Below are 228586 nucleotides of genomic sequence, written 5' to 3' on the forward strand. Positions count from 1 at the left end.
TACGCAGTGCCTTCGGGTACGACGTGTTCACCACCCGCGCGATTAGCTCAGCGGGAGAGCGCTTCCCTGACACGGAAGAGGTCACTGGTTCAATCCCAGTATCGCGCACCACCGAAGAGCCCCCGGCCGCATCTCGCGACCGGGGGCTTCTTCATGCACGGAGGCTCGTCGTGCACCGGGAGACCCGGCGCACGCCCCGTCAGGAGGAGAAGAGCATCCGGCCGAAACCGCGCTGGCGGTAGTGGCCGCCGCCGTGGTGGCCGCCGTGGTGCGGGGCGCCCCAGGCGGGGGCGGCGGGCTGCGCGGCCGGGTAGGCCTGCGGGGCCGGCGGGGCGGGCGGAGCCTGCTGGACCCACTGGGACTCCAGGCGGGTCAGGGACTCCAGCTCGCCGTAGTCCAGGAATATCCCGCGGCAGCCGCTGCACTGCTCGATCTGGACGCCGTTGCGGTTGTACGTGTGCATGGCCGCATGGCACTTGGGACACTGCATGGTCGGCTCAACTCCCTGACTTCGCCGTTCGAATGGTGGCTTCACCTTACGTGGACGCCGTAGCGGCCGAGTCGGTTCGATGCCCGGCGATACGGGCGCAGGTGTCGATCATCACGTCCTCGACCTCGTCGAGCGGCCGGCCCTCGGCGGTCGACTTGGCGACGGCGAGCGCCGCCGTCTGGACCGTCAGGGCACGGGCGGGCACGTCGAGTTGGATCCACGGATCCGCGCCCACGGCCGGGCCGCCCGCCTGCTGATAGGCGCCGAGGAAACGGGACCAGATCTCCGGGGGCAGGATGCCGGCCGCGAACCAGGCCGCGGGGCGGGCCAGATCCCACGCGGGGTCGCCGAGACCGGCGTCGTCCATGTCGATGAGCCGCCAGGGGGCGGGGGGCGGGGTCGGCCCGCCGGGGGACTCCGCGGGCCCCGTGGCGCGGACCAGTTGGCCCAGGTGGAAGTCGCCGTGGCAGAGGAGCCGGGGGCCGTCCGGCGCGACGCGGTCGGGGATCGACCGCCAGGCGGCCAGGACGGTCGCGGCGGCCGGGTGGCCCGGTGCCGTCCGGCGCATCCGGTCCACGGCGAGGGCCGCCTTGACGGGGGCCCTCATCTCCGGGAGCCGGCCGGCCGGCCCCGCGGGCGGCGGGGTGCGGTGGAGCAGGGCGAGCAGCATCGCGGCCTCCTCCCACGGGGCGGCGTCGGGGTCCGCCGGGTCGACGGGCGAGCCGTACGGCCACATGCTGACCGGCCGGCCGTCGAGGTCGCCGGGCGTGGAGATCGGGAGCGGCGGGAGGAAGACCTCCCGGACGTCCGGGTGGGCGGCGAGCGCGATCCGCGCCCGGTGCGCCTCGGCGTCGGTGCCGGGGGCGTGCGCCTTCGCGACCAGTCGCCCGTGCCGTACGACCGTCCCGTCGTCCCGGTCCGCCAGCACCCCGACGAGACCGCCCGCGCAGCGACAGGGCGTGCCGGGACGGTGGGCTGCGGCGTGCGCGTACGCGGCGAGGCCGTCGAGGAGGGGCCGGTCGGGGAGGTCCACGGGGGCGAGCGTACGGGGCCCACGGGGAGGGAATGCGCGAGGGCCGGTCAGCTCCCCAGCTGACCGGCCCCACGCTGCCGTCCGCCGCACCCCCGTCCCCACGGGGTTGATGGCCGGATGTCCCGACCCGGGCCGCTCTCCCGGGTCCGGGGCGCTGTCAGCGCCCCAGCATCACGCCCACGGACGACGCCTGTGTGACCACTGCGTCCCAGCCGCCGAAGACGACCACGAGCAGGGCCGCGAGAGGGAGGACCATGGCGGTGGCCACCAGCGGGTGACGCCGGCTCGAAGGCTGGGTGCTCGTCCGCGATGCCGTGAAAGCCATGGTTCCTCTCCTGTCGTGTCTGGCGCGGCGGGTGCTTGACCTCGGGGGACGAGTGCTGCACCCGCCGCTTGACATCAACATTAGGGAGCCGGGGGCGCCCGGACGTCATGCCCGCGTACCGACTTGCGGGCCTCCCGGAGGATGACGCCCGGTCGTACGGCGTACTCCCCTGGGTGGAGACGGGGGTGCGGAACCCGGGGTCTTCCCTGAGGGGTTCCGCGCGGGCCGGTGGAGGGGCGGCCGGGGCGTGACTTCGCTCACTTCCCGGGGCGTCGCGCGAACCCCCTGGTCGGAGGGTGTCGGGAGAGCCTCCCGGGACACTCGGAGCCCGCCGTCCGCAGATCGTCAACTGGGTTGGTGAGGTGGGAGGTTGGGGCGACCACCGGATGTGCGCATTCTCCCCGCGTACCCCTCAGCACTGACAATCGATCCAGGTGCGAGGGCGCGGCCTATGAGCGCGTGCGGGCGCCACTACGTAAGCTGTGCCACGTCGAACGGACGAGGGGACGGACATGGCGATGATGCGGCTCCGGCGCGAGGATCCGCGGATCGTCGGGTCGTTCCGGCTCCACCGCAGGCTGGGGGCCGGCGGGATGGGCGTCGTGTACCTGGGTTCCGACCGGCGCGGCCAGCGGGTGGCGCTCAAGGTGATCCGGCCCGATCTCGCCGAGGACCAGGAGTTCCGGTCCCGGTTCGCCCGTGAGGTCTCGGCCGCCCGGCGGATCCGCGGCGGCTGTACGGCCCGCCTCGTCGCCGCCGACCTGGAGGCCGAGCGCCCCTGGTTCGCCACCCAGTACGTGCCCGGCCCTTCGCTGCACGACCGGGTCGCCGAGGAGGGCTCGCTGCGCGCCGCCGACGTGGCCTCCATCGGGGCCGCGCTCTCGGAGGGGCTCGTCGCCGTCCACGAGGCCGGGGTCGTGCACCGGGACCTCAAGCCCTCGAACATCCTGCTCTCCCCCAAGGGCCCCCGGATCATCGACTTCGGCATCGCCTGGGCCACCGGGGCCAGCACCCTGACCCATGTCGGTACGGCCGTCGGCTCCCCCGGCTTCCTCGCCCCCGAGCAGGTGCGCGGCGCGGCCGTCACCCCCGCCACCGACGTGTTCTCGCTCGGTGCCACGCTGGCGTACGCGGCGATGGCCGACTCGCCCTTCGGGCACGGCAGTTCCGAGGTCATGCTCTACCGGGTCGTGCACGAGGAGCCGCAGCTGCACGGCGTGCCGGACGCGCTGGCACCGCTCATCCGGGCCTGCCTCGCGAAGGACCCCGAGGACCGTCCCAGCACCCTTCAGCTGTCGATGCGGCTCAAGGAGATCGCGGCGCGCGAGGCGCAGGGGCTGCCGGTCTCACGGCCGCCCGTGCAGCGGGAACGCGTCGAGGAGCGCAACACCATGCGGCCGACCGAGCGCTACACCGAGCGGGACGTGCCCGGTCGTGGGCCGGAGCGCGGCGCGGAGCGGGGTACGGAGCGCGGCGGCGAGCGGGGTACGGAGCGCGGTGCGGATCGTGGCACCGAGCGTGGTGCGGAGCGGGAACGCGGCGGGCGTGGGCCCGGGCCGTCGTCCCGGCCCTCCGCCGGGCCCCGGACCGGTGGCCGACCCGCGACCCGGCCGGGTGCGCGGTCGACGTCCACGGGCCGCAGGCCCGCGAACCCGCGGCTGCTGCGGCAGCGGCTCTTCGTCTTCGTGGTGGTGACGCTGGTGGTGGCCCTGGGCATCGCCGCCGCCCAGGCCCTTCAGGGGTAGACCCTGGGTGCGGGGGTCTGGGGCCCGGGGGTCTGGGGGCTGGGGCTGGGGTTGCGGCTGGGGCTGGATTTCGAGTCGGGGCCGTCTTTCAGGACTCCGGGCTGAGCCGGGGCCGCCGTTCAGGACTCCGGGCTGAGCCGGGGCCGCCCTTCAGGACTCCGGGCTGAGCCGGGGCCGCCCTTCAGGACTCCGGGCTGAGCCGGGGCCGCCCTTCAGGACTCCGGTCGGCCCGTCGCCACCGCGTAGAAGGCCACCGCCGCCGCCGCGCCCACGTTCAGCGAGTCGACCCCGTGGGCCATCGGGATTCGGACCCACTCGTCGGCTGCCCGCAGCGCCTGCGTGGACAGGCCGTCGCCCTCCGCGCCCAGCATCAGGGCCACCCGCTCCATGCGGTGCGGGGCGGCCTCGTCGATCGACATCGCCTTCTCGGCGGGCGTCAGCGCCAGGAGCTTGAAGCCCGCCTCCCGTACCGCCTCCAGGCCCCGCGGCCACGTGTCGAGCCGGGCGTACGGCACGGAGAACACCGCACCCATCGACACCTTCACCGAGCGCCGGTACAGCGGATCCGCGCAGTCCGGCGACAGCAGCACCGCGTCCATGCCGAGCGCCGCGGCGCTGCGGAAGATCGCGCCGATGTTGGTGTGGTCGTTCACCGACTCCATCACCACCACCCGGCGGGCGCCGACGAGCAGCTCGGCGGCGTCCGGCAGCGGCTTGCGCTGCATCGAGGCGAGGGCGCCCCGGTGCACGTGGTAGCCGGTGACGCGCTCCGCGAGGTCCGGCTGGATCGCGTACACCGGCGCGGGGACCTCGTCGATGACGTCCCGCATCACATCGACCCACTTGGCGGAGAGCAGCATCGACCGCATCTCGTACCCCGCCTGCCGGGCCCGGCGGATGACCTTCTCGCCCTCCGCGATGAACAGGCCCTCGGCCGGTTCCCTTCTGCGGCGGAGTTCGACATCGGTCAGACCGGTGTAGTCGCGCAGGCGCGGGTCGTCGGGGTCGTCGATCGTGATGAGTTCGGCCACGAGGTGATACTGCCTTGTCCGGGGTGTGGTGCCAATGTGTGTGCGGCTGTGCGTCGCCCGCTCCCGGGCGGTGCTACTTGACCAGGCGGTCCGGGCCTTCCGTCACGACCTCGCCGATCACGATGACCGCCGGCGGGCGGACCTCCTGCGTCCGCACCGTCTCCGCCACCGTCGCCAGCGTCGCGTCCACCCGGCGCTGCGAGGCCGTCGTGCCCTCCTGGACCAGGGCGAGCGGCGTCTCCGGGTCCTTGCCGTGGGCGATGAGCGCCTCGGCGATCTTCCCGATCTTGTCCACGCCCATCAGGATCACCAGCGTCCCCGTGAGCTTCGCGAGCGACGCCCAGTCGACCAGCGAACGCGGGTCCTCCGGGGCCACGTGCCCGCTCACCACCGTGAACTCGTGCGCCACACCCCGGTGCGTCACCGGGATGCCCGCGGCGCCCGGGACCGAGATCGAGCTGGAGATGCCCGGCACCACCGTGCAGGCGATGCCCTCGGCGGCGAGCGCCTGCGCCTCCTCCATGCCCCGGCCGAAGACGAACGGGTCGCCGCCCTTCAGCCGTACGACGGACCTGCCCGCCTTCGCGTGCTCGATCAGCGCGTTGTTGATGGCCTCCTGGGCCATGAACCGGCCGTACGGGATCTTCGCCGCGTCGATCACCTCGACGTGCGGGGGCAGTTCGTCCAGCAGGTCGCGCGGGCCCAGGCGGTCGGCGATGACCACGTCCGCCTCGGCGAGCAGCCGGCGGCCGCGCACCGTGATCAGGTCCGGGTCGCCGGGGCCGCCGCCGACCAGCGCCACGAAGGGGGAACGCGCGCGGTGCTGCGGGGCCGCGATCGAACCGTCCCGCAGGCCCTCGACGATCGCGTCGCGCACGGCCGCCGAGCGGCGCGGGTCGTGCCCGGTGAGCACCGCGACGGTCACGCCCTCGCTGCGGCCCGTCGCCGGGGTCCAGGCCGTGGCCGCCTCGGCGTCGTCGGAGCGCACGCACCAGGTCCTGGTGCGCTCGGCCTCCGCGGAGGCGGCGGCGTTCGAGGCCGGGTCGGTCGTGGCGACCAGGGCGTACCAGGCGTCGGCGAGGTCGCCGTCCTCGTACCGCCGCTTGGTCCAGGTGATCTCGCCGGCCTCGGCCATCGCCTCGACCGAGGGGGTCGCGGAGGGGGAGATCAGCGTGATGTCGGCGCCCGCGGCGATCAGGGCCGGGAGCCGGCGCTGGGCGACCTGGCCGCCGCCGAGAACGACTACGCGGCGGCCGGCCAGGCGCAGGCCCACGGGGTAGGCGGGGTGCGTCGTCGGCTGGGCGGTGTGATCGGCGTGCTCGGCCATGGGTGAGCGGCTCCTCGGAGGGCGGGTGCTGGCCGCTGCTGCGATGAAGCGGCTGGTGGGGCGGCGGCGGGGCGCCTGGTGACCACGATATCGGTGTGGTGGGGCCGTCACGGTGTGACGGATCTCCCGGGGGGGCTCGGCCGGGTGTGCCCGTTGAGCCGTGACGGCTGCCGGTTGTGCCTTCGCCCGGTGGTCCCCTGCGCGTCCCCCACTTCCGTGTGCGGGTGGGGGACGCGCCTCTGGGCTACTTCTCGGTGACGCCCGCCGAGTCGAACGTGGCCACCTCGTGCATCGCGCGGGCCGCGCTCTGCACCAGCGGGAGGGCGAGCAGTGCGCCCGTGCCCTCGCCGAGACGGAGGTCCAGGTCGACCAGGGGGCGCAGGCCCAGCTTGTTGAGCGCGGCCACGTGGCCCGGCTCGGCGCTGCGGTGTCCGGCGATGCAGGCCGCGAGCGACTCCGGCGCGATCGCGCGGGCCACCAGGGCCGCTGCGCCGGTGGAGACGCCGTCGAGGATCACCGGGGTACGCAGGGAGGCCGCGCCCAGGATCAGGCCGACCAGGGCCGCGTGCTCCAGGCCGCCGACCGCCGAGAGGACACCGATCGGGTCCGCCGGGTCCGGCTTGTGCAGGTCCAGGGCGCGACGGACGACGTCCACCTTGCGGGCGTGCGTCTCGTCGTTGATGCCCGTGCCGCGGCCCGTGACCTCGGTCGGGTCGACGCCCGTGTAGACCGAGATCAGGGCGGCGGACGCGGTGGTGTTCGCGATGCCCATCTCGCCCGTGAGCAGGGCCTTGTTGCCGGCCGCGACCAGGTCCCTCGCGGTTTCGATGCCCACCTCGATCGCCGCCAGTACCTCGTCGCGGGTCATCGCGAGACCCGTGGTGAAGTCGGCGGTACCGGGGCGGACCTTGCGGGGCAGGAGACCGGGGGTGGCCGGGAGTTCGGACGCCACGCCCACGTCGATGACGCAGACCTCCGCGCCCACCTGGTTGGCGAAGGCGTTGCAGACCGCTCCCCCGCCGAGGAAGTTGGCCACCATCTGGCCGGTGACCTCCTGCGGCCAGGGCGTCACGCCCTGGGCGTGGACGCCGTGGTCGCCCGCGAAGATCGCGACGGCCGCCGGCTCCGGGATCGGCGGCGGGCACACCCGCGAGAGTCCCGAGAGCTGCGCCGCGATGATCTCCAGCATGCCGAGCGCGCCGGCCGGCTTGGTCATCCGCTTCTGGCGCTCCCACGCCTCGCCGAGCGCCTTCGCGTCCAGCGGGCGGATGTTGGCGATGGTCTCCTGGAGGAGGTCGTGCGGCTCCTCGCCGGGCAGCGCGCGGCGGCCGTACGTCTCCTCGTGGACGACCCAGGCCAGCGGGCGGCGCTTGGACCAGCCCGCCTGCATCAGCTCGGGCTCCTCGGGGAACTCGTCGACGTAGCCCACGCAGAGGTACGCGACCACTTCGAGGTGCTCGGGGAGACCCAGGGCGCGGACCATCTCGCGCTCGTCGAAGAAGCTGACCCAGCCCACGCCGAGGCCCTCGGCGCGGGCCGCGAGCCAGAGGTTCTCGACGGCGAGCGCCGAGGAGTACGGGGCCATCTGCGGCTGCGTGTAGCGGCCGAGGGTGTGGCGGCCGCCGCGGGTCGGGTCGGCCGTCACGACGATGTTGACCGGGGTGTCGAGGATGGCCTCGATCTTCAGTTCCTTGAACTGCTTCGCCCGGGCCTTCGGCAGCGACTTGGCGTAGGCCTCGCGCTGCCGCTGGGCCAGCTCGTGCATCGTCTGCCGGGTCTCGGCGGAGCGGATGACGACGAAGTCCCAGGGCTGCGAGTGGCCGACGCTGGGCGCCGTGTGAGCGGCCTCCAGGACGCGGAGCAGCACCTCGTGCGGGATCGGGTCGGAGCGGAAGCCCTTGCGGATGTCGCGGCGCTCGCGCATCACGCGGAGGACCGCCTCGCGCTCGGCGTCGTCGTAGCCGGGGGCCGGGGCCGACTCGGATTCCTCCGTGTCCTCGGCGACGGGGGCCGTCTCCGGCTGCGCCTCGGGGGCGGCCTCTTCGGCCACCTCGGGCGCTTCGGGGGCTTCGGGGGCTGCCTCTTCGACGACCTCGGGGGCTTCGGGGGCTGCCTCTTCGGCCTCCGCGGGCGCCTCGGGGGCGACTGCTTCGGCCTCGGGGGCGACTGCTTCGGCCTCGACCGGTGCCGGCTCCTCGGCCTGCGGGGCCTCGGCGGCGGGCGCCGCCTCGGTCTCGCTCTCCGGGGTCGGCTCGGGCAGGGCCTCGGGGGCCTCTTCCGGTACGAAGGGGATCTCCTCGGCGACCGCCTCGACGGGGGCCTCCTCGGGGAGCTGCTCCTGCGCGGGCTGCTCCTCGATCGCGGCCACCGGCTCGGCCGGGGCCTCGGCGACGGCTTCCGCGACGGGCTCCGGCTGCTCCTCGGGCTGCGGCTCGGCCTCCGGGACCTGCTCGGCCTCGGGTACGGCCACGGGCTCCTCAGCCGGCGCGGGCTCGGGGGCCTCGGCGGTCGGCTCGCCCTCGCGCGGGGCGGGGACGACGGCCTGGACCTCGGGCGTCTCCGCCGGGGCCTCCGGTGCGGTCTCCTCGACGGCCACCGGGGCCTCGGGCTCCGAAGGCTCTTCCGGCCCGGGGGTCGGCTCCGGCGCCGGGCTCGGGGCCAGGTGGGGGGTGGTCGGGACGTTGCCCTCGACCTGGACGAACTGCCCGCTCTGCGGGACGACCGTTTCTGCGGGGAGCTCCGGGGCCTGCGGGGCCTCGGGCTCCTGCGGCTGCGCGGCCCACGGCTCGGCGCCCTGCGGCGCGAGCTGCTGGTCCTGCGCGATCTCGAAGTACTCGGGGCCGCCGGTCGGCGGGCCCGGGTTCCGTACGGGCATCGGCGCGGGGCCGGTGGCCACGAGCGGCTCGGGCGCGGGGACCGGCGCGGGCTGCGGGGCCGGCGCGGGCGCGGCGGCGGGGCCGCGGTCGGCCAGCGAGAGCACGACGCCGCCGGCCTCGGGCACGGGCGGGCCCATGTGCAGCGGGCGGCGGGCCGGCTGCGGGGCCGGGGCCGGCGGGGGCACCCGGACTCCGCTCAGGTCGACGGAGCCCGAGTCGCGGCCTGCGGCCTCGTGCGCGCCGGTGTCGAGGATGCCCGGCTCGTAGCCGTGCCGGGTGGGCGCCTGCTCCTGCGGGGCCACGGGGACGCCGTGCGCGGGGGTCCCGGTGAGCTGGTCCAGCGGGATGCCGTGGGCCGGCGTGCCCATCGCCGGGCCAACCGGGACTCCGTGCGCGGGAGTGCCGGCGAACTGGTCCAGGGGAACGCCGTGGGCCGGCGTGCCGACGAGCGGGACGCCGTGCGCCGGGGTGCCCAGCGGGACTCCCTGCGGCGGGGTCTGGTGCTGCGGGGCCGTGAGGACGTCGGCGAGGGCGACGGCGTCCAGCGGGGCCGTGAGCGGGTCCGGCAGCGGGTCGGTGAGCGGGTCACCGATCACGGCCGGCGCCTCGGGGGCCACCTGGTGCACGGCCGGCACGCCCTGGTTCGGGAGCACGGGTGCCGTCAGCGGCGGCACGGCGACCGGGGGCGCGGGCGGGACGCCCGGCGGGTGCTCGCTCCAGGCGCCCTGGGCGCCCGGCATCAGCAGAAGGTCGTCGTCCTCGGTGGTGTGCTCGGAGGGGTCCAGGAAGGTGTACGCGCCCGGTGCGGGGATGCCCGGCTGCTCGACCATGCCTGCGTTCTCCGGCAGCCCCTCGCCCGGGACCTGGCCGGTGTCCGTCATGCGTACCCCTCGCCCATCGCTTGTGCTCCTTCAGACCTGCGCCCGTCGACAAGAACGAGCGCGCGCGCCGCGCGGCACGAAGGACACGCGGACACCCACACATTGTCGCGGCCCCGGGCCCTCGTGGCAGGGAGATTTGCCACGGTGCGCTGTGGACTGCGCCACGTCGCGCGGTCCCCCCTTGTCGCGTACCACGTCAGCGGCGCAATGTGGCCACCAATTCAGGACATTGACGAACGAAGCGCCGAACATCCGGATGCGGTACAACAATCGGCCAGCCTACCTGCCCCGGCGGGCGGCACGGTCACGGGTGGGGGGTGCCGGGGCTGGGCCTGGGGGGTGCCGGGACTAGGCGTGGGGGGTGTCGGTCCTGCGGCCGGAGAGCAGGAAGACGACCGAACGCTCGCGTTCCGACCAGTCGTGCGGATCGAGTCCGACGGTCTGGAGGAGCAGGCTCTCGACGGTGTAGCCGCCGTCGGCGAGGGCGGCGCCGATCGCCTCGGCCTCGTCCCGGGTGGAGGCGTGGGCGACGATGCGTTCCGGCCGTCGGTCGGTGCAGGCGGTGACGACGGCGACCCCGCCGGCCGCGACGCGGACGACATCGGGTTCGGGCAGGCTCTCCAGGACGTGCGGGGCCCGGCCGCGCACGGCCTGCAGCGGTACGCCGTGACGGCGGGCGGCCTGTTCGGTGCGGGCGCAGGCCGTCGGGTCGAGATCCACGGCGATGACGGCGGCGCCGAAGCGGGCGGCCTCGACGGAGAAGGCGCCGCCCGCGCAGCCGATGTCCCAGACGAGGTCGCCGGTGCGGGGCCCGAGGCGGGCGAGCTGGGCGGCGCGCAGCGACGGGTCCTCGCCCGCGCGGGTCCGGGCGCCGCGCCCGGCGGGGTCGTACTCCTCCGTGGGCAGGCCCCAGCCGCGGACCGGGGGCGCCGCCGGGTCCTGGCCCATCAGCCAGGGGGCGGCGGGGGCCCCGCCCGCGGTGCCGCCGATGACGAGGACGACGTTCGGGTCGCGCCAGCTGTGGTCGGCGGCCGTGTCGGAGGTGAGGACGGAGACCTGTTCGCGGTCGGTGCCGAGCTCCTCGCAGACGACGAAGGTGCGGTGGACGCCGTCGAGGAGCAGGGCGAGTTCGGCGGGCCCCGCGCCGGGCGAGGTGAGGACGGCGACCTTGGGGTGGGCGCGGCAGACGTTGACGGCGCGGCGCAGGGTGCGCTGGTGGGCGACGACGATCCGGGCGTCCTCCCAGGGCATCCCCGCGCGGGCGAACGCGGCGGCGACGGAGGACACGGCGGGGACGACCTCGACCTCCAGGCCGTGTTCGGGGGCGCGCAGGGTGCGGACGACACCGAAGAAGCCGGGGTCGCCGTCGGCGAGGACGACGGCGGTGCCGCGGTGGCCGGCGATGCGGCGGGCGGCGAGGTCGACACTGCCGAGGCGGATGCGTTCGGCGCCGGGCGGGACCTCGGGCAGCGCCAGATGGTGGGCGGCGCCCGCCACCAGGGTGGCGGCGGAGAGCGCGGACCGGGCCGCCGCGGTGAGGGGCGAGCCGTCCCAGCCGATCACCGTGACGCGGTCGGCCATTCGTCGTCTCCTGGTGTCGTCGCAGGTCGGGGGCGTGCCGAGCGTACCCCGGGTGGGGCCGCGGGGCTCAGCTCCAGTCGGTGTACGAGGAGTATCCGGCCTCGGCCATCTGGTCGGCGACGCCGTCGAGGTCCTCGGGGAGGAGGCCCCAGACGATGAAGTCGGTGCGCAGTTCGGTCCAGCTGCCGTCCTCGGTGCGGGTGCGGGCTATGCAGGCGTTGCGGAGGACGCCCTCGCTGATGCAGCCGATCTTCTGGGCGACCTGCTGGGAGGCGGTGTTGTCGGCGGCGGTGCGCAGTTCGAGGCGCTCGAACTTCTGGTCGCCGAAGAGCCACTGGGCGGTGGCGAGGGCGGCTTCGGAGGCGTATCCCTCACCGCGGGCCCAGGGGGCGACGATGTAGGAGATCTCGGTGGAGCGGACCTTCCAGTCGGTCTTGGCCAGCTGGATGAGGCCGACCAGGCGCTGGGTGAGGAACTCGGTGACGGCGAGGTCGATGCCCCGGCCCGCGGCGCGTTCGGCCGGCGCGTACTCGGTGATCCAGCGGCGGGCGGCGGCCTCGGTGAAGGGCTGGGGCACGGCGGTCCAGGCGCCGACGAGTTCGTCGTTCATCATCTCGGCGAGGGCGGGGGCGTCCCCCTCCTCGAGCGCGCGCAGCACCAACCGGTCCGTGTTGATGGAGATGTCCGGAAAGGTGGTAGTCATGCGCAGCTCCATGCCGTGGACCGTCCGAATCGACCGTGAACGCACAGCATGCAGCATGTGGGCGCCGGTGCGCATGGCCGGGTCGGTGTCGGGTGGGGGGTGTGGCGAAGGCCCCGCGCACCGGACGGGGTGCGGGGGCCTTCTGCTCAAGGACTGTACGGGGGAACGGGTCTGACGGTCCCTCGGACGCCGGAGCCTACTTGGCGGCGCCGAAGGCCGGGATGACCGAGCCCTTGTAGGTGTCCTCGATGTACTTCTTCACCTCGGGCGAGTTGAGGAGCTTGGCGAGCTTCTGCACGCGGGCGTCCTTCTCGTTGCCCTCCTTGACGGCGAGGAAGTTGGCGTACGGGTTGCCGTCCGCCTTCTCCAGGGCGATGGCGTCCTTGGCCGGCGAGAGCTTGGCCTCGATGGCGTAGTTGCCGTTGATGACGGCGGCGTCCACGTCGCTCAGGGCGCGGGGCACGGTGGCGGCCTCCAGCTCCTTGAACTCCAGGCCCTTCTTGTCGGTGATGTCGGAGAGCTTGGCGTTGGTGCCGACACCCGGCTTGATGGTGATCAGGCCGTTCTCGGCGAGCAGCTGGAGCGCGCGGCCGCCGTTGGTGGTGTCGTTCGGGACGGCGATGGTCTGGCCCGCCTTGATGTCCTTCACCGACTTGATGTTCTTGGAGTAGAGGCCCAGCGGCTCCAGGTGGACGTTGACCACCGGGACGATGTGGGTGTCGTTCTTCTTGTTGAAGTCGTCGAGGTACGGCTTGTGCTGGAAGAAGTTGGCGTCGACCTGGCCGGTCTCGGTGGCGGTGTTCGGCAGGACGTAGTCCGTGAACTCCCGCACCTCCAGCTTCAGGCCGGCCTTCTCGGCCAGGTTGTCCTTGACGTAGTTGAGGATGTCGGCGTGCGGCGTCGGGGACGCGGCGACGACGAGTGCCTTGGAGTCGCCGGCGTCGGCGCTGCCGCAGGCGCTGAGGCCGAGGGCGAGGGCGGCGGTGGCGGCGATACCGGCGGTGAGCTTGATGTTCTTACGCACGAAGAGTGCCTCTTTCCGGTGGTGCGGTGGTCGCCTGGACAACAAGTCCGGGCTGTTCTTCGAAGGACGAAGTCTGGGGTGGCCGGGGAGCCGTTACGCGGTACGGCCCCGGCGGGCGAGGAGTCGTACGACTCCGTCGCCGATGAGCTGGACGACGGTCACGATCAGAACCAGGATCACGATGGTGACCAGCATGAACGTGGTGTCGAAGCGCTGGTATCCGTAGGTGACGGCCTTGGAGCCGAGGCCCTCGCCGCCGACCGCGCCGGCCATCGCCGAGTAGCCGATGAGGACGATGACCGTGGTGGTGACGCCCGCGATCAGCGAGGGCAGGGCCTGCGGGAGCAGCACCTTGCGGACGATGGTGGGGATGCCGCCGCCCATGGCCTGGACGGCCTCGACGAGCCCGTGGTCGACCTCGCGGATGGAGGTCTCGACGAGGCGCGCGAAGAAGGGGATGGCGCCGATGGCGAGCGGCACGATCATCGCGGTGGGGCCGATGAAGGTGCCGACGACGAGGGTGGTGAAGGGGATCAGGGCGATCAGCAGGATGATGAACGGCAGCGAACGTCCGATGTTCACGATCGCACCGACGACCTTGTTGACCGGCAGGTTCTGCAGCAGGCCGCCCTTGTCCGTGAGGACGAGGAGGATGCCGAGCGGCAGGCCGCCGAGCACGGTGACGACGGTGGCCCACAGGACCATGTAGAGGGTGTCGAGGGTGCCCTGCTCCAGCAGTGGCTGCATCTCGGACCAGGTCACTTGGCACCTTCCTTCACGAGCAGGGTCGCCGCGTCCTGGACAACCGTTTCTTCGGTGAGCGTCTCCTCGACGACCTCGACCTGGAGGCCCTGCTCGCGCAGGAAGCCGACCGGGACGACGTTGTCCTCGTACCGTCCGGGCAGTTCGATCCGCATCCGGCCGATCTGCCTGCCGCCGACGGTGTCCATCGCCGCCCCGAGGATCGAGATGTCGATGTTGTACGTACGGGAGAGCTGCGAGATCACCGGCTGGGTCGCGGCGTCGCCATGGAAGGTGACGTCGACGACCGTGCGGTCGGGGCCGGTGTGGGCGCCGCTGACCGGGAAGAGCTCGGCCGCCAGCTGGGATCCGGGGGTGGCGAGCAGTTCGCTCACGGTGCCGGACTCGACGATCCGTCCCTTCTGCATCAGCGCGGCCGAGTCGCAGATCGTCTTGACGACGTCCATCTCGTGCGTGATGAGCAGGACGGTGAGGCCGAGCTGCTGGTTGAGGTCGCGCAGCAGCTGGAGGATGGAGCGGGTGGTCTCCGGGTCGAGGGCGCTGGTGGCCTCGTCGGAGAGGAGGACCTTGGGCTCGCCGGCCAGGGCGCGGGCGATGCCGACGCGCTGCTTCTGACCGCCGGAGAGCTGGCCCGGGTAGGACTTGGCCTTGTCGGCGAGGCCGACCAGGTCGAGGAGTTCGAGGGCACGGCGGGAGCGCTCGGCTCCGGAGACGCCGAGGATCTCCAGGGGAAGCTCGATGTTGTCCTTCACCGTGCGGGAGGACAGCAGGTTGAAGTGCTGGAAGACCATGCCGATGCTGCTGCGCGCCCGGCGCAGGTCCTTGCCGGCGCGGCGGCCCTTGCCGGCGAGGGCGGTGAGGTCCACGCCGTCGACGGTCACGGTGCCGGAGGTGGGGCGCTCCAGGAGGTTGACGCAGCGGATGAGCGAGGACTTGCCGGCGCCGCTCTGGCCGATCACGCCGAACACCTCGCCCTCGCGGACGTGGAGGTCGACACCGTCCAGAGCGGTGACCTGTCGGCCGCGCGACTCGTAGACCTTGGTCAGGCCCGAAGTGGTGATCACAGGGGATTTCCGTCACTGTCGAGTGCACGACGCGGGGTCCGTCGTGCACGGGGCATTCGTCTTCGGACAGTCAGGCGCACGGAGGCCGGTCCGGCGGGTGGCCGGGAGTCTCGGCGGTGCGCGGGGCGGGCACGGTCCATCGCCGGAAGGCGGGAGGAACGGCACGGCCGTCGGTCTCGCTTCGGGGCGTGAGACTCAGGCGGGGGCCCTCAGAAGGCGCACATTCGACACATACAACGAGCACCGGGCGTGGGGATCGCCTCGGTCGCAAGGATGCGGCTGCTCGTCGTGGTCATGTCTGTAAGTAAAGCATGCGCAGGTGCGAACGAAAGGGGGCTGTCCGAATAGCGGACGTCATTGAGACGCCATGCGGACACTCCGGAGGCCTTCGTTCCGCCCGCTTTCCCCGTGTGGCCTGCGGGGACGGACACCTCGCGCCGGGGCCCGCGAGGTGTGCGCCGGGGACGTCACCGGCGCCGGCTGTGGCCAAGGCCACGGTCCGCGCGCGTGCCCGCGGCGACGGCCCGGGGGGCGAGCGCATCGGGCCATTCGCACCGTAATACCCTCGGGCGCATGCTTGACGCCCTGACGGTCGCGGTCTCCGTGGCCGCGCTCGCCCTCGCCGCCTGGTGCGGCTTCGCCGCCTTCCGCGACCAGTCGACCAAGGACTGGCACTTCATCGGCATGGCCGTGGTGACCTTCCTCGTCCTGGTCCAGCTGATCGTCGGGATCGTGCAGCTGACGCGCGGCGAGAAGGCAGAGGAGGGCGCGACGATCTTCGTCGCCTATCTGCTCGGGGCGCTGTGCGCGGTGCCCATCGCCGGCTTCATGTCGCTCGCGGAGCGCAGCCGGTGGGGTTCGGCCACGGTGGCCGCCGGCGCGGTCGTCCTGGCCGTGCTCGAAGTGCGTCTCTACGACATCTGGACGGTGGGCTGACCATGACCGAGACGCAGGAGAAGGCCGCGCAGGACACGAAGGCCCGTCTCGTCACAGGCCCCGGCATCCTGCTGGTCTGGCTCTACGGCGTGATGTCGGTCGGCGCGGTCTCGCGCTCGATCTACCAGATCGCCACCGAGTTCGACCGGGCGCCGCTCGCGTACACCCTGTCGGCGGTGGCCGCCGTCGTCTACGCCTTCATCACCTACACGCTGGTGCGGGGCGGGGAGAAGGCCCGCAGGGCGGCGCTGGTGTGCTGCGCCGCCGAGCTCACGGGCGTACTGATCGTGGGGACCTGGACGCTGGTCGAGCCGTCCGCCTTCCCGGACGCGACGGTCTGGTCGGACTACGGCTACGGCTATCTCTTCATTCCGGTGCTGCTGCCGCTGAGCGGCATCTGGTGGCTGCGCCGGTCGCGTACCGCGACGGCCGCCTGAGTCAGGCCGCGGTCTTCTCCAGGGTCACCAGGGTGAGCCGGGGGCCGAGCTCGCGGGTGGCGACCTGCGCGTACCCCTTGCTGCGGTAGAGGCGCAGATTGCCCTCGCTGCGGTGGCCGGTGAAGAGCTGGAAGCGCTTGGGCGACGGAGCCGGCTGCACGGCCGTCTCCGCCGTCTCGGCGAAGTGGCGCTCGATGCCGTCGAGAAGGCGGCCGCCGAGGCCGTGCCGCTGCATCCGCGGGTGCACGATCAGCTTGGCGATCCGTACCGTGCCGTCCTCGTCGAGCCGGGCCCGTACGGAGGCGACGACCTCGTCGCCGAGCCGGGCCACCAGCCCGTACCCCTCGTCCAGTTCGGCACGCAGGGCGTCGAGCGACTGGGTGAGGGGTTCGATGGACCAGTCGCCGTAGAGCTCCGCCTCGCTCTGGTAGCAGAGGTACTGCAGCTTCAGGATGTGCTCCGCGTCCGCCGCGTCCGCCGCTGAGATGGTCACACTCAGGCCCATGTGTGCACGCCTCCCGCTCATCTGTCGATCATCGGTTTACCGCACCCTTCCCCGTCGGCCGGGGGCGGGAACCTCTGCAGCCAGCATTCTGCGCAGGCATCCCAGGCAACGGGAACGCGTCGGCCCCAGACTGCCCTGTGAGATACCCAACTCTCCTGCGATTTCCCGGTAGGTGGGGTCCTCGGGATCGAGCATCGCGGTCAGCACCCGGGGGCAGCGGCCCGGTGTCCTGGTGACGGCGGCGCGCAGGGTGCGGCGGCCCTCGGCGGCCATCAGCGAGTACTCGGGGGAGCCGTGGGGCTCGGAGGTTCCCGGGTCGTGGCCGGGTTCGTCGCGGTAGGGGCGTTCGCGGTCGCTCGTCCTGCGGGCCCGGCGGGCCTCCGCGCGGACGGCGCGGCGCAGCCACTCGGCGGGACGCTCGGGGGCGCTTCCCGTGTCGCGGAGCTGCTCCAGGAGGCGGAGCCAGACGGCCTGTTCCAGGTCGCTCGGCTCGACACCGGCGGCCGGCGCCTCGGCGTCCGACTCGGCGGCGAGCAGCGGGGCGAGGGCGGCGAGGAGCCCTGGGGTGGTGTCCGGCGCGGACTCGGGCGCGGTGTCCCGGCCGGACTCGCGGGTGGTGTCCGGCGCGGACTCGGGCGCGGTGCCCTGGGCGGACTCGCGGGTGGTGTCCGGCGCGGACTCGGGCGCGGTGCCCTGGGCGGACTCGCGGGTGGTGTCCGGCGCGGACTCGGGCGCGGTGCCCTGGGCGGACTCGCGGGTGGTGTCCGGCGCGGACTCGGGCGCGGTGCCCTGGGCGGACTCGGGGGTGGTCACGGGGGTCGTCATGCACCGCACCATGCCGGGGCACGCGGGCGTGGTTGCGGTTCGGGCGCCAAACCACCCGGGAGGAGGTCGTGCGGACCCGATCGGCGGACCCGCACGGTCCTCACGTACGCGGTGATCAGTCGCGGGCGGTGAAGTCCGCCGCGCCCAGCAGGGCGGTGTCCGGATTGTCGGAGAAGATGCCGTCGATCCCCGTCTCCAGGTAGCGCTTCAGGGCCCCGAAGGAGTCCCCGTACGCCGTCGGGTCCGTGCCCCGGCGGAAGTCCGCGGGCAGGAAGGAGTTCTCGTTGCGGTGGGTGTACGGGTGGAGGATCAGGCCCGCGGCATGCGCGTCGCGGACCAGGGTGGTCGGGTCGCCGAGGCGGCCGCTCGCGTCCTTCGGGATCACCAGGTCGAGCGTGGGGCCGATGCCCTTGGCGTACGAGGCGATCCAGCGCAGGCCCTTGGGCGTGACCAGGTCGGCGACCGTCCGCGGGTCCCCGGCCTGGACGAAGTCCCAGGGGCGGCCGGCCGCTCCGGAGAGCAGGACCACGCCGGGCGAGTCGACCAGCTTCGCGAGCCGCTGGATGCTGGTCGGCTCGAAGGACTGCAGGAAGACCGGGGAGTCGGCGCGGTGGCGGCCGTACCGGCGGAGCAGCTTGGCGAGGCGCTCCTCCAGGCCGAGGCCGAGGGAGCGGAAGTAGGTGGGGTGCTTGGTCTCGACGTGGAGCCAGATCTCACGCCCCCGGCGGCGGCCCTCCTCCTCGGCCCAGCGCAGCACCTCCTCGAAGGTGGGGACCGTCCAGCGGCCGTCATAGAGGGTGTTCTCCTGGCGGACGGCTGGAATGCGCTCCTTGGCGCGGAGGGTCTTGAGCTCGGCGAGCGTGAAGTCCTCGGTGAACCAGCCGGTGAGGGAGACGCCGTCGACGCTCTTGGTGGTCTTCCGGGACGCGAACTCGGGGTGGTCGGCGACGTCGGTGGTGCCGGTGATGTCGTTCTCGTGACGGCAGACCAGGTGCCCGTCCTTGGTGGGGACGAGGTCCTGCTCGATGACGTGGGCGCCGAGGTCCAGGGCGTGCCGGTAGGAGCCGAGGGTGTGCTCGGGGCGGTAGCCGCTGGCGCCCCGGTGGGCGATGACGGTGGGGACGGGGAGGGAGCGGTAGCCGCGGCCGTGACCGTGGCTCCGGCCCTCCGCGGCGGACCGGACCTCGGCGGTCCCCGACGCCGCCGCCTGTGCCACGCCGCTGCCGGCGGCGAGGGCCGTGGAGGCGCCGAGGACGGTGGCGCCCGCCGCTCCGAGAACCGTGCGCCGGGCCGGGATCCGGCGTTCGCCCTGGGTCATGTGGTGTCCTCCTGTGTCATGTCCCGTACCTGTCGACGGGTGCCCCCGACGCTAGGCATCGGGGCCCTACGGGTGGCAGACCTACGCCGAACATGGCGGAAACACACGTCAACACTGCGTATCCACTCGGTGAACCCGATGTGCGCACGGACGTGACCCGCGAGTATCGTCGCCAGCTGCACCGTCAGCTCGACTGACCCGCATCCCACCGGAGGAACCGTTGTCCCGTCTCGCGATCATCAAGGCAGTGCTCGGGCCGGTCATGCGCCTGATGTTCCGCCCCCGCGTGGAGGGCGCCGAGAACATCCCGGGGACCGGTCCCGTCATCCTCGCGGGCAACCACCTGACCTTCATCGACTCGATGATCATGCCGATCTGCCTGGACCGTCCGGTCTACTTCATCGGCAAGGACGAGTACGTGACGGGCAAGGGCGTCAAGGGCCGGGCGATGGCCTGGTTCTTCACCAGCGTCGGCATGATCCCGGTGGACCGGGACGGCGGCCGCGGTGGCGTGGCGGCCCTGATGACCGGCCGCCGGGTCCTCGAGGAGGGCAAGATCTTCTCGATCTACCCGGAGGGCACCCGCTCCCCCGACGGCCGGCTGTACCGGGGCCGTACGGGCATCGCGCGGCTCACCCTGATGACGGGCGCGCCGGTGATCCCGTTCGCGATGATCGGTACCGACAAGATCCAGCCGGGCGGCGCGGGCTTCCCGCGTCCGGGCCGGGTGACGGTCCGCTTCGGCGAGGCGATGGAGTTCTCCCGGTACGACGGGATGGACCGCGACCGCTATGTGCTGCGGGCGGTGACGGACTCGGTGATGGCCGAGGTCATGCGGCTGTCGGGGCAGGAGTACGTGGACATGTACGCCACGAAGGCGAAGGCCGCGTAGTCCCCACGGACATGTGACGGTGCCCCGTACGGCCGGCCGGCCGTACGGGGCACCGTCACATGCGCCGGGCGTCAGTGCTCGACGCCGTCCTCCAGCTTCTGGCCCTTGAGCAGGAACCAGGCCGCGACCGCCGTCGCGAGGAGGACCGCCGCGCCGACGCCGGCCGCGATCCGCAGACCGTCGACGAAGGCCTCCTGGGCGGCCGACACCAGGGCCGTCGCCGTGTCAGGGGCGAGGGTGCCGGAGGCCTCGACCGCGCCGCCGAGCGATTCGTGGGCGGCGGACGCGACGTCGGAGGGGACGTCGGCCGGAGTGGCGAAGCCCCGGTAGACGCCGGTCACGATCGAGCCGAGGACGGCGATGCCGAGCGCGGCGCCCAGTTCGTACGCGGTCTCGGAGACCGCGGAGGCGGAGCCGGCCTGGTCCTTCGGGACGCTGGACAGGATCACGTCGGCGGTGACGGTGAAGGCGAATCCGGCGCCCACACCGACCACGAGCAGGGCGGCACCGAGCAGCGGGTAGCCGGTGTGCTGGTCGAGCGTCGTCAGGACCGCGAGCGAGAGGCCGACCGCCGCGAGACCGCCGGCCACCACGGACCGTACGGAGAAACGACGGGCCACCAGACCCGCGATCAGACCGGCCGTGACCGCGCCGACCGCCGCCGGGAGTTCGGCGAGTCCGGCCTCCAGCGGCTGCCGGCCCTGGACCAGCTGGAAGAACTGGGACAGGAAGAACACCAGGCCGGAGAGGCCGAGGATGGTCAGCAGGTCGGCGAGCACGGCGCCCGAGAAGCCGCGGTGGCGGAACAGCCGCATGTCCAGGAGCGGCGCGGGCAGGGTCAGCTGCCTGCGGACGAACCAGGTCAGGGCACCCGCACCGACCAGGGCGGCGACGCCGGCGTCCAGGGAGAGGCCGTGCGAGGCCAGTTCCTTGACGGCGTAGACGATGCCGATCAGGCCGACGAGGGAGAGCGCGACGCTGGGCAGGTCCCAGGGGCCCGGGGCGGGGTTCTTGGACTCCGGGATCAGCTTGATGCCGACGACGACGAGGACCGCCATGACGGGCAGGTTGATCAGGAAGACCGAGCCCCACCAGAAGTGCTCCAGGAGGAAGCCTCCGACGACCGGTCCGACGGCGGCGCCGGCCGAGGCCATGGCACCCCAGATGCCGATGGCGAGGCTGCGCTCGCGCGGGTCGTGGAAGAGGTTCCGGATGAGCGCCAGGGTGGACGGCATCAGGGTCGCGCCGGCGACGCCGAGCAGGGCGCGCGCCACGATCATCATCTCGGGGCTGGTGGCATAGGCGTTCAGCACGGAGACGGCGCCGAAGGCGGTGGCACCGATCAGGAGCAGCTTCTTGCGGCCGATGCGGTCGCCGAGGCTGCCCATGGAGACCAGGAGTCCGGCGATGACGAAGGAGTAGACGTCGCCGATCCACAGGAGCTGGGTGCCGGAGGGCTTCAGGTCCTCGGAGAGGAAGGGGGTGGCGAGTCCCAGCACCGTGGCGTCGACCGCCACGAGGAGGACGGCCAGGACGAGAACGGAGAGGGCGAGCCACCGGCCGGGGCGGCGCACGCCCTCGGTATGGCCCGTGGTCTTGAGGGTGCTGACGGTCACTTCTCCACGCTCCTGCGCGCTCCGCCGAGCAGCAGCTCGGCGATCATGTACTGAAAGTCCTTGGCGGCGACCCGGCCGTCCTGCACGGCCCAGGCGCCGGAACCGACGAGCCCGTAGAAGGCCTCGGTGAGCCAGGCGGGGGTCAGATCGATCCGGAAGGCGCCGCTCTCCTGTCCGCTCCGGAAGAGCGCGGAGACGCGGGCGTCGATGCGGGCCCAGCCGACGTGCTGCTGGTCGCCCTCGAAGAGCTGGTTCTCGGTGACGAGGAACGACAGCAGGGGTGCGACGTGCTCCACCTCGGCGATGAGCCTGCGCAGCGCCTCGTCCTCGGGCCCGTCGTCGAGCCCGGCCCGGTCGAGGGCCGCTTCCATCTCCTGCAGCCCGAGCTCTTCGAGCGCCCGCACCAGGGCGTCCCGGCCGGCGAAGTGCCGGTGCAGCGTGGCGCGGCCGATCCCGGCGGACCGGGCGACCTCGTCCATCGTGGCGGTCGCCTTGCGGGTGAGCAGGGCGGCGGCTGCGTGGAGCACCTGGGTGCGATCGACTGACATGAGACGACCATACACCGAATGGGACATCAATGTCTCATTCGATAATTCAACGCCTCACCGGGGCGGGGACGGAATGCTGTGATCATGACGAAGCCGCTGCTGCTCATCGATGTCGACGGACCGCTGAATCCGTACGCGGCGCAGCGCGAGCGACGCCCGGAGGGGTACACGACCCACAGGATGCGGCCGGGCGGCTGGTTCGAGACGAAGCCCCTGCGGGTGTGGCTGAATCCCGCGCACGGGGGTGAGCTGCTCGCGCTGGCGGAGGTGTACGAGCTGGTCTGGGCGACGACCTGGAAGGGCGAGGCGAACGACTGGATAGGGCCCCACCTGGGGCTGCCCGAGCTGCCGTTCGTCGACTGGCCCCAGATGCACGGAAAGGCCCCTCGCGGGACCTTCTGGAAGACGCAGTACATCCTGGAGTACGCGGAAGGGCGGCCGTTCGCCTGGGTCGACGACGACATCACCGCGTACGACCACGAGTACGTGGCGCAGAAGCACCTCGCCGCCGCCCTGTTGCTGCACGTCGACCCCCGGCTCGGACTGCTCCGGCCGGACTTCGACGCGCTCGCGGACTGGGCGGCGGCGCTGTGACGCTCTGAGGGCCGTGGGGCCGGGGCTACTTCTTGGCCTCGGCGCCGTGGGGCCCGGGGCTACTTCTTGGCCTCGGCCCAGGCGTGCTGGATCACCAGGTCGGCCTTGACCTCGACGAGCTGGACGGCGACCGCCGAGGGGGCGGTGCCGCCGCGGCCGTTGCGGGAGGCGAGGGCGCCGGGGACGTTGAGGACCGTGCGGACCTCGGGGGTGAGGTGCTCGGAGATCTTGGCGAACTGCTCGTCCGTCAGCCCGTCCAGCTCCTTGCCCTCGGACTCGGCGACCTTCACGCACTCGCCGGCCACCTCGTGCGCCACCCGGAACGGCACACCCTGCTTGACCAGCCACTCCGCGATGTCCGTCGCGAGCGAGAAGCCCGCCGGGGCCAGCTCCTCCATGCGCTCCCGGTTGACGGTGAGCGTGGCCATCATGCCGGTGAAGGCGGGCAGCAGGACCTCGAGCTGGTCGCAGGAGTCGAAGACCGGCTCCTTGTCCTCCTGGAGGTCACGGTTGTAGGCGAGCGGGAGCGCCTTGAGCGTGGCGAGGAGGCCGGTGAGGTTGCCGATGAGGCGGCCGGACTTGCCCCGGGCGAGCTCGGCGATGTCCGGGTTCTTCTTCTGCGGCATGATCGACGAGCCGGTGGAGAAGGCGTCGTGGAGGGTCACGAAGGAGAACTCCTTCGTGTTCCAGATGATGATCTCCTCCGCGATCCGCGACACGTTGATGCCGATCATCGCGGTGATGAAGGCGAACTCGGCGACGAAGTCGCGGGAGGCGGTGCCGTCGATCGAGTTGCCGACCGAACCGCGCTCGAAGCCCAGGTCCTTGGCGACCGCCTCCGGGTCGAGCCCGAGGGAGGAGCCGGCGAGGGCGCCGGAGCCGTACGGGGAGACGGCCGTCCGGATGTCCCACTGCCGCAGCCGCTCGGCGTCCCGGGAGAGGGACTGGGCGTGGGCCAGGACGTGGTGGGCGAAGAGCACCGGCTGGGCGTGCTGGAGGTGCGTACGGCCGGGCATGGCGACGGCCGGGTGCGCCTCGGCGAGGCCGACGAGGGCGTCCTGGAGGTCGGCGACGAGCCCGCCGATGATCCGGGCGTGGTCGCGCAGGTACATCCGGAAGAGGGTGGCGACCTGGTCGTTGCGGGACCGGCCGGCGCGCAGCTTGCCGCCGAGGTCCGGGCCGACGCGCTCCAGGAGACCGCGCTCCAGGGCGGTGTGGACGTCCTCGTCGGCGATGGTGCCGACGAGGGTGCCGTCGGCGACGTCCGCCTCCAGCTGGTCGAGACCGGCGAGCATGCGGGTCAGCTCGTCCTCGGTGAGCAGCCCGGCCTTGTGCAGCACGCGCGCGTGGGCGCGGGAACCGGCGATGTCGTACGGCGCGAGGCGCCAGTCGAAGTGGACCGACGCGGACAACTTCGCCAGGGCCTCGGCGGGCCCGTCGGCGAACCGTCCGCCCCAGAGCCGGACGTCACCGTTGTTGCTGCTCACAGCTGCTGCTCCTCGGGAGAATGGGTACTGCCGCCACCGCCTCGTCCGCGATGGGGACGGGCGGCGACCTGTTCAACGGGGGCGGGTCACGCCAGGGTCGGCGGCGGCCGACGGCATCCTGTCGTAGGCATAACTATGCAATGCACCGTATGGTTTGTCAACGCGCTGCTCGGGGCCCGAAATCCAGGGGCGGCGCCCGCCGGCCCGGATCTACGCTCCGGCCATGCAGAGCAGCGCGTTCGACGAGATCCGGCTCCGGATCACCCAGGTACTCGACGGAAGCGACGAGGGCGACGCCGACGCGTGGACCGCGCTCGACGAGGACATCCGGGGTGCGCTCCGGTACGGCGGCCTTCCGCCCGCCCACACCTGGTTCCCCGGCGACGGCCTGCACCGCCGGCCCGGCATCCAGGAGCTGGCCGTCGCGCTGTGCGGCCCCGACGGCCGGATCCGGGAGGCCGCCCTCGCGTACGCGACCGACGCCCCCGCCCTCCTGCCCCTGGTCGCGATCCGGTGCGCCGACTGGGCCGAGCCGGTGCGGGAACGGGCGCGGGCCGTGCTGGAGGCGAAGCCGACAGGCCTGCCGGGTCTGCCCGGCCCTTCGCCCGAGACGCTCCGGACCGTCGCCTCCGTGATCCTCCGGGTCGCCGGCCGGCGGTACGGAGGCGCCGCGGCCGAGATGCTCGGCCGGCTGCTGCGGGAGGGCCCGGAGGCCGGTGTCACCGCCCTGCTCGCGAGCCGGGACCGGAGGGTCCGGCGGCTCGCCCACCGGAACGCCGTCGACCGCGGCCTCCTCTCCCCCGCCCGGCTCGCGGCCACCGCCACCACCGACTCCGACGTGGTCGTCCGGGACATGTGCGCGAACGCCGTGCTCGCCGCCGTCGGGACGGGCGACGGAGCGGCCGACGGAACGCCCCTCACCCGCTTGCTGGCCGCCCGGCAGGGCCGGATCCGGGCGGCAGGGGTCACGGGGCTGCGCAAGGCGGATCGGGCCGAGGAGGCCGAACCGTTCCTGTACGACCGCTCCGCGCTTGTGCGCGCCTGCGCCCGCTGGGTGCTCCGGCAGGCCGGCACCGAACCGCTGCCGCTCTACCGGGCGGCATGCGCGGCCGGGGACGGGATGCCCCACCGCGCGCCACTGGGTCTCGCCGAGTGCGGCGACCGGACCACGGACGCGCCGGTGCTCTGGTCGCTCACCGGCGACGAGCGGCCCCCGGTACGGGCCGCCGCCGTGGCGGGGCTGCGTGTGCTGGACGCCGTCAGACCCGGCCGCATCGCGCCCCTGCTCGGCGACAGCTCCCCATGCGTCGTCCGCGAGACCAGGAAAGCCCTGCAGCCGTGGGCCGACCACTTCTTCCCGGTCGGCGACGTTCCTCGCCGCGCCGCTGTCACCCCTTCCCCACAGCTCGGGGAAGGCGCGGCGACGCCCCTGCCGGAGGCCGGCGGGGCACCGCACCGGGACACGGCCGCCACCCCGGCCCCCGGGCCACGCGCGTGGATACGCCGGACACTCGGCTTCAGGCGCGTGCTCAACCGCCCTCGGTAGCCCGCGGCTTGAGACGGAACCGCCCGGGACGGGGCGGACGGAGCAGTATGGACGGCATGGGAAAAACATATGAGCGTATTGACGGACGTCTCCGTGCCTTCATCGAGGACCAGCCCGTCTTCTTCACCGCCACCGCTCCCCTCTCCGGCGACGGGCACGTCAACCTCAGCCCCAAGGGACGCCGGGGCACCCTCGTCGTGCTCGACGAACTGACCCTCGCCTACGTCGACTTCGGGGGCAGCAGCGCCGAGACCGTCGCTCATCTGCGGGAGCCGGGGAACGGACGGATCACCCTCATGTGGACCGCGTTCTCGGGGCCGCCGACCGTCGTGCGGGTGCACGGCACCGGCGAGGCCGTGCTGCGGGACGATCCGCGCTGGGGCGAGCTGTTCGCGCGGTTCCCGGCCGAGGCCGTCGAGGGCCAGGGCAGCGCGCGGGCGATCGTCCTCGTCCACGCGCGGCGGGTCAGCGACGCCTGCGGGTACGCCGTGCCGCTGATGGAGTACCAGGAGGACCGGGGCCTGCACGCCGAGTACTTCAACCGGAAGACGGACGACGAGTTCAACGCGTACTGCGAGCGCAAGGACCACATCGCGACCAGCCTCGACGGGCTGCCCGCGCTGCCGCTCCCCCTGCCGCCGCTGCCGCGGACCGCCGATTAGCCGCGTCCCGCGCGCGGAGTGCGTGGCTCGGCCCGGGACACCCCTAGCCTCGCGCCCATGCGCACCACACTCCCCCGCACCCTGCTCGTCCTCGGCGCCGCCCTGATGTCCCTCGGCGCCGCGCCCAGCCCCGTACCGCTGCCCGCTCGTATGGCGGACACCGGCGGCGGCTCCCAGCTGATCACCGCGGAGGCCGCCGGGACCGGATCCACCGCGGGCACCCTGACCTGGTGGGACCGGCGCGGCGGCCGGTGGGTGAAGGCCGGTTCGGCGCCCGCCCGGTTCGGGGCGAAGGGGCTCGCCGAGGGCGGGCGGCGGCGGCAGGGCACGAACACCACGCCCACCGGGCTCTACCGGCTGCCGTACGCCTTCGGGATCGAGCCCGCGCCCGCGGGGACCTCGTACCGCTACGCGCGCGTGACCCGGCGGTCCTGGTGGTGCCAGGACAACGACTCCCGCTCGTACAACCGCTGGGTCGAGGGGCTGCCCCGGGACTGCCGGGCGGCCCGGGCCGAGCACATGGTCACGTACCGCCGCCAGTACGCGTACGGGCTCGTCATCGGCTTCAACTACGACCGGCCGGTACGCGGGCGCGGTGCCGGAATCTTCCTGCACGTCAACGGGCGCGGGGCGACCGCGGGTTGTGTCTCCGTCCCGGCGGACGCGATGCGGGCGGTGCTCGCCTGGGCCGATCCGGCGCGCCGGCCGCACATCGCCGTCGGCACCCGGGGCGGCGGGCCGACGGCGATCACGCGCTACTGAGACGCGTCTACTTCTGCGCCAGCTTCAGCAGGTGGTCCGCGAGCGCCTGGCCGCCTGCCGGATCGCGGCTGATGAGCAGCAGCGTGTCGTCGCCCGCGATCGTGCCGAGGATCGCGTGGAGTTCGGCCTGGTCGATGGCCGACGCGAGGAACTGGGCGGCGCCCGGCGGGGTCCGCAGGACCACCAGGTTGGCGGACGCCTCGGCGGAGATCAGCAGTTCGCCGGAGAGGCGCCGCATGCGCTCCTCCTTGGCGGACTCGCCGAGCGGGGCCTGCGGGGTGCGGAAACCGCCCTCGCTGGGCACCGCGTAGATCAGCTCGCCGCCGGTGTTGCGGATCTTCACCGCGCCCAGCTCGTCGAGGTCGCGGGAGAGCGTCGCCTGGGTGACGCTCAGCCCGTCGTCCGCGAGGAGCTTGGCGAGCTGGCTCTGCGAGCGCACCGGCTGCCGGTTGAGGATGTCGACGATCCTGCGGTGGCGAGCGGTGCGGGTCTGCGGAACCGACGGCCCTCCGTGCTCGTTCTCCTGCGCGTCGGTCATCGTCGTCTCATTCTCCGGTTCGTCCTTGCCCGTTCGCCACGTCGAGGACTCCGGGCAGGGCCTGGAGGAAGGCGTCCGCCTCGGCGTCGGTGAGGACCAGCGGAGGCATGATCCGTACGACATCGGGGGCGGGCGCGTTCACCAGGAGGCCGGCGTCCTGAGCCGCCTGCTGCACCTGAGGTGCGAGGGACTCCGTGAGCACGATACCCAGCAGGAGGCCCGCACCACGGACGTGGGAGACCAGCGGGTGGTTCAGACCTTCGATTCCCTGCCTCAGCCGCTCCCCGACCGCCTTCACGTGATCGAGGGCCGCGTCGGCTCCGAGGGTGTCGAGAACGGCGATTCCGGCGGCGCAGGCCACCGGGTTCCCGCCGAAGGTGGTGCCGTGGTGACCGGGCCCGAAGAGGTCCGCTGCGGGGCCGAAGGCGACGGTCGCACCGAGCGGGAGGCCGCCGCCGAGGCCCTTGGCGAGGGTCACGACATCGGGCTCGACGCCCTCGTGGGCCTGGTACTCGAACCAGTGGCCGCAGCGGCCGATGCCGGTCTGCACCTCGTCGAGGACGAGGAGGGTGCCGGTGGCGCGGGTGATCTCCCGGGCCGCCTTGAGGTAGCCGGCGGGCGGGACGACGACGCCGTTCTCGCCCTGGATGGGCTCGATGATCACGAGGGCGGTGTCCTCGGTGACGGCGGCGCGGAGCGCCTCGACGTCCCCGTACGGCACATGTGTCACGTCGCCGGGCAGCGGCAGGAACGGCGTCTGCTTCGCGGGCTGGCCGGTGAGCGCGAGAGAGCCCATGGTCCGGCCGTGGAAGCCGCCCTGGGTGGCGACCATGTGGGACCGGCCGGTGAGCCGGCCGATCTTGAAGGCGCCTTCGACGGCCTCGGCGCCGGAGTTGCAGAAGAAGACCTTGCCGGGCCGGCCGAAGAGCGCGAGGAGCTTCTCGGCGAGGGCGACGGGCGGCTCGGCGACGAAGAGGTTGGAGACGTGGCCGAGGGTCCGGATCTGCCGGCTGACGGCCTCGACGAACGCCGGGTGGCCGTGGCCGAGGGCGTTCACCGCGATGCCGCCGACGAAGTCCAGGTACTCGTTGCCGTCGGCGTCCCAGACCTTGGTGCCCTCACCGCGGACGAGGGGCAGCCGGGGAGTGCCGTAGTTGTTCATCAGCGAGCCCTGCCACCGCTGGGTCAGCTGCTCGTTGCCGGGCTCCGTGGTGCCGCTCATCAGTCCCCCTGTCCGTCCGGCACGACCATCGTGCCGATGCCCTCGTCGGTGAAGATCTCCAGCAGGATCGAGTGCTGGACCCGGCCGTCGATCACGCGGGCCGTGGTGACCCCGTTCCGTACGGCGTGCAGGCAGCCCTCCATCTTGGGGACCATGCCGCTGGAGAGCTCGGGCAGCAGCTTCTCCAGCTGGCTCGCGGTGAGCCGGCTGATGACCTCGTCGCTGTGCGGCCAGTCCTCGTAGAGACCCTCGACGTCGGTCAGGACCATCAACGTCTCGGCGCCCAGCGCCGCAGCGAGTGCCGCAGCCGCCGTATCAGCATTGACGTTGTAGACATGTCCGTCGTCCTGGGAGCGGGCGATGGAGGAGATGACCGGGATCCGGCCGTCCTCCAGGAGCGCCTGGATGGCGCCGGTGTCGATGGCGGTGATCTCACCGACCCGGCCGATGTCGATCTGCTCGCCGTCCACGACCGGCCGGTGCCGGGTGGCGGTGATGGTGTGGGCGTCCTCGCCGGTGAGACCGACGGCGAGCGGGCCGTGCTGGTTGAGCAGCCCGACGAGCTCGCGCTGGACCTGGCCGGCGAGGACCATCCGTACGACGTCCATGGCGTCCTCGGTGGTGACCCGCAGGCCCGCCTTGAACTCGCTGACGATGCCGTGGCGGTCGAGGGCGGCGCTGATCTGGGGGCCGCCCCCGTGCACGACGACCGGCTTGAGGCCGGCCTGGCGCAGGAAGACGACGTCCTGGGCGAAGGCGGCCTTCAGGTCCTCGTCGATCATAGCGTTGCCGCCGAACTTGATGACGACCGTCTTGCCGTTGTGCCGCGTGAGCCAGGGCAGGGCCTCGATGAGGATCTGGGCCTTGGGGAGCGCGGTGTGCTTCCGGGTCGTGCTCTCGGGGTTCTGGGGGTCGCTCATGACGAGTACGCGCTGTTCTCGTGGACGTAGTCGGCGGTGAGGTCGTTCGCCCAGATGACGGCGGACTCGGTGCCTGCGGCGAGGTCGGCGGTGATGGTGACCTCCCGGTAGCGCATGTCGACCAGGTCGCGGTCCTCGCCGACGGAGCCGTTCTTGCAGACCCAGACGCCGTTGATGGCGACGTTGAGCTCGTCGGGCTCGAAGGCCGCCGCCGTCGTGCCGATGGCGGAGAGTACCCGGCCCCAGTTGGGGTCCTCGCCGTGGATGGCGCACTTGAGGAGGTTGTTACGGGCGATGGACCGGCCCACCTCGACGGCGTCGTCCTCGGTCGCGGCGTTGATCACCTCGATGCGGATGTCCTTGCTGGCGCCCTCGGCGTCGCCGATGAGCTGGCGGGCGAGGTCGTCGCAGACCTCCCGTACGGCCCCGGTGAACGCGTCCTGCTCCGGCGTGACGCCGGAGGAGCCGGAGGCGAGGAGGAGGACGGTGTCGTTGGTGGACATGCAGCCGTCGGAGTCGACCCGGTCGAACGTGACGCGGGTGGCGCCCCGCAGGGCACTGTCCAGGCCCGCGCCGTCGACGTCGGCGTCGGTGGTGAGGACGACGAGCATGGTGGCGAGGCCGGGGGCGAGCATGCCGGCGCCCTTGGCCATGCCGCCGACCGTCCAGCTGCCGTCGGGGCCGTCCTTCGTCACCACGGAGGTCTTGTGGACGGTGTCGGTGGTCTTGATGGCGATGGCGGCCTTCTCGCCGCCGTGCTCGGACAGCTCGGCCGCGGCCTTCTCGACGCCGGGGAGCAGCTTGTCCATGGGGAGCAGGAGGCCGATGAGGCCGGTGGAGGCGACGGCGACCTCGCCCGCGCCGACGTCCGTGCCCTTGGCGCTGAGGACCTCGGCGACCTTCTCGGCGGTGGCGTGGGTGTCCTGGAAGCCCTGGGGACCGGTGCAGGCGTTGGCGCCGCCCGAGTTGAGGACGACGGCGGTCAGCTCGCCGTCGGCGAGGACCTGCTGGGACCAGACGACGGGAGCGGCCTTGACGCGGTTGGAGGTGAAGACTCCCGCGGCGGCGCGGCGGGGCCCGGTGTTGACCACGAGGGCCAGGTCCGGGTTGCCGTTCTGCTTGATCCCGGCGGCGATGCCCGCCGCCGTGAATCCCTTCGCTGCGGTGACGCTCACTGTGCTTCTCCGTTCGCTTCTCCGCACGCGCAGCGCAGAGGTGCGGGCTTCGTTGTCGTCTGCGGACCGGTGGCTGCGCGTGCGTCGCTCACGGAGCGACTCCCATCGTGGAAAGTCCGGTGCTCTCGGGGAACCCGAGGGCGATGTTCATGCTCTGCACCGCGCCGCCGGCGGTGCCCTTGGTGAGATTGTCGATGGCGCTGATCGCGATGATCCGGTTCGCCGCGGCGTCGTACGCGACCTGCACCTGAACGGCGTTGGAACCGTAGACGGACGCCGTCGCCGGCCACTGCCCCTCGGGGAGCAGATGGACGAACGGCTCGTCCGCGAAGGCCTTCTCGTACGCGGCCCGCACGGTCTCGGCGGTGACGCCCGGCTTCGCGGTGGCGGTGCAGGTGGCGAGGATGCCGCGGGGCATCGGCGCGAGGGTCGGCGTGAAGGAGACGGTGACCCGCTCCCCCGCCGGTCCGCTGAGGTTCTGGATCATCTCGGGGGTGTGCCGGTGGCCGCCGCCGACGCCGTACGGCGACATGCTGCCCATGACCTCGCTGCCGAGCAGGTGAGGCTTGGCCGCCTTGCCGGCGCCGGAGGTGCCGGAGGCCGCGACGATCACTGCCTCGGGCTCGGCGAGCCCGTTCTCGTACGCGGGGAAGAGCGCGAGCGAGACGGCGGTCGGGTAGCAACCGGGCACGGCGACCCGCTTGGACCCCTCGAGGGCGGCGCGGGCACCCGGGAGTTCGGGGAGGCCGTACGGCCAGGTGCCGGCGTGCGGGGAGCCGTAGTACGTCTCCCAGTCGGCGGGGTCCTTGAGCCGGAAGTCGGCGCCCATGTCGACGACGAGGACGTCCGGGCCGAGCTGCTCGGCGACGGCCGCGGACTGGCCGTGCGGCAGGGCGAGGAACACGACGTCGTGACCGGCGAGCTCGTCGGCTGTGGTGGGCACGAGGACGCGGTCGGCGAGCGGCAGCAGATGGGGCTGAAGCGCCCCGAGCCGCTGACCGGCGTTGGAGTGACCGGTCAGGGCGCCGATCTCCACGTGGGGGTGGGCGAGAAGGAGACGCAGGAGCTCTCCGCCCGCGTATCCGCTCGCACCCGCCACTGCTACTCGTACCGTCATCGAAACCCTCCTCATGGATGGCATGACTATACGTACCCCAGCAGTTTTATGCAACGACACTCCGAGCCGCCGGATATTCCTTGACGAGAATATTCTCGGCAGAGAATACTCGTCCCCATGGACGACGCAGACCCGCTCCTCACCGCACTGGCCGACCCGGCCCGCTGGCGCCTCGTGCGCCTGCTGGCCGAGCGACCCCGCCCCGTCGGCGTCCTCGCCCAGCTCGCCGAGGCGCGGCAGCCGCAGACGACCAAGCACCTGCAGACGCTCGAGCGGGCCGGTGTCGTCACCTCCCAGCGCTCCGGACAGCGCCGGGTCTACGCCCTCCGGCCCGGCCCGCTGCGGGACCTGGCGGCCGTGCTCGGGCGGCTCGCCGACACGGCGGACCGGGCGGGCGGATCGCACGAGACGTACGACCGTTACGGACTCAGCCTCGCGAGCGAGCGGCTCGCGGCGGAGGGGCCGGGATGGGCCGACGAGCGCTCGTTCCGGTTCCACCGGTCACTGGCCGGGGGCCCCGACGCGGTCTGGCGCCACCTGACCGAGACCGCCCTGCTCGCCCACTGGTGGGCGCCCGACGACCTGCGCGTCTCGGACCTCGCCTTCGATGCCCGGCCGGGCGGGCGGATCCTCCTGGAGTACCGCGACGCCGAGGACGCCGGCGACAGCGGAGGCCCAGGGGGCTCTGGGGGCTCCGACCCGGTCGCCGGGCGCGGGGACGGCGTCGTCGACGTCGCCCGCCCCGGCGAGCGGCTCGCGTACCGGCTCTCGCCCCGGCTCCCCGACGGAGGCGCCGCCTTCACGGCCCACGTCGACTTCGGCCTCCGGCCCACCGACACCGGCACGGACCTCGACGTCCGCTATGTGATCGCCGACAGCACGGTGGAATCCGCCGACTTCATCGCGGGCATCGAGATCGGCTTCGGCCAGTGCCTCGACAAGCTCGCCACCGCCGTCGGCACAGCTCACGGCCCGAGTCACGACGCGCCTCACGGCACGACTCACCACACACCTCACGACGCGCCTCACCACACGCCTCACACCTCAGCCCGCACCGAAGGAAAGCAGGTACAGCCATGACCCACTCCACCGGACGCAAGGTGACCGCCAACATCGCCCTCACCCTCGACGGGCGCTACAACGGCCCCGGCGGGCCGGGGGACATCTCCGCGATCCTCCCGTACGCCACCACCGAGGTCGCCCGCGACCACCTCACCCACATCTGGGAGAACGCGACGACCGCACTGCTCGGCCGCGTCAACGCCGAGGGCTTCCTGGGGTACTGGCCGGCGGTGGCGGCCGACGAGAACGCCGACCCGCGCGACCGCGGCTACGCGAAGTGGCTCGTCGACACGGATAAGGTGGTCCTGTCGACCACCCTCACCGCATCCCCGTGGGAACGCGCCCGCGTGGTGAACGCCCCGGCCGCCGAGGTCGTCGCCGAACTCAAGAGCCACGGCGAGGGCGACATCCTGGTCAACACCAGCCCGAGCATCACCAAGGCGCTCCTCGCCGCGGACCTGGTGGACCGGCTGTACCTGCTGATCTGCCCGGAGATCGCCGGGGACGGGGAGCGGCTGTTCGAGGACGGCCTGCCCGGTTCGCGGTGGCGGCTCACCCGCCGGGAGACCGGCGAGCTCGGCGAGATGGCCCTGGTCTACGACCGGGTGCGCTGAGCGCCACGACCGCGCATGCTGATCGTGTGCAGGGTGTCGGAGGGGGCGATTCCACACTCCCTCACCGACACCCCTTTGCATGACCATGCGAGATGATGCATACTCTTCCTATGTCCAAGGTCCTCACCTCCCTGCCCGCCGGCGAGCGCGTCGGCATCGCCTTCTCCGGCGGCCTCGACACCTCCGTCGCGGTCGCATGGATGCGCGACAAGGGCGCCATCCCCTGCACCTACACCGCCGACATCGGCCAGTACGACGAGCCCGACATCGCCTCGGTGCCCGGCCGTGCCAAGACCTACGGTGCCGAGATCGCGCGCCTGGTCGACTGCCGCGCCGCGCTGGTCGAGGAGGGTCTTGCCGCACTCACCTGCGGGGCGTTCCACATCCGCTCCGGCGGCCGTGCGTACTTCAACACCACGCCGCTCGGGCGTGCCGTCACCGGCACCCTCCTCGTGCGGGCGATGCTCGAGGACAACGTCCAGATCTGGGGCGACGGCTCGACCTTCAAGGGCAACGACATCGAGCGGTTCTACCGCTACGGCCTGCTCGCCAACCCGCACCTGCGGATCTACAAGCCCTGGCTGGACGCGGACTTCGTGACGGAGCTCGGCGGCCGCAAGGAGATGTCGGAGTGGCTGGTAGCCCACGAGCTGCCGTACCGCGACAGCACGGAGAAGGCGTACTCCACCGACGCCAACATCTGGGGCGCCACCCACGAGGCCAAGACGCTGGAGCACCTCGACACCGGCGTGGAGACCGTCGAGCCGATCATGGGCGTCCGCTTCTGGGACCCGTCGGTCGAGATCGACACCGAGGACGTCACGATCGGCTTCGCGCAGGGCCGGCCGGTGTCCATCAACGGCAAGGAGTTCGCCTCCGCCGTCGACCTCGTCATGGAGGCCAACGCCATCGGCGGCCGCCACGGCATGGGCATGTCCGACCAGATCGAGAACCGGATCATCGAGGCCAAGAGCCGCGGCATCTACGAGGCGCCCGGCATGGCCCTGCTGCACGCCGCGTACGAGCGGCTGGTCAACGCCATCCACAACGAGGACACCCTCGCCCAGTACCACAACGAGGGACGGCGTCTCGGCCGGCTGATGTACGAGGGCCGGTGGCTGGACCCGCAGGCGCTGATGGTCCGCGAGTCGCTCCAGCGCTGGGTCGGCGCGGCCGTCACCGGCGAGGTGACGCTGCGGCTGCGGCGCGGCGAGGACTACTCGATCCTCGACACGACGGGCCCGGCGTTCAGCTACCACCCGGACAAGCTGTCCATGGAGCGCACCGAGGACTCGGCCTTCGGGCCGGTGGACCGGATCGGCCAGCTCACCATGCGGAACCTCGACATCGCCGACTCGCGCGCCAAGCTGGAGCAGTACGCGGGCCTCGGCCTGCTCGGCACCGGCAGCCCCGCGATCGGTGCCGCCCAGGCGGCCGCGGCCGGTCTGATCGGCACCCTGACGGAGCTCCCCGAGGGCGGCGCGGAGGCCATCGCGTCCCGCGGCGAGGCCACCGACGAGGACGAGATGCTGGACCGCGCCGCGATGGAGTTCGGCACCGACTGACCCATCCCGCCCGACTGCCCCACCCCCGTCGAGCGCCACGCGCTCGACACCCCCGGAAGGCCGGCTCGACGTCCCCCGCGTCGAGCCGGCCTTTCCGTCTCTCCCCCTCCCCCAGGGAGTCCGTGGCGGCGCGGACGCGGATCGACGGCGCGCGCCGTCGATAACCCGGCGGAGGGGCTGTGGGAGCGCCTCGACGCCCATGCCGCGTCGGTGCCCGGGCGCAAGTACGAGCGGCTGCGCGGCGGTGGCGGCCGGTGCTGTCACATCGTGGCGTGGCCTCCCGTCAACGCGGTGACGGAACCGATGAGGAGTGAGGCGCCATGCACGACGACACCTTTCCGGCCGCCCTGGCCGGACGTTTCGACGCCCACGAGGAGCAACTGCGGCACGTGGCCCTGCGGATGACGGGTTCGGAGGCCGAGGCCGAGGAGGCGCTCGCGGCGGTGCGGGCGGGGCTGGGGCGGGACGACGGGGCGTCGGTCCGGGCCTGGCTCACGGCGCTGGTCACGCGGGAGTGCGTGCGGGGGCTCCAGAGGCGGCGGGCGGGCGAGGGGCCCGGGCGCAGGAGCGCGGCCGGGGCCGGGGGCGGGAGCGAGGTCCGGGGCGCGGCCGGAGCCGGTGTCGGGGGCGAGTCCAGGGGCGGGGGCGAGTCCGTGTGGCTCGCGCTGTTCCTCGTGCTGGAGTCCCTGGGGGCCGAGGAGCGGCTCGCCTATGTGCTGCACGACGCGTTCGGGCTGCCGTCGTACGAGACGGCCCGCATCACCGGCGACTCCCCCGAGGAGGTGGCACGGCTGGCCCGGCGGGCCCGGGAGCGGGTCCGGGGCCACGGGACGGCCCGGGCCGAGGGGGGCGTCGGGCGGCAGCGGGCGGTGGTGGACCTCTTCCTGGCCGCCGCACGCGCGCGTGACGCGCGTACGCTCGCGGCCGTCCTCGACCCGGACGTGGTCGCCCACTCCGAGCGCGGCCCGGTGCACGGCGCGCCCGCCGTCGCCGAGGGCGCGGCCGCGTTCGCCCGGTTCGCGGACGTGGCCCGGCCCGCGCTGGTCGACGGGGCCGTCGGTGCGGTCGCCTTCGTCGACGGGCGGCCCGTCTCCGCCGTGGCGTTCACCCTCCGCCGGGACCGGATCGTCAGCGTGTCCGTCACCACGGGGGAGGACCGGGTACGCGCCCTGGACCTGGTCTTCTCCGATGGGTGACGCGGTGCCGGACCGGCGACGGGGTGGACCTCGCCGTGGACCGGGGCAGCAGGCTCGTCGTCCTCGGCCTCAACGGGGCCGGAAAGACGACCCTGTTGCGGATCCTCGCCGGTCGGGAGACCCCCGACACGGGGCGGGTGGTGCGTGGACACGGGCTGCGGCTCGGCTACTTCGCCCAGGAGCACGACACGCTCGATCCGGGCCGTACCGTCCGGGAGAACCTCGCCGACTCGGCACCGTGGCTGACGGACGGTGAGGTACGGGCGGTCCTGGGCGCGTTCCTGTTCCGGGGCGACGACGCCGACAAGCCGGCCGGGGTGCTCTCCGGCGGCGAGAAGACCCGTCTCGCACTGGCCGTGCTCGTCCACTCGGGCGCGAACGTCCTGCTCCTCGACGAGCCCACCAACAACCTGGACCCCGCCTCCCGCACCGAGGTCCTGGCCGCCGTGGGCGCGTACCCGGGCGCGATCGTGATGGTCACGCACGACGAGGAGGCACTCGACGCCCTGCGCCCCGAACGGGTCCTGCTGCTGCCGGACGCGGACGAGGACCTGTGGAGCGAGGAGTACCGGGGGCTCGTGAGCCTGGCCTGACGGGCGGACCGGCGGTCGGTCTGACGGCCTGGCAGGCGGACGGCCTGGCGGGCGGACCGGCGGACGGACGGGCGGTCCTGGAGGAGGTTCGTTCGATGAGGCGTCGCCTAGTCTGACGACATGATCATCGATGCGCGGACCCACGTACGGGTCGCCCGCCCCTCGCGGGATCTGGCCGCCGCCGAGCGGTTCTACGTCGACGGGCTCGGTCTTGAGGTGCAGTGGCGGACCACCGAGCGGGTGTCCGGCAAGCACGACCTGCTCATGGTCGGCCCCAAGGGCGGCGGTTGGCACTTCGAGCTGACCCGTGATCCCGAGCACCCCGTGGAGCCGGCCCCGACCGTCGAGGACCTGTTCGTGGTCTATCTCGGGGCGCCCGTCGAGGAGGCGCAGGTGGAGCGGCTGCTCGCCGCCGGCGGCACGCGGGTGGCCGCGCACAACCCGTACTGGGACGAGCACGGCGTGACCGTCGAGGACCCCGACGGCTATCAGCTCGTCCTGTGCTCGCGCACCTGGGGCGCATGACGACGGGGCGCGGCCGGAGGGCCGCGCCCCGTCGAGGGGCTTCCGCCGGTGACGGGGGTCTTGCGGCCCCTGTCCCCGCGGTCGCCTCCTAGGCCTGCCGCACCGCGCGCAGGACCACGAACTTGGCGTCGCTCGCGACCAGTTCACTGTTGCCGAAGATGCGGCGGAGGGTGACGTGGTAGCCGAGGTGACGGTTGCCGATGACCCACAGTTCGCCGCCCGGCCGCAGCGCGCGCCGCGCGTCGGTGAACATCCGGCGGGCCGTGCGGTCGGTGGTGGCCTGGTGGGTGTGGAACGGCGGGTTGTTGAGGACGAGGTCCACCGAGCCGTCGGGCACGTCGGCGAGCCCGTCGCCGACGAGGAACTCGGCCTTGCGCCCGTCGCCCACGTGCGTACGGAAGTTCTCCTCGGCCGAGGCGACCGCCTGGTACGACTCGTCGGTGAAGATCAGTTCCGCGTCGGGTTCGTGCAGCGCGATGGCGAGGCCGACCACGCCGTTGCCGCAGCCGAGGTCGGCGACGCGGACCCGGCCGATGTCACCGGGCAGGTTCGCGAGGAGGAAGCGGGTACCGATGTCGAGGCGGTCGGCGCAGAAGACCCCGGCGTGGTTGGAGACCGTCAGACCGGGCAACCCGGGCGCGGGGGTGTCGGCCGGGAGGTCGTAGCGGTGCGGCCAGGGGTTCGGGCGCGGGGTGACGGCCGGGTCGGGCGTGGTGTGGATCAGCCGCGCCTTCTTCACCGCGAGCGAGGTACGGGTGGGCCCGAGGATCCGCTCGAAGAGCCGCAGGGTGGAGGTGTGGATCTCCTTGACCATGCCGGTGCCGACGACCACGGTGCCCTCGTGCACGGCGGGTGCGAGCCGGTGCAGCTGGTCCTCCAGGAGCGCGAGGCTCTTGGGGACGCGGACGAGGAGGACGTCGATCCGCTCGGGCGGCGGGTCCTGGGTGGTGAGCAGCCGGACGGCGTCCGGGGCGGCACCGGCGCGCGCGAGGTTGGCCCGCGTGGCCTGCCGTCCGAGGTACGAGTCGGAGATCTGGACGAGCTCCCCGGGGCCGGCGGCCTGGAGTGCGGTGACGAGGGCTCCCCAGCGGTCGCCGAGGACGGCGACGGTGCCGGACAGGTCGGTGCCGTCCTCGGCCAGTTGGCCCAAGAGGTACTCGTCGGACGCGTCCCAGGCGCGCAGCTGATCGCGCGGGTCCTCGGGATGGCGGGTCAGCGTGAAGGCGCCCCATGACGTGGTCAAACGGTTCATCGTGCTCTCAGGCTAACCGGTCGCGGGCGGTCTCTCCCCCCGCCACGTGCGCATCGGCGGCTTCGAGGTCCCGCCCCGTGCGCATCGGCGGCTTCGAGGCACCCCCGTGCCGGGCGGTGCCGGTCGGCGCGGGCCCACGTCCGTCGGCGCGGGCCGGGACCGTTCAGCGCAGGGCCGCGTCGAGCTGGAGGTGCCAGAGGCCGGGGCGGCCGGTGAGGGCGACGGTGGAGAGGGGGCGGACGTCGACGTTCCAGTACGTGGCGGGCGGCGCCTTCAGGGCGTACACGAGGGCGGCCCGGACGACGGAGGGTTCGGCGACGGCGACGATCTCGCCGTCCTCGGCCGGGCGGGTGTCGAGCCAGTTCCCTATCCGGGTGATGAAGGCGAGGAGGGGTTCGCCGCCGTGCGGGGCGGTGCGGGCGTCGGTGAGCCAGGCGTCGACGGCGGCCGGTTCGTGGGCCGCGACCTCGGCGAGGGTCAGGCCGCGCCAGCGGCCCATGTCGCAGTCGCGGAGCGCGGGCTGGGCGAGCGGGGCGTAGCCGAGGGCGGTGCCGGTGGCGCGGCTGCGCGGGGTCGGGGAGCAGTAGCGCAGTTCGGCCGCGCCGAGCGGGGTGAGCGCGGGCGCGGCCTGCTGCACCTCGTACCAGCCGGCCTCGTCCAGTGGCCGGTCGTCGTCGAAGCGTTCGGCGAGCAGGGGGGAGCTGCGTGCCGCCGTGACGAGCGTCACCCGAAGACCCATGGGCGCGATCGTGAGGCCGAAGGCTCCGCAGGTCAAGGGGTCATTCCCCGGGGCCGGAGGGGCTCCGGTTCACTGCTGCCCGAGAGCCATCCACTTGTCCGGATTCTGCAGTGGCGTGAAACCGACCTTCTCGTACACACCGTGCGCGTCGGCCGTGGCGAGCATGATGCGGCGCAGTCCGTACGGCGCGAGGTGGTCGCGGACGGCGGTGACGAGCGCCGTGCCGAGGCCGGTGCCCCGGGCCGGGCGGTCGACGTAGACGTCGCAGAGCCAGGCGAAGGTGGCGTAGTCGGTGACGACGCGCGCGTAGGCGGCCATCTCGCCGGTCTCCCGGTCGTAGGCACCGAGGTTGAGCGAGCCCTCGATGGCCCGGTCCTGCTTCTCCCGAGGTCGGCCGTGGGCCCAGTAGGAGTCCGTGGACAGCCAGTGGTGCACCCGGGCGGCGTCGATCCGCGCGGGGTCGGCTGAGATCTCGTACGCCCCGTGCATGACGGGGGTGTCCGTGGTGGCGCTGTCGCTCATGCCCGAAGCGTTCCAGTGACACCGGGGCTTGTCAGGCGAATTTGCCCGGGACCGGGGCGGGCCGGGGCCGCGCGGGCCACCGCCCACTCCCCCGTGCGGGCCGCCGCCGGTGTTCAGGCGGTGATCTCGTCGACCGCCGTCCGCAGGCGGCGCACACCCTCCGCGATCTCCGTGGGGCCCGCGACACCCGCGAAACTCAGCCGGATGTGCCCCGCGGGGGGTTCGGCGCAGAAGTACGGGCGGCCCGGGGCCGCTGCGACACCGGCCCGCAGGGCGGCGGCGACCAGGGCCGCCTCCGGGACGCTGTCGGGGAGCCGGAGCCAGAGGTGGTGGCCGCCGTACGGAATGTGCGGCAGGGCGAACGTGGGCAGCTGGTGGGCGAGGGCGCCGCTCAGCAGGTCCCGCCGGCCCTTGAGCTCCTGGGCGACGGCCCGCAGATGGCGGTGCCAGGCCGGCGAGCCGACGAGTTCGAGCGCGGCCTCCTGGAGCGGCCGGGGGACGAAGAAGCTGTCGACGACCTGGATGGCACGGAGGCGTTCCAGGACGGGGCCGCGGGCGGCGAGGGCGCCGACCCGCAGGCTCGGCGAGGTGGCCTTGGTGAGGGAGCAGACGTGGACGACGACACCGTCGGGGTCCTCTGCGGCGAGCGGCGCGGGGAGCGGCGGCGCGTCCTCGTGGACGAGCCGGCGGGCGAAGTCGTCCTCGACGACGAAGGCTCCGGCGGCGCGGGCAATACGGAGCACCTCGCGGCGCCGCTCGGGGCCGAGCACCGCCCCGGTGGGGTTCTGGAAGAGCGGCTGGCAGACGAAGACACGGGCACCGGTGGCGCGGAAGGCGGCTTCGAGGAGCTCGGGGCGGACCCCGTCGGCGTCGGCGGGCACGGGGACGGGGCGCAGTCCGGCCGCGCGGGCGACGGCGAGCATGCCCGGGTAGGTCGGCGACTCGACGAGGACGGGGGTGCCGGGCGGGGCGAGGGCGCGCAGGGCGGTGGTGATGGCGGACTGGCCGCCGGCGGTGATGAGGAGGTCGGCGGCGGTGATGCTGCCGCCGATCTCGCGGGCGAACCACTCGCGCAGCTCGGGCAGTCCGTCGGTGGGCGGCCTGCCCCAGGCGCCGGGGCGGCGTCCGGCGCGGGCGAGGGCGGCGGCGAGGGCCCGCTCCGGCTGGAGGGAGGGGTGGAGGTAGCCGCCGTTGAACTCGACCACGCCGGGCGGCGGGGCGGCCAGGGTGACGAGGACGCCGGAGGCGTCGACGGCCCGGGGGACCAGCTCGGTGGCGGCGTCGGCGCTGAGGGCGACCTCCTGCCACGAGGTGTCGCCGGTGTCGGGGGTGGCGGTACGGGGCTCGGCACGGAAGGCGCCGGCGCCGGGGCGGGTGACGACGAGCCCCTCCGCGGCGAGCTGCGCGAGGGCCCGGGTGACGGTCACCGGGGAGACCCGATAGCGCTCTACGAGGGCGCGACTCGACGGCAGCTTTCCACCAGGAGAGTAGCGATCCAGCTCCGCCCTCAAGGAATGCGCCAGTTCCGCGACACTGCTACGCTCACTCATGAGAGCACAGGATAGCGCTACTGCCACGAGGACGATAGCGGTCACCACGACGGACCGCACCGGCGGCACCGTCCGCATCGGCAGCGCGGGAACCACCGGCACAGTCCGCACCAGCGAGGCGGGAAGCAGCGGCGGCGCCTCGACGGCTCCCGCCCGCGGCGCCGCCACCGACACGAGCGGGAGCCGCACCGACCCGCTCCCCCGGGGCACCCTGCTCGCCGCCCTCGGCGTGCTCTCCTTCTCGCTCACGTTCCCGTCGACGGTCTGGGGCCTGGAGAGCTTCGGCCCCTGGTCGCTCGTGGCCGTGCGCTCCACGCTGGCCGCCCTCATCGCGGGTACGTTCCTCCTCGTCGGCCGGGTGCCGCTGCCGGAGCGGCGCCACTGGGCCGGCCTCGCCGTCGTCGCCGGCGGAGTCGTCATCGGCTTCCCGCTCCTGACGACCCTGGCCCTGCAGACCTCCACCACCTCGCACGCCGCCGTCGTCGTCGGCCTGCTGCCGCTCACCACGGCGGCCTTCGCCGCGCTGCGGACCGGGCGCCGGCCGTCCCGTACCTTCTGGTTCGCGGCCGTGTCGGGCGCGGTCGTCGTGCTCGCCTTCACGGTCCAGCAGAGCGGCGGGGCCGTGTCGCAGGGCGACCTGTACCTGTTCGGCGCGCTCCTCGTCTGCGCGGCCGGCTACACCGAGGGCGGCCGGCTCGCGCGGCTGATGCCGGGCTGGCACGTCATCGGCTGGGCCCTGATCCTCTGCCTGCCGCTGATGGCGACCGGCTCGGCCGTGGCGCTGTCCGTGGAGCCGGTCCACCTGAACGCCCACGGCGTCATCGGACTGATCTGGGTCGCGGCGGGTTCCACCTTCTTCGGCCTGTACGTCTGGTACCGGGGCATGGCCTCGATCGGCATCCCCAAGGCGAGCCAGCTCCAGCTCGCGCAGCCGCTCCTCACCCTGATCTGGTCGGTCGTGCTGCTCGGCGAGACCCTGCCGCTCGCCGCCCCGCTCGCGGCGGTGGCGGTGCTCGTCTGCATCGCGGTGACCCAGCGGGCGAAGAGCTGACGCCGGGCGGGCCGGGGGCCGGGGCCGGGGCTGCGCAGACCGGCGGGACGGCGGAACGCAGGCCGACGGTCCGGCGGCCGATGCGGCGGATCGGGGCCGGCGCGGCGGATCGGCGGCCGGCGCGGCGGATCGGGTCGATTCGGGCCACAATGGCAGATACAGGCCCCGAACAGCACAAGCCCGGTCGCGAGGAGGTCACCCCGATGCAGGCGAACGTGGGCGACAAACTGTTGATGCACGGCCGGACCGTCGGTCACCACGACCGTACGGCCGAGGTCCTTCAGGTACTGGGGGAGAACGGCACGCCCCCGTACCGCGTCAAGTTCGACGACGACGGTCACGAGGCCCTGATGTCTCCGGGCCCCGACACCGTCGTACGTCATCGCCCCGAGGCGGGCGCGAGCTGATCCCCTCGCCGCGTCAGCCCCGCCCCGGTGCCCGGACCCTGGTCGGGTAGTGATCCGCCACCACGGTGGCCATCGCCCCGATCGGGTCCTTCGCGACGTCCAGGGCGGCGAAGAAGCAGTGGCCGCCGACCGACGGACGGGCGGCGGCCAGTTCCAGGTGCCGTGACAGTTCCCCCGGGTCCTGCCAGGCGGCGGGCTGGGCGGGGTCCCCCGCCTTGTAGAGCGCCTCGCCGATGTAGAGGCCGACGCCGGTGCCCCGCACCACCGCGTCCCACCAGGGCAGCAGCGTGGCGTAGTCGGCGGCGGGCAGACCGATGTGCCAGTACAGCTGAGGCACGACGTAGTCGATCCAGCCCTCCCGGATCCACTTCCGGGTGTCGGCGTACAGGTCGTCGTAGGTGCCGACGCCGGCCCGGGTGTCCGAGCCCTCCGGATCCTCGGCGATGTTCCGCCACACCCCGAAGGGGCTGACGCCGAAGGCCACGTGCGGCTTGACGGCCTTGATCCGGACCGACATCTCCGAGACCAGCAGATCGGTGTTGTTCCGCCGCCAGGACGCCTTGTCGGGGAAGTCCGCGCCGTACCGCGCGTACGTCTCGTCGTCGGCGAAGGCCTCCCCGGCCACCGGGTACGGATAGAAGTAGTCGTCCCAGTGCACGGCGTCGACCTCGTAGCGCCCCAGCGCGTCCAGCATCGCGTCCTGGGTGAACCGCCGGACCTCGGGCAGCCCGGGGTCGTAGTAGAGCTTCCCGCCGTACGGCAGCACCCACCCGGGGTGGAGCCTGGCCGGATGGTCGGCGACGAGCCGGGTCGGGTCGGTGTGGTTGGCCACCCGGTACGGGTTGAACCAGGCGTGCAGTTCGAGCCCCCGCGCATGGGCCTCCTCGACGGCCGTGCCCAGCGGGTCCCAGCCGGGGTCGCGGCCCTGCGTCCCGGTGAGGAACTCCGTCCACGGTTCGTACGGCGAGGGCCAGAGCGCGTCGGCGGTGGGCCGGACCTGGAGGACCACCGCGTTGAGCCGGCGCTCGACGGCGGTGTCCAGGTGGGCGAGGAGCTCGGCACGCTGCGCCTCGGCGGTCAGACCGGTACGGGAGGGCCAGTCGCGGTTGAGGACCGTGGCGATCCACACACCGCGGAAGTCGGACCGGGTGGTCGGGTTCGCAGGCCCCTCCGGTGCGGCGCCGGCAGCCGTCCCGACAGCCGCTCGCGCGCCCGTTCCCGCTTCCCTTCCCGCTTCCGCGCCCGCTTCCGCGCCCGGCACCGCTCCCCCGCCCGTCATGGCCAGCGCCGCCCCGGCAGCCGCCCCCGCCACGAAGCCTCTTCTGCCGATAGGCCGCACTTGTACCCCTCCGGTGTCGGATACGTCACACCCACCCGGACAGCATGCCCGCCCCGGACGATCGATCATCGGTTAATGAGCGGTAACGTCGTGGGGTCGAGGCGGACGCACCGGAATCACACGGGCCCCGCCGTCAGAGAAGAGCGAAAGGCACGAGGTGACGGACTCCATGGCCGACATTGAGCGCGTCGGAGTGGTGGGCTGCGGCCAGATGGGCGCGGGCATCGCAGAGGTGTGTGCCCGGAGCGGCCTTGAGGTGAAGGTCGCCGAGACCACCGGCGAGGCGCTGGAGATCGGCCGCGCACGGCTCTACAACTCGCTGGCGAAGGCCGCCGAACGCGGCAAGATCAGCGAGGAGGAGCGGGACTCGACGCTCGCCCGCCTCAGCTTCACCACCGACCTGGGCGAGTTCGCCGACCGCGACCTCGTCATCGAGGCGGTCGTGGAGAACGAGCAGGTCAAGACCGAGATCTTCCAGGTCCTCGACCAGGTGATGACCCGGCCGGACGCCATCCTGGCCTCGAACACCTCCTCGATCCCGCTGGTGAAGCTGGCCGTGGCGACCTCCCGCCCCGACCAGGTCATCGGCATCCACTTCTTCAACCCGGCCCCGGTGCAGAAGCTCGTCGAGCTGATTCCGGCCCTCACCACCTCCGAGGGCACGATCAGCCGGGCCCAGGCCTTCGCGGAGAAGACCCTCGGCAAGCACGCGATCCGCGCGCAGGACCGCTCCGGCTTCGTGGTCAACGCGCTGCTCGTGCCGTACCTGCTCTCCGCGATCCGGATGTTCGAGTCGGGCATCGCGAGCCGCGACGACATCGACAACGGCATGGAGTTCGGCTGCGCCCACCCGATGGGTCCGCTGAAGCTCTCGGACCTCATCGGCCTCGACACGATCGCGTCGATCGCCGACTCGATGTACGCCGAGTTCAAGGAGCCGCTGTACGCCGCTCCCCCGCTGCTCCAGCGCATGGTGGACGCGGGCCGGCTCGGCCGGAAGACGGGCTCGGGCTTCTACCCGTACGCCTGATCCCCCCCAGGACACCGGACGGCCCGTACACACGCACAGGTACGGGCCGTCCGGCCTTTCGCCCGTTCTCGGCCCAGAGCGGCATCGGCTCAGGCGCGTCGGCTCAGGCGCGTCGGCCCAGCCGCCTCGGTCCAGCCGCCTCAGCCCAGCCGCAGATGGTGGAGCATCAGCAGCCCCGCGGCCATGTTCGCGGCCGGGATCTCGCCCCGGGCGATCATGTCGGGGACCTGTTTCAGCGGCACCCAGGCCCGCCGCGAGGACTCGAAGGCGTCCTCGGGCGGTCCGGTGTAGGTGGCCGTCTCCGCCCAGTAGAGGTGGTGGCGGGCATCGGTGAGGCCGTTGGACGGCTCGACGGTGAGGAGATGGCGCAGCGGCCCCGGCCGCCAGCCGGTCTCCTCCTCCATCTCGCGGGCGGCGGCGGCTTCGATTCCCTCGCCGTCCTCGACGACTCCGGCGGCCAGTTCCCAGCCCCAGCTGTCGGTGATGAAGCGATGGCGCCAGAGCATCAGGACTTCGTCGGCCTCGTTGACGGCCGTCGCGACGGCGACCGGGCGGAGCCGGATCAGATAGTGGTCGAGGTGGCGGCCGTCCGGGAGTTCGACGTCCGCGAGGTTCACCTGGAACCAGCGATTCTCATAGACAGAGCGTTCGCTCAGTTTCGTCCACTGCACGTTCTTGCCACCTTCCGACTGGTCGGTGCTTGTTTGGTGGCAATATCGCAGCAGTTCGCGGCTCACAGGGGAACGCGCAGCGCCCCGTCAATGAGCGCCGCAGCCTCCCGGGCATCACTTCCGCCACTGGCCAGGAGGTGCTCCCGCACCTGCCGCAGCCGGTCGCGCAGCCGCCGCGACTCCATCCCCCGCGCCCGCTCGGTCATCTCCACGGCCGTCCGCGCCGCCCCGTCGGCCTCCCCCCGGCGCAGCTCGATCTGACACAGCATGGCGAGCCGGTGCACCCGGCCCCGGTCGTGCGAGGGCACCCCGACGGCCATCGACGCGTGCTCATGGGCCGCGGTGAGATCACCCAGACTGAGCAGGGCCTCGGCGACCTGGACGTTGACGAGTCCCGGCTGGACGTAGCCCGTCTCGGCCGGCTCGTCCCCCGGGCTGATCCGCTCGGCCGCGGCCTCGGCCCGCCGGATGCAGGCCAGCGCGGCCGCCCCGTCGCCCAGATGCGCGTACGCCTTCGCCTGCATCGCCGTCAGATCGGCGGCGAGCGCCGGGGTGATCTGCCGCCCGGCCGTCCGCAGCGCCGCCTCCGCGAACGCCACCGCCTGTCGGTACTCCCCCATGAACAGCGACTGGTTGACGAGGAGCGCGATCACATAGGCACCGAGCCCCCGGTCCCCGCTCGCCTTCGCGAGCCGCAGGGCCTGGTGGAAGTAGCGCTGGGCGAGACCGTGCGCGTCGGCGTCGTACGCGCAGATGCCGGCCACCGCCACGAGTCCGCCGGTGGCGCGGTGCAGCCGCCGGCCGAGGGCGTCGCTGTACGAGCCCCGCAGCAGCGGCGCCGTCTCGGCGGTGAGGAAGCCGACGATCCGGGCGCGGGTCGCGATGCCCCCGGCCTTGCGGTACATCTGCTCGTAGTGGGACCGCGCGGCGCTCAGCACGGTGATGTCGGCGGCGGACACCGTCGTCCGGCCGATCCGGGAGACGTCCACGTCCTCCGGCGGGTTCTCCCACTCCCATACGGGCATCACGGCCGGCGTGCCGGTCACGGCGGGTGCGGCGACTATGTGCGGCCGCTGCTGCTCGTCGGACCGCCACAGGGCGGCCGCGCGCTCCACGAACCCGGAGAGCGGTGAACCGACCGCGAGGACGGGCCCGTCGGGCACCCCGAAGCCGATGTCGTCCAGGGTCACCTGCCGGTGCAGCCGGGCGGCGAGCACCTCGCAGATCAGGTCCGGCACCTGGCCGCGCGGCCGCTGGCCCTTCAACCAGCGTGCCACGGCGGTGTGTTCGTAGCGCAGGGTGAGGCCTCGGGCCCGGCCGGCCCGGTTCACATGGGCGGCGAGGCCGGCGTTCGAGACGCCCGCTTCGTCGAGCAGGGCGTCGAGCAAGGTGTTGGGCTGCATGACCGCTCCGGTCCGCTCCGGCCGCTCGGCTCGATCGCGGTGAACTCAGCGTAGCGGTGGCCGAATTCGTACGGACCGAACCACTGCAGAGAACGCCTTCGCGTCACCACTCACCCACACCCACAGCCACGGCCCACAGCCCACAGCCCACAGCCACAGCCACAGCCACAGCCACAGCCACGACCACGGGAGGATTTCGCACGGGGTGTGAATGAAGTACTCGTTCTTCCGGTCCGCGTACTCTGCCGGGCTCGTCCCCGTACCGCTTGACTGTGCTTCTCGCCGCAAGGCGATGACCGGGCCGCCGGCTCCCCCCTCAAACAGTGCGGCCGCCCGGTCCGTGTCGCCCGCCCCGCTGATCTGCCCGACACTCCGTGGCGGGGCGGGCGACACCGGTCCCGGCCCCCTCCGCTCAACAGTGGGAGGAGGGGGCGGGCCGGGGGCGGCGCAGCCCGGGTTCGGCGGGCTGCGCCGGCACCCGGACACGGTCGTTGCGTACGACGAGCAGGGCGACGTCGTCGGCGAGCCGCCCGCCCGTGTGGTGCAGCAGGGCGGTGTGGACCTCGCGGACGAGCGCCTCGGGCGCCGCGCCGCCCATCCCGGCCAGCACGGTGTCGAGCGCGAAGAACCGGCCCCGGTGGTCGCGGGCCTCCTCGGCGCCGTCGGTGTACAGCACGAGCGTCTCGCCGGGCGTCAACCGGGCCGCGGTGTACGGCGCGAGGACGGCGGGCAGCGGCAGGACCCCGAGCGGGGGCAGCGGGTCGCCGACGGGAAGCAGCTCCACGGTGCGGCCGAGGCGGTACGGGCCGGGGTGGCCGCAGTTGAGCACGGAGAGCCGTCCGTCGGACCGGACCTCCAGGAGCAGCAGGGTCACGAACTCCTCCGCCGCCGGATGTTCGGGCGCCGTCCCGGTCCGCGCCGGGTGCTCGTCCCGGGCCCGCTCCCGCAGATGCCGCTCCAGAGCCCGCTCAAGCCGCCGCAGCACCCCGCCGAGCTCGGCCTCGTCGTGCGCGGCCTCACGGAAACTCCCGAGCACGGCGACCACGGCGCCGAGCGCCGCGAGACCATGACCCCGTACGTCCCCGATGACGATCCGCACCCCGTACGGGGTGGCCACCGCCTCGTACAGATCCCCGCCGACGGACGCGCCCCGGGAGGCGGACAACTGCCCTGCGGCAAGGGCGAGTCCGTCGAGCCGGGCGGGCGGCGGGCGCAGCAGCACCTGCTGGGTGGCGACGGCGACGGCCCGCACGAGCGCCAACTCCCGCGCGAGCCCGCGCCGCAGCCCGAGCACCAGCCCGATGCCGACGGTGAGAAAGACGACACTGGTGGCGATCCTCATCGGCAGCCCGGGCTGCCGGGCCAGCGGACAGCCGAACTTCCATGCCACGGCCACCGCACCCCACACGGTGGGAAGAGCGAGCGGGGCCAGCCGGCGGAGCCGGGAGCCATCGGAGACCAACGACCTCGTACGGATCATGCACGGCCCTTCCCGAGCCCCGACAGCGCCCGAAGGCCCTGCGGCCCACAGGTCCGCCCCTGCGGCCGCGTCGATTCTGCCGACCGCACGCCCCACCGGGGAACACCCCCCGACGATCTCACCCGAAGGAGTGAGCACCCCCGGCGCGCCGCCCTCCGCCAGGTCTTCGCCACCCGCACGCGCGGACGAATGCCGACCGCACGTACGACACTTCGGGTTCCGGAGACGGCGGAGGGCCGCCCCGGGAAATCCCGGGGCGGCCCTCCTCGCGGTCCGGTGCTACGGCGCTCAGGCGCCGCGCAGGACCGCGCCCGTGCGTTCGGACGCCAGGGCGACCGCCGCGTCGCGGGCCGCGGTGGCCTCATCGACCGTGAGGGTGCGGTCCGGGGCGCGGAACTTCAGGGCGTACGCCAGGGACTTGGTGCCCTCGCCGAGCTGGTCGCCGGTGTAGACGTCGAACAGCCGGATGGACTCGAGGAGTTCACCCGCGCCCTCGGTGAGGGCGGCCTCGACGTCGGCGGCCGGGACGTCGCCCGCGACGACCAGGGCGACGTCCTGGGTGGCGACCGGGAAGGAGGAGATCCGAGGAGCCTTCACCGGGCCCTCGTTCGCCTTCTCCAGGCGGTCCAGGTCGATCTCCATCGCGCAGGTGCGGGCCGGCAGGCCGAAGGCCTTGACCACGCGCGGGTGGAGCTCGCCGGCGTGGCCGACGAGGACCTTCTCGCCGTCCACCTCGACGTGGAACGCGGCGCAGCGGCCCGGGTGCCACGGGGCGTGCTGGTCGGCGCTGATGATCAGCTCGACCCCCGCCTCGGCGGCCACGGTCCGGCCGGCCTCGACCGCGTCCGCCCAGTCGGACGGACGGCCCTTGCCCCACCAGCCGGCCTGCTCGCGCGCACCGGCGAGGACGACGGCGGCGCGGCGCGGCTGCGCGGGCAGCACGGCGTTGACCGAGGCGATCTCCTCGTCGGTGGGACGGCGGTCGACGGGCAGCCGGACGGCGACGCCCGGCTGTCCCTCCGGCCGGAAGACCAGACCGGTCTCGAAGAGCGCCAGGTCGTGGCTGCCGCGGCTGTCGTTCCGGCGCAGCGCGCCGAGCAGGCCCGGCAGCAGCGTCGTACGGAGCGCGGGCTCCTCGTCCGAGAGCGGGTTGACCAGCTTCACGAGCCGACGGCGGGCGTCGTCCGCGTCGAGGCCGAGGTTGTCGAGGGCCTGCTCCCCGATGAACGGGTAGTTCAGCGCCTCGACGTAACCGGCGCCGGCCAGGGCGCGGCCCACGCGGCGGTGGACGCGCTGGCGCTCGGTGAGCCCGCGGCCGGCCGGCGGCTTCGGCAGCGTGGAGGGCAGGTTCTCGTAGCCCTCCAGACGGATGACCTCTTCGGCGAGGTCGTTCGGCTCGTTGAGGTCGGGGCGCCACGACGGCACGGTGACGATGAGCTCGTCCTGGCCGTAGACGTCGCAGCCGACCTCCTGGAGGCGGCGGACGACGGTCTCGCGGCCGTAGCCGACGCCCGCGACCTTGTCCGGGTGGTGCGCCGGCATGGTGATCGTGCGCGGCGCGGACGGGGCGCTGATCTCGGTGACCCCGGCCTCGGCCGTGCCGCCCGCGAGCAGCACGAGCAGGTCGACGCAGCGCTGGGCCGCGGCGGCCGCGGCCTGCGGGTCGACACCGCGCTCGAAGCGCTTGGACGCCTCGGAGGCCAGCTTGTGGCGGCGCGCGGTGCGGGCGATCGAGATCGCGTCGAAGTGCGCGGCCTCGATGACGATCTCGGAGGTGCCGGTGACGACCCCGGTCTCCGGGTCCGTCTCCGGGTCGGCGATCTCCGTGTTGGCTCCGCCCATGACACCGGCGATGCCGATCGGGCCGCGGTCGTCGGTGATGACCAGGTCAGCCGCGTCCAGCACGCGGACGGTGCCGTCGAGCGTGGTGATCTTCTCGCCGGCCTCGGCGCGACGCACTCCGACGGGACCGTCGAGCCGGCTCCGGTCGTAGGCGTGGATCGGCTGGCCGAGCTCGAGCATCACGTAGTTCGTGACGTCGACCGCGAGCGAGATCGGGCGCATGCCGGCCTTCTGGAGGCGGCGGCGCAGCCAGATCGGGGACCGGGCCTCGGGCTGCAGACCGACGACGGTGCGCGCGGTGAAGCGGTCGCAGCCGATCGGGTCGGTGACCCGGACCGGGTAGCCGTACGAGTTGGGCGCGGGCACGTCGAGCAGCGCCGGGTCGCGCAGCGGCAGGCCGTACGCGATGGCGGTCTCGCGGGCGACGCCGCGCATCGAGAGGCAGTAGCCGCGGTCCGGGGTGACGGCGATGTCGAGGACCTCGTCGTACAGCTCCAGGAGCTTCGTGGCGTCGATGCCGATCTCCAGCTCCGGCGGCAGCACGATGATGCCGTGGGTGCCGTCGTCGCCCATGCCGAGCTCGTCGCCGGAGCAGATCATGCCCCGGGAGACCCGGCCGTACGTCTTGCGCTCGGCGATCCGGAAGTCACCGGGGAGCACGGCGCCGGGCAGGGCCACGACGACCTTGTCGCCGGCGGCGAAGTTCCGGGCGCCGCAGATGATCTCCTGGGGCTCGCCGGTGCCGTTGGCCTGGCCGACGTCGACGGTGCAGAAGCGGATGGGCTTCTTGAACTCCGTCAGCTCCTCGATGGTGAGGACCTTGCCGACCACCAGCGGGCCGGTCAGGCCGGCGCCGAGCTGCTCGACGGACTCGACCTCGAGGCCTGCCGAAATGAGCTTGGCCTGGACGTCGCGGCCGGTCTCCGTCGCCGGCAGGTCGACGTACTCCCGCAGCCAAGAAAGCGGGACCCGCATCAGATCTCCATCCCGAACGGCCGGGTGAACCGGACGTCACCCTCGACCATGTTTCGCATGTCGTCGACGTTGTGGCGGAACATCAGCATCCGCTCGATGCCGAACCCGAAGGCGAATCCGCTGTACTTCTCGGGGTCCACACCGCAGGCGACGAGCACCTTCGGGTTGACCATGCCGCAGCCGCCCAGCTCGATCCAGCCCTCGCTGCCGCAGGTGCGGCAGGGGCGGTCCGGGTTGCCGACGGACTCGCCGCGGCAGACGTAGCAGAGCATGTCCATCTCGGCGGACGGCTCGGTGAACGGGAAGAAGTTCGGGCGCAGCCGGGTCTTCATGTCCGGGCCGAAGAGCGCCTGGACCATGTGGTCCAGGGTGCCCTTGAGGTCGGCCATGGTCAGGCCCTCGTCGACGGCGAGCAGCTCGATCTGGTGGAAGACCGGGGTGTGCGTGGCGTCGAGCTCGTCGGTGCGGTAGACGCGGCCGGGGCACACGACGTAGACCGGGGGCTCCCGGTCGATGAGCGTGCGGGCCTGGACCGGCGAGGTGTGCGTGCGCAGCACGACACCGGACTCGTCGCCCGTGGTGCCTTCCGGCCCCTCGACGAAGAAGGTGTCCTGCATCTGGCGCGCCGGGTGGTCCGGTACGAAGTTGAGGGCGTCGAAGTTGAACCACTCCGCCTCGACCTCGGGACCCTCGGCGACCTCGTACCCCATGGAGACGAACACGTCGGAGACGCGCTCCATGAGCGTGGTCAGCGGGTGGCGGGCGCCGGCCGGGACGCGGTCGTACGGCAGGGTGACGTCGACGGCCTCCTCGACGAGGACGCGCGCGTCACGCTCGGCCTCCAGCTCCGTCTGGCGGGCGGCGAGCGCCTTGGAGACGACGCCGCGGGCCTGGCCCACGATCTTTCCGGCGGCGGCCTTGGCCTGCGGGGGCAGGGCACCGATCTCCCGGTTGGCGAGCGCCAGCGGCGAGGTGCCACCGGTGTGCGCCGTCTTCGCGTGCGCGAGCGCGTCGAGGTCGCCCGCGGCGGCGAAGGCGGCGAGCGCCTCGTCCCGCATGCGCTCGATCTCTTCCGGTTTCAGTGCCTCGACCTCAACCGGGTCGTACGACTTATTGGGTGCGGACATCTCTTCCCGTGCTTCCGTTGGCTTGGCTGGGCGGCCCCGCTCGACGTCAAGGGCGCAAACGTGCCAAAGGACGAGTCTAACGGGGTGGGGGGATGCGAATGAGCCCGTGGGCGGCCCGGGCGGCTTTCGATCTCGTCCGATCCTGTCCGATCCGGTCGGACTTCGTGCTGGATCTCGTCAGGCGAGATGGGCCGGGGTGCCGACGGGCAGCATAAATCGGAACTCGGCCCCGCCTCGGGGGCCCCTGCCGACGGTGATGGTTCCGCCGTGGGCCTCGACGACGCCCTTGACGATATAGAGGCCGAGCCCGGTGCCGCCGCGCTTGCTGCCCCGCCAGAAGCGGGTGAAGACGCGGCTCATCGACTCCTCGGGGATGCCGGGGCCCTCGTCGCTCACGGTGACCTCCGTCCCCTCTTCTCCATCGGCGCACGTCCTGGCGGGTGCCACCTCGATGGTGACGGTTCCGTCGCCGTGGCGCACCGCATTTTCGAGGAGGTTCCCGAGGATCTGGTCGATCTTGTCGGGGTCGGCCCAGAGCGCGGGCAGTCCGGGCATGATCCGGACGAAGAACCGGTCCGGGGACTGGCCGCCGGTGATGTGCACCTGGACGTGCCGGCCGATGGCGGCGGCGATGTCGACGGGCTGACGCCGCACTTCGAGCCGGCCGGAGTCGATCCGGGAGATGTCGAGGAGTTCGGCGATGAGCCGCTTGATGCGGCCCGCGTCGGCGTCGACGGTCTCCAGCATCAGCCGCTTCTGCTCGTCGTTGAACCGCTCCCACTTGGTGAGGAGGGTGGCGGTGAAGCCCTTGACGGAGGTGAGCGGGGAGCGCAGTTCGTGGGCGACCGTGGCGATGAGCTCGGCGTGGCTGCGCTCGGTGCGACGGCGCGCCTCGGTGCCGCGCAGACAGATCACGACCCGGCGGACCGGTCCGGTGGGGTGCTCGCGGACGTACCGGGCGGAGACGAGGACCTCACGGCCGCCGGGCAGCAGCAGATTGCGCTCGGGCTGGCCGCGGCGGGTGGCGAGGCCGCCGTACGGGTCGGTCAGGGCCCACCAGCGGCGCCCCTTGAGGTCTTCGAGCGGCAGCGCCTGGTCGAGGGGGAGGCCGAGGGCCTTGTCGCCGGGGACGGCGGTGATGCGGCTGGCGGCGGCGTTGAAGGTGACGACCCGGCCGGTCTCGTCGGCGACGACGAGTCCGTCGGGCAGGTCGTCGGGAAGCACGCCGGCGAACCCGTCGGTGTCGGCCGTGGCGGCATCGGCCGTCTCGGCGGCGGCGGGGCTCGAACCCTGCCGGGCAGCGGGCTCGGCGGGGCCGGCCCGCTCCCCGGTGTCCGGTGCGGCCGCCTGGCCCGGTGACTCCTGGGCGTGCGGCGCGGCGCTCCGTGCCTGTGCGGGACTGTCCGTGCCGACCGTCATCCCCGTTCCCCACCCCTCCGTGTAGCGCAGTGGGCCCCCGAGTGCGTCACTCTACTGGGCGGGGAGGGCGGAATGGACCCCTCAGGCGGAGGTTCGGGGCCGCTGTGCGCGGGCGGAGGCGTACAGGCAGACCGCGGCGGCCGTCGCGAGGTTGAGGCTCTCGGCCTTGCCGTGGATCGGGACGCGGACGACGGCGTCGGCGAGGGCCCGGGTCTCCTCGGGCAGCCCCCAGGCCTCGTTGCCGAAGATCCAGGCGGTGGGCCCGCCCATGGTGCCGGCGTCCAGCTCGGCGTCGAGGTCGTCCTGACCCGCCCCGTCGGCGGCGAGGATCCGTACGCCCGCGCTCTTCAGCCCGGCGACGGCCTGCTCGACGGGGACACCGACGGCGACCGGCAGGTGGAAGAGCGAACCGACGGAGGCCCGGACGGACTTCGGGTTGTAGAGGTCGACGGAGGCGTCGGTGAGGACGACCGCGTCGGCGCCGGCCGCGTCGGCGCAGCGCAGCACCGTGCCGGCGTTCCCGGGATCGCGTACGTGGGCGAGGACGGCGACCAGCTTGGGGCGGGCCGCGACGATCTCCTCGAACGGCGAGTCGAGGAACCGGCAGACACCGACGAGCCCCTGCGGGGTGACGGTCTGGGAGACCTCGGCGAGGACGGCGTCGGAGGCGTGGTGGACGCGGGCCCCGGCGGCGAGGGCGGCCTCGATGATGGCGCTGTAGCGCTCGGCGGCCTCGACGGTGGTGAAGAGCTCGACGAGCGTGGGCTCTCCGGTGGAACCGCGGTGCTCGACGGCCTCACGGACGGCCTGCGGGCCCTCGGCGATGAAGAGGCGGTCCTTGCCCCGGAAGTTGCGCTTGGCGAGCCGCCGGGCGGCGACGACGCGCGGGGAACGCGGGGAGATCAGCTCGGGGGTGACCATGAGGTGCGGCGGTTCTCTCTTCGGTGCCGGGTGGCTTCGGGGTCCGGGCTTCAGGGTCCGGGGCTTCGGTGACCGGGGCTTCGGTGACCGGTCGCGTGACCTTCGGTGACCGGTCGCGTGACGTTCGGTGTCCGGTCGCGGAGCCGGTCTCGGGCCGGGGTCGGTGACGCTTCGGGCCTGACTCGGTGGCGCTTCGGGCCGGGGCGGCCCACCTCCACCGAACACCCTTCAGGGGGCAGACGCACCCGGACCCGCAGACGCGTGCGCGCCTGCGGGTCCGGGCAGAAGTACTGCGGCCTGGAAGATCAGGCGGCGGCCTTCGGGGCGTTGACGTCGGCCGGCAGAGCCTTCTGCGCGACCTCGACCAGCGCGGCGAACGCGTTGGAGTCGTTGACGGCCAGCTCGGCGAGGATCTTGCGGTCCACCTCGATGTTGGCGGCGTTCAGACCCTGGATGAGGCGGTTGTACGTCATGCCGTTCTGGCGGGCAGCGGCGTTGATGCGCTGGATCCACAGCCGACGGAAGTCGCCCTTGCGCTTCTTGCGGTCGTTGTAGTTGTAGACCAGGGAGTGGGTGACCTGCTCCTTGGCCTTGCGGTACAGGCGCGAGCGCTGACCGCGGTAGCCGGAGGCCGCCTCGAGGATCGCCCGGCGCTTCTTGTGGGCGTTGACTGCCCGCTTGACGCGTGCCACTTGTTAACTCCTTGTAGCGGGGTCGTGGTGGTCCTCACACGACCCGAAAAACGGATGGTTCCCGGTCTTGGCCGGAAGCTCTCGTCGCCGAGAGCGGGAGATCAAACTCAGATGCCCAGCATCTTCTTGATCTTGGCGGCGTCACCCGGGGCCATCTCGGCGTTGCCGGTGAGGCGACGCGTCAGCTTGGACGACTTGTGCTCGAGCAGGTGGCGCTTGCCGGCGCGCTCGCGCAGGATCTTGCCGGTGCCGGTGACCTTGAAGCGCTTCTTGGCACCGGAGTGCGTCTTGTTCTTCGGCATCGCGCCGTATCTCCTCGTCAGTGGCGCTCCCCACCGGTGCGGGCACCGGTGATCCGGGAGCGTCAAATCTTCGTTTGGTGGTTCCGGGCGGGGCCCAGGGCTGCCTGGTTGGCAGCCCGTCGGGTCACGCCTCGGGGTTCTCGGCCGGGGCTTCCGCCTCGGCCTCGACGACCGGAGCCTCAGCGGCCTCGGCCTCGACCGGAGCCTCCGCCTCGGTCTCGGCGACCGGAGCCTCGGACGTCTCCTCGGAGGTGACGCCCTGACGCTCGGCCTTGCGTGCGGCCTGGGCCTCACGCGCCTCGGCCATGGCCTCGGTCTTCTTCTTGTGCGGGCCGAGAACCATGATCATGTTCCGGCCGTCCTGCTTCGGGTTGGACTCGATGAAGCCAAGCTCCTCGACGTCCGACGCCAGCCGCTGCAGCAGCCGGAAACCAAGCTCGGGACGGGACTGCTCACGACCACGGAACATGATCGTGATCTTGACCTTGTCACCCTGCTTGAGGAACCGGACGACGTGACCCTTCTTGGTGTCATAGTCGTGCGGGTCGATCTTCGGCCGGAGCTTCATCTCCTTGATGACCGTGTGCGCCTGGTTCTTGCGCGCCTCACGGGCCTTCATGGCCGACTCGTACTTGAACTTCCCGTAGTCCATGAGCTTGCACACGGGCGGACGGGCGGTCGCCGCTACCTCGACCAGGTCGAGGTCGTACTCCTGTGCGAGCTCCAGGGCCTTGGCAAGCGGAACAATCCCGACCTGCTCGCCGCTGGGTCCGACAAGTCGCACCTCGGGAACGCGAATCCTGTCGTTGATGCGGGGCTCGGCGCTGATGGATCCTCCTCGGTAGCACCACGCGACCGCCTGGCGGACGGACGCGCATGTCTGTTTCTGGTGAGACCAACCGAGCCGGTACATGAAAAATGCCCCGGACGGGACACAGGCGGGGCTCCACAGAAATACCGGAGCACCGCCGCGGTCAACCGCGGGGCGCACATCGGGCGGCTCCATCGTCCGTACGGAACGATGGGCGCCACCTGACCGGTGACCCGCCACCCGTGAGGGCGGTCAGGTGGGAGTACGGAGCCTCCACTTGTGGGCCGGGCACACAGGTGTCCGGCCGGTCGTTACACAAGGTTAGCAGGACCCGGCGGTCTCCGCTAACCGAGGACCGGCATATCGTATGAGGCATGAGCGAGACGCCCCAGAACGAGTCCCCGGACTCCCCCGACACCGCCGATTCCCCCGACTTCGACGCCATGACCCGCGACATCGCGGAGGTCCCCGCGGTCGAGGTGATCGTGACCGTCGCCGTCAACCTGATGAGCGCCGCCGCGGTGAAGCTCGGACTCACCGAGGAGGGCGACAAGTACAAGGACCTCGACGAGGCCCGCAAGCTGGTGCACGCGCTCGCGGGCCTGCTCGACGCCGGCGCGACGGAGGTGTCGTCCTTCCACGCGGCTCCCCTGCGGGACGGCCTGAAGTCCCTCCAGCTCGCCTTCCGCGAGGCGTCCCTGATCCCGGACGAGCCGGGCCAGGGGCCGGGCGAGAAGTACACGGGGCCGGTGTACGGCTAGGACCTGGTCGGGGGCGGGGGTACGCCCTCGTCGCTTACCGCTTTACGTAGAAGGGCTCGCCCGGAGGCGTGGCCGAGGCCGGCAGGAGTGCCAGGTCGAGGCCCCGCACCAGGCGGGCCCTCAGTGTTTCGTCGGCGGCCAGGGCGCGGGCCACGCGCTGGGCGGCCTCCGCCGGGGAGCCCCCCTCGGCGAGGACCAGGGCGAGGGTGCCGTCGGCGGCGCCGGGGCCCAGGTGGGCACGGAGCACCGCGGGCTCGGCGGCGACGGCGACCCGTACCGCTTCCCGAACGGCGGGGTCGTCGAGGGGGTCGGCGCTGGTGCGGCCCTCGGCGAGGGCGAGCAGGGCCGGGCCGGTCAGCTGGTACGGCACCGGGCCCGCGAGGTCGAGGACGACCGTGTCGGCCTTCTCGTGCGCGGCCGCCTGGAGCGCCTGGTGGAGCGGGACGGCCACGGGCCGGGCCTCCGGGTCCCACAGGGCGAGCGAGGCGATCGAGGTGAAGGCGGGCAGGGCGCGCCGGTCACCGGCGGTGAGGGTGGGGACCGCCATGTCGCTGGTCTTCTCGCGGCGCAGGCCGTTCTCGTCGGTCTCGACCTCGCCGAGGACGGCGACGACGGGGACGAGCAGCCGGGCCTCCCGCAGCGCGTCGAGGACGGGGCCGTGGGCGGTTCTGTCCTCCGCCCAGGCCGCGAGGGCCGCGGCGAGCCGCGGGTCGGCGGTGCCGTCGTCGTCGGAGAAACCGGGGTCCGGGATGTTCTTGAGCGCCACGCACCGAGCCTAACCGCCGCGCGGGGGCGTTCGGTCCGCCGGGTCCTGGCGGGCCCGGTGGGTCCTGGCGGGCCCGGTGAGTCCTGGCGGGCCCGGTGAGTCCTGGCGGGCCCGGTGAGTCCTAGCGGGTCCGGTAGGTCCTAGCGGGTCCGGTGGGCGCGGCGGAGGATCACGGCGGTGAGGAGGAGCAGGGCGCCGAGGCCGCCGGTGAGCGGGGCGAGCAGGCCGATGGGGCGGCTCTCCTCGGGGGCTGGGAGCGGTCCGGGCCCGAAGTGGCGGCCCTGGTAGCCGGTGGCCGTGGTCTTGGGGTCGCCGCCCTTGATCTTCGCGCCGGCCTCGATCGCGGCGGCCGGGTCGACCGTCCCGTACCCCTTGGCGTCGCTGCGGCCGCCCTTGGGGCGGCTGCGGGCGGTGTCGATGAGAAGCCGCTTGACCTGGGCCGGGGTGAGGTCGGGGTGCGCGGAGCGGACCAGGGCGACGGCTCCGGAGGCGAACGCGGCGGCGGCGCTGGTGCCCCAGCCCTCGTAGTAACGGCGGTCCGGGTCGGCGATGGCGATGTCGACACCGGGGGCGCTGACGGTGGCGTACCAGCGGCGGGTGGAGAAGGAGGCGTGGGTGCCGTAGCGGTCGACCGCGGTGACGGCGATGACGCCGGGGTAGGCGGCGGGGTACGAGATGTGGTCGCCCTTCTCGCCCCCGTTGCCGGCGGAGGCGACGACGGACACGCCCTTCGCGAGCGCGTACTGGACGGCGGCGTCCTCGCCGGCGTCCGGGTGGGCGGACTTGGAGTCGTCGCCCAGGGACATGTTGATGACGTCGGCACCGTGGTCGGCGGCCCACCGGATGCCTTCGGCGAGCGCGGTGCCCCGGGTCTTGCGGGCCTTGTCGCGGGACTTGTCGGTGCCTTCGAGGATGACCCGGACCGGCAGGATCCTGGCGTCGGGGGCGATGCCGAGGACGCCGTCGCCGCCGTCGGGGCCGTGGCCGTGCCCGGCGATGATCCCGGCCATGGCGGTGCCGTGCCGGGCCCAGGCGCGGTCGCCCCGGGAGGCCCCGAAGCCGACGAGGTCGCGGCCGGCGAGGACCGAACCCTCGAGGTCGGGGTGCTGGTCGTCGACGCCGGTGTCGAGGACGGCGACGGTGATGCCCTCCCCCTTGGTGGTGCGCCAGGCCTCCGTGGTGTGGAGGGCCTGGAGACCCCACTGCCGGGCCCGGATGGTGTCGGCGTACGCGGGTGTGGTGGTGGCGGGGAGGACGGCGAAGGCGGTGGCGAGGAGGACGGCCGCGGGGGTGCGGAGGCGGGTCACCGGGCGTCCTTCTCCTTGTCCTTCGCCGGCGGGGCGACGGCCGTGCGCAGCAGCTGCTCGAAACGGAGGGTGATGTTCTTGGCCTCGTGGCCGAGGCCGGACTGCGCGGTGGCGTCGGTACGGCCGGCGGTCATGGCGCGGTCGGCGGGCTGCGGGGCCTCGACGGCGCGGCCGTCGGCGAAGCCGGAGACGGCGGTGACGACGACGGGGAGGTCGGTGGGGGCGTTCAGCCACCAGCCGGCCCGCTGCTTCGCGCCGAAGCGGGCCGCGACGGTGCCGGGGCCGGAGAGCGCCGGGGGGACGTCCTGGCCGAGGCGGGCGGTGAGCCCCTGGCCGAGGGTGCGCTGCGTGGTGGCGTCGGCACGGGTGAAGACGAGGCCGACGGTGATCACGCTGCTGGCGGTGGCGTCGGTGTACGTGGCGCGCAGGACGCGCTCGCAGCCGAGCGGCCGGAGGGTGGCGAGGAGGCCCTTGGCCAGGACCGCCGGCGAACAGACGGCGTCGGGGGCGACGACGATCCGGGTCCAGGTACGGGCGGCGCCGCCCGGCCCCGCGCCGGGTCCTGCGAGGGTGCGGGGGAAGAGGGTGTCGACGGGGGCGTTGTGCCAGAGGTCCTTGGCCTGGGTGTACCCGGCGGGTTCGGCGGGCTCCCCGGACTCGGCGGCGGCCAGCCACATGCCGGCGAGGGCCCCGCCGATGAGCCCGATCCCGAGCACGGCGCAGACGCCGACGGCGATGGCCCGCCCGGTCCGCCGCTCCCGCACGGGCCGGAGCCGCGTGGTGGTCTCGGCGGGAGTCTCGGGCGGCAGGGCGGCGGTGGCGGCCCGGTGGGCACCGTGGCCGTGGGCGTGGCCGAACGGGGTGGAGTGGGGCCGGGCGTGGTGGGGCACGGCGGGACCGGAAGCGGGGCGCGCGTGGGCGGGAGCGACCGGGGCGGGGCCTGCGGCGGCGGGCGCGGGGTTCGTCCGGCGGGGCGTCGGCCGGGCCGGCGCGGGCTGCGGGTGGGGGGCGGTGGGACCTGCGGCCGGCCGCGGGAGGGTGGCGGGCGCGGGCCGGGACGGGGCGGCGGACGCGGGCTGCCAGGGGGCGCCGGGCGCCGGAGCGGCAGGACCGGGCATCGGCCGATTCGGAGCGGCAGCCGCCGAACCCGGACCTGAGGCGGAGGCGGAAGGAGCGGGCATCGTCCGGGGCGAGCTGCCGGTTTCACCCGGGGCCGGCACGGCGGAGGTCACTGCGGAGACCGGGGAAGCCGGAGGAGCCGGCGGGCGGAACGGTGCAGCCGGAGGAGCCGGCAGGCGGAACGGTGCCGCCGGAGCGGTCGTCGGGCGGGGCGGGGTCGCCGGCGTCGAACGCGCGGGACCGGACGCCGGACGGCGCGGAGCGGCGGACGGAGTCGCGGAACCCGCCAACGGAGGCATCGGCTGCGAGACCGCCGAGCTCGCCCGCGGCGGAGCCGCCGGGCCGGAGACCCGACCGGACGGAGTCGCCGGAGCGGGCACCGGGCGGGACCCGGCCGCAGGGGAGGCTGCGGGACCGGACGCCGGAGCGGTCGAGCCTGGAGGCGGGGACCCCGCCGCAGGAGGGGCTGCCGGGCCTGACGTCGCAGATGCGGGGCGGCCTGGAGCCGTACCCCCGGGCAGGGTTGCCGGGGTCGCGGGGCCCGGTGCGGGCCGCACCGGAACCTCGGGCGCTCGGGTCGCCGGGCCGGACTCCGGGCGCACCGCAGGCGCCGAGGCCACCCGTGGCGGAGCCGACGGTGCCGTCGCGGTGGTCGCCGGGCGGGGCGCGGTCACGGCCGTCGAGGCCGTGGGCACGGTCACCGGGCGGGGCGCGGTCTCAGGAGGCCTCGGCTGGGTCGCCGGGGCCGTCGCGGCCACCGGTCCGACCCCTGGCGCCGGCGGCGCGTCCCCCGGTCTGATCGGTCGCAGCCGCGTCGTCGTCTCCATCTCGGACGGGGCCGGGGCCGGGTCCGGTCGGAGGAGGGCGTCCGTGATGCGGGAGGTCGTGCCGGGGCGCTGTTCGCCGGTCATCCCCGTCCCCCCGCTCGTGTCGACAATGCCCGTCACTCTACGGGCTGTTCCCCCTGGTACGGGAACCCAGGGGCTACCCACCCGTAAACCTGTCTGGCAAGCTCGGGCCATGACTCCCCGTGCCGCCGACCGGGCCCGTTACGACCGGGCCACCGCTCATCTCGACGCGCCCGTGGCGATCGTCGATCTGGAGGCCTTCGACGCCAACGCGGACGACCTCGTGCGCCGGGCCGGCGGCAAGCCCGTCCGGGTCGCGAGCAAGTCCGTGCGGTGCCGGGCGCTCCTGGAGCGGGTGCTGGCGCGGGAGGGCTTCGCCGGGATCATGTCGTTCACGCTCGACGAGTCGCTGTGGCTGGCCCGTGCCGGGTTCGAGGACGTGCTCCTCGCCTATCCGTCGGCGGACCGCACCGGCTTCGGCGAGCTGGCGCGCGATCCGAAGCTGGCGGCCGCCGTGACGGTGATGGTCGACGACGTGGCGCAGCTGGATCTGATCGACGCCTCCCGCGCGGGCGGGACGGAGGAGGTCCGGGTCTGTCTGGAGCTGGACACGGCGCTCAGCCTCCTCGGCGGCCGGATCCGCGTCGGTGCCCTTCGCTCCCCGCTGCGCGAGCCCGCGCAACTCGCGGAGCTGGCCCGTTCGGTGGTGCGGCGCCCCGGGTTCCGGCTGGTCGGGATCATGGCGTACGAGGGGCATGTCGCGGGTGTCGGCGACGCGATCGCCGGCCGGCCGCTGCGGTCGCGGGCGATCCGGCTCATGCAGGCGGCGGCCCGCAGGGAGCTGGCCGAGCGCAGGGCGGCCGTGGTGCGTGCCGTCCGGGCCGTGGCACCGGACCTGGAGTTCGTGAACGGCGGGGGCACCGGCAGCGTGCAGCACACGGCCGCCGAGGACGCGGTGACGGAGATCGCCGCGGGTTCGGGGCTCTTCGTGCCGCGCCTCTTCGACAACTACACCTCGTTCAACGGCCGGCCCGCGGCGCTCTTCGCGCAGCCCGTCGTCCGCCGCCCGGGTGTCGGCGTGGTGACCGTCCTCGGGGGCGGCTATCCCGCGTCCGGGGCCGCCGGGCCCGACCGGCTGCCCGTGCCGTATCTGCCGGAGGGGCTCACGTACGACCCCCAGGAGGGTCCGGGCGAGGTGCAGACCCCGCTGCTCGGCTCGCCGGCCGACGATCTGCGGATCGGCGACAAGGTGTGGTTCCGGCACGCGAAGGCCGGCGAGCTGTGCGAGCGGTTCGAGAGCCTGCGGCTGGTCGAGGGCGACCGGATCACGGCGACCGTGCCGACGTACCGGGGCGAGGGGCAGACCTTCCTCTAGGACGGGAAGACCCGGTCCGACTGGTCCGGGATCACGCTGCCGTCGGGCCGACGGACCGGTTCCGCCGTACCGTCGGGCGCCGTGTATCCGGTGGTGGCGCAGGGGTACGGGGTGGTCTTGCGCTGCTTCGGCTCGATGAACATGGGGTTGACGATCCAGCGGCCGTCGCCGTTCTCGTACGCCCGGCACATGAGTTCGTTCTTGTTGCGGTTGAGGACCAGGCGCAGTCCGGTGGCGTCCCGCAGGAACGAGATGTCGGTGTCGGAGTCACCGGCGGCGAAGACCTGGCGCCGGGAGGCGGGCTGGACGCGCTCGGCGGCGGGGCCGCGGACGCCGAAGATCTCCTGGTTGATCCAGCAGCGCTTGCCGTCGATGTAGGTGATCATCCCGTCCTCCCCGTCCCGCACCGTCCCGCAGCCCTTGAGGTGGGCGGTGAGCCGGCCGTGGTCGGTGGTGTTGCGGATCCCGAGGGCGTGGGAGGGCTGGACACCGACGCCCTTCGCCCAGACGTCGACGACGGGTTCGGGTGAGGCCGAGACGATCCAGACGTCGAAGCCGGCGGCCCGGAGCGTACGGATCAGGTCGCGCTGCTGGGGGTAGTAGCGGACCCAGCCGGTGACCCGGGCGGTGCCGACGCGCTGGGTGGCGCCCTGCGGAGCGGCGAGGTTCTCGGCGCGGGCGGCGGCGGCGAAGGACTCGACCTCGCGGGTGGTCCAGCCGCGCAGGAGCTGGGCGAGCCAGGCGTACTGCGGTTCCATGCGGCGGTGGTCGAAGCCGGCGAACGCGTCGGCGCCGCCGCTGGTGGCACCGGTTCCGTAGACGGCGAGGATCTCGTCGGCGCATCGGGTGTCGGTGGCGGTGGGGAGGGTGCGTACGCGGGAGGGGCAGGCGTCTCCGAGGGCGGCCGCGGCCTCGGGGGTCAGATACCGGCTGGTGGTGGACCAGTCGCCGTTCCTCGGGGGCCGGACGCGGTCATTGCGGAGCAGCCAGTAGAGGGTGGCGTCGCCGACGTCGTTCTTGATGACGGTGTTGTCCCAGTCGAAGACCGCGACCGGCTTCCTCCCCTTGTCGCGGCAGTGGTCGGCGACGAGGGCGTCGACGCGTGCCTTGTTGTCGCCGTACCAGCCCTCGGAGACCGTGAGGGTGGGGCACGGCCGGGGCGCGCGGTGCTCCTGGGGCTTCGCCTCGGCGGTGGTGGCGGAGCCGAGGCTCGTCGCGGCGAGGGCGAGGGCGGCTGCGGCGGCCGCGGACGTACGGACTCGGGAACGTCGGTTCATGATCACTCTCCTGTCGGGGCTGTTCCGGACACGGAACAGCCGGGCGCCTTGCGACGCCCGGCTGCCCGGTGGGGATGTGGGGGTGTGGGGGGGGGTGGCGGCGGTCTAGAGGGGCGTCACGTACGCGCCCGCGATGCCTCCGTCGACCAGGAAGTCGCTGGCGTTGACGAAGGACGAGTCGTCGCTCGCGAGGAAGGCGACCGCGGCCGCGATCTCCTCGGCCTCGGCGAAGCGGCCGACCGGGATGTGGACCAGGCGGCGCGCGGCCCGCTCGGGGTCCTTGGCGAACAGCTCCTGGAGGAGCGGGGTGTTCACCGGTCCGGGGCACAGGGCGTTGACGCGGATGCCCTCGCGGGCGAACTGCACGCCGAGCTCGCGGGACATCGCGAGCACGCCGCCCTTGGAGGCGGTGTACGAGATCTGGCTGGTGGCCGCGCCCATGATCGCGACGAAGGAGGCGGTGTTGATGATGGAGCCCTTGCCCTGGCGGCGCATGTACGGCAGGGCGGCCTTGCAGCACAGGTAGACCGAGGTGAGGTTGACGTCCTGGACGCGCTTCCAGGCGTCCAGGCCGGTCTCCAGGATGGAGTCGTCGTCGGGCGGCGAGATGCCGGCGTTGTTGAAGGCGATGTCGACGGACCCGTAGGTGTCGAAGGCGGTCTTGAACAGCGCCTCGACCTGCTCGGGGTCGGTGACGTCGACCTTCACGAAGGTTCCGCCGACCTCCTCGGCGGCGGCCTTGCCGGCGGTCTCGTCGATGTCGCCGCAGACGACGTTGGCGCCCTCGGAGGCGAGGCGGCGGGCGGTGGCGAGGCCGATGCCGCTGCCGGCTCCGGTGATGACGGCGGTGCGGCCGACGAGCCGGCGGCAGACGATCTCTTCGGTGCTGGTGCTGGTCATGTGTGCTCAGGCCTCCGTGCTGATGAAGACGTTCTTGGTTTCGGTGAAGGCGGTCAGGGCGTCGGGGCCGAGTTCGCGGCCGAGGCCGGACTGCTGGTAGCCGCCGAACGGGGTCCAGTAGCGGACGCTGGAGTGGGAGTTGACGGAGAGGTTGCCGGCCCGGACGGCGCGGGAGGCGCGCAGGGCGCGGCCGACGTCCCGGGTCCAGATCGAGCCGGACAGGCCGTACTCGGTGGCGTTGGCGAGGCGGATCGCGTCGGCCTCGTCCTCGAAGGGGAGGACGACGGCGACGGGTCCGAAGACCTCCTCGACGGCGCAGGGGGCGTCCTCGGAGAGGCCGGTGAGGACGGTCGGCGGGAACCAGAAGCCGGGGCCCTCGGGGGCCTTGCCGCGGATGCCGGGGAGGTCGTCCGGCACGTAGGAGCGGACGCGGTCGAGCTGGGCGCGGGAGATGAGCGGGCCCATCTGGGTGCGCTCGTCGGCGGGGTCGCCGACGACGATCTCCTCGATCGCGGGGGTGAGCAGCTCCATGAAGCGGTCGTACACGCTCCGCTGGACGAGGATGCGCGTACGGGCGCAGCAGTCCTGGCCGCTGTTGTCGAGGAACGACATGGGCGTGGCCGCGGCGGCGGCTTCGAGGTCGGCGTCGGCGAAGACGATGTTGGGGCTCTTGCCGCCGAGTTCGAGGGTGAGCCGCTTCACCTGGCCGGCGCACTTCGCCATGATCGACTTGCCGACCCCGGTGGAGCCGGTGAAGACGATCTTGGCGACGCCGGGGTGTTCGACGAGGGCGTTGCCCGCGACCGGGCCGGTGCCGGGGAGGACCTGGAAGAGGCCTTCGGGCAGGCCCGCCTCCAGGGCGAGTTCGGCGAGCCGGAGCGCGGTGAGCGGGGTGGTCTCGGCGGGCTTGAGGAGGACGGCGTTGCCGGCGGCGAGGGCGGGTGCGGTGGCCCAGGCGGCGATCGGCATGGGGAAGTTCCAGGGGGCGATGACGCCGACGACACCGAGCGGTTCGAGGATCGTGACGTCCAGGCCGCCGGCCACCGGGATCTGGCGCCCGTTGAGGCGCTCCACTCCCCCGGCGGAGAAGTCGAGCAGGTCGCGGACGTTGCCGGCCTCCCAGCGGGCGTTGCCGATGGTGTGGCCGGCCTCGGTGACTTCGAGGCGGGCCAGTTCCTCGACGTGGTCGTCGACGACGGCGGCGAAGCGGCGGAGCAGCCGGGCGCGGTCGGCGGGCGCGGCTGCGGCCCAGCCGCGCTGGGCGGCGGCGGCCCGTGCGACGGCGGCGTCCACGTCGGCCGGGGTCGCGGCGGGGACGGTGGCGACCGGCTCCTCGGTCGCCGGGTTCAGTACCTGGAGCAACTCGTTCCTCTCAGAGGCGTACGCGGGGAAGGTCCGGATCCTCCGGGTCAGTGGCGTTCGAAGGAGCGGCGCAGTTCCCAGTCCGTCACGGCCGCGTCGAAGGCGTCGAGTTCGACGCGGGCCATGTTGCGGTAGTGGGCGACGACCTCGTCCCCGAAGGCGGCCTTGGCGATCTCGCTGGTCTCCCAGAGTTCGGCGGCCTCGCGCAGGGTGGTGGGCACGTGCGCGTACTCGGCGGTGTAAGCGTTCCCGGTGCAGGGCTCCGGGAGTTCGAGCTGCTGCTCGATGCCGTACAGGCCGGCGGCGACCAGGCCGGCGACGGCGAGGTACGGGTTGACGTCGCCGCCGGGGAGGCGGTTCTCGAAGCGGGTGGAGCGGCCGTGGCCGACGACCCGGAGCGAGCAGGTGCGGTTGTCGTGGCCCCAGGCGACCGCGGTGGGCGCGAAGGAGCCGGGCTGGAACCGCTTGTAGGAGTTGATGTTGGGGGCGTAGAGGAGGGAGAAGTCACGGAGGGCGGCGAGCTGTCCGGCGAGGAAGTGCCGCATGGTCGCGGACATCCCGTGCGGGTCGTCCCCTGCCATCACGTTCGTCCCCTCGGCATCCTGGAGGGAGAGGTGGATGTGACAGGAGTTGCCCTCGCGCTCGTTGTACTTCGCCATGAAGGTGAGCGAGTAGCCCTCCTGGGCGGCGATCTCCTTGGCGCCCGTCTTGTAGACGGCGTGTCCGTCGCAGGTGACGAGGGCCTCGTCGTACTTGAAGGCGATCTCGTGCTGGCCGGGGTTGCACTCGCCCTTGGCGGACTCGACGGTGAGTCCGGCGCCGGTCATCTCGTTGCGGATGCGGCGCAGGAGGGGTTCGATGCGTCCGGTGCCGAGGACGGAGTAGTCGATGTTGTACTGGTTGGCGGGGGTGAGGTCGCGGTAGTTCGCGTCCCAGGCCTGCTCGTAGCTGTCCTTGAAGACGATGAACTCGAGCTCGGTGCCGACGTGCGCGGTGAAGCCGTGCTCCGCGAGTCGCTCCAACTGGCGCCGGAGGATCTGGCGGGGCGCCGCGACGACGGGGGTGCCGTCGCCCCACGCGAGGTCCGCCGTCACCATGGCGGTGGCCTCGTTCCAGGGGAGTCGGCGGAGGGTGGTGAGGTCGGGGTGCATCGCGAAGTCGCCGTAGCCGCGGTCCCAGGAGGACATCTCGAAGCCGTCGACGGTGTTCATCTCGGTGTCGACGGCCAGGAGATAGTTGCACCCCTCGGTGCCGTGGCCGAGTACCTCGTCCAGGAAGAACGGGGCGGCGAACCGCTTGCCCTGGAGCCGCCCCTGCATGTCGGGGAAGGCCAGGACGACGGTGTCGATCTCGCCGCTCGCGACGAGGGCACGGAGCTCCTCGACGGTGAGCGGGGGTTTGCGGTCTGCCACGGGATTGCTCCTCCTTCGGCCTGCCGGAAGCCATAAGGTATTGCGGAAGACCATTGCTTGGGAAGTGCTGACGAGAGGGAATCGACAACGTGGCCAGTACGAGTGAATCGGCGGACCGGCTGACGCCCGTGCTGCGGCCGGTCCGGGCGGGCAACGGCTTCGAGGAGGCCCTGGAGCAGATCCTCCAGGTGGTACGGCTCGGACTCGTGCCCGGCGGGGAGCGGCTGCCCGCCGAGCGGGAGCTGGCCGACCGGATGGGGATCAGCCGGGTGACCCTGCGCGAGGTCCTCAAGGTCCTCCAGGAGCAGGGCCTCGTGGAGAGCCGGCGCGGCCGCTACGGCGGAACGTTCGTGCTCCCCCGCGTCCAGACCGCCGACGAGGACGAGCTGCGCCGCCGTATCGCCACGGTCGACATGGAGGACACCCTGCGCTTCCGGGAGGTCCTGGAGGTCGGGGCCGCCGGGCTCTGCGCGGCCCACGGTCTCGACGCGGCGGGCGCCGAGCGGCTGCGGACGGCCGTGGCGGCGACCCATGACGCCCCGCTGGCCGACTACCGCCGCCAGGACACCCTGCTCCACCTCACCCTGGCCGAGCTCTCCGGCTCGCCGACGCTCACCGCGCAGTACGCCGCCGTACGGGCCACCGTGAACGACCTGCTGGACTGCATCCCGCTGCTCGTGCGCAACCTGGAGCACTCCCAGCACCAGCACACCGCCCTGGTGGAGGCGGTCCTTGACGGAGACGCGGACGCGGCGCGCGAGGTGATGCGGGAGCACTGCTCGGGGACGGCTGCGCTGCTCCGGGGGTTCTTGACATGAGACGGGCGCCCTCGGGTACGTAACCCGAAAGTAACGCACGGGGGTTGCGCTCTCACGTCTGCACCGCAAAGGTATGGCACCAATCCATTGGGCCCGTTGCGGGGAGCTGACGCTGCCATGACGCTCGAAGAAACCACCGGGAGTTCCGGAGGCACCACCCCACCGCAGGACGACTACCTGGAGCGCCGCGCACTGCGCCGCGGCAGCGCCGGGTGGCTCCTGCTCACCGGGCTCGGCGTCGCCTACGTCGTCTCCGGGGACTTCTCCGGCTGGAACATCGGCCTCTCCAAGGGCGGCTTCGGCGGACTCGCCATCGCCACGGTCCTGATGGGCGCGATGTACGCCTGTCTGGTCTTCGCCCTCGCCGAACTCTCCGCCATCCTGCCCACCGCGGGCGGCGGTTACGGCTTCGCCCGCCGGGCGCTCGGCACCTGGGGCGGGTTCCTCACCGGCACCGCGATCCTCATCGAGTACATCCTCGCGCCCGCCGCGATCTCCATCTTCATCGGCGACTACGTCGAGTCCCTCGGCCTGTTCGGCCTGGAGTCCGGCTGGCCCGTCTATCTGGTCTGCTTCGCGCTCTTCATCGGGATCCACCTGTGGGGCGTGGGCGAGGCCCTGCGCTTCAGCCTGATCGTGACGGCCATCGCGGTCGCGGCGCTCGTCGTCTTCGCGCTCGGCGCCCTCACCGACTTCCACGTCGACGGACTGAACGACATCCCGGTCGACGGCGAGGCCTTCGGGGCCAACTCCTGGCTGCCGTTCGGTCTCCTCGGGATCTGGGCGGCGTTCCCCTTCGGCATGTGGTTCTTCCTCGGCGTGGAGGGCGTGCCGCTCGCCGCCGAGGAGGCGAAGGACCCGGTGCGGTCGATGCCGAAGGCGCTCGCGATCTCCATGGGCATCCTGGTGCTGCTCGCCGTGATGACCTTCTTCGCCGCGACCGGGGCGCGCGGTGCGGCCGCCGTCCAGGAGGCGGGAAACCCGCTGGTCGTGGCGCTCCAGGGCGACGGGGAGCCGACCGCGCTCAGCCGTTTCGTGAACTACGCGGGCCTCGCCGGTCTGGTCGCCTCCTTCTTCTCCCTCATCTACGCCGGCTCGCGCCAGCTGTTCGCCCTCTCCCGGGCGGGCTACCTGCCCCGGTTCCTCTCCCTCACCAGCCGCCGCAAGTCGCCGTACCTGGGACTCCTGATCCCCGGCGCGATCGGCTTCGCGCTGGCCGCCGGGACCGGGGACGGGGCCCGGATGCTGAACATCGCCGTGTTCGGCGCCACCATCTCGTACGCCCTGATGGCGCTCTCCCACATCGTGCTGCGGCGCCGCGAGCCCGGCCTGCACCGGCCGTACCGCACACCCGGCGGCATCGTCACCTCGTCGGTGGCGTTCGTCCTGGCCCTTTCGGCCCTCGTCGCGACCTTCCTGGTGGACCGGACGGCGGCGTTCATGGCACTCGGGGTGTACGCGATCGCCCTCGCCTACTTCGCGTTCTACAGTCGACACCATCTGGTGGCCAGGGCGCCCGAGGAGGAGTTCGCCGCGCTCGCGGCCGCCGAGGCCGAGCTCGCACGCGACTGACCGTCCGTACCCGATCCCCTACCCCGCGCCCCCTTCCCCCGCCCCCGTACACCGCTCTCCTGGAGGACGTTCCGTGTCCAAGCCGCTCATCGGCGTGACCACCTATCTGGACCAGGCCCGCTGGGGCGTGTGGGACATGCGGGCCGCGCTGCTCCCCGCGCCGTACCCGCGGCTCGTCCAGGAGAGCGGGGGGATCGCGGTGATGCTGCCGCCCGACGCACCGGAGGCCGCCGCGGCGGTGGTGGCCCGGCTCGACGGACTGGTGATCGCGGGCGGGGCGGACGTGGAGCCCGTACGGTACGGGGCCGAGCCCGACTCCCGTACCGGCCCGCCGGCCCGGGAGCGGGACGCCTGGGAGCTGGCCCTGATCGAGGCGGCCATCGCCTCGGGGACCCCGCTGCTCGGCATCTGCCGGGGCATGCAGCTCCTGAACGTGGCCCGGGGCGGGACGCTGATCCAGCACCTGGACGGGCACGTCGAGGCGGTCGGGGTGATCGGCCGGCACGCGGTGAAGCCGGTGCCGGGGAGCCGGTACGCCTCCCTGGTGCCCGAACTCGCCGAGGTCCCGACCTACCACCACCAGGCCGTGGACCGGCTGGGCTCGGGGCTCGCGGTCTCCGCCCACGCGGAGGACGGCACGGTGGAGGCGGTCGAGCTGGCCGACCCGGACTGGGTCCTGGGCGTCCAGTGGCATCCGGAGATGGGCGACGACCTGCGGGTGATGCGGGGCCTGGTCGAGGCGGCGGGAGTACGCCGGGACTGAAGGTCCCGCGCGGCACCGGTGCGCGGTGGTGGGCGCGCCCCGCCTCAGCGCCGGGGTGCGGTGAGCGGGGTCCAGGTCCCGGGCCCCGCCGAGCAGGGGCCTCCGTCGTGCACCCTCAGGCGCCGCTCGGCCGGGTCGACGGCCACGGTGGCGAGGGTCGCCCACCGGCTGCCGAGTCGGCCTTCGGCCGGGGCGTGGCAGCACACCTCGGCACCGTCGTCCCGATGGGCGGTGAGCAGTCCGACGAGCGACTCCGGGCCGAGCGCCGCGCCGTCGGACGCGTCCAGGCCGGATGGCTCCGGGCCGGACGGGTGGCGACCGAACGCGTCCCGTCCGGCTGTCTCCAGGCCTGCTGTCTCCAGGCCTGCTGTCTCCAGGCCTGCTGTCTCCAGGCCTGCTGTCTCCAGGCCTGCTGTCTCCAGGCCGGACGTCCCCGCGTCGGACGTCCCCGCGTCGGACGTCCCCGCGTCGGACTCTTCGGTGCCGGGCCCGCCGCCGTGGGTGAGCACGCGTTCCGTGAGCAGCCGGTGGCGGTCGTACGTCTCCGGCTCCCGGCGGCCGCGCAGTTCCCCGGCGGCCAGGGCCGGGGCGAGGAAGTGGTTGGTGCGCACGAGCCAGCCCCGGTCGTCCGGGGCGACCACGGCCGAGCCGGCCGGGGCGAGTTCCACGGACGCGGCCCGGTCCGCGGTCACCACGGTGACGACCGTGGAGGCCGAGACGGGGGCGCCGGTCAGCATGCCGACCGCCTCGGCGAACGATCCGGCCGCGCCGAGCACCTGACGGGCGACCAGGTGGACGGGCACTCCGGTCGCGGCGTCGTCCGCGTGGCCGAGGATGTTGAAGAGCACGCCCACGCCCGCCTCGTTGACGCCGATCTTCGCGAGGATGCCGTACTCGGTGATCCCGGCGAAGCCCTGGGCGTCCCCCGCCACGGTCTGGAGGTGCCAGGCGTCGGCGAGCTCCTGGTGCCAGTCCCAGCACTGGCCGCCGGTGGTCCGGGGGCCGACCCGGACGAGGGTGGAGCACTCGCCCGTGCGGGGCGCGCCGGCCTCGGCGAGGATCTCGGTGCGGGCGTTGAGCGCGGCGATCGTCCAGAACGGCATTCCGGCGCCCTCGGCGACTCCCTCCATCTCGGCGACGAGCTCCGGAGCCCAGGCCCGGGCCGCCTTGACGGTGCGGAGGGCGAGGGCGGGCACGTCGAGCGTCCGGGCGTTCCCGGCGGCGACGGTCGCGAAGAGTTCCTCGTACACCTGCCACGCGCGCGTGATGTCGGCGCGGGCCTGCCGGCCGCGGTCCTCGCCGCGTCGGCGGGGTGTGTCCCCGGTGATCCGGAGGGTCGTACGGCGAGGGCTGTTCACGCCTCCGCCCGGGCGGCGAGCAGGGTGCGGTCCTTGCGCATGAGGAGGGCGTACAGGGCGGCGGCGACGACCATGCCGACGGGGAGGGAGAGGTCGATGCCGCCGAGGGCGGCGGCGACCGGGCCCGTGTAGAGGGTGTTGACGCAGAGGGCCGCCGCGGTGACGCCGGCGACGAGCGCGAGGGCACCGGCCGGGTTGACGCCGGCTTTGTACCAGAAGGGGCTGCCGGGGGTCTCGTCCGAGAGCGCGAGGCCGTCGTAGCGGCAGCGGCGCAGCAGGACGTCGGTGGCGTAGACCGCCATCAGGGGGCCGATCAGGACGGTGATCACCTGGAGTGCGTTGCTGACGGTGTCGAGGAAGTTGGAGACGAGCAGCCCGTAGAGGGTGAGGGCGACGGCGACGGCCCCGTCGAAGAGGACGCTGACGGAGCGTCGGATGCGGAGGCCGACGGCCTGGAGCGCGAGTCCGGCGCTGTACGCGGTCAGGGCGTTGATGGAGATGGTGCCGAGGACCAGGGCGAGCAGGAAGACCGGGACGAACCAGCCGGGCAGGATCTCCTGGAGCGCGGTCTGCGGGTCGGTCATGTCGACGGCGGTGGCGGCGAAGGCGCCGAGCGAGCAGACGACGACGCTGGGCAGGAAGGCACCGAGCGCGTTCCAGCCGATGATCGCCTTCTTCGAGGCGGTGCGGGGCAGGTAGCGGGAGAAGTCGGCGCTCGTGGTGTACGAGAGCGGGCCCGAGGCGATCATCGTGGTGCCGGCGAGGAGCAGGGCCCAGAGCTCGACTCCGCCGGGCTGCTCGGCGGGGGCGTACGAGAAGTCGGCGTGCCGCAGGACGGCGAACGCGACGACGGCGAAGGCCCCGGCGAGGACCAGGGTGATCGGCAGGTACAGCTTGATGATCAGGCCGTGCCCGTAGACGCTGATGATCAGCGTGAGCGCGGCGATGACCACGATGACGGCCACCTTGACGGGGGTGTCGGCCGTGATGCCGGCCCTCTCGACGAGCGCGAAGGCCGCGGTGGCCGCGGCGGCCAGGTTGAGGGCGAAGTAGCAGACGGAGACCAGCCAGCCGCCGACCGCGTTGTTCACACGGTTGCCGAGGACGCCGTAGACGGCCCGGGTGATCACCTCGCTGGGTGCGCCGGCGGCCGGTCCCGAGGTGGCGAGGAGGCCGGGGAGCAGCCAGAACAGGTTGCCCACGACCGTCACGGCGACGGCCTGCCAGAGGTTCAGGCCCATCAGGACGAGGGCTCCGCCGATGACGAGGCTGAGGTAGTTGACGTTCGCCGCGGCCCACACGGAGAAGAGCTCGCGGGGGTGCCCGTGGCGCTCGGACTCGGGGATGTGGTCGATGCCGTGCGCCTCGATGCGGCCGGGCCGATCGGTCTCCTGCAAGGCGACCTCTGCGCCCTGAGGGCCTGGGAGCGGGTCGGGGATCGTGGAAGCCATGCGGCCCTCCGGATGCGTGTGGTGCCCACCTGGTTGCTTATTGGTCGCACACTCAATAGCATCGCGGTTATGTCGTCAAGCGTCCAGCGCAAGAGAGTTCGGAAAACACCCGAAGCCCGGCGGGCGGAGATCGTGGAGACCGCCGCACGCGTCGCCCTGACCGAGGGGCTCGAGTGCGTCACCCTCCGGCGGATCGCCGAGGAGCTCGCCGTACGACCCGGTCTGATCAGCCACTACTTCCCCTCGGCGGAGGATCTGGTGGGCGAGGCGTTCAGCGTGGCCGCCACCGGTGAGCTCGACGCGCTGCTGCCCGCCGAGCGCCCCCACGGGACCCCCACGCAGTGGCTCGCGCACTACTTCGCGCTCTCGGCGGGCGAGGCGTACGACGACATCAGCCGCCTCTGGATCAACGCCCGGCACCTCAGCCGCTACCGGCCCGTCCTGCGCGACCGGGTCACCGAGCAGGAACTCGCCTCCGACGACCGTCTGGAGCAGCTCATCCGCGAGGGCGTCGCACGCGGCGAGTTCCACACGGAGGACCCGCGTGCCACCGCCATCCAGATCCTGGTGGTGCTCGACGGCCTCGGCGCCCACGCCAACTCCGACCGGACCGACCGGCCGGAGGCCGTGACCCGGATGGCCCTGACCACGGCGGAACGCGAACTCGGCCTGCCGCACGGCGCGCTGACCGACGTACCGCCGCCGACCGAGCCCGCCGCCTGACCGACCCCGACACCGAGGCCACCCGCGAGCCGGCCTGACCCGTCCCTACGCCGAGGCCACCCGCGAGCCAGCCTGACCGACCCCTTCGTCGAGGCCCCCGCGGGCCTCCGCACCCGTCCCTTCCTGGAGCCCTGGAGCCACCCGTGCGCACCCGACTCGTCCTGCTCTCCGCCCGTCTGCTCGACCCCGGCACGGGGGCGTTCCTGCCCGAGACCGCGCTCGCCGTCTCCGACGACGGCCGGATCGCCGCCCTGGGCGACGACCGCGAGATCCGCGCGCTCGCGGGACCCGCCACCACCGTCGTGGACCTGAAGGGCGCCGTCGTCACCCCCGGCCTCGTCGACGGGCACCTGCACCCGGTGTCCGGCGCCGAACTGACCCACGGCCTCGACCTGTCGTACTGCTCGGACCTCGACGACGTACGCGAGGCCCTCGCCCGCGAGGTCCGGAACCTCGGCCGGGGCGACTGGCTCTTCGGCTGGGGCCTCGACCCGAACGTCTTCGGCGACCACCCCGTGGGCATCGCCCCCTTCGACGCGGTCCTCGACGGCGTCCCGGCGTTCCTGCTGCTCTTCGACGCCCACTCGGCGCTGGCCAGCCGGCGGGCGCTCGGACTCGCCGGGGTCGACGGGCCCCGCACCTTCGACCAGGCCTCCGCCGAGGTCGTCTGCGACGCCGACGGACGCCCGACCGGACTGCTCCAGGAGGACGCCGCCTGCGAGCTCGTCGAGCGGGTCGCCCCGCGCCCGAGGCCCGAGGAGAGCCGGCAGCGGCTCGCGGCGGCGCTGCGGTCCATGGCGGCGGCCGGACTCACCGGCGGTCACGCCATGGACGCCAACGGCGAGAGCCTCGCGCTGTACGGGGAGCTCGACGAGGCCGGTGAACTGGCGCTGCGGCTCCGGGTGGCGCCCTGGTGCCAGCCCGGCACCGACGCGGACGGCGTACGGGACCTCATCGCGCGGCAGGGCACGGGCGGCGCCCTGTGGCGGGTCGCGGGCGTGAAGCTCTTCATGGACGGGACCATCGACAACGGCACCGCGTGGCTGGAGCGGCCCGACTGCCACGGCGAGTCCACGCACGCGTTCTGGCCGGACCCCGCCGCGTACACCCACATCATCGGGGAGCTGCACCGGGCCGGGATCGCCACCGCGACGCACGCCATCGGGGACGCGGCCGTGCGGCACGTGCTCGACGCCGTCGAGAAGGCGCGCGGGGGCGGCGGCAGCGAGGTGCGGCACCGGGTCGAGCACATCGAGACGGTCCCGGACGACACGCTGCGCCGCTTCTCCGAGCTGGGCGTGCTCGCCTCCATGCAGCCCACGCACTGCTGCGACTTCACCCGCGCCGACCACACCGACAACTGGTCGCGCCGCCTCGGCGAGGAGCGCGCCTCACGCGCGTGGCGCTGCCGGGACCTGGCGGACTCCGGGGCCACGGTGGTCCTCGGCTCCGACTGGCCGATCGCGCCGTTCCCGCCGCTCGGCGTGATGGCCGGCGCGCGGCACCGGCGCCCGAGCCGCGACCTCGGACAGGCGCCGCACGGTCCCGAGCAGGCACTGACGGCGCTGGAGGCGCTGCGGGGCATGACGACGGCGGCGGCATACGCGGCGGGCGAGGAGCACGAGGCGGGCCGGCTCGCGCCGGGCTTCCGCGCCGACCTGACGGTCTTCGGCGACAACCCCCTCACCACACCGGCGACGGACCTGCCTGACCTGCCGGTCCTGCTGACGGTCCTGGACGGAGGGATCACGCACCGGGCCGCGGGGGTCTGATCCGCCACCCTGAGCCGTTCCCCGGCCCGGTTGTTCAGGCCGTCCTGTGTTCAGCCCGTCGGGGTGTTCAGGCCGTCGGGTGTTCAGCCCGTCGGGGTGTTCAGGCCGTCGGGTGTTCAGGCCGTCGGGTGTTCAGGCCGTCCTGCGTTCAGCCCGTCGGGCGTTCAGCCCGTCCGGTGTTCAGCCCGTCGGGCGGGCGCGGGTCAGGGAGAGCAGGTCGCGGGCCGGGCCGGTCGGGCGGTGGCCGGTGGGCCAGACCGCGCGGAGGTCACGGCGCAGCTCGACCCCCTCGACGGGGATCGCCACCAGGCGCCGCGAGGCCAGTTCCTCGGCGATCGCGAGCTCGCTGAGGACGGCCGGCCCGGCCCCGCTGACCGCGGCGGCCTTCACCGCCGTCGTGGAGGCGAGTTCGAGGAGCGGCCGCGCGAGCCCGCCGTGGCCCGAGAGCGCCGCGTCCAGGACCTGCCGGGTGCCCGAGCCCCGTTCCCGCAGGATCAGCGGGGTCGCCGCCAGCTCCGCCGGGTCCAGCGGGCCGCGGCGGCGGGCCCACGGGTGCGAGGGCGCCGCGACGATCACGAGCCGGTCGTGCGCCACGACCACCCCGTCGAGGCCGTCCGGCACCGCGAGCCCCTCCACGAAACCCATGTCCGCCTCGTTCGCGAGGAGCCGCTCCGCGACGACCGCCGAGTTTCCGGCCTGGAGCGACACCGCCGTGTCGGGACGGTCGCCCCGCAGCGCGATCAGCCAGCCGGGCAGCAGGTACTCGGCGATCGTCATCGACGCGGCCACCCGCAACCGGGAGTCCCGCCGCCCACGCAGCGCCTGGGCACCCGCGTCGAAGGCCTCGGCCGCCTCGACGATCCGCCGCGCCCAGTCGGTGACGAGCGCACCCGCGTCGGTGAGCCGTGAGCCGCGCGGCGAACGGTCCACCAGGGCCACGCCGAGCTGCCGCTCCATCGAGCGGATCCGGCTGCTGGCGGCCGGCTGGGTGATGCCGACCTCACGGGCGGCGGCGCCGAGGCTCCCGTGCCGGGCGACGGCCAGGAGCAGTTCGAGCGCCCCGAGATCCGGGACCCGGTGATGGAGCTGCGCCCTGACGTCGGAGCCGTACGCCTCGGTCCGGCGCCCACCCGTGTGCTGTTCCTCGTGCCGCTCCCCGCGATGCTCCCCGCTGCTGCTCATAAAGCCAGCTTATGACGTCATAGCCGCAAGATCCCTGGTGGGGGCCGGGAAATCGGACGACGGTGGAGCCATGGCAAGCCTCGCACCTCCCCTTCCGGCCGTCCGCGCCACCACCCCCGGCGCCCGGCCGACCGCCTCACCGGCCCGTTCCGTCCGTCACCTCGGACCCAACTGGTACGCCTCCGTGATGGGCACCGCCATCGTGGCCAACGCCGGCGCCGGCCTCCCGATCGACCTCCCCGGCCTCCGCACCGCCTGCGCCGCGGTCTGGGCGCTGTCCCTCGCGATGCTGCTCGTCCTGGTCGCCGCCCGCACCGTGCACTGGATCCACCACCGCGACCAGGCCCGCGCCCACCTCCTTGACCCCGCCATGGCGCCGTTCTACGGCTGTCTCTCGATGGCGCTGCTCGCGGTCGGCGGCGGCGCCATGATCGTGGGCCGGGACTGGATCGGCCTCACCGCCGCCGTCGCGCTCGACACCGTCCTGTTCATCACCGGCACGGTCGTCGGCCTGGCGGCCGCGGTCGGCATCCCGTACCTCATGGTCGTGCACCACAAGATCGAGAACGCCTCCCCGGTATGGCTGCTGCCGGTCGTGGCCCCCATGGTCTCCGCCGCCCTCGGCCCGCTGCTCGTGCCCCATCTGCCCGCCGGACAGGCCCAGGAGACCCTGCTCCTCGCCTGCTGGGCGATGTTCGGCGTCAGCCTCCTCGCGACCCTGGTCATGCTGCCGCTGGTCTTCGGCCGGCTCGTGACCGGCGGCCCGCTGCCCCTCGCGCTCACCCCCACCCTCTTCCTCGTCCTCGGCCCCCTCGGCCAGTCGACGACCGCCGCGAACAAGTTCGCCGACGTCGCCCCGGGCGTGCTCCCCGCCCCGTACGCCCACGGCTTCGCCTCCTTCGCCGTCCTCTACGGCGTGCCCGTCATGGGCTTCGCCCTGCTGTGGCTGGCCCTCGCCGGGGCGATGGTGCTGCGGGCGCGCCGGCAGGGCATGGGCTTCGCGATGACGTTCTGGGCGTTCACCTTCCCCGTCGGGACCTGCGTGACCGGCGCCGAGGGACTCGCCCAGCACACCGGTCTCGCGGCCTTCCGGTGGCTCGCGATCGGCCTGTACGCGGCCCTCGTCGCGGCCTGGCTGGTGGCCGGGTCCCACACCGTCCGCGGCCTCTTCAGCGGTGCGCTGCTCGCAGGGCCCGCGCCAGCACCCGCGGCGCCTCGACGAGAGACGGCCCGTACCAGGTGAGGTGACGCCCGTCGACGAGGGCGGCGGCGGTCCCGGGGAACGCCTCGGGGCCGTCGTCGCGCGTGAAGCGGTACGGCTCGTCGGGCAGCACGACGAGGTCGGGCGCCGCGGCGCGGAGCTCGTCGAGCGGCAGCCGCGGATAGCGCTCCGGGTGGCCGGCGTACAGGTTGCGGACGCCGAGGCGGGCGAGCAGATCACCGGCGAAGGTGTCACGGCCCAGGACCATCCAGGGACGCCGCCAGATCGGCACGACGGCCGCGCACTCCCCGTCCGGAGTGACCGCCGCCCAGGCCGCCTCGGCCTCGTCGAGCCAGCGGGGCCGCCGGGGCGCGCCGCACGCGGCGAGGACCCGTGCCAGCTCGCGCAGGCCCTGGTCGAGGGTGCGGATCTCGGTGACGAGGACGTCGAGCCCGGCGGCCCGCAGCTCGGCGAGGTCGGCGGCGCGGTTCTCCTCCTCGTTGGCGAGGACGAGGTCGGGACGGAGCGCGGTGATCGCACGGACGTCGGGGTTCTTGGTGCCGCCGATCCGTGCGACGTCGAGGTCGACGGGGTGAGCACACCAGTCCGTGGCCCCGACGAGCAGGCCGGGCGCGGTGACGGCGACGGCCTCCGTCAGGGACGGCACGAGGGAGACGACTCTCCTGACCGTGCCCCGCCCCGCGCTCATTCCTCCTCGGCCTCGACGTGCTCGGCCACCGCGACGACGAGCAGCCGGGTGCCCGCCTCGGTGGCGCGCCAGCGGTGGCGTACCCCGCCGGAGAGATAGAGCGTGTCGCCGCGGCCCAGCCGGTACGCGCGGCCCTCGGCCTCGACCTCGGCGGCCCCGTCGGCCACGTACAGCAGCTCGTCGTTCCGGTGCTGGAACTCGCGGCCCGCGTCCTGCTCGCCGGTGAACTCCAGGGCGTGCAGCTGGTGGCGGCCGCGGACGATCGCCCGTACCCCCGGGGGCAGGGCCGGGGAGACCTCGTCGGCCCGTACGACGTCGACGGTGCGGGAGGCCTCGGCGGCCGCCAGGAGGTCGGCGGCGGTGGTCTCCAGGGCGTCGGCGACGAGTTCGAGGGAGCGGGGGCTGGGACGCGCGCGGTCGTTCTCGACCTGGCTGAGGAAGGGCACGGAGAGACCGCTGCGCGAGGAGACGACGGCCAGGGTGAGCTGGAGCGCTCTGCGTCGTCTCTTGACGGCCGCGCCCACGCGGGGTGATTCCTTCTCGTCCATGTCGGCCCCCTCCCTCGTGTCTCGTGCGTACCCGTACCGGGCGGTTACCTGAACCTTACGCAGCTTTGGGGCGGGGTTTCGCGTCGTGACGAAAAGGGGCGGCCGCCGAACACGTTCGGCGACCACCCCTTTTCGGACAGGAACCGTTCACCGGTCGCTGTCCGTCGCCCACAGGCTACGGGCGGGCTACTGCGGCGCGAGCTTCTCCGCGAGGCCCGGGTTCTCGTCCAGCCAGGTGCGGACGGCCTGCTGCTCCTTGCCCTTGCCGGTCTCCTGGATGACGGCTTCGAGATCCGTGAGCTGCTTCTCGGTCAGCTCGAAGTTCTTCAGCCAGGCGCCGACCTCGGGGTTCTCGGCGGCGAATCCCTTACGGGCCAGGGTGTGGACGCCGTCGCCCTTGCCCCAGGAGCCCTTGGGGTCGGCGAGCTTCTTCAGGTCGTGCGCGGCGTAGGCCCAGTGCGGCGACCAGAGGGTCACGACGACCGGTTCCTTGCGCTCGTAGGCGCGCTTCAGCTCGGCGAGCATGCCGGGCGTGGAGCCGTCGACGACCTCGTACTCGCCCTCCAGGCCGTACTCCTTGAGGACCTTGTCCTTCAGGATGCCCATCATTCCGGCGCTGGGCTCGATGCCGACGATCCGGCCCTTGAACTGTCCGGCCTTGCCCTTGAGGTCGGCGAGCGAGTCCACGCCCTTCACGTACGAGGGGACGGAGAGCTCGAGCGAGGTGGGACCGTACCAGGAGCCGAGGTCCTCCAGCTTGTTCTTGTACTTCTCCCAGTACTGGGCATGGGTGACGGGCAGCCAGGAGTCGGTCTGGAAGTCGAGCTGGCCGCCGGCCAGGCCGGTGTAGAGCGCGCCGGCCTCCAGCTGCTTGGTGTCGACCTCGTACCCGCGGCGCTCCAGGAGCTCCTTCCACAGGTACGTGGAGGCGATGCCCTCGTCCCAGGGGATGTAGCCGATGCTGATCTTCTTGCCGTGACCGCCGTTCGGACCCGAGGCGGTGGTGGAGCTCGTACCGGAGCCGCCGAGGAAGCCCGTACCGCCGGCGACGAGGGCGAGCACGACGACCCCGACGAGTGCGGTGACGGGCTGCGGGCGGTGGGCCCAGATCTTCGCCCCGGGGCGCCTGGCGCTCAGCGCGGCGCGGGCCTTGGCGGCGGCGCGGCGGCCGAGCGGGGAGACCTGGCGGCCGAGGGCGCCGGTCATCCGGTCCAGGTACATGGCGAGGACGACGATGGAGATGCCGGCCTCGAAGCCGAGGCCGATGTCGACGTTGCCGATGGCGCGGTAGACGGCGCCGCCGAGCCCGCCGCCGCCGACCATGCCGGCGATGACGACCATGGACAGGCCGAGCATGATGACCTGGTTGATGCCGGCCATGATCGTCGGCAGGGCCAGCGGGAGCTGCACGCGCAGCAGCGTGTTGCGCGGGGTGGTGCCGAACGCCTCGGCGGCCTCGACGAGTTCACCGTCGACCTGCCGGATGCCCAGCTCGGTCATGCGGACGCCCGGGGGCAGCGCGAAGACGATGGTGGCGATGATGCCGGGGACGACGCCGACGCCGAAGAAGATGATGCCGGGGATGAGGTAGACCATCGCCGGCATGGTCTGCATGAAGTCGAGGACCGGCCGGAGCACGGCACTGACGGTCTTCGAACGGGCCGCCCAGATGCCGAGCGGTACGGCGATCACCAGGGTCACCAGGGTGGCGACGAGAACGAGCGACAGGGTCGCCATGGCCTCGTCCCACAGCTGGACCGAGTCGACGAGCGCGAACCCGGCGAAGGCGAGCACGCCGGCGGCGAGCCCGCGCAGCCACCAGGCGACGACGGCGAGGATGCCGGCGAAGAGCAGCGGCTGGGGCGCGGACAGGACGGCGTCGATGCCGTCGTAGAGGCCGGTGACGCCGGTGCTGACGGCGTCGAAGAGCCAGGAGAACTGGGCCTGGAGCCAGTCGACGGAGCTGTCGACCCACTCGCCGAGGGGAAGCCTAGGCACGGGCGGTCAGCTCCTTCTTCGGCTGGGTGGCGGCCTTGGTGCCGGCCTCGGTGTCGGCCTTGGTGTCGGTCTCACTGCCGGTCGTGCTGTCGGACTTGCTGCCGGTCGCGATGCCGGTCGTACCACTGGCCGTGCCGTCGGCCTTTGTGCCGGCCGGGGCGCCGGCGTCCCTCGCGCCGAGTCCGCCCATGACGGCGAGCAGACGCTCCGTCGGTACGACTCCGAGGACGGAACCGTCGGAGTCCTGGACGGTCACGGGGTGCGGGGCGCGGGCGGCGACCGCGCACAGGTCGGCGACGAGCGTGTCCGGCCCGACCACCTGGCAGGCGCAGCCGGCGGGGCAGTCCGCCGGGGTGGCGCCGCCCGTCATGACGGCGGAGGCGGTGAGCACCCGGGAGCGGTCGACGTCCTGGATGAAGGAGGCGACGTAGTCGTCGGCGGGGCGGACCAGGATGTCCTCGGCGGTGCCGAGCTGCACGATCCTGCCGTCGCGCATGACGGCGATCCGGTCGCCGAGGCGCATGGCCTCGTTGAGGTCGTGGGTGATGAAGACGATGGTCTTCTTCAGCCGCTGCTGGAGGACGAGGAGCTGGTCCTGCATGTCGCGGCGGATCAGCGGGTCGAGCGCGCTGAAGGACTCGTCCATGAGGAGCAGGTCGGCGTCGGTCGCGAGCGCGCGGGCCAGGCCGACGCGCTGCTGCATGCCGCCGGAGAGCTCGTCGGGCCAGGACTTCTCCCAGCCGGCGAGGCCGCACAGTTCGAGGGCCTCGGTGGCCCGGGTCTCTCGCTCCGCGCGCGGGACACCCTGGACCTCCAGGCCGTAGGCGGCGTTCTCCAGAACGTTTCGGTGCGGGAACAGCGCGAAGTGCTGGAAGACCATGCTGATCTTGGTGGAGCGGACCGTGCGCAGATCGCGGGGGGACAGCGCGGTGAGGTCACGTCCGTCGAAGAGGACCCGGCCGGCGGTGGGCTCGAGCAGGCCGTTGAGCATGCGGAGAAGGGTCGACTTACCGGACCCGGAGAGCCCCATCACGACGAAGATCTGGCCGGGCTCGACGGTGAAACCGGCGTCCACGACGGCTGCTGTCGTCCCCTCGGCGCGCAGCTCCTCGCGGTCGGCGTCGCCGGCGGCGAGCCTGCGGACGGCTTCGTCGGGTCGTCTGCCGAACACCTTGAACAGGTGGTCTGCCTGGAGCCTGGACACATAGACCTCACGGGTAGCAACGAAAACGGCCCCCGCCACCCCCGCGTGGTTGGGCCGTGGAGCGGGCGGGATCGGCCCGCGGGCCCGTCGCGTACGGGGATCCTTTTGTTGAATCCCGTACCGGGTTCCGCTCCGGGCCTGCGCCTGCCCTGCTTCACAGGGTGCAAACGCAAAGGTGACGGGGGTCACGTGTGAGGGGTAGGAACCGCCGGCACCGCGAACGCGTCACCGGACGCCACAGCCGCGTCCCTCGGCCGCGTGCTCGGCGAAACGCGTCCGTCTGCGCGTGCTCGGCGAATCGCGTCCCCCGGCGCATGCTCGGCGAATCGCGTCCCCCGGCCCCGGAGGCGCCCCGAGCCCTAAAATCAAGCAGGTGACTCGACGCCTCATGCTTCTCGACACCGCCAGCCTCTACTTCCGCGCCTACTTCGGCGTACCGGACTCCGTCCGGGCCCCCGACGGCTCCCCCGTGAACGCCGTGCGCGGACTGCTCGACTTCATCACCCGGCTCGTCCAGGACCACCACCCGGACGACCTCGTGGCCTGCTGGGACAACGACTGGCGGCCGCAGTGGCGGGTCGACCTGATCCCCTCGTACAAGGCGCACCGGGTGGCCGTGGAGACGGAGACCGGCCCGGACGAGGAGGAGATCCCGGACACCCTGTCCCCGCAGGTGCCGGTGATCGAGGAGGTCCTGGCGGCACTCGGCATCGCCCGGATCGGGGCGGCCGGCTACGAGGCGGACGACGTGATCGGGACGCTCGCGGGACACGCGTCGGGGCCGGTGGACATCGTCACGGGTGACCGGGACCTCTTCCAACTGGTGGACGACGCGCGGGGCGTCCGCGTGCTGTACCCGCGCAAGGGCGTCGGCGACTGCGACCTGGTGGACGCGGAGCTGATCCACACGAAGTACGGAGTGCGCCCCGACCAGTACGCGGACTTCGCGGCGCTGCGCGGTGACGCGAGCGACGGCCTCCCCGGGGTGAAGGGCATCGGCGAGAAGACGGCCGCGCAGCTGATCACGGAGTACGGGGACCTGACGGGCGTACGGACGGCGGCGGAGGACCGGACGTCGAAGCTGACGCCGGCCAAGCGGCGCGGAATCGTGGAGGCGGCGGCATACCTGGACGTCGCGCCGACGGTGGTGCGCGTCGCCGGGGACGTACCGCTGCCGGAGTTCGACGCGACCCTGCCGAAGGCTCCCCGTGACCCGGCGGCCCTCGACGCCCTCGTGAAGCGCTGGGGTCTCGGCGGGGCCGTGGGCCGTCTGCTTCCGGTCCTGGAACGCTGAAGAAATCAGGCCACACTGGGTCGACCGCGCCTCGGGATGCTAGCTTAGGCATACCTAAGTACCTAGTACGTCGAGTTACGTCGAGTCAGGAGAGCCACTCGTGGCGGAGCAGCCCCGCAAGGCACCGAAGGCCACCGAAGCGCGTGTGGTGCGCACCGAGCGCATCACCCCGCACATGGTGCGGGTCGTTCTGGGCGGCCCCGGTCTCGACGCCTTCGAGGTCGGCGCGTACACCGACCACTACGTGAAGCTGCTCTTCGCCCCCGAGGGCATCGCCTATCCGGAGCCGTTCGACATGGACCGGATCCGGGAGGAGTTCCCCCGGGAGCAGTGGCCGACGACGCGGACGTACACCGTACGGGCCTGGGACCCGGTCCACCGCGAGCTGACCATCGACTTCGTGGTCCATGGCGACGAGGGCCTCGCGGGTCCGTGGGCGGCGCGGGCACAGGCGGGCGAGACGGTGCGCTTCCTCGGCCCCGGCGGCGGCTACACGCCGGACCCGGCGGCGGACTGGCACCTGCTCGCGGGCGACGAGAGCGCGCTGCCGGCGATCGCGGTGGCCCTGGAGCGGCTGCCCGCGGGGGCGCGCGTGCACGCGTTCGTGGAGATCTCGGACGCCGACGAGGAGCAGAAGTTCGCGACGGAGCACGACATCCACGTCTCCTGGCTGCACCGGGGTGACCGCCCGGCGGGCCACGCGCTCGTCGAGGCCGTGCAGACCCTGGACTTCCCGGCGGGCGACGTGCACGCCTTCGTCCACGGCGAGGCGGGCTTCGTGAAGGACCTCCGCCGCCACCTGCGACAGGACCGCGGGATCCCGCGCGAGCGGCTGTCGATCTCGGGCTACTGGCGCCAGGGCAAGTCGGACGAGGCCTGGCGCGCGATCAAGCGCGAGTGGAACGACCAGGTGGAGCGCGAGCAGGAGAACTGAGGCACGGAGCCGGGCAGTTCGGCTCACGGCGCGGGGCCCGGGGTGATCCCCCGGGCCCCGCGCCGTTTGCGACCGGGACGCCGTACCGCGGTGGGGATGGTCCCGACCGGGACGCCGTACCGGGGCGGGGATGTTCCTGCCGCCGCCAGTGCAAGGCACCGAGAGCCCGGCCCGATCCGCAAGACACCCCTGGGCCTGGGGCCCGCCCGGCGGATCAGGGTCGGATACGCCGCGGCCCCGGCCGTGATCTGCCGGACACCCCCTAGGTGGCCTGCCCGTACATGCGGTCCGAGGTGTCCGTCTGGGCCATCCGCCGCAGCGCCGAGAAGATCGCTTCGCCGATGACCGTGCCGACGACCACGCTCTCGACCAGCTCCTCGCGCGCCACATTGCGCGCCACGTAGTCCAGGTCGGCCCGCGCCACCCGCTCCGCCGCGTCCGCGTACGTGTCCAGGACTTCGACGAACGACCCGTGGCCTGCCTCGTCGACCGCCGCGAGGGCCACGGCAAGCGCCTCCGAGGCCGGGTTGCCCTGGTGCACCCGCCAGCCGCGCGCGGCGATCAGCGCCGCGACCTGCTTCCGCGCGTCCTCGATCCCGGCCTGCGACTCGCGGTCGTAACGCGGCACCAGCCCGGAGGCCACCGTGCCCAGCAGCTTGTGCACCGACCGTTCGGGGTCGTCGATCGCGAGGATCACCTCACGGACCGCCGCCACCGACAAACCGCCCACATCGAGGAGCGCCCGGATCAGGCGGAGGCGCTGCACATGCGCCTCCCCGTACGAGGCCTGGTTCGGGCTCGTCAGTTCCCCGGCGGGCAGCAGTCCTTCCCGAACGTAGAACTTGATCGTCGGGATGGACACCCCGGTTCTGCGACTCAACTCTCCGATGCGCACCGCGCGTTCACCTTCCTGGTCTTGCTTCGGCCTTGCCGACCGACACTCCCATCATAGATAGTGGCGCTATCAGATAGTGGCTAGTCCCACTATCCATACTTCCCACGGGGGATCCGTATGTCCTCAGCGCACAAGAACCCGCTCCTGCGGCTCCATCGACCGCTGGTCTGGGTCGCCGTCTCCATGGGCGCTGTCGCCCTGGTCTCCGCCGTCGGCATCTTCGTCGACGACCGGATCCTGGTCGGAGTGCCGATCTGGACCAAGCCGTTCAAGTTCTCGGTCTCGTTACTCGCGTACACACTCTCGCTCGCCTGGATGATCTCGCTGCTGCCCCGCGGCCGCCGCGTCGGCTGGTGGGCCGGAACCGTGGTCGCCGTCACCAGCGCCGGCGAGATGGTGCTCATCACCCTCCAGGTGATCCGCGGCAAGCGGAGTCACTTCAACCACGCCACCCCCTTCGACGACGCCGTCTTCCAGATCATGGGCGTCTCCATCCTGGTGCTCTGGCTGAGCGCGCTCGTCATCGCGGTGCTCCTGCTGCGCGCCAAGATCCTCGACCGGGCGATGGCCTGGGCTGTCCGGCTGTCCTCGCTGATCGCCCTTGCGGGCGCCGGGCTGGGCTTCCTGATGGTCCGTCCGACCCCGGAGCAGCTGGAGGTCGACGAATCGCCGATCATCGGCGCCCACGCCGTCGGCGTGCCGGACGGCGGCCCTTCGATGCCACTGACCGGCTGGGCGAGCAACGGCGGCGACCTGCGCATCCCGCACTTCTTCGGCATGCACGCCCTGCAGCTGCTCCCGCTGCTTCTGCTCGTCCTGGCCGCGCTCGCACCGCGCTTCGCCCGCCTCGCGGACGAACGGGTACGGCTCCGGCTCACCTTCACCGCCTCGGCCGCGTACACCGCGACCTTCGTCCTGCTGACCTGGCAGGCCCTGCGCGGCCAGGCCCTGTTCGCACCGGACGGCGCGACGCTGGCGGGCGCGGGGGCGATCGTCCTGCTGGGCGGGGCTGCCGCGGCACTCTCCCTCCGGGGGGCCTCCCCCTCCCCCACCCCCTCCCCTCCCTCCCCGTCCTCGCCCGCCCCCGCCCCCGCTCCCTCCCAGGAAAAGGTCACCTCATGACAGGCTTCCTCTTCGAGCTGACGTTCCTGCTCGCCGCGCCGGTGTGGCTCCTGATGATCTTCGCGCCGGCCTGGCGGATCACCGAACGCGTCGCGGCCTCGCCGCTCACCGTGCTGCCGCTCCTGGCGGTCTGGGCGGTCCTGGCCGCCCCGGTCGCACCGGAGCTGTGGACGGCGGTCAGCAGCCCCGACATCGACACCTTCCGTGACCTCGCGACGCTCGCGAACGGAGCCGGTGCGATCTGGGCCCAGGTCATCGCCTGGGACCTGCTGCTCGGTCAGTGGATGTACCGGGAGGCCCGTCGCCTCGCCGTGCCGCCGCTCCTGATGGGTCCTCTCCTGATCCTGACGATCCTTCTCTCCCCTCTCGGGCTGCCTCTGTTCCTGGTGGTCCGCGCGGTGTGGACGACCAGGGCGCTGCGGCGACGGACCGAGCCCGCACTAACCTGACCGGATGCGAGCCACCGATCGTCACGTGGGCGCCGTCCTCGGCTCCGCCGTCGGCGACGCCCTGGGCGCCCCGTTCGAGTTCAGGCTCCCGGGGGTCTTCCGGGAGCACTTCCCCGACAGCGTCGGGGAGTTGTGCGGGGGCGCCGGCTGGGACCCCGGCGAGGCGACGGACGACACGCAGATGGCCGTCCTCGTCGGCGAGTCGCTCCTCGAACGGGGTGGCCTCGACCTGCCGGACATCTTCGACCGGTTCCGCCGCTGGGCCACGGCCGACCCCAAGGACATCGGCCTCCAGACCGAGCAGGTCCTGCTCGGCGGGGACTCCTGGGACCTGGCCGCCGCGATGCACTTCCGGATCAACGCGCTGGCCGCCGGCAACGGTTCGCTGATGCGGGCCTCGACCTCCGCCGTGTACTTCGCGGCCCGGGGGCGGGCGGAGACGATGGATGCCGCCCGTCGGATCAGCGCCCTCACCCATGGCGACGGCGCGGCCTGGGAGGGTACGGCGATCCTCCACGAGCTGATCCGCGTCGCCCTCCTCGGCGAGGACCCGCTCGCCGCCCTGCCCGCGACCCTCGCCGAGGTGACCCCGCAGCACCGGGATCGCTGGGCCACGGTCCTGGCGCCCGGCTGGCACCCGGACGACGCCACCGAGTTCAACGGCGCGGTGTGGCCCTGTCTCGGTTCGGCCGTGTGGGCGCTCCGTACGACCGACTCCTTCGAAGGGGCCGTGGCCGCGGCGGTCGACCTGGGCGGGGACACCGACACGGTCGCGGCCGTGACCGGGATGCTCGCCGGCGCCGTGCACGGCGCCGGCGCGATCCCCGCCCGCTGGACGGCCACCCTCCACGTCCCCCTGCCCGGCTTCGGTGGCCGGGTGCTGTACGCGGGCGACCTCCGGGACCTGGCGACGGCTCTGGCGTCCGGACGACCGCCCGCCTGACCGGTGGCGGCCTCAGCCTCGCCTCAGCCGTCTCAGCCGCCCTGGTCGCCCTGGCCGCCCCGGCCGCGCTTCCGGTCCGGCCTCAGCCCCGTGCCCGTACCGTCGCCAGGACGTCGCGGTCCGGCTGGAGCGTGAGGCTCGGGACGGGGAGGATTTCCTCGGTGGTGACGTCCAGGTGGTAGCGGCGGGCCAGGACCGCGAGGATCAGGACCGCCTCCACGAGGGCGAACCGGGTGCCGAGGCAGACGCGGGGGCCGCCGCCGAAGGGGAACCAGGCGTACTCGGGTATCTCTTCGGCGGGTTCGCCGTCCCGTTCGATCCAGCGCTCGGGGCGGAAGGCTTCCGCGTCGCCGTACCAGCGGGGGTCGCGGTGTGTGGCCCACTGGCTGGACCAGACGCGGGTGCCGGCCGGGACGGCCGCGCCGCCGAGCGTGGCGCCCTCCTTCGCGAGGCCGGTGATCAGCCAGATCGTGGGGTAGAGGCGGAGGGTCTCCTTGATGACCGCCTGGGTGTAGGTGAGGGAGGCGTAGTCGTCGTAGCCGGGTTCGTGGTCGGCGAGGACCCGGTCGAGTTCCTCGGCGAGGGCGTCGCGGACCCGCGGGTTGCGGGAGAGCAGGTACCAGGCCCAGACGAGCGTGGAGCTCGTGGTCTCGTGGCCGCCGATGTAGAGGGTGACGGTCTCGTCACGTATCTCCTGGTCGGAGAGGGGTGCGCCGGTCTCGTCGCGGGCGGCGAGGAGGCGGCTGAGGAGGTCGGGGCGTTCGGTGTCGCCTTCGCGGTGGCGGGAGACGACGCGGGAGACCTCCGCGTCGATGACGGCGGTGGCGCGCTTGATGCGGGCGCGTCCGGGGGTCGGCAGCCAGTCGGGCAGCACCGCTCCGATGCCGCTGAACTCGGCGCCGATCTCCTTCTGTGCGACGTCCATCGCCTGTCCGATGGCTTCGGCGTCGGCGGCGGTGTCGACGCCGAAGATGGTGCGGACGGCGACGAGTTGGGTGAGGGCCGCCATCTCCTTCTTGATGTCGATGTGCTGCCCGTCGGCCCATCGGTCGGCGAGGGCGACGGCGCATTCGGACATGGTCGCCGCGTAGGAGCGGACCTGTTTCGGCCGGACGGAGGGCTGCACGAGGGAGCGCTTGCGCCGCCAGTCGGCCCCCTTGGAGACGATGACGCCGTTGCCGAGGAGGGTGCGGAAGGCGATGCCGAGGTCGGGCTGGTCGAAGGTGCGCTCGACCTCCGTGAGGAGTTCGCCGACGGTGTCGGGGTGGGCGATGAAGAGGGAGGGCTTGCGGCCGAAGCGCCAGCGGACGATGTCGCCGCGGTCCCGGAGCTGTTCGAAGAAGGCCAGCGGGTTCTTCCCGAAGGCGGGCAGGCTGCCGAGGAGGGGCACGCCTCGCGGCCCGTCGACGACAACCGGAACCGCGGTACGCAGTGCTGCCGGAGTGTCTGACGGCGTCTCCGTCGGTTGCCCCTCGCCGTGCCTCCCGGTGTGGGATTGCCCCTCGCCCTGCGCCCCCGCGTGCGAATGACCGGCTTGCGTGGTCATGTACGTCCCCTCCCCAACTGGCCTTTCCTGCTTGTGAGTCCATGCAATCGGAACGGCCCCGCCCGCGCCACCCCTGTGGACGACGGCCTGTGGACAACGGCTGCGTCAACGGCCGAGTACGACAATCGGAGGTCTGAAAAGGGCCGAGTGCCCGTGGCGTGATCACCACGGGCACTCGGCCCCGTACAGGAAGGACGAGGGCCGTCAGCCCACCGAGCTGTAGGCGACGACACCCCGCAGCAGCGCGTCCACGGCCTTGCGGGCGTTCTTGGCGACGGTGCTGTTCTCCCTGGGCGCCGCCGCCGCGATCTGTCCGAGGACGTCGATGACCTGCTTGCACCAGCGGACGAAGTCGCCGGCCGGCATCTCGGCCTCGCGCAGCACTTCGTCGAGGCTCTTGTCGGAGGCCCACTGGTAGGCGGCCCAGGCGAATCCGAGGTCGGGTTCGCGCTGGCCGACCCCCTCCGTCTGGTTGATCTTGAATTCCTCTTCGAGGGCGTCGAGCCGGCCCCAGATCCTGACCATCTCACCGAGCGCCGCCTTGGCGTCGCCCGCGGGCAGCTTGGGTGCGACGGCGTCGTCGGACTGGCGCGCCTCGAACACCAACGCCGAGACACAGGCGGCCAGTTCGGCCGGGGTCAGGCCCTCCCAGACACCGTCGCGGAGACATTCGCTGGCCAGCAGGTCGAGTTCGCCGTAGAGCCGGGCGAGCCGCTTGCCGTTCTCCGTGACCTCGTTGCCCCGCAGGTAGTCGAGTTCGGTGAGGAGTGCGACGATCCGGTCGAAGGTGCGCGCGATGGTGTTGGTGCGGCCCTCGATGCGCCGCTCCAGCTGCTGGGTGTCGCGCTGGAGACGCTGGTAGCGCTCGGCCCAGCGGGCGTGGTCCTCGCGCTCGTCGCAGCCGTGGCAGGGATGGGCGCGGATCTCGGTGCGCAGCCGGGCGATCTCGCGGTCGTCGGCGGCGGCGGCGCGCTGCTTGTGGTGGCGCTCGGGGTTGATGTGTCCGGCCTTGCTCCGCAGGGCGGAGGCGAGGTCGCGACGGGACTGCGGGGAGCGCGGGTTGAAGGACTTGGGGATCCTCATCCGCTCCAGGGCCTCGACCGGGACGGGGAAGTCGATGGAGGCGAGCCTCTTGACCTGCCGCTCGGCGGTGAGGACGAGGGGGCGGGGCCCGTCGTGGTGCTCGAAGCCGCGGTGGCCGTTGGTGCGGCCGGCCGGGATGCCCGGGTCGAGGACGAGGGCGAGTCCGGCGAACTTGCCGGTGGGGACGTGGATGACGTCGCCGGGCTTGAGCTTCTCCAGGGAGCCGGCGGCCTGGGCGCGGCGCTGGGCGGCGCCCTGGCGGGCCAGTTCGGTCTCGCGGTCCTTGAGGTCGCGGCGGAGCCGCGCGTACTCCTCGAAGTCACCGAGGTGGCAGGTCATGCCCTCGCGGTAGCCCTCGAGGCCCTCCTCGTTCTTCTGCACCTGCCGGGAGATGCCGACGACGGAGCGGTCGGCCTGGAACTGGGCGAAGGACGTTTCGAGGAGCTCGCGGGAGCGGTGCCGGCCGAAGCCTTCGACGAGGTTGACCGCCATGTTGTACGAGGGCTTGAAGCTGGAGCGCAGCGGGTACGTGCGGGTGCCGGCGAGTCCGGCGAGGTGGTCCGGGTCGAGTCCGCGCTGCCAGAGGACGACGGCGTGGCCCTCGACGTCGATGCCGCGGCGGCCGGCACGGCCGGTGAGCTGGGTGTACTCGCCGGGGGTGATGTCGGCGTGCTGCTCGCCGTTCCACTTGACGAGCTTCTCCAGGATGACGGTGCGCGCGGGCATGTTGATGCCCAGGGCGAGCGTCTCGGTGGCGAAGACGGCCTTGACGAGGCCCTTCACGAAGAGGTCCTCGACGACCTCCTTGAAGGTCGGGAGCATGCCGGCGTGGTGGGCGGCGATGCCGCGCTCCAGCGCTTCGAGCCATTCGTAGTAGCCGAGGACGTGGAGGTCCTCGGTGGGGATGGCGGCGGTGCGCTCCTCGACGATCTCGCGGACGCGGCGGCGCCCGTCGTCGTCGTTGAGCCGGAGTCCGGCGTAGAGGCACTGCTGGACGGCGGCCTCGCAGCCGGCGCGGCTGAAGATGAAGGTGATGGCGGGCAGGAGCCCTTCCGCGTCGAGGCGCTCGATGACCTCGGGGCGGCCGGGGGTCCAGATGCGGGAGCGCTGGCGGCGCTCGCGCTCGCGGTCGGCCTCGCGGATCATCTTGCCGCGCCGCCGGTCGCGAGGGTTGTACGTGCGCGTGTTCTCGGTGCGGGCGAGACGCTGGAGGTCGGGGTTGACCTCGCGGCGGGAGGCGCCGCGGCCGCCGTGGTCGGTCTCCTCCTCGAAGAGGTCGTACATCCGGCGTCCGGCGAGGACGTGCTGCCAGAGGGGGACGGGACGGCTCTCCGAGACGATGACCTCGGTGTCGCCGCGGACGGTGTCGAGCCAGTCGCCGAACTCCTCGGCGTTGGACACGGTCGCGGAGAGTGAGACGAGGGTGACCGATGCGGGGAGGTGGATGATCACTTCCTCCCAGACGGCGCCGCGGAAGCGGTCGGAGAGGTAGTGGACCTCGTCCATGACCACGTAGCCGAGGCCGGAGAGGGCCTGGGATCCCGCGTACAGCATGTTGCGGAGGACTTCGGTGGTCATGACCACGATCGGCGCATCGCCGTTGACGCTGTTGTCACCGGTGAGCAGGCCGACCTTGTCGTTGCCGTAGCGCCTGACGAGGTCGGCGTACTTCTGGTTCGACAGCGCCTTGATCGGGGTCGTGTAGAAGCACTTGCGGCCCTGGTCGAGGGCGAGGTGGACGGCGAACTCGCCGACGATGGTCTTGCCGGAGCCCGTGGGCGCGGCGACGAGTACGCCCTTGCCCGCTTCGAGGGCCCGGCATGCCTCGATCTGGAAGGGGTCCAGACCGAACTCGTACATCTCGCGGAAGGGGGCCAGCGCGGTGGCCGCATCGGCGTTGCGGGCAAGAGCGGCCGCGTACGCCTCGGCTGGTGTGAGGTCCTCTGTCATCTTGTTCTCGAGCCTACCCGCCGCCTGTGACAGTGACGCGATCTTTATCGAGGGGATGCGGAAGGGCCCGCTCCGGGTCTCTCCCCGGGCTCCGTAACCGGCCCCACTACGGCTCGGCTACGGCCCCGCTACGGGAGCTTCGCCGGGCTCCGGGGCGAGGACGCGCAGGGCGCCGGGGACGCAGCGCACGGTGAGGGGGAGCCTGCCGAGGGGCTCTCCGTCGGCGTACCCGGTGGTGTCGGGGGCTTCGAGGGTGAGGGAGCGGACCCGGTACGTGGTGACCTTCGGGTGGCTGAGATGGGTGCCCTTGTAGACGCGGGGGAAGACCTTGAGCAGGGTCCTGCGGTCGCAGTCGCCGACGACGGTGACGTCGAGGAGTCCGTCGTCGAGGCGGGCGTCGGCACAGATGCGCATGCCGCCGCCGTACGAGCTGCCGTTGCCGACGGCGACGAGGGTGGCGTCGGTCTCGACGACGGTCCCGTCGTCGAGGGTGAGGCGGTACGGGACGGGGCGGAAGCCGGCGAGTTCGGCGAGGATCGCGAGGTCGTACTTGAAGCGTCCGGCGGGGACGCGCATGCGGTTGCCCCGGTCGTTGACGCGGGAGTCGAAGCCGGAGGCGAGGACGGTGCCGTACCAGCGGCCGGTCGCGGATCCCCCGGCGTGGTCTCGGGCCGCCTCCGCGGCGAGGCCTCCGGTCGAATCGCCGGTGGGATCCCCGGCCGAATCGCCGGCCGGGTCCCCGACGCCGGTCAGGTCTCCGACCCCGGTCAGGTCCCCGCCGGTCCCGATCCGTCCCAGGTCGATGCTCCGGGCGCCCGTCGTCCTGAGGATCCGCGCGGTGGCGCGGGCCGCGGCGGCCGGGTCGCGGACGGGCAGGCCGAGTGCGCGGGCGAAGTCGTTGCCGGTGCCCGCGGGGATGATCCCGAGCGGGGTACGGGTCCCGGCGACCGCGCGGAGCGCGAGGGAGATCATTCCGTCGCCGCCGACGGCGACCAGGGCGCCGGTGCCCGCCGCGACCGCTTCGCGGGCGCGTCGCAGGGCGTCGTCGGCGTTGTGCCCGAGGACCGTACGTACGGAGAATCCGGCGTCCCGCAGGATGCGGGCGGCGGGCTCGGCGGTGCGGGCGCCGCGGCCGCGGCCCGCGGTGGGGTTGACGAAGAGGGTGAGCTCGCTGGTCATGGGGTCCCCCCGGACGGAGTCTGGGGGGACCCTACAAGATCAGGTGATGTCGTCGTAACCGTTCGCGCGCTGTACGCCGGCACCGCCGGGTTCGCCGGTGGCCTGCTCCGGCAGGGCACGGGAGGCGCCGACCGGCTCGATGGCCGCGACGGCCTGCGGGGTCAGGTCCAGCTCCGATGCCTCGTCGTCGTCGAGCTCGGCGTCGGGGTTGTTGCGCTTGCGCCGCCGGTCGTTGAGGAGGGAGAAGCCGACGGCCCCGAAGTACAGGATGGTGATGGGTCCGGCGAGGGCGATCATGCCGACGGGGTCGGTGGTCGGGGTGATGACGGCGCCGAAGACGAAGACGCCCATGATCACGCCGCGCCACCAGCCGGCCATCCGGCGCCCGGTGAGGACTCCGGTGAGGTTGAGCATCACCAGGACCAGCGGCAGCTCGAAGGCGAGGCCGAAGACGAGCACCATGCGCAGGGTGAAGTCGAGGACGTCACCGAGCGAGAGGATGTTCGCGGAGCCGCTGGGCGTGAGGCTGATGAGGACCTTCACGCTGATCGGGAGGATCAGGTACGCGAGGTAGGCGCCGGCGGAGAAGAGCGGCACGGCGGCGCCGACGAAGGCGTACGTGTACTTCTTCTCGCTCTTGTGCAGGCCGGGCGCGACGAAGGCCCACAGCTGGTAGAGCCAGATCGGGCTCGCGATGACGAGGCCCGTGGTCAGCGACAACTGGATCGTCGTGCTGAACGGGGCCATCAGCGTGTTGAAGGAGACGATCGCGCAGTTGCCGCCGTCGCTGGTGACGCCGGCGGGGCACTTGGGCACCGACTTCGTCAGGAACTGCATCAGCTCCTCGCTGTACACGAGGGCCACGATCGTCACCGCGGCGACGGCGAGGAGACCTTTCGCCAGTCGGTTACGGAGTTCACGCAGGTGCTCCACGAGGGGCATCCGACCCTCGGGATCCTTCTCCTGCTTGCGGGCAGACTTGGGCAACCCACGTCCTCATCTCGTGCGGCAGGCCGCCGCACGGTGCGGCGGCCGCGGCGGACCGGGTCAGCGCTTGGTGGTGTCCGAGGGCTCGGTCACGGGACGCGCGCTGGTCACGTCACCGGGAGCGGCCTGGATGGTGCGCGGGGCGGGCTCCTGGGCGGCGGTACCGGTGCCGGCGACGGGCGGGTCGGCGGGGGCGCTCTGCTGGTCGTCCGACTTCATCGCCTTGGCCTCGCTCTTGAGGATGCGGGCCGACTTGCCGAGCGAGCGGGCCATGTCCGGGAGCTTCTTGGCGCCGAACAGCAGGATGATGACGACGAGGATGAGAATGATCTCGGTGGGGCCGAGCCTACCCATAGCTGTTTACCTTCTTCACCGAGGCGACATGGAGTGCGGTGCCCGGCGGGTCGGACAAGCGTCCGGCCACCGCGCTGTCTGCGATCGTAACCCGCAGGAGTAAACGCAGGGCAATGCCCTTGCATACTCCCGATTGCGTCCCGCGCGCCCGGTTCAGGGCCGCTTCACGCAGCGTACGGCACGGACTCAGCGCAGGGACTCGCCGGTTCGGGCCAGACCGACGGCGGCCGTTTCGAGGTCTTCGGCGGCCTGACCGATCCGCTCTGTGGTGTGGGCCACTTGACGGCCGAGGCGCTGGACCTCGAGGAAGACCCGGACGGCGAGGACGCCGAGGACGGCGATGCCGAGGAAGCCGAGGGCGATGGCGAGCATGGGCCAGAACATGTGCTGAGCCTAGACGTTGGGCGCGGCGGGCCCGGCGGCCGGGCCGTGCGCCGGGGCCGGACAGTCGTGTCGAACCGCGGGTTCAGACGGTCATGGGGAGCCCCCGCGCCCAAACGATCATGTCGAGCCCCCAGGCTCAGACGGTCGTGTGGAGCCCCCGGGCTCGGACGGTCGTGCCGAGCCCCCGGGTTCAGACGGTCGTGTGGAGCCTCAGGGTCCGGACGCCGCCGCCGGTGAGGAGTTCGATGATGCGCTCGCCTGCGGGCTTGCGGACGGAGCTGCCGCACTCCGGGCAGGTGAAGGAGTAGAAGGTGGTGCGGCGGCTGGCCCCGATGGCGAGGCGCAGGGCGCTCGCGGAGAGCTCGAAGCGGGAGCGGCAGTCAGGGCAGGCGGCCTTGAAGAGGACCGGGGCCACCGTCGCCGTAAAACCGTGCATCACGGACATTTCCCTCATCTCTTGACTCCCGCACCCCACGCACCACACGACGCGCGGCACGTACGTCCGCACCTGCCTCGGCGCGCCGTGTCCGTCACCCCACCGGTCACCAGGTCAGTGACGTCACCACGTCAGTAACAGCGTCCCCCGGGCGGGGAACGTCACTCGCCCTCGTACGCGGCGAGCGCGGCGGCCGCCGCCGTCCTGGCGTTGTCGGCGAGATCCTGCGGCGCGACGATCCGCCCGTCGCTGCCCAGCCGCAGCGCGAGCCGGCGCAGCGAGGCCGGGTCCGGGGTCCGCAGGGTGATCCGCAGCCCGCCGTCGGGCAGCTCCTCGGCCCGGTCGTGCGGGTAGTACTCGGCGACCCAGCGCCCGCCGGGACCGACCTCGACGACGACCTCGGGGTCGTCGGCGGAGGGCTGGACCAGACCCGCGGAGAGGTCACGCAGCTCCAGCTCGGGCGGCGCCGCGTGCTCGTCGAGGATGCGGATCTCGGCCACGCGGTCGAGCCGGAAGGTGCGGCGCGCCTCGGAGAGCCGGCACCACGCCTCCATATAGGTGTGGCCGACGGCGAAGAGCCGGATCGGGTCGACCTCGCGCTCGGTGAGCTCGTCGCGGGCGGGCGAGTAGTAGCGCACCCAGAGCCGGCGGCGCTCGGAGATCGCCCGGTCGACCTCGGCGAAGACCCCGCCCTCGGACTCGAAGGTCACCGAGAGCCGGGAGCTGGCCCCGGCGGCCTCGCCGGCGGCGGCCTCCAGCTTGGCGGTGGCGCGGAGCAGCGCCTCGCGGTCGCTCTCCCGGAGCCCGGGGAGGGTGGCGACGGCGCGGGCGGCGACCAGGAGGGCGGTCGCCTCGTCGGCGGCGAGCCGCAGCGGCGCGGCGACGTCGTCCGGGTTGTGCCACCAGATCCGGTCGCCGTCGGTGTCGATGTCGAGGAGGTCTCCGCCGCGGAAGCTGGTGCCGCACATGGGCAGCACGTCCAGGTCGGAGATCAGCTCGTCCTCGGTGATCCCGAAGGCGCGGGCGACATCGGCGACGTGGGCGCCGGGGCGCTCACGGAGATAGGTGACGAGCGAGAGCATCCGCCTCGTCTGGTCGATCGCGTTGGCAGCCATGCGGTACGTCTTCCCCTCAGCCCTTGGCCACGGCGCGCAGCCGGTCCAGCACGTCGGCCCGCAGATCGGCCGGTTCCAGTACGACGACATCGGGGCCGAACTCGACGAGCCAGGCGTCGAGGCCGTGCCCGTACGGGATCTCCAGTTCGTCCCAGCCGTCGGCGCCCTCGGTCACGGACTGGGCGCGGGCGCGCAGCGGGTAGCCGCAGCCGGTGCGCAGCCGGATCCGGGCGGAGCGGGTGGCGGTCTCGCCGGCCCAGCTCTCCACGGTCTCGCGGACGGTGACGACGTCGGGCACGGGCGCGGTGAAGGCGCCGGCCCGGGAGCGGACCTTGCCGGTGATGCGGGAGAGCCGGAAGACGCGCTCGGCGCCGCGGTCGCGGTCCCAGCCGGCCAGGTACCAGTGGCCGCGCCAGCATTCGAGGGTCCAGGGCTCGACCTGGCGTACCTCGGGGCGGGCGGCGTTGGCCTTGCGGTAGTCGAAGGAGACGGGCCGGCGGTCGCGGCAGGCCAGCATCAGCGGTTCGAAGGCGGCCTCGTGGACGGGGATCCGCGGTTCGAGGGCGCTGGGCTGGGTGTCGTACGAGTCCTCGGCCTCCGGCATGCCGGCGGCGCGGAGCTTCTGCAGGGCGCCGCTGGCGGCCCCGGCGAGGCGGGCCTGCTGCCAGACCTTGGCGGCGAGGCCGAGTGCGGCGGCCTCCTCGGCGTCCAGGGTGATGGGCGGCAGCCGGTTGGAGTCGCGGCGGGCCAGGTAGCCGGTCTCGCCCTCCAGGTTCTCGACGGTCTCGATCACGAGGCCGAGCTCGCGGAGATCGTCCTTGTCGCGCTCGAACATGCGGTTGAAGGCGTCGTCGCCGCTCGCTTCGAGGTAGGCCTCGATGGAGCCGCGGAGCTCCCGCTTGCTCAGCGGGCGGCGTGTCCCGAGCAGGCACAGCGCGAGATTCATCAGCCGCTCGGACTTGGCAATCGCCATCGACGCCCCGCACCCCTTCGCCGGTTCCACTTCTCGGACGTCCGACCGTACCGCCCCGGGGTGTCGGGACCAAAGCCGGGACCGAAGCCCGGACCGGAACCCCGACCGAAGCCCGGACAGGAGCCCGGACGGGAAGGAGACCGGAGCCGGACCGGACCGAACCCAGACGGGAGCCGCGCCGGTCCGGGAGCCGGACCGGGAGCCGGGACGGGAGCCGGACCGGGAGCCGGGGCGGGACCACGGCCGAGGGCCCCCGCCAGGGATGGCGGGGGCCCTCGGAGCGACCGGAACCGGTCGGGGTGCGCGGGTCAGCGCTTGGTGACGCCCACGAGGTCGCAGACGAAGATCAGCGTCTCGCCCGGGGCGATCTTGCCGCCGGCACCGCGGTCGCCGTAGGCGAGGTGCGCGGGGATGACCAGCTGGCGGCGACCGCCGACCTTCATGCCCTGGACGCCCTTGTCCCAGCCCTGGATGACCTGACCGGCACCGAGGTGGAAGTCGAGCGGGGCGCCGCGGTTCCAGGAGGCGTCGAACTCCTCGCCGGAGTCGAAGGACACGCCGACGTAGTGGACCTTCACGAAGTCACCGGCTTCGGCAAGGTCGCCGTCGCCCTCCCAGATGTCCTTGATCTCCAGGTCCTTCGGCGGCTCGCCACCCGGGAAGTCGATCTCGGGCTTCTCGATGCTCACTGAACTGCTCCTCATACTGATGAACTGCGTGATCGGGACAGTCTTACATCTTCGCCAGGATGTCCACGGCGAACACCAGCGTGGAGTTCTTCGGAATGCCCTGCTGCTCCTTGTCGCCGAACGCCTCGGACGGCGGGGCGACGATGAGGACGCGGCTGCCGACCGTCTTGCCGACGAGACCGTCCTTGAGGCCCTTCAGCGTGAGCTGCGAGAGCGGGAAGTTCGCGGGCTTGCCCGAGGTGTACGTCGAGTCGAAGACCTTGCCGTCCTTCCACAGGGCGGCGACGTAGTTCACGACGACCGTGTCGGTGGCCGTCACGGCCTCGCCCTTGGCCTCGAGCACGTAGTTCGAGACGAGCTTGGTCGGCGGGTCGACCTTGGGGACCGTCAGCGTGGGGGCCTTGCCGTCGGTGTTCGTGCCGACCTTCGGCAGGTCCTTGTTGTCCTGGGCGACCGGGGTGCCGGTGGCGGACTTGGGGATCGTGATGGACTTCAGGATGTCCACGACGAAGACGAGGGTGGCGTTCGGCTTGATGCTCGGCGGCGAACCCTTCTCGCCGTAGCCGAGCTCCGGCGGGATGCCGACCTCGATGCGGCTGCCGACCTTCTGTCCTTCGAGGGCCTGCTCCCAGCCCTTGATGACCTGGCCCTCGCCCAGCGTCACGCTGAAGGGCTCGCCGCGGTCGAAGCTGTTGTCGAAGGGGGTGGTGGAGTCCCAGGCCTGACCCAGGTAGTTCACCGAGAGCGCGTCGCCCTTCTTCGTCACCGCGCCCTTGCCCTCGCTGATGACGTTGACCTTGAGTTCCTTGGGCGGGTCGCCCTCGCCCTTGGCGAGGGTCGGCTTCTCGCCGAACTTGGCCCCCGCGGTGATGGCGGGCAGCCCGTTCGTCATCGAAGCGGAATCGGAGCCCTTGTCGTCGCTGCCGCATGCCGCTGTGGAGAGCAGCAGCAGCGGGACGACGAGAAGGCCGGCAAGTCGGCGCACGTGTTCCTCAGATCTCAGACGGCACAGTAGTTGTCCCGACACTCTAGGGGACCCTCCTGTCACGTCGAGGGCCCCGCACGCCAAACGTGCGGGGCCCACATAGCCGGTGCGACCGGCCTACATTCCGGCGATCAGCTTTTCGACGCGGTCGTCGACGGAGCGGAACGGGTCCTTGCACAACACCGTGCGCTGTGCCTGGTCGTTCAGCTTGAGGTGGACCCAGTCGACGGTGAAGTCCCGTCGCTGCTCCTGGGCGCGGCGGATGAAGTCGCCGCGGAGCCGGGCCCGAGTGGTCTGCGGGGGCACCGACTTGCCCTCGAAGATCTTCATGTCGTTGCAGATCCGGGCCGCCTGACCGTTCTTCTGCAGCAGGTAGTACAGCCCACGACGGCGGTGGATGTCGTGGTAGGCGAGGTCTATCTGCGCGACCCTCGGGTTCGACATGGTCATGTTGTGCTTGGCCCGGTAGCGCTCGATGAGCCGGTGCTTCATGACCCAGTCGATCTCGGTCTCGATCCTGTCCAGCCGCTCGCTCTCGATCGCGTCGAGCGTGCGGCCCCACAGCTCCAGGACCTGGGCGACGGTGCCGCTCCGGATCCCGCGGCGGTCGACGAAGTCGACGGCCTTCTCGTAGTACTCGCGCTGGACCTCCAGGGCGGAGGCCTCGCGGCCGCTGGCGAGCCGGACCTTGCGCTGCCCGGTGATGTCGTGGCTGACCTCGCGGATGGCCCGGATCGGGTTCTCCAGGGTCAGGTCGCGCATCACCGTGCCGGCCTCGATCATGCGGAGCACCAGGTCGGTGGCGCCGACCTTGAGCAGCATGGTCGTCTCGGACATGTTCGAGTCGCCGACGATGACGTGCAGCCGGCGGTAGCGCTCGGCGTCCGCGTGCGGCTCGTCACGGGTGTTGATGATGGGGCGTGAGCGGGTGGTCGCGGAGCTGACGCCCTCCCAGATGTGCTCGGCGCGCTGGGAGACGCAGAACACCGCTCCGCGCGGGGTCTGGAGGACCTTTCCCGCGCCGCAGATGAGCTGCCGGGTGACCAGGAACGGAATGAGGATGTCCGCGAGCCGGGAGAACTCTCCGTGGCGGGCGACGAGATAGTTCTCGTGGCAGCCGTAGGAGTTTCCGGCCGAGTCGGTGTTGTTCTTGAAGAGGTAGACGTCGCCCGCGATTCCCTCCTCGTGCAGGCGGCGTTCGGCGTCGACGAGCAGGCCCTCGAGAATGCGCTCACCGGCCTTGTCGTGGGTGACCAGTTCGGTCACGTTGTCGCATTCCGGTGTGGCGTATTCCGGATGCGATCCCACGTCCAGGTACAGGCGGGCGCCGTTCCGCAGGAAGACATTGCTGCTGCGGCCCCATGACACGACACGGCGGAAGAGGTAGCGCGCCACTTCGTCAGGAGACAGTCGGCGCTGTCCCCTGAACGTGCACGTGACGCCGTACTCGTTCTCCAGCCCGAAAATGCGGCGGTCCATGTCTGAACATTACGCCTGACGGCCTGTGCTGAAACCGGGTTGGACGTTCCCGTTTCGATCATTTTCCGATCAGTGCGTGTTCTTTTCCGTGTGTACGGAGGTGGGGGCGCCCGCACCGACGGCGTGTCGCGGCTCGGCCCCGGGGGTTTCGGGGGCCGCGGGCACATGGAGGACACGGCCGGTGGCGAGCAGGACGAGGAGGGCGACCAGGCCGCCCGCCCCGGCGACGGCGAATCCGGCGACCGTCCCGGCGAGTTCGACGGCGGGGCCCGCCACGGCGGACCCGAGGGCCGAACCGACGCCGAAGGTGGTGACGAGCCAGGAGAAGGCCTCGGTGACCGTGCCGCGCGGCGCGTGCCGGTCCACGACGATGAACGCGCAGGCGAGGACGGGTGCCAGGAAGACGCCCGCGAGGGCCGCGAGGGCGCTCATGGCGACGGGGCCGGGGGTGAGCACCAGCGGCAGGTAGCAGACGGCGAGGAACAGCACGAGGACGCGGAGTCGCCGTTCGGGGGCTCCGGACCACTGCCGGGCGCCGTAGGTGACACCGCCGATGAGCGCGCCGAGGCCGAGAGCGGCCATCAGCCAGCCGTAGACGGACGGGGTGCCGCGGTCGTCGGCGTACGCGACGGCGGCGACGGTGATGGAGCCGAGCGCGAGGCCGACGAAGAAGAACGACCCGAGGAGGGCGAGCAGGCCCGGGGAGCGCAGGGCGCCCAGCCAGTGGGCCTCCCGGGGCGCGGACCGCCAGGTGCGGGAGGGCTCGGAGAGGACGACGGCGAGGGCGCCGAGGACGCCGAGGAGGTTGATGACCAGGAGGGCGGCGGCGGGCGACCAGAGGGAGACCAGGAGGGTCAGCAGCAGCGGGCCGACGGTGAACATGACCTCCTGCGCGACCGCGTCCATGGCGTACGCCCGGTGGACCCGGTCCTCCCGGCCGAGGACGCTCGGCCACAGGGCCCGCAGCCCGCCCTCCAGGGGCGGTGTGAACAGTCCGGCGACGACGACGGCCACGTAGGCGAGGCCGAGGTGGCCGATGCCGGTGAGGGCGAGCAGGGCCATGCCGAGGGCGGAGAGGACCGCGGCGGGCAGCTGGACGCGGGGCTGGCCCTTGAGGTCGACGGCGCGGCCGAGGAGGGGCTGGCCGACGGCGGTGGCGACGCCGTAGGCGGCGATGAGGCCGCCGGCCAGGGTGTAGCTGCCGCCCTGGTCGCGGACGAAGAGGGTGAGGGCGATGGGGCCGACGCCGTTGGGCAGGCGTCCCACGAGGGTGCCGGCGAGCAGCCGGGCCGCGTGCGGCGCCCGGAGTATGTCGAGATAGCCGCCTCGTGCCGGGGCCTCGGTGGCCATGTGGTCTCCCCTCGCCTCGGACCGCGCCGAGGTTTTACGTATAACTTCCGTGGTCATACGTACCATGTCGGCAATGCGCGGGTCCACCCCGCGCCCGGGCCGCGGCCGCCCCCGCGCGCCCGGACCGTCCGACGCGGAGGCTTGTGTGCAGACCCCGGAGCCGCTCGGCGGCACCCGCCCCACCAGCCGGGACGTCGCCCGGACCGCGGGCGTGTCCCAGGCCACCGTCTCCCTCGTCCTCGGTGACAAGTGGCGCGGCCGTGTGTCGGAACGCACCGCCGAGGCGGTGCGCGGGGCCGCCCGGGAGCTCGGCTACCGGCCCAACCTGGCCGCCCGCAACCTGCGCCTCGGCCGCACCCGCACCGCCATGCTCGTCGTCCCGGCCCTCACCAACGAGTTCTTCGCGCACGTCTACACGGGAGCGGCAGCCGCGGCGGCCCGGCACGGCTTCGGCGTGGTCCTCTACCCCTCCCCCGACGGTCTGGGCCCCGCACGGGACCCGTTCGCCTCGGCGCAGGCCGCCCTCGACGGGGTGATCGCCTCCTCCATGGCGACCGGCGCCCTGGAGGCCTTCCGGGGCACCGACCTCCCGCTCGTCATGCTCGACAGCGACCCGGCCGACCCCGGGGCGGCCGCCCATGTGAACCTCGACGTCGCCGATGGGATGCGCCGGGTGACCGACCACCTGCTCGGCCTCGGCCACCGCCGCTTCCTGCACCTGGCCTCCGCGGCTCCGTCCTGGACCTTCGACGTGCGGGCCGCCACCCTCGCCCACGCCCTGCGCGGCACGGAGGTGCGCACCGTGCGGTCGCCGCTGAACGTCGCGGACGCGTGGGAGGTCGCGGGCCGGGCCCTCGCCGCCCCCGGGCCCCGGCCCACGGCGGTGGTCTGCGACGACGACATCCTCGCGGCCGGCGTCTGCAAGGCCGCGCGCCGACTCGGGCTGCGGGTCCCCGAGGACCTGTCGGTGACCGGATTCGACGACATGGCCCTGGCGACGGTGGTCGATCCGGAACTCACCACCGTGCGGCTGCCCGCCGAGGAGTTCGGCCGGCGGGGCATGGAGGCGCTCCTCGCCGTCCTCGCGGGCGAACGGCCCCGGCCGGACACCCTTCCCGTCTCCCTGGTCCCCCGGGGCTCCTCGGGGCCCGCACCGGCCGCCTGAGGGCGGACACGCCGAAGGGGCCCCGGTCCGCGCACACGCGGACCGGGGCCCCTCCGGGCCGTGCCGACTACTCCTCGGGAGCCTCGTCCGAGGGCTCGTCCGTCTTCGCCACCGCCGCGTTGTCGGCCTCCAGGAGGCGCGACAGCTGACGGCCGACGATCCGCTTGAACTTGCGCTGCTGCGGCCGCGTGCGGTCCAGGACCGCCACCTCCAGGCGCTCCGCGGGGATCTCCCGCTCGCTGCCGTTGGTGTCCCGCGAGAGCGCCTGTACGGCCAGCCTCAGGGCCTCGGCCAGGGACATGCCGTCCCGGTGCCGCTGGTCCAGGAAGGAGCCGATCTGCTCGGCGTTCCCGCCGACCGCGACCGAGCCGTGCTCGTCCACGATCGAGCCGTCGTGCGGCAGCCGGTAGATCTGGTCGCCCGACGGCTCGGTGCCGACCTCGGCGACGACCAGCTCCACCTCGTACGGCTTCTCCCCCGCGCTGGAGAAGATCGTGCCCAGCGTCTGGGCGTAGACGTTGGCCAGGCCGCGCGCGGTGACGTCGTCCCGGTCGTAGGTGTAGCCCCGCAGGTCGGCGTAACGGACGCCGCCGATGCGGAGGTTCTCGTACTCGTTGTACTTGCCGGCGGCCGCGAAGCCGATCCGGTCGTAGATCTCGCTGAACTTGTGCAGCGCGCGGGACGGGTTCTCACCGACGAAGACGATCCCGTCGGTGTACTGGAGAACGACAAGGCTGCGGCCTCGGGCGATGCCCTTGCGGGCGTACTCCGCCCGGTCGGCCATGGCCTGCTGGGGTGAGACGTAGAACGGAGTGGACACCGGCGGTCCGTCCCTTTCTTCTGGGCTTCAGTCGGGCGACGAGTGGTCAGAGCAGGGCGGCGCGGGGCCCGTCGGGCTCCTCGAGACGCCGCTCGGTGACCGACCGGGCCAGCGCGGAGGACTCGTCCTCCGTGAGCCTGCGGTAGCCCTCGTCCGTGATGACCGTGACGATCGGGAAGATCCGGCGTGCCATGTCCGGGCCGCCGGTCGCCGAGTCGTCGTCCGCCGCGTCGTAGAGCGCCTGCACGACCAGCGTGGTGGCCTCCTGCTCGCTCAGGTCGGCGCGGTAGAGCTTCTTCATCGAGCCACGCGCGAAGATCGAGCCGGAGCCGGTGGCGGCGTACCCGTGCTCCTCGGAGCGGCCGCCGGTCACGTCGTAGGAGAAGATCCGGCCCTTCTCCTTGCCCTCGTCCCAGCCCGCGAAGAGCGGCACGACGGCGAGCCCCTGCATGGCCATGCCGAGGTTGCCCCGGATCATGGTGGAGAGGCGGTTCGCCTTGCCCTCCAGGGAGAGCGTGACGCCCTCCACCTTCTCGAAGTGCTCCAGCTCCAGCTGGAACAGCTTGACCATCTCCACGGCGAGGCCGGCGGTGCCGGCGATGCCGACGGCGGAGTACTCGTCGGCAGGGAAGACCTTCTCGATGTCCCGCTGCGCGATCATGTTGCCCATGGTGGCCCGCCGGTCACCGGCGAGCACGACCCCGCCGGGGAACGTGGCCGCCACGATGGTCGTCCCGTGCGGGGCCTGGACGACCCCCTCGGGCAGCTTCCGCCCGCCCGGCAGCATCTCCGGCGAGTGGTCCGCCAGGAAGTCGATGAACGAGGACGAGCCCGGCGTCAGGAAGGCCGCCGGCAGACGCCCGGTGCTACGAGGGTTGGCTTCCACGCGATTCCTTCCGGGTGGGAGAGTCGGCCCGCCGTGGGAAGCGCCGGCCGATCTTGCTTGCTGTGCACGGACCTTACCCGTGCCACCGCTTGTCATCCGTCCCCGGGCCCGCGGCTTTCGCCGGGGCTCCGGGGACGGGGACGACAGACGCGACGAGCGGCTACTCGCCGCCCTTTTGCACAAACGACCGGACGAAGTCCTCGGCGTTCTCCTCGAGTACGTCGTCGATCTCGTCCAGGACGGAGTCCACGTCGTCGCTCAGCTTCTCCTGGCGCTCCTGGAGGTCGGAGTTCGCCTCCGTGGTGGTCTCCTCGACCTCCTCCGTGGAACGCGTCGCCTTCTGCTGTCCGCCGCCGGTGTCCTTGGTCGCCATATCCCTCACCCCGCTCGAATCGGCCCGCTCGGTTGAGTCCGTACAAGATCAGACCCTATAGGGCGGGTCCGACTTCGGCCCCGCAGTTTCGACAACGCCCGGGCACTGTTTCCATGATTCCCAGTGCCGGGGTATTTCAGGCCCCGGTGGGGCCTCGGATCAGCCGCCGGACAGGACCCGCACCAGTTCCTCGGCGGTCCTGCAGCGGTCCAGGAGCGACTTCACGTGGGCCTTGGTGCCCCGCAGCGGCTCCAGGGTGGGAACGCGCTGGAGGGAGTCACGGCCGGGCAGGTCGAAGATCACCGAGTCCCAGGAGGCCGCCGCGACGTCGTCGGCGTACTGCTCCAGGCACCGGCCCCGGAAATAGGCCCGGGTGTCCTCGGGAGGCGCCGTCTCGGCCCGCTCCACCTCGGCCTCGTCCAGGAGCCGCTTCATGCGCCCGCGGGCCACCAGACGGTTGTAGAGGCCCTTCTCGGGGCGTACGTCCGCGTACTGGAGGTCCACCAGGTGCAGCCGGGCGGCGTCCCAGTCCAGGTTGTCCCGGCGCCGGTAGCCCTCCATGAGCTCCCGCTTGGCGATCCAGTCGAGCTCGCCGGCCAGGCTCATGGGGTCGTTCTCGAGCCGGTTGAGCGTGTCCTCCCAGCGGATCAGGACGTCCTTGGTCTGCTCGTCGGCGTCCGCCCCGTACCGCTCCTCCACGTACTTCCTGGCCAGCTCGAAGTACTCCATCTGGAGCTGCACCGCGGTGAGTGTCCGGCCGCTGCGCAGCGTGACCAGGTACTGGAGGGTCGGGTCGTGCGAGACCTGGTGGAGGGTCCGTACCGGCTGGTCGACGGCGAGGTCCACGGTGATGAACCCGTCCTCGATCATCGAGAGGACCAGGGCGGTGGTGCCCAGCTTGAGGTAGGTCGAGATCTCCGAGAGGTTCGCGTCGCCGATGATCACGTGCAGGCGGCGGTACCTCTCGGCGTCGGCGTGCGGCTCGTCCCGGGTGTTGATGATGGGCCGCTTGAGGGTGGTCTCCAGGCCGACCTCGACCTCGAAGTAGTCGGCGCGCTGGCTGATCTGGAAGCCGTTCTTCCGGCCGTCCTGGCCGATGCCGACCCGTCCCGCGCCGGTCACGACCTGGCGGGAGACGAAGAAGGGGGTGAGGTGGCGCACGATGTCCGAGAAGGGGGTCTCCCGCTTCATCAGGTAGTTCTCGTGCGTGCCGTAGGAGGCGCCCTTGTTGTCGGTGTTGTTCTTGTAGAGGTGGATCGGCTGGGCCCCGGGGAGCTGCGCGGCCCGCTCGGCGGCCTCCGCCATGATCCGCTCGCCGGCCTTGTCCCAGCGGACGGCGTCGAGCGGGTTGGTGACCTCGGGCGAGCTGTACTCGGGGTGGGCGTGGTCCACGTAGAGGCGGGCCCCGTTGGTGAGGATCACGTTGGCCAGGCCGATGTCCTCGTCGGTGAGCTGGCTGGAGTCGGCGGCCTCGCGGGCGAGGTCGAAGCCGCGGGCGTCCCGCAGCGGGTTCTCCTCCTCGAAGTCCCAGCGGGCGCGGCGCGCCCGGTGCATCGCCGCCGCGTAGGCGTTGACGATCTGGGACGAGGTGAGCATGGCATTGGCGTTCGGGTGTCCCGGGACGGAGATCCCGTACTCCGTCTCGATGCCCATTACTCGCCGTACGGTCATGCGGCCCTCCTTGCCCGGCGGCGCTCACTGTGCGCGACTCGGCGGTACCGATGAGCCTAGAGCGGCTCCGCGCTGGTGGGGAGATCAGTTGCGTATTTCCCTGTGATGCCGGGGGAAATGCTGGATGGAATGCGTCGGCTGCGGATGCCCGGTTTCCGGACATCCGCAGCCGGGGGCGTTTTACAGGTACTGACCGGTATTGGCCACCGTGTCGATGGAGCGCCCGGTGTCCGCGCCCTGCTTTCCGGTGACGAGGGTGCGGATGAACACGATCCGCTCGCCCTTCTTTCCGGAGATCCGGGCCCAGTCGTCGGGGTTGGTGGTGTTGGGCAGGTCCTCGTTCTCCTTGAACTCGTCCACGCACGCCTGGAGGAGGTGGGAGACCCGGATGCCCTTCTGGTTGTGGTCGAGGAAGGCCTTGATGGCCATCTTCTTGGCCCGGTCGACGATGTTCTGGATCATCGCGCCGGAGTTGAAGTCCTTGAAGTAGAGGACTTCCTTGTCGCCGTTGGCGTACGTGACTTCGAGGAAGCGGTTCTCCTCGGATTCGGCGTACATCTGCTCGACGACGGACTGGATCATTCCGTGGGCGGCCGCCGCCTTGGAGCCGCTGTGCTCGGAGATGTCGTCCGAGTGGAGCGGCAGGGTGGCGGTGAGGTACTTCGCGAAGATGTCCTTCGCGGCCTCGGCGTCCGGACGCTCGATCTTGATCTTGACGTCGAGCCGGCCGGGTCGCAGGATCGCGGGGTCGATCATGTCCTCGCGGTTGGAGGCACCGATGACGATGACGTTCTCCAGGCCCTCCACACCGTCGATCTCGGCGAGCAGCTGGGGGACGATGGTGTTCTCCACGTCCGAGCTGACACCGGATCCGCGGGTGCGGAAGAGGGATTCCATCTCGTCGAAGAAGACGATGACGGGGGTGCCCTCGCTCGCCTTCTCCCGGGCACGCTGGAAGACGAGGCGGATGTGCCGCTCGGTCTCACCGACGTACTTGTTGAGGAGTTCGGGGCCCTTGATGTTGAGGAAGTAGGACTTCCCCGCGGGCTGGCCGGTCACCTCGGCGACCTTCTTGGCCAGGGAGTTGGCCACGGCCTTCGCGATCAGCGTCTTGCCGCAGCCGGGCGGGCCGTAGAGCAGGATGCCCTTGGGCGGCCGCAGTTCGTGCTCCTTGAAGAGGTCCGGGTAGAGGTAGGGGAGCTCGACCGCGTCCCTGATCAGCTCGATCTGGTTGCCCAGGCCGCCGATCTTGGTGTAGTCGACGTCCGGGACCTCTTCCAGAACGAGCTCTTCGACCTCGCTCTTGGGGACCACTTCGTACACGTAGCCGGACCTGGAGTCGAGCAGCAGGGCGTCGCCGGGGCGGATGGTGACGTCCAGCAGAGGCTCGGCGAGCCTCACCACCCGTTCCTCGTCGGTGTGCCCGACCACCAGGGCGCGCTCGCCGTCCTCGAGGATCTCCTTGAGGGTGACGATGTCCCCGGCGCGCTCGAACTCCATGGCCTCGACCACGTTGAGCGCTTCGTTGAGCATGACTTCCTGGCCGCGCTTGAGCTCTTCGAGCTCGATGCTCGGGCTGACGTTCACCCGGAGCTTGCGGCCCCCGGTGAAGATGTCGCACGTGCCGTCCTCGTTGGCCTGCAGGAAGACACCGAAGCCGGCCGGCGGCTGCGCGAGCCGGTCGACTTCCTCCTTGAGGGCCACGATCTGGTCACGGGCCTCACGGAGCGTGTTCGCCAGTCGTTCGTTCTGCGCGGACACGCCGGCCAGGCTGGTCTGCAGCTCGACGATCCGCTCTTCGAGAATCCTCGTGTGTCGCGGAGAGTCGGCGAGCTTGCGGCGCAGGACGGCGATTTCCTGCTCGAGATAGGCAACCTGGCCGGCGGGGTCTTCAGACCCCCGCCCCGGCCGGATGCCGCGGTTGATGTCGTCGTCGTGGGCTGCCACGGTCCTCACCTCCTCCAAGGGGAGCTGGACGCTTCCTGACCCTACCTGCGTGGGTGGTGATTGAAACCCCTAGATCAAAAAGACTCTGAGGTGTGTCCGATCTTCACCCTTGCGCTTCCCCTGTCGACAGGGGAATACCCACCCTTCGCTGCTTGAAAGCGGGCGGTTGTATCGTCGTCATGGGTCAACACCCGTCAGAGGTGGCCCGACTTACCCGCGAGAAGCGACACGAGAAGCAGAAACGGCAGGAGATATGACCGTGCAGCACGAGGCTCCGTCCACGGGCGCCGCAGAGGCGCTGGAGGTCTGGATCGACCAGGACCTGTGTACCGGGGACGGGATCTGCGCGCAGTACGCTCCCGAGGTCTTCGAGCTGGACATCGACGGGCTCGCTTATGTGAAGAGCGCCGACGACGAACTCCTCCAGGACACCGGTGCCACGACGCCGGTCCCGCTGACGCTGCTCCAGGACGTGGTGGACTCGGCGAAGGAGTGCCCGGGCGACTGCATCCATGTGCGCCGGGTCACGGACAAGGTCGAGGTGTACGGCCCCGACGCGGAGTGACGGGTCAGGCGCCGCGCGCTTCGGCCTGTCCGGTGCGCACGAAGGCGCCGCCCTTCCAGTGCCAGCTGACCTGCTCCTTCTCGTCGGGGCAGCAGCTGGGGACGTCGGGGGACGAGTAGCCGAGCAGGGTGGCGTGCACCGCTCCGTCGCGTACGGAGAAGTCGGTGACGCTCTTGAGGAGCTCGGGAGCGACGAGGGTGGCCACCACGCGCGCGGGTGTTCCGGCCTGCTTGCCCCGGGTGAGGACGTAGACGCCGCTCGGCGGCGTGCCGGAGCCCGCTTCGCAGTGCACGACCGCAACGGTCTCGGGGTTCCCGTCCCCGTCGAGGTCTCCGGAGGCCCGCTTGGCGACCTTGTGGGGCGCTCCCCCGCAGTCCAGGGGGTAGGCGACGCCGGCGGCCTCGGGAGCCGGTGCGGGGCTCGGTGCCGTGGCCGGGGTCGCGGTGGCTCCGGCGGGGCCGGGCTGGAGCAGGCCCGCGAGGGCGACGACCGCGGCGGTCGCGGTGGCGGTGGCGAGCCAGTGGGCCGGCCGGGCGTGGGTGTGTGCGAGGTCCGCGAGGTCCGGGGCGGCGGAGGGCTGCACGCGAGACGTCTCCTGTGGGGGTGGTGCGGCGGTTTCCGGCATCGTGCCACACGTCACAGGGGGACGGAACCGTCGGGGTCGGCCTCGTGGGAGGCCGGGTGCCCGCCGAACATGAGGACGCCGCCGTCGAGTTCCCTGCCGTGGGCGGGGAACTCGGCGGCGGCGCGCCGTGGGTGTCGGGACGTCAGCCCTTGTTGGGGCCTTCGTAGTCCTCGCCGTAGGCGCCCTTGGCGGGGCGGCGGCGGCGCATCGGGGGTTCGACGCCGTCCGCGAGGCGGCGGGCGGTGACGAGGAAGCCGGTGTGGCCGATCATGCGGTGATCGGGGCGGACGGCGAGGCCCTCGACGTGCCAGTTGCGGATCATGGATTCCCAGGGCTGCGGCTCGGCGTAGCAGCCGAACTCGCGGATGGATTCCACGGTGCGGGCGAGCTGGGTGGTGGTCGCCACGTAGCAGCAGAGGATGCCGCCGGGGACGAGCGCCTTGGAGACGGCCTCCAGACACTCCCAGGGGGCGAGCATGTCCAGGATGACGCGGTCGACGTCCGTGTCGGACAGGTTGTCCTGGAGGTCGCCGACGGTCAGCTGCCACGCGGGGTGGGGGCCGCCGAAGTAGCGTTCGACGTTGCCCTTCGCGATCTCGGCGAAGTCCTCGCGGCGCTCGTAGGAGTGCAGCATGCCGCTGTCTCCGATGGCGCGCAGGAGGAAGCTGCTCAGCGAGCCCGAGCCCACTCCCGCTTCCACGACGCGGGCGCCGGGGAAGATGTCGGCGAAGGCCAGGATCTGCCCCGCGTCCTTGGGGTAGACCACGGCGGCGCCGCGGGGCATGGACAGGACGTAGTCGGGGAGCAGGGGGCGCAGCGCGAGGTAGGCGACGTTTCCGGTGGTGCGGACAACGCTGCCCTCGGGGGCACCGATCAGTTCGTCGTGCGGGAAAGAACCCTTGTGGGTGTGGAAGTTCTTTCCCTCTTCGAGCGTGAACGTGTAGTGACGGCCCTTGGGGTCGGTCAGCTGAACCTGGTCCCCGACCTTGAAGGGCCCGCGTCGGCGGGCGGCACCGGTCGGTTCGGACATGTGACCAGAGTACAAGGACTACGAGGAGGGTCGTGCCATGGCCTGGACGAAGGCGCGCTCGACGTCGGTGGTGGAGAGGACTCCGTAGATCTCGCCGGTGTCCTCGACGACGAGGTACTCGGTGGCCGGGCTGGCGCGGAGGTGGTCGAGGAGGGGCTGGCCGGTGAGTTCGGCGGGGACGCGCATGCCGTCGGTGAGGTCCTGGGCGAGGGTGCTGACGGCGACCCAGGGGCGGCGGTGTTCGGGGACGGCGGCGATGGCGGCCTCGCGGACGATGCCGGTGGGGTCGCCGTGGCCGTCGACGACGACGAGGGCGCGGGCGCCCGCCTCGTTGGCGCGGCGGAGTGCCTCGGAGAGGGGGGTGACGGGCTCGACGGGGATGGCGCGGCGGGTGAGGCTGCGGGCGCGGAGCTCGGGGAGGTGTTCGCGGAGGCGGGCCATGCGGAGGCTGTTGCCGGCGCCGGTCCAGATGATGGCGGCGAGGATCGCGGCGAGCAGGGCGTCGGTGACGGTGTTGAGGCCGCTGATGTCGTCGGTGGAGTTGCCGAGGAAGCCGGTGCGGGTGAGCAGGGGCAGTCCGACGAGGACGAGGACGGCGAGGGCGCGGCCGACCCAGGCGGCGGCGATGGTGCCGCTCATGGGCTTGCCGGTGATCTTCCAGACGACGGCGCGGAGCATGCGGCCGCCGTCGAGGGGGAGCCCGGGGAGCAGGTTGAAGATCGCGACGATGAGGTTGGAGATCATCAGGCCGGCGAGGAGGACGCCGGGGACGGTGCCGGGTTCGACGGCGTACATCGAGAGATAGAACACGCCGGCGAGGACGAGGGAGAGGAGGGGGCCGACGAAGGCGAGGACGAATTCGCGGCCGGGGGTCTCGGTCTCCTTCTCGATCTCGGAGACGCCGCCGAAGAACTGGAGCTGGATGCGGCGCACCGGGAGTTTGAAGCGGAGCGCGGCGATGGTGTGGGCCAGTTCGTGGACGAGTACGGAGGCGTAGAAGGCAACGGCGAAGAAGAGGGAGACGAGGTAGCGGGCGGCGCCGAGTTCGGGCAGGACGCGCTCGATCTGGTCGCCGAAGACCCAGGTGATGAGGGCGGCGACGAGGAACCAGCTGGGGGCGACGTAGACGGGCACGCCGAAGGGGCGGCCCATGAGGATCCCGCCGCCGGGCTCCTCGGTCCGCTGCGGCTTGGGCTCGTCCTGGTTCACGGGTTCCTTTCGTCGCGGAGGGTGACCCACGTCGGTGTGTCACGGTTCGATCATGCAGTGCGACGGGGTCCCAGGTCGATGGTATTCCGCTCGCTGTCGGTGGCGGGTCGTAGGGTCTTCGTCATGAGTACGAGCGAGCAGGTGCCGGCGGAGCCCCGGGCGCCCATGTCGTTGTCGCCGTCGCGGGCGAGCGATTTCATGCAGTGTCCGCTGCTGTACCGGTTCCGGGTGATCGACCGGCTGCCGGAGAGGCCGAGCGAGGCGGCGACGCGGGGGACGCTGGTGCACGCGGTGCTCGAGCGGCTCTTCGACGATCCGGCGGCGGAGCGGACGGCTCCGCGGGCGCGGGCGATGGTTCCGGGGCAGTGGGACCGGCTCCTGGAGTCGAAGCCGGAGCTGGGTGAGCTGTTCGCGGAGGATCCGGCGGGCGAGCGGCTGGCGGGCTGGCTGGGTGAGGCGGAGCGGCTGGTCGAGCGGTGGTTCACGCTGGAGGATCCGACGCGTCTGGAGCCCGCCGAGCGGGAGCTGTTCGTGGAGACGGAGCTGGATTCGGGGCTGCGGTTGCGCGGGGTGATCGACCGGATCGATGTGGCGCCGTCGGGTGAGGTGCGGATCGTCGACTACAAGACGGGCAAGGCGCCGCGGCCGGAGTACCGGGACGGCGCGCTGTTCCAGATGACGTTCTACGCGCTGGTGGTGTGGCGGCTGAGGCAGGTGATCCCGCGGCGGCTGCAGCTGGTGTATCTGGGCAGCGGGGAGGTGCTGACGTACGACCCGGTGGAGGCGGATCTGCTGCGGGTGGAGCGGAAGCTGCTCGCGCTGTGGGAGGCGATCCGGCTGGCGACGGAGACGGGTGACTGGCGGCCGCGTCCGACGAAGCTGTGCGGCTGGTGCGATCACCAGGCGGTGTGTCCGGAGTTCGGGGGGACTCCCCCGGTCTATCCGCTGAAGATCGTTCCCGCGCGCCCGCAGGAGTCGGGCGATTCGGGGCAGGGCAGAATGGGCCTGGCCCCGCCGGCGCCGTAGTGCCGGTGTACCTCGTGAGCTCAGCCCCGTGAAGGAGCCCTTGTGACGATCCGCGTCCTCTTGGTCGACGATCAGCCGCTGTTGCGCACCGGCTTCCGGATGATTCTGGAGGCGGAGCAGGACATCGCGGTGGTGGGTGAGGCCGGGGACGGTCTCCAGGCGCAGGACCAGGTGCGGGCGCTGCAGCCGGACGTGGTGCTGATGGACATCCGGATGCCGCGGATGGACGGGGTGGAGGCGACCCGGCAGATCACGGGTCCGGGCCGGGACGGTCCGGCGAAGGTGCTGGTGCTGACGACCTTCGATCTCGACGAGTACGTGGTGGAGGCGCTGCGGGCGGGGGCGAGCGGTTTTCTCCTGAAGGACGCCCCGGCGACCGAGCTGGTGCAGGCGATCCGGGTGGTGGCGGCCGGTGAGGCGATGCTGGCGCCGTCGATCACGCGCCGGCTGCTCGACAAGTACTCGGCGCATCTGCCGACGGGCGAGGAGCAGGTGCCGGACACGCTGAACACCTTGACGGACCGTGAGGTCGAGGTGCTGAAGCTGGTGGCGCGGGGCCTGTCGAACGCGGAGATCGCGGCGGACCTGTTCGTCAGCGAGACGACGGTGAAGACGCATGTGGGCCATGTGCTGACGAAGCTTGGCCTGCGGGACCGGGTGCAGGCCGCGGTGTACGCGTACGAGAGCGGTCTGGTGCGGCCGGGGGCCAACGGGCAGTAGTCCCGGCGGGTACGACGGGAGCAGGGACGACGGGAGGGGCCCGGTGCGCGTGATGCGCGCCGGGCCCCTCCTGTCGTGTCCGGGGCGGTCAGCCCTTGCGGATCTCCCAGAAGCGGAAGACCGTCGAGGCGTCGAGGGTCCATTCGAGGCCCGTGACGCCCTGGCGGGCGACGGCGTACTGCTTGCCCTGCCAGAGCGGCAGGAGGGGCAGCTGCTCGGCGACGAGGTCCTGGAGCTTGCCGTACTCGTCGGCGGTGGCGGCGCGGTCCGGGGCGGCGGCGGTCTTGGGGAGGAGGCTGCCGGTGATGGTGGCGTTCTCGTAGTGGTTGCCGAGGACGTTGCCCTCGCCGAAGAACGGGGTGGTGAAGTTGTCGGCGTCGGGGTAGTCGGGGACCCAGCCCTTGACGTAGACGCCGTACTTGCCGGCCGCGATGTCCTTCTCGTACTGGTCGTAGGCGACGGACTTGACGTCGGCGTCGAAGAGGCCGCTGGCGTTGAGCTGCTCGGCGATGGCCTTGAGCTCCTGGTCGGTGGACGGGCCGTAGCGGCTGGGCGTGGACCAGAGGGTGAGCTTCACCTTGGCGGTGATGCCGGCGGTGCGCAGGGCCTTCTTCGCCTTCGCCTCGTCGGGGACGCCGTAGGTGTCGTAGAAGGCGGTGTTGTGTCCGGCGATGCCGGCCGGGACGATCGAGTACAGCGGCGTGGCCGTCGACTTGTAGACGCCTTCGACGAGGGCCTCGCGGTCGACGAGGTGGGCGATGGCCTGGCGGACGCCGAGCTTGCCGGCGACCGGGTCCTTCATGTTGAAGACGAGGTGCTGAACCTCGGCGCTGCTGCCCTGGACGACCTCGATGCCCTTGTCGTCCGTGGTGTCGGAGGTCTCCAGGGTCGCGATGTCCTCGGCGGAGAGACCTCGGTAGGCGACGTCGACGTCTCCGTCGGTGAGTCCCTTGGCGAGGGCGGAGCGGTCGCCGCCGTAGAGCTTGAGGGTGACGGCGTCGTTCTTGCGCTGTGCGGTGCCCTTGTAGCCGGGGTTGGCGGAGAAGGTGGCCTCGGTGGCGCTGAAGGAGTCCAGCTTGTACGGGCCGGAGCCGGTGGCCTTGCCGTCGGTGCGCAGGGCGTCGGCGGGGTACTCGCGGTGGTCGACGATGGAGCCGGCGCCGGAGGCGATCTTGCTGGGGAAGGTGGCGTCGGGGACCTTGAGGTGGAAGACGACGGTCTTCTCGTCCGGGGTCTCGATGCTCTTGATGGTGGCCAGCAGCGGCGCGGGGCCCGAGGGGTCGGCGATCTTGAGGGCGCGCTCGAACGAGAACTTGACGTCCTCCGAGGTGAGCTTGTTGCCGTTGGAGAAGGTGAGGCCGTCGCGCAGGGTGCAGCTGTACACGGTGCTGCCGGTGGTGAAGCCGCACTTGTCGGCGGCCTCGGGCTCGGGCTCGGAGCCGCCCTTGGGGAAGGCCAGCAGGGACTGGAAGACGTTGTTGAACAGCAGCCAGGAGCCGGGGTCGTAGCCGGCCGCCGGGTCGGTGGCGACGATCTCGTCGGACATGCCGACGCGTATGCCGTTGCCGGATTCGCCCGAGCCGCCCTGCTCGGTGCCGCAGCCGCTGAGGAGGGCGGCGGACAGACCGGCGGCGAGGGGGGCCGTCAGCCACTTGTTGTGCGTCTTCACAGAACGTGCCTCGTGATCTCTTGTCAGGCCGGCCGCGCGCTGGTGCGCGGCCGGTGTAACCGATCCAGTCGACGGGGTTATGCGGTACCGCGGCCCAGTTCCCAGAGCAGGAGGTCGGAGGACGTGTTGAGGGCGTACTCGACTCCGTTGAGGTCGTCGCGCGCGGCGACGTACTGCTTGCCCTGCCACAGCGGCAGGACGGGTACGTCCTCGGCGACGATCTTCTGGATCTGGTTGAAGACGGGGCTCGCGGCGGTGCGGTCGGCCTGGCGGCGCGAGCGCGGGATGAGCTGGTCGCGGACGACCTTGTTCACGTACGGGGTGTTGAGGAAGTTGTCGCTGTCGAGGAACGGCGCGATGTAGTTGTCCGGGTCCGGGTAGTCCGGGAACCAGCCGAGTCCGTAGACCGCGTAGTCGCCGCGCTTCTGGGCGGTGCGGAACGTCGACCACTCGGCGCCCTGGACGGTGACGTCGAAGAGCTCGCTGGAGACGAGCTGCTTCTTGAGCGCCTCGAACTCCTGGGCGGTCTCGGCGCCGTAGTGGTCGGTGGTGTAGTTCAGCGTCAGCTTGACCGGGGTCTTGACGCCGGCGTCCTTGAGGAGCTTGGCGGCGCGGGCCTGGTCGGGCTCGCCGTACGTGTCGAAGAAGGGGGTGGTGTGGCCGGTGATGCTGGAGGGGATCAGCGAGTAGAGCGGCTCGGCGGTGGTGCCGTAGACCCGGTTGACCAGGTCGCCGCGGTCGACGACGGCCGCCATGGCCTGGCGGACGGCCTTCTCCTGGACGGCGGGGGCCTTGGTGTTGAAGCCGAGGTAGCGGATCTCCAGACCGGGGACCTCGATGACCTCGATGCCGTCCTTGGGCGTCTCGGTGAGGTCCTTGATCTGCTGCCGGGACAGGGAGCGGGCCATCATGTCGATGTCGTCGCTCTCCAGGGCCCGGCCCATGGTGCTCGCGTCGGCGTAGGGGCGCAGCTCGACCTTCTCGTTGCGCAGGGTGATGTCGCCCTTGTAGGCCGGGTTCTTGGTGAAGACGAAGCGGGTGGCCTTGTCGCCCTCGCGCTCGACCTTCATGGTGTACGGGCCCGAGCCGTCGACGTCGAAGCCCTCGCGGAGCTTTCCGGTCTCGTACTTGTCCTTGCTGAGGATGCCGGCGACCGGGGTGGAGAGCTTGTACGGGAAGGTGGCGTCGGGGGTCTTCAGGTGGAAGACGACCTCGTCGGCGCCCTTGGTCTCGACGGTGTCGATGTTCGAGAGGAGGGCAGCGGTGCCGTTGTCCGACTTGATCTTCAGCACGCGCTCGATGGAGAACTTGACGTCCTCGGCGGTGATCGGGGTGCCGTCGGCGAAGGTGAGGCCGGCGCGCAGCTTGCAGCGGTAGCTCTCGCTGGCCTTGTCGGAGAATCCGCAGTTCTGGGCGGCCTCGGGGACGGGCTCGCCGCTGTCGCGGGGCACGTGCATCAGGGTCTGCACGGTCTGCCGCAGGATGTTCCACGCACCGGTGTCGTAGGCGAAGGCCGGGTCGAGCGGCGCGGGGGCGTCCGCGGTGGCGATGAACTGGTCCGTGGTGCCGACGACGATCGCTCCGCCTTCCTCCGCTCCGCCGCAGGCGGCGAGCAGGGGGGCGAGCAGTCCGGCCACGGCCGGCAGCACCAGGGTCTTGCGGTTCATCAGGGACGATCTCCTCATCCGGCACTGGGATACAGCGGTCAGTGGAACTCCGCCGCCGGCCGCCCGGTCTGGGCGGGAGCGATCGGGCCGGGTGTTGCGATCGGTCCTGTGTTCACGGCGACTTGGGTGTGCGCCGGTGCACGCGGGTTATGCGGCGAAGTACTCGCGAAAGATTAGTGGGCGGCGTCGCTATTGCCTGACCACGGGCGGCCCTGGGGGTAATCGCACAGTGATCATGAATACGGGGGCCTCGATAGTCATGCGTCGGATGATGCGGACGGTGGCGATCTAATCGGGACACAGGGGGCGCCGAAACGCACCCAAACCAGACAGGGAACGCACGAAGGCCACCCACCGTCCGGCACTCTGCGTGACCAAGGTCACGCAGGGGCCTTTTCGGCGAATGGCCTGATCGTTTTCCCCGGGCGTTCCCCGGGGTGCACCGCGGGTGTCCCTGCGGTGCACCCCCGGGGCGCCTCCCGGGCGAAATCGCATTCCGCCCGGGGCAAGCTCAGATAAAGCTCAGATTCCGGTGATCAATGTACGGAGGAAGGGCACGTCGACCTCTTCGAGGGAGCGCACGACGACCCGGCCCGGGGAGGGCGCGATCGGGGCGACCGAGGGCACCGCGACGACCCGGCAGCCGGCCGCCTCGGCGGCCGCCACACCGGTCGCGGTGTCCTCGATGACGGCACAGAGGACGGGGTCGGCCCCGACTCCCTGGGCGGCCGTCAGGTACGGCTCCGGGTGCGGCTTGGTCCGTACGACCTCGTCGCCCGCGACGGTGAGCGCGAAGCGGTCGCGGCCGAGCGAGTGGAGCACCTTGTCGATGATCCGCCGGTGCGAGGCGGAGACGAGTGCGGTCGGGATGGAGTGCCGGGCCAGCTCCGCGAGGAGCCGCTCGGCGCCGGGCATGAGGGGCACACCGCGCTCGATGCGCTGCTCGAACTTCTCGTTGAGCAGGACGGTCAGCTCGGCGAGGGTGATGTCGGCGCCGGTGGACTCGATGAGGTAGCCCGCGCTGCGCGTCATCGGGCCGCCGACGACGATCTCCCGCCAGGCCTCGTCCAGCCGGTGCCCGAGGTCGGCGAAGACCTCGACCTCCGCGTCCCACCAGAAGCCCTCCGTGTCGACGAGGGTCCCGTCCATGTCGAGGAAGACCGCCTGCAGGGCGGAGCTTCCGTTGGTGCGGATCAGGGACGCGGGGACCGTACTGGTCATCCGGCACACCTCCATGGAGGGACGAGAAGGCCGGCCCCCCTCCCCGGTACGGGGAGGAAGACCGGCCTGCACTGGACCGATAAGTGTACGTCCGGATCACCGAAAGGGCTCGGATTTACCCCGGGGGTCGTCCCGCCCGGTCACCGAGCGTTGAAGTACTTCGCCTCGGGGTGATGGATCACGATGGCGTCGGTGGACTGCTCGGGGTGGAGCTGGAACTCCTCGGAGAGGTGGACGCCGATCCGCTCCGGACGCAGCAGCTCCGCGATCTTCGCGCGGTCCTCCAGGTCGGGGCAGGCGCCGTAGCCCAGGGAGAAGCGCGCGCCGCGGTACTTGAGGTCGAACATGTCCTCGACCGCGTCCGGGTCCTCGCCACCGAAGCCGAGCTCGGCGCGGACCCGGGCGTGCCAGTACTCGGCCATGGCCTCGGCGAGCTGGACGGAGAGGCCGTGCAGCTCCAGGTACTCGCGGTAGGAGTCGGACTCGAACAGCTTGGCCGTGGCCTCGCCGATCTTCGAGCCGACGGTGACGACCTGGAGGCCGACCACGTCGGTCTCGCCGGACTCCTCCGGACGGAAGAAGTCCGCGAGGCAGAGGCGGCGGCCGCGGCGCTGGCGCGGGAAGGTGAAGCGGGTCCGCTCGTTGCCGTCCTCGTCGAGGATGATCAGGTCCTCGCCCTTGGAGACGCAGGGGAAGTAGCCGTAGACGACGGCCGCCTCGAGCAGGTTCTCGGTGTGCAGCCTGTCGAGCAGGCCGCGCAGCCGCGGCCGGCCCTCGCTCTCGACGAGCTCCTCGTACGTGGCGCCGCCGACGCGGGCCTGCTTGAGGCCCCACTGGCCCTTGAAGAGGGCGCCCTCGTCGAGCCAGGAGGCGTAGTCCTTGAGCGGGATGCCCTTGACGACGCGGGTGCCCCAGAACGGCGGGGTGGGGACGGGGTTGTCGACGGCGACGTCGGAACGGCCGCCCGGCTCGTCCGCCTCCTCCACCTGGAGGACCGGAGTGTTCCGCTTGGGGACGCGCCGCTGCTTGAGCTCGGGGAGCTTGGCGCCGGGGACGCCGCGCTTGACGGCGACGAGGGCGTCCATGAGGCGCAGGCCCTCGAAGGCGTCGCGGGCGTAGCGGACCTCGCCCTGGTAGATCTCGTGGAGGTCCTGTTCGACGTAGGCCCTGGTGAGGGCGGCGCCGCCGAGGATCACGGGGTACTTGGCGGCCAGCTCGCGCTGGTTCAGCTCCTGGAGGTTCTCCTTCATGATCACGGTGGACTTCACGAGGAGGCCGGACATGCCGATGACGTCCGCCCGGTGCTCCTCGGCGGCTTCCAGGATCGCGGAGACGGGCTGCTTGATGCCGATGTTGACGACGTTGTAGCCGTTGTTGGAGAGGATGATGTCGACGAGGTTCTTGCCGATGTCGTGGACGTCGCCGCGGACGGTGGCGAGGACGATGGTGCCCTTGCCGTCGGCGTCCGTCTTCTCCATGTGGGGTTCGAGGTAGGCCACCGCGGTCTTCATGACCTCGGCGGACTGGAGCACGAACGGCAGCTGCATCTGGCCCGAGCCGAACAGCTCGCCGACCGTCTTCATGCCGTCGAGCAGGATCTCGTTGACGATCTCCAGCGCCGGGCGGGAGCCCAGGGCCTCGTCGAGGTCGGCCTCCAGGCCGTTCTTCTCGCCGTCGATGATCCGCCGCTTGAGGCGCTCTTCGAGGGGCAGGGCGAGGAGTTCCTCGGTCTTGCCGGCCTTCATCGACTTGGTGTTGACCCCCTCGAAGAGGGCCATCAGCTTCTGCAGCGGGTCGTAGCCCTCGGCGCGCCGGTCGTAGATCAGGTCGAGCGCGGTGGTGACCTGCTCGTCGTCGAAGCGGGCGATCGGCAGGATCTTCGAGGCGTGGACGATCGCCGAGTCGAGGCCGGCCTTGACGCACTCGTCGAGGAAGACGGAGTTGAGGAGGATGCGCGCGGCCGGGTTCAGGCCGAAGGAGATGTTGGACAGGCCCAGGGTGGTCTGGACGTCCGGGTGGAGCCGCTTCAGCTCGCGGATCGCCTCGATCGTGGCGATGCCGTCCTTGCGCGACTCCTCCTGACCGGTACAGATGGTGAAGGTCAGGGTGTCGATGAGGATGTCGGACTCGTGGATGCCCCAGTTGCCGGTGAGGTCCTCGATGAGCCGCTCGGCGATGGCGACCTTGTGCTCGGGGGTACGGGCCTGGCCCTCCTCGTCGATGGTGAGGGCGATGAGCGCGGCGCCGTGCTCCTGGGCCAGCCGGGTGACCTTGGCGAAGCGGGACTCGGGGCCGTCGCCGTCCTCGTAGTTGACGGAGTTGATGACGGCCCGGCCGCCGAGCTTCTCCAGACCGGCCTGCAGGACGTCCACCTCGGTGGAGTCGAGGACGATCGGCAGGGTGGAGGCGGTGGCGAAGCGGCCGGCGAGCTCCTGCATGTCGGCGACGCCGTCGCGGCCCACGTAGTCGACGCAGAGGTCGAGCATGTGCGCGCCCTCGCGGATCTGGTCGCGGGCCATCTCGACGCAGTCGTCCCAGCGGGCCTCCAGCATGGCCTCGCGGAACTTCTTCGAGCCGTTGGCGTTGGTGCGCTCGCCGATCGCCATGTACGCGGTGTCCTGGCGGAACGGCACGGTCTGGTAGAGCGAGGCGGCGCCGGGCTCGGGGTGCGGCTCGCGCACGGAGGGGGTGAGGCCCCGGACGCGCTCGACGACCTGGCGCAGGTGCTCGGGGGTCGTACCGCAGCAGCCGCCGATCAGGGAGAGGCCGTACTCGCGGACGAAGGTCTCCTGGGCGTCGGCGAGCTCGGCGGGGCTGAGCGGGTAGTGGGCGCCGTCGGAGGTGAGGACGGGCAGGCCGGCGTTGGGCATGCAGGAGAGCGGGATGCGCGAGTGGCGGGCGAGGTAGCGGAGGTGCTCGCTCATCTCGGCGGGGCCGGTGGCGCAGTTCAGACCGATCATGTCGATGCCGAGCGGCTCCAGGGCGGTCAGCGCCGCACCGATCTCGGAGCCGAGGAGCATGGTGCCGGTGGTCTCGACGGTGACGGAGACGATGAGCGGCACGTCGACGCCGAGGACGTCGAGGGCGCGGCGGGCGCCGATGACGGAGGCCTTGGTCTGGAGCAGGTCCTGGGTGGTCTCGACGAGCAGGGCGTCGGCGCCGCCGGCGAGGAGGCCCTCGGCGTTCTGCTGGTAGGCGTCACGCAGCAGGGTGTACGGGGCGTGGCCGAGGGTCGGCAGCTTGGTTCCGGGGCCGATGGAGCCGAGGACCCAGCGCTGGAGTCCGGTGGAGGCGGTGAACTCGTCGGCGACCTCGCGGGCGATGCGGGCACCGGCCTCGGAGAGTTCGTGGACGCGCTCGGGGATGTCGTACTCGCCCAGGGCGGCGTGGTTGGCACCGAAGGTGTTGGTCTCGACGCAGTCGACGCCGGCGGCGAAGTACTCCTGGTGGACCGAACGGACGATGTCGGGCCTGGTGATGTTCAGGATCTCGTTGCAGCCTTCGAGGTTCTGGAAGTCCTCGAGGGTGGGGTCCTGTGCCTGGAGCATGGTGCCCATGGCGCCGTCGGCGACGACGACTCGGCCGGCGAGTGCCTCGCGGAGGGCTGCGGCGCGGTTCCGGCTGTCTGCGGAAGGGGTCGGCAACGAGGCCATGGATGAGCTCCCTGGGATGCGACGGCTGTCGGCTTTGCACCTTCGGAGGAGGGTGCACGGGGCCAGCGTAACCGCGCTCCGGCCGGGGTGGACACGGCGTCTCGCGGGGCGGACGGCATCCTGTGTGCGGGGACTCCCGGTTCTGCCCGTTCTTGACTGACACTGTCATGTGTAACGCAAGGTCGGCATGGACCGATAGTGTTCAGCATTGTCGAACAGGGTGAGAGGGAGAAGGGGTCGGGCGATGGCGAAGAACATCCAGTCGCTTGAACGGGCGGCGGCCATGCTGCGACTGCTCGCGGGCGGCGAGCGCCGGCTGGGCCTGTCCGACATCGCGTCCTCGCTGGGACTCGCCAAGGGCACCGCCCACGGCATCCTGCGCACGCTCCAGGCGGAGGGCTTCGTGGAGCAGGAGGCGACCTCGGGCCGCTATCAGCTCGGCGCGGAGCTGCTGCGGCTCGGCAACAGCTACCTCGACGTGCACGAGCTGCGCGCGCGGGCGCTGGTCTGGACGGACGACCTGGCGCGGTCCAGCGGCGAGAGCGTGCACCTGGGGGTGCTGCACCAGAAGGGCGTCCTGATCGTCCACCACGTCTTCCGGCCCGACGACAGCCGTCAGGTCCTGGAGGTGGGGGCCATGCAGCCGCTGCACTCCACCGCGCTGGGCAAGGTCCTGTCGGCGTACGACCCGGTGGCGCACAGCGAGGTCCTGGAGGTCGAGCGCGAGCCGTTCACGCCCCGCACGACCACGGAGCTCGGGGAGTTCGAGTCGCTGCTCGACATGACGCGGGCCAAGGGCTGGGCGGCGGACGTGGAGGAGACCTGGGAGGGGGTCGCCTCGGTGGCGGCGCCGATCCACGACCGGCGGCGGATGCCGGTGGGCGCGGTGGCGGTGACGGGCGCCGTGGAGCGGCTGTGCCCGGCCGGGGAGCTGCGTCCCGAACTCGTCGCGGCGGTACGGGACTGCGCCCGCGCGGTCTCCCGGGATCTGGGAGCCGGTCGATTCTGACCCTGCGCCACCGCACCCCCCGACCTGAGTGAACCCGCCGGTAACGATCGCGTTATCGGCGGGTTTTTCGCTTCCCGGGGCCTTGACGTGCTGTTAACACGGGGGCAAAACTTCCGTTCATCGGTCGGCAATGCCGAACACCTAACGGCAATACACGCTAGGGTGTGGCAGTGCCAAGGGCCGGAAACAGCCCTCACACGAGGGTGCGGACCTCCGGAGGGAATCGGAGTCCGCCGTTCCCCTGGACGAAGGACAAAGGAGTCGCGGGTGTCCAGCTCCGACATCTTCCTCGGCGAGACCATCGGTACCGCCGTTCTGATTCTGCTCGGCGGCGGCGTGTGCGCCGCCGTCACGCTCAAGGGCTCCAAGGCCCGCAACGCGGGCTGGCTCGCGATCACCTTCGGGTGGGGCTTCGCCGTCATGACGGCCGTCTACATGACGGCTTCCCTCTCGGGTGCCCATCTGAACCCCGCCGTCACGGTCGGAATCGCGATCAAGAGCGGCGAGTGGGGCGACGTCCCCGTCTACATCGCCGGCCAGATGCTCGGCGCCATGATCGGCGCGGCGCTGGTCTGGGTGGCCTACTACGGCCAGTTCCAGGCGCACCTCGCCGACCCCGAGGCCTCGGGCAAGAAGCCGATCGAGGGCCCCGGCCCGGTGCTCGGCATCTTCTCCACCGGCCCCGAGATCCGGAACACCTGGCAGAACCTGGCCACCGAGATCATCGGCACCGTCGTGCTCGTCCTGGCCGTGCTCACGCAGGGCCTCAACGACAGCGGCAAGGGCCTCGGCGTCATAGGCGCCCTGATCACCGCGTTCGTCGTGGTCTCCATCGGCCTCTCGCTCGGCGGCCCGACCGGCTACGCGATCAACCCGGCCCGTGACCTCGGCCCGCGCATCGTGCACGCCCTGCTCCCGCTGCCGCACAAGGGCACCTCCGACTGGAGCTACGCCTGGATCCCGGTCGTCGGTCCGCTGATCGGTGGAGCCATCGCCGCGGGTATCTACAACATCGCGTTCGCCTGAGCCGTCCTTCTCCCAGACCTCCCTTGGAGCCAACCGTGACCGACGCACACACCTCCGGCCCGTTCATCGCGGCCATCGACCAGGGCACCACCTCCTCCCGCTGCATCGTCTTCGACAAGGACGGCCGGATCGTCTCGGTCGACCAGAAGGAGCACGAGCAGATCTTCCCGAAGCCGGGCTGGGTCGAGCACGACGCCGCCGAGATCTGGACCAACGTCCAGGAGGTCGTCGCCGGCGCCCTGACGAAGGGCGGCATCGCCGCCGCCGACGTCAAGGCCATCGGCATCACCAACCAGCGCGAGACCACGCTGCTCTGGGACAAGAACACCGGCGAGCCCGTCCACAACGCCCTCGTCTGGCAGGACACCCGCACCGACGCCCTCTGCAAGGAGCTCGGCCGCAACGTCGGCCAGGACCGCTTCCGCCGCGAGACCGGCCTGCCGCTGGCGAGCTACTTCGCCGGCCCGAAGATCCGCTGGATGCTCGACAACGTCGAGGGGCTGCGCGAGCGCGCCGAGGCCGGCGACATCCTCTTCGGCACCATGGACTCGTGGGTCATCTGGAACCTCACGGGTGGCACCGACGGCGGCGTGCACGTCACCGACGTCACCAACGCCTCGCGCACCATGCTGATGAACCTGCACACCCTGGCCTGGGACGAGAAGATCGCGGAGTCGATGGGGGTCCCCCTCAACGTCCTCCCCGAGATCCGCTCCTCCGCCGAGGTCTACGGCCACGTCAAGGACGGTGCCCTCGCCGGCGTCCCGGTCGCCTCGGCGCTCGGCGACCAGCAGGCCGCCCTGTTCGGCCAGACCTGTTTCGCCGAGGGCGAGGCCAAGTCCACGTACGGCACCGGCACCTTCATGCTGATGAACACCGGTGACAAGATCATCAACTCCTACAGCGGCCTGCTGACCACGGTCGGCTACCAGATCGGCGACCAGAAGCCGGTCTACGCCCTGGAGGGCTCGATCGCCGTCACCGGTTCGCTGGTGCAGTGGATGCGCGACCAGATGGGCCTCATCAAGTCCGCCGCCGAGATCGAGACCCTCGCGTCCTCGGTCGAGGACAACGGCGGCGCCTACTTCGTGCCGGCCTTCTCCGGCCTGTTCGCCCCGTACTGGCGCTCCGACGCCCGCGGTGTGATCGCCGGCCTCACCCGGTACGTCACCAAGGCGCACATCGCCCGCGCCGTCCTGGAGGCCACCGCCTGGCAGACCCGCGAGATCACCGACGCCATGACGAAGGACTCCGGCGTCGAGCTGACCGCGCTCAAGGTCGACGGCGGCATGACCTCCAACAACCTGCTGATGCAGACCCTCTCGGACTTCGTGGACGCGCCCGTCGTGCGTCCGATGGTCGCCGAGACCACCTGCCTCGGCGCCGCCTACGCCGCCGGCCTGGCCGTCGGCTTCTGGCCGGACACCGACGCGCTGCGCGCCAACTGGCGCCGGGCGGCGGAATGGACCCCTCGCATGGACGCCGACAGGCGCGACAGCGAGTACAAGAGCTGGCTCAAGGCCGTCGAGCGGACCATGGGCTGGATCGAGGACGAGGAGTAATTCGACATGACCACCCTGCAGAGCGTCCCTGCCCTTGGGACGCACCCGGCGTCCGGCTCCCTCCCGAGCCGCGCCGAGACCCGGGACCAGCTTTCCAAGGCGACGTACGACCTCCTGGTGATCGGCGGCGGCATCCTGGGCATCTCCACCGCCTGGCACGCCGCGCAGTCGGGCCTGCGGGTGGCCCTGGTGGACGCCGGCGACTTCGCCGGCGCCACCTCCTCCGCCTCCTCGAAGCTCCTCCACGGCGGTCTGCGCTACCTGCAGACCGGCGCGGTGAAGCTGGTCGCGGAGAACCACTTCGAGCGGCGTGCGGTCTCCCGTCAGGTGGCACCGCACCTCGCCAACCCCCTCACCTTCTACCTGCCCGTCTACAAGGGCGGCCCGCACGGCGCGGCCAAGCTCGGTGCCGGTGTCTTCGCCTACAGCGCCCTCTCGGCGTTCGGTGACGGCGTCGGACACCTGCTCTCCCCCGCCAAGGCCGCGCAGGACGTGCCGGAGCTGCGCACCGACAACCTCAAGGCCGTGGCCGTCTACGGCGACGACCAGATGAACGACGCCCGCATGGCGCTGATGACGGTCCGCGCCGCTGTCGACGCCGGCGCCACCGTCCTCAACCACGCCGAGGTCACCGGGCTGCGCTTCACCAACGGCCGGGTCACCGGCGCCGAGCTCAAGGACCGCACCAGCGGCGACGAGTTCGGTGTCACCGCCCGTCTCGTGCTCAACGCCACCGGCCCGTGGGTCGACCACCTGCGCAAGATGGAGGACCCGAACGCGGCCCCCTCCATCCGCCTCTCCAAGGGCGCGCACCTGGTCCTCAAGCGGACCTCGCCGTGGAAGGCCGCCCTGGCCACCCCGATCGACAAGTACCGCATCACCTTCGCCCTCCCCTGGGAGGACATGCTGCTCCTCGGCACCACCGACGAGGAGTACGAGGGTGACCCCGGCCAGGTCGAGGTCACCGAGAAGGACACCGCCCAGATCCTGGACGAGGCCGCCTTCTCCATCCGCGACCAGCAGCTGTCGCGCGATCTGATCACCTACGCCTTCGCCGGTCTGCGGGTGCTCCCGGGCGGTCCCGGCGACACCTCGAAGGCCAAGCGCGAGACGGTCGTCACCGAGGGCCGCGGCGGCATGCTGTCGGTGGCCGGCGGCAAGTGGACGACCTTCCGCCACATCGGCCGTACGGTGATGAAGAAGCTGGAGCAGCTCCCCGGCCAGCTGATGGACGAATACGCCAACGGGGCCGTGTCGGTGTCGACGCTGCCGAAGCGGCTGCCGCTGCCCGGTATCGCCAACCCGAACGCCGTCGCGCACCGGCTGCTCGTCGACGGTCCGGCCCCCGGCCCGCGGATGGCCGCCGACACCGCCAAGCACCTGGCGACGCACTACGGCTCGCTCTCCTTCGACATCGCCCGCATGGCGAACGAGAACCCGGAGCTGGCCCAGCGCATACACCCGGACGCGCCGGAGATCTGGGCGCAGGTCGCCTACGCCCGCGACCACGAGTGGGCCGAGACGGCGGACGACGTACTGCGCCGCCGTACGACCCTGACCATCCGCGGCCTCGCGACGGACGAGATCCGCGCGGACGTCGAGAAGATGCTGGGCAAGTAGCACCGGGAGGCGACTCCCGTGCGCACAGGGGCGGTTCCTCTCCCGGGGGCCGCCCCTGCGGCGTGCCACACGCCGTCCACACCGCCGCAACACTCGGCGCGCAGAGTGGAGCGCATGAAATTCCAGGTGCTCTCGATCGTCCACCACTCCCCGCACCCGCTGACCGGCGAACTCCTGTCCGCCGCCGACCGGTTGGAGCAAGTCGTCACGCTCGGCGAGACCGCCGAGCGGCTCGGCTTCGACGCGTACGCCGTCGGCGAGCGGCACGCCGGCCCGTTCCTCTCCTCCGCCCCCACCGTGCTGCTCGCCGCGCTCGCCGCCCGCACCACCCGGATCAGGCTGCTCACCGGTGTCACCGTCGTCGCGATCCTCGACCCGGTCCGGGTCGCCGAGGACTACGCCACCCTCGACCAGCTCTCCCGCGGCCGGATCGAACTCGTCGTCGGCAAGGGCGCGGAGGCCGGCCACTTCGACCTCTTCGGCCTGGACGAGGAGCGGCAGTGGGACCTCCAGAAGGAGAAGTACGAGCTGCTCCGGCGGCTCTGGACGGAGGAGGGCGTCGACTGGGAGGGCGCGTTCCGGCCCCCGCTGAAGAACGTGACCACGGTGCCGCGCCCGTACGCGGGACCGCCCCGGATCTGGCACGGCTCGGCCACCAGCCTCAACTCCCCCGAGCTCGCGGCGAAGCACGGCGATCCGCTCTTCACCGCCAACGCGATCCAGCCCCGCGAGGCGTACGCGAGGCTCATCGCCCACTACCGGGAGAAGTTCGAGGAGTACGGGCACGACCCGGCGCACGCGCGCGTGGCGGCCGGTTCCGGCGGCCTGCTCATCGCCGACACCACCGAGGAGGCGATCGCCCGCTACAAGGATCTGTACGAGGCGAAGGTGCGGCAGAGCTTCAAGCCGCACCTGGAGGGCAAGGCCGGTTACAACACCCCGTTCCGCACGATCGAGGACGCCGTCGCGGACGGCCCCCAGCTGATCGGCTCCCCGCAGCAGATCATCGACAAGATCCTCGGCTATCACGCCCACTACGGGCACGACCTGCAGTCCGTCACGGTCGACACCTTCGGTCAGTCGACGGCCGAGCAGATCGAGACGCTCCAGCGCTTCGCCGAGGAGATCGCGCCGGTGGTCCGGCGGGAGGCGCCGAGCACGCTCTGGGAGGAGTGAGACCGCCGTGTGCGGAGGCGAGTTCCTGGGTAGTCGATCAAGGCCGCACGGGTTTTCGGGGATGTCCGGGGGCTGCGGACGGACCTGGAGAAAGCCGTAAGGTTGGTCCGTACGACAGGAACTTCGAAAAGGAGGCGCTGGGTGATCGAGCTCGAGGGGGTACCCGAGCTGATCGACCCGGTCATGGTGGCCGCGTTCGAAGGCTGGAACGACGCCGGCGACGCCGCCTCCACCGCGGTCGCCCATCTGGACCGGGAATGGAAGGGCGAGGTCTTCGCGGCACTCGACGCCGAGGACTACTACGACTTCCAGGTCAACCGGCCCACGGTCTTCCTGGACAACGGCGTCCGGAAGATCACCTGGCCGACGACCCGGCTCTCCGTGGTCCGGGTCGGCGGCGACAAACCCCGTGACCTGGTGCTCGTGCGCGGGATCGAACCGTCGATGCGCTGGCGCTCCTTCTGCAACGAGATCCTCGCCTTCGCCCACGAGCTGGGTGTGGAGATGGTCGTGATCCTGGGCGCGCTGCTCGGGGACACCCCGCACACCCGGCCGGTCCCGGTCAGCGGCGTGACCTCCGATCCGGACCTGGCGCGCACGATGGACCTGGAGGAGACCCGGTACGAGGGCCCGACGGGCATCGTGGGCATCCTCCAGGAGGCATGCACCCACGCGGGTGTGCCGGCGGTGAGCCTGTGGGCCGCGGTGCCGCACTACGTGTCGCAGCCGCCGAACCCGAAGGCGACCCTGGCGCTCCTCAACCGGCTCGAAGACCTGATCGGGCTGCGCATCCCGCTGGGCGAGCTGCCCGAGGACGCGCGGGCCTGGCAGGTGGGCGTGGACCAGCTGGCCGCCGAGGACAGCGAGGTCGCCGAGTACGTGCAGACGCTGGAGGAGGCCCGGGACACGGCGGAGCTGCCGGAGGCCTCGGGCGAGGCGATCGCCCGCGAGTTCGAGCGGTATCTGCGGCGGCGCGAGCCGGGCACGGGGCCGGGCGGCCCCGGGGTGGCGATGGAGGGCGGCGACACGCCGTTCCTACGGGACACCGGCAGCGGCCGTACGCGTCCTCCGAAGCCGGAGCAGCCGGGACCTGAGGCGGTCCCGGGTGCGGAGGCCGCCGAGGGCACCGGGGAGGCGGAGGAGCCCGACGTTTCCGAGGCGCCGGAGGAATCGGACGCTCCCGAGGCACCGGAGGGGTCGGCCGACGGTTCACCGGGCTCGGACACGGCCCCGGACAGGGGCACGGGCACGGGCACCGACGCGGACGCGGACGCGGACGCGGACGGCGAAACGGAGCGCGACACGGACGGCGAGTCCGACAAGTAGCCGCCTCCTCCGGGGAGTCGGGACGGAACGGGAGGGGTGCCCGAGGGCGCCCCTCCCGTCGTCGCGTCAGCCGCGGATCAGGTCGCGCGTCAGGCGCAGCCGAACCGGGCCGCCGCCCAGTCCGCGTGGTCGCCGCTCTTGGACCCGTTGGTGTCCGTGATCCGCAGCCGGACGTGCCGCGCCCCGGTCACGTCGACGTTCACGGGCAGGGTCGCGGAGGCGCCGGTGAGCCGGGGTGAGGTCCACAGGACCTTGCCGTCGGCCTCGACGGAGAAGGCCACGTCGCCGTAGCCGTTGATCTCGTCGTCGATGCCGACGTCGGCGGTGAAGGTGGTGCAGCGGCCGCCGAGGTAGACCTCGATGTCGGAGTCGGCGTGGGCGCCGATGCCCTTCTCGTAGGCCGTGCCGGCCAGCGTGAGGGTCCGGCCGTCGGCGGCACCTGACTCGCCGTTGGACCGGTCGCGTTCGGGCGGTCCCCAGCCGTTGGTGGAGCGCAGCCAGACGAGGTCGCTCGCCCAGGCGTCGCCGGTGGGCGGCGGGGGCATCACGCCGACCGCGAACCGCTGGGTGGCGGTGCGGTCGGTGCTCGCGGCGCGGTGCCGGGCGGTGGCGGTGAGGGTGGCCTCGCCGGGCTTGGCGTCCGGGGCGGGGGTGACCGTGACCTCGACCCGGCGGGTGGTTCCGGCCGGGACGCGGTCGATCGGCGCGGCCGGGGTGACCTGCCAGCCGGCCGGGGCGGCCAGGGAGACCCGTACGTCGGTGGCGTCGCGGGTGCCGGCGGTGACGTCCACGGCGACGGTGCCGGGCGCTCCGGCACCGAGCTCCTGCGCCGTGGGGACGGCGAGGGTGGCGGAGGCGCCCGGTACGGCGCCGCCGACCGCGCTGGTGTCGCTCAGCCGCAGCTCGAAGTCGCGGGCGGTGGAGAGGGCGGCCGTCTTGACCCGGACCACTCCCCCGCGCTCGTCGCGGTCGTACCACCAGCCCTGGGAGGCCGCGTCGAAGGCGGCGCGGGAGGTGAGGGCGGGCAGCTTGCGCCCGTCGAGCCGGACGGCGCCGGGGGCGTCGCCGGTGTGGATCGTGAAGGCGTACCGCCGGGCGGTCGCCTTGCCGGTGTACGTGCCCTTGCTCGCCCCGATGCGGACGGTGACGTCGCCGGCACCGCGCTGCGGGGCGCGGACCTCGGCGCGCTGGGTGGCGTACCGGCCGGTGCGGTGTTCGCGGGTGACGCCGTCGTCCTCGTACAGCTCGAAGGAGGAGTCGCCCTTGGGGTAGATGTCCCAGGCGATCGGGTCGCCGGGGGCGCGGTCCGTGTACGAGCGGATGTCGCCGGGCCACATCGGGACGGTCGCCCCGGCCCGTACGAAGAGGGGCAGGGTGTCGAGCGGGGCGCTGTAGTCGTCGACGGTGACGGGGCCCTCGTAGGTGCGGCCGCTCCAGTAGTCGATCCAGGTGCCCTTGGGGAGGTAGATGCCGTCGCGCTCCACGGCGTCCTGGTAGACGGGGGCGACCAGGAAGTCCTCGCCGCTGAGGAACTCGTACTTGGCGGCGTCGGTGGCGGCCTTCGGGTCGTCCGGGTACTCCAGGGCGAGCGGCCGGGCGAGGCCGACGCCGGTCTTCGTCGCCTGGTGGGCGTGGCTGTAGATGTACGGGAGCAGGGCCTCGTGGAGCTTGAGGGAGGCGCGGTTGATGCTGGTGTAGGGCTCGCCGTAGCGGAAGGGCTGCTTGTCGTTGGCGGCCCAGCCGTCCATGGTCATCGTGACCGGCAGGAAGGTCTTCCACTGCAGGTCGCGGGTGTAGGTCTTGGCGCTGCCGCCGAAGATGCCGTCGACGTCACCGGTGGTGTAGGCGAGTCCGGACATGGACGCGCCCGCGTAGGTCGGGATCTGCCAGCGGATGTACTCCCAGGTGCCGGACTGGTCGCCGGACCACTGGACGCCGCAGCGCTGGGCGCCGGACCAGCTCTCGGGGGCCCAGGTGAAGCCGCGGGCGTCGCTGTGGGCCTCGATGCCGGCGTGGGCGTCCTTGCAGCCGTCGAGGGCGAACTTGTAGCCCTCGCCGACCCAGGCGACGTCGAGCTTGGCGACCCGCTGGCCGGCCTTGACCTGCTCTTCGAGCTTGTCGATGCCGTCCTCGGTCCACAGGCCGAGCTTCATGCCGCGCTCGCCGAGTCCGGCGGAGGCCTCGGCGAGGTTCTCGTAGCCGCAGCCGTAGCCGTCGTTGACGAGCATCCAGCCGTTGGGCATGTCGTTCTCGACGTAGCCGTCGGCGACCTTCAGGGCGTCGAGGGTGCGGCGCTCGCCCCGGTTGGCGTTGTGGAGGTAGCAGTCGGCGTCGCCGATCTCCAGGCCGTACACGGGCGGCAGGAAGGGCTTGCCGGTGAGCCGGGTGTACTGGCCGATGACGTCCTTGGCGGCGTCGCCGCCGGTGCCGGCGAAGTAGTAGGCGTCGAAGCGCCGTTCCCTGGCGCTGGTGGTGACGGGCTCGGTGAAGGCGTAGGTGTTCGGCGCGTAGGTGTTGCGGTAGACGCCGTATCCGGCGGAGGAGAGGTAGAACGGGACGGAGTTGGGGTGGCCGCCGTCGTTCCAGTTGTAGTCGACGCCGACCTCGACGGTCTTGTCGCGGTGGGAGGTGTTGCCGCGGCCGTTCTGCATGCCGGCGCCGTAGAACTGCTCGGTGGTGCCGCGGGCGAGGGTCTGGGTGGTGCGGTCGGCGGTCCAGCTGAGGCCGCGGGACTCGCTCCAGAGCGGGGTGCCGTCGGCGCGCAGGGCGGCGAAGCGGAGCGGTGACTTGTAGGCGCGCAGGGTCACCTTGGCGCTGCTCAGTTCGTAGCGGTCGCCCAGGTCGCGCCAGCGGGTGGCCGGCGGTGGGCCCTGGGGCAGCGTGATGTCGCTGCCGGTGGGGTCGGTGAACGTGCCGTCGGGGGCGAGTTCGATGCGGAAGGTGTCGGCGGTGACGAAGCTGACCCGGGCCTGGGCCTGGCCGGCGGTCAGCCGGTAGACGGAGCCGGCGGCGGCGAACCCGGTGAGGTCGCCGACCGTGGTGTCGGGCTCCTGGGCCGTGGTGTCGGCGCTGTCGGTGGGGAGGGCCGACGCGGTGGTGCCGGGTCCCGCGAAGGCGGCGAGGAGCCCGAGGACGGCTCCGGCGAGTGCAACTTTCATGCGTGATGATGATTGCATGGAGCCTATTTAGCGCAGGAACGAGCATTCCCGCCAGGACAAAACGGAACCGCCCTTGGACTTCGGCGAGAAGTCCAAGGGCGGTTGTCTGAAGAGGAGTTGTGCGGTCCTGCTCGTTACAGGGCGACACCGAGCAGTGCGTCGACGGCACGGGAGACGAGACCGGGAGCGGAGTCGTCGGTGCCGCCCTCGGCCGTCTGGAGCGCGGCCCAGCGGTCGACCGCGGCGAGCGCGGTCGGCGTGTCGAGGTCGTCGGAGAGGGCCTCGCGGAGCTCCTCGACGAGCGCGTCGGCGGGCAGGCCGTCGGGGCGCGACACGGCGGCGCGCCACCGGCCGAGGCGCTCCACGGCGTCCTGGAGGACCTGGTCGGTCCACTCCCAGTCGTCGCGGTAGCGGTGGGAGAGCAGCGCGAGCCGGATGGCGGCCGGGTCGACGCCGTCGCGGCGGAGCTTCGAGACGAAGACCAGGTTGCCCCGGGACTTGGACATCTTCTCGCCGTCGAGGGCGACCATGCCGGCGTGGACGTACGCCTTCGCCATGGGGAACTCGCCGGTGAGGGTCTGGGCGTGGGAGGCACCCATCTCGTGGTGCGGGAAGATCAGGTCGGAGCCGCCGCCCTGCACGTCGAAGCCCATGCCGAGGTGGTCGAGGGCGATGGCGACGCACTCGATGTGCCAGCCGGGGCGGCCGGGGCCGAGGCTCGCGCCGTCCCAGCTCGGCTCGCCCTCACGGGCGGCCATCCAGAGCATCGGGTCGAGCGGGTTCTTCTTGCCCGGACGGTCCGGGTCCCCGCCGCGCTCGGCGGAGAGGTGACGCATCAGCTCGGTGGTGTAGTTCGAGACCTGCCCGAAGTGCGGGTCGGCGTCGACGGAGAAGTAGACGTCCCCTTCGAGCTCGTAGGCGGCTCCGGAGTCCCGGAGGCGCTCGACGAGCGGGACGATGCCGGGTATGGCTTCGACCGCGCCGATGTAGTGCTGCGGGGGCAGCATCCGCAGGGCGGTCATGTCCTCGCGGAAGAGGGCGGTCTCCCGCTCGGCGAGGCCGACCCAGTCGATGCCGTCGCGGATCGCGCGTTCCAGGAGCGGGTCGTCCACGTCCGTGACGTTCTGGACGTAGTGCACCTGCCGCTTGGTGTCGAGCCACACGCGCTGAACGAGGTCGAACGCGTTGTAGGTCGCCGCGTGACCCATGTGGGTCGCGTCGTACGGCGTGATGCCGCAGACATAGATACGGGCGACGGGGCCGGGGGCGAGGGTCACTCGTCCGCCGGTCGCGGTGTCGTGGATCCGGAGGTCGCGGCCCTTGCCGGGAAGGGCGGGGACCTCAGAAGCGGGCCAGGCATGCATGACCCGAGCGTAACCGGACAGGTGTTCCGGATACGAACCGGATCCGGGATCTTGACCTATTAGGCGCTCTTGCGGGTCGGAGGCCTGCGTGCATACCCCCCAGGGGTGCACGGCCCCCGGAAGGCCATTCACAGGGATGGCCGAAACCTTTCGGCCCCGTCAGACGGGCGGCCAGGGGATCGCCGGCCACTGCCCCGAGGGCTCCGGATGCCGTCCCGTGGTCCGCAGCGCCTCCACGCGGGCGCGTACGGCCGCCACCTCGGTATCCGTGAGCAGTTCCGCCAGACGGGCGGCGAGCGGCTCTCCCGGGGCCAGGGAGCGGTCGAGGGCGTCGAGCACCCCGGCCGCCTCCGCGGGCAGCTCCTCGCCCGCCCAGCCCCACAGGAGGGTGCGCAGCTTGTCGTCGACGTGGAAGGTGACCCCGTGGTCGATGCCGTAGAGGTGTCCGCCGGGGGCGGGCAGCAGGTGTCCGCCCTTCCGGTCGCCGTTGTTGATGACGGCGTCCAGGACGGCGAGCCGCCGCAGCTCGGGCGTGTCCGCGTGGACGAGGAGCGCGGTGCGGTCCTCGGCGACCTGGGCGGGACCGACGGCCTTCCAGCCCTCGCCCGCCTCGTCGTCCTCGGTCAGGGCGAGCAGACGCGCCTCGGGGTCGGCCTCGATCCACAGCTGGACCATGCCCTCCCCGTACGGACCGTCGCGGAGCACCGTCGGCGGGACCAGGCCCCAGCCGGTGGCTTCGGAGATCTCGTACGCGGCGACCTCGCGCTGGGCGAGCGTGCCGTCGGGGAAGTCCCACAGCGGCTGTTCCCCCGCGACCGGCTTGTAGACGCAGGCCGCCTCCCGTCCCTCGTACGCGACGGAGCAGTAGAGCACGGCGTTGGAGGCCTCGCGGACCTGGCCACGCACGGTCAGGTCACCGTGGGCGAGCAGCTCGGCGTCGGGCGGCGTCGGAGGGCTGCTGCTCATGCTCCGCGGCGGTATCCGTTCTGGCGCGGGCAGACATGGCCCTCGGGGTCGAGCGGCAGGCTGCACAGCGGGCAGGGCGGACGGCCGGCGTTGACGACGTCCAGAGCCCGCTTCGCGAAGGCGCGTGCCTGGGCGCCGCTGAGCCGGACCCGGAGCATCGGCGGGCCGTTCTCCTCGTCCTGGAGCATCCGCTCCTCGGCCTCGGCGAGGTCCTCCTCGGACTCCACGTCGAGTTCGACGAGCGCCTGCGCCTCGACGATCATGCGCTGCTCCTCGCCGTCCCAGGCGAGCGCCATGGTGCCGACCCGGAACTCCTCCTCGACGGGTACGTCGAGGGGGGCGGCGTCGGCGACCTCGGCGGGCGCGACGGCGGGGACCGGGGCGTTGCCCCCGGTGCGGCGGACGACCTCGTCGAGGAGTTCGTCCATGCGCTCGGCGAGCGCGGCGACCTGTGTCTTCTCCAGGGCGACGCTGGTGACCCGGCCGGCGGCGGACGCCTGGAGGAAGAACGTACGGCGGCCAGGCAGCCCGACCGTACCGGCCACGAAACGCTCCGGTGGGTCGTAGAGGAACACCTGACGGGACACGTTTCCCGGCTCCCTTGCGTCTCGACAGTCGTACTACAGCGGCGCGTCCACCCTACTGCGCGAGGGGATCACGGTGCGCCCGCACCACCCCCGACCTCAGCGGTCCCGCTGCTGTCGGGGTGCTCGCGCGGGGCGAAGCCGGCGAAGTCCCCGGTGTCGCCCAGGCGGACGAGGAAGGGACGCAGGCGCGTGTAGCGGATGACGGTGACCGAGCAGGGGTCGACGTGGATGCGCTGGAAGAGGTCGAGGTGGAGGCCGAGCGCGTCCGCCACGATCGACTTGACGATGTCGCCGTGCGAGCACATGACGTAGGCGGCGTCCTCGCCGTACTCGGCCTCGATCCGCGCGTTCCAGTCGTGGACGGCGCCGACGGCGCGGGCCTGCATCGCGCGCATGGACTCGCCGCCGGGGAAGGCCGCGGCGGAGGCGTGCGCCTGGACGACCTCCATCAGGGGTTCGTCGTTGAGCTCGGCCAGCTTCCGGCCGGACCAGTCGCCGTAGTCGCACTCGTTGATCCGGTCCTCGACGTGCAGCGGGAGGTCCGGGCGGGCGTCGAGGAGGGGCCGTACGGTCTCCCGGCAGCGCTGCAGGGGGCTGGAGACGACGGCGGCGAGCGGGACGTCCGCCAGGCGCCCGGGGAGCGCGGCGGCCTGGGCGGCGCCCCGCTCGTCGAGGGAGATCCCGGGGGTGCGCCCGGCGAGGACCCCGGAGGTGTTGGCGGTGGAGCGTCCGTGCCGGACGAGGATCAGCGTGGCCATGGCGGCCAGCCTAGGCGGTGCCCGGAGGTGTCCGACGGGCCCCGCCTTACGGGGCCGGAGGCCTCGGGGCGGATCCACGCGTGCGTCGCGAGGCCGTTCGATGGAGAATACGGCGCGTGATCGTGGACTCAGCCATCTACCGGGACGGGCGCCGTACGGACGGCCCCGCCGACCTCTCCGACGCGCTCGACGAGGCGCGGGCCGCCGGGGACGCCTTTCTGTGGGTGGGGCTCCACGAACCCACGGAGGCGGAATTCGACCATGTCGCCTCGGAGTTCGCCCTGCACCCACTGGCCGTCGAGGACGCCCTCAAGGCCCACCAGCGCCCCAAGCTCGAGGTCTACGACGACTCGCTGTTCGCGGTGCTCAAGCCGGTCGACTACGAGCCGGAGAGCGACCGGGTCTCCTCGGGCGAGCTGATGCTGTTCATGGGCGACTCCTTCGTGGTGACCGTCCGGCACGGCGAGGGCGCGCCGCTCGCGCAGGTCCGCCGGCGGCTCGAAGCCGACCCGGAGGTCCTGAAGCACGGCCCGACGGCGGTGCTGTACGCGGTGAGCGACGCGATCGTGGACCACTACCTCGATGTGGCGGGCGAGCTGCAGGTGGACCTGGAGGAGCTGGAGGCGGACGTCTTCGCGCCCACCGGCGGCAATCCCGCGAACACGGCGGAGCGGATCTACACGGCGAAGCGGCAGGTCCTGGAGTTCCGCCGGGCCAGCGGTCCGCTCGCCGGGCCGATGTCCCGGCTCACGGGCGGTTCGGTGCCGTTCGTGAACGAGCGGTCGCAGCCCTTCTTCCGGGACGTCAACGACCATCTGCTGCGCGCCAACGAGCAGGTGGAGGGGCTCGACCGGCTCCTGTCCGACGTGCTGTCGGCCCATCTCGCGCAGATGGGCGTGCGGCAGAACGACGACATGCGGAAGATCTCGGCGTGGGCGGCCATGGCCGCCGTCCCCACGATGGTCGCGGGCATCTACGGCATGAACTTCGACCACATGCCGGAGCTGCGCTGGGTGGCGTCGTACCCGGTGGTGCTCGTGGCGATGGCGGGCATCGTCCTCACCCTGTACCGGATGTTCAAGCGGCGCGGCTGGATGTGAGCCGCCGGCCCGCCCCCTGCGGCCCGGCGGTCGCCCCGGAGCGGGTCAGAACGCCGGGGCGGGGGTCGCGGGCCCGCCGAGGGCGTCGAGTCGCTCGGGCATCTTCAGGCCGACCATGCGGTGCCAGCCCGCGGCGCGCTCGTACCCGTACATCCCGCGGATGCCGGCGGTGAGGACGGCCGCCTTGGGCCTGGGCCAGCGCAGGATCCGTCCCATGTGCCCCATCACGGCGAGGCTGACGTCGCGGTAGACCTGGATCTCGACGAGGGCGGATTCGCGCAGGGTCCGCTGGATGAGCCGGCCGTGTCCCGCGCGCGCGAGGCGCAGCAGTTCCTCGTGGCAGTAGGCGAGGTGGTTCGCCTCGTCGTTGTCGATCATGTGGATGGCCTTGCCGAGTTCGGGATGGCTCCCGAAGTACGTGACCAGCATGTCCATCTGGTCGGCGGCCCGCTGCTCGGTGACCCGGCTGTGGGCGAGGTAGACGATGATGTCCTGCTCGCTCAGCGGCTCGTCGCGGCGCAGCTTGTCGTGTGCGAGGCCGATGCCTCGCTGTTCGAGCAGCATCGTGTAGTCGGTGTCCGGCGGCACCGGGACGGGTTCGAGGCCGCGCTTCCTCATCAACGCGTTGAAGATCCGGCCGTGCTTGTCCTCGTCGGCGCCGTGCCGGGTGATCTTGGGGGTGAGATCCCTCATCCCGGGGGCGACGAGCGCCGCGATCCGGGCGTTCTCCCAGCCGCCCTGGGACTCTCCGCTCGCCGCGATCGAGCAGAAGAGCGCGAAGGACTCGTCGTTGTCGATGATTTCCTGGAACAGGCCCTTGGCCGTGAGCATCGCCGCCACCTCCGTGCGCATGTCCGCACTCCGTCCGGCCCCCGGGACAACGAGTCAAGTGCGGTACGCGGCGAGGGGCAACAGGAGGGCCGGACGGCTCGGCCGAAAGAGTGAGTCCCGAGGGCGTAACCGAGGGCCCCGTGAAGCCGTTGTGCAGCGTGACGGCCGTGGCGGGGAAGACCCCCGAGCCCCCACCACGGCCGCAGAACCTCTTCCTGACGGCGCCCCCTCCGGGTCACGCCAGTCCGGCTCGCTCCATCGCCTCGACGCCCGCCCGCAGCGCCGCCAACCGCTCGTCCAGGGTGAAGCCGGCCGGGGCGAGGGTCAGGGTGGTGACGCCGGCCTCCGCGTAGGCCGTCATCCGCTCGGCGATCCGCTCGACGGAGCCGAGCAGCGAGGTCTGGTCGATCAAACTCTGCGGTACGGCCGCGGCGGCACCCGTCTTGTCGCCGGCCAGGTACTTGTCCTGGATCTCGGCGGCCTCCTTCTCGTAGCCCATGCGCTGCGCGAGCTGGTTGTAGAAGTTCTGCTTGCGGCTGCCCATGCCGCCGACGTACAGCGCGGTGTACGGGCGGAACACGTCGGCGAGGGCGTCGACGTCGTCCCCGAGGGCGAGCGGCACGGTCGGACAGACGTCGAAGCCGTCCATCGTCAGCCCGGCCTTCTCGCGGCCCGCGCGGATGTGCCGGAGCGCGGTCTCCTCCAGGTGGGCGGCGGAGGGGAAGATCAGCAGCGCGCCGTCGGCGATCTCGCCCGTCTGCTCCAGGTTCTTGGGGCCGATCGCGGCGATGTAGAGCGGGATGTGCTCGCGCTCCGGGTGCACGGTGAGCTTGATCGGCTTGCCGGGGCCGCCGGGGAGCGGCAGGGTCCAGTGCTCGCCCTCGTAGCTGAGGCGCTCCCGGGTCATCGCCTTGCGGACGATCTCGACGTACTCGCGGGTCCGGGCCAGCGGCTTGTCGAACTTCACGCCGTACCAGCCCTCGGAGACCTGCGGTCCGGAGACGCCGAGGCCGAGGCGGAAGCGGCCGCCGGTGAGCGAGTCGAGGGTGGCGGCGGTCATGGCCGTCATCGCGGGCTGCCGGGCCGGGATCTGCATGATCGCGGAGCCGACGTCGATCCGCTCCGTCTTCGCCGCGACCCAGGCGAGCACGGTGGGGGCGTCGGAGCCGTAGGCCTCGGCAGCCCAGCAGACGTCGTAGCCGAGGCGGTCCGCCTCCTGGGCGACGGCGAGGTTGTCGCCGTCCATGCCCGCACCCCAGTAGCCGAGGTTGATGCCGAGCCGCATGTCCACGCACCCCTTACCCATCGGTAACGTTCTTGTGGGCGGGACTCTAGCGCGCGGTCGGGGCATCCGACAGGACGTGGTTGTCCACAGGCTCTCTCCGCGTGGTGCCCTGGCCAGTAATCTCGCGCCCATGGAGCAGAGGCATCTCGGACGTACCGGCCTGCGTGTGTCGCGCATCGGACTCGGCACCCTCACCTGGGGCCGGGACACCGACGAGCACGACGCCGCCGAGCAGTTGAAGTCGTTCTGGGACGCGGGCGGCACGCTCGTGGACACCGCCGACGTGTACGGCGGCGGCGAGGCGGAGTACCTGCTCGGCCGTCTCATGGAGCGGCTCGTGTCCCGGCAGGATCTGGTCCTGTCGACCAAGGCGGGCAGCGTGCCGGACCCCGACCGGCGTACGGACGGCTCGCGCGGGCATCTGCTCGCCGCGCTCGACGCCTCCCTCAGCCGGCTCGGCACGGACCACGTGGATCTGTGGCAGCTGCACGCCTTCGACCCGTACACGCCGCTCGAAGAGTCGCTCCAGGCGCTCGACATCGCGGTACGCAGCGGGCGCGCGCGGTACGCGGGCGTGGCGAACTTCTGCGGCTGGCAGCTCGCCAAGGCGGGCACCTGGCAGCTCGGTGGGGACCGGACCCGGCTCGCGGGGGCGCAGCTGGAGTACTCGCTGCTCCAGCGGGGCGTGGAGCGCGAGGTGCTGCCGGCGGCGCAGGACCTCGGAATAGGCCTGCTGCCCTCCTCCCCGCTGGGGCGCGGGGTCCTGACGGGCAAGTACCGCAGCGGGACGCCGTCCGACTCGCGCGGTGCCTCGGAGACGATGGCGCCGTTCGTGGAGCCGTACCTGGACGATGCCGCGAGCAGGATCGTGGACGCGGTCACGACGGCCGCCGACGGCCTCGCGACGACCCCGCTGCACGTGGCGCTCGCCTGGGTCCGCGACCGGCCGGGAGTGACCGCGCCGATCGTCGGCGCGCGCACGGCGCGCCAGCTCGCGGCCGCGTTGTCGGTGGAGACCCTTAGTCTTCCTGACGAGATCTGTCGGGCGCTGGACGATGTGTCGGCGCCCGTGCACCGCTATCCGGATCACGACTGGAGCACCTTGTGACCGAGCCTTCCGGGGAGACCGCGCCCGAGGCACCCGAGGACGTGGCACCCACCGAGGACGTCCGGAAGGACGTACGGCAGGGAGCCGCCGAGCCGGAGGAGCCGGGGACGGCCGAGGAGTCGGCGTCGGCCGAGGAGTCGGCGTCGGCCGAGGAGTCGGCGACCGGCGAGGAGTCGGCGACCGGCGAGGAGTCGGCGACCGGCGAGGAGCCGCCGGCGGCCGAGGAGTCCACGCCGGCCGAGGAGCCCACGGCGGCTCAGGAGCCTGCCGCGTCCGAGGAGTCGGACGAGCCCGCCGCGGCCGACGCGGCAGAGGCGTCGGAGAAGCCCGGCGCGGCCGACGCGTCTCGGGAGTCCGCCGATACCGAGCCCGCCGAAACTGCGTCCGAGACGTCAGAGGCGTCCGAGGAGCCCGCCGCGGACGGCGACGCCGTCGCCAAGGCCGCCGACGCGCCCGAGGTGAGCGACGCGCAGGCCGAGCTCGCCGCGCAGCGGGAGCTGCGGGCGAAGATCGAGGCGCGCAAGGCCGAGAAGGAAGGGCCCCTGGCGAGCGGCGCCAAACTGAGCGGCACGGCTGCCGATCTGCTCGCGGCCGTACGGGCGGTGGAGGGCGGCGCGGCCTCCGGCAGCGCGTTCTACGAGGCCCCCGAGCCCGCACCCCGCCGACCCACCCCCGAAGCGGCCCCCGCGATGACGGTGCGGCCCCCCGTACCGGCGCAGGCGTCCGCCCCGGCTCCCGGCACCACCGCCGCCGTGCGGGAGGCCCTGGCCAAGGGCGGCGCCCCCGAGGCGCTGGCCGGCCAGGTCGCCGCCGCGCTCGGCGAGGGCGCGGCCCAGGCCCTGCTCGACGACCCCTGGCAGCTGCTCGCGGTCCCCGGGGTCCGCCCCGAGCAGGCCGACGGCTTCGCGCGGGCGCTGCTCGGCGCCGCGTGCGGCCCCGACGACCCGCGCCGGACGGTCGCCCTGACGGTGTGGCTCCTGGAGCGGGCCGCGCTCCAGGGACACACGGCGCTGGAGATCGACACCGTGCGCGCCGGACTCGCCGGGCACGCGGTGCCCGATCCCGGGTCGGCCGTCGAGGAGGCGGTGTCCGCGGGCGCGGTCCTCGTCTTCCAGGAGGAGGAGACGGCCGAGGAGGAGCCCGAAGAGGACGAGGAGTCGCCGGAGGCCGCGGAGGCCGCCGCCGAGGAGCCGGCCTCGCCCGTGCTCCTCGGACTCGACCGGTACGCGCTCGCGGAGGAGAGCCTCGCGGACGGCCTCGCCCGGCTGGTCAAGACGGCGACGGCCGACACCTGGGAGGGCTCCGAGCTCGAACGGGCCGCCGGGGCGCACGGCCTCGTGCTGCACACGGGCGGCGAGGCCTCCCGCGCCGAGCCGGTCGCCCTCGCCGCGGCCGCCCGCGAGCGCGGGCTGCGCACCCTGGTGGCCGTCCACGCGGACGGCGGACGGCGCGCGCTCGGCCCCGCCGGGACGGACGCGGTGACGGTCGCCGCGCTGCTCTCCGGAGCCGCCGGGCCCGGCCGGGACGAGGAGGGCGCCTTCGCCCTCGACCTGCTGGTGGTGCTCGACGCGCCGCAGCTGGACGTGGAGTCCGCCGCGATGCTCGTGGAGTCGCTGCCCGACGGCTGCCGACTGATGCTGAGCGGCGACCCGGGGTTGCTCGGCGCGCCGGGTGCCGGCCAGGTCTTCGGCGACGTGCTCGCGGCCCGGGTGTGTCCGCGGATCGCCTCGCGCGTGCCCGACCCGGGCCCGCTCGGCGAGCTGGTCTCGGGCATCGGCGCCGGAGAGCTGAACCAGGTCGAGGCCCCCGGCAAGGAGATCGTGATCGTCCCCGTGCGGGACGCCGGCGAGGCCGTGCACCGTACCGTCCAGCTGGTCGCCGACTCGGTGCCGCGGGCGATCGGCGTCCCCGCCGAGCAGACGCAGGTCGTCACGGTCGGCCACGGCGGCTCGGCCGGTACGCGCGCGTTGAACACCGCGCTCAAGCAGCGGCTGAATCCCGGTCCCGGCCGGTTCGGCGGCTACGACCCCGGGGACCGGGTGGCGTACGCGCCCGTGCCGGGGCGGACGGTGACGGGCACGGTCCTGTCGGCCGACACCGAGGGGCTGCGGCTGCGGTGCGACGACGAGGAGCTCCTCGTACCGAAGGAGCGCGTGGAGTCGGCACTGCGGCACGGCTGGGCGCTCACCGCGCACCAGGCGGCCGGGCTGCGCTGGCCCGCGGTGGTCGTCGTGCTGCCGGGCGACGCCGCCGGGGGCCTGAGCAGGCCGTGGGTGTACACGGCGTTCGGCCGCGCGGAGCGTCATCTGTCCGTCGTGCACGGCGTGGACCAGGCGCTGCCGCGCGCGGTGGCCGAGGGCGTGGCCCCGGAGCGTACGACGCGACTGCGGCCGCTCCTGGAGACGCTGCTCGCCGTGCCCGAGGAGTAGGGCCGAGGCGCAAGGTCCGGGGAACAGGGGCCGGAACGCGGAACGGCGGAGGGCCGGGACACCGATCGTGGTGTCCCGGCCCTCCGCCGTCTCCCCGCGTCTCGCGCGCCCCCGGGTCTCCCTCAGGAGGCGGAGCCGCCGGCCCCGTCTTCATCGCCGTCTTCATCAGCGTCTTCATCGGCGTTGTCATCGGCGTCTTCGTCCTCGTCGAAGACGGAGCTGACGTCGAAGCGGCAGATGATCCGCTCCGGATCAGCTTGCTCGAAGGGGGCGTTGAGCCATTCCCCCGGTTCCGGGAGCTCCTCGGCGGCGGTGACCCAGAGCGTGGAGTCGCCCTCCTCCAGGCCGAACTCCTTGTGCCGGGAGGCGATCTCGTCCGGTTCGTACTCGCCGAACAGCACGCCGAGTGCGGCGAGCGGCGAGACTCCGGCCCGGGCGCCGGGACCGGTGGCGTCCGCCTCGCCGTCGATCTCGGCGATGCGGCGGGCCTGGGCGAGCAGACGCTTCGGTTCCGCCACGGCGTAGTCGCGGCGGATCAGGAGGCTGAGCGCATGCGGTTCGTCGGGTCCGGCGTACGGCGGCAGCGAACCGTCCGCTCCGGGGATCTCGAAGGGAGTGACCTCGTCGTAGCGGTCGTAGAGGAGTTCGTCGTACGCCTCGGCCGCCCCTGCGAGGGCGTTGAAGGCTTCGTAGACGGCCGGGTCGTCGTCACCCGTGCGGCGTTCGACCGCCGCGAGGTGACGGTCCAGTGCGGCTTTGACCGCCTCGGCGGCGGCACGTACCTCGGCAGCGGTGGGCTGCGCAGCATCAGACATGGGACGCACGCTATCCGTAGCGGGCCCGTGCCCGCACAATAGATGCGATGCCGGAATACGAATTTGTCGACGTGTACGTGCCGCGCGGTGTCTCCCGCAAGGAGGCGACGCGGCTGCTGACCGACCATGCCGAGTACGGACACTGGGAGTTGGACCGTCTGAGCCTGCACCGGGACGGGAGCCGCAGAGTGCGGCTGAAGCGGCGGATCATCCGCCAGGTGCGAGCGACCTGGTAGAGCGACGAGAAGGGGCCCCGCGGTCTGCGGGGCCCCTGTGCGTGGTGCGTCGTACGCCGCGCGCGGTGCGACTGGATCAGCCCTCCGCGCGTCCCGGTCGGCGCCGCGGGTCAGGCGGCGCTGCGGGACCGGCGGTAGATCAGCGAACCGGCGAGCAGCAGACCGGCCCCGGCGGGGACGATCACGCCGAGCGGACCGGAACCGGTCTCGGCGAGCTCCTCGACGGCACGGGGCGGAGTGACGCTGTGCTCACCCGGGGTGTTCGGCCCACCCTCGCTGCCGGGAGTACCCGGGTTGCCCGGGGTCCCGGGCGTACCCGGAGTACCGGGGGTGCCAGGCGTCCCAGGAGTACCGGGGTTTCCAGGGTTACCCGGATTCCCAGGGTTGCCGGGGTTGCCAGGGTTGCCGGGGTTGCCAGGGTTGCCCGGATTCCCAGGGTTGCCCGGATTCCCGGGGTTGCCCGGATTCCCGGGGTTCCCGGGGTTACCCGGATTGCCCGGGTTTCCAGGGTTACCCGGATGCGTCGGCTCGATGCCGTTGCCGCAGCTGTTGCCCGCGGCCGCGTTGCCCAGGCCGATGCCCGTGACGCTGTTGCCGCACACGTTGACCGGGACGTCGACGGGCACCTGGACGGTGTTGCCGGAGCCGACGCCCGGGGAGTTGCCGGTGTGACCGCCGGCGGAGGAACCGCCGCCCGGCTTGCCGGGCTTACCCGGCTTGGAGGTGTTGGCGCACTTGTTTCCCATCGCCGGATTGAGCAGTCCGACGACGTTGACGGTGTTTCCGCAGGCGTTCACCGGCACGTGCACCGGGACCTGGACGGAATTTCCGGACGCGACGCCCGGGGAATTCAGGGCCGCACCGTTCGCACCGGAATCGGCGTGCGCATAACCGCCGCCGACTGCGGCGAAAACGCCTCCGGCTGCCGCAACGGTGACAAGACCCTTGCGCGTGACCTGTCGCATAGCTGTTCCCTGCCTGCTCGGCTTCGAAAGAGTGCCACCGGGTGGAACACCCGGGGCGGAAATGGCCACCGGCCCCGGAGTGCATGGCACGCACTCCGGGGCCGGACCGGCTCACACCCTCACGGGGCGAGGCACAACGTCAGGCGTTGACGCAGGTGTTGCCGAAGGCGGGGTTCAGCAGCCCGATCACGGAGACCGTGTTGCCGCACACGTTCACCGGGACGTGAACGGGAACCTGGACGACGTTGCCCGAGAGCACGCCGGGGGAACCGATGGCGGCACCCTGAGCGCCCGCGTCGGCAACGGCCATGCCCGCACCCGCGAGAACGAGACCGCCAGTGGCAGCCGCAGCAGCGACGACCTTCTTGATCATTATTCCTCCTAGTGGGAAATGCGGCCCCAGCCGCGGACCGCACCACCTGTAACGAGGGGGAATGGTGGGGGCTACGAGCCCCCGAGTGCATTCACTCTTTCCGGTCACATGCAAACGCGCGGACGAATTTCGACGGACGTCGTGCACGGAGTCGTGCACGGAGTCGTGCACGGACGTCGCGACCGTCGTCAGCAGGCGTCGATGAAACGGTCCAGGACGCGGGCGCCGAACTTCAGGCCGTCCACCGGCACCCGCTCGTCCACGCCGTGGAACATGCCGGCGAAGTCGAGCTCCGGCGGCAGCTGGAGCGGGGCGAAGCCGAAGCAGCGGATGCCGAGGTCGTCGAAGGACTTCGCGTCGGTGCCGCCGGACAGCATGTACGGCACGGCGCGGGCGATCGGGTCCTCGGCGCGCAGCGCCAGCTGCATGGCGTCGACCAGGGCGCCGTCGAAGCTGGTCTCCAGGGCCTTGTCGCCGTGGACGTCCTCGCGCTTCACGTTCGGTCCGAGGATCCGGTCGAGGTCGGCGAGGAACTCCTGCTCGTAGCCGGGCAGGAAGCGGCCGTCGACGTGCGCGGTGGCCTGGCCGGGGATCACGTTCACCTTGTAGCCGGCGCCGAGCATGGTCGGGGCCGCCGAGTTCCGCAGGGTGGCGCCGACCATCTTGGCGATGCCGCCGAGCTTGGCGAGGGTGCCGTCCATGTCCTCGGGGTCGAGCGGGGTGCCCAGCGCATCGGAGAGCTCGTCCAGGAAGGAGCGGACGGTCTTGGTGACCCGCACCGGCCACTGGTGGCGGCCGAGCCGGCCGACGGCCTCGCAGAGCTCGGTGATGGCGTTGTCGTCGTTGGTCATCGAGCCGTGGCCGGCCGTGCCCTCGACGGTCAGCCGCATCCAGTGCATGCCCTTCTGGGCGGTCTCGACCAGGTAGAGCCGCAGGTTCTCGTTCACGGTGAAGGAGAAGCCGCCGACCTCGCCGATGGCCTCGTCGACCCCGTCGAAGAGGTCCCGGTGCTTGTCGACCAGGTGCCGGGCGCCGTAGGTGCCGCCCGCCTCCTCGTCGGCGAGGAAGGCGAGGACGATGTCGCGCGGGGGCTTGCGGCCGCTGCGCAGCCGGTCCCGGACGACCGCGAGGGTCATCGCGTCCATGTCCTTCATGTCGACGGCGCCGCGGCCCCAGACGCAGCCGTCGGCGATCTCCCCGGAGAAGGGGTGGTGCGTCCAGTCCTCGGCGTTGGCCGGGACGACGTCGGTGTGGCCGTGGATGAGCAGGGCCGGCCGCGACGGGTCCTCGCCCTCGATGCGGGCGACGGTGGAGGCCCGCCCCTTGTGCGACTCGATGACCTGCGGCTCGAGTCCGACCTCCGCGAGCTTCTCGGCGATGTACTCCGCCGCCGCCCGCTCACCCGGGCCGGAGTGGTCGCCGTAGTTGCTGGTGTCGATGCGGATGAGGTCGCGACAGAGGTCCACGACCTCGTTCTCGGCGGTCTCGGCGTTGCCGCTTCGACCCGTGTTCGACTCGCTCACGCTGCTTCCTCCCACTACGTGCCCCACGTGATTGCTTCGGTCCTCTCCCCATCCTCCCGCGTGCCCCCCTCCCCGCCCAAGGGCGGCCCTCGGCCGACATGCGGCTGTCACATGACGGGGGCGACCAGGGGTGGTGATCGACCACCCCGAATGTTTGCTATGGTTTTCCTCGTCGGAAGGGCCCAGCGGCCAGGAAGACAGACACCTTGTCCGGGTGGCGGAATGGCAGACGCGCTAGCTTGAGGTGCTAGTGCCCTTTATCGGGCGTGGGGGTTCAAGTCCCCCCTCGGACACCACACGAAGTCCCGGTCGATCTCATCGACCGGGACTTTCGGCATGAGTACGTGCAGTCACGAGGCGGAGCCGTGAGACGGAGAGCGAAGGCGCCGGTCGCGCCGTTGCCGCAGCGGGACGGGATCGATCCCGTGCGGCTGCGGCTGCCGGATGACCCGGACGGGGTCTGGGCGACCGTGCGGGAGCATCTGCTCGACCGGTACGGGGTGGCCGTCGGGGCCGGGCGGGTCGAGGAGATGCTCGGCGAGGGCCGGTTCGTCGGGATCGACGGGCCGGTGGCCGGGGACGATCCGTACACCGTGGGCCGGTACCTCTGGTTCCACCGGGACTTTCCCGTGGAGGAGCCGGTGCCGTTCCCCGTCGGGGTGGTCTACCGGGACGAGCGGATCGTCGTCGCGGACAAGCCGCACTTCCTCGCCACGATGCCCCGGGGGCGGCACGTCACGGAGACCGCGCTCGCACGGCTGCGACGGGAGCTGGGGCTTCCGTCGCTGCAGCCCGCGCACCGGCTCGACCGGCTGACGGCGGGCCTGGTGCTCTGTGTCGTACGGCCGGAGGACCGGGGGGCGTACCAGACGCTGTTCCGGGACCGGCTGGTGCGCAAGGAGTACGAGGCGGTGGCGCCGTACGACCCGGCGGTGGAGCTGCCGGTGACGGTGCGGAGCCGGATCGAGAAGGAGCGCGGGGTGATGGCCGCCCGGGAGATACCGGGTGAGCCGAACAGCGAGAGCCGGATCGCGCTCGTGGAGCGGCGGGGCGGGCTCGGGCGGTACCGGCTGGCGCCGGAGACCGGGCGGACGCATCAGCTGCGGGTGCACATGAACGCGCTGGGGCTGCCGATCCTGCACGATCCGATCTATCCGGTGGTCCGTGCGGACGGGCCGGAGGACTTCCGGCGTCCGCTGCAACTGCTGGCGCGGACGCTGGAGTTCACCGACCCGTTCACGGGTGCGCCGAGGCGCTTCGAGAGCCGGCTGGCTCTCAGTGGCCTCGATTGATCCACTCCTGCAGGTTCGGAGCTTCGGCGCCGATCGTGGTGCTGTCGCCGTGGCCGGTGCGGACCACCGTCTCCGGCGGGAGGGTGAGGAGCTTCTCGCGGATCGAGTCGACGATCGTCGGGAAGTCCGAGAAGGACCGGCCGGTGGCGCCGGGACCGCCCTGGAAGAGGGTGTCGCCGGTGAAGACCGTGCCCAGGTCGGGGGCGTAGAGGCAGATGCCGCCGGGGGCGTGACCGGGGGTGTGCAGGACCGTGAGGTCGGTGCCGGCGATGGTGAGGACCTGGCCGTCGGCGAGTTCGCCGTCGGGGCTGTGGTCGGGGTGGGTCTGCTTCCACAGCGGCTGGTCGGCGGAGTGGAGCAGGATGCGGGCGCCGGTGGCGGCCGCGAGCGCCGGGGCCGCGTCGATGTGGTCGTTGTGGGCGTGGGTGCAGACGATGGCGCGCAGGGCGCGGCCGTCGAGGGCGGCGAGGATGGCCTCGGCGTCGTGGGCGGCGTCGATGACGATCGCCTCGCTGTCGTCGCCGACGATCCAGACGTTGTTGTCGACGTCCCAGGTGCCGCCGTCGAGGCTGAAGGTGCCGGAGGTGACGAGGTGGTCGATGCGGGCGGCCATCAGAACACCACCACCGAGCGCAGGACGTCGCCCTCGTGCATGCGGCCGAAGGCCTTCTCGACGTCGCCGAGGCCGATGGTCTCGGTGACGAAGGCGGCGAGGTCGATGCGGCCCTGCTGGTGCAGGTCGACGAGCATCGGGAAGTCGCGGGAGGGCAGGCAGTCGCCGTACCAGGAGGACTTGAGCGCGCCGCCGCGGCCGAAGACGTCGAGGAGCGGGAGTTCGAGCTTCATCTCGGGGGTGGGGACGCCGACGAGGACGACGGTGCCGGCGAGGTCGCGGGCGTAGAAGGCCTGCTGGTACGTCTCGGGGCGGCCGACGGCCTCGATGACGACGTCGGCGCCGAAGCCGCCGGTGAGCTCGCGGATCGCTTCGACGGGGTCGGCGGAGCGGGAGTTGACGGTGTGGGTCGCGCCCATCGTCTTCGCCGTCTCCAGCTTCCGGTCGTCGATGTCGACGGCGATGATCTTCGAGGCTCCGGCGAGGCGGGAGCCGACGATCGCCGCGTCGCCGACGCCGCCGCAGCCGATGACGGCGACGGTGTCGCCGCGGCCGACGTTTCCGGTGTTGATGGCGGCGCCGATGCCGGCCATCACGCCGCAGCCGAGGAGGCCCGCGACCTCGGGGGCGACGGCGGGGTCGACCTTGGTGCACTGGCCGGAGGCGACGAGGGTCTTCTCGGCGAAGGCGCCGATGCCGAGGGCCGGAGACAGCTCCGTGCCGTCGAGCAGGGTCATCCTCTGCTTGGCGTTGTGGGTGTCGAAGCAGTACCAGGGGCGGCCGCGCAGACAGGCGCGGCACTGGCCGCACACCGCGCGCCAGTTGAGGATCACGAAGTCGCCGGGCTGGACGTCGGTGACGCCCTCGCCGACCGACTCGACGATTCCGGCGGCCTCGTGGCCGAGCAGGAAGGGGAACTCGTCGTTGATCGCACCCTGCTTGTAGTGGAGATCGGTGTGGCAGACGCCACAGGCCTGGATCTTCACCACGGCCTCACCGGGGCCGGGATCGGGGATCACGATCGTCTCGACCCGTACCGGTTCGTTCCTGCCCGGGGCGATGACCCCCTGGACGTGCTGCGGCATCGCGAACTTCCCTTCCTCCGACCGGATCTTGTAAGGCTCTTGCGTACCACTATCTCCTGACAAAAGGCGAGACCCCCGCAGGCCGTGCCTGCGGGGGTCCCGTCGTTCCCGTGGGGGGAGGTCAGTCGCGGTTCGCCGCGGCGGTCGTACGGACCCGCCTGCGGACGAGGAACCAGCCGCCGACGAGGGCCGCCCCGATGAGCGGCAGGCAGTTGACGGTGGTGCGGCTGATGCCGCCGTCCATCCACATGAGGACGAGGACGGAGCCGAGGAAGACGAGGGTCACGATCTGGGTGTACGGGGCCCAGGGCAGGTTGTAGCCGGGTCGGGTCAGCTTGCCCTCCTTGGCGTTGCGCCAGAACAGGAGCGAGCAGACCATGATCATGGCCCAGGTGCCGATGATGCCGATGGAGGCGAAGTTGAGGACCAGTTCGAAGGCCTCGCCGGGCATCACGTAGTTGAGCGCGACACCCATGACGCCGAAGGCGGCGGTGAGCAGGATGCCGCCGTAGGGGACGCCGCCCTTGTTCATGACGCCGGTGAACTTCGGCGCGGAGCCGGAGAGCGACATGGAGCGCAGGATGCGGCCGGTGGAGTAGAGGCCCGAGTTGAGGCTGGAGAGCGCGGCCGTGAGGACGACGAGGTTCATCACGCCGGCGGCGCCGGGGATGCCCAGCTTGTCGAAGACGGTGACGAAGGGGCTCTGGTCGCCGGAGTACGCGGTGTACGGGAGGATCAGCGCGAGCAGGACGACGGAGCCGACGTAGAAGAGGCCCACGCGCCACATGATCGAGTTGATCGCCTTCGGCATGATCTTCTCGGGGTTCTCGGTCTCGCCGGCGGCGACGCCGCACAGCTCGACGGAGGCGTAGGCGAAGACGACGCCCTGGATGAGCAGCAGCATCGGCATCATGCCGTTGGGGAAGATGCCGCCGTTGTCGCTGATGTTGGCGAGGCCCGGGGTGCTGCCGCCGACGTCGTGCGAGGTCACGACGAGGAAGATGCCGATCAGCATGAAGGCGACGAGGGCGCCGACCTTGATGATCGCGAACCAGAACTCCATCTCGCCGAAGTACTTCACGGAGATGAGGTTGGCGGCGAGGACGACCGCGAGGGCGATCAGCGCGAGGATCCACTGCGGGACGTCGCTGAACATCGACCAGAAGTGGGCGTAGGTCGCGGCCGCGGTGATGTCGGCGACGGCGGTGGTCGACCAGTTGAGGAAGTACAGCCAGCCGGCCGTGTAGGCGCCCTTCTCGCCCATGAACTCACGGGCGTAGGAGACGAAGGCGCCGGACGAGGGGCGGTAGAGCACGAGCTCGCCGAGGGCCCGCACGACGAAGAAGGCGAAGACGCCGCAGACCGCGTACGCGATGAAGAGGGAGGGGCCCGCCTGGGACATCCGGCCACCGGCGCCCAGGAAGAGGCCGGTGCCGATCGCGCCGCCGATGGCGATCATGTTGATGTGGCGGGACTTGAGGTCCTTGCGGTATCCGGCGTCGCCGGCGTCGACGTGGGGGGCGGCCGGGTTCGCCGTGGCGGCGGACAGCGGGTCGGCCGCGGTGACGCGGTCACTCATGGAGTTGTTCGCCTTCGTGAGGGGGCTGTGCGGTACCGGGCCGTGCCTGGTGGGGGGTCACCCCGGCACGGCCAGCGCACATCCTCACGGCAAGGGGCGGTAACTGACTGTGGCGCATGTCACTGAACGCCCATATTTGAGCTAGTTCAGAGCTTGACCGGGCTTTGCCTGCGCTTTACGGCGTGGTTTGCGGGTGTTCCACCGCGTGCCACCGCGTGCCCCCGCGTGCCCTACGGAGCGAGGACGTCCAGCTCCTGGAGGGCGCCGACCGCGATCTGGCGGGTGAGCTCCTCGGCGCGTGCCGCGTCCCGCTCCCGTACGGCCTCGGCGACCTGGACGTGGAGGGTGACGGCGGCCGGGTCGGGGTCCTCGAACATCACGTGGTGGTGGGTGCGGCCGGTGAGGACCTCGGCGACGACGTCGCCGAGGCGGGCGAACATCTCGTTTCCGGAGGCGTTGAGCACGACCCGGTGGAAGGCGATGTCGTGGACGAGGTACTCCTCCAGGCGCCGGCCGCGCGAGGTGGCGACCATGCCGAGGGCGTGCTCGGTGAGCTCGCGGCACTGCTCGGGGGTGGCGTTCTCGGCGGCCAGGCCGGCGGCGACGGGTTCGACGGCCGAGCGGAGCACGGTGAGCGAGCGGAGCTGGCGGGGGCGGTCGGCGCCGGCCAGCCGCCAGCGGATGACCTGGGGGTCGTACACGTTCCAGCCGGCGATGGGGAGGACGGTCACGCCGACGCGGCGGCGGGACTCGACGAGGTGCATGGACTCCAGGACGCGGACGACCTCGCGGACCACGGTCCGGGACACGTCGAAGCGTTGGGCGAGCTCGTCGGTGCGCAGCACGGTGCCGGGCGGGTACTCCCCCGCGGTGATCGCGAGACCCAGGGTGGCGAGGACCTGCGAGTGAAGTCCCTGGGCCGGTGTCGTCATGGTGGCAAGCCTATGCGCGCTCGCGCGGATGATCACATCGGGAATTAAAAGTACTACTTTTATGTCACAGCCTCTTGAATACGTCGTACCCAATGGGTTTCATGGGCGCGACGGATCGATGTCGAAGAAGACAGCGAGGCACCACCCATGAGCACCACCCCCCAGCCCAAGACGAGGACGGTCGTCGTCGTGATGGGCGTCGCCGGGACCGGCAAGACCACGATCGGACCGCTGGTCGCCGAAGCCCTCGGCCTTCCCTACGCCGAGGGCGACGACTTCCACCCGGCGGCGAACGTGGCCAAGATGTCGGCCGGCACCCCCCTGGACGACAGCGACCGCGAGCCCTGGCTGGACGCCATCGGCTCATGGGCGCACGACCGGGCCGGGCTCGGCGGTGTGGTGAGCAGCTCCGCGCTGAAGCGCAGCTACCGGGACCGGCTCCGCGCCGCGGCCCCCGGTGTGGTCTTCCTTCATCTGACCGGTGACCGGGAGCTGATCGAGCAGCGCATGAGGGCCCGCAAGGGCCACTTCATGCCGACGGCGCTCCTCGACTCCCAGTTCGCCACCCTGCAGCCGCTGCAGGAGGACGAGGCCGGCGTCGCCGTCGACGTCTCCGGCACCCCCGAGGAGATCTCCGCCCGGGCCGCCGCCGCGCTGCGCGGCCTCGCCGGCTGATCCCCTTCCCGTCCCCGTCCCCCCTTCCCCGCTCGTACGAAGGACACCACCGTGACCAGTCTCAGCGTCGAGATCCTGGCAGCGGACGCCGCCGAACCGATCACCTCGGCAGGCAACGCCCAGCTCGGCATCGCCGTACTCGCCGGCATCGCCGTCATCGTCGTGCTCATCACCAAGTTCAAGCTGCACGCGTTCCTGGCGCTGACCATCGGGTCGCTCGCCCTCGGCGCGTTCGCCGGTGCGCCGCTCGCGGACACCATCAAGTCGTTCACCACCGGCCTCGGCAACACCGTCGCCGGCGTGGGCGTCCTGATCGCCCTCGGCGCGATCCTCGGCAAGCTGCTCGCCGACTCGGGCGGCGCCGACCAGATCGTCGACACCATCCTGGCGAAGGCCAGTGGCCGGGCGATGCCCTGGGCCATGGTCCTGATCGCCTCGGTGATCGGTCTGCCGCTCTTCTTCGAGGTCGGCATCGTGCTGCTGATCCCGGTGGTGCTGCTCGTCGCCAAGCGCGGCAACTACTCCCTGATGCGGATCGGCATCCCGGCCCTCGCCGGCCTCTCCGTGATGCACGGCCTCATCCCGCCGCACCCCGGCCCGCTCGTCGCGATCGACGCGGTCGGCGCCAACCTGGGCGTCACCCTGGCCCTCGGCCTCGTCGTCGCGATACCGACCGTGATCATCGCCGGTCCGCTGTTCTCCCGGTACGCGGCCCGCTGGGTCGACATCCCGGCCCCCGACAACATGATCCCGGTGCGTCCCTCCGAGGACCTGGAGAAGCGCCCCGGCTTCGGCGTCACCGTCGCGACCGTGATGCTGCCCGTCGTCCTCATGCTGGTGAAGGCGCTCGTCGACATCGTCGTCGACGACCCGGAGAACGGCGTCCAGAAGGTCACCGACGTCATCGGCTCCCCGCTGATCGCGCTGCTCGCGGCCGTCATCGTCGGCATGTTCACCCTGGGCCGCGCGGCCGGCTTCACCAAGGAGCGGCTGTCCTCGACCGTCGAGAAGTCCCTCGCCCCGATCGCGGGCATCCTGCTGATCGTCGGTGCGGGCGGCGGCTTCAAGCAGACCCTCATCGACATCGGCGTCGGCCAGATGATCCTGGACTTCTCCAAGAGCTGGTCCATCCCGGCCCTGCTGCTCGCCTGGCTGATCGCGGTCGCGATCCGGCTGGCGACGGGCTCCGCGACGGTGGCGACGATCTCGGCGGCGGGCCTCGTGGCTCCGCTGGCGGAGGGCATGTCGACGAGCGAGACGGCACTGCTCGTCCTCGCGATCGGTGCGGGTTCGCTCTTCTTCAGCCACGTCAACGACGCCGGGTTCTGGCTGGTGAAGGAGTACTTCGGCATGAACGTCGGCCAGACGATCAAGACCTGGTCGGTGATGGAGACGATCATCTCGGTCGTGGGCATCGGGTTCGTGCTGCTGCTGTCGCTGGTGTTGTAGCCCGGCGCGTCCGATCCGGCTCCGAGGGCCGGTCGTGGCTGACACACTGTCGGCCATGACCGGCCCTCACGCGCTCAAGCCCTTCCTCCTCGCCTTCCCCGGCCCGCTCAGGGACCGGCTCGTCGCCGCGGTCCTCTCCGGCGAGAAGGTCGCCACGACGGGGCTCCTCGTGGAGTACGAGGTCGAGAACGAGGAGCTGCCGGAGGCCGGCGAGCGGTCGGCGCTCATCGACTCGGACGGTCGCGAGGTGGCGGTCGTGGAGATCACGGAGGTCGAGGTCCTGCCCCTGGGCAAGGCGGACCTGCGGCTCGCGCTCGACGAGGGGGAGGGCTTCCTGTCGGTCGCGGACTGGCGCGAGGCGCACGAGCGCTTCTGGCACAGCGCGGAGATGCGGGAGGGGTTGGGAGACCCCGGGTTCGTGGTGGACGACTCGACGATGGTGGTGGTGGAGCGGTTCAGGGTGGTGGAGTTGATTCAGGGGGACTGAGGGGTGAGGACGGCCAGAACAGCGGAGGCCAGGTCGCGGATCTTCCGTTCCTGGCTTTCGGCGGCCTGACGGAGGACCGGGAGGAGCTCGGGGTCGTCGCGGCGGAGGTCGGCGAGGATGCGCAGCGCGATGAGCCGGACCGCGAGGTCGGTGTCGTGGGCGAAGCGGTCCTGGGCGACGGCGGCGAGTTCGGGACCGCCGCTCAGCGCCAGGAGAGTGTCCAGGGCGGCGAACCGCGTGCCGCTGTTCTCGTCGTGCGCGGCCCGGTCGAGGACCAGGCGCATCGCCGCGGCGTCGTCCCCGTACGTGGTCAGCAGGTGGACGAAGGCCGCGTTCCGGCCCTCCTCGTCGGGGTGAGTCCTGGCCCGGTCGACGACCAGGTCCCGGGCGAGCTCGTGATCCAGGTCCACGAGCCCTGTCAGGGCCTGGTTCTGGACCGCCGGACTCGGATCGTTCCGCACCCGGTCGAGGAGGATGTCCCCGACCGCCGCGTCGTCCTCGACGTGCGCCACGAAGAGCCGGAGCGCGGTCTCCCGGACCCAGCGGGACTCGTCCCGCGTCAGCCTGCGGGAGAGCAGCTCCGTCGACCTCCGGTCCGGGACGCCGCCCTCGGCCAGACAGCGGAGGGCCGCCCTGCGCACCGCGGGGTCCGGGTGGCCGGACAGCTCGTGCAGGAGCTCGTGGGTGTCCGGGGCGTCGGAGCCGATCTCCCGGACGGCGTCGATCGCTGCGGCCACGACCTCGGGACTCCCGTCGTTCCTCATCCGCTCCTGGACGAGCGCGCGGACGGCCGGCTCGTCGCCGGCCCTCGCCGCCACGGCGGACAGCGCCATGGCACGGAGTTCGGGATCGGTGTCCGCCAGAGCCTCCCGCAGGAACTCCGCCGCCCGTGCTCCGTCCTCGGCCTGCGCGGCGAGCGGGCGTACGGCCTGTCGGCGGACATAGGGGTCGGGGTCGTCGAGCAGTCGGGCGATCGCGGCACGTGCGTCCGGGCTGTCGGTCCGGCGGCCCTGCAGACATTCGAGTGCCGCGAGGCGCACCCGCAGATCGTCGTCGGCCAGCCGCTCGACGGCGAGCCGGACCACCCATTCCGGGTCGACGTCATCCTCGAACGCCAGGTGTCCCAGCAGCGTCGACCGCACGTCGGCGCTCGTGTCCTCCCGGAGACAACGCTCCACCAGTTCCATCGTCGCCGGCTCACGGCCCGCCGAGCGGACGAGCAGGCGGGCGGCGCCGAGTCTCGCCGCCGTGCTGTCACTGGTCACGGCGGTCTCCGCGAGGTAGACCGCGTGGGGTGGCTCTCCCCTCCCGTGGAGGCACAGGAGGATGTTCGTGGCCAGCTGGTCCGCCGAGTTCAGCGAGAGGGACCAGTCCTCGAAGGACCGCTCACCACGCCTCCACCCTTCGTGCCAGCGTGCGTAGTCCTCCCTGCCCGGCCAGTCGTCGCCGAGGGCCGCCAGCGCCGGACCCAAGGACTCCACATGTCCGTAGGGGTAGAAGACGGGCACGCCCAGCACCCTGGCGAACTCGAACAGCCGGACCACCGTCCCGACCGTGGCCGTGCTCTGCGGGGCCAGCGCCCCCAGTCGGCGTACCTCGGCCAGGCAGCGGGCCACGAAGGCCACTTCGGCGAAGGCGCCGTCGCCGCGCGACCCGATCGGGACCGCGATCGCACGCGGCGCCAGCAACCGGTCGATCACCCCCGCCACGAACCGCTCGTCCAGCAACCCCACCAGCAACAGCAGGATCTCGTGCCACGTCGGGTCGTGGACCTTGACCGCGAAGAGCTCCTGGAGGTCCTCCTCCGACAGGCTTCGTTCGTGGTTGAAGCGGTGCGCCAGGTCCGTCGCCGCCAGGTACTCCAGGAACGTGCGGTGGACGAAGCCGTAGATCTCGCCGCCGTAGCGGCTGAGGACGAAGTTGCGGTGGCGGAACTGGTCCAGCATCACGCGGGCCGCCGTCGCCGCGCGGTCCGGTGGGAGGGCGTAGCGGTCCTTCACGTACTCCTCGAAGCTCTTGAGGAGGTCCGGGCCCGCGATGTGGTTGCCGGAGATGCCGCCGTGGCCCTCCTGCATCTGGCGGGCGATGAGGCGCAGGAGTTCGCGTTTGTCCTCGGGGCCGAGGTACGGGAGGTGTTCCTCGACCTGACGGTCCTTGAGGTACTTGCTGGGGTCCCAGTGCTCCACCAGGACGTCGACGGCGTGCTCGTACACCGTCCGCCGGTCGCGCGGGAGTTCGCGGCGGCGGCCGATGATCGCCAGGATCGTGAGGATCAGGGGATTGCCCGCGAGCTCCCGGACGGAGCTCGACGCGTCGACGGCCGTGGTGACGCGCTCGATGAGTTTCCGGGCCTGGTCCGGGTCGTCCGGGCACGCCAGCGCGAACCACTGTCCCGCGAACGCGCCGATCTGCTCCCGGTCGAGGTCCTGGAGCATGAAGTTGGTGAAGCCCGCGCCGTCCAGGACGGCCCGCTGGTAGCCGTAGCCGCGTGAGGTGACGACGATCCGGGCCCGGGGGTGGCGGGCGGCGAAGCCCGCGATGCGGCGGGTGACCGCGTCCCTGATGTCCTTCTCGAACAGTTCGTCCAGGCCGTCGAAGAGCACCAGGGCGGAGTACGGGCTCTCCCCCGCCAGGAGCGCGGTCAGCGTGGCCGGCGGCAGCCCCAGGCCCTCCGTCGCGTACTGGTGGGCCAGGAAGTCCTCGAAGGTCCGCTCGCGCCAGGCGGGCTGCGCGTACTCCCGGAGTTCGACGATCAGCGGGAGGCTGCCGCGCAGTGTCCCGAGGCCCGGAGGGGGTTCGGGGGAGGTGAGGACGAGTGCCAGGTAGCGGGCCAGGGTGGACTTGCCGGAGCCCGGGTGGCCGAGCAGGACCACACGGTCGTGCTCGGGCATGGTCAGGACGTCGAGTACGGGCAGCGGCGGCCGCTCCTGGTAGGCGCGGCGGACGCGGTCGACCGTCTCCCGGTCGATGCCGGGCGGCAGGTCGTGGAGCTCGGCCTCGGCCGGGTCCATGAGGCGGCGCAGGAGCTCCTGGGGCAGTTCCACGGGCGGCGGGTCGGCCCGTACGGACTGGGGGACGAAGACGTCCCGCAGGTGCAGGACCGGGCGATCGTCCTGTTCACGGAGCGGGGTGAGGACCTCCAGGTCGAGGCGGCCGTAGCGCTGGCGGACCCGGGTGGCATAGGCCTCGCGGGCCGACTCGATCTCCGGTGACCCGTGCTGGGGAGGGACGGATGCGAGCGTGACGTGGACATCGCCCTGGACGCCGCTGATCTGGGTGAGGGGGCCCTGGACGGTGGCTCCCGGCGCCGACTGGCGCGCCGTCCAGCGCTTGAGGAAGCCCCTCATGGCGTCGAGGACGTCGGCGGTTCGACGCGGACCGAGCCGCCCACCCCGTCGATCTGGTGCAGGTCCCCCGCCGTCCGGGCCCCGTGGGCCGACTGCGTCCCGCCGCCCTGCTCCGCCGCCGAGGTGGTGGCGGTCGGCGGGGTGGTGGCGGTCGGCGGGGTGGTGGCGGTCGGCGGGGTGCTCGTACCGCCGCCGGACCTGATCACCACGTCCCCCGTGACGTTCCTGATCTGGTGCAGCGATCCCCCGGTCACGGCCTGGTCCGCCGACTGGGCGGAGGGGCGGCCGAGGAGGCCGACGAGGGTCAGCGCGAAGCCCGCCGCCGTGAAGAAGAGGCTCAGGACGCTGCTCCACTTGTCGGCGGCGTCCAGGCCCTGGAGCACGAGGAAGGCGGCCAGGCCGCCGAGGGCCGCGACGCCGCCGACGAGTATGAGCGTTACACGTTTTGTCACACCGTCATCCTGCCCCGGCGGGGGGTCCTCCGTCAGCTCACCGCCCTGGCCGCCGCCCTGCCCGCCGCGCGGCCCGAGAAGATGCAGCCGCCGAGGAAGGTGCCTTCAAGGGAGCGGTACCCGTGGACTCCGCCGCCGCCGAAGCCGGCCGCCTCGCCCGCCGCGTACACGCCCTCCAGGGGTTCGCCGCCCTCCGTGAGGACGCGGGAGTCGAGGTCGGTCTCCAGGCCGCCGAGGGACTTGCGGGTCAGGATGTTGAGGCGGACGGCGATCAGCGGGCCCGCCTCGGGGTCGAGGATGCGGTGCGGAGCGGCCGTGCGGATCAGCTTGTCGCCGAGGTACTTGCGGGCGCCCCGGATCGCCGTGACCTGGAGGTCCTTGGTGAAGGGATTGGCGATCTCGCGGTCGCGGGCGGTGATCTCCCGGCGGAGGGCGTCCTCGTCGATGAGGGGCTCGTCGGTGAGCGCGTTCATGCCCCGGACGAGGGCCGAGAGGTCGCTCTCGACGACGAAGTCGGCGCCCTTGTCCATGAACGCCTGCACCGGGCCCGGCACATCGGCGCGGGCGCGGCCGATCACGCCGCGAACCGACTTGCCGGTGAGGTCGGGGTTCTGTTCGGAGCCGGAGAGGGCGAACTCCTTGCCGATGATCCGCTTGTCGAGGACGAACCAGGTGTGGTCGTGGCCGGTCCGCATGATGTGTTCGAGGGTGCCGAGGGTGTCGAAGCCGGGGAAGAGCGGGACGGGCAGCCGCTTGCCGGTCGCGTCCAGCCAGAGCGAGGACGGTCCGGGGAGGATGCGGATGCCGTGCTTGGCCCAGATGGGGTTCCAGTTCTCGATGCCCTCGGTGTAGTGCCACATCCGGTCGCGGTTGATGTGGTGGGCGCCGGCCTTCTCGGCGATGCCGAGCATCAGGCCGTCGACGTGGGCGGGGACGCCGGAGAGCAGCTTGGCGGGCGGGGTGCCCAGGCGCTCGGGCCACTGGGCGCGGACGAGCTCGTGGTTGCCGCCGATGCCGCCGGAGGTGACGATCACCGCCTGGGCGCGCAGTTCGAAGGCGCCGGTGGCCGTACGGGTGCTCGCGGTGCCGCGCTCGGCCGTGGAGGGTTCCAGGATCTCGCCGGTGACGGTGTCGACGGCTCCGGCGGTGCGGCCGAGGGCGGTGACCCGGTGGCGGAAGCGGAGCTGGACGAGGCCGCGGGCGACGCCCTCGCGGACCTTCCGCTCGAAGGGGGCGACGAGGCCGGGGCCGGTACCCCAGGTGATGTGGAAGCGGGGGACGGAGTTGCCGTGGCCGTTGGCGTCGTAGCCGCCGCGCTCGGCCCAGCCGACGACGGGGAAGAACCGCACCCCGCGCGCGTGCAGCCAGGAGCGCTTCTCGCCGGCGGCGAAGTCGACGTACGCCTCGGCCCACTTCCTCGGCCAGTGGTCCTCGGTCCGGTCGAAGCCGGCGGTGCCGTACCAGTCCTGGAGGGCCAGGGCGTGGCTGTCCTTGACGCGCATCCTGCGCTGCTCGGGCGAGTCGACGAGGAAGAGACCGCCGAAGGACCAGTGGGCCTGGCCGCCGAGGGACTGTTCGGGTTCCTGGTCGAGGAGGATCACGGTGCGGCCGGCGTCGACCAGCTCGGCGGTGGCGACGAGGCCGGCGAGGCCCGCCCCGATCACGATCACATCTGCGTCGTAGGACATGGACCGCATCTTGGATACACGGATGTATCGAGTCAACCTTTTCGCCGTTCCACCATGGCCCGCACCCCCCTCCCGTTTTCTAATGCTGAGCATTAATATGAACGCATGGCGAGGACATCGGGGCCCGAGACCCGGGACAGACTGATCCGCGCGGCGGAGGAGCTCTTCGCCGCCCAGGGCGTCCACGGCGCGCAGCTGAGGGACATCGTGAGCCGCGCGGGGCAGGCCAATCCCTCCGCCGTGCAGTACCACTTCGGCTCGCGCGCCGGGCTGCTCGACGCCGTGATGGCAGGCCGCCAGGCCCGTACGGAGGGCGTGCTCGCCCCGCTGCTCGCGGCCGCCCCCGACGAGACGCACGCCCTGGTCGCCGCCCTCGTCACGGCCGAGGCCGGCGAGCTGCGCACCGACCGGGGCCGCCGGTGCCTGCGGATCTCCGCGCAGCTCAGCCACGAGAGCGGCGTGCGCACCCGGATCCCCCATCCCACGCTCGCCGGCACCGCCTACTGGCGTCTGATCGAGCGGATCGCGGGCCGGCTCGCCGCCGACGGCCTGCCCGAGCCCCTGCTCCTGGAGCGCCTCGACCTGGCGCTGACCGTGGTGGGCGCGGCGATGGCGGACCGGGCCCGGCAGTACCTCGACGGCACCGAACCCCTCACCGGTGAGGCGCTCTTCCTCGCCGATCTGGTCGAGACCACCACCGCCCTGCTGCGTGCCGCACAGCCGGAGCAGGCGCATCTCCCCCGAAAGGACCCTTCATGAACGACCTCACCGGCAGGACCGTCCTCATCACCGGCGGCGCCCGCGGTCTGGGCGCGGAGGCCGCCCGGCAGGCGGTCGCGGCCGGCGCGAACGTGGTCGTCACCGACGTACTCGACGAGGAGGGCAGGGCGACCGCCGAGGCGCTCGGCGAGCGGGCGCGGTACGTCCACCACGACGTGACCTCCGAGCAGGAGTGGGCGGCGGCCGTCGCGTACGCCGTGGCGGAGTTCGGCGGGCTGCACGGCCTGGTGAACAACGCGGGCATCTCCACGGGCGCGTTCCTGGAGACCGAGTCCGTCGAGCACTTCCGCAAGGTCCTCGACATCAACCTGACCGGTGTCTTCATCGGCATGAAGGCCGCGATACCGGCGATGAAGGCGGCCGGCGGCGGCTCCATCGTCAACATCTCCTCGGCGGCGGGCCTGATGGGCCTGGCGCTGACCGCCGGGTACGGCGCCTCCAAGTGGGGCGTGCGCGGGCTGACGAAGATCGGCGCGGTGGAGCTCGGCACGGCGAGGATCCGCGTCAACTCGGTCCACCCGGGCATGACGTACACCCCGATGACGGCCTCCGTGGGCATCGAGCGCGGCGAGGGCAGGTACCCGAACACGCCGATGGGCCGGGTCGGCGAGGCCGACGAGATCGCCGGCGCGGTCGTCTTCCTGCTGTCGGACGCCGCCTCGTACGTGACGGGCGCGGAGCTGGCGGTGGACGGCGGCTGGACCACCGGGCCGACGGTCAAGTACGTGATGGGGCAGTGACCCGGGCGGCGCTGCCCCGCGGCCCCGGCGGTTTGCTTGGATGGCGGGATGAGCGCCGCTGAAGAGATCCTCGATGTCGTCGACGAGCACGACCAGGTAATCGGACAGGCCCCGCGCGGTGAGGTGTACGCGCGGGGCCTGATCCATCGCTGTGTCTTCATCCGGGTCCGGGACGCCGAGGGCCGGATCTTCGTGCACCGCAGGACGCCGGCCAAGCTGGTCTTCCCGTCGATGTACGACATGTTCGTCGGCGGGGTCGTCGGCGCGGGCGAGTCGTACGACGAGGCCGCGCTGCGCGAGGCCGAGGAGGAGCTCGGGGTACGGGGCCTGCCCCGGCCCGAGCCCGTCCTGACGTTCTTGTACGACTCCGCGGGCGTGGCCGGCAAGTGGTGGTCGGCGGTCTACGAGGTGCGCTGCGAACTGCCGGTGAACCCGCAGGTGGAGGAGGTCGCCTGGCACTCCTTCCTGACGGAGGAGGAGCTGGCGGCGCGGCTCGGTGACTGGGCGTGGGTGCCGGACGGGCTCGCGGCGTACGAGCGGCTGCGGGAGCACGGGGCCGGCGAGGTGCGCCCGGCGGGCTGACCGCTCGCGCGGGCCGGGCCCGGTGGGCGCGGGCCACGACCGGCCGGTGGCCGCGGGCCACGACCGGCCGGTGGCCGCGGGCCCGAGGGCGCCCGGCGGGCTGATCAAGCGAACGTTAGGGTGCGCGTGTGAGCGATTTCGTACAGAGCCTGCGGCTGTGGTTCGCACCGCAGCGGATCCGGGACGAGGGAGACACCCCCGACTACCGGTTCTCCCTCGCCAACGAGCGGACCTTCCTGGCCTGGATCCGGACCGCGCTCGCCCTGGTCGGTGGCGGTTTCGCCGTCGACCAGTTCCTGCCGGACCTGCGCTGGGGCGTCCGGGTCGGGCTGGCGCTCGCGCTGCTCGCGGCCGGGGTGCTGTGCGCGCTGCGGGCGGTGAACCACTGGGTGCGCTGCGAGCGGGCCATGCGGCGCGGCGAGGACCTTCCGGGGTCCCGCTTCCCGGCGGTGCTGAGTCTGGTCGTGGCGGTGGTGGCGGTCGCGATGGTGGTGGTCGTGCTCTTCGGCTGGGCGGGTCGGTGACGGAGGCCGCCTCCGGGACCGACGCGCGTGATCCCGGGCTCCAGCCGGAGCGGACCCGGCTCGCGTGGCGGCGGACGACCCTGTCGTGCACGGTGGTGGCGGTGCTCGCCGTCAAGCTGGCCGTGAGCGACGAGATCACCGCCGTGGGGATCACCGGGCTCGCGCTGTCGGCGCTCGTGTGGATCGGGTTCCTGGCCGTCGCCCACCGCCGGATCCGCTCCCTGAGCCCGGCAAGGCCGCAGCCCCTCTCCCGCCGGGGCGCGCTGCTCGCGGCCTGCTGCACGATCGCGCTCGCCGTCTTCGGGGCGGCGATGATCTGGTGAGCCGCGGCGGGAGGCGCCTCCGGGGACGGTGCACCCGAGCGCTTCCGGGGACGGTTCAGACGTCGTCTCAGTGGTCGTTTCAGGGGACGGTGACGACGACCTTCCCGTTCAGGCCGCCCGCGGCGTTGGCGCGCTGCGCGTCCGCCGCCTGTTCCAGGGGGAACGTCCTGGCCACCCGTACGGAGAGCACGCCTTCGTCGACCAGGTCCGCGAGGGCCGCGAGGTCGACGGGATCGGGGCGGACCCAGAAGTAGCGGCCGCCGAGGGCGAGGACCTCGCCGTCGGCGATGGAGGCGAGCCGGCCGCCGGTCGCGAGGAGCCCCGCGGAGATCCGCAGGAACGGTCCGCCGATGGTGTCGAGGACGGCGTCGACGCCCTGCGGGGCGAGGGTGCGGACCTGGTCGGCGAAGGTCCCCTCGTCGTAGACGACCGGTTCGGCGCCGAGCTCCGCGACCCGTTCGAGGCCGGCCTCCCGCGCCGCCCCGATGACCCGGCAGCCGAGGTGGCGGGCGATCTGCACGCCCATGGAGCCGACCCCGCCGGCCGCCGCGTGCACGAGGACGGTGTCGCCGGGGCCGACCGCGAGGGGCTGGTGGAGCGCCTGGTAGGCGGTGAGGCCGACGAGCGGCAGGGCGGCGGACTCCTCGAAGCCGACCGAGCGCGGCTTGCGGGCGAGGGTACGGACGGGGGCGGCGACGTACTCCGCGAAGGTGCCCCGGGAGAGGAAGTCCTCGCGGACGTAGCCCATGACCTCGTCGCCCTCGGCGAACTCGGTGACGGAGACCCCGGGCCGGACGACGACACCGGAGACGTCCCAGCCGGGGATCACGGGGAAGACCGCGTCCATCATCCCGTCGAGGTACCCGGCCTGGCACTTCCAGTCGACCGGGTTGACCGCGGCCGCCCGCACCCTGACCAGCACCGCGTCGGGGCCGATCTTGGGGTCGGGCAGCTCGCCGTACTCCAGGACCTCGGGGCCGCCGTACCGGCGGTAGCTGATCGCCTTCATACTCCGACCCTCAATGCAGCGCTGTCGGCCCGCAAGCCGGGGAGACTCTTCCCTGTCCGATCGGGCGCTCACGCCTCTCAACCGGGGGAATCCCTATGTCTGCCACCGAGTCCTACGACGCCTACGCTCCCCACGTGGTCACGCTCGCGCCGAACGTCCACGCCTTCCTCCAGCCCGACGGAGGCTGGTGCCTGAACAACGCCGGCTTCCTCGGCGACGCGCGCGAGGCACTGCTCGTCGACACCGCCGCCACCGAACGCCGGGCGCGGCTGCTGCGGGAGGCGGTCCTCGCGGCGGGCCTTCCGCTGCCGGGGACGATCGTCTCCACCCACCACCACGGCGACCACACCTACGGCAACGGGGTGTTCCTGCCGGAGGCGCGGATCGTCGGCCACGAGAGCTGCCGGAGCGAGCAGCTCGCGGCCGGCCACCAGCTCCATCTGCTGTGGCCGCAGACCGACTTCGGGAAGATCGACATCGTGGCGCCGTCCGTCACGTACCGCGAGCGCATGACGCTGTACGTCGGTGGGATCGAGGTCCGGGTGATCCACCCGGGGCCCGCGCACACGACGGGCGACTCGATCGTGCACCTCCCCGAGCAGGGCATCGTCTTCACCGGTGACCTGGTCTTCCACGGCGGGACGCCCTTCCTGCCGATGGGTTCGCTGGCCGGGTCGCTTCGCGCGCTCGACCTGCTGCGCTCGCTCGACGCGCCGACGGTGGTCCCGGGGCACGGCCGGGTGACCGACCCCTCGGCGTACGACGCGACCGAGCGGTATCTGCGCTGGGTACGGGAGATCGCGGCGGAGGGGTACGCGAAGGGCGCGACGCCGCTGGAGACGGCGCGGCGGGCGGAGCTCGGCGAGTTCGCCGCGTGGCGGGAGAGCGAGCGCCTGGTGGCCAACCTCCACCGGGCGTACGCGGAGCTGGCGGGCCTGCCGGAGGCGTCGCCGCTCGACCCGGTGACGGTCTTCGGTGACATGGCGGCGATGAACGGGGGCGTGCCGGTGGCCTGCCACGCGTAGCCCTCGGGCGGGCGGCGGCCTGGTGCGGAGCTTCTTGGTGCGGGGGGGGCGTTGGACGGCGCGCCTACCACTTGCCCTGGGTCCACTCCGGGTTCGCCGCTCGCATCGCTGCCGCGTCGTCGCGGTTCCGCAGGGTGCCGTCGTCGTCGAGCCAGCGGCGGTGCAGGGCGGCGAGCGCGTCCCGGTCGAGTTCGACACCCAGGCCGGGCGCGTCGGAGACGGTGAGCCGCCCGTCCCGGAAGACGGGGCGGGTGGTGACGACGTCCTCGGTCTGCCACGGGTAGTGGGTGTCGCAGGCGTGGTGGAGTTCGGGCAGGGTGGCGGCGGCCTGGGTCATCGCGGCGAGGCTGATGCCCAGGTGGGTGTTGGAGTGCATGGAGAGCCCGACGCCGTACGTCCGGCAGAGCGCGGCGAGTTCGCGGGTGCGCCCGAGGCCGCCCCAGTAGTGGTGGTCGCAGAGGACGATCCGTACCGCCCCCTTCGCGAAGGCCTCCGGGACCTCCTCGAAGGTGGTCACGCACATGTTGGTGGCGAGCGGGACCCCGGTGCCGGCGGCGATCTCGGCCATCGCGTCGGTGCCGCTCGCCGGGTCCTCCAGGTACTCCAGTACGCCCTTGAGCTCGCGCGCGACCGCGAGGGAGGTCGCCACGGACCAGGCGCCGTTGGGGTCGAGGCGGAGGGGACGGCCGGGGAACTCCTCGGCGAGCGCGCGGATCGCGGCGATCTCCTGCTCCGGTGCGAACACCCCGCCCTTGAGCTTGAAGGACGGGAAGCCGTACACGCGGTCGAAGCGGCGGGCCTGGGCGACGATGCCGGCGGGGTCGAGGGCCGCGCCCCAGTCGTCGACGGGGCCGCCGGCGGGGTGGGTGGCCCAGCGGTAGAACAGGTAGGCGCTGAACTCGACGGAGTCGCGGACCTTGCCGCCGAGGAGGGCGTGGACGGGCAGGCCGAGGGTCTTGCCGAGGGCGTCGAGGCACGCGGTCTCGAAGGCGGAGACGACGGAGAGGCGGAGCTTGTCGGCGGTACGGACGCCGCGCAGACCGCCCGCGTCGACGCCGGCCTCGACGCCCGCTTCGTCGCCCGAGCCGGAGCCCGGGCCGGAGCGGGAGACGGAGCCCGAGCCGGAGCGGGCGCCGGCGCGGGAGTCGCGGCCCGGATCGGTGGCCTCCGCAAGCGCGAAGAGGCCATTCACATCCGTGACCGATCGCCCCGGGAGCGCCTCGGCCAGCGGGCGGGCCAGGTCCAGGTAGACGCCGTCGCCGTACGTCTCCCCCAGGCCGCTCACACCGCCGCGAGTGATCACTTCGACCACGAGGCGAGGCGTATACGGCTGGTGAACCCCCTGGACATTGAGGAGAGGCGGGTCGGAGATGAGGATCGGGGTCAGCCGGACTTCGTCGACGATCAGCTTCGCATCCATATGTGAACTCTATTCATGGATGGGATCGAAGACCAGGGGGCGTAGGACGGATTCACGACTCCCCCCTGGACGACATACCGACTGGTCGGTCATCATGAACGCCGACCGAAGCCGATCCGGAGGTACGTATGAGTTCCGCCCCGCCGCCAGGCCTCGACCCCGAGCAGCTGCGCCGCTTCCTCGACCGCGAGCGCCCCGGCCTGGTGTCCGGCCCCCTCGAAGCCCGGCTGATCGAAGGCGGCCGGTCGAACCTGACGTACGTCGTCACCGACGGCACCGGCCGCTGGGTCGTCCGCCGGCCGCCGCTCGGCCACGTCCTCGCCACCGCCCACGACATGCGGCGCGAGCACCGGGTCATCAGCGCCCTGCACGCCACGGACGTGCCCGTGCCGGAGACGCTGCTGCTCTGCGAGGACGACTCCGTGCTCGGGGCGCCGTTCTACGTCATGGAGTTCGTCGACGGGACGCCGTACCGCTCGGCGGCGGAGCTCGCCCCGCTCGGCCCCGAGCGCACCCGCGCCGCCGTCCTCGGCCTGGTCGACACCCTCGTCGATCTGCACGCCGTGGACCCGGCCGCCGTCGGGCTCGCCGACTTCGGGCGCCCCGAGGGCTTCCTCGACCGGCAGCTGCGCCGCTGGGGCAAGCAGCTCGACGCCTCGCGCGGCCGTGAACTTCCCGGGATCGACGAGCTGCACGCCGCCCTCGGCCGCGCACTGCCCGTCTCGGCGGCGCCCACCGTGATCCACGGCGACTACCGGCTCGACAACGTCCTCATCGACGGGGACGACCGCATCCGGGCCGTCCTCGACTGGGAGATGTCGACCCTCGGCGACCCGCTGACCGACCTCGGTCTGCTCGTCATGTACAGCACGCCGCTCGACCTGCCCGACTCCCCCATCTCCACCACCGCCACGGCCCCCGGGCATCCGACCGCCGCCGAACTGGTCGAGCGCTACGCCGCCCGCTCGGGCCGCGACACCTCAGCCCTCGCCTGGTACACCGCCTTCGCCTGGTTCAAGCTCGCCGTGATCCTGGAGGGCATCCACTACCGCTGGACCCTCGGGCAGACGGTCGGCGCGGGCTTCGACCGCATCGGCGAACTCGTCCCCGTCTTCATCGAGCACGGCCTGACCACCCTCCAGGAGGGCTGAACCGCCATGGACTTCGCCTACGACGCACGCACCGAGGAACTCCGCGAGAAGCTCCTCGCCTTCATGGACGAGCACGTGTACCCGGCCGAGCGGACGGCCGAGGAGCAGCGCGCCCTGCTCGCCTCTCCGTGGGACTCCCCGCCGGTCGTCGAGGAGCTGAAGGCCGAGGCCAAGCGGCAGGGCCTCTGGAACCTCTTCCTGCCGGACGCGGAGTACGGTGCCGGGCTGACGAACCTCCAGTACGCGCCGCTCGCCGAGATCACCGGCCGCAGCCCGCAGCTGGCCCCGACCGCCCTCAACTGCGCCGCCCCGGACACCGGGAACATGGAGCTGCTCGCCCAGTTCGGCGACGAGGCGCAGAAGAAGCAGTGGCTGGAGCCGCTGCTCGCGGGCGAGATCCGCTCGGCCTTCGCGATGACGGAGCCCGAGGTCGCCTCCTCCGACGCCACCAACATCGAGACCCGGATCCGCCGGGACGGCGACGAGTACGTCGTCACCGGACGCAAGTGGTACATCTCCGGGGCCATGAACCCCGACTGCAAGATCTTCATCGTGATGGGCAAGACCGACCCCGACGGCGCCGACCCGCGCCGCCAGCAGTCGATGATCCTCGTGCCCCGCGACACCCCCGGCGTCGAGGTGCGGCGCGCGATGCAGGTGTACGGCTACGAGGACCACTCCCACGGCGGGCACGCCGAGGTGGTCTTCGACGACGTCCGCGTCCCCGCCTCGCACCTCATCGGCGAGGAGGGCGGCGGCTTCGCCATCGCGCAGGCCCGGCTCGGCCCCGGCCGCATCCACCACTGCATGCGGCTCATCGGCATGGCCGAGCGGGCCGTCGAGCTGATGTGCCGCCGGGCGGTCTCCCGTACCGCCTTCGGCAAGACGCTCGCCCAGCAGGGCGTCGTGCAGAACTGGATCGCGGACGCCCGGGTGCAGATCGAGCAGCTGCGGCTCCTCGTCCTCAAGACGGCCTGGCTCATGGACACCGTCGGCAACCGGGGCGCGCACACCGAGATCCAGGCCATCAAGATCGCGACCCCGCGCGCGGTGGTCGACATCATCGACAAGGCCGTGCAGGCGCACGGGGCGGGCGGGGTCTCGCAGGACTTCCCGCTGGCCGAACTGTGGGCGGCGGCGCGGACGCTGAAGCTCGCGGACGGTCCGGACGAGGTGCACCAGCGGTCGCTGGCGCGCCGGGAGCTGAAGAAGTACCTGTAGCCGGCCCGGGCATCCTCAGCCCAGACGCAGGCAGAGGATGCCCGTCGCCGTGTGGACGCACAGCCGTTCGTCGTCGATCCAGTCCATGCCCAGGATCTCCCCGCCCACGTGGATCCGGTGCAGGACCTCCGTGGTGTCGGCGGCGAACAGCGTCAGCACGCCGTCGGCACCGGCGGTCAGCACCGTGGGGCGGCCGTTCCTCGTCTGCAGCCGGAGCGCGGTGACGCGGACCCGGTCGGGGCGCGGGACGATGTCCGGCTCTCCGGGAGACACCCCGAACGAGGCGGGGAAGCGGGTGCGGACGGCGAGTTCGCCGTCGCGGGTGACGTACCCGAGGGCGGGGCCCTGCGGCCATCGGCCCAGGTCGTGGACGAAGTCCACTGAAGGCAGCCGCATGGTGAACCGGACGGTGTCGTCCGGCACCGAGCGCACCGTCAGGTAGGGCTGGGGCGGCGGTGACTCCTCACTGCCGCCCGCACTCTCGCTCCGATATCCGACGGCGACGGCGAAGACGCGTGCGCCGTCCGGCACGAGCCGCACCGATCGCACGTCGTACAGCGCGACCTGTAGGAGGCCCTTCACCCGGCCGTCGACCGTGTACAAGGCGAACTGGCGTTCGACGAAGTCGTATTGGCCGATGAAGGCGACCATGCGGGGCTCGCCACCGCCCGGTACGGAGAAGGCCTCGGCCAGTCCGTGGGTCGGGGGGAAGCAGGTCGGCGGCCCGCTCGTCCAGGTCCTGACCCCGACCGGTTTCTGGTTCCGCTTCTTCTTCGCGAGCCGGTCCCGGAGGAGGACCGGGGCACCCGGGTGGGCGTCGACGGCCGGCCCGTCGTCCCGATCCGCCATGCGGTCCAGTACAGTGCCGCTCGCCCCGTCCAGGAGGCGGGTGCCGTCGGCGTCCTGGACCACCACGACGGGCCGGCCGGAGCTCAGCCCGACCCGGACGGTCGTCTCGGGATCGTCCGGGTTCTCGCCGTCCTCGGGCGGCGGCCCGAGGTGCCAGACCTTGGCGGCCCAGGCGTCGGAGCCCAGGGAGACCAGCCGGACCCCGTCCGGGCCGTGGCCGGCCGCGAGAAGGCGGGACGTGGGCGCGTCGGTGCGGGTCCGGCCGAGGACGGCGCCGTCGGCGCCCCGGGCGGTCACCGCGTACGCGGTCGCCGAGAGGCACATCGGCCCGGCACCGGCCTCCGGTCCGGACGCCGGCCCCGCACCGGGGGCGATCAGCAGGGGGACGCCGTAACGGCGTCCGGACCACTCGACGACCCGAAGACCGCCGGACCGGACGGTGGTCCGGGTTCCGAACGATGACCCCCGGGTGGCCACGGCGGCCGCGCCCCGGTGGAGTGCGAGAGCATCGACGTACCGGCCCCGCAGGGTACGGTGCCGCTCCCACTCGACGGTAAAAGTGCCTGCGGGCGCGTCGGCGAGGTCCCAGACCGTGAGACGCGCCTTGCGTATCCGGTTGGTCCACCGGTGCACACGGGTCACGGCCACCCGGAGCCGCCCCTCGTGTTCCGCCACGGCCAGACGGTCACCGTCGAAGGGACGCCACAGGAGCGCCCGACGGCGGCCGGCGCGCAGGGTGAGCGGCGGGCGCTCCCCCGACGCGGTCGCGAGCGTGACCTTGCCGTCCCGGTCGAGGGTTGCCACCAGGCACTCCCCGCCGATGTCGGTCACCGCGTGGTCCACCGTCCGGGGTGGCACGGGCACGGCGCCGATGAGATCCCGGCTCTCCACGTCCCACACCCAGATCCGTTCGTCGGTCCTGAGGGCGGCCCAGGGCCGGGTGGCACAGCCGTGGACGGCGGTGATCAGGCCCAGTTCGGTGGGGAGTTCGGCGAGGAGTTCGCCGCCCTCGGTGTCCCAGGCCCGTACGGTTCCCCCGCGCTCGGCGGTCACCAAAGCGGGGCGGCCGTGCACGGGGACGACGGTGGCGCCGTGCACGCCGCCCGCGAAGGTGCCGAGGGTGGTGTACGGCACGGGTGTCACCTCCGCCCATGCGGTGTCCCAGGACAGCAGGGGGTAGCGGAGCCGGATGGCCCCGGCCAGTTCCTCCGCGCCGGACTGGAAGGCCGAGAGGCGCAGTTGGGCGGCGCGGGTGGCGGGCTCGGTGGAGGCGTGCAGCAGGGCGGCGCAGTGCCCGACGGCCCGCGCGGCGGCGCGGGCCCGTTCGGTTCCGGCGCGGTTCAGGACCCGCTGGAGCGCGGAGACCGGGGCGGTGAGCAGGTACTCGGCGTCGAGGGCCAGTGTGTCGAGCAGCTCCGTCCCCTCGGCGTGCTCGGCGAGATGGCGGCGGACGTACGGGGGTGCGGCGGCCCAGTCGGGGCCGTCCGGGCCCGCCGGGACCAGTACGGCGAGCGCGTGGGCGACGCGGCTCCGGGCGCACGGGTCGAGCGTGCCGCGCAGCGCGTCGGCGTACGCCTGGTGGTACAGCCGGTAGACCGCGCGCCCGTCGGCGTCGAGCTCCTCGACGAGGTGCTCGCCGGCGGCGCCGATCAGCCAGGCGATGTCCTCCCAGACGAAGGCGGGGCCGGCCGGCTCCGCCGTGCAGGCTCCGGCGATCGCGCACCACACGCCGTCCGGGGGGAGGCCGGGGCCCTCGGCGAGGGCGAGGGCGGCGAGCAGGGGGAGACCGCGGGCGTGGTCGGCGCCGAGCTGGTGGCGCAGCACCCGCAGGAAGGTGACGCCGGGGGTCTCGCCGACCTCGGGCACGCGCGCGTGCCAGCCGGGTTCGGAGGTGTCGACGGGCCGAGCAGCGCGGCCGAGGTGGCGGGCGGCGATACGGGCCGAGAGGAAGCTTCCGCGGGCCTTGGCGGCTATCTCGCGGGCGACGGTCTCGGCGGCCTCGTCGTCGTACGGGCCGCGGCTGCCGGGCCCGTCGGGTGCCTGGAGCAGGCGGCGGGCGTAGGCGGCGACGTCGTCGGCGCTGCTCGCCCGGGAGTCGTCGAGGTCGAGGACGGCGGGTTCGCCGCAGAAGGCGTCGACGACGTGGGGGCGCGTGCCGACGAGGAGGCGGACGCAGGGGACGCGGAGCAGGGGGCACAGCAGGTCCGCCGCGATCCGGCGGGCCTCGGTGTCGTCGCCGTGGGCCTCGCCGGCCTCGTCGAGGGCGTCGATGATCAGGTGGAGCGGGGTCCGCCGGCCGACGAGGGCCCCGAGGAGGGCCTGCGGGGTGTCGGCGGTGACCCCGGCGGCGTCGGCCACGGCGGCGACCAGGTCTTCGAGGAAGCGGTGCCGGGCGTGGACGGCGGTGAGGGCCGGGGCGTCCGCCGTGCGGCCGTCCGAGCGGAGGAGCAGTCTGCCGAGGAGGGCGGACTTGCCGACGCCGGGGCCTCCGGTGACGAGCAGTCCCCGGCCCCAGGCGCGGTCGCCGTGGGCCAGCCAGTGGTCCATCCGGTCGAGTTCGGCGGTGCGGCCGACGAAGTACGAGCCGCCGCGACCGGACACGGTGTGTTCGAAGCCCTGTCCGCGCGGGGCGAAGTGGTTCTCCAGGTCGGCGCGACGGCGAAGGCCCTCGGGGCCGGTGCGGCCGAGCCGGGCGGCGAGTTCGGCGACGTCGCCCTCGTCGTGGCGTGCCTCGGGGCGGTAGCCGGTGTTCTCGAAGGAGAAGAAGGCGTAGCCCTCGGTCTCCACGTGGGCGCGGGCGGTCTGGCGTATCCCGGCGCTGCGGTAGACGTCGTTGACGGTGTCGACGACCTGTTCGACGGAGAGGTACTGCTGCTTGAGGGAGAGGGAGAGCCGGGCGAGGGCGGTCTCGAGGGCGGCGGCGAAGACCATCGGGGAGGCGGGTTCGCCGGCGCGGGCGACGGCGATCACGGCGAAGTCGGTCAGTCGCCGCCCGCCGGCGCGGCCGGCGCCGCGGGTGTCGGCGGCGCCCTGCCGGAGTGCGGCGCGCAGCTGTTCGGCGGCGGCCGCCGCGTCGGTGCCGCCCTGTCCGGCCCAGCAGGTGTCGATGACGAGGAGGACGCGTTCGGCGCCGGACTCGAGGACGTAACGGGTGAGGTCCTCGGCGGCGAGCGCGGTGCCGGCGAGCCGGTCGGGGTGGCTGTCGGCGCAGAGCAGGTAGTGGCGGCCGGTGCCGTCGACGCCGTGCCCGGTCCAGTAGAGGACGACGGCGGTGCCGGAGCCGTCGGTCCGGTAGGCCCAGTCGAGAACGCGGTCGCGGGTGACGGCGAGGCCCTCGTCGGTGATCCGCTCGTCGACGCGGTAGCCGAGTCCGCCGAAGAGCCGGACGGCGGCGCGTAACTCCTCGGGCATCAGGGGGAGTTCGGGTGCGTGCCGATAACTGCTCGTGCCCACGACGACGAGTCTGCGGTCGATGGCCGCCCGCTCGTCCGTCTCTTCCGCCCCGCCCGCCCCGTCCACGGGCCAGTTATACCCGAAGGGGCCGTCAGGGCCGCAGGGCCCGGAGCAGCAGGTCGGCGAGGTGGCCGGCGACCTGCTCGGGGGTGAGCGGGCCGTCCGGGCGGTACCAGGTGGAAAGGTGGTGCACCGAGCCGAAGTGGTAGTCGACGACCAGGTCGGCGGGGGTCGCCGAGGAGAACACCCCGGTCCGCTGCCCCTCCTCGATCAGGGCGCGGAACCGCTCGTGGTAGCGCCGCCGCTCCGACCTGACCTGCTTGTTCTTCTCCGGGCTGAGGTGGTGCATGGAGCGGAAGAAGATGGCGGCGTCGTCGAGGTTCTCGATGGTAGTGACGACGACGTCGGCGGCGGCGTCGCGCAGCCGGTCCCCGATGGGCGCGTCGGCGTCCGCGAAGGCGTCGAGGCGCTCCTGCTGGAGGCGCAGGACGCGGGAGTAGACCTCCTGGAGGAGGTCCTCCTTGGAGCCGAAGTAGTGGTAGAGCGCGCCCTTGGTGACCCCGGCGGCCTCGACGATCTCCTGGACGGAGGTGCGGTCGTACCCCTGCTCCGCGAAGAGCCGGGTGGCGGCGGCGAGGAGCCTCTGGGGGACGGGTGCGCCGCTCCCGTCCGTCGTCCTGGCCATGCTCCGCCGCCTTCCTTGGTGGTCGTTCTCGATGATGATTTTCGGTCAGGGGAACGCGTTCCCGCCGGTAGATCTTCGCATCCGATCGGGCCCGGCTAGCGCGTGCCCGTCTCCCAGGTCTGCTGAACGTGGTTCATGGTGCCGAGCCAGCGCTCCGGGTCGGTGGCCCGGTTGCGGTAGTAACCGGCCACCTCGGGGTGCGGCAGGACGAGGAAGCGGTCGGCGGAGATCGCGTCGAGGAGGGCGTCGGCGACGTCCTCGGGCTCGATGGCGGTCGGGGCGAGGACGAGGTCGCCTGCCGTTCCGGCGGCCGTGAGCATGTCCGTACGGACGCCCTGCGGGCAGATGGCATGGACGGCGAGGCCGCGGTGCCGGTAGGTGAGGGAGAGCCACTCGGCGAAGGCGTACGCGCCGTGCTTGGAGACGCTGTACGGCGCCGCGCCGATCATGGTGAGCAGTCCGGCGGCGGAGACCGTGGAGACGAAGCGGCCGCTGCCGCGCTCCAGCCAGTCGGGGAGCAGGGCGCGGGCCGCACGGACGTGGGCCATGACGTTGACGTCCCAGGCGGCGGCCCAGACGTCCTCGTCGGCGAAGGCGTCGCCGGGCGAGGAGAGGCCGGCGTTGGCGCACCAGATGTCGACGGTGCCGCCGAGGGCCTCGCGGGCCCGGTCGACGACGGCGGAGGCGTCTCCGGGGACGGCGAAGGCGCCGATCTCCTCGGCGACCGCCTTGGTGCGGACGGGGTCGAGGTCGTTGACGACGACCCGGGCCCCCTCGGCCGCGAACCGGCGCGCGAGGGCGGCACCGATCCCGCCGCCCGCTCCCGTGACGACGACTCCGGCGCCCTGGACCTGGTTCGTGCCCTCGCTCATGGACCCACCTCTCCGCTCGACGGCCTGTGCCGACCTGTGACGACCCGTGATGACCTGTGCTGCCGTGTGAGACGCGGACAGACTAACCAGTCGGTATGGAAAGACGGAAGAGTGTCGGCCGCTTGCCTCGTTCCCGTGGGCGGTCAGGACCGCTAGCGTGCGTGCCCATGTCACGCGCCCCGGCCGGGGACGGCGATCGAGGAGGTTTCGCATGGGCCTGTCGCGACGGAGTCTGCTGGCCGCCGGGGGCGCCCTCGGGGCGGTGGCGGCCTCCGCGCCCACCGCTTCGGCCGGCGCGCCCACCGCCCCGGCGGCGGGGCAGCCGCACGGACACGCGCGCGTACGGACCGGATTCGAGCGCCTCGCCGACGACGGGTACGCGCTGCTCGCCGGGGAGCGCGTCGGCATCGTCACCAACCCGACCGGCATCACCCGGGACGCCCGGCACATCGTCGACGTGATGCACGCCGACGAGCGGGTGGAGCTGGTGGCCGTCTTCGGCCCGGAGCACGGTTTCCGGGGCACCGCGCAGGCGGGCGGCTCCGAGGGGCGGTACGACGACCCGGCGACCGGGCTGCCCGTCTACGACACGTATCTGAAGAGCGGGCAGCCGCTCGCGGACGTCTTCACCGCCTCCGGCGTGGACACGGTCGTCTTCGACATCCAGGACGCCGGCGCCCGCTTCTACACCTACATCTGGACGCTGTACGACTGCATGGTGGCCGCCGCGCTCGCCGGTAAGCGGTTCGTGGTCCTGGACCGGCCGAACCCGGTGACCGGGCGGGCGGCACTGGGCCCCGTCCTGGACCGGGCGTTCGCCACCTTCGTCGGACGCGAGCCGATCGCGCAGGCGCACGGCATGACGGTGGCCGAGCTGGCCCGCCTCTTCAACGGCGAGTTCCTCGCGACGCCGGTCGCCCTGGAGACCGTACGGATGACGGGCTGGCGGCGGACGGACTTCTTCGACACGACCGGGCTGCCCTGGGTGCCGCCCAGCCCCAACATGCCGACGCCGGAGACCGCGCTCGTCTACTCCGGCACCTGCCTCTTCGAGGGGACGAACCTCTCCGAGGGCCGGGGCACCACCCGCCCCTTCGAACTCCTCGGCGCGGAGGGGATCGACCGGCGGTGGGCGGAGGCGGCGAACGCGCTCGGCCTGCCCGGCGTCCGGTTCCGCGAGGCGTACTTCGCGCCGACCTTCTCCAAGTTCCAGGGGAAGACCGTGGGCGGGGTGCAGCTGCACGTCCACGACCGGGAGTCCTTCGATCCGGTGCGGGCCGGGATCGGGCTCCTGGTCACCGCCCGGAGCTCCTGGTCCGGCTTCGCCTGGCGGGCGGACAACTGGATCGACAAGCTGACGGGTTCGACGCGGGTGCGGACGCTGATCGACGCCGGCGCCGGGGTGGACGAGGTCGTCGGGGCGTGGCAGGCGGACCTGGCGGCCTTCCGGGCGGTGCGGAGGGAGTATCTGCTGTACCGCTGAGGCCGGTTGCCCCGGAGCCGGCGGAGCGGCGGGCGGGGTGGGGTTGTCCCCATGATCGGCAGGGGTGCCGGCGGGATGTCACGGCGGCATCCCGCCGACCAGGCTTGGCCCATGAACCTCTCCGGCTCCTCCTTACGACGCCGACTGCCCCTCGTCGGACTCCTCCTGGCCGCCTGCCTCGGCTCCCTGGCGCCCGCCGCCGGGGCCGCCGTGGCCCCGGCCGTTCCCGATCCGGCGCGCGAACTCGCCCGCACGGCGCAACCGTTCACCGATCTCCGGCCGCTCGACCGGATGATCGGCTCGGCCAAGGTGGTCGGCGTCGGCGAGGCCACCCACAGCTCGGCGGAGTTCTTCACCGCCAAGCACCGGATCTTCGAACACCTCGTGGAGCGCAAGGGCTTCACCACCTTCGCCCTGGAGGCCAACTGGTCCACCGGGCTGCTCGTCGACGAGTGGGTGCGCACCGGCCGCGGCGACATCCGGGCGATCATGCGGGACGAGTTCCAGGAGTCGTACCGCCTCTGGAACACCGAGGAGTACCTCGACCTCTTCCGCTGGATGCGGCGGCACAACCAGCTCCACCCCGATCACCAGGTCCGCTTCATGGGCAACGACCTCGGCTACGCGGGCGCGAACGTCTTCGACCGCGTGACCTCGTACGTGGCCCGCACCCATCCCGCGCTCCTCCCCCGCTTCGAGGAGCTGTACCGGAACTCGCGCCCCACGGGCGAGGTCGAGGACTGGATGAAGGGGTACATGACCAAGCCGCGCCCCGAGCGGCAGCGGATGGCCGCCGATGTGAACACGGCGCTCGCCCTCCTGGAGCGGCAGCGGCCCGCGAAGGACCCCCGCGCGCGTGAGGCGGCCCAGTGGGCGGTGCAGCACGCACGGGCCATCGCCCAGGTAGGCACCGAGTACGCCCACGACGTGTTCACGGACGAGGGGATCGCCCAGGCCATGCTCTACCGCGACCGGGTCATGGCCGAGAACACCGTGTGGTGGCAGCGGCAGACCGGCGACCGGATCGTGCTCTCCGCGCACAACGGGCACGTCGGCTACGAGACCCCGAAGCCCGACCAGTACCCGCGGCTCCAGGGCGCCTTCCTGCGGGACGCGCTCGGCCGGGACTACGTGAGCGTCGGCGCCTCCTTCGGGCAGGGGTCCTTCAACTCGCACGACACCGAGGCCCCCGGCGAGCCGCTGCGGCGCTTCACCGTCGGCACGCTCGGCCCGGACAGCAACGCCCACACCCTGGACCGGGTCTCGCCCGGCGCGTTCTACCTGGACCTGCGGCGCTCGACACCGGCCGCGCGCGACTGGCTCGGCACCCCCCGGCCGACCCGGGGCATCGGAACGGCGTACCCCTGGCCGGGCGCCGTGCACCAGGAACGTCTCTCCACCGCGTACGACCTGCTGATCCACTTCCCCCGGATCACGGCGGCGCGCATCCGCTGAGGCGGGAGGTACCGGTGGGCCGGCCGTGACCGTACGGGGGTCGGTCACGGTCCGTCCGAAAGGTACGCCTCCCGGTCGAGGTCTGGCCGGGGCCACGCGCGGGCATGCTGGCGATGGAGCCGCCGCCCGCGCTTGGCGCGTCCGGGTGCGACGGCCACCTCGACGGGGAGGGACGGTTCGGGCCGTGACCGGGATGAGTGTGGAGCCGTACCGGGAGATCACCTTCGACAAGGAGGGCGACGGGCCCGCGGGGCAGCCGGCGGCCCTCGCCGCACTGGCCCGGCAGGGCCTCACCGACCTGGTGGTGTTCGCGCACGGGTGGAACAGCTCCCCGGCCGGCGCCACCCGGCTCTGCTCCGACTTCTTCGAGCCCTTCCCCGGTCTGCTCGCCCCCGGCGTCGAGGCCGGGTACGCGGGCGTGATCTGGCCCTCGATGATGTTCACCGGCGAGCCGGTGCCCGACTACCGGGCCCTCGTGACGGTCCTTCCGGAGAAGGAGCCGGTCCTCGACCGGCTCACCGAACTCCTCGTGACGGCGCCGTCGGACGAGGCGGCGTTCGCCGAGTTCGGCGCGCTGCTGCGGGAGCTGACGGACGTGACCGTCGGTGAGGCCGGCCGGGCGGGCGCCGCCGGGTCCCGGGAGCCGGTGCCGGAGTTCCTGGTCGCGGACCCGCTGGAGGTGTGCGCCCTGTTCACCGAGGCGCTGGAGGCGGACGCCGGCCGGACGGAGGGCCTCGGGCGGGGGGCCGGGCAGGGGGCCGGGCAGGGGGCCGACTCCGCAGAGGGCCCCGGCTCCACGGAGGGCTCCGGCTCCGCGGAGGGATTCGGTTCCGCGGAGGGCTTCGGGGAGGGGCTCAAGCGGTACTGGAAGGGGGCCCGGGAGGTTCTGCGCCAGGCCACGTACTACGTGATGAAGAAGCGGGCCGGCCGCGTCGGCGAGTCCGGACTCGGGCCGCTGCTCGGCGAGGTCGCCCTCGCCGCCCCCCGCCTCCGTGTCCACCTGGTCGGCCACAGCATGGGCGCCCGGCTCGTCGCGTACGCGCTGAAGGGGCTGCCGTCGGGGGCCCGTCCGGTCGCCTCCGTGACCCTCCTCCAGGGCGCCTTCTCGCACTACGCGTTCGCGGCCCGGCTGCCGCACGACCCCGGGCGCCCGGGCTCGCTGCGGGACCTGCAGAACCGGGTCCGGGGGCCCGTGGTGGCCTGCTACTCGCGGCACGACACGGCCCTCGGCGTGTTCTACCCGCTGGCGTCCCGGCTCGCGGGCGACTCGGCGTCGCTGACCCGGGCCGCCGGTCTGCTCGGTTCGGGCGACCCGCGCTGGGCGGCGATCGGGCACGACGGCGTCCAGGCGGTGCCCGGGACGGTCGTACGGCCGCTGGCGACGGTGCTGCGCGAGGGAGTGCCGGCCTCGGGGTGCGTGAGCGTCGACACGGCGGACGTGGTCCGCTCCCACGCCGACATCTGCCGCGCGGAACTGGCCCGGGTGGTGGTGTCGGCGGCACGGACGGGCAGGTAGGAGGGGGTACGGGCGCCTCCCCGAACCTCCTCGGGGCCTCACCGTCTCGTCGTTCCGCGGCTTCTGCGCGCCTCGCCGGACTCCTCCGTTCCGCCCTTCCTCGGAAGCCCCTCGGCCCCCACTGATGGCTGCCATCCGAATTTCGATGGAACACGGCGGGGCGCTCGTTCGTCCCTCTGATACCGCGGAACGACCAGCGACGGAGGTGGCGGGAGATGGCCGGTTTCCGGAGTCTCGCGAGACAGGTGCGCGATCCGGGGTGCGACACAGCCCTGCGCAGGTACTCGCTGCGCAAGTGTCTGGAGCGGTTCGCGCCGTACGGGCACAGGGCTACGTGGGACCACCTGTGCCGCAGGCACCGGTTCGGACCCGAGGACCGGGAGCTCGACCCCGGGCGGCTGATCGCCGCGCTCGACGAGCTGGAGGAGGCGCGGGCCGTGTGGCTCGCGTACGAGGAGGAGTTCGCCGCCCGGCGGCGGCGCGAGAAGCACGAGGGGCTGCGCGGGCTCGGCGCCCTCGACGACTGGCACCGGCGCGTCTGGGGCGGCAACGGCGTGGTGCGGTGCGGCGATCCGGCCGTGCACCCGTCGGACCCGCTGCCCGAGGTGCTGCGGCGGCTGATCACGGCCCTGGAGAGCGACCCGGGCGAGCGGTGCCCGGTGTGCGCGGGGCCGCGCATCGAATGGGCCGGCTCCGGCGACACGTACGAGCCGTGGCTCGGCCCGGTCTGCGGGGACTGCGGGGTGGGTGTGCCGCGCGCGGTCCTCACCTCGGGGGCGCTGGCCCGCGCCCGTGGGGAGCGGAACCGCTCGCTGGCGTCGGCGGCGTGAGTCCGCGGCGACCCGACGTGCCGCAGGTTCCGCCGGGGGCGCCGGTGCTGCAGGTCTGTCTCAACGGGACACGGGGGCCCGGGGATTCGGCGGCGGTGCCGATGTCGCCCGAGTCGCTCGCGGAGTCCGCGGCGCGGGCGGTGGCGGCGGGCGCCGGGGAGGTGCGGGTGCATCCCCGGACGCCGTGCGGGGGTACGTCGCTCTCGCCCCGGGTGCTCGGACCCGTCCTGACCTCGGTCCGGGCGGCGGTGGGCAGGGGTGTGCGGGTCACGACCGCGGCGGCCGCCGAGCCCGACGCCGGGCGCCGGGTGGAGCGGGTCCGGTCCTGGGAGGTGCTGCCCGACCTGGTGTCGGTCGACTGGCACGAGCCGGGGGCGGAGGAGGTGGCGGGGGTGCTCCTGGAGCGCGGGATCGGGATCGAGGCCGGACTGTGGGCCCGTACGGACGGACCGGAACGCTTCGCCCGCCGGCCGCTCGCACCCCACGTAGGACGGGTCCTCGTGAAGGTCCCGTGCCCGCCGGCCGGGAGCGGGGCCGAGGAAGCCTGGCGCTCCCTGCTGTCCGGGCTCGAACTGCCTCCCGGCGTGCCCGTGTTGCTGCACGGCGAGGACGCCGGCGCCTGGCCGGTGCTGCGGCTCGCCCGGCGGCTGGGCCTGGTCGCCAGAATCGGGTTCGAGGACACCGTGCTGATGCCGGACGGCACCCGGGCGCGCTCCAACGCGGAGCTGGTCGCCGCGGCCCTCGCGGGCTGGGGCCTGCCCGGCGGATCAGGGTCGGATGGGCCGCGGCCCCGGCCGTGATCCGCCGGACACCCGCCAGGGGTCCTGTCGATCACGCCGCGAGCCCGGCCTGACCGGCGAGACGCTCCTAGGCTTCGTCGCCGCCCGGGGCGGGGTTGCGCACCGGCAGCAGGCGGGAGCCCGCCATCCGCTCGCCGAAGGCGTCGTCGGGGTTGGACAGCACGCAGGTCTCCAGGGAGAGGCAGCCGCAGCCGATGCAGTCCGTCAGGTGGTCGCGGAGCCGGCCGAGCTGTTTGATGCGCTCGTCCAGCTCGGTGCGCCAGGCCGCCGAGAGCCGGGCCCAGTCCTCGTTCGTCGGCGTGCGCTCCTCCGGGAGCTGGGCGAGGGCCTGGCGGATCGTCGCCAGCGGGATCCCCACGCGCTGCGCGGCGCGGACGAAGGCGACCCGGCGCAGGGTGTCGCGGCCGTAGCGGCGCTGGTTGCCGGTGGTGCGGCGGCTGCTGATGAGCCCCTTCGCCTCGTAGAAGTGGAGGGCGGAGACGGCGGCCCCACTACGGGCGGAGAGCTGGCCGACGGTGAGCTCGTGGATCTTCTCTGGAATCTGCGGCACCCCGCGACCCTACTGGTCCGTTGACAGCGGACCGGTCACCCCACATGCTGAGCAAGCGCTTAGATACCGACCGTTGGGTATGCCGCACCAGGTGGGGCATACCGGACCAGAAGGGAACAGGAACATGGCCGAGCCGAGGATCTTCACCTCCGCCGAGGAGCTGCGCGCGGGGGTCGGCGAACAGCTGGGGCACAGCGACTGGGTGGAGATCGACCAGAAGCGGATCGACCTCTTCGCCGAGGCGACCGGGGACCACCAGTGGATCCACGTGGACCCGGAGCGCGCGGCCACCGGCCCGTTCGGCACGACCATCGCGCACGGCTATCTGACCCTGTCGCTGCTCCCGCTGTTCGTTCCGCAGGTGCTGCGGGTCGAGGGCATGAAGATGGGCCTCAACTACGGCACGGAGAAGGTGCGTTTCCCCGCGCCCGTGCCGGTCGGCTCGCGACTGCGCGCCACGGCCGTCCTGACGAAGGTCGAGGAGGCCGGCGGCGGTGTGCAGGTGACGGCGGCCGTGACGGTGGAGCGCGAGGACTCCGAGAAGCCGGTCTGCGTCGCCGAGTCGGTCTCCCGCTACTACTTCTGAGCGCCGACCATCCTGAGGACGAGGTCGGCGTAGAGCGCGCCGACCTCGTCGGGCGACCGGCGTCCCTGGGCGTTGAACCAGCGCGAGACGTCGATGCAGAGCGAGAGCACGGCGACCGTGGTGCCGGCGACGTCCGGCACGTCGAACTCGCCCGCCGCCACGCCCTCGTCGATGATGCCGCGCACCGCCGCGTCGGACTGGCGGCGCAGCTCCACGATCTCGGCCCGGTGCTCGGGGCCGAGGGCGTCGAGCTCGTACTGGACGACCCGCGCGGTGGTGTGGCGCTCGGCGTGCCAGCGGACGAAGGAGCGCACCGCGTCGGCGAGGCGCTCGGCGGCCGTGCCGTCGCCGGCGGCCGCTGCCCGGAGGATCTCCAGGGCCTTGTCGTGACCGATGCGGCTGATCCGGTGGAGCAGCTCTTCCTTGGTCTTGTAGTGGATGTAGAGCGCGGCCGGGCTCATCCCCGCGCGGCCGGCGATGTCCCGGGTGGTGGTGGCGTGGTAGCCGCGCTCGGCGAACGCCTCGACGGCGGCCACCAGCAGTCGCCGGGCCGCCTCGGGCGTGACCTCGCCCCAGGGCATGTCCTCGCCCCCGGGCGTCTCCTCCGCCGCGCTCATCCCACACTCCCTCTCGGACCCCGTCAGGACGCTCACCATACCAACGAGGGTGAGCAAGCGCTTAGAGACGGAGAGCGGCAGCTCAGGGCCCGCCGAGCGGTCAGAGCTTCTGGAAGGGGTCGTGCTCGGCAAGCAGCTTCTCAAGACGGGCCTGGTCGACCCGGCTGACGATCTGCCCGGCCTCCTGGCGGTCGCGGACGACCTTGGCGAGCGTGAAGGCCGAGGTGGTGAGGTAGAGGACCGCGACGGCGAGGAAGGCGCGGACCCAGGCGCTGGCCTCCAGCTGGTAGATGCCTACGGCCACGGCCCCGAGGGCGAGCGAGAAGGAGGCGACGGCCTGGGCGTAGTAGGCGGCGGTGTTCTGCTGCTTGACCGGTGTGTCACTCATGGGCACAGCATCGGACGGATGTGGCCGGCGCCACATCCGTCCGCGTACTCAGCGAGGTACTCAGAAGGGCCGGCCGATGGACCCGGACGGGGTCAGAACGCCGAGACCCCCGTCAGCGCCCGGCCGATGATGAGCTTCTGGATCTGACTGGTGCCCTCGTACAGGGTCATGACGCGGGCGTCCCGGAGAAGCTTGCCGACCGGGTACTCGTCGATGTAGCCGTAGCCGCCGAAGACCTGGAGGGCGTTGTTCGCGGCGCGGACGGCGGCCTCGGAGGCGTACAGCTTCGCCTTGGAGGCGGCGGTCGCGAAGTCCTGGCTGCGGTCGATCAGGTCGGCGACCCGCCAGGTGAGCAGCCGGGCGGCGTCCACGTCGACGGCGATGTCGCTGATCAGTTCCTGCACGAGCTGGTACGAGGCGATGGGCTTGCCGAACTGCTCGCGCTCCCCGGCGTACCGGACGGCCGCGTCGAGGGCGGCCTGGGCGATGCCGACGCAGCCGGCGGCGACGGACATCCGGCCCTTGGCGAGGGCGGACATGGCGACGGTGAAGCCCTTGCCCTCGGGGCCGAGCATCGCGGCGGCCGGGACGCGGACGTCCTCGAGGACGAGTTCGGCGGTGGCCTGGCCGCGCAATCCGAGCTTGCCGTGGATGGCGCGGCGGGTGAGCCCGGGGGAGTCGGTGGGGACGAGGAACGCGGAGACGCCCTTGTGGCCGGGGGTGTCGTTGGTGCGGGCGAAGAGCAGCACGACCTCGGCCCAGGTGCCGTTGGTGATGAACATCTTGGTGCCGCTGATGAGGTAGTCGTCGCCGTCGCGCACGGCGCGGGTGGCGAGGTTCCCGGCGTCGGATCCGGTGCCGGGCTCGGTGAGGCCGAAGCAGCCGAGCGCCTCGCCGGACGCGAGCCGGGGCAGCCACTCCCGCTTCTGCTCCTCGCTGCCCCAGGCGGCGACGGTCTTGGCGACCAGGCCGAGGGAGACGGAGACGATGCCGCGCACGGAGGAGTCGCCGCGGCCGAGTTCCTCGGTCACGAGGCAGTACGCGAGGTGGTCGCCGCCGGAGCCGCCGTACTCCTCCGGGATCGTGAGCCCGAGGAAGCCGACGGCGCCGAGCTTCTTCACGATCGCCCGGTCCACCTCCTCGGCGCGGTCCCACACCGCGGCGTGCGGGGTGACCTCGCGCGCGACGAAGTCCTCGGCGAGCCGCCGTACGGCTTCCTGCTCCTCGCTGAGTTCCAGATTCATGCGGCGCCCACCTCACCCGACCATTTAATTACCACTGCTAGTTTTTGCGGTGCAGGCCTACTATGTGCGCCATGGCCCGACCGCGCAAGCCCCTGCTCAGCCGAGACCGCATCGTCGAGACGGCGGGCGCGCTCGTGGACGCGGAGGGCCTCGACGCGCTCTCGACCCGGCGGCTCGCGGCCGAGCTCGGGGTCAGCGGACCCTCGCTCTACAACCACTTCCGCACCAAGGACGAGATCCTCGACGCCGTCGCCGACGCGGTGAGCGCGAAGATCGATCTGTCGATGTTCGCGGAGGACGACGGCCGCGACTGGCAGACGGCGCTGCACGACTGGGCCGTCTCCTACCGCGCCGCCCTCGCCGACCACCCGCACATCGTCCCGGTCCTCGCCCAGGGCCCCGGCCGCCGCCCGGCGGGCCTGCGCGTCGCGGACGCCGTCTTCGGCGCGATGGTCCGCGCGGGCTGGCCGCCGGCCCAGGCCACCTCCATCGGCGCGCTGATGCGGTACTTCATCACCGGCTCGGCCCTCGGCTCCTTCGCGCGCGGCTTCGTCGACGACGAGGCGGCCTACGACCCGGCCGACTACCCGCACCTCGGCCAGGCGCACCGCCTCGCCGAGCACCGCCAGAAGGTCGACGAGGGCGCCTTCGCCACGGGCCTGCGGGCGCTGCTCGACGGGCTGCGGCTCCAGTACGACGCCCAGGTGCACGAGTCCGCGGCGCGGCCCGCGACCCACCCCTCCGCCCCGTAGGACAGTTCGGCCACCGCCGAAGCGTGAGTGCGGGAGGCTGGACGCATGGCAGCCAGTGACCTCGCCGCGCTCGCGGCGCTCTTCGCGGACGAGACCCGCGCCGCGTTCCTGCTCGCCCTGCTCGACGGGCGGGCCTGGACCTCCGGGGAACTCGCCCGGCACGCGGGCGTGGCCCCGTCCACCGCCAGCGAGCACCTCGGAAAGCTCGTCACCGGCGGGGTGCTCGCGGAGGAACGGCAGGGCCGTCACCGGTACGTGCGCCTCGCCGACCCCGGGATCGCGCATCTCGTCGAGGACCTGGCCACCCGGTCCGAGCCGGCGGTGCCCCCGCCGCCCCGCTCGCTGGGCGCCGCGAGCGCCGGACGGGCGATGGCCCGGGGCCGGACCTGTTACGACCATCTCGCCGGGCGGCTCGGCATCGCGATCACCGAGGCGATGACGGTCCGCGGACTGCTGCGCCAGGACACCGGGTTCGCGCTCACGGACCGGGGCCTGGCCTGGTTCGACGAGCTGGGCATCCCTCTCGTACGCCGGGGGCGGCGGCCCGTCGCGCGCGGCTGTCTCGACTGGACCGAGCGCCGGCCGCACCTCGCGGGGCTCGCGGGCGCCGCGTTGTGCCGGCACGCGCTGGACGACGAGTGGTGCGTACGGATCGGGTCCGAGCGGGCCGTGAAGGTGACCGGGCGGGGCGAGAGCGCGCTGTACGAGAACCTCGGCATCGCTCCGGAGGAACTGCGATGAGGCCGCTGCCGCACGGCGACCCCCGGCCCGGGCCCGCCCCCGGGCACGGGCCCGCTCCCGGCTCCGGCTCCGGCTCCGGCTCCGGCTCCGGCTCCGGCTCCGGCTCCGGCTCCGGGGATATTGCGGTGAGCGCCGAAGGGTCCGCGTCCTACGGTCGAGCCATGCAGAAGCAATCCTCGCGGCTCGCCCTCGCCGCCGCCGGTGTCACGGTCGTCCTGTGGGCCTCCGCCTTCGTCTCCATCCGCAGCGCGGGAGAGGCCTACTCCCCCGGTGCTCTCGCGCTCGGGCGGCTGCTCGCCGGCTCTCTGGTCCTGGGAGCCGTCCTCCTGATCCGGCGGGAGGGGCTGCCGCCCCGGGCGGCCTGGCCGGGGATCCTGGTCTCGGGCCTGCTCTGGTTCGGGGTGTACATGGTGGTGCTCAACTGGGGCGAGCAGGAGGTCGACGCGGGCACGGCGGCGATGGTGGTGAACATCGGGCCGATCCTGATCGCGCTGCTCGGCGCCCGCTTTCTGAAGGAGTCCCTGCCGCCGCGGCTGCTCGCGGGCATGGCGGTCTCCTTCGCGGGCGCGGTGGTCGTGGGTCTCTCCATGTCCCGCGCCTCCTCCGGCGCACACGCCTCGCTGCTCGGCGTACTCCTCTGCGTCCTGGCGGCGATGGCGTACGCGGGCGGGGTCGTGGCGCAGAAGCCGGCGCTCGCCCACGGCAGCGCGCTCCAGGTGACGACGTTCGGGTGCCTGGTGGGGGCGGTGGCCTGTCTGCCGTTCGCCGGGCAGCTGGTCGACGAGGCGGGCCGGGCCCCGCTGTCGGCGACCCTGAACATGGTCTATCTGGGGGTGTTCCCGACGGCGCTCGCGTTCACGACCTGGGCCTACGCCCTGGCCCGGACGACCGCGGGGCGGATGGGCGCGACGACGTACGCCGTGCCCGCCCTGGTGGTGCTGATGGCGTGGCTGTTCCTCGGCGAACTGCCGGGGCTGCTCACGCTCGCCGGAGGCGCGCTGTGCCTGGCCGGCGTGGCCGTATCCCGCTCACGCGCGCGGACCTCCGCCGGCGCCGGAACGGCCGAATCCACCTGACAGGGCATGGCTCCGGTTCCGGACACTTCACACGCCCCCGGCGTGGGGTGTGCGCCCGCGACCTGGGGTGGAGATGCCCGTCAAGCCCCAGTTTCGGCCGGTGGGGCGAGAGGGCACGTTTCGTGGCTCCCCGGCCGGATAGTTTCGAGTCGGTCACAGGCGCGGGCCGGAACATCACGCTCCGGCACCTTCTGGCAAGCCGACGGGGGAGCTCATGGCGATTCAGCAGCGGGCGGCACGTACGAGACAGGAAATCCTGTCGGCGGCCGCGAGGGTATTCGACAGGCACGGGTACGAGCGGGCCTCGCTCGCCAGGATCGCCGGTGAGGCCCAGGTGACGACCGGCGCGCTCGTCTTCCACTTCGCGACCAAGGCGGAGCTCGCGACGGCGGTCCACGGGCGGGCCCACGCGGCCACCCGGATCACGGTCGAGTCGGCGTGCCTGTCCACGGAGGGCGTCGGCGGCACCGCGATCGACAAGCTGGTGATCGCCACGCACGCGCTGATACGGCTCTTCGAGACCGACCCGACGGCGCGGGCCGGTGAACGCCTCGCGCGGGAACTTCAATTAGCCGACCCGGGGTTCTCCCGGGACTGCCCCTGGCGGCGCGAGGTGGCGCGCCTGGCACGCTACGCGGAGGCCGAGAAGGCCCTGCGTCCCGGCGTGGACGCGACGGCGGTCGCCGCGCTGATCGGCTATGTGATCACCGGGGTCGAGCTGGAGATGCGCTGCCCGAACGGTCCGTCCGACGAGTGCTGGCCCAGCGACGACCCGAGGAGCGCCGACAGCGGCGCCCTGCACGGTCCCGCCGAGCAACGGCTCGACCGCATCTGGAAGTTGATCCTCCCGGGTCTGGTCCACCCGGCCGGGAGACGGCCCGGCGCATAGCCGCGCGGGCGTCCCGGGAAGGGGCGCCCGGCGGCGCGCCGCCCCGCCTCACTCCCCCGAACGCAGCAGCTGGCGCGCGAAGTCGGCGAGGGAGCGGCCGACGCGTTCGGTCGACAGGCCGAGTTCGTGCCGCTGGAACTGGTAGAGCTCGGGTGACAGCGGGCTGAGCGCGATGTCGATCAGCGGGTCCGGGTCCTGGATCCCGTGGTCGACGAGCAGCGTGCGGACGTGTACGCGCCAGAAGCCGTACGCGCCGGTCCGGAAGCGCGCGGGACCGGTCTCCGCGCCGAGGGCAAGCGGCAGGTGCCGTTCCAGGAGATCGAGCATCGCCAGGTAGAACGCCGCAAGCCGCTCTCCCGCGGGTGCGCCGGGGCCGAGCGGCGGCGGGCCGTAGATGAGCTGACCCTGGAGCCGGCGCTCGTGCTCGTCGAGCAGTGCGACGGCGACCGACGAGGGATCGGGGAAGCTCCGGTAGAGCGTGGCCCGGCCCACCCCGGCGGCCTTGGCGATCCGGTCCATGGTGACCGTCCGCGGATCCTGCTGGGCGAAGAGCTGCTCGGCCGCGGCCAGGATCTGGGCACGGTTGCGTTCCGCGTCCGCGCGTCTGCGCGGGGCGACCGGCTGATCGTCCGCGGCCTGAAGATCGCCGAGGAGCCCGCCGACCCGGTGGACGGAGGCGGCTCCACGACCCCGCTGCTCTTCGTCGCTCATGGACCAGACCTTACTTCCCCTGAGGCTAAGTGGACACCTTGTCCGTTTGCCATGTCCCATGGCATGCTAAACGGACTCAGTGTCCACTTATCCGCTCGCCATCCCGCCCCAGGGAGATCCAGATGCACACCGCGCTCCTCGCCGCGGCCCTGCTGGTCGGCTGCCTCCTGGCCGTCCAGGCCTCGGTGAACCTCCAGCTCAACTCGGCCGTCGGCACCCCGTACGGCGCCTCGACCATCCAGCTCGGCGTCGCGACCGGTCTGCTGACCGTGCTCGCGGTGGCGGCCGGAGCGCTCGGCGCGCTCGGCAAACTGCCCGACGTCGAGCCCTGGCAGCTGCTCGGCGGACTCGCCAGTCCGCTCTACATCACCAGCGGCATCCTGCTCTTCCCACGACTCGGCGCCCTCGCCGCCGTCGGACTCTTCGTCACCGGCCAGATGTTCGCCTCGCTCGCGCTCGACCTCTTCGGTCTCCTCGGTCTCGAGAAGCAGGACCTGAGCGCCGGGATCGTCGTCGGCGCCGTGGCCGTGCTCGCCGGCATCGTCGTGATCATCCGGGGCATGAAGGCGGCGGCCCCTCCCGGCGCCCCCAAGATGTCGAGCGCCGGCCGCGCCGGCTGGCTCGCCCTCGGCGTCGTCGCCGGAGCCGTGCTGCCCGTGCAGGGCGCGGTCAACGCCCAGCTGCGGGCCCAGCTCAAGCAGCCCGTCACCGTCGCCGTGATCAGCTTCGCCGTGGCGACCTTCACCATCGCCGTCGTCCTGCTCGTGCTGTACGCGACCCGGAAGACGCCGAAGCCCAAGATCGCCCCGCTGAAGAAGATGCCCTGGTGGGGCTGGCTCGGTGGCGCCTGCGCCGCCGCCTACGTCACCGGAACCTTCCTGCTCATCCCCGAGATCGGGGCCGCGGTGACCATCGCGCTCACCGTGACCGGGCAGCAGCTCACCTCGGCCCTGATCGACCACAAGGGCCTCTTCAAGCTCCCCCAGCGCTCCCTCACGAAGCCGCGCACCCTGGGGCTCGCCCTGCTGATCGCCGGCTCCCTGACCATCCAGCTCGTCTGACCGAGGCCGGCACTCCCCCGGGACCCCGCCCGGGGGCCACGGCCCGCACGGTGCGTCATGAAAGGTGTGTCATGAAAGCGTCCTACACCGCCGGGCCGGACCTCCACGTCCTCCCCTCGGCACTGCCCATCCCGGGCCTCGGCGACCAGCCGGTGAACGCCTTCCTCCTCCGGTCCGGCCAGCCGATCCTCGTGGACACCGGCATGCCCGTCGACCGGGAGGGCTTCCTGGACTCCCTCTGGTCGCTGATCGAGCCGGCCGATCTGCGCTGGGTCGTCGTCACCCACGACGACCGCGACCACACCGGCGCCCTCGCCCGGATCCTGGAGGCGGCGCCGAACGCGAAGGTCCTCGCCAACGCCATATCGCTGACGCGAATATCGGAAGAGTTCAGCATTCCGCAGGAACGGGTCGTCACCGCGAACCCGGGAAGTCGTGTGAAAGTCGGCGACCGTGAGCTGAGTTTTCACCGGCCGCCCACTTTCGATTCACCCGGAACTCTCGCCGTGTTCGACCATTCCGATGGAACGCTCTACAGCTCCGACAGTTTCGGGACCGTCGTCGAGAAAATCAGCCACGAGTTCACCGACCTTTCCGAGGCGGAATTCTTCCACGGCTTCGAGGTCCTGAACCGGGCGATAGCCCCGTGGACCGCGCTGGTCGACGAGACGAAATTCCTCCGGCCGGTGCACGAGCTGGCCGCCCTGCGCCCCGCGAAGCTGCTGAGCGCCCATGGGCCGACCGTCCGCGAGGCCGCCGTACCGCGGCTCTTCGAGGCGATGGCCCGTATCCCCTCCCTGCCCGCCTGGCTGCCCGACGCCGACCTCGACCTCGAGGCCGCGCTCGACGCCGTCGAGCCCCCCGCCGCCTGAGATCCCCGCACGAACCGAGGAGAACCATGTCCGACCCGACCACCGCCGACCTGACGCCGCCGCGCGGAGTCGTCACCGTCTTCTCCGACATCTGGTGTTCCTTCGCGCACATCGCGATCCACCGGCTGCACACCACCCGGGCCCGTCTCGGCCTGGAGGAGCAGGTCTCCTTCGACCTGCGCGCCTTCCCCCTCGAACTGCTCAACGACGCCCCGAGCCCGCGCCCCGGCACGGACAGCGAGGTCGCCCGGATGGCCAGCCTGGAGCCGGCCGCCGGCTGGCAGCTGTGGCAGGCCAAGGACTGGCTCTACCCGTCGACGACCCTGCCCGCCCTGGAGGCGGTGCTCGCCGCCAAGGCACAGAGCCTGCGCGCATCGGAACAGCTCGACCTCGGGCTCCGCCGGGCCTTCTGGGCCGAATCGCGCTGCATCAGCCACCGCAAGGTGATCCTCGACGTGGCCGCCGAGACCGGCGCCGTCGACGTCGACGCCCTCGCCGAGGCCCTGGACGACGGGCGCGCGCGCCGGTCGCTCGCGGACCAGGCGGCGCTCGCCCAGAGCGACCGGGTGGACTGCAGCCCCCACCTGTTCCTGCCCGACGGCTCCGACCACGCCAACCCCGGCATCGAGGTGGACTGGGAGGGCGCCTACGGCATCGGCTGGCCGGTGATCGGCTCGGACGACCCGAAGGTGTTCGAGGACATCCTGCTGAAGGCCGCCACTGAATAGTTGAATACGCCGCCAAAAGCGGCCGCACCACCGGAACGACGGCCAGGCATTCCTTTACGAGGAATGCCTGGCCGTCGTTCCTTTTTTTCGCCCGCAGAACATCGCGGTGATTATTAATTGCGTGACCCGGCCGTTATTCGCAAGGCCGCTCGAAGCTCCTACAGTCATTCACGCCGCCGGAATTCCGGACGGAGATTCGTATCGACAGCGGGAGTTCTTCATGTCGTTGACCGACAAGGCAGACGTCAGCACGTTCGTCGACCTCACCCAGCACGAGATCGAAGCCCTGAAGACCCGGTTCAACCTGGCCGACGCGCACACCCACCAGCGTCAGTCCACCTCCCAGGAGCGGATCGTCTCGCGGCTTCCCGAGCTGTGGCACGAGTCCGAGTCGAAGCAGCAGGCGCACTTCGAGCGGCAGTTCCTGGACGCCTTCTTCCGGCTGCACCAGCAGCCCACCGCCCGTGCGATGGGCCGCACGCTCCTTTCGTACTCCGCGAGCGTGTCGACCATGGTCGCCGGCATGTTCCTCAAGCAGCGCGGGATGTCGGTGCAGTTGGTCGAGCCCTGCTTCGACAACCTGGTCGACCTGCTGCGCAACATGCAGGTGCCGATCGCCCCGTTCGCCGAGTCGGCGCTGCACGACAAGGACGCCATCTACGAGCGGCTCGTCGAGGAGATCACCGCGGACGCGATCTACCTCGTCGACCCCAACAACCCCACCGGGTTCACCCTGCTCGCCGAGAAGCTGGAGGGCTTCCGCGAGGTCGTCCGCTACTGCGTGGACCACGACAAGGTCCTGGTGATGGACTTCTGCTTCGCGTCCTTCGCGCTCTGCGACGAGGGCATCGGCCGGGTGGACATCTACCGGCTCCTGGAGGAGTCCGGCGTCACGTACATGGTCATGGAGGACACCGGCAAGACCTGGCCGATCCAGGACGCCAAGTGCGCCATGATCACGGCCAGCCAGGACATCCAGGAGGAGGTCTACAACCTCCACACCAGCGTCCTCCTGAACGTCTCGCCGTTCGTCCTCAACATGGTCACGCAGTACGTCGAGGACTCCATCACCGACGGTTTCGCCTCCGTCCGCGACATCATCCGCACCAACGGCGAGGCCGCCCGCGACGCCCTCAGCGGCACCATCCTGGAGTTCCAGGAGCCGGTCGTCGGCACCAGCGTCGCCTGGTTCCGCATCAAGCCGGAGCACCTTACGGCCACCCAGCTCCAGGCCGTCCTCTTCGACGAGGAGGTGTACGTCCTGCCGGGCACCTTCTTCTACTGGAACACCAAGGAGAAGGGCGAGCGCTTCGTGCGCCTGGCCCTGGCCCGCGAGCCGGAGCTGTTCGCCGGCGCGATGGAGCGGATGCGGAAGGTGCTCGAGCGCTATGCCGTCTGACGCCGACCCGGTGGTGTTCATCGACGCCACCACGTTCATGGGCATGCACAGCAAGGACGACGCGGTCCGCGTGGCCGCCAAGGCCTTCTTCGCCGGCCGGCTGGCCGCGGGGGAAGCGGGCGGGGTCGTCATGAGCTGGGAGCAGGTCGGCCGCTGCGACGACCTCGTGTGGGGCTACGAGCGGGAACTGCAGGACGAGTACTACCCGTTCATGGACGTCCTCCACACGGACCTGGCCATCGACCGGATCGCCTACGCCGAGGACGACGTCCGCCGGGCCTTCACCGAGCCCGCGCTCGACGGTCTGCCCGCCCATGAACGCCTGCTGCTCGCCCAGGTCATCGGCCGCGGGGGCGTGCTCCACACGGCGAGTCCCCGGCTCGTCCGGGCGGCGGCCGGCCTGCCCGTCGTACCGCTGGCCCCGCTCGTCCCGGCCGACGCTCCCGCCCTCGGCGAGGAGCCGTCGTTCCCGGCGTACCTGGAGGACCTCTACCGGCGGTCGCTGGTCCTGAAGGTCGTCTCCGAAATCCTCTGAAGTCGTTCCGAAGGGCACCCCACTCATGCCTGGCACCTACTCCGGGACCGTCGTCCCGCTGATCACCCCGTTCGACGAGCACGGCGTCGTCGACGAGCCGAGCGTCGTCCGTCTCCTGGACCACATCCGCGCCGAGGTCAACGGCTTCATGCCGGCCCTGACGTCCGGCGAGGGCTGGAAGCTCGACGCGCGGCAGTGGCAGGACGTCGTCACGTACACCGTCCGGCACGCGGGCGGTCTGCCCGTCCTCGCCGGCATCCAGCTCCCCGACACCGACGCGGTGATCGACCGGGCCCGGACGGCGGCCGCGATCGGCGCCGACGCCGTCGTCGTCACCACGCCGTTCGGCGCCGAGGTGACGCAGGACGGGATCGTCGAGCACTACAAGGCGATCCGCGCGGCCCTCGACATCCCGATCTTCCTCTACAACGAGGAGGCGCTCTCGGGCAATCGCATCGAGTTCGACACCCTGATCCGGATCTGCAAGGAGATCCCGGGGATCGTCGGCATCAAGGAGTCCAGCGGCGACGCCGCCTTCACCCGGAACATGGCCGAGGCCGGCACCGGCATCCCGGTCTTCGAGGGCTGGGAGAACCTCCTCGTCGACGCCCGCGGCATCGACGGCTTCATCGGCCCGCTGGCCAACCTCGAACCCTCGCTGTGCAACGCGATGCTGGTCGACCCGACCCCCGACCGGCAGGCGGAGATCAACACCGTCTGCGAGCGGTACGGCGTCTTCAAGGACGACTGGTACCGCTGGGTCAAGAAGGAACTGCACCGGCGCGGCGTGATCGCCTCCCCGACCGTGCACGAGGAGGCGAAGGCGGCATGAGCACCACCCCCGCCGCTCCCTCCGCGGCCGCCCCGTCCGCCGTCCCGGTGGCCGCGCACTCGATCACCGCCCCGGCCGCGACCTCCCAGCGCGAGCTGCACAGCCTCTACCGGCGGGTCCCCAACCTCGGCGACTACGGGTCGATGACCGCGATCGAGGAGCGCTGGATCCTGCCCAAGGCGCGTGCGTACGAGGCCTCCGCGCCCCGGTTCGGCTCGCCCGGCGAGCTCCTCCAGGCACTCAAGGAGTTCCTCGCCGAGGAGGAGGCGTCGCTCCCGGAGAGCGCCACCTTCCTCGCCGAGCACGCGACGCTCGATCAGTTCACGACCGTGGTGCGGCAGTTCGCGCTCGACGGTCTCACCGAGTCGGAGTCGCTGCTGCCGGTCGTGCCCCGGCTCCCGTACCGCTCGGCGATGGCGGTCTTCCGCGTCCTCATCGACGAACTCGGCTGCGGCAACGAGGAGAAGGCGCACTCCCAGCTCTACCGCGACCTGCTCACCGAGCTCGGCCTGAGCCTCCGGCTCGACGACTACCTCGACGAGACGACCCCCGAGTGCTTCGCCTACGTCAACATGTTCCACTGGTTGGCGAGCCGGGCCCCCTCGCCCCAGTACTTCCTGGGCGCGTACGCCTACTTCGAGACCAGTGTGCTGTACGCCTTCCAGAGCTTCGCCCGGGCAGCGCGGCGGCTCGGGATCACCCACGACGCCTACTACACCGAGCACCTCTACATCGACTCGTACCACAGCAGTCACATGCGCACGGCGATCCGGGCGCTCGATGAGCCCGACCTGGCGAAGATCTGGGCGGGCGTGCGACTGGCCTCCGACATCGTCGGCACGGCCACGGAGGCGGCCGTCGCGCGAGCCCGGGAGACCGTCGCATGACGGCCGTGCCCGCGGGGCGGCGGCGGGGTTCCGACGAGCCCACCGTCCGCCAGGTGACCGAGGACCTGGTCCTCGTCGAGGTCGGCGGCCGCAAGGTCCTCGCGGCCGCCGTCTGCCCCCACCGCGGGGGCCGGCTCAAGTACGGCAGGGTCGACGGGGACAGGCTGCGCATCACCTGCCCCCTGCACCACACCACCTTCGACCTGACCAGCGGGGAGCGCATGTCGGGAGCGGCGTGCGCGGCCCTCCGGGTGGTGGACGTGCTGCCCGGGGACCTCGGCGTCCCCGAGCAGCGCGACCCCACGCACGACAGCTACGCGGCCGCCCCCACCGAAGCGACCGCTCCCGGGGCCGCCCCGTCCGGGGGCGCCTCATGACCACCACACCGACCGGGGCGGCGTCCACCGTGACGTCGCCCCGTGCGGCGGTCGACCACGACGGCATCGCACCGGTGCCCGAGGCCGAACGCACCTCGACCCCGGGCGACTTCGGCTGGATCTGGCCCTCCGCGCAGTTCTCCTTCGGCACCGTCGTGCTCGGCGCGCTGCCCGTCGTCTTCGGCCTCGGCTGGTGGGCCTCGGCGAGCGCCATCGCCGTCGGCGTGGCCGTCGGCACGGCGCTGCTCGCGCCGCTCGCCCGCTTCGGCGTCCGGACCGGCACCAACGATCCCGTGTCGAGCGGCGCGCACTTCGGCGTACGGGGCAGGGTCGTCGGCAACGTCCTCACGGTGGTGACCGCGCTCGGCTTCTTCGCCATCGCCGTGTGGACGGGCGGCACCGCCGTCATGGTCGCCGGCCACCGGCTGTTCTCCACCCCCACGGGCCCCGGCGCGCTGACCGCCGCCATGTTCGTGACGGCGGCGGCGGTCGCGCTGGTCGCCGTACGCGGCCACGAGACCCTCGTCCGTACGTACAAGGTCACCGCGGTCACCGGCGGCGCGGTCCTCCTCGGCACCGCGCTCGTCCTCGCCCCGGACTTCGACGCGGGCTACGCCGGCGGGACGCTCGCGCTCGACAGCACCCTGCACACCTGGCTGCTCGCGGCGACCGCCTCCGCCACCGTGCCCCTGTCGTACGCCACCTTCCAGGGCGACTACACCCGCTTCATGCCCGCCTCCACGCCCACCGGCCGCGTCGTGCGGGCCAGCGGGATCTCCATGTTCCTCAGCAGTCTCGCCGCGCTGCTCACCGGCGCGTACGTGACGACCCTCTTCCCCGTCCCCGACGAGCCGTGGCTCCAGGGTCTGACGGACGCGGTGCCCGGCTGGTTCGCGGTCGCGGTGGTCGTCTTCGGCTTCGCGGGCACCCTGCCGCAGGCCGGGCTCTGCCTGTACGCGGCCGGGCTCTCCGCCAACTCCGTGTTCTGGCGCTCCTCACGGGCCGCCGTCACCACGGCGGTCGCGGTGCTCGCGGCGGCCGTGCTGTACCTCGGGGCGGTCGTGTACGACGCCATGGACGCGATGTCGGCGTTCGTGACGCTGCTGCTCACCGTCGTCGCCCCGTGGGCGGCGGTGCTCTTCGTCGGGTACGTGCTCCACCGGGGCAGGTACGACGCGGAGGCGCTGCGCACGTTCACCACGGGCGGGGGCGGCCGTTACTGGTACACCGGCGGGGTCAACCCGCGGGCCGCCACGGCCTTCGCCCTCGGCTCGGTCGTCGGGGTCCTCTGGGTCAACAACCCTCTCTACACCGGTCCGTTGACCGATCTCACGGGCGGGGTCGACCTGAGCCTGCCGGCCTCCTTCGCAGTCGCCGCCGCGCTGTACGGAGTGCTGTGCCGGGTGTGGCCGGAGCCGCTGCTGCCGCCGACACGAGTTCCGAGGTGACGATGTCCACCACAGTCCCGCTCACCGCCCGGCTCACGGTCCGGTCGGTCGTCCCCGAGGCCGAGGGCGTCCTGGGGCTCGTGCTCACCGATCCCACGGGCGCCGAGCTGGCCCCGTGGGAGCCCGGCGCCCATCTGGAGGTGACGCTGCCGTCCGGGGCCGTCCGGCACTACTCGCTCTGCGGGGACCCCGCGGACCGGAGCACGTACCGGCTCGGGGTGCTGCGGGAGCGCGACGGCCGGGGCGGATCGGAGGAGGTCCACACCGCCGTCGGCGCGGGCACGGTCCTCGGGGCGCGGGGCCCGTTCAACCGCTTCCCGCTGGTGCCCGCCGGGCGGTATCTGTTCATCGCGGGCGGCATCGGCATCACCCCGCTGCTTCCGATGGTCCGCTCGCTTCCGCCGGGGTCGTGGTCCCTGCTGTACGGGGGCCGGAGCCTGCCGGCCATGGCGTACCGCGAGGAGCTCGCCGTACTCCCCGGGGTCACGCTCGTCCCGCAGGACACGGCGGGGCTGCCGGACCTGGACGGCGTCCTGGCGGGGCTTCCGGCGGAGACGGCCGTGTACTGCTGCGGGCCCGAGGGACTGCTGCGGGCGGTGGAGGAACGGTGGTCGGGTCCCCTGCACACGGAACGATTCGGGGCGGCGCCGGCGCGGGAATCCGGGGCGGACTCAGGAGATGTCTCCGGAGAGGTCTCCGGGGCCGGCGACGGCTTCGAGGTCGAGCTGCGGCGGAGCGGGCGGACCGTGCACGTGCCGCCCGGCCGCACCCTGCTCGATGCCGTGCGCGAGGTGGTTCCCGGTGTCGCGTACTCCTGCGAGGAGGGGTTCTGCGGCACCTGTGAGACGAAGGTGATCGCCGGGACGCCCGAGCACCACGACTCCGTCCTCGGCGAGGACGAGAAGGCCTCGGGGACGACGATGATGATCTGCGTGGGGCGCTCGCGCGGCGCCCGGCTCGTGCTCGACCTGTGACGCGACGTCGACCTGTGAAGCGACGTCGATCCGTGACGCGACGTGGTCCGCGATGCGACGTGACCGTGACGCGACGCGATCCTTGGCGCGTGGAAGCCCGTACCGATACCTCGGTACGGGCTTCCACGCGGGCGTGGCCGCCCGGTGTCAGGGGAAGACCACCAGGGCCCGGCCGCCCTTGCCCGCGAGCATGTTCTCGAAGGCGCCCGGGATGCCGTCCAGGGTGATCCGCTCGGTGACGAGCGCGCCCAGGTCGAGCCGCCCGGCGCGGATGTGCTCGGCGAGGACCGGCAGGTCGACGGCCGGGTTCGAGTTGCCGTAGACGCAGCCCGCGAGGGTGCGGCCCCAGTGGAAGATCTCCAGGGCGTTGAAGGTGACCTGCTGGTCCTTGCCGCCGATGCCGACCACCGTGGTGCGGCCGCCGCGCCGCGTGGAGTCCCAGGCGGTACGGATGGTGACGGCGCGGCCGACGCACTCGACGGCCACGTCGACGCCCTGGCCCCCCGTCAGCTTCCGGATCTCCTTGACCGTGGTCTCCGAGGCGACGACGTACTCGGTGGCCCCGGCCGCCCGCGCGAGCGCCTCCTTCTCCGGGGAGACGTCCACGGCGACGATCGTCGAGGCGCCCGCGATCCGGGCCGCCTGGAGCGTGGCGAGCCCCACCCCGCCGACGCCGAACACCGCGACCGTCTCGCCCTCGCGGACCCGGGCGGAGTGGTGCACCGCGCCCCAGCCGGTGAGGACGGCGCAGCCGAGGAGCGCGGCGTCGGTGAGCGGCACGCCGTCGGGGACGGGCAGGACGCAGTTCGCGGCGACGACCGTCTCCTCGGCGAAGGCGGCGACGTTGAGGCCGGGGTGGAGGTCCGTGCCGTCCTGGGTGCGGGCGTGGATGTTCGCGGTGCCGGTGAGCGCGTCGGCGCAGAGCCAGACCTCGCCGAGCGAGCAGGGGTGGCAGCTGCCGCAGGACGGCGCCCAGTTGAGGACGACGCCGTCGCCGGGGGCGACATGGGTGACGCCCTCACCGACGGAGACGACGGTCCCCGCGCCCTCGTGGCCGAGGACGGCGGGCACCGGCACCCGCATGGTGCCCTTGGTGAGCGACAGGTCGGAGTGGCAGACGCCGGCGGCCGCGAGCCGGACACGGACCTGGCCGGGGCCCGGCTCGGGGAGTTCGATGCCGGTGACCTCCAGCGGAGAGCCGACGGCGGGCAGGACGGCGGCGCGGATCAGGCTCACGTGCGGTGCTCCTCGGGAGTCGCGTGGACGGGTCGGGACGGCGGGGTCGGCGCGACCGGTGGGGCCGGTGGCGCCGATGGGGCCGGGTGGGGGCGGTGGGGCTGGTGGGGCCGGGTGGGGCCGGTGAGGCAGGGTGGGGCCGGTGAGGCAGGTAGATGCCTCAGAACTGCAGGGACTTGGTCTGGAGGTACTCGGTGAGGCCGTGCGCGCCGAGCTCCCGGCCCACGCCGGACTGCTTGTACCCGCCGAAGGGGGCCAGCGGGTTGAACCGGCCGCCGTTGATGTCGACCTGGCCGGCCTCCATGCGGCGGGCGAAGGCGACGGCCTCCTCGGGGTCGCCCCAGACCGCTCCGGCGAGGCCGTACACGGTGCCGTTGGCGATGGCGAGGGCCTCCTCCTCGTCCTCGTACCGGAGGAGCGAGACGACCGGCCCGAAGATCTCCTCCTGCGCGATGGTCATCTCCGGGGTGACGTCGGCGAAGACGGTCGGGGAGACGTAGTAGCCGGTCTCGAGCGGCGCCTCGGGGCCGCCGGCGACGAGCCGGGCGCCCTCCTCGACGCCCTTCTCGATGTAGCCGCGGACGCGCTCCTGCTGCTTGGCGTTGACCAGCGGGCCGAGGCGCTCGCCGGGGACGTACTTGGCGACGGCCTCAGCGGCGAGCGCCACCGCCTCCTCGTACCGGTCCGCGGGGATCAGCATCCGGGTCCAGGCGCTGCACTTCTGACCGGAGTTGGACATCACGTTGGCGACGCCGACGGAGACGGCCCGGGCGAGGTCGGCGCTCGGCAGGATGACGTTGGCGGACTTGCCGCCGAGTTCGAGGGCGACCCGTTTGACGGCGCCGCCCGCGAGGGCGCCGATGCGGCGGCCGACGGCGGTGGAGCCGGTGAAGGAGACGAGGTCCACGTCGGGGTGCTCGGCGAGGGCCTGCCCCGCGACCGGGCCGAGGCCGGTGACCAGGTTGAAGACGCCGGCCGGCAGGCCCGCCTCGTGCACGGCCTCGGCGAAGAGCTGGGCGGTCAGCGGGGTGTCCTCGGCGGGCTTGAGGACGGTCGTGCAGCCGGCGGCGAGGGCCGGGGCGACCTTGGCGACGACCTGGTGGAGCGGGAAGTTCCAGGGGGTGATCGCGGCGACGACACCGACGGGCTCGGCGTAGACGGTGGAGTTGCCGACCTTCTCCTCGAAGGAGTGGGTGGCGGCGAGGTCCGCGTACGTCCCCGCCACGGCGATCGGCAGTCCTGCGTGCACGGCGGCGGCGAGCTGCGGCGGAGCGCCGAGTTCGGCGGTGACGGTGGCGGCGATCTCCTCCGCGCGGGCGGCGAGCGCGTCGCGCAGGGCGGCGATCCGGGCGCCGCGCTCGGCGGGCGGGGTCGCGGCCCAGCCGGGCAGGGCGGCGCGGGCGGCGCGTACCGCCGCGTCGACGTCCTCGGCGGTACCGGCCGGGACGTGGGCGATGACCTGCTCGTCCGCCGGGTTGAGGACGGCGATCGTGTCGGGACCGGCGGCGGGCCGCCACTCCCCGCCGATGTACATCGCGTCGTGCGCCTTCATCCGATGTCTCCTCACACTACCGATCGGTTCGACACCCAAACTAGCGCTGTTAGTTTTTGGGCGCCAGGGCCGCCGGCCGTGCCCCCGGTCTCAGTCCCGAACCGATCGTGCCGCCCCCGCGCACCCTCTGTCCACGGCAGGACCGGACAGACGCCGGGCGCCGGAGCCGGCCCCGGCACCTGGACAGGGCTCCGGGCGGGGCCCCGACCTGCCGGGTCCGCGCCGCGAGGAGGTCTCCGCCGGGCAGGTCCCGGCACAGCGCCGCGTCCGGCGGGCACGCACCGGCTGGTGCGGCCCGCCGGACGCGGCGGGGAGGGGCCGACGGAGCGGCTGGGATCCGTCGGACCCGTGGTTCAGATCTGCTGGGCGATGTCGGTGAGGTGGGCGAAGACGACGATGTTCGCCTCGTAGCCCTTTCCGGGGTCGAAGGCTCCGCCGCAGGTGAGCAGCCGCAGTTCGGGCCGCCCCGTGGAGCCGTACACCTCCTTGTCGGGGAAGTCGGTCTTGGAATAGGTGACGACGCGGTCGACCGTGAAGACGGCGACCCTGCCGTCGGCGCGGGCGACCCGGACGGTGTTGCCGGCGCTGAGCGAGTCGAGGCTGACGAAGATAGCGGGTCCGGTACGGGTGTCACGGTGGCCGACGACGACGGCGGTCCCGCGCTCACCCGGGGTGACCCCCTTCGCGTACCAGCCGACGACCTGGGGGTTGTCGATCGGCGGTGTGGCGAGCCGCCCTTCGCCGTCGAGACCGAGCTCGATCACGGGGGCCTCGATGGTGATGGCCGGTACGGCGACGGCGGTGGGACGCGAACGGGCCAGCGGCGCGGGCGGGGGCGACGGCCTGGGCGTGGGTACGGCCTTCGGCTTCGCCCTGGGCGCCACCTTGGGCTTCGCCTCCGGTTTCACCGCGGACCTCGCCTGCGGCTTCGCCACGGGCTTCGTCTCGGGCTTCACCTCGGGCTTCGTCTCGGGCTTCGTCTCGGGCTTCGCCTTGTGGTCGAGGGCCGCCGGCGCTCCGACCGCCGCGCCCGCCCGGCCGGGAGCGGCCGGAGCGGCGGCGAGCGCCGGACCGGCCGGTTCCTCGTCACCGGCCCACCAGACGCCGCCGGTCACCAGGAACACGGTGACCACCACGGTCCTGGCGAGCCGGAACAGGCGCCGTTGACGGCGCGTGAGGCGCGAGGACCTACGCGGCGCCATTGTCGCGGCGGCGCGAGCGGCGGATCAGGACCAGTCCGGCCGTGCCGGCGAGGCCGGCGGCGACGGCCGCCCCGATGCCGAAGTCGGAGGAGTCGTCGGCGGCGACCTGCGCACTGCCGCCGCCACCCGCGCCGACCGCGCCCTGCGGAGGCCGGCCGCTCCAGCCGTTGCCGCTGCTGCTCCCGCTTCCGCTTCCGCTGTTCCAGCTGCTGCCGTTCTCCCTGCCGCCGCCGTTCCAGCTGTTGCCGTTCCCGCCGGTGGCGCTCGTGCCGGCGGCGTTGCCGCCGGTGGCGCTCGTGCCGGCGCCGTTGCCGCCGGTGCCGTTGCCGCCGTTCCCGCCAGTGCCGTTCATGCCGTTGCCGCCGGTGGCGTTCGGGCCGAGGCCGTTCCCGCCCGTGCCGTTCCCGCCCGTGCCGTTACCGCCGCCACCGTTCCCGCCGGTGGGTGGCGGGCTGGCGATGGTGTCACCGGGGCACGCGACCTGGAAGGCCTTCGGCCTGACCACAACGGTCTGACCCTGGAAGGTCCACGAGAGCCGGTACTGCCCGCTCGGCAGGGAGAGAGGATCCGTGTGCCCCGTGCCGGCCGCGAGGGTGAGCTGTCCGGAGAGGGCGGGCCCGTTGGCGGACGGCTGGCGGGAGATCGCCCAGTTGACCTGCTGGAGCGACTCGAAGTCGGAGGCCGCCAGGTAGAACCTGCAGACCCTCGGTTCGTCCCTCTGGGACCCGAAGGGCGTGCCGACACTGTGGACCTTGATGTCGCCACTGTCGCCGACGGCGGCGAAGGCCGAGGGCGCGCCCGCGAGGGCGAGGCCGCCGAACGTGAGGGCGGCGGCCGCGGAGGCGGCGAGGGGGCGGACGGTACGAGCGGTCATGCGGGGTTCCTCCGGAAGGAGCTCGTCGGACAGTACAACCGATAATCGGACTATCTGTCACAACATGGCTACAGAGGGTGGCGACATGCGCACGCCACCCTCCGAAGTCGCCCGTCCGGCCCAGGCCGCGGCTCCCAGGACTCAGATGATGCCGAAGAGGATCCCCGACGCGAGGACGACCAGCGAGGTCAGCGCGGCCCACTTCACGGTGAATTTGGTGTGGTCCCCGAACTCCACCTTCGCCATGCCGACGAGGACGTACACGGCGGGGACCAGCGGGCTCGACATGTGCAGCGCCTGGCCGACCAGGGAGGCGCGTGCGATCTCCAGGGGCGAGACGCCGTGGGCGGCGCCCGCCTCGGCGAGGACCGGCACGACGCCGAAGTAGAAGCCGTCGTTCGACATGAAGTAGGTGAGCGGGATGCTGAGCACACCGGTGACCAGGCCCATGTGCGGGCCCATGCCCTCGGGGATGGCACCGACGAGCCAGTCGGCCATGTGCTTGACCATGCCCGTGCCGGTGAGCACACCGGTGAAGACGGCGGCGGCGAAGACCATGCCGGAGACGTTGAGGACGTTGTCCGCGTGGGCGGCGATACGCGCCTTCTGCTCGGCCATCTTCGGGTAGTTGACCGTGAGCGCGAGCGCGGCGCCGAGCAGGAACAGCACCGGGATCGGCATCAGTTCGAGGATCATCGCGGTGAGCAGCGCGACCGTCAGCCCGGCGTTGAACCAGTACAGCTTGGGGCGCAGGGTCGCACGGTTCGGGTCGAGCCCCTGGAACCCCTCGTCCTCACGTGAGCCGGAGCCGGAGCCGGAATCGGCGGTGGAGGCGGAGGCGGAGACCACGCCCGGCGCGTCACCGGAACCTCCGACGGGCTTCTTGGTCAGGTCCACGGCACCACCGGCGCCACTGCCCATACCGGCACCACCGGCACCCGCCGCGACGAGCGCCGTGTCGGTCTCGGGCACCAGGACCTCGTCGAGCGTCAGGTAGCCGATGCGCTTCCGCTCCCGGCGCCCGAGGACGTACGCGAGGACGAACACGAAGAGCAGGCCGATGCCGAGCGCCGGAATCATCGGTACGAAGACATCGCCGGCGTCCAGCTTCAGCGCGGTGGCGGCGCGGGCCGTGGGACCGCCCCAGGGCAGGGTGTTCATGACGCCGTTCGCGGTGGCGGCGACACCCGTCATGACCACCAGGCTCATGCCGAGCCGCTTGTAGAGCGGATACATCGCCGAGACGGTGATCATGAACGTGGTCGAGCCGTCGCCGTCCAGCGACACGATCGCGGCGAGCACCGCCGTACCCACGACGATCCGTACGGGGTCGGCCTTGCAGAAGCGCAGGATGCCCCGGACGATCGGGTCGAAGAGGCCGACGTCGATCATCACGCCGAAGTAGACGATGGCGAACATCAGCATCGCCGCCGTCGGTGCCAGCTTGCCGACGCCTTCGATGACGTAGTCGCCGAGCTGGGCCCCCTGCCCGACCGCCACGCAGAACAGCGCGGGGATCAGCACGAGTGCCGCGATCGGCGACATCTTTTTCATCATGATCAGGACCAGGAAGGTCGCGATCATGGCGAAGCCGAGGACGGTCAGCATGGAGGACACCTCACGTTCACCCTTGAACCCCGCCGAGCGGCGGTCCGGATGACGGTAGGTGCCCCCTTCTGCCGTTAACAAGACGTTGACGCGTGAGCAATACGAGCAAAACCCCAGGTCACGGCAGGGGCGAGACCTGGACGGGGAAGCCGTTCAGGACGGCCGTGCCCGACAGGGGGTCGAGCCGGGAGCCGTCGAGCAGCTGGTTGACATTGACTCCGGGGCGCGCGGACGCGACGGCCAGCCGGGTGCCGGGACGGTCGTGGCCCCAGCCGTGCGGCAGGCTCACCACCCCCGGACGCACCCCGTCGGTCACTTCGACCGGCACCTCCAGCTCGCCGCCCTCGCCCTTGACCCGCGCGAGGCCGCCGTCGGCGAGCCGCAGCCGGGCCGCGTCGTCGGGGTGCACCTGGAGGGTGCACCGGTTCGTACCGCCGCCGAGCGCGGGGGTGTTGTGCAGCCAGCTGTTGTTCGAGCGCAGGTGGCGGCGCCCGACGAGCTGGAGGCTGCCGGCGTCGGGTACGGCGTCGAGCGCGGCCCGCAGCCGGGGCAGGTCGGCGGCGAGCGGCGCGGCGAACAGCTCGATCCGTCCGCTGCGGGTCTTGAGGACCTGCGGGACACGCGGCTTGAGCGGGCCGAGGTCGATGCCGTTCGGGTGGGCCCGCAGCTCGTCGAGGGTGAGCCCGTACGGGCCAAGGCGCAGCATCATGTCGAGCCGGCGCTCGGGCCCGGTGTCCCCGGTGAGCCCGGCCGCGAACTCCTTGGGGTCCGCCCCGTACGCCGGCGAGTGCTCCTGGGTGACCGCCTTGGCGAGGGTCGTGTCGATCGCGAGCTGGTCGACGGCGGACGGCGGGGCCCCGTGCATCCCGGAGACGGCGAGGATCAGCCGGGCGTGGATCTCGCACTCGTCCATCCGGTCCGCCTCCAGGGGGACGGCGGCCGGGGTGTAGCGGGCCTGGTCGCGGACGGCGAGGGCGTTGAAGGCGAAGTCGAAGTGGGCGCTCCTGGAGGGCGGGGGCGGCGGCAGCAGGACGTCGGCGTGGCGGGTGGTCTCGTTGAGGTACGGGTCGACGGCGACCATCAGGTCGAGGGAGCCGAGGGCCGCGTCCAGGCGGTCCCCGTCGGGCGCGGACAGGACGGGGTTGGAGGCGACGGTGATCAGCGCCCGGATACGGCCCTCCCCCGGGGTCTCGATCTCCTCGGCGAGCGCGACCATCGGCAACTCCCCCTTGACCTCGGGGTGGTGCGAGACCCGGCTGTGCCGGCGGCCGAGGGCGAAGCCCCTGCCGGGTCCCGCGGGGCGCGGGGCGGGCGCGGTGGCGGAGAGCGGGAAGAGGGCGCCGCCGGGCCGGTCGAGGTTGCCGGTGAGGATGTTGAGGACGTCGACGAGCCAGTTGGCGAGGGTGCCGTAGGCCACGGTGGAGCTGCCCATCCGCCCGTAGACGGCGGCCGTGGGCGCGGCGGCGAGCTCCCGGGCGAGGGCGCGGATGGTGTCCGCGTCCACGTCGCAGGCGTCGGCGACCGCCTCGGGGCTGAACTCCCGTATCGCGGCCCTGACCTCCTCGACCCCCTCCACCTGGGCGGCGAGCGGGCCGAGGTCGGCGAGCCCCTCCTCGAAGAGGGTGTGGACGAGCGCGGCGAGGAGGAACGCGTCGGCGCCGGGGCGGATGGCGACGTGCCGGTCGGCGAGGCGTGCGGTGCGGGTGCGCCGGGGGTCGACGACGGTGAGGGTGCCGCCGCGCCGGCGCAGTGCCTTGAGCCTGCCGGGGAAGTCGGGGGCGGTGCACAGGCTTCCGTTGGAGTCCAGCGGGTTGGCTCCGAGGATCAGCAGGTGGTCGGTGCGGTCCAGGTCCGGCACGGGGATCGCGAAGGGGTCTCCGAACAACAGGCCGCTGGAGACGTGCTTGGGCATCTGGTCGATCGTCGACGCCGTGAAGAGGTTCCGGGTGCGCAACGCACCGATCAGCAGGGGCGGGTAGAGGGCGCCGGCGATCGTGTGCACATTGGGGTTGCCCAGGACGATACCCACGGCGTCCGGCCCGTACTCCTCGATCAGCGGACGGATTCTCGCCGCGATCGTGTCGAACGCCTCCTCCCAGGTCGCCTCCTGGAGCCGCCCGTCCTTCCTGACCAGCGGGGTGCGGAGCCGGTCGGGGTCGGCGTCGATCCCGGGGAAGGCGGCCCCCTTGGGGCAGATGAACCCCTGGCTGAACACGTCCTCGCGGTTTCCGCGCGCCCCGGTGACCCGGGATCCGTCGATGGTCAGGGTCAGTCCGCAGGTCGCTTCGCAGAGGGGGCAGATGCGCAGGGCGGTGGACATGGGTCTCCCTGGGGCAGCGTCGGGTCGGGGCCGGGGCGTCGGCCCGCCGCGAGCATACCGACCGGTAGGCACGCCCGGGAGGGTTACGACAGGGAGGGCGAGAGATAGGCGTGAAGGAGCTGCCGGGTCTCGTCGATGACGGCCGGGTCGCCCTCGGGGTCGGCACGGAAGGCGAGCCGGACGAGGGTGTCGGCGGTCTCGACGCCGACCCGGACCTTGCGTCGCAGCGTCTCGTCGGCGGGACGGCCGAGGTGGGCGGCGAGCAGATCGCAGATCCGCTCGGCGACCAGGCCGTTGGGGTCCTCGCCGGCCTCCTCGGCGGCAGGCACGCCGAAGTCGACGAGGGCGAAGCCGGGGACGGTCCGCTTCATGGCGATGAACTCGTCGAGGACACCGTCGATGGCCGCGTGGGGGTCGGGGTCGGCGGTGGCGTCGAGGTGGGCGGCGATCCGCTCGGCGTACCGGTCGAGGTTCCGGTGGGCGAGCGCGGCGACCATGGCCCGCTTGTTGTCGAAGAAGCGGTAGACGGAGCCGATGGGGACTCCCGCGCGGGCTGCGACGGCACGGGTGCTCAGCTGCTCGTATCCGGTCTCGTCGAGCAGTTCGGCGCAGGTGTCGAGGATCCGGGCGAGCCGCTCGGCGCTCCGCTGCTGCACGGGGGCCCGGCGCAGCGTGGACGGGGTCTGGGCGTGGGACTGGGGCACGGGGTCCATGATGCCGTTCCGGCCGTCCTGCCGGGCCCGGCAGGACGCGGAACCGTCCGGGCCGACGGCGCTCAGCCGTTCCGGACGGGCAGTTCCAGAGCCTCGGACACGTGCCGCGCGCCGCAGCCGAAGCACTCGCCCGGTCAGGCGATCAGCAGGCCGATACCGCCGAGGGTGTACGCGATCATCAGCGCGAACAGCGGGAGTTGGCCGGCGACCGCGCGGTCGGGCGGGAAGAGGCGCACGGACCGGTCGTGGGCGGCGACGACACCGAGGACGTGGCCGGTGACGATCGCGGCGACCTGGAGCGTCGCGAGGCCGCCGGGACCCAGGAACGGGGCGGGTGCGAGGGCGTTGTCAGTGCCCCCTGCCATCATGACTGTGCGTGGTCCTTCGGTGACGAAGAGCGAGAAGTAGTGGGCGATGAGATAGCCGAGGGCGATGGGCAGGAGCGAGTGGGCGAAGGAGGTGAGCGGAGTGGTGAGGGTGCGGTTCATCAGGCGGAGGGTGCCCGCGCAGAGTCCGTAGCAGGCGGCGACGAGGGCGACGGCGGCGAGCAGGCCGAGCGTGGCGGTGGGGACGGGGCCGAGGGGTGAGGTCTGGAGGGTGGTGATCCAGCGGGGGTTGTCGGAGAGGCCGTCGTAGGCGGTGGAGCCGAGGAGGACGCAGACGGTGGCGACGAGACCGGGGGTCTGCGGAGTGGCGTCGAGGCCGTGGAAGGGGGAGCGGAGGACGAGCCGGCCGTCGGCGCGGCGGCCGAGTGGGGAGAGCCGGGCGAGAAGGGAGGAGTACACCTCGAAGGGGTCGGCGTGGGCGAACCATCGGTCGCCGTAGCGGGCGGCGCCGATGAGCTGGACGCCGGCGTGGAGGGCGAGGGCGGTCAGGAGGGTGGTGGTGGAGGTGTTGTCGGGGGCGACGAGTTCGAGCCAGGTGAAGAGGAGGAGGCCGAGGGCGGCCGGGCGGATGCCGAGGGTGGCGGGCAGCGGACGGGGGTTCCGCGGCGGGTGCAGGAAGTGGACGGCGCGCAGGGGGTTGAGGAGCCGCCAGACGGGGCCGAGGAGGAGGGAGGCGGGGACGAGTCCGACCCAGAGCAGGACGTAGAGGGCGCCGGGCGCGGGGTTGCGGTCGGGGTCGTCCGGCCCGAGAAGGAGGTGGAGGAGGACGAGGAGGGCGGCGACGGCGCCGAGGAGCCGGAGCGTGGTGCGGGTGGCGGGGGCGTCGGCGACCCGCTGGAGGACGGCGGGGAGCGGGCGCCCCGACAGGTCGCCGCGGAAGCGGGAGGAGGACCAGAGCAGCCCGAGGGCGAGGAAGGAGATGAGGAGCGCGGCGAAGGCGCCCGCGTAGGCGTAGAAGGGCGAGAGGGGGAGGTCGTGCCGGGAACCCACGCCGTGGGCGAGCGGAAGGCCGAGGCCGGGCTCGGGGGTGAGGGCGTGGACCTGGGCGTGGGCGAGTGGGGCGGTCGGGGTGAGCGTGCCGGTCATCGGACGACGAGTTGGGTCAGCAGCAGTCCGGACTCGTGGGTCTCGACCTCGAAGAGGCCGGTGCGGTCCGCGGTGAGGGTGAGGGTGGCCGGGGTGCCGGGAGAGAGGGGGAGTTCGCGGTCGTAACCGTGCACATGGAGGGTGTCGGCGCGGTCGCTGGTGACACGGAGGGTGAGGCGGTCGCCCTTCTTCAACTCGACGCGGGAGGGAGGTGGCTGGACGGTCGATCCGGAGACGGTGATGTCGAGGGTGCGTCCGGTGGCGGTCGGCCGGGGTTGCGGTGCCGGGCTCGGGGGCGCGGCGCCGTCCAGGCTGACGGTGGCCTGGACGGGAGCGCCGGCGACGGCCCAGGCGGTGTGGTCGTCGGCGTGGAGGCGGACGGTGAGGGTACGCGTGCCGGCCGGTACGTATCCCCACGGGCTGTAGAGGCGGCCGGCCTCGCGGCCGTCGATCAGGAGGCGGGCGTGGCCGCGGCCCGGGAGGGCCGCGCCGCCGGCGCTGTCGGGGGTGAAGCGGAACCTCTCCACCGTGAGGTGGACGTTCCAGCCGCCCTCGGTGTCGGGGCGGGTCTCGACGCGGATGGTGGGCGCTTCCGCAGCGGGGAGTTCGCGGAGCCGGTGCCCGCTCTCGTCCCGCGCGGTGAGCAGGGTGCCGGTGCCGCCGGTGGCCTCCTCGTGGCTGGTGCCGGGCTTGTGGTGGGTGGTGGCCCGGCCGCCGCAGCCGGTGAGGAGCAGGGCGGCGGCCAGGACGGCGGCCAGGGCCGCGACGAGGGGCGGGCGGGTGACGCCGACGCGTGGCCGCCTCATGCCGTCGCCTCGCCGTGCGGCGGGGCCTCGGCCGGGGCGGCGCCCGTCCCGGCGCCCGTCCCGGGGGCCGTCCCGGGGGCCGCGCTGGGGGCCGTGCCGGGGGCTGTCCCGGGGGCCGCGCCGGGGCCCGCACCGGGGCCCGTACCCACTCGTGGGCCTGCCTCGGGGCCCGCCTCGGGGTCGGGCTCCGGTGTCGCGCCCGCCGGGACCGTGTCCGACGGGACCGTGTCCGACGGGACCGTGTCCGACGGGACCGTGTCCGACGGGGCCGGGCCGCGGGCTCCCGCGGCGACGACCGCCCACAGCACCCAGATCACGCCCAGCAGCAGGCGGAGCCAGGCGGGGCTCAGGGGGATGCCGGGGACCATCAGGACCGCCTTGTCGAAGGCGTCGAGGAGGGTGAGGGCACCGAGGACCACGGTGGTCCAGGCGAGGACGGGGCGGGTGGGGCGCAGGGCGAGGCCGAGGAGGGTCCACCAGACGCCGGTGAGGAGCAGCGCGAGGGCCGGGACGACGGTCGGGGTGAGGGCGAGGGTCGAGCCGGCGACGTCGAGGGCGAGGCCCGCGAGTCCGATGAGGGTGGCGGCGCCCGCGAGGCGGTTGCCGCGCAGTCGGCGCCACCAGAGAGCGAAGCCGGCCAGGGCGAGGACGAGGGAGCTGCCGAGGGCGAGTTGGGTCTCGACGCGCTGGAGGCCGCGGGCGCCGTACCAGTCACAGCCTGCCGGGAGGCGGCGTGCCTGGACGTTGTAGTCGGCGCAGACGAGGAGTTGGGCGAGTTTGACGGGTTCGCCGATGAGCCGGTCGGTGCCGCCGGAGACGTCGCCGCGGCGCGCCCCGCAGTCGGGCAGTGCGCCGGGGCTGGCGGCGCCGGTGTCGGACTGCCAGCAGTTGCCGCTGCCCTGGCCGTCCCACCAGACGTCGGTGCGGTTGGGGCGGGCGGTGCCGGACTTGTCGACGCCGAGGTGGTTGCCGGCGTAGCGGTTGTGGTGGGAGGTGTCGGTCTGCTTGCCCCAGGCGGACTCGCCGCGGATGAAGGCGGGGACGGCGTTGAGGTAGAAGGCGGTGCGCTGGTGGCCGTAGACCCAGTTGTTCTCGTAGAGGTTCCAGTTGCCGCCGGCGGTGATGATGCCGGTGCCGGGGGGCATGGAGATCTGGGGGCAGACGACGCCCTGTTCGTAGCCGCGCTCGACGGGCGGTCTGGCGCAGGTGCCGTCGGCGACGTACGGGTAGTAGTTCTGGTTGTTGTCGTGGATCAGGTTGCGTTCGAAGCGGGCGTGGTTCTGCGGCAGTCCGGGGTGTCCGGGGAAGGCGGAGTCCATGGAGGCGCCGCCCATGTTGTGGTCGAACTCGTTGTCGTGGACCCAGACGGAGTCTCCGGCGGTGCCGGAGTAGCCGACCATGTTGTGGTGGCTGCGGCAGCCGGTGATCTCGATGGAGTAGCGGGGGACGTCGTAGCCGCGGCCGTCGTTGATGTCGGAGGCCGAGCCCGGGTAGATGCCGGAGTCGCCGTTGCCGTAGGACTCGCAGTTCTTGTAGAGACCGTGGTCGGAGGCGAAGGTGAGGAAGCCGTACTCGTCGTTCCAGCGGGTGAGGACGTCGTCGATGACGAAGCCGTCGGCGGCGAGCACGTACAGCGAGTTGAACGTGGTGCGCTGGGCGGTGAAGTTGCGGAAGTAGACGCCGTCGGTGCCGTCGGCCCGCAGTGCGTTGAGCTTCCGGTACTTGGCGTCGATGACGACGTCGAGGCGGGAGGCTCCGGTGCCCTCGATCTGGAGGTTCTTCTTGCCGAGGACGGCGACGAGGTTCTGGTTGTGCGGGCACTGCCGCTGCTGCTCGTAGCTGAGGATCTGGTAGCCGAGCGAGGACCTGGGCGCGTCGAGCGTGGCGCAGGCTCCGGTGGGCGGCGGCAGCGAGGGCTCCTCCTCGTACAGGCCGGGGAGGATCGCGATGGTCAGGCCGGGCCGGTCGACGGCGTCGACGGCCTGCTGAAGGTGGCGGTAGCCCTCGCGGGCGCAGCGCTCGTAGAGGGTGCGGTTGCGGGCCTTGAGGGGGGCCGGGAACCGGGAGATCCGGCTTTCGAAGGCGGTCCGGTCGGTCTTGCAGACGAGGAGGTCGGGTTCTCCGGTGCGGAGCTTCGGCACGGTGCCGGAGCCGTCGGGGAAGGTGACGGGCCGCTCCTCGTGGGCCTGGGCCCCGGGGGCGGTGAGCAGGGCCGCGGCGAGAGCCGCGAGCACGACCGAGAGCGCGAGGACGAACCTTCGGGTCCAGGACATGCGCGTGAGAGTAGAGGATTGTTCATCTTTTTTGACCCCCTCGCGCAGCACCCGATTTCCGGGCACCCCGGCGCGGGAGCCGAGTCGGCATCCCGTTTCGGCCACCGACTCCCGATGCCCCGTTGACGTGAGCCGCGCGGAATCCTACGGTCATGCATAGGATTCCCTTGTGGGCTTCCCTTGTGGGCTCAGGACAGGAGCGGGCGATGACCACGGAGCAGGCCGAGAAGCGCGAGCAGGCCAGGAAGACGGCCGAGGCGCTCGGCTACAGCACCGGTTTCGGCAACGAGCACAGCTCGGAGGCGATCCCCGGCGCACTGCCGCACGGCCGCAACTCACCGCAGCGGGCACCCCTCGGCCTCTACGCCGAGCAGCTCAGCGGCAGTGCGTTCACCGAGCCGCGGGCACACAACCGCCGCTCCTGGCTCTACCGGATCCGCCCCTCCGCGGCGCACCCGCCGTTCATCCGGATCGACAACGGTGACGTCCGCTCCGCGCCCTTCGACCAGACCGTGCCCGACCCCAACCGGCTGCGCTGGAACCCGCTGCCCGACCCGGCCCACGGCACCGACTGGCTGGCCGGCCTGTGGACCCTCGGCGGCAACGGGGACGCGACCCAGCGGGCCGGCATGGCCGTGCACCTGTACCACGCGAACGCCTCCATGGAGCGGGTCTTCGGCAACGCGGACGGCGAGCTGCTGATCGTCCCGGAGCGCGGCGGCCTCCTGCTCCGCACCGAGCTGGGCCTGCTCGCCGTCCACCCCGGCGAGACGGCGCTGATCCCGCGCGGGGTCCGCTTCCGCGTGGACCTGCTGGAGGAGACCGCCCGCGGCTACGTCTGCGAGAACTACGGGGCGCCGTTCCAGCTCCCCGACCTCGGCCCGATCGGCGCCAACGGCCTCGCCAACGCCCGTGACTTCCGGGCCCCGGTCGCCGCCTACGAGGACGTCGAGGGTCCGGTCGAGGTGGTCAACAAGTACTGCGGCAACCTCTGGTCCGCGACGTACGGCCACTCGCCGCTCGATGTCGTCGCCTGGCACGGCAACCACACCCCGTACGTCTACGACCTGCACCGCTTCAATGTCATCGGGACGATCTCGTACGACCACCCCGACCCTTCGATCTTCACGGTCCTCACCTCCCCCTCCGACACCCCCGGCCTCGCGAGCGTGGACTTCGTGGTCTTCGCCCCGCGCTGGCTGGTCGGCGAGGACACCTTCCGGCCGCCGTACTTCCACCGCAACGTGATGAGCGAGTACATGGGCCTCATCGAGGGCGCGTACGACGCGAAGGCGGAGGGCTTCGTACCGGGCGGCGGCTCGCTGCACAACATGATGTCCGCGCACGGCCCCGACCGGGAGACCTTCGACCGGGCGAGCGCCGCCGAGCTGAAGCCGCAGAAGATCGACGACGGCCTTGCCTTCATGTTCGAGACCCGCTGGCCGGTGACCGCGACCCCGCAGGCCGCGGGCGCCGACCACCTGCAGAAGGGCTACGACGACGTATGGCAGGGTCTTGAGCGCCACTTTCGGCCGTAGTGTCTCGGCCGTAAGCCCGTAGCCTTCGTACGGAGAACCCGTGACCGCCTTCGCACCCGACTCGCTGGTCCTGAACCGCAAGCTGCCGCTCTGGTATCAGGTCTCGCAGTCGCTGCGCGCCTCGATACTGGGCCGCACGCCCGACGCCTCGCTGCGACTGCCCACCGAGGAGCAGCTCGCGGCGCACTACGGCGTCAGTGTGCTCACGATGCGCCAGGCCCTCAAGGAACTCGAGGAGGAGGGCCTGATCAGCCGGCACCGGCGGCGCGGGACCTTCATCGAACCGGGCGCCCGGCGCTCCACCCCGCGCCGGCTGCTCGGCTCGATCGACACGATCGTGGCCCAGCAGTCGGGCGAGCGGACGACGGTCCTCGGGCACGGCAGCGAGGCGGTGCCGGGTGAGCTCTCCGAGCACTTCCCCGACCTGACGGAGATCATGGCGTACCGGCGGCTGCGCCGCGACGGGGAGAGCGGCGAGCCGACCAACTGGGCGGAGAACGCGGTGCGTCCCGAGCTCGCGGCCGCGATCGACCCGGCCGATCTGGAGCGCTGGCCGATGACGAAGGTGCTGCGGGACGTCGTCGGGGTGCGGATCAGCCGCATCACGGACACGGTCGAGGCCCGTCTCGCCGACCCCGAGACGGCGGCGCTCCTGGAGGTCCCGCTCCTGTCGCCGATCCTCCACTACACCGGCGTGACCTACGACAAGGAGGGCAGGGTCGTCGACGTGGCCCGCATCCGGTACCGCGGCGACCGCTTCTCCTTCACGGTCACGGTCGAAGCCCAGTGACCGGCACGGCCAAGGCCCGGTGACCGACACGGCCAAGGCCCGGTGACCGACACGGTCGAAGCCCAGTGACCGTCACGGCCAAGGCCCGGTGACCGACACCGCCGAAGCCCAGTGACCGTCACGGCCAAGGCCCGGTGACCGACACGGCCGGAGCCCAGGAGCAGGAGTCCGGGGCCTTCGGACAGTGGAGACCCACGGACGGCGGTCGTTAGCATGCGGGGCGTGACGGAAGCCCCCGGAGCGAACAACGCCGATCTGCCTCCCCTCGCCGACGCGCCGCCCGTCGCCGACCTCCCCCTCCTCGACGACCTCATGCCGTGGTCCGTCGCGCCGCTGCGCTTCGGCCGCTCGTGGATCGTGGCGCCGGACGCGCGGACGCTGCGGTCCCGCTGGGACCGCCTGGTGGCCGCCGAAGGGGCCGAGCGCGAGGCCCTGTTCCGCCCCAGCCGGGCGCGGACCCCGTCGAGTGCGGTCGCCGCGCTGCCGGGCCAGCGGACCGGCACCGTGCGCTGGGCCCGTGAGCCGGGACCGTGCCCGGAGCCGGTTCGGGTCGCGCGCGGGCCGTTCGACGAGCAGCTGCTGCTGCCCGACCACCGCCTGATCGACGCCGCTCGGCCGGAGCTGTGGCGGGTCGCCGGCGCGCCGCAGCTCTTCGCCGTCGAGCAGGGATACGTGCCCGGTGCGGCCGGCCCCGCGCTCCTGGTGACGGCCGCGCTGCCCGAGGGCCGCTCCCCCGCGGGCCGACCCGGCCGGATCCGTCCGCTGTTCCGGCGCCCCGGAGGCCTGGAGCCGAACCTCGCCCCCGGTCTCCTCGGCTTCCTCGGCGAGCGGTACGGGCACGAGGTCGACGCCCTGGAATGGCTCGCGTGGACGGTGGCGGCGGCCCGCCCCTCCCCCGCCGGATGCCGGGTGCCGCTCCCCGGGGACCCGGAGGTCTGGGCGGCGGGTGTGGCGCTCGGCCGCAAGCTCGTCGACATCCAGGTGCGGGGTGCGCTGACCGGGACGAAGCCGCGGCTGCCGGGCGGGCGCCGTCCGTACGTGCGGGCGGCGGTGCCGCCCCGCCCCGAGGCGTTGACGTACGACGCGACCGACGAGGCCCTGTGTCTCGACGAGGGCCGCATCTCGCCCGTACCGGTGGAGGCCTGGGAGTTCAGCGTCGGCGGGGCGCGGGTCCTCGAGCAGTGGTTCGCGCACCGGACCGCCCCGGCGGAGCCCGGGTCGCTCGACGCGATCGGGCCGGCGGCCTGGCCGCAGGAGTGGACCTCGGAGCTGCTCGACCTGGTCACGGTGCTCGCGCTGCTCGGCGCGCGGGAGCCTGAGCGGGCGGCCCTCACCCCGGAGGCGGCCGGATCCGCGGGCCGGGAGGAGCTGCGGGCGGCGGGCGTGCTGCCTCCGCCGGCCGGGTCCCGCCGCCCCGCCTCCGTGCTCGACCATCAGGAGGAGGGCCCGGAGGGCCAGTTCATGCTGCTGTGACGGGGCCCTCCGGCGGCGCGAACGAGTCGAGCAGACGCCTGATGGTCAGGGCGAAGATCTCGTCCGGGTCGACGGGGGCGGCGGGGGCCTCGGCGAGCAGTCCGGCGAGGTGCGGGTACCTCCCGCTCGCGACCTGCCCCATGAGGTAGGCGCCGCGCACCGCCTGCTCCTCCTCCTCGGACCAGGGAAGTCCGCGGGCCCGTTCGGCGATGGCCTGTTCGTTGGCGACGGTCGCCATCACCGTGCCGTTGACCATGGCGATCAGCTGCATCTTCAGCCCCGGGGGGACGTCGAGCGGGACGAGACAGCCGAGGCACCACTCCAGGAAGCGCAGGGCGTTGGGGCTGAATCCGTAGGCGGTGGTCATCACCCGGGCCAGCCAGGGGTGCCGGTACATGATCGCCCGGCTCTGGTACGCGATCCCGGTCATGTCGGCGCGCCAGTCGCCGCTGGGTTCCTCGGGGAGCGCGTACTCGCCGCTGACCGCGTCGACCATCAGCTCGTACAGGTCCTCCTTGCGGGGGACGTAGTTGTAGAGCGACATGGTGCCGCAGCCGATCTCGGCGGCGATCCGCCGCATGGAGACCGCGTCGATCCCGTCCGTGTCGGCGACGCGCACGGCGGCGTCCACGATGTCCCGACGGCTGTACGCCGGTTTCGGGCCTCGGCCCGCGCGTTCGGGCCGCGCCCAGATCACTTCCGGTTCGGCCGCTCGGCCCGCCATGGATCATCACCTCGCTCCCCATCGTAGTTACGTACGCCGTACGTAGTGCGATATGGTCGCGCCATGACGACTACGTACGCTGTACTTAGTGAGGGTCTGCAGAAGCGGTACGGCGATGTCCACGCCCTTCGCGGCCTCGACCTCGCCGTCCCCGAGGGCTCGGTCTGCGGCGTCCTCGGCCCCAACGGCGCCGGCAAGACCACCGCCGTCCGTGTCCTGACGACCCTGGTGAGGCCCGACGCGGGCAGCGCGCTGGTGGCCGGCCACGACGTGGTGCGCGACCCGGCGGGGGTACGGAAGCGGATCGCGGTCACCGGGCAGTACGCCTCCGTCGACGGGGACCTGACCGGCGCCGAGAACCTGCGGCTCTTCGCGCGGCTGCTGCGCGCCCCGCGCGCCCGCGCCGACGAACTCCTGGATCAGTTCGGCCTCACGGCGGCCGCCGGGCGCCCCGCCCGCACCTACTCCGGCGGCATGCGGCGGCGGCTCGATCTGGCCGCGAGCCTGCTCGTACCGCCGCGGGTCCTCTTCCTCGACGAACCGACGACCGGGCTCGACCCGCACAGCCGGAACGGGATCTGGGACGCCGTACGGGGGTTGGCGTCCCGGGGCACCACGGTGCTGCTGACCACGCAGTACCTGGAGGAGGCCGACCAGCTCGCCGACGACATCGTCCTGATCGACGAGGGCCGCGTGGCCCAGCGCGGCACACCGGCCGCACTCAAGGCGCTCGTCGGCAGCTACGCCGAGGTGGTCGTCGCCGACCCCTCGGCCCTCGAAGCGGCCGCGGCCGTCCTCGACCGGCTGACCGGCTCGGCGCCGGTCCTGGACGCCGCGCGCCGCACGGTCGGCGCGGTGACCACGGACAGCACGCTCACCCTCCCCCGGATCGTCCGCGAGGTCGACGCGGCCGGGGTCCTCGTCGTCGACGCCTCGCTGCGCCCGCCCACCCTCGACGAGGTGTTCCTGCGCCTCACCGACCGTAAGGAACTCGTCGCATGAGCACCGCTCTCGCTCAGGAGCAGGGAACGCGCCCGGTGAGCACCGCTCTCCTCCACGACGGAGCGGCCGTCCTCGGCCGCCACCTCCTGCGCATCCGGCACGCGCCCGCGATCACCGTGATGACACAGACGATGCCGATCGTGTTCCTGCTGTTCTTCGGGTACGTGTTCGGCAGCGCGCTCGCCGTGCCGGGCGCCGAGTACCGGTCCCACCTGGTGCCGGGCCTGCTCGTCGCGACGGCGGCCGGGGGCCTGATGACCGGCATGTTCCAGGCCGCCCAGGACGCCCACCGAGGTGTCATGGACCGCTTCCGGACCATGCCCGTGAGCCGGTCCGCCGTCCCGCTCGGGCAGGCACTCGCCGACCTCGTGACCAGCGCCGTCGGCACCGTGCCGCTCATCCTGGTCGGGCTCGCCATGGGCTGGCGGATCGAAGGGAGCGCGCCGGAGGCCCTGGGCGCCTTCGGTCTGCTGCTTCTCTTCCGTTTCGCGACGACCTGGGTGGGCATCCTGCTCGGCCTCGCCTCGAAGAGCGAGGAGGCGGCGGGCCAGCTCGGCAGCGCCACCTTCATGCTGCCGCTGCTCTCCAACGCGTACATCCCGACCGACAACCTGCCGGGGTGGCTGCGCACGGTCGCCGAGTGGAACCCGATCTCGGCGGTCACGACGGCGGTACGGGTCCTCTTCGGCAACGCGCCCGTCCCGGCGGACGCGGCCTGGCCGGTGGCCCACCCGGTCGCCGGGGCGCTGCTCTGGTCGCTCGGCCTGATCGCCCTCTTCACCCCGCTCGCGGTCCGCCGCTACACCCGGGGCTGACGATCCTCGGCACCCACCGGGGGTGACATGTCCCCTGGTGACAAGGACCGGCCCCGCAGGGTAGGCAGGGCTTTCATGAGCACTCAGCCACTCCCCCTCGAAGGCATCACGGTCGTCGCCGTCGAGCAGGCCGTCGCCGCCCCCTTCGCCACCCGGCAGCTCGCCGACCTCGGCGCCCGCGTCGTCAAGATCGAGCGCCCCGACGGCGGGGACTTCGCCCGGGGGTACGACACGGCCGCACGGGGCCTCGCCTCCCACTTCGTGTGGTGCAACCGGGGCAAGGAGTCCGTGGCGGTCGACCTCAAAGACCCGCGCGGTCTCGCCCTCGTCCGGCGGCTGGTGACCGGCGCGGACGTCTTCGTGCAGAACCTCGCCCAGGGGGCGGCCGCCCGGCTCGGCCTCGACGCCGCCACGCTGTGCGCCACGCACCCGCGGCTGATCGCGGTGGACGTCTCCGGGTACGGGGCGGAGGGACCGTACGCGCACAAGCGGGCCTACGACATGCTCGTCCAGTGCGAGGCGGGCCTGGTCTCGGTGACCGGGACGCCGGAGCAGCCGGTCAAGTCCGGGATCCCGGCGGCGGACATCGCCGCCGGGATGTACGCCTTCTCCGGTGTCCTCGCCGCACTCGTCAGGCGCGGCACGACCGGCCGGGGCGGCCCGGTGGAGGTCTCCCTGCTCGACTCGCTCGCCGAGTGGATGGGGCACCCGTTGCATTACGGCATGCATGGGGGTACGCCCCCGGCGCGAACGGGGCTCGCGCACGCGGTGATCGCTCCGTACGACGCCTATCCGACGGCGGACGGCGGCCTCGTGCTGCTCTCCGTACAGAACGACCGGGAGTGGCGGCGGCTCGCCGAGCAGGTCCTCGGCCGGCCCGACCTCGCCGACGCCCCGGACTTCGCGACGAACACGGCGCGGGTGGCCGGGCGGGCGGCGACGGACGCGGCGGTCGCGGCGGCACTGGCCCCGCTGACGGCGCCCGAGGCGCTGGCCCGGCTCGACGCGGCGGGCATCGCCTGCGCCCGGCTCAACTCGGTCGCGGAGCTCGCGGACCATCCCCAGCTGACGGCCCGTGACCGCTGGCGGGAGGTCGAGTCGCAGGTCGGGCCGCTGCGCTCGCTGCTGCCGCCCCTCGTGTTCCCGGACGCGCCGGAACCGCGCATGGACCGGATCCCGGCCCTCGGGCAGGACACGGACGAGGTCCTCGGGGAGCTCGGGGTGCCGGAGGCGGAGGTGAAGGAGCTGAGGAGTGCGGGGGTGATCGCCTGAGGCCGTGCGGGGCCCGGCTCCGCTCGCGGGGTCGGACGCCGCTCGCGAGGTCGGACGCCGCTCGCGAGGTCGGGCGTCTCTCGCGGGGTCGGGCCCGCGGCCGGGTACGACTGAGCGCCGGACGGGCGGGGACACGTCCGGCGACGTCGCAGTCGTGCAGTCGGAGTCGTACGGGCGACCGGGCGGAAGCGGGCGGGAACCTCGGGGTTGCTCGGCCCGGTGCGCCCGGCTCCTAGTGACGCGTTCCGAAGAGGGAGCGGCGCAGGCGGCGGAGCGGGGCGAAGAGCGAGACCCGTGCGCTGCGGCTGCGGTGACCGTGCACCGGAACCTCGGGCGTACGCGACGTCAGTTCACGCATCAGCAGCGTCGCCTCGGCCACCTCCCGCTGGGGCACGGCGGGACCGCCGAGCACCGCGAGATGACGGTCGAGCCGCGAACTCGTCGCGCTGCTCCCGCAGGTGATGGCAGGCACTCGCGGCCTGCTGCGCATTGCTATCTGTTCCATGTCACTCCCCACCCGTACAAGGGCACCCGACCCAGGGCAGGTTAACCCTATCGCCCCGCGGTGACACCCGTGTATCCCGGCGACGGGATTCACGGCACTCGTACGGGGGTTGACGGTCACCGTCCGAATCCATCTGATTCCAGGGCGAGTTGGACAGGATTCGAACACCTGCCGAACCGTCACGAACCATCCTGCCCTCCGGACCCGCGTACCCGCGCACCCGGACCGGTGTGATCTCCACCACCAAGATCGTTCGAGTCGCGCGGCGCGCGGACCGGGCACCGCACCGCCGACGGACCGGGGCCGGGAGGACACCCCTCGGCTACCGTGGATCCATGACGGTGATCGCGGGTCGTTACCGGCTTCTGGACGTGCTCGCCGAAGGGGCGACGGGCACCGTCTGGCGCGCCCTGGACGAGACGGACCGCCACGAGGTGGCCCTCAAGGAACTCCGGGCCCCGGACGGGCTCGCGGCGGACGAGGTGCCCCTTCTGTACGCGCGGCGCGAGCGCGAGGCCCGGGCCGCCGCCCGGATCTCCCATCCCGCCGTCGTACGGGTCCTCGGCGTCGCCACGGAGGACGGAAGGCCCTGGGTCGTCATGAAGCTCGTCCGGGGCCTCGGCCTCGCCGAGACGCTGGAGGCGGCCGGGCCGCTGCCGCCGCGCGAGGCCGCCCGCGTCGGGGCGGAGGTCCTGGCCGGACTGCGGGCGGCGCGGGAGGCGGGCGTCCCGCACCGGGAAGTGGATCCGGAACACGTCCTCCTCGCCAACGACGGACGGATCGTCGTGACCGGCTTCGGTACGGCTCCGGAGGGCGATCCGGGGCCGGCGGCGGAGCTGCGCGCCCTGGGGAGGCTTCTCGACGCGGCGGTGTCGGCACGGCCGTCGCCGCTGCCCGCGAAGGACGACCGGGCCGGGGAGCTCCGCGCTCTCCTCGAGGGGCTGTCGAACGAGGACCCGGAGCACCCACTGACGGCGGACCGGGTCGAGCGGGAGCTGCGGCGGGTGGCGACGGGTGGGGCGCGGCCCGCGCGGGGGGAGCCGGGCCGGGCGGAGTCGGGCCGGGCCCCGGCGGAGCCGTCCGCCGCAGCCTCAGCCGCTCCGGCGGGAGGCGAGCCGAGCGGGCGGATCGGGAGCCGGCACGACAACACCCCTGCGACACACGTGAGTTCGGTGCCGGAATCCCCCCGGTCGAAGTCGCCCCGCCGCACCCACGTCCTGCTCGCCGGGCTGATCGGCGCGCTGCTCATCGCGGGAGCCCTGGCGTATCACCTGGTCCGGGACGACGAGCGAGGCGCCGGGCCCGGGCCGGGCGGTGTCACGAGCACCGCTCCGGCCGGCCCCGGCGCCACGGACGGCGCGGGCGGCGGTCCGGTTACACCGCGTTCCTGAAGCTGGGCAGGTAACCGCCGGACTGACCGGCGGCCGTCGGGTGATAGGACTCCCCGATGTTGAGCCAGTTGACGCTGTGCAGCCAGGCGGAACCGGAGCAGATCTCGTGTCCGGTGAACGCCGGGACGACGCTGGAGAAGGTGTAGCCGTGGTCGGCCGCGCGCTTGGCCACGGCGGCGTTGAGGTAGTCGGAGGCTCCGTTGATGGCGCTGCGCTCGTTCTCGCTCAGGCCTGCGACGCAGCCGCCGCCCAGCTGGTAGAAGCGCGGGTAGCCGAGGACGACCACGTGGGCGGCGGGCGCCTTGTTCCTGATCGCCGTGTAGACGGAGTCGAGCTTGCCGGGCAGCGTCGTGTCGACGTAGCTCTTGGCCTGATTCACTCGGCTGATACAGGTGGCTTCGGACTGCAGCACACAGGTCGTCATGACGTCGGCGAAACCGGCGTCATTTCCCCCGATCGTGAGGGAGACCAGGTCGGTGGCGGACGAGAGCGGACCGAGCTGATTCGCGGTCACATCACCCGTTCGGGCGCCCGAGCAGGCGGTGAACGCGAAGGAGGAGGGGGCGTTCGCGTTCTTCCACAGCACCGGATACGCCTTCGTGGAGCGCTTGCAGTCGCCGCTGGCGCTGTCGTAACTCCCCGAGCCGACACCGGAGGAGTACGAGTCACCGAGGGCCACATAGTCGAGTGCGGCGGTCTCGGCGGCCTGGGCGGCGCCCGCCCCGGTGAGGGCGAGGACGGCACCGAGCAGGAGCGAGGACGAAACGGCGGCAAAACGGGACAGTCTCATGGAACCTCCCTTTAGCAGGATCTCTGCGCTACCAGGTAGTAGCATCGGATCCGCCGCACCGGAAGTGTTCATGTCAAAACTGGGGATGAACGTCACCCGATCCTCCGTCAGCGACCGTCCAGTTCCGGCCATGAACGACAGGCGGCCGGCGAGCGATCGGAACAGGACAGGAAGCGGAGGCTCCGGTCCCGCTGAACGGTCGAACGAGAACACGACACATTCGCACAACAAAGCACAGAAGCCTGATCCCGCATCACTGTTCCCTGCACGCAAACGGATTGACCGAATCCGATCGGGACGGTTGCACATCTGACCGTCGAAGCTTCGCCAAACTACGGAAAAGCGGGCCACAGATCAGGGACTTGCCATACAGTCCCATTCATCAATACCGTCGTACATCTCACCCGCACCGATCCATCACGCAAAGCGGCTCAGGGGAGGGCTCTAGCGTCGCTGATGGTCCCGGGGCGGGGCGCGGTAGGGGGGTGCCGTGCTCGGTGTTCGAACGTGCGCCGAGTCGCGGGTACCGCGCGGCCAGACATGCCAACTCGCCGATCACGCAAGGTGATCGTTCTGTGCGGGATGGCGAGAACCCCCCTTTCGAACCGGACACACCATCGGACCGCCCAAGGGGTGGGCGGCCCACCGGACGAGAGGGAAACCAGACCCATGAGCTCGTTCCTGCGCCCATCCGTCTCGGGCCAAGAATTGACCGAGCCGAGTCGAATAGCCGCCCAGTACCGGGCCATCACCTCACATCTGGCGATCACTCCGCCGGTGAGTGTCGTCATTCCCGCGATGAACGAAGCCGAAAATCTTCCGTACGTGTTCAAGACACTGCCGGAATGGATTCACGAAGTCGTCCTCGTCGACGGAAATTCCACGGACAACACGGTGGACGTCGCCCGCGAACTCCGGCCGGACGTCAAGGTGGTCAAGCAGGTCGGCAAGGGCAAGGGCGACGCGCTGATCAGCGGGTTCGCGGCCTGCACCGGCGACATCATCGTCATGGTCGACGCGGACGGTTCGGCCGACGGCCAGGAGATCGTCTCGTACGTCTCCGCCCTCGTCGGCGGTGCCGATTTCGCCAAGGGCTCCCGTTTCGCCAACGGCGGCGGCACGGACGACATGACGACCATTCGCAGACTGGGCAACTGGGCCCTCTGCTCGCTCGTCAACCGCAAGTTCGGCGCCCGGTACACCGACCTCTGCTACGGCTACAACGCCTTCTGGCGGCACTGCCTCGACAAGATCACCCTCGACTGCACCGGCTTCGAGATCGAGACCCTCATCAACATCAGGGTCGTCACGGCCGGCCTCAAGGTCCAGGAAGTCCCGAGCCACGAATACAACCGCATCCACGGCGTCAGCAACCTCAACGCCGTGCGCGACGGCATCCGGGTCCTGAAGGTCATCCTCAAGGAGAAGGCCGTCAGCAAGGCCGCCCGCCGCCGGCCGGCCCCGTTCTCGGTCAACGTCCCCCGGGGAGAGGCGTCTTGAACGACCGCACGACCCCGCACGGCTTCTCGGTGGTGATCTGCGTCTACACGGAGGAGCGGTGGGAGGACATCCTCGCCGCCGTCGACTCCGTACGGAAGCAGTCACTGCCCGCCCTGGAGACACTGCTCGTGGTCGACCACAACGAGCGGCTCCTCTCCCGGCTGACCGAGGAGTACGCGGAACAGCGGCTCACCGAGGAGGTGCGGGTGCTCGCCAACGCGGGCCCCCGCGGCCTCTCCGCCGGCCGCAACACCGGAATCGCCGCCGCCCGCGGCGAGTTCGTGGCCTTCCTCGACGACGACGCCGTCGCCGAGCAGGACTGGCTCCACCACTTCTCGGCGGCCTACGACGACCCGCGCGTCATGGCCGTCGGCGGCCGGACACTGCCCTCCTGGGCCTCCGGCCGCCGCCCGGCCTGGTTCCCCGAGGAGTTCGACTGGGTCGTCGGCTGTACGTACCTGGGGCTGCCCCCGGGCCGCGTCCCGGTGCGCAACGTGCTCGGCGGCAACGCCTCCTTCCGTCGTACGGCCTTCGACGCGGCCGGCGGATTCGCCACCGGCATCGGGCGGGACGGCGACCGGCGGCCCCTCGGCGGGGAGGAGACCGAGCTGTGCATCCGGCTCTCCAAGGCACTGCCCGAGGCGATCCTGCTCATCGACGACCGGGCCGTCATCCACCACAAGGTGCCCCCCGTCCGCGAGCGCTTCGGCTACTTCCGTACCCGGGTCTACGCCGAGGGGCTCTCGAAGGCACTGGTCGCCCGCAGCGTCGGCGCGCAGAAGGGCCTGGAGTCCGAACGGCGATACACCACACGGGTGTTGCCCGCCGGAGTCCTGCGCGGGATGCGCGACGCACTGCGCGGGCGCTCCGGCGGCGCGGGCCGTGCCGGGGCGATCGTCACCGGGGTGACGGTCGCGGCCGGCGGCTACGCGCTGGGTACGCTGCGGGCCCGGAGGTACGGAACGACGTTCTCCTGGGGACCGATCGAGCGTCACGACGCCTCGTCGAACGGGGCCGGGGTCGGAACCGGAGCCGAGGCCGGAACCGGAACCGGAACCGGAACCGGCGAAGCGGTACGGGCAGAGGCCGGGGCCTCCGAGGGAGGGGCCCGGTGACCGACAGCGCCGACAGCACCGCCACCGCCCTGCCCGTCCCCATCCTCATGTACCACGCCGTCGACCCCGACCCCGCCCCCGCGACCCTCGGGCTCTCCGTCACCCCCGAGGCCTTCGCCGCGCAGATGGACGTGGTCGCCGAGCGGGGATTCACCCCGCTGACCACCGCCGCGCTCGCCGCCGCCTGGCGCACCGGCGGCCCGCTGCCCGCGCGGCCGCTCCTCGTCACCTTCGACGACGGGTACGAGGGCGTCCACCGGCACGCCCTCCCCGTGCTCGCCGAGCACTCCTTCGCGAGCACCGTCTTCGTCTCCACCGGCTGGCTGCGCGGCAGGCACGAGACGGGTGGCGCGCTCGACACCATGCTCGACTGGGCGCAGGTGCGGGAACTCGCCGACGCGGGCACGGAGATCGGCGGGCACAGCCACACCCACCCCCAGCTCGACCAACTCGACGCGGGACGGCTCCGGTTCGAGACGCTGCGCTGCCGGGAGATCGTCGGCGAGGAGCTCGGGACGGCGCCGGCCTCCTTCGCGTACCCGTACGGATACTCCAGCCGCCGGGTCCGTCGTACGGTCCGGGAGGCCGGCTTCACGCAGGCGCTCGCCGTCGGAAACGCGCTGGCCAGACGCCGCCAGGGGCCGTACGCCCTGGAACGGGTGACCGTGCGCCGGTCCACCGGCGTCGAGGAGTTCGTCCGGCTCGTGGAGGGGCGGGCGATCGCCCGTACCTTCGCGGTGGACCGGGTCATGACGAAGGGGTACGCGCTCGCGCGGCGCGCCCGGGGCGCGGCGCGGGGTCACTGGATCTGAGCCCCAGGTCCGGCTCCGGGGGCCGGGCGTCCGAGGAAACGTCCCGTTCAAAAGCCGGTGCACGGAATGCCCGGTTGCCCGATCATGGGCCCATGGCTGACACCCCACCGGTACCGTCCGAGCCGCAGCGGTCGCTGCCGATCCGGCTCACCCTCGACGACAGCGACTCGCCCGCGGACGTCGTGGACGCGCTGTTCCTCGGCCGCTTCGCGACCGGGGAACAGCCGCACTCGCACAGCACCACCGTGGACCGGGTCAGGCCCGAGGCGACCCTCCTTCCCGCCGGCGCCACCGTGCTGCGGGCCGCGAAGGACGACGACCGCAGCGCCGTGCTCGCCGAGGGCGAGGGGTGGACGCTGCTGATCTCCCGCTGGAACCGGGGCGCCGACGTCACCGTCACGGCCGCCGACGCCGACCTCGCCGAGCGGGTCCTGAAGGAGGCGACCGACGGGGCCAAGGACGACCCGGAACCCCAGCCGGAGAACGTGACGATGGGGTTCTGGTACGTGTCCCCGCGGCGCGGCCCGCACCGGACGACCCGGCAGATCAGCGCCGGGACCTGGGACGAGGTCCGGCCCAACTACTCGGCGCCGGTGGCCGATTCGATGGACCGGCTCATGAAGGTGACGCCCGAGTCCATCTCGGGCCGCCTCCTGCTGCTGCACGGCCCGCCCGGCACGGGCAAGACGTCCGCGCTGCGCACCCTGGCGCGCTCGTGGCGGGACTGGTGCCAGGTGGACTGCGTCCTCGAT

Annotated in this window: 204 protein-coding genes, 2 tRNA genes and 1 pseudogene (1 of these 207 only partly in view); 89 read left to right on the top strand and 118 right to left on the bottom strand. The window is 72.4% G+C overall.

Going from position 1 to position 228586, the window contains the following annotated elements:
- Positions 1–36: 36 nt before the first annotated feature.
- Positions 37–111 (top strand) — tRNA-Val (locus E0F75_RS13015).
- A gap of 88 nt (positions 112–199) precedes the next feature.
- Here E0F75_RS13015 and E0F75_RS13020 read toward each other — a convergent pair.
- The 3 genes from E0F75_RS13020 to E0F75_RS13030 form a co-directional block, all read right to left on the bottom strand.
- On the bottom strand, positions 200–490 hold the full coding sequence (locus E0F75_RS13020) for a zf-TFIIB domain-containing protein (protein WP_187622671.1): 291 nt from the start codon (positions 488–490) through the stop codon (positions 200–202).
- 46 nt (positions 491–536) lie between these two features.
- Positions 537–1523, bottom strand: coding sequence for an aminoglycoside phosphotransferase family protein (locus E0F75_RS13025; RefSeq protein WP_187622672.1), 987 nt, complete (start codon positions 1521–1523; stop codon positions 537–539).
- 157 nt (positions 1524–1680) lie between these two features.
- Positions 1681–1848: a hypothetical protein gene (locus E0F75_RS13030; RefSeq protein WP_187622673.1), complete on the bottom strand. Its 168-nt coding sequence runs from the start codon at positions 1846–1848 to the stop codon at positions 1681–1683.
- 512 nt (positions 1849–2360) lie between these two features.
- Between E0F75_RS13030 and E0F75_RS13035 the strand changes: the two genes are divergently transcribed.
- Positions 2361–3593: a serine/threonine-protein kinase gene (locus E0F75_RS13035; protein WP_187622674.1), complete on the top strand. Its 1233-nt coding sequence runs from the start codon at positions 2361–2363 to the stop codon at positions 3591–3593.
- Between the two features lie 212 nt (positions 3594–3805).
- Here the strand turns inward: E0F75_RS13035 and E0F75_RS13040 are convergent, their stop codons facing one another.
- From E0F75_RS13040 to E0F75_RS13075, 8 genes are all read right to left on the bottom strand, one after another.
- Complete coding sequence (locus E0F75_RS13040; RefSeq protein ID WP_187622675.1) at positions 3806–4624, bottom strand: RNA methyltransferase; 819 nt, start codon at positions 4622–4624, stop codon at positions 3806–3808.
- 73 nt (positions 4625–4697) lie between these two features.
- The gene (gene cobA, locus E0F75_RS13045) at positions 4698–5951 is read right to left on the bottom strand and encodes a uroporphyrinogen-III C-methyltransferase (protein WP_187622676.1); all 1254 of its coding nucleotides are present in this window, start codon (positions 5949–5951) and stop codon (positions 4698–4700) included.
- Between the two features lie 244 nt (positions 5952–6195).
- On the bottom strand, positions 6196–9708 hold the full coding sequence (gene cobT, locus E0F75_RS13050) for a nicotinate-nucleotide--dimethylbenzimidazole phosphoribosyltransferase (protein ID WP_187622677.1): 3513 nt from the start codon (positions 9706–9708) through the stop codon (positions 6196–6198).
- A gap of 348 nt (positions 9709–10056) precedes the next feature.
- A complete protein-coding gene (cbiE, locus tag E0F75_RS13055) occupies positions 10057–11289 on the bottom strand; it encodes a precorrin-6y C5,15-methyltransferase (decarboxylating) subunit CbiE (protein WP_187622678.1) in 1233 nt (410 codons plus the stop codon).
- Positions 11290–11356: 67 nt separating this feature from the next.
- Positions 11357–11992, bottom strand: a complete 636-nt coding sequence (locus tag E0F75_RS13060) for a GNAT family N-acetyltransferase (RefSeq protein WP_187622679.1) — start codon at positions 11990–11992, stop codon at positions 11357–11359.
- A 196-nt stretch (positions 11993–12188) separates the two neighbouring features.
- Positions 12189–13016, bottom strand: coding sequence for a MetQ/NlpA family ABC transporter substrate-binding protein (locus tag E0F75_RS13065; protein ID WP_187622680.1), 828 nt, complete (start codon positions 13014–13016; stop codon positions 12189–12191).
- Positions 13017–13109: 93 nt separating this feature from the next.
- The gene (locus E0F75_RS13070) at positions 13110–13778 is read right to left on the bottom strand and encodes a methionine ABC transporter permease (protein ID WP_187622681.1); all 669 of its coding nucleotides are present in this window, start codon (positions 13776–13778) and stop codon (positions 13110–13112) included.
- Positions 13775–14842, bottom strand: a complete 1068-nt coding sequence (locus E0F75_RS13075; protein WP_030316171.1) for a methionine ABC transporter ATP-binding protein — start codon at positions 14840–14842, stop codon at positions 13775–13777. The genes E0F75_RS13070 and E0F75_RS13075 overlap by 4 nt, the downstream gene beginning before the upstream one ends.
- A gap of 573 nt (positions 14843–15415) precedes the next feature.
- Between E0F75_RS13075 and E0F75_RS13080 the strand changes: the two genes are divergently transcribed.
- The gene (locus E0F75_RS13080; protein ID WP_187622682.1) at positions 15416–15778 is read left to right on the top strand and encodes a hypothetical protein; all 363 of its coding nucleotides are present in this window, start codon (positions 15416–15418) and stop codon (positions 15776–15778) included.
- A gap of 2 nt (positions 15779–15780) precedes the next feature.
- On the top strand, positions 15781–16215 hold the full coding sequence (locus E0F75_RS13085; protein WP_187622683.1) for a hypothetical protein: 435 nt from the start codon (positions 15781–15783) through the stop codon (positions 16213–16215).
- A 1-nt stretch (position 16216) separates the two neighbouring features.
- Here the strand turns inward: E0F75_RS13085 and E0F75_RS13090 are convergent, their stop codons facing one another.
- The 3 genes from E0F75_RS13090 to E0F75_RS13100 form a co-directional block, all read right to left on the bottom strand.
- On the bottom strand, positions 16217–16720 hold the full coding sequence (locus E0F75_RS13090; RefSeq protein ID WP_187622684.1) for a GNAT family N-acetyltransferase: 504 nt from the start codon (positions 16718–16720) through the stop codon (positions 16217–16219).
- Positions 16721–16756: 36 nt separating this feature from the next.
- Entirely contained in the window at positions 16757–17257 is a 501-nt protein-coding gene (locus E0F75_RS13095) for a sigma-70 family RNA polymerase sigma factor (protein ID WP_187622920.1), read from the bottom strand.
- Between the two features lie 403 nt (positions 17258–17660).
- The gene (locus E0F75_RS13100; RefSeq protein ID WP_187622685.1) at positions 17661–18863 is read right to left on the bottom strand and encodes a glycerophosphodiester phosphodiesterase; all 1203 of its coding nucleotides are present in this window, start codon (positions 18861–18863) and stop codon (positions 17661–17663) included.
- Between the two features lie 220 nt (positions 18864–19083).
- Here E0F75_RS13100 and E0F75_RS13105 point away from each other — a divergent pair, with 220 nt between their 5' ends.
- Entirely contained in the window at positions 19084–19755 is a 672-nt protein-coding gene (locus E0F75_RS13105) for a 1-acyl-sn-glycerol-3-phosphate acyltransferase (protein ID WP_187622686.1), read from the top strand.
- Between the two features lie 71 nt (positions 19756–19826).
- Here the strand turns inward: E0F75_RS13105 and E0F75_RS13110 are convergent, their stop codons facing one another.
- Both E0F75_RS13110 and E0F75_RS13115 read right to left on the bottom strand, forming a co-directional pair.
- A complete protein-coding gene (locus E0F75_RS13110; RefSeq protein ID WP_187622687.1) occupies positions 19827–21371 on the bottom strand; it encodes an MFS transporter in 1545 nt (514 codons plus the stop codon).
- Positions 21368–21919, bottom strand: coding sequence for a TetR/AcrR family transcriptional regulator (locus E0F75_RS13115; RefSeq protein WP_187622688.1), 552 nt, complete (start codon positions 21917–21919; stop codon positions 21368–21370). Before E0F75_RS13115 ends, E0F75_RS13110 begins: the two co-directional genes overlap by 4 nt.
- A gap of 84 nt (positions 21920–22003) precedes the next feature.
- On the opposite strand from E0F75_RS13115, the gene E0F75_RS13120 reads away from it, so the two are divergent.
- Entirely contained in the window at positions 22004–22513 is a 510-nt protein-coding gene (locus E0F75_RS13120; protein WP_187622689.1) for an HAD domain-containing protein, read from the top strand.
- Between the two features lie 59 nt (positions 22514–22572).
- Here the strand turns inward: E0F75_RS13120 and argH are convergent, their stop codons facing one another.
- On the bottom strand, positions 22573–24000 hold the full coding sequence (argH, locus tag E0F75_RS13125; protein ID WP_187622690.1) for an argininosuccinate lyase: 1428 nt from the start codon (positions 23998–24000) through the stop codon (positions 22573–22575).
- A gap of 223 nt (positions 24001–24223) precedes the next feature.
- On the opposite strand from argH, the gene E0F75_RS13130 reads away from it, so the two are divergent.
- The 3 genes from E0F75_RS13130 to E0F75_RS13140 are packed head-to-tail and all read left to right on the top strand — an operon-like array spanning position 24224 to position 26970.
- On the top strand, positions 24224–25546 hold the full coding sequence (locus E0F75_RS13130; protein ID WP_187622691.1) for a hypothetical protein: 1323 nt from the start codon (positions 24224–24226) through the stop codon (positions 25544–25546).
- 56 nt (positions 25547–25602) lie between these two features.
- A complete protein-coding gene (locus E0F75_RS13135) occupies positions 25603–26208 on the top strand; it encodes a pyridoxamine 5'-phosphate oxidase family protein (RefSeq protein WP_187622692.1) in 606 nt (201 codons plus the stop codon).
- Between the two features lie 57 nt (positions 26209–26265).
- A complete protein-coding gene (locus E0F75_RS13140; RefSeq protein ID WP_187622693.1) occupies positions 26266–26970 on the top strand; it encodes a L,D-transpeptidase family protein in 705 nt (234 codons plus the stop codon).
- Positions 26971–26977: 7 nt separating this feature from the next.
- Here the strand turns inward: E0F75_RS13140 and E0F75_RS13145 are convergent, their stop codons facing one another.
- The 5 genes from E0F75_RS13145 to argC all read right to left on the bottom strand — a co-directional run bounded on the left by E0F75_RS13145 (position 26978) and on the right by argC (position 31942).
- Positions 26978–27508 carry an arginine repressor gene (locus E0F75_RS13145; protein ID WP_030316147.1) on the bottom strand — a complete coding sequence of 177 codons (531 nt, stop codon included), beginning with the start codon at positions 27506–27508 and terminating at the stop codon, positions 26978–26980.
- A gap of 7 nt (positions 27509–27515) precedes the next feature.
- A complete protein-coding gene (locus E0F75_RS13150) occupies positions 27516–28730 on the bottom strand; it encodes an acetylornithine transaminase (protein ID WP_187622694.1) in 1215 nt (404 codons plus the stop codon).
- Positions 28730–29650 carry an acetylglutamate kinase gene (argB, locus tag E0F75_RS13155; protein WP_187622695.1) on the bottom strand — a complete coding sequence of 307 codons (921 nt, stop codon included), beginning with the start codon at positions 29648–29650 and terminating at the stop codon, positions 28730–28732. Before argB ends, E0F75_RS13150 begins: the two co-directional genes overlap by 1 nt.
- Positions 29647–30825 (bottom strand): bifunctional glutamate N-acetyltransferase/amino-acid acetyltransferase ArgJ, encoded by a 1179-nt coding sequence (gene argJ / locus E0F75_RS13160; protein ID WP_187622696.1) that lies wholly within the window; start codon positions 30823–30825, stop codon positions 29647–29649. Before argJ ends, argB begins: the two co-directional genes overlap by 4 nt.
- A gap of 88 nt (positions 30826–30913) precedes the next feature.
- A complete protein-coding gene (gene argC, locus E0F75_RS13165; RefSeq protein WP_187622697.1) occupies positions 30914–31942 on the bottom strand; it encodes an N-acetyl-gamma-glutamyl-phosphate reductase in 1029 nt (342 codons plus the stop codon).
- 117 nt (positions 31943–32059) lie between these two features.
- Between argC and E0F75_RS13170 the strand changes: the two genes are divergently transcribed.
- The 6 genes and pseudogenes from E0F75_RS13170 (at position 32060) to E0F75_RS13195 (ending at position 37497) form a co-directional block, all read left to right on the top strand.
- A complete protein-coding gene (locus E0F75_RS13170; protein WP_187622698.1) occupies positions 32060–33022 on the top strand; it encodes a metalloregulator ArsR/SmtB family transcription factor in 963 nt (320 codons plus the stop codon).
- On the top strand, positions 33019–33618 hold the full coding sequence (locus tag E0F75_RS13175; RefSeq protein WP_187622699.1) for a dihydrofolate reductase family protein: 600 nt from the start codon (positions 33019–33021) through the stop codon (positions 33616–33618). Before E0F75_RS13170 ends, E0F75_RS13175 begins: the two co-directional genes overlap by 4 nt.
- 110 nt (positions 33619–33728) lie before the next feature.
- Positions 33729–35183 carry an argininosuccinate synthase gene (gene argG, locus E0F75_RS13180; RefSeq protein ID WP_187622700.1) on the top strand — a complete coding sequence of 485 codons (1455 nt, stop codon included), beginning with the start codon at positions 33729–33731 and terminating at the stop codon, positions 35181–35183.
- 320 nt (positions 35184–35503) lie between these two features.
- Positions 35504–36379 (top strand): sigma factor-like helix-turn-helix DNA-binding protein, encoded by an 876-nt coding sequence (locus E0F75_RS13185; RefSeq protein WP_187622701.1) that lies wholly within the window; start codon positions 35504–35506, stop codon positions 36377–36379.
- Positions 36380–36399: 20 nt separating this feature from the next.
- Positions 36400–36972 (top strand): annotated as a pseudogene (locus E0F75_RS13190) (ATP-binding cassette domain-containing protein); the annotation flags it as partial.
- 120 nt (positions 36973–37092) lie between these two features.
- A complete protein-coding gene (locus E0F75_RS13195; protein WP_187622702.1) occupies positions 37093–37497 on the top strand; it encodes a VOC family protein in 405 nt (134 codons plus the stop codon).
- Between the two features lie 88 nt (positions 37498–37585).
- Here the strand turns inward: E0F75_RS13195 and E0F75_RS13200 are convergent, their stop codons facing one another.
- The 4 genes from E0F75_RS13200 to E0F75_RS13215 all read right to left on the bottom strand — a co-directional run bounded on the left by E0F75_RS13200 (position 37586) and on the right by E0F75_RS13215 (position 41890).
- Positions 37586–38749, bottom strand: a complete 1164-nt coding sequence (locus E0F75_RS13200) for a methyltransferase (RefSeq protein WP_187622703.1) — start codon at positions 38747–38749, stop codon at positions 37586–37588.
- Between the two features lie 163 nt (positions 38750–38912).
- Entirely contained in the window at positions 38913–39488 is a 576-nt protein-coding gene (locus E0F75_RS13205; protein ID WP_187622704.1) for a histidine phosphatase family protein, read from the bottom strand.
- 69 nt (positions 39489–39557) lie between these two features.
- Positions 39558–40010, bottom strand: coding sequence for a GNAT family N-acetyltransferase (locus E0F75_RS13210; protein ID WP_187622705.1), 453 nt, complete (start codon positions 40008–40010; stop codon positions 39558–39560).
- Between the two features lie 113 nt (positions 40011–40123).
- The gene (locus E0F75_RS13215) at positions 40124–41890 is read right to left on the bottom strand and encodes a PLP-dependent aminotransferase family protein (RefSeq protein ID WP_374115400.1); all 1767 of its coding nucleotides are present in this window, start codon (positions 41888–41890) and stop codon (positions 40124–40126) included.
- On the opposite strand from E0F75_RS13215, the gene E0F75_RS13220 reads away from it, so the two are divergent.
- Positions 41790–42611 (top strand): DMT family transporter, encoded by an 822-nt coding sequence (locus tag E0F75_RS13220; RefSeq protein ID WP_374115401.1) that lies wholly within the window; start codon positions 41790–41792, stop codon positions 42609–42611. The genes E0F75_RS13215 and E0F75_RS13220 overlap by 101 nt on opposite strands.
- Before the next feature lie 203 nt (positions 42612–42814).
- On the top strand, positions 42815–43018 hold the full coding sequence (locus E0F75_RS13225) for a DUF1918 domain-containing protein (protein ID WP_187622707.1): 204 nt from the start codon (positions 42815–42817) through the stop codon (positions 43016–43018).
- A gap of 13 nt (positions 43019–43031) precedes the next feature.
- On the opposite strand, the gene E0F75_RS13230 is transcribed toward E0F75_RS13225, so the two are convergent.
- Positions 43032–44297, bottom strand: a complete 1266-nt coding sequence (locus tag E0F75_RS13230; RefSeq protein WP_187622922.1) for a glycoside hydrolase family 10 protein — start codon at positions 44295–44297, stop codon at positions 43032–43034.
- A 229-nt stretch (positions 44298–44526) separates the two neighbouring features.
- Between E0F75_RS13230 and E0F75_RS13235 the strand changes: the two genes are divergently transcribed.
- Positions 44527–45387, top strand: a complete 861-nt coding sequence (locus E0F75_RS13235) for a 3-hydroxybutyryl-CoA dehydrogenase (RefSeq protein WP_187622708.1) — start codon at positions 44527–44529, stop codon at positions 45385–45387.
- A gap of 140 nt (positions 45388–45527) precedes the next feature.
- Here the strand turns inward: E0F75_RS13235 and E0F75_RS13240 are convergent, their stop codons facing one another.
- From E0F75_RS13240 to infC, 10 genes are all read right to left on the bottom strand, one after another.
- A complete protein-coding gene (locus E0F75_RS13240; RefSeq protein ID WP_187622709.1) occupies positions 45528–46058 on the bottom strand; it encodes an NUDIX domain-containing protein in 531 nt (176 codons plus the stop codon).
- 62 nt (positions 46059–46120) lie between these two features.
- Positions 46121–47461, bottom strand: coding sequence for a transcriptional regulator (locus E0F75_RS13245; RefSeq protein ID WP_187622710.1), 1341 nt, complete (start codon positions 47459–47461; stop codon positions 46121–46123).
- A gap of 412 nt (positions 47462–47873) precedes the next feature.
- A complete protein-coding gene (locus tag E0F75_RS13250; protein WP_187622711.1) occupies positions 47874–48941 on the bottom strand; it encodes a PP2C family protein-serine/threonine phosphatase in 1068 nt (355 codons plus the stop codon).
- A gap of 288 nt (positions 48942–49229) precedes the next feature.
- Complete coding sequence (gene pheT, locus E0F75_RS13255) at positions 49230–51758, bottom strand: phenylalanine--tRNA ligase subunit beta (protein WP_187622712.1); 2529 nt, start codon at positions 51756–51758, stop codon at positions 49230–49232.
- A complete protein-coding gene (pheS, locus tag E0F75_RS13260) occupies positions 51758–52885 on the bottom strand; it encodes a phenylalanine--tRNA ligase subunit alpha (protein WP_187622713.1) in 1128 nt (375 codons plus the stop codon). Before pheS ends, pheT begins: the two co-directional genes overlap by 1 nt.
- 177 nt (positions 52886–53062) lie before the next feature.
- Positions 53063–54304 (bottom strand): ATP-binding protein, encoded by a 1242-nt coding sequence (locus E0F75_RS13265; RefSeq protein WP_187622714.1) that lies wholly within the window; start codon positions 54302–54304, stop codon positions 53063–53065.
- Between the two features lie 81 nt (positions 54305–54385).
- Entirely contained in the window at positions 54386–55225 is an 840-nt protein-coding gene (locus E0F75_RS13270; RefSeq protein WP_030316091.1) for an RNA methyltransferase, read from the bottom strand.
- A gap of 305 nt (positions 55226–55530) precedes the next feature.
- On the bottom strand, positions 55531–55917 hold the full coding sequence (gene rplT / locus E0F75_RS13275; RefSeq protein WP_187622715.1) for a 50S ribosomal protein L20: 387 nt from the start codon (positions 55915–55917) through the stop codon (positions 55531–55533).
- 107 nt (positions 55918–56024) lie between these two features.
- On the bottom strand, positions 56025–56219 hold the full coding sequence (rpmI, locus tag E0F75_RS13280; RefSeq protein ID WP_030316087.1) for a 50S ribosomal protein L35: 195 nt from the start codon (positions 56217–56219) through the stop codon (positions 56025–56027).
- Between the two features lie 124 nt (positions 56220–56343).
- Positions 56344–57132, bottom strand: a complete 789-nt coding sequence (infC, locus tag E0F75_RS13285) for a translation initiation factor IF-3 (RefSeq protein ID WP_194480803.1) — start codon at positions 57130–57132, stop codon at positions 56344–56346.
- 272 nt (positions 57133–57404) lie between these two features.
- On the opposite strand from infC, the gene E0F75_RS13290 reads away from it, so the two are divergent.
- A complete protein-coding gene (locus E0F75_RS13290; RefSeq protein ID WP_030316083.1) occupies positions 57405–57791 on the top strand; it encodes a DUF1844 domain-containing protein in 387 nt (128 codons plus the stop codon).
- 34 nt (positions 57792–57825) lie between these two features.
- On the opposite strand, the gene E0F75_RS13295 is transcribed toward E0F75_RS13290, so the two are convergent.
- The 3 genes from E0F75_RS13295 to E0F75_RS13305 form a co-directional block, all read right to left on the bottom strand.
- On the bottom strand, positions 57826–58557 hold the full coding sequence (locus E0F75_RS13295) for an SseB family protein (RefSeq protein WP_187622716.1): 732 nt from the start codon (positions 58555–58557) through the stop codon (positions 57826–57828).
- Positions 58558–58697: 140 nt separating this feature from the next.
- Positions 58698–59864, bottom strand: coding sequence for a type VII secretion-associated serine protease mycosin (mycP, locus tag E0F75_RS13300; RefSeq protein ID WP_187622717.1), 1167 nt, complete (start codon positions 59862–59864; stop codon positions 58698–58700).
- Complete coding sequence (locus E0F75_RS13305) at positions 59861–60754, bottom strand: hypothetical protein (protein WP_229312661.1); 894 nt, start codon at positions 60752–60754, stop codon at positions 59861–59863. Before E0F75_RS13305 ends, mycP begins: the two co-directional genes overlap by 4 nt.
- 1249 nt (positions 60755–62003) lie before the next feature.
- Between E0F75_RS13305 and E0F75_RS13310 the strand changes: the two genes are divergently transcribed.
- Positions 62004–63206, top strand: coding sequence for an amino acid deaminase/aldolase (locus E0F75_RS13310; protein WP_187622718.1), 1203 nt, complete (start codon positions 62004–62006; stop codon positions 63204–63206).
- Here the strand turns inward: E0F75_RS13310 and E0F75_RS13315 are convergent.
- The 4 genes from E0F75_RS13315 to E0F75_RS13330 form a co-directional block, all read right to left on the bottom strand.
- Positions 63203–64483: an HAD family phosphatase gene (locus tag E0F75_RS13315; RefSeq protein WP_187622719.1), complete on the bottom strand. Its 1281-nt coding sequence runs from the start codon at positions 64481–64483 to the stop codon at positions 63203–63205. The genes E0F75_RS13310 and E0F75_RS13315 overlap by 4 nt on opposite strands.
- 105 nt (positions 64484–64588) lie before the next feature.
- On the bottom strand, positions 64589–65383 hold the full coding sequence (locus tag E0F75_RS13320; protein WP_187622720.1) for a 3-oxoacyl-ACP reductase: 795 nt from the start codon (positions 65381–65383) through the stop codon (positions 64589–64591).
- A gap of 6 nt (positions 65384–65389) precedes the next feature.
- The gene (locus E0F75_RS13325; protein ID WP_187622721.1) at positions 65390–66745 is read right to left on the bottom strand and encodes an aldehyde dehydrogenase; all 1356 of its coding nucleotides are present in this window, start codon (positions 66743–66745) and stop codon (positions 65390–65392) included.
- A gap of 47 nt (positions 66746–66792) precedes the next feature.
- On the bottom strand, positions 66793–68157 hold the full coding sequence (locus tag E0F75_RS13330) for a glutamine synthetase family protein (protein ID WP_187622722.1): 1365 nt from the start codon (positions 68155–68157) through the stop codon (positions 66793–66795).
- Between the two features lie 89 nt (positions 68158–68246).
- Between E0F75_RS13330 and E0F75_RS13335 the strand changes: the two genes are divergently transcribed.
- The 3 genes from E0F75_RS13335 (at position 68247) to E0F75_RS13345 (ending at position 71310) form a co-directional block, all read left to right on the top strand.
- Entirely contained in the window at positions 68247–68975 is a 729-nt protein-coding gene (locus E0F75_RS13335; RefSeq protein ID WP_073914967.1) for a FadR/GntR family transcriptional regulator, read from the top strand.
- Between the two features lie 117 nt (positions 68976–69092).
- Positions 69093–70547 (top strand): ethanolamine permease, encoded by a 1455-nt coding sequence (gene eat, locus E0F75_RS13340; protein ID WP_030316063.1) that lies wholly within the window; start codon positions 69093–69095, stop codon positions 70545–70547.
- Between the two features lie 73 nt (positions 70548–70620).
- On the top strand, positions 70621–71310 hold the full coding sequence (locus E0F75_RS13345) for a gamma-glutamyl-gamma-aminobutyrate hydrolase family protein (RefSeq protein ID WP_187622723.1): 690 nt from the start codon (positions 70621–70623) through the stop codon (positions 71308–71310).
- A gap of 44 nt (positions 71311–71354) precedes the next feature.
- Here E0F75_RS13345 and E0F75_RS13350 read toward each other — a convergent pair whose 3' ends face one another.
- Both E0F75_RS13350 and E0F75_RS13355 read right to left on the bottom strand, forming a co-directional pair.
- Positions 71355–72668 (bottom strand): C45 family peptidase, encoded by a 1314-nt coding sequence (locus E0F75_RS13350; RefSeq protein WP_187622724.1) that lies wholly within the window; start codon positions 72666–72668, stop codon positions 71355–71357.
- The gene (locus E0F75_RS13355) at positions 72665–74119 is read right to left on the bottom strand and encodes a cytosine permease (RefSeq protein ID WP_187622725.1); all 1455 of its coding nucleotides are present in this window, start codon (positions 74117–74119) and stop codon (positions 72665–72667) included. The genes E0F75_RS13350 and E0F75_RS13355 overlap by 4 nt, the downstream gene beginning before the upstream one ends.
- Before the next feature lie 69 nt (positions 74120–74188).
- Between E0F75_RS13355 and E0F75_RS13360 the strand changes: the two genes are divergently transcribed.
- Both E0F75_RS13360 and E0F75_RS13365 read left to right on the top strand, forming a co-directional pair.
- Positions 74189–74842 carry a TetR/AcrR family transcriptional regulator gene (locus tag E0F75_RS13360; RefSeq protein ID WP_187622726.1) on the top strand — a complete coding sequence of 218 codons (654 nt, stop codon included), beginning with the start codon at positions 74189–74191 and terminating at the stop codon, positions 74840–74842.
- A gap of 143 nt (positions 74843–74985) precedes the next feature.
- Entirely contained in the window at positions 74986–76614 is a 1629-nt protein-coding gene (locus tag E0F75_RS13365; RefSeq protein ID WP_187622727.1) for an amidohydrolase, read from the top strand.
- Positions 76615–76794: 180 nt separating this feature from the next.
- Here the strand turns inward: E0F75_RS13365 and E0F75_RS13370 are convergent, their stop codons facing one another.
- Positions 76795–77796 carry a LysR family transcriptional regulator gene (locus E0F75_RS13370; protein WP_229312662.1) on the bottom strand — a complete coding sequence of 334 codons (1002 nt, stop codon included), beginning with the start codon at positions 77794–77796 and terminating at the stop codon, positions 76795–76797.
- A 70-nt stretch (positions 77797–77866) separates the two neighbouring features.
- Between E0F75_RS13370 and E0F75_RS13375 the strand changes: the two genes are divergently transcribed.
- On the top strand, positions 77867–79039 hold the full coding sequence (locus E0F75_RS13375; protein ID WP_187622728.1) for a TDT family transporter: 1173 nt from the start codon (positions 77867–77869) through the stop codon (positions 79037–79039).
- Here the strand turns inward: E0F75_RS13375 and E0F75_RS13380 are convergent.
- From E0F75_RS13380 to E0F75_RS13395, 4 genes are all read right to left on the bottom strand, one after another.
- Positions 78966–79706 carry a helical backbone metal receptor gene (locus E0F75_RS13380; protein WP_187622729.1) on the bottom strand — a complete coding sequence of 247 codons (741 nt, stop codon included), beginning with the start codon at positions 79704–79706 and terminating at the stop codon, positions 78966–78968. The genes E0F75_RS13375 and E0F75_RS13380 overlap by 74 nt on opposite strands.
- Positions 79703–80254 (bottom strand): helix-turn-helix domain-containing protein, encoded by a 552-nt coding sequence (locus E0F75_RS13385; RefSeq protein ID WP_187622730.1) that lies wholly within the window; start codon positions 80252–80254, stop codon positions 79703–79705. The genes E0F75_RS13380 and E0F75_RS13385 overlap by 4 nt, the downstream gene beginning before the upstream one ends.
- A gap of 186 nt (positions 80255–80440) precedes the next feature.
- Positions 80441–82252: an ABC transporter permease/substrate binding protein gene (locus E0F75_RS13390; RefSeq protein WP_187622731.1), complete on the bottom strand. Its 1812-nt coding sequence runs from the start codon at positions 82250–82252 to the stop codon at positions 80441–80443.
- On the bottom strand, positions 82245–83456 hold the full coding sequence (locus E0F75_RS13395) for a glycine betaine/L-proline ABC transporter ATP-binding protein (protein WP_229312663.1): 1212 nt from the start codon (positions 83454–83456) through the stop codon (positions 82245–82247). Before E0F75_RS13395 ends, E0F75_RS13390 begins: the two co-directional genes overlap by 8 nt.
- Positions 83457–83844: 388 nt before the next feature.
- Here E0F75_RS13395 and E0F75_RS13400 point away from each other — a divergent pair, with 388 nt between their 5' ends.
- Positions 83845–84750, top strand: coding sequence for a 5'-3' exonuclease (locus E0F75_RS13400; RefSeq protein ID WP_187622926.1), 906 nt, complete (start codon positions 83845–83847; stop codon positions 84748–84750).
- 100 nt (positions 84751–84850) lie between these two features.
- Positions 84851–85684, top strand: a complete 834-nt coding sequence (locus E0F75_RS13405; protein ID WP_187622732.1) for a siderophore-interacting protein — start codon at positions 84851–84853, stop codon at positions 85682–85684.
- Positions 85685–85946: 262 nt separating this feature from the next.
- Here E0F75_RS13405 and E0F75_RS13410 read toward each other — a convergent pair whose 3' ends face one another.
- Positions 85947–86579 (bottom strand): MerR family transcriptional regulator, encoded by a 633-nt coding sequence (locus E0F75_RS13410; RefSeq protein ID WP_187622733.1) that lies wholly within the window; start codon positions 86577–86579, stop codon positions 85947–85949.
- 117 nt (positions 86580–86696) lie between these two features.
- Between E0F75_RS13410 and E0F75_RS13415 the strand changes: the two genes are divergently transcribed.
- From E0F75_RS13415 to E0F75_RS13425, 3 genes are read left to right on the top strand one after another with little or no spacing between them, the layout of a single operon-like run.
- Complete coding sequence (locus E0F75_RS13415; protein ID WP_187622734.1) at positions 86697–87701, top strand: hypothetical protein; 1005 nt, start codon at positions 86697–86699, stop codon at positions 87699–87701.
- Positions 87698–88150, top strand: coding sequence for an ABA4-like family protein (locus E0F75_RS13420; protein WP_187622735.1), 453 nt, complete (start codon positions 87698–87700; stop codon positions 88148–88150). The genes E0F75_RS13415 and E0F75_RS13420 overlap by 4 nt, the downstream gene beginning before the upstream one ends.
- Before the next feature lie 4 nt (positions 88151–88154).
- Positions 88155–89093 (top strand): ADP-ribosylglycohydrolase family protein, encoded by a 939-nt coding sequence (locus E0F75_RS13425; RefSeq protein ID WP_187622736.1) that lies wholly within the window; start codon positions 88155–88157, stop codon positions 89091–89093.
- A gap of 82 nt (positions 89094–89175) precedes the next feature.
- On the opposite strand, the gene E0F75_RS13430 is transcribed toward E0F75_RS13425, so the two are convergent.
- From E0F75_RS13430 to E0F75_RS13490, 13 genes are all read right to left on the bottom strand, one after another.
- Positions 89176–90525, bottom strand: a complete 1350-nt coding sequence (locus E0F75_RS13430; RefSeq protein WP_187622927.1) for a cytochrome P450 — start codon at positions 90523–90525, stop codon at positions 89176–89178.
- A gap of 318 nt (positions 90526–90843) precedes the next feature.
- Positions 90844–93672, bottom strand: a complete 2829-nt coding sequence (locus tag E0F75_RS13435) for an RNA helicase (RefSeq protein WP_187622737.1) — start codon at positions 93670–93672, stop codon at positions 90844–90846.
- Positions 93673–93789: 117 nt separating this feature from the next.
- Complete coding sequence (locus E0F75_RS13440) at positions 93790–94851, bottom strand: diacylglycerol kinase family protein (protein WP_187622738.1); 1062 nt, start codon at positions 94849–94851, stop codon at positions 93790–93792.
- A gap of 39 nt (positions 94852–94890) precedes the next feature.
- Entirely contained in the window at positions 94891–95793 is a 903-nt protein-coding gene (gene tatC, locus E0F75_RS13445) for a twin-arginine translocase subunit TatC (RefSeq protein WP_187622739.1), read from the bottom strand.
- A 105-nt stretch (positions 95794–95898) separates the two neighbouring features.
- Positions 95899–96192 carry a Sec-independent protein translocase subunit TatA gene (gene tatA, locus E0F75_RS13450; protein WP_187622740.1) on the bottom strand — a complete coding sequence of 98 codons (294 nt, stop codon included), beginning with the start codon at positions 96190–96192 and terminating at the stop codon, positions 95899–95901.
- A gap of 186 nt (positions 96193–96378) precedes the next feature.
- The gene (locus tag E0F75_RS13455) at positions 96379–96576 is read right to left on the bottom strand and encodes a hypothetical protein (RefSeq protein WP_187622741.1); all 198 of its coding nucleotides are present in this window, start codon (positions 96574–96576) and stop codon (positions 96379–96381) included.
- 190 nt (positions 96577–96766) lie between these two features.
- Entirely contained in the window at positions 96767–97030 is a 264-nt protein-coding gene (locus tag E0F75_RS13460; RefSeq protein WP_187622742.1) for a hypothetical protein, read from the bottom strand.
- A 143-nt stretch (positions 97031–97173) separates the two neighbouring features.
- Positions 97174–98127: a YafY family protein gene (locus E0F75_RS13465; protein ID WP_187622743.1), complete on the bottom strand. Its 954-nt coding sequence runs from the start codon at positions 98125–98127 to the stop codon at positions 97174–97176.
- A gap of 16 nt (positions 98128–98143) precedes the next feature.
- The gene (locus tag E0F75_RS13470; RefSeq protein WP_187622744.1) at positions 98144–99100 is read right to left on the bottom strand and encodes a YafY family protein; all 957 of its coding nucleotides are present in this window, start codon (positions 99098–99100) and stop codon (positions 98144–98146) included.
- Between the two features lie 308 nt (positions 99101–99408).
- Entirely contained in the window at positions 99409–99789 is a 381-nt protein-coding gene (locus tag E0F75_RS13475) for an FKBP-type peptidyl-prolyl cis-trans isomerase (protein ID WP_187622745.1), read from the bottom strand.
- A 43-nt stretch (positions 99790–99832) separates the two neighbouring features.
- On the bottom strand, positions 99833–100774 hold the full coding sequence (locus tag E0F75_RS13480) for an FKBP-type peptidyl-prolyl cis-trans isomerase (protein ID WP_187622746.1): 942 nt from the start codon (positions 100772–100774) through the stop codon (positions 99833–99835).
- Between the two features lie 117 nt (positions 100775–100891).
- Complete coding sequence (gene pafA, locus E0F75_RS13485) at positions 100892–102253, bottom strand: Pup--protein ligase (RefSeq protein WP_187622747.1); 1362 nt, start codon at positions 102251–102253, stop codon at positions 100892–100894.
- A 69-nt stretch (positions 102254–102322) separates the two neighbouring features.
- Entirely contained in the window at positions 102323–103603 is a 1281-nt protein-coding gene (locus E0F75_RS13490) for an MFS transporter (protein WP_187622748.1), read from the bottom strand.
- 145 nt (positions 103604–103748) lie between these two features.
- On the opposite strand from E0F75_RS13490, the gene E0F75_RS13495 reads away from it, so the two are divergent.
- Positions 103749–104768, top strand: coding sequence for a LacI family DNA-binding transcriptional regulator (locus E0F75_RS13495; protein ID WP_187622928.1), 1020 nt, complete (start codon positions 103749–103751; stop codon positions 104766–104768).
- Between the two features lie 67 nt (positions 104769–104835).
- Here E0F75_RS13495 and prcA read toward each other — a convergent pair whose 3' ends face one another.
- The 5 genes from prcA to arc form a co-directional block, all read right to left on the bottom strand.
- Positions 104836–105588 (bottom strand): proteasome subunit alpha, encoded by a 753-nt coding sequence (gene prcA / locus E0F75_RS13500; RefSeq protein ID WP_055598407.1) that lies wholly within the window; start codon positions 105586–105588, stop codon positions 104836–104838.
- 46 nt (positions 105589–105634) lie between these two features.
- The gene (gene prcB, locus E0F75_RS13505) at positions 105635–106474 is read right to left on the bottom strand and encodes a proteasome subunit beta (protein ID WP_187622749.1); all 840 of its coding nucleotides are present in this window, start codon (positions 106472–106474) and stop codon (positions 105635–105637) included.
- A 160-nt stretch (positions 106475–106634) separates the two neighbouring features.
- Positions 106635–106847, bottom strand: a complete 213-nt coding sequence (locus E0F75_RS13510) for a ubiquitin-like protein Pup (RefSeq protein ID WP_187622750.1) — start codon at positions 106845–106847, stop codon at positions 106635–106637.
- Positions 106848–107006: 159 nt separating this feature from the next.
- Positions 107007–108518: a depupylase/deamidase Dop gene (gene dop, locus E0F75_RS13515; protein ID WP_187622751.1), complete on the bottom strand. Its 1512-nt coding sequence runs from the start codon at positions 108516–108518 to the stop codon at positions 107007–107009.
- A gap of 180 nt (positions 108519–108698) precedes the next feature.
- Entirely contained in the window at positions 108699–110465 is a 1767-nt protein-coding gene (arc, locus tag E0F75_RS13520) for a proteasome ATPase (RefSeq protein ID WP_030315993.1), read from the bottom strand.
- Between the two features lie 253 nt (positions 110466–110718).
- On the opposite strand from arc, the gene E0F75_RS13525 reads away from it, so the two are divergent.
- A complete protein-coding gene (locus E0F75_RS13525; protein WP_030315991.1) occupies positions 110719–111030 on the top strand; it encodes a ferredoxin in 312 nt (103 codons plus the stop codon).
- A 4-nt stretch (positions 111031–111034) separates the two neighbouring features.
- Here E0F75_RS13525 and E0F75_RS13530 read toward each other — a convergent pair whose 3' ends face one another.
- From E0F75_RS13530 to E0F75_RS13540, 3 genes are all read right to left on the bottom strand, one after another.
- On the bottom strand, positions 111035–111655 hold the full coding sequence (locus E0F75_RS13530; protein WP_187622752.1) for a hypothetical protein: 621 nt from the start codon (positions 111653–111655) through the stop codon (positions 111035–111037).
- A 142-nt stretch (positions 111656–111797) separates the two neighbouring features.
- Positions 111798–112685, bottom strand: coding sequence for a tRNA (adenine-N1)-methyltransferase (locus E0F75_RS13535; RefSeq protein WP_015032448.1), 888 nt, complete (start codon positions 112683–112685; stop codon positions 111798–111800).
- A gap of 18 nt (positions 112686–112703) precedes the next feature.
- Positions 112704–113837, bottom strand: coding sequence for a site-2 protease family protein (locus E0F75_RS13540; protein WP_194480813.1), 1134 nt, complete (start codon positions 113835–113837; stop codon positions 112704–112706).
- 180 nt (positions 113838–114017) lie between these two features.
- On the opposite strand from E0F75_RS13540, the gene E0F75_RS13545 reads away from it, so the two are divergent.
- On the top strand, positions 114018–114920 hold the full coding sequence (locus E0F75_RS13545; RefSeq protein WP_229312665.1) for a PD-(D/E)XK nuclease family protein: 903 nt from the start codon (positions 114018–114020) through the stop codon (positions 114918–114920).
- 42 nt (positions 114921–114962) lie between these two features.
- Positions 114963–115640, top strand: a complete 678-nt coding sequence (locus tag E0F75_RS13550; RefSeq protein ID WP_187622755.1) for a response regulator transcription factor — start codon at positions 114963–114965, stop codon at positions 115638–115640.
- 88 nt (positions 115641–115728) lie between these two features.
- Here E0F75_RS13550 and E0F75_RS13555 read toward each other — a convergent pair whose 3' ends face one another.
- The 4 genes from E0F75_RS13555 to metH all read right to left on the bottom strand — a co-directional run bounded on the left by E0F75_RS13555 (position 115729) and on the right by metH (position 123850).
- Positions 115729–117309, bottom strand: a complete 1581-nt coding sequence (locus E0F75_RS13555) for an ABC transporter substrate-binding protein (RefSeq protein WP_187622756.1) — start codon at positions 117307–117309, stop codon at positions 115729–115731.
- Positions 117310–117386: 77 nt separating this feature from the next.
- Entirely contained in the window at positions 117387–118976 is a 1590-nt protein-coding gene (locus E0F75_RS13560) for an ABC transporter substrate-binding protein (protein WP_187622757.1), read from the bottom strand.
- 522 nt (positions 118977–119498) lie between these two features.
- Positions 119499–120197 carry an HAD family phosphatase gene (locus E0F75_RS13565; RefSeq protein WP_187622758.1) on the bottom strand — a complete coding sequence of 233 codons (699 nt, stop codon included), beginning with the start codon at positions 120195–120197 and terminating at the stop codon, positions 119499–119501.
- A 140-nt stretch (positions 120198–120337) separates the two neighbouring features.
- Positions 120338–123850 (bottom strand): methionine synthase, encoded by a 3513-nt coding sequence (gene metH, locus E0F75_RS13570; RefSeq protein ID WP_187622759.1) that lies wholly within the window; start codon positions 123848–123850, stop codon positions 120338–120340.
- A 244-nt stretch (positions 123851–124094) separates the two neighbouring features.
- Here metH and E0F75_RS13575 point away from each other — a divergent pair, with 244 nt between their 5' ends.
- The 6 genes from E0F75_RS13575 (at position 124095) to E0F75_RS13600 (ending at position 131569) form a co-directional block, all read left to right on the top strand.
- The gene (locus E0F75_RS13575; RefSeq protein WP_187622760.1) at positions 124095–124859 is read left to right on the top strand and encodes an IclR family transcriptional regulator; all 765 of its coding nucleotides are present in this window, start codon (positions 124095–124097) and stop codon (positions 124857–124859) included.
- A gap of 267 nt (positions 124860–125126) precedes the next feature.
- Positions 125127–125885 carry an MIP/aquaporin family protein gene (locus E0F75_RS13580; protein WP_187622761.1) on the top strand — a complete coding sequence of 253 codons (759 nt, stop codon included), beginning with the start codon at positions 125127–125129 and terminating at the stop codon, positions 125883–125885.
- A gap of 35 nt (positions 125886–125920) precedes the next feature.
- Positions 125921–127447, top strand: coding sequence for a glycerol kinase GlpK (gene glpK / locus E0F75_RS13585; RefSeq protein ID WP_187622762.1), 1527 nt, complete (start codon positions 125921–125923; stop codon positions 127445–127447).
- Positions 127448–127453: 6 nt separating this feature from the next.
- Positions 127454–129067 carry a glycerol-3-phosphate dehydrogenase/oxidase gene (locus E0F75_RS13590; protein WP_187622763.1) on the top strand — a complete coding sequence of 538 codons (1614 nt, stop codon included), beginning with the start codon at positions 127454–127456 and terminating at the stop codon, positions 129065–129067.
- 114 nt (positions 129068–129181) lie between these two features.
- A complete protein-coding gene (locus tag E0F75_RS13595; protein WP_187622764.1) occupies positions 129182–130243 on the top strand; it encodes an LLM class flavin-dependent oxidoreductase in 1062 nt (353 codons plus the stop codon).
- 141 nt (positions 130244–130384) lie between these two features.
- Positions 130385–131569: a PAC2 family protein gene (locus tag E0F75_RS13600; protein WP_187622765.1), complete on the top strand. Its 1185-nt coding sequence runs from the start codon at positions 130385–130387 to the stop codon at positions 131567–131569.
- 89 nt (positions 131570–131658) lie between these two features.
- Here E0F75_RS13600 and E0F75_RS13605 read toward each other — a convergent pair whose 3' ends face one another.
- From E0F75_RS13605 to E0F75_RS13625, 5 genes are all read right to left on the bottom strand, one after another.
- Positions 131659–134745 carry an NPCBM/NEW2 domain-containing protein gene (locus E0F75_RS13605; protein WP_187622766.1) on the bottom strand — a complete coding sequence of 1029 codons (3087 nt, stop codon included), beginning with the start codon at positions 134743–134745 and terminating at the stop codon, positions 131659–131661.
- Between the two features lie 116 nt (positions 134746–134861).
- Complete coding sequence (mshC, locus tag E0F75_RS13610; protein WP_187622767.1) at positions 134862–136091, bottom strand: cysteine--1-D-myo-inosityl 2-amino-2-deoxy-alpha-D-glucopyranoside ligase; 1230 nt, start codon at positions 136089–136091, stop codon at positions 134862–134864.
- 159 nt (positions 136092–136250) lie between these two features.
- Complete coding sequence (locus E0F75_RS13615; protein WP_187622929.1) at positions 136251–137090, bottom strand: SCO1664 family protein; 840 nt, start codon at positions 137088–137090, stop codon at positions 136251–136253.
- Entirely contained in the window at positions 137054–137644 is a 591-nt protein-coding gene (locus E0F75_RS13620) for a DUF3090 domain-containing protein (RefSeq protein ID WP_187622768.1), read from the bottom strand. The genes E0F75_RS13615 and E0F75_RS13620 overlap by 37 nt, the downstream gene beginning before the upstream one ends.
- A 68-nt stretch (positions 137645–137712) precedes the next feature.
- Entirely contained in the window at positions 137713–138402 is a 690-nt protein-coding gene (locus E0F75_RS13625; RefSeq protein WP_187622769.1) for a histidine phosphatase family protein, read from the bottom strand.
- A gap of 107 nt (positions 138403–138509) precedes the next feature.
- Between E0F75_RS13625 and E0F75_RS13630 the strand changes: the two genes are divergently transcribed.
- Positions 138510–139502, top strand: a complete 993-nt coding sequence (locus E0F75_RS13630) for a magnesium and cobalt transport protein CorA (protein WP_187622930.1) — start codon at positions 138510–138512, stop codon at positions 139500–139502.
- Positions 139503–139547: 45 nt separating this feature from the next.
- Here the strand turns inward: E0F75_RS13630 and E0F75_RS13635 are convergent, their stop codons facing one another.
- Both E0F75_RS13635 and E0F75_RS13640 read right to left on the bottom strand, forming a co-directional pair.
- Positions 139548–140333, bottom strand: a complete 786-nt coding sequence (locus tag E0F75_RS13635; RefSeq protein ID WP_187622931.1) for a ferritin-like domain-containing protein — start codon at positions 140331–140333, stop codon at positions 139548–139550.
- A 235-nt stretch (positions 140334–140568) separates the two neighbouring features.
- Positions 140569–141618, bottom strand: coding sequence for an LLM class F420-dependent oxidoreductase (locus E0F75_RS13640; protein WP_187622932.1), 1050 nt, complete (start codon positions 141616–141618; stop codon positions 140569–140571).
- A gap of 130 nt (positions 141619–141748) precedes the next feature.
- Here E0F75_RS13640 and E0F75_RS13645 point away from each other — a divergent pair, with 130 nt between their 5' ends.
- Positions 141749–142726 carry an aldo/keto reductase gene (locus E0F75_RS13645; RefSeq protein WP_187622770.1) on the top strand — a complete coding sequence of 326 codons (978 nt, stop codon included), beginning with the start codon at positions 141749–141751 and terminating at the stop codon, positions 142724–142726.
- The gene (locus E0F75_RS13650; RefSeq protein WP_229312667.1) at positions 142723–145155 is read left to right on the top strand and encodes a helix-hairpin-helix domain-containing protein; all 2433 of its coding nucleotides are present in this window, start codon (positions 142723–142725) and stop codon (positions 145153–145155) included. Before E0F75_RS13645 ends, E0F75_RS13650 begins: the two co-directional genes overlap by 4 nt.
- Positions 145156–145277: 122 nt before the next feature.
- On the opposite strand, the gene E0F75_RS13655 is transcribed toward E0F75_RS13650, so the two are convergent.
- Positions 145278–145970, bottom strand: a complete 693-nt coding sequence (locus E0F75_RS13655) for a hypothetical protein (protein ID WP_187622771.1) — start codon at positions 145968–145970, stop codon at positions 145278–145280.
- Positions 145971–146017: 47 nt separating this feature from the next.
- On the opposite strand from E0F75_RS13655, the gene E0F75_RS13660 reads away from it, so the two are divergent.
- On the top strand, positions 146018–146206 hold the full coding sequence (locus E0F75_RS13660) for a DUF5703 family protein (RefSeq protein ID WP_015032473.1): 189 nt from the start codon (positions 146018–146020) through the stop codon (positions 146204–146206).
- Positions 146207–146316: 110 nt separating this feature from the next.
- Here E0F75_RS13660 and E0F75_RS40410 read toward each other — a convergent pair whose 3' ends face one another.
- The 3 genes from E0F75_RS40410 to E0F75_RS13675 all read right to left on the bottom strand — a co-directional run bounded on the left by E0F75_RS40410 (position 146317) and on the right by E0F75_RS13675 (position 149067).
- Entirely contained in the window at positions 146317–147171 is an 855-nt protein-coding gene (locus tag E0F75_RS40410) for a chaplin (protein ID WP_187622772.1), read from the bottom strand.
- A gap of 139 nt (positions 147172–147310) precedes the next feature.
- A complete protein-coding gene (gene chpH / locus E0F75_RS13670; RefSeq protein ID WP_015032475.1) occupies positions 147311–147544 on the bottom strand; it encodes a chaplin ChpH in 234 nt (77 codons plus the stop codon).
- A gap of 188 nt (positions 147545–147732) precedes the next feature.
- Positions 147733–149067 carry a M20/M25/M40 family metallo-hydrolase gene (locus E0F75_RS13675; protein WP_187622773.1) on the bottom strand — a complete coding sequence of 445 codons (1335 nt, stop codon included), beginning with the start codon at positions 149065–149067 and terminating at the stop codon, positions 147733–147735.
- Positions 149068–149275: 208 nt separating this feature from the next.
- On the opposite strand from E0F75_RS13675, the gene E0F75_RS13680 reads away from it, so the two are divergent.
- Positions 149276–149363, top strand: a tRNA-Leu gene (locus E0F75_RS13680).
- Between the two features lie 69 nt (positions 149364–149432).
- Positions 149433–150359: an RluA family pseudouridine synthase gene (locus E0F75_RS13685; protein WP_187622774.1), complete on the top strand. Its 927-nt coding sequence runs from the start codon at positions 149433–149435 to the stop codon at positions 150357–150359.
- Here the strand turns inward: E0F75_RS13685 and E0F75_RS13690 are convergent.
- The 4 genes from E0F75_RS13690 to E0F75_RS13705 form a co-directional block, all read right to left on the bottom strand.
- Positions 150343–150972, bottom strand: a complete 630-nt coding sequence (locus tag E0F75_RS13690) for an MBL fold metallo-hydrolase (protein ID WP_187622775.1) — start codon at positions 150970–150972, stop codon at positions 150343–150345. The genes E0F75_RS13685 and E0F75_RS13690 overlap by 17 nt on opposite strands.
- A complete protein-coding gene (locus E0F75_RS13695) occupies positions 150972–152057 on the bottom strand; it encodes an S-(hydroxymethyl)mycothiol dehydrogenase (protein ID WP_187622776.1) in 1086 nt (361 codons plus the stop codon). Before E0F75_RS13695 ends, E0F75_RS13690 begins: the two co-directional genes overlap by 1 nt.
- Before the next feature lie 121 nt (positions 152058–152178).
- Positions 152179–153636, bottom strand: a complete 1458-nt coding sequence (locus E0F75_RS13700; protein WP_187622777.1) for an amino acid permease — start codon at positions 153634–153636, stop codon at positions 152179–152181.
- A gap of 230 nt (positions 153637–153866) precedes the next feature.
- The gene (locus E0F75_RS13705; RefSeq protein WP_073915142.1) at positions 153867–154568 is read right to left on the bottom strand and encodes a FadR/GntR family transcriptional regulator; all 702 of its coding nucleotides are present in this window, start codon (positions 154566–154568) and stop codon (positions 153867–153869) included.
- A gap of 147 nt (positions 154569–154715) precedes the next feature.
- Here E0F75_RS13705 and E0F75_RS13710 point away from each other — a divergent pair, with 147 nt between their 5' ends.
- The 3 genes from E0F75_RS13710 to E0F75_RS13720 are packed head-to-tail and all read left to right on the top strand — an operon-like array spanning position 154716 to position 157179.
- On the top strand, positions 154716–155243 hold the full coding sequence (locus E0F75_RS13710; protein ID WP_187622778.1) for a gluconokinase: 528 nt from the start codon (positions 154716–154718) through the stop codon (positions 155241–155243).
- Positions 155244–155294: 51 nt separating this feature from the next.
- Positions 155295–156692, top strand: a complete 1398-nt coding sequence (locus E0F75_RS13715; protein WP_187622779.1) for a gluconate:H+ symporter — start codon at positions 155295–155297, stop codon at positions 156690–156692.
- Between the two features lie 55 nt (positions 156693–156747).
- Positions 156748–157179: an ASCH domain-containing protein gene (locus E0F75_RS13720; protein WP_187622780.1), complete on the top strand. Its 432-nt coding sequence runs from the start codon at positions 156748–156750 to the stop codon at positions 157177–157179.
- Here the strand turns inward: E0F75_RS13720 and E0F75_RS13725 are convergent.
- From E0F75_RS13725 to E0F75_RS13735, 3 genes are read right to left on the bottom strand one after another with little or no spacing between them, the layout of a single operon-like run.
- Entirely contained in the window at positions 157167–160526 is a 3360-nt protein-coding gene (locus E0F75_RS13725; RefSeq protein WP_187622781.1) for a HEAT repeat domain-containing protein, read from the bottom strand. The two genes, E0F75_RS13720 and E0F75_RS13725, sit on opposite strands and share 13 nt — an antisense overlap.
- Positions 160523–160978: a hypothetical protein gene (locus E0F75_RS13730; protein WP_187622782.1), complete on the bottom strand. Its 456-nt coding sequence runs from the start codon at positions 160976–160978 to the stop codon at positions 160523–160525. The genes E0F75_RS13725 and E0F75_RS13730 overlap by 4 nt, the downstream gene beginning before the upstream one ends.
- A gap of 32 nt (positions 160979–161010) precedes the next feature.
- Positions 161011–162666 carry an FAD-binding dehydrogenase gene (locus tag E0F75_RS13735; RefSeq protein ID WP_187622783.1) on the bottom strand — a complete coding sequence of 552 codons (1656 nt, stop codon included), beginning with the start codon at positions 162664–162666 and terminating at the stop codon, positions 161011–161013.
- Between the two features lie 105 nt (positions 162667–162771).
- Between E0F75_RS13735 and E0F75_RS13740 the strand changes: the two genes are divergently transcribed.
- The 5 genes from E0F75_RS13740 to E0F75_RS13760 all read left to right on the top strand — a co-directional run bounded on the left by E0F75_RS13740 (position 162772) and on the right by E0F75_RS13760 (position 165615).
- Positions 162772–163425: a TetR/AcrR family transcriptional regulator gene (locus tag E0F75_RS13740; protein ID WP_187622784.1), complete on the top strand. Its 654-nt coding sequence runs from the start codon at positions 162772–162774 to the stop codon at positions 163423–163425.
- On the top strand, positions 163422–164186 hold the full coding sequence (locus E0F75_RS13745; protein WP_187622785.1) for a glucose 1-dehydrogenase: 765 nt from the start codon (positions 163422–163424) through the stop codon (positions 164184–164186). The genes E0F75_RS13740 and E0F75_RS13745 overlap by 4 nt, the downstream gene beginning before the upstream one ends.
- A 48-nt stretch (positions 164187–164234) precedes the next feature.
- Positions 164235–164768, top strand: a complete 534-nt coding sequence (locus tag E0F75_RS13750; protein WP_187622786.1) for an NUDIX domain-containing protein — start codon at positions 164235–164237, stop codon at positions 164766–164768.
- Positions 164769–164896: 128 nt separating this feature from the next.
- Positions 164897–165292 (top strand): YidH family protein, encoded by a 396-nt coding sequence (locus E0F75_RS13755; RefSeq protein WP_073915163.1) that lies wholly within the window; start codon positions 164897–164899, stop codon positions 165290–165292.
- Entirely contained in the window at positions 165289–165615 is a 327-nt protein-coding gene (locus E0F75_RS13760) for a DUF202 domain-containing protein (protein WP_187622787.1), read from the top strand. The genes E0F75_RS13755 and E0F75_RS13760 overlap by 4 nt, the downstream gene beginning before the upstream one ends.
- A 79-nt stretch (positions 165616–165694) precedes the next feature.
- On the opposite strand, the gene E0F75_RS13765 is transcribed toward E0F75_RS13760, so the two are convergent.
- Positions 165695–166624: an NADP-dependent oxidoreductase gene (locus E0F75_RS13765; RefSeq protein WP_187622788.1), complete on the bottom strand. Its 930-nt coding sequence runs from the start codon at positions 166622–166624 to the stop codon at positions 165695–165697.
- 95 nt (positions 166625–166719) lie between these two features.
- On the opposite strand from E0F75_RS13765, the gene E0F75_RS13770 reads away from it, so the two are divergent.
- Positions 166720–167649, top strand: a complete 930-nt coding sequence (locus E0F75_RS13770; RefSeq protein ID WP_187622789.1) for an MBL fold metallo-hydrolase — start codon at positions 166720–166722, stop codon at positions 167647–167649.
- 64 nt (positions 167650–167713) lie between these two features.
- Here the strand turns inward: E0F75_RS13770 and E0F75_RS13775 are convergent, their stop codons facing one another.
- Complete coding sequence (locus tag E0F75_RS13775) at positions 167714–169069, bottom strand: enolase C-terminal domain-like protein (RefSeq protein ID WP_187622790.1); 1356 nt, start codon at positions 169067–169069, stop codon at positions 167714–167716.
- A gap of 128 nt (positions 169070–169197) precedes the next feature.
- Between E0F75_RS13775 and E0F75_RS13780 the strand changes: the two genes are divergently transcribed.
- Together E0F75_RS13780 and E0F75_RS13785 are read left to right on the top strand one after the other, a co-directional pair.
- Positions 169198–170220, top strand: coding sequence for a phosphotransferase (locus tag E0F75_RS13780; RefSeq protein WP_187622791.1), 1023 nt, complete (start codon positions 169198–169200; stop codon positions 170218–170220).
- Between the two features lie 6 nt (positions 170221–170226).
- A complete protein-coding gene (locus tag E0F75_RS13785) occupies positions 170227–171441 on the top strand; it encodes an acyl-CoA dehydrogenase family protein (protein WP_187622792.1) in 1215 nt (404 codons plus the stop codon).
- A gap of 15 nt (positions 171442–171456) precedes the next feature.
- Here E0F75_RS13785 and E0F75_RS13790 read toward each other — a convergent pair whose 3' ends face one another.
- The 3 genes from E0F75_RS13790 to E0F75_RS13800 all read right to left on the bottom strand — a co-directional run bounded on the left by E0F75_RS13790 (position 171457) and on the right by E0F75_RS13800 (position 177300).
- Complete coding sequence (locus E0F75_RS13790) at positions 171457–175809, bottom strand: AAA family ATPase (RefSeq protein ID WP_187622793.1); 4353 nt, start codon at positions 175807–175809, stop codon at positions 171457–171459.
- Between the two features lie 25 nt (positions 175810–175834).
- Positions 175835–176428 (bottom strand): TetR/AcrR family transcriptional regulator, encoded by a 594-nt coding sequence (locus E0F75_RS13795; RefSeq protein WP_187622794.1) that lies wholly within the window; start codon positions 176426–176428, stop codon positions 175835–175837.
- 95 nt (positions 176429–176523) lie between these two features.
- A complete protein-coding gene (locus E0F75_RS13800; protein ID WP_187622795.1) occupies positions 176524–177300 on the bottom strand; it encodes an SDR family oxidoreductase in 777 nt (258 codons plus the stop codon).
- A gap of 211 nt (positions 177301–177511) precedes the next feature.
- Between E0F75_RS13800 and E0F75_RS13805 the strand changes: the two genes are divergently transcribed.
- The 5 genes from E0F75_RS13805 to E0F75_RS13825 all read left to right on the top strand — a co-directional run bounded on the left by E0F75_RS13805 (position 177512) and on the right by E0F75_RS13825 (position 183384).
- On the top strand, positions 177512–178783 hold the full coding sequence (locus tag E0F75_RS13805; protein ID WP_187622796.1) for an exo-beta-N-acetylmuramidase NamZ domain-containing protein: 1272 nt from the start codon (positions 177512–177514) through the stop codon (positions 178781–178783).
- A gap of 111 nt (positions 178784–178894) precedes the next feature.
- Positions 178895–180238, top strand: a complete 1344-nt coding sequence (locus E0F75_RS13810; RefSeq protein ID WP_187622797.1) for an erythromycin esterase family protein — start codon at positions 178895–178897, stop codon at positions 180236–180238.
- A 193-nt stretch (positions 180239–180431) separates the two neighbouring features.
- On the top strand, positions 180432–181754 hold the full coding sequence (locus E0F75_RS13815) for a serine-threonine protein kinase (protein WP_187622934.1): 1323 nt from the start codon (positions 180432–180434) through the stop codon (positions 181752–181754).
- A 215-nt stretch (positions 181755–181969) separates the two neighbouring features.
- Positions 181970–182584, top strand: a complete 615-nt coding sequence (locus E0F75_RS13820) for a hypothetical protein (protein ID WP_187622798.1) — start codon at positions 181970–181972, stop codon at positions 182582–182584.
- Between the two features lie 44 nt (positions 182585–182628).
- Positions 182629–183384 (top strand): 3-keto-5-aminohexanoate cleavage protein, encoded by a 756-nt coding sequence (locus E0F75_RS13825; RefSeq protein WP_187622935.1) that lies wholly within the window; start codon positions 182629–182631, stop codon positions 183382–183384.
- A 67-nt stretch (positions 183385–183451) separates the two neighbouring features.
- Here the strand turns inward: E0F75_RS13825 and soxR are convergent, their stop codons facing one another.
- Entirely contained in the window at positions 183452–183934 is a 483-nt protein-coding gene (gene soxR / locus E0F75_RS13830) for a redox-sensitive transcriptional activator SoxR (RefSeq protein WP_187622799.1), read from the bottom strand.
- 124 nt (positions 183935–184058) lie between these two features.
- On the opposite strand from soxR, the gene E0F75_RS13835 reads away from it, so the two are divergent.
- Positions 184059–184520 carry a MaoC family dehydratase gene (locus E0F75_RS13835; protein WP_187622800.1) on the top strand — a complete coding sequence of 154 codons (462 nt, stop codon included), beginning with the start codon at positions 184059–184061 and terminating at the stop codon, positions 184518–184520.
- Here E0F75_RS13835 and E0F75_RS13840 read toward each other — a convergent pair.
- The 3 genes from E0F75_RS13840 to E0F75_RS13850 all read right to left on the bottom strand — a co-directional run bounded on the left by E0F75_RS13840 (position 184511) and on the right by E0F75_RS13850 (position 186769).
- Positions 184511–185137 carry a TetR/AcrR family transcriptional regulator gene (locus tag E0F75_RS13840; RefSeq protein ID WP_187622801.1) on the bottom strand — a complete coding sequence of 209 codons (627 nt, stop codon included), beginning with the start codon at positions 185135–185137 and terminating at the stop codon, positions 184511–184513. The genes E0F75_RS13835 and E0F75_RS13840 overlap by 10 nt on opposite strands.
- 100 nt (positions 185138–185237) lie before the next feature.
- Positions 185238–185525, bottom strand: a complete 288-nt coding sequence (locus tag E0F75_RS13845; protein WP_030315864.1) for a YiaA/YiaB family inner membrane protein — start codon at positions 185523–185525, stop codon at positions 185238–185240.
- 92 nt (positions 185526–185617) lie between these two features.
- On the bottom strand, positions 185618–186769 hold the full coding sequence (locus tag E0F75_RS13850; RefSeq protein WP_187622802.1) for an acyl-CoA dehydrogenase family protein: 1152 nt from the start codon (positions 186767–186769) through the stop codon (positions 185618–185620).
- A 71-nt stretch (positions 186770–186840) separates the two neighbouring features.
- On the opposite strand from E0F75_RS13850, the gene E0F75_RS13855 reads away from it, so the two are divergent.
- From E0F75_RS13855 to E0F75_RS13870, 4 genes are all read left to right on the top strand, one after another.
- Entirely contained in the window at positions 186841–187521 is a 681-nt protein-coding gene (locus E0F75_RS13855) for a TetR/AcrR family transcriptional regulator (RefSeq protein ID WP_187622803.1), read from the top strand.
- A gap of 45 nt (positions 187522–187566) precedes the next feature.
- Positions 187567–188262: a helix-turn-helix transcriptional regulator gene (locus E0F75_RS13860; RefSeq protein WP_187622804.1), complete on the top strand. Its 696-nt coding sequence runs from the start codon at positions 187567–187569 to the stop codon at positions 188260–188262.
- A gap of 161 nt (positions 188263–188423) precedes the next feature.
- Positions 188424–189338, top strand: coding sequence for a DMT family transporter (locus E0F75_RS13865; RefSeq protein ID WP_187622805.1), 915 nt, complete (start codon positions 188424–188426; stop codon positions 189336–189338).
- Between the two features lie 214 nt (positions 189339–189552).
- Positions 189553–190227, top strand: a complete 675-nt coding sequence (locus E0F75_RS13870) for a TetR/AcrR family transcriptional regulator (protein ID WP_187622806.1) — start codon at positions 189553–189555, stop codon at positions 190225–190227.
- 48 nt (positions 190228–190275) lie between these two features.
- Here the strand turns inward: E0F75_RS13870 and E0F75_RS13875 are convergent, their stop codons facing one another.
- Positions 190276–190938 carry a TetR/AcrR family transcriptional regulator gene (locus tag E0F75_RS13875; RefSeq protein WP_187622807.1) on the bottom strand — a complete coding sequence of 221 codons (663 nt, stop codon included), beginning with the start codon at positions 190936–190938 and terminating at the stop codon, positions 190276–190278.
- 122 nt (positions 190939–191060) lie between these two features.
- Between E0F75_RS13875 and E0F75_RS13880 the strand changes: the two genes are divergently transcribed.
- The 10 genes from E0F75_RS13880 to E0F75_RS13925 all read left to right on the top strand — a co-directional run bounded on the left by E0F75_RS13880 (position 191061) and on the right by E0F75_RS13925 (position 200051).
- The gene (locus tag E0F75_RS13880; protein WP_187622808.1) at positions 191061–191999 is read left to right on the top strand and encodes a DMT family transporter; all 939 of its coding nucleotides are present in this window, start codon (positions 191061–191063) and stop codon (positions 191997–191999) included.
- Between the two features lie 71 nt (positions 192000–192070).
- Positions 192071–192871: an MBL fold metallo-hydrolase gene (locus E0F75_RS13885; protein WP_187622809.1), complete on the top strand. Its 801-nt coding sequence runs from the start codon at positions 192071–192073 to the stop codon at positions 192869–192871.
- A 26-nt stretch (positions 192872–192897) separates the two neighbouring features.
- Positions 192898–193599, top strand: a complete 702-nt coding sequence (locus E0F75_RS13890; RefSeq protein WP_187622810.1) for a DsbA family protein — start codon at positions 192898–192900, stop codon at positions 193597–193599.
- 220 nt (positions 193600–193819) lie between these two features.
- Positions 193820–194998: an aminotransferase class I/II-fold pyridoxal phosphate-dependent enzyme gene (locus E0F75_RS13895; protein ID WP_187622811.1), complete on the top strand. Its 1179-nt coding sequence runs from the start codon at positions 193820–193822 to the stop codon at positions 194996–194998.
- A complete protein-coding gene (locus E0F75_RS13900) occupies positions 194988–195533 on the top strand; it encodes a DUF6190 family protein (protein ID WP_187622812.1) in 546 nt (181 codons plus the stop codon). The genes E0F75_RS13895 and E0F75_RS13900 overlap by 11 nt, the downstream gene beginning before the upstream one ends.
- 25 nt (positions 195534–195558) lie before the next feature.
- On the top strand, positions 195559–196365 hold the full coding sequence (locus tag E0F75_RS13905; protein ID WP_187622813.1) for a dihydrodipicolinate synthase family protein: 807 nt from the start codon (positions 195559–195561) through the stop codon (positions 196363–196365).
- Positions 196362–197252 (top strand): iron-containing redox enzyme family protein, encoded by an 891-nt coding sequence (locus E0F75_RS13910; protein ID WP_187622814.1) that lies wholly within the window; start codon positions 196362–196364, stop codon positions 197250–197252. The genes E0F75_RS13905 and E0F75_RS13910 overlap by 4 nt, the downstream gene beginning before the upstream one ends.
- Positions 197249–197629, top strand: a complete 381-nt coding sequence (locus E0F75_RS13915; RefSeq protein ID WP_187622815.1) for a Rieske 2Fe-2S domain-containing protein — start codon at positions 197249–197251, stop codon at positions 197627–197629. The genes E0F75_RS13910 and E0F75_RS13915 overlap by 4 nt, the downstream gene beginning before the upstream one ends.
- Positions 197626–199077, top strand: a complete 1452-nt coding sequence (locus E0F75_RS13920; protein ID WP_194480744.1) for a cytosine permease — start codon at positions 197626–197628, stop codon at positions 199075–199077. The genes E0F75_RS13915 and E0F75_RS13920 overlap by 4 nt, the downstream gene beginning before the upstream one ends.
- Before the next feature lie 2 nt (positions 199078–199079).
- Positions 199080–200051 (top strand): PDR/VanB family oxidoreductase, encoded by a 972-nt coding sequence (locus tag E0F75_RS13925; protein ID WP_187622816.1) that lies wholly within the window; start codon positions 199080–199082, stop codon positions 200049–200051.
- A gap of 147 nt (positions 200052–200198) precedes the next feature.
- Here E0F75_RS13925 and E0F75_RS13930 read toward each other — a convergent pair whose 3' ends face one another.
- The 10 genes from E0F75_RS13930 to E0F75_RS13975 all read right to left on the bottom strand — a co-directional run bounded on the left by E0F75_RS13930 (position 200199) and on the right by E0F75_RS13975 (position 214107).
- Positions 200199–201281, bottom strand: a complete 1083-nt coding sequence (locus E0F75_RS13930; protein WP_187622937.1) for a Zn-dependent alcohol dehydrogenase — start codon at positions 201279–201281, stop codon at positions 200199–200201.
- Positions 201282–201447: 166 nt separating this feature from the next.
- Positions 201448–202839: an aldehyde dehydrogenase family protein gene (locus E0F75_RS13935; RefSeq protein ID WP_187622817.1), complete on the bottom strand. Its 1392-nt coding sequence runs from the start codon at positions 202837–202839 to the stop codon at positions 201448–201450.
- Between the two features lie 353 nt (positions 202840–203192).
- On the bottom strand, positions 203193–203972 hold the full coding sequence (locus E0F75_RS13940; RefSeq protein ID WP_374115404.1) for a class F sortase: 780 nt from the start codon (positions 203970–203972) through the stop codon (positions 203193–203195).
- A gap of 55 nt (positions 203973–204027) precedes the next feature.
- Positions 204028–204915 (bottom strand): hypothetical protein, encoded by an 888-nt coding sequence (locus E0F75_RS13945; protein WP_187622819.1) that lies wholly within the window; start codon positions 204913–204915, stop codon positions 204028–204030.
- Positions 204916–205056: 141 nt separating this feature from the next.
- Positions 205057–206523 (bottom strand): CitMHS family transporter, encoded by a 1467-nt coding sequence (locus tag E0F75_RS13950; RefSeq protein WP_187622820.1) that lies wholly within the window; start codon positions 206521–206523, stop codon positions 205057–205059.
- Positions 206524–206641: 118 nt separating this feature from the next.
- Entirely contained in the window at positions 206642–208843 is a 2202-nt protein-coding gene (locus tag E0F75_RS13955; RefSeq protein WP_187622821.1) for a molybdopterin oxidoreductase family protein, read from the bottom strand.
- Positions 208844–208926: 83 nt separating this feature from the next.
- A complete protein-coding gene (locus E0F75_RS13960; RefSeq protein ID WP_187622822.1) occupies positions 208927–209556 on the bottom strand; it encodes a TetR/AcrR family transcriptional regulator in 630 nt (209 codons plus the stop codon).
- Between the two features lie 134 nt (positions 209557–209690).
- Positions 209691–211028: a hypothetical protein gene (locus tag E0F75_RS13965; RefSeq protein WP_229312669.1), complete on the bottom strand. Its 1338-nt coding sequence runs from the start codon at positions 211026–211028 to the stop codon at positions 209691–209693.
- The gene (locus tag E0F75_RS13970; RefSeq protein ID WP_187622823.1) at positions 211025–211834 is read right to left on the bottom strand and encodes a hypothetical protein; all 810 of its coding nucleotides are present in this window, start codon (positions 211832–211834) and stop codon (positions 211025–211027) included. Before E0F75_RS13970 ends, E0F75_RS13965 begins: the two co-directional genes overlap by 4 nt.
- Positions 211831–214107: a right-handed parallel beta-helix repeat-containing protein gene (locus tag E0F75_RS13975; RefSeq protein WP_229312670.1), complete on the bottom strand. Its 2277-nt coding sequence runs from the start codon at positions 214105–214107 to the stop codon at positions 211831–211833. Before E0F75_RS13975 ends, E0F75_RS13970 begins: the two co-directional genes overlap by 4 nt.
- Positions 214108–214313: 206 nt before the next feature.
- Here E0F75_RS13975 and hmgA point away from each other — a divergent pair, with 206 nt between their 5' ends.
- The 3 genes from hmgA (at position 214314) to E0F75_RS13990 (ending at position 217908) form a co-directional block, all read left to right on the top strand.
- Entirely contained in the window at positions 214314–215645 is a 1332-nt protein-coding gene (hmgA, locus tag E0F75_RS13980; protein ID WP_187622824.1) for a homogentisate 1,2-dioxygenase, read from the top strand.
- A gap of 40 nt (positions 215646–215685) precedes the next feature.
- Entirely contained in the window at positions 215686–216435 is a 750-nt protein-coding gene (locus E0F75_RS13985; protein ID WP_187622825.1) for a GntR family transcriptional regulator, read from the top strand.
- 213 nt (positions 216436–216648) lie between these two features.
- Positions 216649–217908 carry a type ISP restriction/modification enzyme gene (locus tag E0F75_RS13990; protein ID WP_187622826.1) on the top strand — a complete coding sequence of 420 codons (1260 nt, stop codon included), beginning with the start codon at positions 216649–216651 and terminating at the stop codon, positions 217906–217908.
- Here E0F75_RS13990 and E0F75_RS13995 read toward each other — a convergent pair.
- The gene (locus E0F75_RS13995) at positions 217895–218632 is read right to left on the bottom strand and encodes a TetR/AcrR family transcriptional regulator (protein ID WP_187622827.1); all 738 of its coding nucleotides are present in this window, start codon (positions 218630–218632) and stop codon (positions 217895–217897) included. The two genes, E0F75_RS13990 and E0F75_RS13995, sit on opposite strands and share 14 nt — an antisense overlap.
- A gap of 63 nt (positions 218633–218695) precedes the next feature.
- On the opposite strand from E0F75_RS13995, the gene E0F75_RS14000 reads away from it, so the two are divergent.
- From E0F75_RS14000 to E0F75_RS14010, 3 genes are all read left to right on the top strand, one after another.
- Positions 218696–219634, top strand: a complete 939-nt coding sequence (locus E0F75_RS14000) for an ATP-binding cassette domain-containing protein (protein WP_187622828.1) — start codon at positions 218696–218698, stop codon at positions 219632–219634.
- Positions 219631–220449 carry an ABC transporter permease gene (locus tag E0F75_RS14005; RefSeq protein ID WP_187622829.1) on the top strand — a complete coding sequence of 273 codons (819 nt, stop codon included), beginning with the start codon at positions 219631–219633 and terminating at the stop codon, positions 220447–220449. Before E0F75_RS14000 ends, E0F75_RS14005 begins: the two co-directional genes overlap by 4 nt.
- A 75-nt stretch (positions 220450–220524) precedes the next feature.
- Entirely contained in the window at positions 220525–221721 is a 1197-nt protein-coding gene (locus E0F75_RS14010) for a CaiB/BaiF CoA-transferase family protein (RefSeq protein WP_187622830.1), read from the top strand.
- Positions 221722–221953: 232 nt separating this feature from the next.
- Here E0F75_RS14010 and E0F75_RS14015 read toward each other — a convergent pair whose 3' ends face one another.
- The gene (locus E0F75_RS14015; RefSeq protein ID WP_030315798.1) at positions 221954–222226 is read right to left on the bottom strand and encodes a hypothetical protein; all 273 of its coding nucleotides are present in this window, start codon (positions 222224–222226) and stop codon (positions 221954–221956) included.
- A 335-nt stretch (positions 222227–222561) separates the two neighbouring features.
- Here E0F75_RS14015 and E0F75_RS14020 point away from each other — a divergent pair, with 335 nt between their 5' ends.
- Positions 222562–223617 (top strand): protein kinase, encoded by a 1056-nt coding sequence (locus tag E0F75_RS14020; RefSeq protein ID WP_187622831.1) that lies wholly within the window; start codon positions 222562–222564, stop codon positions 223615–223617.
- Here the strand turns inward: E0F75_RS14020 and E0F75_RS14025 are convergent.
- On the bottom strand, positions 223601–224407 hold the full coding sequence (locus E0F75_RS14025; RefSeq protein WP_187622832.1) for an SGNH/GDSL hydrolase family protein: 807 nt from the start codon (positions 224405–224407) through the stop codon (positions 223601–223603). The two genes, E0F75_RS14020 and E0F75_RS14025, sit on opposite strands and share 17 nt — an antisense overlap.
- A gap of 669 nt (positions 224408–225076) precedes the next feature.
- Between E0F75_RS14025 and E0F75_RS14030 the strand changes: the two genes are divergently transcribed.
- The 4 genes from E0F75_RS14030 to E0F75_RS14045 form a co-directional block, all read left to right on the top strand.
- Positions 225077–225907 carry a glycosyltransferase family 2 protein gene (locus E0F75_RS14030; RefSeq protein ID WP_187622833.1) on the top strand — a complete coding sequence of 277 codons (831 nt, stop codon included), beginning with the start codon at positions 225077–225079 and terminating at the stop codon, positions 225905–225907.
- Positions 225904–227022: a glycosyltransferase family 2 protein gene (locus E0F75_RS14035; RefSeq protein WP_229312671.1), complete on the top strand. Its 1119-nt coding sequence runs from the start codon at positions 225904–225906 to the stop codon at positions 227020–227022. Before E0F75_RS14030 ends, E0F75_RS14035 begins: the two co-directional genes overlap by 4 nt.
- A gap of 47 nt (positions 227023–227069) precedes the next feature.
- On the top strand, positions 227070–227834 hold the full coding sequence (locus tag E0F75_RS14040) for a polysaccharide deacetylase family protein (RefSeq protein WP_187622939.1): 765 nt from the start codon (positions 227070–227072) through the stop codon (positions 227832–227834).
- A 92-nt stretch (positions 227835–227926) separates the two neighbouring features.
- Positions 227927–228586 carry the 5' portion of a DUF5925 domain-containing protein gene (locus E0F75_RS14045; protein WP_187622834.1) on the top strand. The gene runs 450 nt beyond the window's last position, so only the first 660 of its 1110 coding nucleotides appear in the window; it begins with the start codon at positions 227927–227929; its stop codon lies beyond the right edge, outside the window.

It is taken from the genome of Streptomyces sp. CB02980, assembly GCF_014451325.2.
Lineage (GTDB): Bacteria > Actinomycetota > Actinomycetes > Streptomycetales > Streptomycetaceae > Streptomyces.

Coding starts and splice junctions, on each gene's coding strand:
- E0F75_RS13565 (WP_187622758.1), bottom strand. CDS start 120,197: ATGACCAGTACGGTCCCCGCGTCCCTGATCCGCACCAACGGAAGCTCC.
- E0F75_RS13540 (WP_194480813.1), bottom strand. CDS start 113,837: ATGGGCCGCCCCTTCGGCGTGCCCGTCTACGTCGCCCCCAGCTGGTTC.
- E0F75_RS13990 (WP_187622826.1), top strand. CDS start 216,649: ATGCGGGGCGTGACGGAAGCCCCCGGAGCGAACAACGCCGATCTGCCT.
- E0F75_RS14000 (WP_187622828.1), top strand. CDS start 218,696: ATGACGACTACGTACGCTGTACTTAGTGAGGGTCTGCAGAAGCGGTAC.
- E0F75_RS13935 (WP_187622817.1), bottom strand. CDS start 202,839: ATGAAGGCGCACGACGCGATGTACATCGGCGGGGAGTGGCGGCCCGCC.
- E0F75_RS13545 (WP_229312665.1), top strand. CDS start 114,018: ATGAGTACGAGCGAGCAGGTGCCGGCGGAGCCCCGGGCGCCCATGTCG.
- E0F75_RS13765 (WP_187622788.1), bottom strand. CDS start 166,624: ATGAAGGCGATCAGCTACCGCCGGTACGGCGGCCCCGAGGTCCTGGAG.
- E0F75_RS13400 (WP_187622926.1), top strand. CDS start 83,845: ATGCTTCTCGACACCGCCAGCCTCTACTTCCGCGCCTACTTCGGCGTA.
- mshC (WP_187622767.1), bottom strand. CDS start 136,091: ATGCATGCCTGGCCCGCTTCTGAGGTCCCCGCCCTTCCCGGCAAGGGC.
- E0F75_RS13140 (WP_187622693.1), top strand. CDS start 26,266: ATGCGCACCACACTCCCCCGCACCCTGCTCGTCCTCGGCGCCGCCCTG.
- E0F75_RS13640 (WP_187622932.1), bottom strand. CDS start 141,618: ATGCGGCTCGGCATCAACCTCGGCTACTGGGGTGCGGGCATGGACGGC.
- E0F75_RS13720 (WP_187622780.1), top strand. CDS start 156,748: ATGACCGGCCCTCACGCGCTCAAGCCCTTCCTCCTCGCCTTCCCCGGC.
- E0F75_RS13490 (WP_187622748.1), bottom strand. CDS start 103,603: ATGGCCACCGAGGCCCCGGCACGAGGCGGCTATCTCGACATACTCCGG.
- E0F75_RS13605 (WP_187622766.1), bottom strand. CDS start 134,745: ATGCAATCATCATCACGCATGAAAGTTGCACTCGCCGGAGCCGTCCTC.
- E0F75_RS13775 (WP_187622790.1), bottom strand. CDS start 169,069: ATGGATGCGAAGCTGATCGTCGACGAAGTCCGGCTGACCCCGATCCTC.
- E0F75_RS13435 (WP_187622737.1), bottom strand. CDS start 93,672: ATGACAGAGGACCTCACACCAGCCGAGGCGTACGCGGCCGCTCTTGCC.
- E0F75_RS13195 (WP_187622702.1), top strand. CDS start 37,093: ATGATCATCGATGCGCGGACCCACGTACGGGTCGCCCGCCCCTCGCGG.
- E0F75_RS13245 (WP_187622710.1), bottom strand. CDS start 47,461: ATGCAGCCCAACACCTTGCTCGACGCCCTGCTCGACGAAGCGGGCGTC.
- E0F75_RS13750 (WP_187622786.1), top strand. CDS start 164,235: ATGAGCGCCGCTGAAGAGATCCTCGATGTCGTCGACGAGCACGACCAG.
- E0F75_RS14025 (WP_187622832.1), bottom strand. CDS start 224,407: ATGAGACTGTCCCGTTTTGCCGCCGTTTCGTCCTCGCTCCTGCTCGGT.
- argB (WP_187622695.1), bottom strand. CDS start 29,650: ATGAGCGACCCCCAGAACCCCGAGAGCACGACCCGGAAGCACACCGCG.
- E0F75_RS13920 (WP_194480744.1), top strand. CDS start 197,626: ATGACCACCACACCGACCGGGGCGGCGTCCACCGTGACGTCGCCCCGT.
- E0F75_RS13915 (WP_187622815.1), top strand. CDS start 197,249: ATGACGGCCGTGCCCGCGGGGCGGCGGCGGGGTTCCGACGAGCCCACC.
- E0F75_RS13425 (WP_187622736.1), top strand. CDS start 88,155: ATGCGAGCCACCGATCGTCACGTGGGCGCCGTCCTCGGCTCCGCCGTC.
- E0F75_RS13455 (WP_187622741.1), bottom strand. CDS start 96,576: ATGTTCTGGCCCATGCTCGCCATCGCCCTCGGCTTCCTCGGCATCGCC.
- E0F75_RS13315 (WP_187622719.1), bottom strand. CDS start 64,483: ATGAACCGACGTTCCCGAGTCCGTACGTCCGCGGCCGCCGCAGCCGCC.
- E0F75_RS13135 (WP_187622692.1), top strand. CDS start 25,603: ATGGGAAAAACATATGAGCGTATTGACGGACGTCTCCGTGCCTTCATC.
- E0F75_RS13925 (WP_187622816.1), top strand. CDS start 199,080: ATGTCCACCACAGTCCCGCTCACCGCCCGGCTCACGGTCCGGTCGGTC.
- E0F75_RS13060 (WP_187622679.1), bottom strand. CDS start 11,992: ATGACTACCACCTTTCCGGACATCTCCATCAACACGGACCGGTTGGTG.
- E0F75_RS13660 (WP_015032473.1), top strand. CDS start 146,018: ATGCCGGAATACGAATTTGTCGACGTGTACGTGCCGCGCGGTGTCTCC.
- E0F75_RS13960 (WP_187622822.1), bottom strand. CDS start 209,556: ATGGACCCCGTGCCCCAGTCCCACGCCCAGACCCCGTCCACGCTGCGC.
- E0F75_RS13860 (WP_187622804.1), top strand. CDS start 187,567: ATGGCAGCCAGTGACCTCGCCGCGCTCGCGGCGCTCTTCGCGGACGAG.
- E0F75_RS13465 (WP_187622743.1), bottom strand. CDS start 98,127: ATGGCTGCCAACGCGATCGACCAGACGAGGCGGATGCTCTCGCTCGTC.
- pheS (WP_187622713.1), bottom strand. CDS start 52,885: ATGTCCGCACCCAATAAGTCGTACGACCCGGTTGAGGTCGAGGCACTG.
- E0F75_RS13965 (WP_229312669.1), bottom strand. CDS start 211,028: ATGACCGGCACGCTCACCCCGACCGCCCCACTCGCCCACGCCCAGGTC.
- E0F75_RS13995 (WP_187622827.1), bottom strand. CDS start 218,632: ATGGCGGGCCGAGCGGCCGAACCGGAAGTGATCTGGGCGCGGCCCGAA.
- E0F75_RS13470 (WP_187622744.1), bottom strand. CDS start 99,100: ATGGCGATTGCCAAGTCCGAGCGGCTGATGAATCTCGCGCTGTGCCTG.
- cobA (WP_187622676.1), bottom strand. CDS start 5,951: ATGGCCGAGCACGCCGATCACACCGCCCAGCCGACGACGCACCCCGCC.
- E0F75_RS13385 (WP_187622730.1), bottom strand. CDS start 80,254: ATGGACGAGAAGGAATCACCCCGCGTGGGCGCGGCCGTCAAGAGACGA.
- E0F75_RS13695 (WP_187622776.1), bottom strand. CDS start 152,057: ATGCCGCAGCACGTCCAGGGGGTCATCGCCCCGGGCAGGAACGAACCG.
- E0F75_RS13205 (WP_187622704.1), bottom strand. CDS start 39,488: ATGGGTCTTCGGGTGACGCTCGTCACGGCGGCACGCAGCTCCCCCCTG.
- E0F75_RS13590 (WP_187622763.1), top strand. CDS start 127,454: ATGACCACCCTGCAGAGCGTCCCTGCCCTTGGGACGCACCCGGCGTCC.
- E0F75_RS13150 (WP_187622694.1), bottom strand. CDS start 28,730: ATGAGCGGCACCACGGAGCCCGGCAACGAGCAGCTGACCCAGCGGTGG.
- E0F75_RS13645 (WP_187622770.1), top strand. CDS start 141,749: ATGGAGCAGAGGCATCTCGGACGTACCGGCCTGCGTGTGTCGCGCATC.
- E0F75_RS13710 (WP_187622778.1), top strand. CDS start 154,716: ATGAGCACCACCCCCCAGCCCAAGACGAGGACGGTCGTCGTCGTGATG.
- E0F75_RS13725 (WP_187622781.1), bottom strand. CDS start 160,526: ATGAGGGGCTTCCTCAAGCGCTGGACGGCGCGCCAGTCGGCGCCGGGA.
- E0F75_RS13845 (WP_030315864.1), bottom strand. CDS start 185,525: ATGAGTGACACACCGGTCAAGCAGCAGAACACCGCCGCCTACTACGCC.
- E0F75_RS13850 (WP_187622802.1), bottom strand. CDS start 186,769: ATGAATCTGGAACTCAGCGAGGAGCAGGAAGCCGTACGGCGGCTCGCC.
- eat (WP_030316063.1), top strand. CDS start 69,093: ATGACGCTCGAAGAAACCACCGGGAGTTCCGGAGGCACCACCCCACCG.
- tatA (WP_187622740.1), bottom strand. CDS start 96,192: ATGGGTAGGCTCGGCCCCACCGAGATCATTCTCATCCTCGTCGTCATC.
- E0F75_RS13100 (WP_187622685.1), bottom strand. CDS start 18,863: ATGACCCAGGGCGAACGCCGGATCCCGGCCCGGCGCACGGTTCTCGGA.
- argC (WP_187622697.1), bottom strand. CDS start 31,942: ATGACGGTACGAGTAGCAGTGGCGGGTGCGAGCGGATACGCGGGCGGA.
- cobT (WP_187622677.1), bottom strand. CDS start 9,708: ATGACGGACACCGGCCAGGTCCCGGGCGAGGGGCTGCCGGAGAACGCA.
- E0F75_RS14020 (WP_187622831.1), top strand. CDS start 222,562: ATGACGGTGATCGCGGGTCGTTACCGGCTTCTGGACGTGCTCGCCGAA.
- E0F75_RS13115 (WP_187622688.1), bottom strand. CDS start 21,919: ATGTCAGTCGATCGCACCCAGGTGCTCCACGCAGCCGCCGCCCTGCTC.
- E0F75_RS14030 (WP_187622833.1), top strand. CDS start 225,077: ATGAGCTCGTTCCTGCGCCCATCCGTCTCGGGCCAAGAATTGACCGAG.
- tatC (WP_187622739.1), bottom strand. CDS start 95,793: ATGCCCCTCGTGGAGCACCTGCGTGAACTCCGTAACCGACTGGCGAAA.
- E0F75_RS13795 (WP_187622794.1), bottom strand. CDS start 176,428: ATGGCCAGGACGACGGACGGGAGCGGCGCACCCGTCCCCCAGAGGCTC.
- E0F75_RS14010 (WP_187622830.1), top strand. CDS start 220,525: ATGAGCACTCAGCCACTCCCCCTCGAAGGCATCACGGTCGTCGCCGTC.
- E0F75_RS40410 (WP_187622772.1), bottom strand. CDS start 147,171: ATGCGACAGGTCACGCGCAAGGGTCTTGTCACCGTTGCGGCAGCCGGA.
- E0F75_RS13535 (WP_015032448.1), bottom strand. CDS start 112,685: ATGTCCGAACCGACCGGTGCCGCCCGCCGACGCGGGCCCTTCAAGGTC.
- E0F75_RS13310 (WP_187622718.1), top strand. CDS start 62,004: ATGACTCCCCGTGCCGCCGACCGGGCCCGTTACGACCGGGCCACCGCT.
- argG (WP_187622700.1), top strand. CDS start 33,729: ATGTCCAAGGTCCTCACCTCCCTGCCCGCCGGCGAGCGCGTCGGCATC.
- E0F75_RS13595 (WP_187622764.1), top strand. CDS start 129,182: ATGAAATTCCAGGTGCTCTCGATCGTCCACCACTCCCCGCACCCGCTG.
- E0F75_RS13210 (WP_187622705.1), bottom strand. CDS start 40,010: ATGAGCGACAGCGCCACCACGGACACCCCCGTCATGCACGGGGCGTAC.
- E0F75_RS13290 (WP_030316083.1), top strand. CDS start 57,405: ATGAGCGAGACGCCCCAGAACGAGTCCCCGGACTCCCCCGACACCGCC.
- E0F75_RS13380 (WP_187622729.1), bottom strand. CDS start 79,706: ATGAGCGCGGGGCGGGGCACGGTCAGGAGAGTCGTCTCCCTCGTGCCG.
- E0F75_RS13235 (WP_187622708.1), top strand. CDS start 44,527: ATGGCCGACATTGAGCGCGTCGGAGTGGTGGGCTGCGGCCAGATGGGC.
- E0F75_RS13460 (WP_187622742.1), bottom strand. CDS start 97,030: ATGAGGGAAATGTCCGTGATGCACGGTTTTACGGCGACGGTGGCCCCG.
- E0F75_RS13745 (WP_187622785.1), top strand. CDS start 163,422: ATGAACGACCTCACCGGCAGGACCGTCCTCATCACCGGCGGCGCCCGC.
- E0F75_RS14015 (WP_030315798.1), bottom strand. CDS start 222,226: ATGGAACAGATAGCAATGCGCAGCAGGCCGCGAGTGCCTGCCATCACC.
- E0F75_RS13705 (WP_073915142.1), bottom strand. CDS start 154,568: ATGACGACACCGGCCCAGGGACTTCACTCGCAGGTCCTCGCCACCCTG.
- E0F75_RS13625 (WP_187622769.1), bottom strand. CDS start 138,402: ATGGCCACGCTGATCCTCGTCCGGCACGGACGCTCCACCGCCAACACC.
- E0F75_RS13035 (WP_187622674.1), top strand. CDS start 2,361: ATGGCGATGATGCGGCTCCGGCGCGAGGATCCGCGGATCGTCGGGTCG.
- E0F75_RS13700 (WP_187622777.1), bottom strand. CDS start 153,636: ATGAGTGACCGCGTCACCGCGGCCGACCCGCTGTCCGCCGCCACGGCG.
- hmgA (WP_187622824.1), top strand. CDS start 214,314: ATGACCACGGAGCAGGCCGAGAAGCGCGAGCAGGCCAGGAAGACGGCC.
- E0F75_RS13910 (WP_187622814.1), top strand. CDS start 196,362: ATGAGCACCACCCCCGCCGCTCCCTCCGCGGCCGCCCCGTCCGCCGTC.
- E0F75_RS13785 (WP_187622792.1), top strand. CDS start 170,227: ATGGACTTCGCCTACGACGCACGCACCGAGGAACTCCGCGAGAAGCTC.
- E0F75_RS13970 (WP_187622823.1), bottom strand. CDS start 211,834: ATGAGGCGGCCACGCGTCGGCGTCACCCGCCCGCCCCTCGTCGCGGCC.
- E0F75_RS13440 (WP_187622738.1), bottom strand. CDS start 94,851: ATGACCAGCGAGCTCACCCTCTTCGTCAACCCCACCGCGGGCCGCGGC.
- E0F75_RS13230 (WP_187622922.1), bottom strand. CDS start 44,297: ATGACGGGCGGGGGAGCGGTGCCGGGCGCGGAAGCGGGCGCGGAAGCG.
- E0F75_RS13855 (WP_187622803.1), top strand. CDS start 186,841: ATGGCCCGACCGCGCAAGCCCCTGCTCAGCCGAGACCGCATCGTCGAG.
- E0F75_RS13810 (WP_187622797.1), top strand. CDS start 178,895: ATGAACCTCTCCGGCTCCTCCTTACGACGCCGACTGCCCCTCGTCGGA.
- E0F75_RS13370 (WP_229312662.1), bottom strand. CDS start 77,796: ATGAGCAGCAGCGGGGAGCATCGCGGGGAGCGGCACGAGGAACAGCAC.
- E0F75_RS13655 (WP_187622771.1), bottom strand. CDS start 145,970: ATGTCTGATGCTGCGCAGCCCACCGCTGCCGAGGTACGTGCCGCCGCC.
- E0F75_RS13320 (WP_187622720.1), bottom strand. CDS start 65,383: ATGACCAGCACCAGCACCGAAGAGATCGTCTGCCGCCGGCTCGTCGGC.
- E0F75_RS13130 (WP_187622691.1), top strand. CDS start 24,224: ATGCAGAGCAGCGCGTTCGACGAGATCCGGCTCCGGATCACCCAGGTA.
- E0F75_RS13085 (WP_187622683.1), top strand. CDS start 15,781: ATGACCGAGACGCAGGAGAAGGCCGCGCAGGACACGAAGGCCCGTCTC.
- E0F75_RS13975 (WP_229312670.1), bottom strand. CDS start 214,107: ATGTCCTGGACCCGAAGGTTCGTCCTCGCGCTCTCGGTCGTGCTCGCG.
- E0F75_RS13820 (WP_187622798.1), top strand. CDS start 181,970: ATGGCCGGTTTCCGGAGTCTCGCGAGACAGGTGCGCGATCCGGGGTGC.
- E0F75_RS13900 (WP_187622812.1), top strand. CDS start 194,988: ATGCCGTCTGACGCCGACCCGGTGGTGTTCATCGACGCCACCACGTTC.
- E0F75_RS13360 (WP_187622726.1), top strand. CDS start 74,189: ATGTCGTCAAGCGTCCAGCGCAAGAGAGTTCGGAAAACACCCGAAGCC.
- E0F75_RS13525 (WP_030315991.1), top strand. CDS start 110,719: ATGACCGTGCAGCACGAGGCTCCGTCCACGGGCGCCGCAGAGGCGCTG.
- E0F75_RS13185 (WP_187622701.1), top strand. CDS start 35,504: ATGCACGACGACACCTTTCCGGCCGCCCTGGCCGGACGTTTCGACGCC.
- E0F75_RS13020 (WP_187622671.1), bottom strand. CDS start 490: ATGCAGTGTCCCAAGTGCCATGCGGCCATGCACACGTACAACCGCAAC.
- rpmI (WP_030316087.1), bottom strand. CDS start 56,219: ATGCCGAAGAACAAGACGCACTCCGGTGCCAAGAAGCGCTTCAAGGTC.
- E0F75_RS13740 (WP_187622784.1), top strand. CDS start 162,772: ATGGCGAGGACATCGGGGCCCGAGACCCGGGACAGACTGATCCGCGCG.
- E0F75_RS13875 (WP_187622807.1), bottom strand. CDS start 190,938: ATGAGCGACGAAGAGCAGCGGGGTCGTGGAGCCGCCTCCGTCCACCGG.
- E0F75_RS13250 (WP_187622711.1), bottom strand. CDS start 48,941: ATGATCCGTACGAGGTCGTTGGTCTCCGATGGCTCCCGGCTCCGCCGG.
- E0F75_RS13415 (WP_187622734.1), top strand. CDS start 86,697: ATGTCCTCAGCGCACAAGAACCCGCTCCTGCGGCTCCATCGACCGCTG.
- E0F75_RS13815 (WP_187622934.1), top strand. CDS start 180,432: ATGAGTGTGGAGCCGTACCGGGAGATCACCTTCGACAAGGAGGGCGAC.
- E0F75_RS13225 (WP_187622707.1), top strand. CDS start 42,815: ATGCAGGCGAACGTGGGCGACAAACTGTTGATGCACGGCCGGACCGTC.
- E0F75_RS13120 (WP_187622689.1), top strand. CDS start 22,004: ATGACGAAGCCGCTGCTGCTCATCGATGTCGACGGACCGCTGAATCCG.
- E0F75_RS13805 (WP_187622796.1), top strand. CDS start 177,512: ATGGGCCTGTCGCGACGGAGTCTGCTGGCCGCCGGGGGCGCCCTCGGG.
- E0F75_RS14005 (WP_187622829.1), top strand. CDS start 219,631: ATGAGCACCGCTCTCGCTCAGGAGCAGGGAACGCGCCCGGTGAGCACC.
- E0F75_RS13080 (WP_187622682.1), top strand. CDS start 15,416: ATGCTTGACGCCCTGACGGTCGCGGTCTCCGTGGCCGCGCTCGCCCTC.
- E0F75_RS13030 (WP_187622673.1), bottom strand. CDS start 1,848: ATGGCTTTCACGGCATCGCGGACGAGCACCCAGCCTTCGAGCCGGCGT.
- E0F75_RS13270 (WP_030316091.1), bottom strand. CDS start 55,225: ATGGTCACCCCCGAGCTGATCTCCCCGCGTTCCCCGCGCGTCGTCGCC.
- E0F75_RS13880 (WP_187622808.1), top strand. CDS start 191,061: ATGCACACCGCGCTCCTCGCCGCGGCCCTGCTGGTCGGCTGCCTCCTG.
- E0F75_RS13530 (WP_187622752.1), bottom strand. CDS start 111,655: ATGCCGGAAACCGCCGCACCACCCCCACAGGAGACGTCTCGCGTGCAG.
- E0F75_RS13945 (WP_187622819.1), bottom strand. CDS start 204,915: ATGACCGCTCGTACCGTCCGCCCCCTCGCCGCCTCCGCGGCCGCCGCC.
- E0F75_RS13635 (WP_187622931.1), bottom strand. CDS start 140,333: ATGCTCACGGCCAAGGGCCTGTTCCAGGAAATCATCGACAACGACGAG.
- E0F75_RS13375 (WP_187622728.1), top strand. CDS start 77,867: ATGGCAAGCCTCGCACCTCCCCTTCCGGCCGTCCGCGCCACCACCCCC.
- E0F75_RS13145 (WP_030316147.1), bottom strand. CDS start 27,508: ATGACCGACGCGCAGGAGAACGAGCACGGAGGGCCGTCGGTTCCGCAG.
- E0F75_RS13170 (WP_187622698.1), top strand. CDS start 32,060: ATGGACGACGCAGACCCGCTCCTCACCGCACTGGCCGACCCGGCCCGC.
- E0F75_RS13265 (WP_187622714.1), bottom strand. CDS start 54,304: ATGACGGTCGGCACGGACAGTCCCGCACAGGCACGGAGCGCCGCGCCG.
- E0F75_RS14040 (WP_187622939.1), top strand. CDS start 227,070: ATGTACCACGCCGTCGACCCCGACCCCGCCCCCGCGACCCTCGGGCTC.
- E0F75_RS13200 (WP_187622703.1), bottom strand. CDS start 38,749: ATGAACCGTTTGACCACGTCATGGGGCGCCTTCACGCTGACCCGCCAT.
- E0F75_RS13840 (WP_187622801.1), bottom strand. CDS start 185,137: ATGAGCGCGGCGGAGGAGACGCCCGGGGGCGAGGACATGCCCTGGGGC.
- E0F75_RS13735 (WP_187622783.1), bottom strand. CDS start 162,666: ATGTCCTACGACGCAGATGTGATCGTGATCGGGGCGGGCCTCGCCGGC.
- metH (WP_187622759.1), bottom strand. CDS start 123,850: ATGGCCTCGTTGCCGACCCCTTCCGCAGACAGCCGGAACCGCGCCGCA.
- E0F75_RS13560 (WP_187622757.1), bottom strand. CDS start 118,976: ATGAACCGCAAGACCCTGGTGCTGCCGGCCGTGGCCGGACTGCTCGCC.
- E0F75_RS13885 (WP_187622809.1), top strand. CDS start 192,071: ATGAAAGCGTCCTACACCGCCGGGCCGGACCTCCACGTCCTCCCCTCG.
- E0F75_RS13090 (WP_187622684.1), bottom strand. CDS start 16,720: ATGGGCCTGAGTGTGACCATCTCAGCGGCGGACGCGGCGGACGCGGAG.
- E0F75_RS13690 (WP_187622775.1), bottom strand. CDS start 150,972: ATGGCCGCCCGCATCGACCACCTCGTCACCTCCGGCACCTTCAGCCTC.
- infC (WP_194480803.1), bottom strand. CDS start 57,132: ATGTACCGGCTCGGTTGGTCTCACCAGAAACAGACATGCGCGTCCGTC.
- cbiE (WP_187622678.1), bottom strand. CDS start 11,289: ATGGCCGACCGCGTCACGGTGATCGGCTGGGACGGCTCGCCCCTCACC.
- E0F75_RS13215 (WP_374115400.1), bottom strand. CDS start 41,890: ATGAGGGCGGCCAGCGTGGAGCGCACGGCCACGAGCGACCAGGGGCCG.
- E0F75_RS13355 (WP_187622725.1), bottom strand. CDS start 74,119: ATGGCTTCCACGATCCCCGACCCGCTCCCAGGCCCTCAGGGCGCAGAG.
- pafA (WP_187622747.1), bottom strand. CDS start 102,253: ATGGACCGCCGCATTTTCGGGCTGGAGAACGAGTACGGCGTCACGTGC.
- E0F75_RS13950 (WP_187622820.1), bottom strand. CDS start 206,523: ATGCTGACCGTCCTCGGCTTCGCCATGATCGCGACCTTCCTGGTCCTG.
- E0F75_RS13780 (WP_187622791.1), top strand. CDS start 169,198: ATGAGTTCCGCCCCGCCGCCAGGCCTCGACCCCGAGCAGCTGCGCCGC.
- E0F75_RS13800 (WP_187622795.1), bottom strand. CDS start 177,300: ATGAGCGAGGGCACGAACCAGGTCCAGGGCGCCGGAGTCGTCGTCACG.
- chpH (WP_015032475.1), bottom strand. CDS start 147,544: ATGATCAAGAAGGTCGTCGCTGCTGCGGCTGCCACTGGCGGTCTCGTT.
- dop (WP_187622751.1), bottom strand. CDS start 108,518: ATGACCGTACGGCGAGTAATGGGCATCGAGACGGAGTACGGGATCTCC.
- E0F75_RS13890 (WP_187622810.1), top strand. CDS start 192,898: ATGTCCGACCCGACCACCGCCGACCTGACGCCGCCGCGCGGAGTCGTC.
- E0F75_RS13575 (WP_187622760.1), top strand. CDS start 124,095: ATGGCGAAGAACATCCAGTCGCTTGAACGGGCGGCGGCCATGCTGCGA.
- E0F75_RS13870 (WP_187622806.1), top strand. CDS start 189,553: ATGGCGATTCAGCAGCGGGCGGCACGTACGAGACAGGAAATCCTGTCG.
- E0F75_RS13770 (WP_187622789.1), top strand. CDS start 166,720: ATGTCTGCCACCGAGTCCTACGACGCCTACGCTCCCCACGTGGTCACG.
- E0F75_RS13510 (WP_187622750.1), bottom strand. CDS start 106,847: ATGGCGACCAAGGACACCGGCGGCGGACAGCAGAAGGCGACGCGTTCC.
- E0F75_RS13955 (WP_187622821.1), bottom strand. CDS start 208,843: ATGTCCACCGCCCTGCGCATCTGCCCCCTCTGCGAAGCGACCTGCGGA.
- E0F75_RS13895 (WP_187622811.1), top strand. CDS start 193,820: ATGTCGTTGACCGACAAGGCAGACGTCAGCACGTTCGTCGACCTCACC.
- pheT (WP_187622712.1), bottom strand. CDS start 51,758: ATGCGGGTCCCGCTTTCTTGGCTGCGGGAGTACGTCGACCTGCCGGCG.
- E0F75_RS13905 (WP_187622813.1), top strand. CDS start 195,559: ATGCCTGGCACCTACTCCGGGACCGTCGTCCCGCTGATCACCCCGTTC.
- E0F75_RS13835 (WP_187622800.1), top strand. CDS start 184,059: ATGGCCGAGCCGAGGATCTTCACCTCCGCCGAGGAGCTGCGCGCGGGG.
- E0F75_RS13865 (WP_187622805.1), top strand. CDS start 188,424: ATGCAGAAGCAATCCTCGCGGCTCGCCCTCGCCGCCGCCGGTGTCACG.
- E0F75_RS13420 (WP_187622735.1), top strand. CDS start 87,698: ATGACAGGCTTCCTCTTCGAGCTGACGTTCCTGCTCGCCGCGCCGGTG.
- E0F75_RS13175 (WP_187622699.1), top strand. CDS start 33,019: ATGACCCACTCCACCGGACGCAAGGTGACCGCCAACATCGCCCTCACC.